This window comes from Streptomyces sp. SID5469 (assembly GCF_009862865.1).
In the GTDB taxonomy this organism is placed as follows: Bacteria; Actinomycetota; Actinomycetes; order Streptomycetales; family Streptomycetaceae; genus Streptomyces; species Streptomyces avermitilis.
On the sequence record NZ_WWIN01000001.1, the window covers coordinates 1,997,222 to 2,227,907 of the forward strand.

Sequence of the window (230,686 nt, forward strand, 5' to 3'; positions counted from 1 at the left end):
CGAGCATGGCGATGCGGCCGCCGTGCGTCATGTTGGCGATCATGTCGCGCATGGCCTCGGGGCGGCCGGACATCTCCAGACCGATGTCGAAGCCCTCGCGCAGGCCGAGCGCGCGCTGGCCGTCGGCGATGGTCGTGTCGGCGACGTTCAGGGCGAGGCTCACGCCGATCTTGCGGGCGAGTTCCAGGCGCTCCTCGCTGACGTCGGTGATCATGACGTTGCGGGCGCCGGCGTGACGGGCCACGGCGGCCGCCATCAGGCCGATCGGGCCCGCCCCGGTGATGAGCACGTCCTCGCCGACCAGCGGGAAGGACAGGGCCGTGTGCACGGCGTTGCCGAACGGGTCGAAGATCGCGGCCACGTCGAGGTCGACGGGAACGCGGTGCACCCAGACGTTGGCCGCGGGCAGGGCCACGTACTCGGCGAACGCCCCGTCCCGGCCGACGCCGAGCCCGACCGTCGCACGGCACAGATGACGGCGTCCGGCCTGGCAGTTGCGGCACTTGCCGCAGACCAGGTGGCCCTCGCCGCTGACCCGGTCACCGGCCTTGATGTCGACGACGTCGCGGCCGGTCTCGACGACCTCACCGACGAACTCGTGACCGAGCACGAGCGGGGTACGGACGGCTTGCTGCGCCCAGCCGTCCCAGGACCGGATGTGCAGGTCGGTGCCGCAGATCCCGGTCCTGAGGACCTTGATCAGTACGTCGCCGGGCCCGATCTCGGGCTCCGGGACGTCCATGAGCCAGAGCCCGGGCTCCGCCTTCTCCTTGACCAGCGCCTTCAAGCTGTGGCTCCTGTGGTGAGGTCCCGGAGCAGGGCATGCCGAAGAAGCCCGTGCCGGGGAGGGGTGAATCCAAGAGGTTGAATCCAAGGGGTGGAAATCCCTCAGAAATCTGCCGTACGGCACCGCCCCGGGTCCATCGAGGTTTTCTTAAGCGCCGCCACAGCTTTCCTTCACACCTCAGCCGTTTCCTTCCGGCCACGGCTGTCCGGCCCGCCTCGGCGTGCCCGGGCGGCTGACCCCCGGCCGCCCTCAGATCCCGCCGCTCTCCCGCCGTCCGATCTGCTCGACCAGCTCCGCCGCCAGCGCCTTGATGGTCTCCAGGCCGGCTCTCCCCCACGGGCGCGGCTCGATGTCGACGACGCAGATCGTGCCGAGGGCGATACCCGTGCGGTCGATGAGCGGGGCGCCGAGGTAAGAGCGGATGCCGATCTCGTCGACGACCGGGTTCCCGGCGAAGCGGGGGTAGTCGCAGACGTCCTCCAGGACGAGAGCCTTGCGCCGGACCACGACATGGGGGCAGAAGCCGTAGTCGCGGGCCATGTAGCGGCGCACGTCGGGTGGTTCCGCGCCGTCCGCGGCGGGCCGACCGCCCGACCCCGTGCCGTCGGGTGCGTGCAGGCCCGCGAAGAACTGCCGGTTCTCGTCGATGAAGTTGACCATCGCGTACGGCACCGCCGCGACCTCCGCGAGCCGGTCCGCGAAGGCGTCGAAGACGGGCTCCGGGCGTTCGCCGAGCCCGAGGCGGCGCAGCCGTCGTACGCGCTCGGGGGCGTCCTTGTCCTCGGGCGTCAGCAGCAGCCGGCCGATCGGACGCGGTGGGTCGTAGCTCATCCGCGGGCTCCGCGGCCGACGACGCGGCTCATGTGTGGGCTCCGTGGCTCGGGGCGGTCGCCGGGGCGTGGGCGAGGAGATGCCGTACGAGCGTGAGCAGGGTCTGTACGCCCGAGCTGGAGATCCGGGCGTCGCAGCGCACGACGGGAATGTGCGGGTCCAGGTCGATGGCCGCGCGTACCTCCGCGGGGTCGTACCGGTAGCCGCCGTCGAAGTCGTTGATCGCCACGATGAAGGCAAGACCACGCTGCTCGAAGAAGTCGACGGCGGCGAAACAGTCCTCCAGTCGACGGGTGTCGGCGAGGATCACCGCGCCGAGCGCACCCTCGGAGAGTTCGTCCCACATGAACCAGAACCGCTGCTGTCCGGGCGTGCCGAACAGGTAGAGCACGTGTTCGGGGTCGAGGGTGATGCGGCCGAAGTCCATCGCCACGGTCGTCTCGACCTTGTTCTCGATCCCGTCGAGATTGTCGGTCGCGGCGCCGACCGTGGTGAGCAGCTCCTCCGTGCTGAGCGGCGCGATCTCGCTCACCGCGCCGACGAAGGTCGTCTTGCCGACTCCGAACCCTCCGGCCACCAGGATTTTCAACGCGGTGGGGAAGGGATCAGAGCTGTCGTCGTAGTCCATCGAGCACTGCCTCCAGAAGAGACCGGTCAGTGGGGTTGTGGTAGAACTCCGGGGGTTTCGTGGTGAGCGCCCCGCAGTCGACGAGGTCGGACAGCAGCACCTTGGTGACCGCCGCCGGCAGCTTCAGATGGGCGGCCACCTCGGCGACCGAGACGGGCGCCCGGCACAGTTCGAGTGCCTGGGTGTGCTCGGGGCCGAGGTAGCCGAGGGGGGTGACCCCGGTGGCCATCACCTGCGACAGGAGATCGAGCGCCGTGGTCGGCCGTGTCCTGCCGTTGCTGACCGTGTACGGGCGCACGAGGCGTCCGGCCGCGTCATCGAGCCAGGGCCCATCACCGGCCGCGGCCGCGTTCAAGGCCGCATCGCCGGGGGCTGCGCGGCGGCCTGCCGGGGCGCCGTCATCAGATACGGCCGCACGCTCTTGACCAGCATCGCCATCTCGTAGCCGAGGACCGCCGCGTCGGCCTCGCGGCCCGCGAGCACGGCGAGACAGGTGCCGGAACCCGCGGTGGACACGAACAGCAGGGTCGAGTCGAGTTCGACGACGACCTGCCGTACGTCTCCGCCGTCCCCGAAGCGGATGCCCGCGCTGCGGCCGAGGGAGTAGAGGCCGGAGGCCAGGGCTGCCATGTGGTCGGCGCTGTCCGGGTCGAGGCCGTGGACCGACTTCACGAGGCCGTCGCAGGAGAGGAGAACCGCGCTCGTGGTGTGCGGTACGCGCTGCACGAGGCCGCTCATCAGCCAGTCGAGATCGGATACATGGCCGGTCGGGGCATCGCTCGCCATGATGGATCGACTCCTTGAGGTACGAGGGTCCGCGGGAGCGGAGGGGGTGGGGGGTGGGGTGTTCATCCGGCGGGTGCGCTCCCGTCGTGCCGGGGGGTGAGGTCATGTCCGGGCGCGGGCGCGTGACCCGCGTGCGCCTCGGCTATGTGTGCCGGATCCATGGGAGGGACGGGTTCCATGGGCGTGTTGATGTGGGGCACGCCGATGCCCGTCGGCTCCGGAGTCGCGTACGGCTCGGGGGCGGTGTACGACTCGGGGGCCGGGTACGGCTCATGGGCCCTGTACGGCTCGGGGGCCGCGTCCGGCGCCGACGGGACCGTCTCCAACTGCTGCTGCGCCTCGGCGAGTCCGATGCCGCGTTGGAACGCCGCCATCAGGCCGGGGTCGTGTCCGATGTACCGGCCGGCGTCCTGGCGGGGCAACGGCGGGGGGCCGTCGCGGAGTTGGGGCGCGATGTGCTCCTGGGCCCGGCGGCGGATTCTGCGGGGTCTGGAGGGTCCCCGGGGCCTGCGGAGTCCGTGACTGCGTCTGCTGTCCGCCTCCGGTCACCGCCTGCGCGGCCGCCCCGCCGTTCATGCCCTGGGGCAGCGTCCGCGGTGCTTCACCGGGTCCGCCGGGCACCGCGCCCAGCAGTTCCTGCGGTACGACGAGCACCGCCTGGACGCCGCCGTAGATGTTGCTCTGCAGCCGCACGTGGATGCCGTGCCGGCGCGCGAGCTGCGAGACCACGAACAGGCCGATGCGGCCGTCCTGGAGCAGGCTGGCGACGTTCACCTGGTCGGGGTCGGTGAGCAGGGTGTTCATCTTGTTCTGTTCGCTGAGCGGCATGCCGAGGCCGCGGTCCTCGACCTCGACGGCGAGCCCCGAGGTGACGAGGTTGACGCGCAGCAGCACCTGGGTGTGCGGGGCCGAGAACACCGTGGCGTTCTCGACGAGTTCGGCCAGCAGATGGATGACGTCGGCGACGGCGTGCCCGCGCAGAGTGCCGTCGATCGGCGGCACCAGCTTGACCCGCGAGTACTGCTCGACCTCGGCGATCGCGGAGCGCAGCACCTCCGTCATGGAGACGGGCTTGCTCCACTGCCGGCGCGAGACGGCGCCGCCGAGCACGGCGAGGTTCTCGGCGTGGCGCCGGATGCGGGTGGCGAGGTGGTCGACGTGGAAGAGGCCCTTGAGCAGGTCCGGGTCCTCGATCTCGTTCTCCAGCTCGTCGAGGATCGAGATCTCGCGGTGCACGAGCGACTGGAGGCGCCGGGCGAGATTGACGAAGACCTCGACCTTCTGTTCGCTGCCCGCCTGGCTGGAGAGCTGCGCGGCCTGCACGACGGCGGTGACGGCGCCGTCGTGGGCGCGCGCCAGCTCGGCCGCGACCAGCTCGAACTCGTCGGCGTCCGCCGCGGGCGCCGCACGGGGGGCGCGGACGGGCGGCGCCTCGCCACGGCGCAGCGTCTCGACGAGCGCGCGCAGCTCGGCCTCGCCGCGGGCGCCGTCGGCGCGCAGGGCGCCGAGGCGGTCGCGTACGGACCTGGCGGCGCGGTCGGCGGCCACGGCGGCGATCACGATGCCCGCGAGGGCCACGCCGAAGGCTCCGGCGAGCACGGCCCACAGGGTGAGATCGGGCCGGGCGCCGGTGGAGCGGACGGTGAAGAGCACGGCGGCGCAGCCACTGAGGGCCACCGCGATGGGCGGCAGTACCGCCAGGCGCAGCAACTGGGGCCGTATGTGGGTCTCGGGCAGCGAGGGGACGGTGCGGGCGACCGGCCGTCCGTGCCGCCCGCCCTCACGGCGGTCTGCGCGTGCGGCCGGTGCGCGGAGGTGAGACATCGGAGTCCTCGTACTGGGTGCGTCGGGAGCGTGGGCTCCCGCGGATCAGCGCGACTCGGGCATGCGCCATCGCGGCGTCGGTCGAGAGAGCCGAAAAAAACGGCCCTGCGTCGCCCGACGGCAACTGACAGTAGTCGGCAACGCATCATGTGCGGTGGGCAGTTGACAAAGTCCCATGGCAAGCGTCCCGCTCTGGTATGAGGCGTCGCACAGCAGACCGATAACCCCGCCCGACCCACGTTCCCCTGACGTACCAAAACGATCAGAGCTGATCAGAAGCGGTCTTGAGCAGACGGCGAGGGCCGAGGAGCACTGTGCTCCTCGGCCCTCGCCGTCGATCGGATTTCCAGCCCGCGGAGCCGGTGACTCAGCCCGCGGCGACGGTCTCCGGCTCTCCGGTGCCCTCCACGGCGCCCTCGGGGATGTCACGCGGCGTATCGCCCGGGATCGGCCCGACGGCGGGCCACCCGCCCTGCGGGGTAACGGCCACACCGCGCCACCAGGGCTCGGACGGCACGGTCTCGGCCGTGGGTTCGAAGGGCTCGCCGGGGCGGGGCAGGGCGATGCGCGCGCCGGCCGCGCGGGCGGCGGTGATCGTCCCCTCGCCGGGCTCGACCCACGGGTGCGGCGCCAGGTTGAACGTCGCCCAGTGGATCGGCAGCATCACTCCGCCGGGCCGGCCGCCCTGAAGGTCGAGGTGGGCGCGCATGCCCTCCTCGGGGGTCATATGAATGTCGGGCCAGAACTCACTGAACGCGCCGATCTGGATCATCGTGGCGTCGAACGGGCCGTGTTCGGCACCGATGTCCTTGAAGCCTCCGAAGTAACCCGTGTCACCGCTGTGGTAGATCCGGTGGGTGTCGCCCGCGACGGCCCAGGAGGCCCAGAGGGTGTGCTGGACGTTGCGCAGGCCGCGGCCGCAGAAGTGACGGGCGGGGGTGGCGGTCAGGGAGATGCCGCCCACCTTCGTCGACTCGTTCCAGTCCAGCTCGCGCAGCCGGTCCGGGGAGACGCCCCAGTGCTCCAGGTGGGCGCCGACGCCGAGCGGCACCGCGAAGACCGTGTCCGTACCGGCCAGGGCCTTGATCGTGGGCAGGTCCAGGTGGTCGTAGTGGTCGTGGGAGATGACGACGACGTCGACCGGGCCGAGGGCGGCCAGCGGCAGCGGCACGGGGTGCAGCCGCTTGGGCCCGACGAAGTCGAACGGGGAACAGCGCTCGCCCCAGACCGGGTCGAAGAGCACCCGGTGGCCGTCGATCTCGGCGAGCACGCTGGAGTGCCCCATCCAGGTCAGCCGCAGTCCGCTCGCCGGAGGCCTGGCGAGGTCGGCGAAGGTCGTGGGGTGCACCGGGACCGTGCCGGCCGGGGAGCGGCGGGTGCGCTCCTCCTTGCGGAGGAACACCTTCGCCAGCTCCAGCGTGGAGCCGCCGGCGGGGCGGGTGCGGGTGCCCTCCGGGTTCACGAAGGAGCCGTCCACGAAATTGGGTGATCTGCGGATGCGCTCCAGGCGCTCACCGCTCGGATCCGCGCCGAAGGCGGCGGGCCGCACTGCGCGGAGCCCGGAGCTCGGGAGACGGAAACCGGTCACGGCACCTCCATGTGGAGTCGGTCAGGCCTTCCATTATGGTCGGCCCCTCTGACAGCGCCGGGTCGAGCGTGTCACAGCGCGATGTCCCGGCACACAGCGCGTCGTTCGGGCCTGGATGTCACATCCGCCACGCCCCGTCCGTCGTACCAACGAGGGCACCCGCTCAGGAGTGCCCCGGACGACGTACTGGAGGTGGCCCCCGTGGCCCGTGTCTCCCTAACCCCGCGGCGCACGTTCTTCTTCCGCATCGTGGAGTGGTATTCGAAGCGGACGTACGGCAAGGTCCTCGATCCCGGCAAGGCACTCGCCCACCATCCGCGCGTGCTGTGGGCGGACCTGCGCTTCGAGCAGTCGGTGGCCAAGTGGAACCGGCTCGACCCGGATCTGAAGGCGCTCGCCGAGATGACGGCGGCCGCGACGATCGGCTGCGCCTGGTGCATGGACTTCGGCTACTGGGTGAGCAGGGAGCGCGGGATGGCCCGGGAGAAGCTGCTCGACGTACCGTCGTGGCGCGACAGTGCGGCGTACACCCCCCTGGAGCGGGACGTCATGGAGTACGCCGAGGCGATGACCCTCACCCCGCCCGCCGTGGAGGACGACCTCGCCGCCCGCCTCGTCGACCGGCTCGGCGAGCCGGCCTTCGTCGAACTGACGGCGATGGTGGCGGTGGAGAACCTGCGTTCGCGCATCAATTCGGCGCTGGGGCTGACAAGCCAGGGCTTCAAGGACTCCTGCGACGTGCCGAGCGCCGAGGAGCGGACGGCGTCCCCCCGGGCCGTGCGGCAAGATTGACAGACTCCGACACCTCTTCGGATACTGACTGACAGTTCAGTAGCGGCCCTGCCCGTCCCCGGCCTGCCGACCGCCCTGGACGGCGCGCGCGTGCGGGCCGGGTGAGGTCGTCGACGCCCCCGCCGAGGCGCTCGCCGCTCCCCGGCCCGACGCCGATCCCCTCCCCGAGGAGCCCCGATGACCGCCCCCTTGATGACGCTCGCGTGGACCGACCACGTCACCGGACGGCAGGGGTACCTCGTCGTGGACCGCCTCGTGCGGGGAGTCTCCAGCGGCGGACTGCGGATGCGCCCGGGCTGCACCCTGGACGAGGTCGCCGGGCTCGCCCGCGGCATGACCATGAAGGAGGCCCTGCATTACAACCCCGAGGGCCGCTACATCCCCCTGGGCGGCGCCAAGGGCGGTATCGACTGCGATCCGCGCTCGCCGGAGGCGTACGGCCTGCTCGTGCGCTATCTGCGCGCCATGCGGCCGTACATCGAGAGCTGCTGGACCACCGGCGAGGACCTCGGCCTCACCCAGGACCTCGTCGACCGGGCCGCGGCCGAGGCGGGGCTCGTCTCGTCCATTCAGGCCGTGTATCCCCTGCTCGACGACGAGGCCACGGCGCGCAAGCGGCTCGCGGACGCCTTCGCGGTCGAGGTGGACGGGATCGGGCTCGACGAGCTGGTCGGCGGGTGCGGGGTCGCCGAGTCCCTGCTGGCCGCCCTGGACCGGGCCGCCGTGCCGTACGCGGGTACGCGGGTCGCCGTGCAGGGACTGGGCACCATGGGCGGGGCGACCGCGCGGTTCCTCGCGCGCGCGGGGCTCACGATCGTCGCCGTCGCCGACGTCAAGGGCACGATCGCGAACCCCGAGGGCCTCGACGTCGAGGCGCTGCTCGCGGCCCGCGACGCGTACGGGACGGTCGACCGCTCCGCGCTGCGCCCCGGCGACCGGGAGCTGCCGGGCGAGGCCTGGCTGTCCGTCGAAGCCGAGGTGCTGGTGCCGGCGGCCGTGTCGTACGTCGTCGACACCACGAACCAGCGGCGGATCGGCGCCCGGTGGATCGTCGAGGCGGCCAACATGCCCGTACTGCCCGAAGCGGAGGCACTGCTCACCGAACGCGGGATCACCGTACTGCCCGACGTCGTCGTCAACTCCGGGACGAACGCATGGTGGTGGTGGACCCTGTTCGGCGACATCGACGCCGACGCGGACGAGGCGTTCGCCCGCACGCGCCGTTCCATGCGCGCGCTGACCGACCTGATGCTGGCCCGCGCGGAGGCCGACGGAACGACACCGCGCGCCGCCGCGCACGCGATCGTCGCCGACCGGCTGCCGGTGATCGCGGAACGGTTCGGGTGGTACCGCTGACGACCGTCGCCGACGCCCCGTCACGGGGCACGGCCCGACTGCCGGCCCGCAGGCGCCTGTCACGGTGGGCGGCCATGGCCGCTGTGTAGGGTTGCCGCGTGGCGAGAGTGCGGTTGAGCGTGGCGGAGCGGCGCGAGGAACTACTGCGGGCGGCGATCGAGCAGATCGAGGCGCGGGGCGTGGCGGCGGTACGGATCGCCGATGTCGCGGCGGCGCTCGGGGTGAGCAACGCGCTGGTGCTGTACCACTTCTCGACCAAGGAGAAGCTGGTCGCCGAGGCCTTCGCCCATGCCGCCGAGGACGATCTCGCCCATCTGCGCAAGCTGCTCGGCCGCCGGACGTCGGCGCTGCGCCGGCTGCGGACCGCGGTGCGCTGGTACGCGCCGACCGGGCAGGCCAAGGGCTGGCGGCTGTGGATCGAGGGCTGGGCCGTGGCGCTGCGTGAGCCCGCGCTGCGGGAGGTCACCCAGGATCTCGACCGGCAGTGGAAGGCCGCGATCACGGAGGTCATCGCGGAGGGCGTGGCCGGGGGCGAGTTCCGCTGTCCGGACCCCACCGGCGCCGCGCTGCGGCTGACCGCGCTGCTGGACGGGCTCGCCGTACAGATGACGGCGTACTCGGGCGCGGTGTCCCGGGCGCGCACGCAGGAGTGGGTGGACGACGCGCTCGCGCGTGAACTGGGCCTGGAGCGCGCGGCGTTGACGGCGGCGACACGCTGAGCGGCCCTCAACGCAGGCACGGGCACGGCCCGGGCCGTTCGGCCCGGGCCGTGCCCGGCGCACACCGCGTGCGAGCCGTCAGACGGCCGCCGCGATCCGCATCTTGATGTCGTCCGGCGACAGGCTCCCCTTCGCCGCGACATGGTCGCCGGAGGACTCCCCGCGCAGCCTGCGCCCGATCCACGGCACCAGGTACTCGCGTGCCCAGTGGATGTCGTCGCGCCGCACCTCGAACGTGCCGCGGGGCGGCAGCGGCGGCCAGGGCTGGTCCGGATCGGCCGGGATGTCGAGGCCGAGCACCTGACCTGCCCGCAGCGCGACCCGGGTGTGCCCCTCGGGCGACAGATGCAGCCGGTCGTTGTCCCAGGCCCGCCGGTCCTGGATGGTCTTGAGGGACCACAGGTCGAGGACCGGGCAGCCGTACCGGTCGGCGATGGCACGTACGTGCCCGTTGTACGTGGCGATCTTGCCGCGCAGATGCTTCAGCACGGGCATGGTTCGGGTGTCGAAGCCGGTGGTCACCAGGACGGTGCCCACGGCGGCGGTGAGGTCGGCGACGGCGCGCTCGAAGCGCTCGGCGACCTCGTCGGGGTCGGTGCCGGGCCGGATGATGTCGTTGCCGCCCGCGCAGAAGGAGACCATGTCCGGCGCGAGCTCCTTGGCCCGCTGGAGCTGGTCCTCGACGATCTGGTCGAGCAGTTTGCCGCGTACGGCGAGATTGGTGTAGTTGAATTCGCCCTCGGGCCGCCGGTCCGCGAGAAGTACCGCGAACCGGTCGGCCCAACCGACGAAGGCCCCGTCAGGACCGGGGTCGCCGACGCCCTCGGTGAAGCTGTCCCCCACCGCCACGTACGACCCGATCACTGATCTGTTGTCACTCTTCGAATCGTCTGCCACATCGGCCCATGATTCACCTACCGCTGTGAGCTACGCGACCGTAAGAAGGGGTTGACGTGTGGTGAGATAAGCCACTCATAAAGTATGGGTCAACGGCGGAATAACAGCCTCTCAGGCGTGGTTGTACAGCCGCCACACCCGGAAGCCCGTGATCCGGAAGTGGCTCCATGTGGTCCGGAACGCGAAGTGCCCGCTCGTGTACGGCTCCGGGTCGCTGTGGTCGAAGACCGGCCGCCCGTTGTTCCACCACTGGACGGTGGAGCCGTCCGAGACGATCCGGACGCGGTTCGGCTCGTTCGCCGTGAGCAGCGGTTGCGTGTAGTCGTACAGCAGCGGCCGGACGCCCGCCTCGCCGACGTAACGGCGCAGCCGCGTGGTGGTGTTCGCGTTGGCGCCGTACCCGACGTAGTACGTCTTGAGGTGGTCGTACTCCGCGAGCGCGCCGCCCCGCGGGGTGGCGAAGAGGTCGTCCGGGGAGCGTACGTCGACGGCGTTCCAGAAGTTGTTGAGGTCGGAGACCCGGTCGTTGGCGCCCCCCGCATCGACGGGTGTGGCCGTGTACTCGATGACGTACGGGCCTTCCAGCCGCTTCCTGAACCAGACCGTGGCACCGCTCGGCACGTCGATCTCCAGGACGCCGCGGGCCGCGGTGACCGTGCCGCCGTCCTGGAGTTCGGTGGCCCACCGGCCGAGTCCGTGCCGGAAGTCGTCGTGGGCGATCAGCCGGCCCCCGCGGTGGTGCGGCGAGGCGCTCGCGGCCGTGGCGGGGGCGAGCGCGGCCAGCGCGGCACCGGTGGCCAGGGCTCCGAAGGCTCTACGTGTGGTGGTCATGGGAAGCGGCTCCTTCAGTGGTGGTGAGGGCGGGCTTCGGCACTCGCCGTGCACTTCTCCGCCTTCGGCGCCGCCGGCACATCCCACGTGGTGTCGGCGAGGGCCCAGGAGAACTGGGCGGTGGCGGCCGCGGCTGCGACTGCGGCGCCCTTGATGACGGTGCGTCGGTCGACGCGGGCACGGGGACCTCCGTAAGCGGCAGAAAGCGCTTGCGCAGGTCACTCTGGTGCCACCGACACCCACCTGTCGATGCCTTGCCCGCGCGTGCCACACGACCGCAATGCGCCGATCATGAACCCGCCACGGCCATGGGGCCGGTCACGCATCCGCGGCGGGCCCGGACAGACCGAAGGCCCGGACACCGAAAGGACAGACCGAAGGCCGGACAAACCGAAGGCCGGACCCCGGGATGGGGTCCGGCCTCAGGAGCGAAGCAGCCGGGTCAGCCGGGTCAGCCGACGACGACGCCGTGCGCGCGCAGGTAAGCGACCGGGTCCACGTCCGAGCCGTAGGAGGGGGTCGTACGGATCTCGAAGTGCAGGTGCGGTCCCGTGACATTGCCGGTCGCACCAGAGAGGCCCAGCTGCCGGCCCTCGGCCACGCTCTGCCCCGTGGAGACGGAGAGCTGGGACATGTGGGCGTACTGCGAGTACTGGCCATCGGCGTGCCGGACGACGACCTCGTTGCCGTACGCGCCGCCCCAGCCGGCCGAGACGACGGTGCCCGCGGCGACGGCCTTGATGGTGGTGCCGGTCGGGACCACGAAGTCGACGCCGGTGTGGTACCCGCTGGACCACATGCTGCCCGCGGTCTTGTAGGCGGTACCGATGGTGGCGCCGTCGACCGGCAGGGTGTAGCCGGCGCCGGTGGTGGTGTCCGCGGCCCGGGTGGCCGTGGTCGTCTTCGACGCGGGGGTCTTCGCCGTGGCGGACTTCACCCCCGTGGCCGGCTTCGTCGCCGTGGACGACTGCGTGGCGGCGCTCGACGCGGACTTGGCGCCGATCGTCAGCTTCAGACCGGGGTGGATCAGCGTCGGGTCGCCGCCGATGGCGGAGCGGTTGTCCGAGTAGAGCTTCTTCCAGCCGCCGGTGACGCTCTGCTCGTCGGCGATCTTCGAGAGGGAGTCACCCGCCCGCACCGCATACGTCTTCGTGCCGCTCTTCTCGGCGGCCCCCTGCTTCGCGGCAACGGGGGCTGCGGAGACCTTTCCGGAGACGGCCGCCGTCGGGGTGGCGGCGTGGGCGCCGGTCGCCCCCATCAGCGGCAGCGCGAGCGCGGCGCCACCGGTTCCGGCGACGGCGATCGAGCGGGTGAAACGCGGGGACCTGGGGCGGCGGTGCTTACCCTTCGCGGGCATGGTGCATTCCTCTCCGATGCCTGCGAGGTGAGCTGTCGGGTGCGAGCTGGAGATGCCCGGCCGCGCTTGCGCGCGACTTGACCCCTAGCCTGTTCCGGAGACCGGAACAGGCGTTGTTGCCTGTGGGTCCCCCGCTCCTGCCGGGCACGGGTGAGTGTGCGGGTTCCGGGCGGCGGCAGGATTCGGCGTTCCGTCCGGATTGGTGGCGAACGTAGACGAAGTCCGCGCGGAGCGACAAGCGTTGGGTTTCCCGAGTGCCCCCATCTCTTGATCCATGGGCGAAATGCCCGTCACCCTGCGTCGACGCACGGCCTTCCCCTTTCCCAAACCGGCTGGAACAAAGGAGAATTACGTGAACATGACGATAACGCACCGTCACGGATATGACGCTGCTCACGCATCTTCAGCCCAGCAGGCCCCATTTCAGAGCGAGTTCGAATGAAGCCTACATTTGGGACAGAACGCTCAAATGCGACGTAGCCGAACAACCGTCGCATCGAGGTCCCCGTGCAACCCCGTCCGCAGCCCGTGATGCAGCAGTACGGCACCTCGGTGCACTTCGCCCGTTTCACGGCATTCATAGGTGGCTGCCGGGTCGAGGCCGCGCAGCCGGAGCGGGGCGACCGGCTCGCCGTAGTGCTGGGCCTGGAGCCAGGCGAGGACGACGGCCTCGTCGCCGTGGACGTACTGCACGGCGCTCAGCCCGCCCGTCGGGGGCCGCAGCCGGTAGAGGTCCCCGCGCTGCACGACGGGCCGGATCTCCTTGTAGAGACTCACCCAGTCCCGTGCCTCGACGAGTTCCCGCTCGCTCCACTCGGCCAGATCGCCGCCGACCCCGAGCACTCCCGCCATGGCGCTGACGAACCGGAGGCGCAGCGTGCTGACTCGCCCGTTGAGCTGTGTGTTCGGGCTGTCGGTGACCCAGGCGGCCATGACCCGGGCGGGGTGGATCTGGCTGAATCCGTGCTGGATGGCGAGCCGGTCGAGCGGGTCGGTGTTGTCGGAGGTCCACACCTGGTCCGTACGCGCCATGATGCCCAGGTCGATCCGGCCGCCACCGCCCGAGCAGGACTCGAAGGCGACCCCCGGATGCGCGGCCCGCAGCCGGTCCAGCAGGCGGTACAGGGCGCGCACATGATCGACCCAGAGCCGCTGCGGATATGCCTCCCCAGGCCAGCCGGCGTCCGTGAAGCAGCGGTTGAAGTCCCACTTCACGTAGTCGACGGGGGCGCTGGACAGCAGTCCGTCGAGCTGCTCCCAGAGGCACTGCTGGACGTCCTCGCGCGCGAGGTTGAGGACCAGCTGGTTGCGGAATTCCGTCCTGGTCCGCCCCGGCTGGAACTGCACCCAGTCCGGGTGCGCGCGGTACAGCTCGCTGTCCGGGTTGACCATCTCGGGCTCGACCCAGATGCCGAACTGCATGCCGAGCGCGTGCACGTAGTCGGCGAGCGGCTTGAGCCCGGCCGGGAAGCGGTCGGGGTTGGGCGTCCAGTCGCCGAGCCCGGCCCGGTCGCCGGTCCGCGCCCCGAACCAGCCGTCGTCGACCACGAACAGCTCGACCCCCATCGCCGCGGCCCGCCGCGCGAGAGCCCCCTGCTGTTCCTCGGAGATGTCGAAGGTGGTGGCCTCCCAGGAATTGAAGAGCACCGGACGGTCCTGGTCCGCGTCCGGGATGACGTACGCCCGCTGGTACGCGTGCCAGGCGCGGCTCGCGCCGCCGAAGCCGCCGTCGCTCCACAGCCCCGCGAAGACGGGCGTCGTGAACGACTCCCCCGGCCCCAGGCGCAGCAGGCCCGAGTCGTCGTACCCCGCGCCGCCGGTGATCTGCACGCGCGCGTCGGAGAGTTGGGCCACCGAGATGCGCCAGGAGCCGGACCAGCCGAGCGCGCAGCCGTAGACCTCGCCGCTCTCCTCGGTCGCCTCGCAATCGAGCGCGACCCACGGCAGATGCTGGTGCCCGGTGTGCCCGCGCCGGCTGCCGATGATCTTCTCGCCGTAGGTGAGGTCCGAGCGTACGAGGCGGGACTCGGCCGCCCAGCGCCCGTGCAGCTGGGACAGCCGCCAGCCGTCGCGCTCGGGCAGGGTCCAGGTGGCGGAGTCGGCGCGCAGCAGCTCCAGGGCGGGTCCGTCGTTGGCCAGCGTCACCCAGCGCTCGACGACGTCGTCCCGCATCCGGTAGTGCAGCGTGACGGCCAGCCCCGAGTCGCCGAACCGCAGCCGCAGCTCGTCGCCTTCGGTCTCGTACGCCTCGAAGCGCCACTCGGTGCCACGGCGCTCGTCGGTGCGCACGGACAGCGCCGGGCGTACGAAGCGGGGGCCGCCCTCGACCGGGTACTCCTCACGCCCGTCCAGCGGCGATTCGAAGGACGAGCCGCCCGGGGCGGGGAGGGCGGCGAGGGCCTCGGCGTCGGCGAGGGCGATCCGCGGGCCCCAGTGCAGATGCAGCAGTTCGTGACCCTCGGTGAGATGCACGGCGTAGCTGCTCGTGGGCCCCGAAAGAAGCCACGTACGTCGGTCTTCGGCGATCTCAACCATCAGGCCCCCACAGATGTCAACAGATGTACTCAAGCATCAACATCATCAAGGGATCCGGGCCTCGGGGGCAACGCCTGTGGACAACTCATTGCCTCAGGAACCCATGTCGTATCGTCGGGAAAGCGCCCGCCGACGAGCCGCTTCGACGGGGCCGAACAGGAGGAGCCCTCGTGACGCAGCAGGTCCCGTCCACCGAGCCCGAGCTGGCCGGAGTGCGCAACTTCCGCGATGTGGGCGGTCTGCCGACCGTGGACGGCCGGCGAGTGCGGCACGGGCTGCTGTACCGCAGCGGCCATCTCGCGCACGCCACGGACGAGGACGCGGCGTTCCTCGCCTCCCTCGACCTGCACACGATCTTCGACTTCCGCAACGCCGCGGACATCGGCCTCGAAGGGCCGGACGTCGAGCTGCCGGGCGTGCGCAATCTGAACTTCCCGCTGACGGACCCGGCGCACGGCGCGGAATTCTGGACGATGGTCCGTGACGGTGATCTGGACCAGCTACGCGGCCTCCTGGCGGACGGCAAGGCCGCGAACCGGATGATCACCTCCTACCGCACGATCATCAAGGAGCGCACGGCCGAGCACGGGCGCGTGCTGCGCGAGCTCGCCGAGGAGAGCGTGCCCGCGCTGATGCACTGTGCGGCGGGCAAGGACCGGGCGGGCCTGTCGATAGCTGTCGCGCTCCTGGCCGTGGGCGTGGAGCGCGATGCCATCGTCGCCGACTACCTGGAGTCGAACGCCCCGCACCGCCGCTACAAGGTGCGGCGCTCCAGCAGCGCGGCCCAGGCGTACAGCCCCGAGGTGATGGAGCTGCTCAGCCCGCTCTTCGAGGCGCGGGCCGAGTACCTGGCGGCGGCCTTCGAGACGATCGAGGAGACCTGGGGCGACACCGACACATATCTGGAGCGGGGGCTGAAGATCACGCCCGAGCTGCGGGAGCGGCTGCGCGAGCGGCTCCTCGACTGAGACCGCCCCCTGGGCGCGCGGCCGGCTACTTCGCGCCCAGCTCGAACAGCAGGTAGATGAAGCCCGCGAAGAGGTGACCGACCGCGATGTAGATGATGAGCCGGACCCACAGCGCGCGCGGGAACTTCTCCTCCATGGACCTGCGGTTCTGGCTGGACTCGGGCTGTTCTGTCATGGTGTGTCTCCCATCGTCGGGTGTCCCGTCGCCGGGCCGAGGCACAGCGTGGCGGCGGGGCTCTGCAGCAGGGTGTGAAGGAAGAGCAGCTCGGCCCCGTCGTGGTCGGCTGCCGCGAGGCGGTGCGGGGTCAGCGAGTCGAAGTGCGCGCTGTCGCCCGGCCCGAGCAGATGTGTGGTGTCGCCGAGGCGCAGCCGCAGCCGCCCCTTCAGGACGTACAGCCACTCCTCACCGGGGTGGACGCGCACGACATCGCCCTGGGTGCCGTACGGCACGTGCACGCGCAGCGCCTGCATGGCGCGACCGCCCGCGCCCGCCTGCCAGTACGTCCAGCCACCCGCTCCGGCCGGCTCCATGTCGGCGGCGCGCACGACGGCGTCCCGGTCGCCTACGGTCTCGCCCAGCAGCTCGGAGACGGTCGTACCGTAGATACGAGCGAGTGCGAGCAGCATCGGCAGCGAGGGCTGGCGCTGACCTGTCTCCAGCCGGGAGAGATGGGCCGGCGAGAGCCCGGCGGCGCGGGCCGCGACCTCCAGCGTCAGGGAGGCGCGGCGGCGCAGCGCGCGGAGCTGTGGTGCGACGGCGGGCAGGTCCTCGACCGGCCCGGACTCGGAGGAACTCATACCTCCATTGAGCCGGAGTTTTGCCTGTGGGACAAATCTTTTGCCCCACAGGCAAAATCCCTGACGGCTACCGCTTCACGTCGGCGTCTACCTCTGGGCAACAGCCTGCTTGACCAGCGTCTTCCCGAAGTCCCACAGCAGGCCGCCGCCGCTGTGCGCGTCGTCCATCACGGCGGTGAAGGCGGCCACGAACCGGTCCACGTCCCGCTCGTCGATGATCAGCGGCGGAATCAGCTTGATCACCTCCAGGTGGTCGCCGGAGACCTGGGTGAGGATCCGGTGGCGTTGCAGCAGCGGGACGACGACCATCTGCGCGAACAGACCCTTCCGGGCGGCCTGCAGCACGGTCCAGCGGCTGCGCAGCTTCAGCGACGTGGGCCGCCCGAACTCGATGCCGATCATCAGACCCCGGCCCCGTACGTCACTGAGCAGCTCGTACGTGTCGACGAGCGCCGCGAGCCGGGACTTGAGCTGTTCTCCGGTCGCGCGGGCGTTCGCGACGATCTGCTCGTTCTCCATGACGGAGAGCACGGCGAGGCCCGCCGCCATGGCCTGCGCGTTGGAGCCGAAGCTCGCCGAGTGGACAAGGACGCGGTCCATCGACGAATAGACCTTCTTGAAGATCCATTCCTTGCCCAGGGTGGCGCCGACCGGCACATAGCCGCCCGACAGCGCCTTGGCCACACAGACCAGGTCGGGCTCCACGCCCTCCTCGTGCTGGTAGGCGTAGAAGTCGCCGGTGCGCCCGAGGCCGGTCTGCACCTCGTCGGCGATGAGCAGCGCCTTGTGCCTCTGCAGCAGGTCCTGGGCGGCGCGCAGATGTCCGGGCGGGGCCTCGTGGACGCCCTTGCCCTGGATCGGTTCGACGATCAGGGCGGCGACGTCGCCCTTCTTCAGCTCCCTCGCCAGGGCGTCGAGATCGCCGAGTGGGACGGCGGTGTCGGGCAGCAGCGGGGCGAAGCCGTCGCGGAAGCCGTCCTCGCCGTTCACGGACAGCGAGCCGGTGGTCAGCCCGTGGAAGGCGTGCGAGCAGTACAGGATCCGCGGCTTCCCGGTGGCGTACCGGGCGAACTTCAGCGCGGTCTCGACCGCCTCCGTGCCGCTGTTGCCGAAGAACACGCGGTCGAGGTGCGGGCTGTGCGTGAGCAGCTTCTCCGCCAGCAGTCCGGGCAGTGGCTGGCAGTCGAAGCGGGTGAGGTCGGCGAGCGAGGCGTCCAGGACGTCGTGCAGCGCCTTGCGGACGACGGGGTGATGGCGGCCCAGGCCCATCACCCCGAACCCGGCGAGCATGTCCAGGTAGTCCTTGCCGTCCGCGTCCCAGAAGTGCGCCCCTTCGGCCCGCTCGTACACCTTGTCGAAGCCGATGGTGTGCAGCATGCGCGGGAGCTGGTGATTGAGGTACTTGGCGTGCAGTTCGTAGCGCTCGGCGCCGCGCTCGGCCAGCAGGGCGCCGAGGTCGAACTCCCGGTTTCCGGAAGGGGCCCCCTCCGACGGCGCCTTCCCTGAGGGGATGGTCATTCCTGTTTCTCCTTGGACAGCTCTTCCTTGGTGGCCAGCCCCGCGCTGATCCGCCCGGCGATCTCGACGGGCGTCAGGCCTATGTCGGCCAGCACCTCGGCGCGCTTGGCGTGCGCGAGGAACTGCTCCGGGATACCGAACCGCCGTACCGGCACGTCGACTTCGGCGTCCGAGAGGGCCAGCGCGACCGCGGCGCCGACGCCGGCCGCCCGGCTGTTGTCCTCGACGACCGCGACCAGCCGGTGCTCGGCGGCCAGCCCCGGCAGCGAAGGGTCGACGGGCTTGACCCAGCGCGGGTCGACGACCGTGCAGCCGATGCCCCGCGCCTCGAGCAGTTCGGCGGCCTGGAGGCAGACCGGGGCCATGACACCGACGGCGACCAGCAGGACCTGCGGAGACTCGGGAAAGCGGTGCAGTACGTCCATGCCGCCCACATGGTCGACCGCCGGGATCGCGGGCCCCACGGACTCCTTCGGGAAACGCAGCAGCGTCGGCGCGTCGTCGACCGCCACCGCCTCCCGCAGCTGGGCCCGCAGCTGGTCGGCGTCGCGCGGTGCGGCGATCCTGAGGCCGGGCACCACCTGGAGGATCGACATGTCCCACATGCCGTTGTGGGAGGCGCCGTCGACGCCGGTGACCCCGGCCCGGTCCAGCACGAAGGTCACCCCGCAGCGGTGCAGCGCGACATCCATCAACAGCTGGTCGAAGGCGCGGTTGAGGAAGGTCGCGTACACCGCTACGACCGGATGCAGCCCGCCCGTGGCGAGACCTGCCGCCGACACCGCCGCGTGCTGCTCGGCGATCCCGACGTCCCAGACCCGGCCGGGGAACTTCTCCGCGAACTTGTTCAGCCCCACCGGGTGCAGCATGGCCGCCGTGATCGCCACGACGTCCTCGCGCTCCTCGCCGATCCGGACGATCTCGTCACCGAACACCGAGGTCCAGGAAGGGCCGTTGGAGGGGGCGAGGGGCTCGCAGGTGAGGGGGTCCATCACGCCGACGGTGTGGAAACGGTCCTCGTCGTGGGCGAGCGCGGGCTCGTATCCCCGGCCCTTCTCCGTCAGGCAGTGGATGAGCACCGGCCCGTGGAAACGTTTCGCGCGTCTGAACGCCGATTCCATCGCCTTCATGTCGTGCCCGTCGATCGGCCCTACGTACTTCAGCCCCAGGTCCTCGAACATGCCCTGCGGCGCGAACGCGTCCTTGAACCCCTTCTTCGCGCCGTGCAGCGACTCGTAGAGGGTGTTGCCGACGACCGGCGTGCGCAGCAGTACGTCCTTGCCCCAGGCCAGCACCTTCTCGTAGCTGTCGGTGGTGCGGAGCGTGGCGAGGTGGTTGGCGAGGCCGCCGATGGTGGGCGAGTACGAACGTTCGTTGTCGTTGACGACGATGATCAGCGGGCGGTCCTTGGCGGCGGCGATGTTGTTCAGCGCCTCCCAGGCCATGCCGCCGGTCAGCGCGCCGTCGCCTATGACCGCGACGACATGCCCCTTCTCGCCCTGCACCTGGCGGGCCTTGGCGAGCCCGTCCGCCCAGCCGAGCACGGTCGACGCGTGGCTGTTCTCGATGACGTCGTGCTCGGACTCCTCGCGCGAGGGATAGCCGGACAGGCCGCCCTTGCTGCGCAGCTTGGAAAAGTCCTGCCGCCCAGTCAGAAGCTTGTGCACATAGCTCTGGTGGCCGGTGTCCCACAGGATGCGGTCGACCGGTGACTCGAAGGCCCGGTGCAGTGCGACGGAGAGTTCCACCACCCCCAGATTGGGCCCCAGATGGCCTCCTGTCCTGGCGACCGCATGCACCAGGAACTCCCGTATCTCTTCGGCCAGTTCACCGAGTTCCGCCTCGGACAGCGCCTTCAGGTCGCGTGGTCCCCGGATGTTCTCCAGCATCGTCACGTCGGGCCCCCTCTCGGTCCGTAGCTGCTCAACTCACGGTGACGGCCGGTTCCCCGGACGCGACGCCGTTCTGCTCCATCTGCTCGGCGATCTTCATCGCCTCCTCGATCAGGGTCTCCACGATCTTCGACTCGGGCACCGTCTTGATGACCTCGCCCTTCACGAAGATCTGTCCCTTGCCGTTGCCGGAGGCGACGCCGAGGTCGGCCTCGCGGGCCTCCCCCGGCCCGTTGACGACGCAGCCCATGACCGCGACGCGCAGGGGCACCTCCATGCCCTCCAGACCCGCCGTGACCTCCTCGGCCAGCTTGTAGACGTCGACCTGGGCGCGCCCGCAGGACGGGCAGGAGACGATCTCCAGGCGCCGCTGCCTGAGGCCCAGCGACTCCAGGATCTGGATGCCGACCTTGATCTCCTCGACGGGGGGCGCGCTCAGCGAGACGCGGATCGTGTCGCCGATGCCCTCGCTGAGCAGCGCGCCGAAGGCGACGGCCGACTTGATCGTGCCCTGGAAGGCGGGGCCGGCCTCGGTCACGCCGAGGTGCAGCGGGTAGTCGCACTGCGCCGCCAGCTGGCGGTACGCGTTGACCATGACCACCGGGTCGTTGTGCTTGACCGAGATCTTGATGTCCCGGAAGTCGTGCTCCTCGAAGAGCGACGCCTCCCACAGCGCCGACTCGACGAGCGCCTCGGGGGTGGCCTTGCCGTACTTCTCCAGCAGCCGCCGGTCGAGCGAGCCCGCGTTGACGCCGATGCGGATCGGCGTGCCGTGCTCCTTGGCGGCGCGCGCGATCTCCTTGACCTTGTCGTCGAACTGCTTGATGTTGCCCGGGTTCACCCGGACCGCCGCGCAGCCCGCCTCGATCGCCGCGAACACGTACTTCGGCTGGAAGTGGATGTCCGCGACGACGGGGATCTGCGACTTGCGGGCGATGACCGCGAGGGCGTCCGCGTCGTCCTGCGTGGGGCAGGCGACGCGGACGATCTGGCAGCCGGACGCGGTGAGTTCCGCGATCTGCTGGAGCGTGGCGCCGATGTCCGACGTACGCGTCGTCGTCATCGACTGCACCGACACCGGGGCCGTGCCGCCGACCGCCAGCGGTCCGACCTGGATCTGCCGGGAGACACGGCGTTCGGCGATCGGACGGACGGGCACTTCGGGGACGCCCAGGGAAATGGCCGTCATGACGTCACCCGCGGTTTCCGGAGACGGTCTCGCGGGCCGCGCGCAGGGACTCCTTGAGGGAACCCATCGTGGCCAGGACGGCGGTCGGCTCGTAGCCGCAGTGCGCCATGCAGTTGGCGCAGCGCGGGTCCTTGCCGCGACCGTACGCGTCCCAGTCGGTGTCCTCGATGAGCTCCCGGTACGTCGTGACGTACCCGTCGCTCATCAGATAGCAGGGCTTCTGCCAGCCGAACAGCGAGTAGTTGGGGATCGCCCACGCCGTGCACGGGAAGTCGACCTTGCCCTCGAGGAAGTCGAGGAACAGCGGCGAGTGGTTGAGCCGCCAGCGCCGCCGGTTGCCGCCCGCGAACGCCTTCCTGAACAGCTCGCGGGTCTGCTCCACGCCGAGAAAATGCTCCTGGTCGGGCGCCTTCTCGTAGGCGTAGGCGGGCGAGATCATCATCTCGTCCACCTCGAGGTCGTCATTGAGGAAGTTGAGCACCTCGATGATCGTCTGGGGGGTGTCGGTATTGAAGAAGGTCGAGTTGGTGGTCACCCGGAAGCCGCGCCTCTTGGCCTCCTTGATGGCCTCCACCGCCTCGTCGAACACGCCTTCCTTCGCGACCGACTCGTCGTGCCGCTCACGCAGGCCGTCGATGTGCACGGCGAACGCGAAGTAGGGCGACGGGGTGAAGTCGACCATCTTCTTGCGCAGCAGCATGGCGTTGGTGCACAGGAAGACGTACTTCTTCCTGGCCACCAGCTGCCGCACGATCTCGTCGATCTGGGGGTGCATCAGCGGCTCGCCGCCGGCGATGGACACCATCGGCGCACCGGATTCCAGCACCGCACCGACGGCCTGCGCCACCGGCATGCGCTGCTTGAGCACTCCGGCCGGGTGCTGGATCTTGCCGCAGCCCTCGCACTTCAGATTGCAGGCGAAGAGCGGTTCCAGCTCCACGATCAGCGGAAACTTCTCCCGCTTGCGGAGCTTCTGTTCAGCGAGATACGTCGCGACCTTGATGGTCTGGCGCAGTGGCATGGCCATCTGGCTCACCTCCGGGGGAGCAGCAAAGAACGGTGCCATTCGAAGAAAGCGGGAAGTACGGCACGGAGAACGCGGAAGGCTGATATTCCACCGCGGACCGTGCCGATACGGACGAGTTCATGTTCTGGAGCGTCCACGACCACTCGGACGGCCGCAACCGGGCGCGTGCCCGTGCACACGGCGCCGTGGAGCGTGGACGCGGATTCCATGTCGGCCGCGATTGCGCCGGTCAGGAGCAGATCCGACCGTTCGTGACCGCGGACGACGTGATCGGAGCCGATGAGCGGCCCCGTGTGGACGGTGCGCCCGGGCACGGCGCGGACGAGTTCCTTGACCAGCACCTCGGTGCCCACGCACGGGGTGACTCCACGCGGGTCCCGGGTCTCCTCGGCGACGACGAGATCACCCGGGTGCATACCGGGAGCGAGCCCCGCGCAGAAGCCCGTGGCCACGACGGCGGCCTCACGCAGCGCCGGGTCGGCGAGCACCCGGGTGACCGCCCGCTCGGCGGCCTTGGGCCCCATGCCCGTACGCAGCACCGTGACGGGCCCGTCGGCACCGCCGCGGTCGCCGCTGCGCAGCGCCAGGCGCTCGATGCCGAGCGCGCACGCGATGAGCAGCGGGGCCGGATCGGGCTTCGTGCTCATCAACCCCCCTTGACCTCGACGAGCGGCTCGCCGTTGACGTACCGGCCGAGCGCGGTGAGCGGGAAGACCTGGCGGTAGAGGTGGTAGTTGATCGAGAAGTCCCAGGGGAACCCGGTGCCGGTGAAGTACGGCTCGTCCCAGGAGCCGTCCGGCCGCTGGGTCTGGGCGAGCCATTCGATCCCGCGCTCCACCGCTTTGGACTCGCGCTCCCCCGCCGCGAGCAGTGCGAGCAGCGCCCACCCCGTCTGGGAGGCGGTGGAGGCGCCTTTGCCGCTCCACTCGGCGGCCTCGGGGTAGGAGCGCAGGTCCTCGCCCCAGCCGCCGTCGTCGTTCTGCACGGTCTCCAGCCAGGTGACGGCACGGCGGATCGCGGGGTGCGAGGCGGGGAGTCCGGCGGCGACCAGCGCGGGGACCACCGACCCGGTCCCGTACACGTAGTTGACGCCCCAGCGCCCGAACCAGGAGCCGTTGGCCTCCTGCGCGGAGAGCAGCCACTGGATGCCGCGGCGGGTGCGCGGGTCGTGCGACAGGCCCTCGAACGCCAGCATCTCCACGACGTGCGCGGTGACGTCGGCGGACGGCGGGTCGATGACCTCGCCGAAGTCGCAGAACGGCAGCCGGTTGGGAAACGGGCTGGTGTTGTCGACGTCGAAGGCGCCCCAGCCGCCGTCCTTGGACTGCATGCCGAGGTTCCAGCGCACCCCGCGCCGGATCGCGTTGTCCAGGCGCTCGGGGTCGTGGTGCTTGACGCGACGCAGCGCGAGGACGACTTCGGCGGTGTCGTCGATGTCGGGGTAGTTGTCGTTGTGGAACTCGAACGCCCAGCCACCCGGCGGCAGTTGGGGACGTTTCACCGCCCAGTCGCCGGGCCGGACGATCTCCTCGCCGAGCATCCAGTCCGCCGCCCGCACGAGCTGCGGATGGTCGGCGGGCACGCCCGCGTCGGCGAGCGCGATGGTCGCGAGGCAGGTGTCCCACACGGGCGACTGGCAGGCCTCGATCATCCGCGCCCCGTCGTCGCGCCACACGGCGAACCGGTCCAGTGACGCCAGCCCCTCGCGCATCACGGGGTGTTCGAGGTCGTAGCCGAGCAGATACAGGGCGATGACCGAGTACACGGCGGGCGGCTGGATACCACCCCAGCAGCCGTCGTTCTCCTGCCGCTCGATGATCCAGCGCGCGGCCGTGTTCATCGCGGCCTTGCGCAGCCTGCGCGGCGCGACCTTGCGGTACGTGTGCAGAGCGACGTCGAGCCGCTGGAATAATCCGTCCCAACTCACCATCGGGGCAAGGGGCTTGGCCGGGTTGGGGTCATTCGCGTCGGCGTGCAGTTCATCGAGCGGGAACGGGGCGGGCCGCACCGGACGCTTCGCCGAGACGACGGTGAGCGGCACGATGGTCTGCCGCGCCCAGCAGCCGAAGTCGTAGATGTTGAGCGGCATCCACTTCGGGAAGTAGATGAGTTCCGGCGGGAGTTCGGGCAGGTCGTCCCACTTCCACCAGCCGAACAGGGCGAGCCAGATCCGGGTGAAGACGCGGGCCGAGGCGATGCCGCCCCGCTCGCGGATCCAGGCGGACGCCTTCGCCATGTGCGGCTCGTCCGGGCCGTCACCGGCCAGGCGCAGGGCGACATACGCCTCGATGGTGGCGGAGAGGTCACCGGGGCCGCCGTAGAAAGTGGCCCAGGTGCCGTCCGCACGCTGCTCGCCCCTGATGAACAGTCCGGCGGCTCGTGTGGTCTTCTCGTCCTGGATTCCCAGGAACTGACGGAGCAGCAGGTCCTCGGCGTCCATCGTGACGTTCGTCTCGAGGTCGCCCTTCCACCAGCCCTCGGCGTCCTGCCGCGAGAGCAGGAAGTCGGTGGCGCGCTGTGTGGCGCGCGCGGCGGCGTCTTGGATTCCGACACTCCCGGCCGCCTGCGGGATCGTGTCGTGTGGTTCGCTGGCCGAGGCAGCGCGGGGCGGCAGGGCCCCGGTGCTTCCGTCGGTCGTCGCTGTCATGGCTTCCCCTTCGTGCAGTGGTACGACTCTGCTGTGGGTCCGCCGTCGGCCAGTGCTTCTCTCTGCTCGCGGCACCGGCCGGCGACTACGCGAGGTTTATTCGACCGATAGTGATCATCTCTTCCGTACGACGACGAAGTCGGCGAGCGCCACGAGCTGGGCCCGCACCTGCTGGGGCATCTCGATCGTGTCCAGGGCCTCGATGGCGATCGTGTGCTGGCGCCGCGCCTCCTGGGCGGTCCACTCGCGACCGCCCGCCTCCTCGATGAGCGCGGCACGCGCGGCGAACTCCTCTTCGGAGAAGTTCTCGAAGTCGCTGCTCTTGGCGTCCTCGGCGAGCAGTTCGCCGAGCCGCCGGGAGGCGGGTCCGCCCGCGGCGAGCGCCGCCACGACCGGGAGGGACTTCTTGCGCTGGCGCAGGTCGCTCCAGGTCTGCTTGCCGGTGGACTCCGGGTCGCCCCAGATGCCGAGGAGGTCGTCGACGGCCTGGAAGGCGAGGCCGAGGTGGTAGCCGTACTTCTCCAGGGTGTCGGCGGTGCGGTCGTCCGCGCCGCCGAGGACCGCGCCGATGGAGCAGGCGCAGGCGAGCAGCGCGCCGGTCTTGTTGCCCTCCATCTCCAGGCACTCCTCGACGGTGACCCGCTCGCGGTGCTCGTAGGAGATGTCCTGCGCCTGGCCGTCGATCAGGGCGCGGCTGGCGGTGGTGAGGCGGCGGGTGGCGCGGCCCGCCTCGACCGTGCCGAGCTCCAGGAGGATCTCGTTGGCCAGCGCGAAGAGGGCGTCGCCGACGAGGATGGCCTGGGCGGGGCCGTGCACCTTCCAGACGGTGTCGCGGTGGCGGCGCTGTTCGTCGCCGTCCATCAGGTCGTCGTGCAGCAGCGAGAAGTTGTGCACCAGTTCGACGGCGACCGCGCCCGGGACGCCCACCTCGGGGGCGGCACCGGCGGCCTGCGCGGAGAGCACGGCGAGGGCGGGGCGTACGGCCTTGCCGCCGTCACCGTCCGCGGGGTTGCCCGCGGCGTCGATCCAGCCGAAGTGGTAGGCGGCGACGGTGTCCATGGGCGGTGCCAGGCGGTCCACGGCCGCGCGCAGCACCGGGGTGGACAGGGTCCGGCCGCGCTCCAGGAGCGCGGTCACGTCCACCGCGTCGGCAGCCTTCTCGGCCGGGGGCACAGTGGGCACAGTCTCTCCTCTTGTTGCGGTACGGGGGGTGCGGGGACCAGTCCCGTGCAGATCGGGCGTCACGCCGCCTCCTCGAAGAGTTCGAGGAGGTGATCTCGGGGCCGGCCCAGGGCGTTCAGGGCGGCGCCCGCCGCACTGACACCGCTGCGGACCGCACTCTCCATGGTCGCGGGCCACCCTGTGGCGGTCCACGCGCCGGCCAGACAGAGGCCGGGTGCCTTGGTGCGGGCGCCGGGCCGCAGCCGCCCGACGCCGGGGGTGGGGGCGAACGTCGCCGTGCGCTCCCGGGTCACGAAGAAGTCCTTCACCTGCGCGCCGCGCGTCGCGGGCAACAGCCGCTCCAGCTCCGGCAGATAGCGCTCACGCAGCACGGAGACGGGCTCGTCGATCTCGTCCTGCGCGGCCGACTGGGAGAGCGCCAGGTACTGCCCCTCGGGCAGCCCGGAGGCCTCGGTGCGGTCGAAGACCCACTGCACCGGAGAGCCGAGCGCCGCGAAGAACGGGCGGCTGAGCACCTTCCGGTCGTAGACGACATGGACGTTGAGGATCGGCGCGGTGCCGATCTCCAGCAGCCGCTCGGGGGCGTCGAGCGCGCCTTCGGGCAGCAGTTCGTGGGCCTCGCGCTGGGGTACGGCGAGGACGACCGCGTCCGCGTGCAGCGTCTCGCCGGGAACCTGAACGCTCCAACGCCCGTTTCCGTTGAGGGAGATGGAGGTCACGCGTGTACGGACTTCGGTACGGACGCCCACGGAGTCGAGCGCCTTGCGGGCCAGCCGGTCGTGCAGTTCGCCCAGCGGGACGCGCGCCCAGCCGATGTCGGCGGCGCCCGGGTCGGACAGCAGACCGGTCTTGAACACCATCGCGGCGAGCCCGAGCGAGGAATCGCCGGCCACCGCGTTGAGGGTGGCGACCCCGACCAGGTCCCACAGTGCCTCGACGGCACGCGCCGACTGACCGTGCGCGGCCAGCCAGCTGCCGAAGTTCTGCGTGTCCAGCGCCGGATCCGCGAGGTCGAGTCCCTTGAGCGCCAGTGCGGCGCGCCCGACTCTGGCGCGCTCGGCGAGCGAGAGATGCGGATAGGTGGCGAGGCTCTTCGCGAGATGCAGCGGCACCGGCAGCGCGGTGCGGCCGATTCTGCCGAGCCGCCGTCCCGGCTTGCCCCCGGCATCGAGAACGGGCACGTCGAGACGATCCTGCAAGGGGGCCAGCGAGGCGGCGTCGATGCGGTCGAGGAACCAGCGGTACGCCGTGCAGCAGCGCAGATAGACGTGCTGGCCGTTGTCGACGGTCAGGGCGCCGCGCTGGAAGGAGAAGGCGAGCCCGCCGAGGCGTGGCCTTCCCTCCAGCAGCGTCACACGCACTCCGGCGTCGGCGAGGGCGAGCGCCGCGGTGATGCCGGCGAGTCCTCCGCCGACCACCACGGCCGCCCTCTCGGGGCGGCCGGAGGCCTCCGCGTCCGGCCCCTCGAGCCGAGTGGCGTCGCTCATCGCGCATCCTCCCCTGCCGGTCCGCCGCGGTGCTTGAACGGTGCACGGCAGGCCGTTGCAGTCAGGGACGCGGTGCACCACCGGAGGGTTGCGTGCCGCTTTTCGCCGCTGGAATCACCTTGGCCCACATTGTCCATCAGACGCGCCTCCTGACGGTGCGCCGGGACACATGCCGGGCGTCGAGGCCCGACAGGCCACGCACGGCGACGTACGCCTTCTCGCGTCCGGGCAGCGAGACCCGGCCGCGCAGTACGGCCTCCGGCTCGCGCTCGATGCGATCGAGGAGCCGGCGGTAGATGCCCGCCATCGCGGCGACACAGGCACCGCTGCGCCGGTCCAGCATGGGCAGCAGCCGGTAGCCCTCGGCGAAAAGGGCGCGGGCCCGACGCACTTCGAAGTGCACGAGGCCCGCGAAGTCGGATCCCTCCGGTGGGATCGGCCGGTCGAACCCGGCCGAGCAGCCGAATTTGGCGAGGTCGTCGGCGGGCAGATAGGTGCGGCCGCCCTCGGCGTCCTCGCGTACGTCGCGGAGGATGTTGGTGAGCTGGAGAGCGAGGCCGAGGGTGTCGGCGTACTCTGACGCGCGCTCGGCGCCGCGGGCGCCCGGTTCCGTGCCGAACACGCCGAGCGAGACGCGGCCGATGGCCCCTGCCACACAGCGGCAGTAGACCTTGAGGTCGTCCCAGGTCTCGTAGGTCTCGCCGCGCACGTCCATGAGGACGCCGTCGATCAGTTCGTCGAGGCCGCCGAGCGGGATCGGGAACTGCTCGGCGGCGTGCGCCAGGGCGACCGCGACGGGGTCCGTGTCGTCCTCGTCCACCCGCCCGTCACGCACCCGGGACAGCAGCGCCCGGGTGTCCTCGAGCCTCGCCGCCTTCACGTCGGGCGCGAGCGCGCCGTCGCCGATGTCGTCGACGCGCCGCGAGAAGGCGTAGACCGCCGACATCGCGCGGCGCTTGGGCGTCGGCAGCAGCCTGATGCCGTAGGCGAAGTTGCGGGCCTGCTGCCCGGTGACGGTCTCGCAGTAGCTGTATGCGGCGAGTACCGGTGCGGACACGTGTTGTTCCGACTCCACGGTCCGGATCACCCCTCTCCTCGCAGAGTCACGCCCACCTCGCGCAGCAGCTGAAGCTTGCCGGGCTTGGGCGGGCCGGGAAGTACGTCGTATTCGGCGGCGGCGATCGCGCGGATCGCCGCCCTTCCCCCCGCCACGAACCCCGCGAGCAGCAGCCTCAGCCTGCCGTGGACGCTACCCACGAGAGGGGTGCCTTCATTCAGGAGGTTCAGGGCGCGTTCCGTTTCGTATGCGACCAGGGCGCGCACCGATGCGCCTGCTGTGGCCGTGGCAAGATCCGCCTCTTGCACATGGAAGCGCTTCATGTCCTCGGCGGGCAGATAGACGCGGTCACGGCCCAGGTCCTCGGAGACGTCCTGGAGGTGCTCGACGATCTGGAGCGCCGTGCAGATCGCGTCGGAGCGGCGGACGCGCTCGGGGGTGGAGGTGCCGGTGACACCGAGGACGAGGTGGCCGACCGGGTTGGCGGACAGCTCGCAGTAGGCGACCAGGTCGTCGTAGGTCTCGTACCGCGTGACGAGCTGGTCCTGGCGGTTGGCGGCGATCAGGCCGAGGAAGGGCTCGGGGCTGAGACCGGTGCGCCGGACCGTGGGCTGGAGCCTGCGGAGCAGGGGGTGGCGCGGGGTGGAGTCGAACACCCGGTGGAGGTCGGCCTCGAAGGCGTCCAGGAGGGCCAGCCGGTCCTCGGCCTCCCGCGGGGACACACCGAGCAGGCGGGCGTCGGCACCGCCGGGGGCCAGGTCGCCGTCGCCGATGTCGTCGACGAGGCGGGCGAAGCCGTACACGGCCATCAGGTCGGTGCGCCAGGCCCTGGGCAGGAAGAACGGCGCCACGGGGAAGTTCTCGTCCGCGGCCTTGTCGAGGGTGTCGCGCTCCGGGTCCGCGGCGCGCGCCGTCCCGGCTTCGGTCACTGCTCGCCACCCGGCGCGGGGACGGCACATGCCTCGCGGCGCTGGAGACCTTCCGTAGCCATTGCCGTCACATCTCCCGTTCTACACTGCCGACCCAATACATCCTATTTCGGACACGCCGCCCGGTTCGTCGCACAGCGTGACCGGTGTGGGGGTGTCGCGCGTTATCGCCCCACTTGCCGCGAATCAGCACCGGTACAGCTTACGTTGTACAACGCGCCATGCTCCGTCGGGGTGTCCTGCGCATCACAACAACACACCGATTGGCGTCAAGATTCCTACGGACAGCCAGAGTTGGCGCTTCCTTTGCAGACGCAGGGCCCCGCCGAAGCGTTCCGGCGGGGCCCTGGACTCTTCGAGCTACTTGCCCGTGAACTTCTCGTACTCCTTGAGAACCTCTTCGGTCGGGCCGTCCATGCGGAGCTCGCCGCGTTCCAGCCAGAGCACGCGGTCACAGGTGTCGCGGATCGACTTGTTGTTGTGACTGACCAGAAACACCGTTCCGGCCTCCTTGCGCAGCTCGCGGATGCGGGCCTCGGAGCGCTTCTGGAACTTCCGGTCGCCGGTGGCGAGGGCCTCGTCGATCATCAGGACGTCGTGGTCCTTGGCGGCCGCGATGGAGAAGCGCAGGCGCGCCGCCATGCCGGACGAATACGTCCGCATCGGGAGCGTGATGAAGTCGCCCTTCTCGTTGATGCCCGAGAAGTCGACGATCTCCTGGTAGCGCTCCCTGATCTGCTCTCGGGACATGCCCATGGCGAGGCCGCCCAATATGACGTTCCGCTCGCCCGTCAGGTCGTTCATCAGCGCGGCGTTCACGCCGAGCAGCGAGGGCTGGCCGTCCGTGTAGACCTTGCCCTTCTCCGCGGGCAGCAGGCCGGCGATGGCCCGCAGCAGGGTGGACTTGCCGGAGCCGTTGGAGCCGATCAGGCCGATGGCCTCGCCCCGGTAGGCGGTGAAGGAGACGCCCTTGACGGCGTGCACCTTGCGCACCCCGCGCTCCTCGCCGCGCTTGACGATGCGGCTGAGGGCGGCGGTGGCGCTGCCCTTGCCGGTCTTGGCACCGTTGACGCGGTAGACGATGTGCAGCTCGTCCGCGATGACGGTGGGAATGTGGGAGTCGTTCCGCTGCTCAGCCACGGCCGTACCGCTCCTCCGCCTTCCAGAAGTACACGAAGCCGCCGAGCGCCACGAGGACGGCCCAGCCGGCGGCGACCGCCCAGACGTGCGGGGGCAGGTTCTCGGAGCCGTACCCGTCGATGAGCGCGAAGCGCATCAGGTCCATGTAGATGGCGGCGGGGTTCCACTGAAGGACGTCGGCGACCCAGGCCGGCTTGTCGGCCAGCATGACCGGGATCGAGAACATCACGCCGGACGCGTACATCCACGTACGCATCACGAACGGCATCAGCTGGGCGAGGTCCGGGGTCTTGGCCCCCATCCTGGCCATGATCAGCGCGAGGCCGGTGTTGAAGAGGAACTGAAGCGCGAGGACCGGCACGATCAGCACCCACGAAAGGCTCGGGTAGCTGCCGAACCCGATCGCGACGAGGAACAGCACGATCATCGAGAAGAGCAGCTGCTGGAGCTGCTGGAGCGAGAACGAGATCGGCAGCGCGGCGCGCGGGAAGTGCAGGGCGCGCACCAGGCCGAGGTTCCCGGAGATCGCGCGTACGCCCGCCATCACCGAGCTCTGCGTGAACGTGAAGACGAAGACGCCGGTGACCAGGAACGGGATGTACACATCGGACGGCATGCCCTTGCTGGCGTGCAGGATCAGACCGAAGATCAGGTAGTACACGGCCGCGTTCAGCAGCGGGGTCGCCACCTGCCACAGCTGGCCCAGCTTGGCCTGGCTGTACTGGGCGGTGAGCTTCGCCTGCGAGAAGGCCAGGATGAAGTGACGCCGCCCCAGGAGCTGGCGGACGTACTCGACGAGCCCGGGCCGGGCACCGCTGACCGCGAGCCCGTACTTGGCGGCCAGCTCGGCCCCGGAGAGCCCTTCGTCGGGCGACGGCCGGGCGCTCACCGCGACACCGCCGTCATGCGTTGTCTCACTCACAAGTGGATGCTTTCGTCCTCAAAGTGCGCAGCCTTGTCGGACCTAGGCGGGAGCCAGGGACCGGGGTACGGCCGAATGCTCTCAGATATCGAGCTTGTCAGATGACGGGAGGTCGGCCCAGTCGGGTCAGGCGCCACACCGTACGCCACTTCATCGGGCGCCGGGGTCCGCACGGGCTGGTCCAGCCCTCCTTGAAGCCGCCGAACCATGCCTTGAGGGCGGGGCCCGAGGGGCGGCGGGCCAGCGTCAGGAGCAGCCAGACGCCCAGGTAGACCGGGACGAGGGGGGCGGGCAGGTTGCGGCGGGCCAGCCAGACGCGGTTGCGGGCCACCATGCGGTGGTAGACCGCATGCCGCGACGGGGCGGTCGTGGGGTGGTACAGCACCATGTCGGACCGGTAGTCGATCATCCAGCCCGCGTCGAGGGCCCGCCAGGCCAGGTCGGTCTCCTCATGGGCGTAGAAGAACTCGTCCGGGAGCCCGCCGACCTCGGCGAGCACCTTCGTACGGACGGCGTTGGCGCCGCCGAGGAAGGTGGTGACGCGTGAGCTGCGCATCGGGTCGGAGGCGCGCAGCCGCGGCACGTGGCGACGCTGGGTCTCACCGGTGTCGGGGTCGGCGATGCGGAAGCTGATGATGCCGAGTTCCGGGTCGGCCGTGAAGGCCTGGCGGCACAGTTCGGCGGTGTCGTGGTGGGCGAGCAGGCCGTCGTCGTCCAGGAAGAGGAGGATGTCCACGTCGGTGCCGCCGGGGCCGAAGGCCTCGATCCCGACGTTGCGGCCGCCGGGGATGCCGAGGTTCTCGGGCAGCTCGACGGTCCGGACGCCCGCGGGGACGTCCGGGACGGGAGAGCCGTTGCCGACCACGACCACCTCGACGCGGTCGCCGTCCTGCTTGGCGACCGAGTCGAGGAGGGCACGGAGTTCGTCGGGGCGGTTGCCCATCGTGATGATGACCGCGCCGACCTTTGTGGCGGTGCTCACTTCAGCCTGCTCGACGCGAGGATGGACACGAGGTGCAGCAGGGTCTGGAGCAGGGCGATGCCCGCCAGGACCGCTACGCCGAGGCGCGAGAAGTACAGGTCGCCCCGGATCGAGTCCAGGATCGCCAGGACCAGGATCAGCAGGGACGCCTCGACCCCGAGGACGAGCCGGTGGAACTTCAACGCGGCGGCGGCCTTGCGGGCCAGCGCCATGCCGGACGAGCGCGGCTCGGAGGCCGCCTCCTTGACCGGCGGCAGGCCGCCCTGGTGACGGGCGACACCGACAAGATCGGTCTCGGCCTTGATCAGGATGGCGCCGAGAGCGGCGAGGGTGCCGAGGAAGGCCCACAGCCAGTCGATCCGGCCCGAGCCCCACAGGTCGGCGGCGCGCAGGCCGAAACCGACCAGGACCGCGGCGTCGCACAGGTAGGCGCCGACCCGGTCCAGGTACACCCCGCCCAGCGAGAACTGCTGCTTCCAGCGGGCGACCTCGCCGTCGACGCAGTCGAGCAGCAGGTAGAGCTGAACCATCACCACGCCGAGCACGGCGCCCGTGATCCCCGGCACCAGCAGGGCCGGGGCGGCGAGGACGCCGGCGACGGTCATCACGTAGGTCAGCTGGTTGGGCGTTATCCGCGTGTTCACCAGGTGCCGGTCGATGCGCAGCGAGAGCTCGCGCATGTAGAGCCGGCCGGCCCAGTGTTCGCCGCTCCGCCGGTCCTTCACACCCGGAGGGTGAACGACCGGGCGGAGCTCAGCTACCGATGGCTTTTGCATAGTCGGCGTATGCGTCCCTGATCTGTTCGGTGTTCAGGTCGAGGTGTTCGAGGATCGTGTAGCGGCCCGGCCTGGTCTGCGGAGCGAACTCCACGACCTGGACGAACTCGTCCACGGTGAAGCCGATCTCGTCCGGCAGCACGGGGAGGCCGTGGCGGTGCAGGACCTCGGCCATGTACCCCGACTCCTCGTGCGCGCCGCGCAGATGCATCGCGAAGGCCGCGCCCATGCCGCACTGCTCGCCGTGGCTCGCCGCGCGCTTGGGGAAGAGGAGGTCGAAGGCGTGGTTGATCTCGTGGCAGGCGCCGGAGGCGGGGCGGGAGTCGCCCGCGACCGACATGGAGATGCCGGTGAGGACCAGGCCCTCGGCGAGCACCTGGAGGAAGCTGTCGTCGCCGACGCCGCCCGGGTGCCGCAGCACGGCCTCGCCGGCCTGGCGGGCCATCGCGGCGGCCAGGCCGTCGATCTGCTCGCCCTTCTCCCGGTGGGCCAGCTCCCAGTCCCTGACCGCCGAGATGTTGGACAGCGCGTCGCCGATGCCGGAGCGCACGAAGCGGACCGGTGCCTCACGGATGACGTCGAGGTCGATGACGACCGCGATCGGGTTCGGCACACCGTAGGAGCCGCGGCCCGCGTCGTTGTCGAGGGTCGCGACCGGCGAGCACAGACCGTCGTGCGAGAGGTTCGTGGCGACGGCGACCAGCGGGAGGCCGATACGTGCCGCGGCGAACTTCGCGCAGTCGATGATCTTGCCGCCGCCCAGACCCACGACCGCGTCGTAGTGCCCGGACTTCATGTCGTCCGCGAGCTTGATCGCGTCGTCCAGGGTGCCGCCGCCGACCTCGTACCAGGTCGCGCCCGGCAGCGCCGGGGCGAGCCGCTCGCGCAGCTTGGCCCCGGAGCCGCCGCTGATCGCGACGGCGAGCTTGCCGGAGTGCGAGATGCGCTGGTCGGCGAGGACACTCGCCAGGTCGTCCAGGGCGCCCGGACGGATGTCGACGACGACCGGCGAGGGGATGAGCCTCGTCAGTACTGGCACGCGATTTCACGTCCCTTGGCGAGGTCCTCGTGGTTGTCGATCTCGACCCACTTGACGTCGCCGATGGGCGCGACGTCGATGCGGAAGCCGCGGTTGACGAGCTCCTGGTAGCCGTGCTCGTAGAACTGCTGCGGGTCCGTCTCGAAGACCGTCTTCAGGGCGTCGGCGAGCTCGTCGGCCGCCTCGCCCTCGATGAGGGTGACGCCGATGTACTCACCGGTCGCCTCGGCCGGGTCCATCAGCTTGGTGATCTTCGTCATGCCGCCCTCGGGGCCGACGACGACCTTCATCTCCTCGTCGGCGAGGGACTTCACCGTGTCGAGGGCGAGGATGATCTTCTTGCCGTCGCCGCGGGCGGCGAGGAGGGTCTTCTCGACGGAGACCGGGTGCACGGTGTCGCCGTTGGCGAGGATCACCGAGTGCTTGATGGCGTCACGGCCGCACCACAGGGAGTAGGCGTTGTTCCACTCCTCGGCCTTGTCGTTGTCGATGAGGGTGATCTTGAGCCCGTACTTGGCCTCCAGCGCCTCGCGGCGCTCGTAGACGGCCTCCTTGCGGTATCCGACGATGACCGCGACCTCGGTCAGGCCGATCTCCGCGAAGTTGCCGAGGGTGAGGTCCAGGACCGTGAGGCTGTCCTCGTTGCCCTCGGGGCCAACCGGCACCAGAGCCTTGGGCAGGGTGTCGGTGTAGGGGCGCAGACGCCGTCCGGCGCCGGCCGCCAGCACGAGGCCGATCATGCGGGTTCTCCTTCATCGTGTACGGCGGGTGCTTGGGAGGACACCCAGAAGCGGATGCTCTCGACGAGCACCACGAGTGCCACGGCCACGGCGAGTGCCGTGAGCGCGACCTTGAAATCTGTGGGGACGAGCAGCGCGGCCAGAACGGTGACCAGCAGCGTCCTGCCTTCGTGCCCCCCGATCGCACGCACCAGCCAGTGCGGCGGCGCGCCGGCGTTCCCGCGGATGCGGTACACCGTGTCGTAGTGATGGTAGGCGACCGCGGCCACCAGTCCGAAAGCAGCCGGCAGCGCTCCGTTCACGTCCGCTTTGGCGGCCAGTACCAGAACAGTGCCGTATTCAGCCGCACGGTAGAACGGCGGAACCAGCCAGTCCAGCGCGCCCTTGAGGGGCTTCAGCAGGGCCACGGGCGACAGGAGTACGTACGTCACGGCGGCCAGGACGGGCCACCAGCTGCCGTACGGGGCGAGAGCGGCGGCCAGCACCACGAGAGCGCCCGTGACAAGAGCCACGCAGGCGGGACCGCGAAGGCGCAGCCTGCGCGCGAAGCGCGTCAGGAACTCGGCGAGCGGCCCGGAGTCCGTCAGGTCGGCGAGAGCCTGGGCCGCGCGGTCCGTCCGCCGCGCCTTGCGCGTCAGTGACCGCAGCACCCGGCCCGCCGTGGTGTACGTCGCCGCGAAGGCGCACCCGATGAGCAGCGCGTAGAAGGTGATGCGGGGAGTCGTCAGTGCCGTGAGGACGGCGATCATCGCCCAGCGCTCACCGATCGGCAGGACGATCATGCGGCGCAGCCACACCGTCCAGCCGACGCTGTCGAGCTTGTCCGAGAGGGCGGCGGTGGGGCTGGTGTTGGCGGTGGCGTCGTGGTTCGCCTCGTTGAAGGAGAAGTCGACGATGTGGCGGCAGCTCTGCAGGACCATCGCGCCGAGGGCGAGCGCCCATACGTCGTCGCCGCCACGGGCCGCGCCGAGGGCGAGGCCCGCGTAGTAGGCGTACTCCTTGGCCCGGTCGAAGGTCGCGTCGAGCCAGGCGCCGAGCGTCGAGTACTGCAGGGAGTAACGGGCGAGCTGCCCGTCGGCGCAGTCGAGGACGAAGGAGAACAGGAGCAGCAGGCCGGCCGCGACGAACCCGGCGCGGGTGCCGGTGGCCGCGCAGCCCGCCGCGACCAGGGCGGTGAGCAGGGACGCGGTGGTGACCTGGTTGGGGGTCAGACCGCGGCGGGCGCACCAGCGGGCCAGGTAGCGCGAGTACGGGCTGATGAAGTGGGTGGTGAAGAAGCCGTCCCGGGACTTCACGGCGGTACGCAGCCGTACCGCCTCGTCGTCGACGGCCGTGACGGCCTGGCGGACCTCGTTGCGGGCCTGCGGGTCGGCGGGGACGGCGGCGACGAGTGTGCCGAGGTCGGGGCGGTGCACCTGGACGCCGTCGGCGTCGAGGGCCGCGGTGATGCGCTCGGCGAGGTTGTCCATGACGACGGTGGCACCGCCGGTCGCCGCGGAGCTCTCCCGGGCCAGGGCGCGGGTCAGCGCCTGCCGGGCGCCGGGCTGGGCCGATACGGCGCCGGCCAGCGCGGCGGCCTCGAAACGCGGGTCGGTGAGACCGAGGCGCAGCGCGTGGAGGTGGCCCACGAAGCGGGCGTCGACGATCGCGACCCGCTGGTTCGCCGGCACGGCGGCGAGGAGCGTCTCTGCGTCACCGGCGTCGGAGGCGACCCGCACGTCGAAGCCGAGCGACCGCAGATCGCCTTCGAGCGACGATCCGGGGACCGGCTGACCGGTGAGGATGGCGGTCGACAGACGAACTCACTCCCTGGGTGTTGACGCGTGCTCGCGCCGGGCGTGTGCGTGATGGGGGGCACCCCTGGCCGTCGAAGGCGGCCGGGCGGCGTGTCGGCAGAGGCTATCGGATGATGAGAAGCGGGCGTTCACCGGCCGTTCACGGCCCGATCAACCCGGTCTGGTCGACCGCCTCCGCCGCGATCATCATCGGGGATTTCTGGGCCGGGCCACAAACCGCGGCCCCAGATCCCCTCATTCAAGACGTCGAAGCACCGTACACACCATCCCGGAACCTGGCATTCCAGGCAGCGCGCGGGGTCGTGCCGGAGCCGACCGGCATAGGGTGGGCGTCCATGACATGGCTGATCACCGGCGGGGCCGGATACATCGGTGCACATGTGGCGTGGGCGATGACGGAGGCCGGGGAGCGTGTGCTCGTCCTCGACGACCTCTCGGCCGGGGTGCCGGACCGGCTCCCCACGAGCATTCCGCTGGTGCAGGGCTCCTCCCTGGACGGGGCGCTGCTGAAGCGGGTCTTCGCCGAGCACTCCGTGACAGGTGTGGTGCATCTCGCGGCGCGCAAGCAGGTCGGCGAGTCCGTGGCGCAGCCGACGCGCTACTACCAGGAGAACGTGGGCGGTCTCACGACCCTCCTCGACGCGGTGGCCGGAGCGGGCATCCAGCGATTCCTGTTCTCGTCGTCGGCGGCGGTCTACGGCAACCCCGATGTGGACCTCATCACGGAGGACACTCCCTGTGCGCCGGTGAACCCGTACGGCGAGACCAAGCTCGCCGGTGAGTGGCTGGTGCGGGCGGCGGGCCGGGCGCACGGTATCTCGACCGTATGTCTGCGCTACTTCAACGTGGCCGGCGCGGCCTCGCCCGAGCTGGCCGACACGGGCGTCTTCAACGTCGTCCCCATGGTCTTCGACCGTCTCACCCGCGGCGAGGCCCCGAGGATCTTCGGCGACGACTATCCGACGTCCGACGGCACCTGTGTACGTGACTACATCCACGTCGCCGACCTGGCCGACGCGCATCTCGCGGCGGCACGGCGGCTGACCGCCGGCGCCACGGGCGACCTGACCGTGAACATCGGCCGCGGCGAAGGTGTCTCGGTGCGCGAGCTCATCACGCTGATCGGCGAGGTGAGCGGCGACACCACCCCCGCCCTCGTGGAGCCGCGCCGTCCCGGTGACGCCCCGCGCGCGGTCGCGTCGGCCGCGCTGGCCGCCGAGGAGCTGGGCTGGCACGCCCGGCGGGGGGTGCGCGAGATGGTGGAGTCGGCGTGGCGGGGCTGGCGCCATCACCACCCCGAAGCGGCGCGCGGATAGCCAACCCGCGTGAGGAGCCAACCCGCGTGAGGTGCGGATAGCCACACCCGCGTGAGGTAGGGGGGACCCGCACGTGAGGTAGGGGGTACGCGCGCACGCGCACGCGACGTACGGGGGGCGTGCAGGCGAAGCGGGGCGCGGGCTCGTGCGCGGTCGCCCGGAGTGTCGACACGGGCGATTCCCGGTGCGCGGCACCGGGCACGATCAGGTATCCGGCCGCTCCCGGAGTCCGCTCGGGACCGGCCGCACGGGCCGTTCCGGGGCACCGGGGTGGGACATGCGGGAAGTCGCGAAGTGCCGGGAGTGCCGGATTCGTACGGCAGACTTGGGCTGGAAGACCGATGCGAAGGATGGGTATGCCGATCACACCTGCCACCTCGACGCACAGTTCGTCGAACGGCACCGCTGAAGCGATCTTGCTGGAGCTGGTCGACGAGAACGGCACTACGATCGGCACGGCGGAGAAGCTCGCCGCCCATCAGCCGCCCGGGCAGCTGCACCGGGCGTTCTCCGTGTTCCTCTTCGACGAGCAGGGCCGGCTGCTGCTGCAACAGCGCGCCCTGGGCAAGTACCACTCCCCCGGCGTCTGGTCGAACACCTGCTGCGGCCACCCCTACCCGGGCGAGGCGCCCTTCGCGGCGGCCGCCCGGCGGACCCACGAGGAGCTCGGGGTCTCCCCCTCGCTGCTCGCCGAGGCGGGCACGGTCCGCTACAACCACCCGGACCCGGACTCGGGGCTGGTCGAGCAGGAGTTCAACCACCTCTTCGTCGGGCTGGTGCAGTCCCCGTTGCGCCCCGACGCCGAGGAAATCGGCGACACGGCCTTCGTCACCGCCGCCGAACTGGCGGAGCGGCACGCGAAGGACCCGTTCTCCTCATGGTTCATGACCGTCCTGGACGCGGCCCGTCCGGCGGTCCGGGAGCTGACGGGCCCGTCCGCGGGCTGGTGAGCCGCCGTACCGCGGCGGACGGGAACACACCGGCGGACCAGCACATGCCGACGGGCCAGAACATGCCCACGGGCTAGAACATGCCGACGGGCTTGAGCGGCACGGCCGCCCAGATCACCTTGCCGCCGCTCGCCGTGTGCTCCACGTCGCACACCCCGCCCGCCTCCCTGGTGATCTCCCGCACCAGAAGCAGTCCGCGTCCGCCGGTCTGCCCGTGGTCGGCCTCCAGGGCGGTGGGGCGGTAGGGGTGGTTGTCCTCCACGGAGATCCGCAGCCAGTCGGCCCCGACGGCGACCTCCACCGCCAGCATCGGTGACAGCAGCGCCGCGTGCCTGACGGCGTTGGTGACCAGTTCGGAGACGATCAGCAGCAGTCCCTGGGCGAGGTCGCGGGAGACGGGCACGCCCTGACGGGCCAGCAGGTCCCGGACGGCGTGCCGCGCCTGCGGCACCGAGGCGTCGACGGCGGGGGCGGTGTACCGCCAGACCCCCTCGTACGGCAGCGGGGCGGGAGGTCTCCCGTCGTCGGGCATGTCCGCGCCGCCTTCAGGGCGTGGGCCGGTCCCTCGCCCTTGGTCGTCCATCGTCCGGTCGCCACCCTCGCGCTCGATTGTCACCACACGTCGAGTGTTGGTAATGCGCTGGTCCATACCGAATGACTGAACAGAAATCAGCGATTATCGGCAGATCCCGACCGCCTGTGCACGATGGGATCGACCGCGGGATCACCCCTGTCCGTGTCGTGCCGACTTCGGAACTTTTCGGGTTGTACGGGTTTGGAGGGGGGAGAGAGCCCGCCCCTCCTCGATCCGGCGTTCGGCGGGTGCGGATAGCATCCGGCACATGGAGCCGCAGCTGCTGCACAGCGTCGCCGACGGGGTGGCCACCGTTGTCATCCACCACCCGGCCAAGCGCAATGCCATGACCGCGGGCATGTGGCGGGCGTTGCCGTCCCTGCTGGACGAGTTGGCCTCCGACACCGCCGTGAACGCGCTGGTGCTCACCGGCCAGGGCGACACGTTCTGCGCCGGTGCCGACATCTCGACCCTGCTGGACTCACCGGACGAGGCGCAGGCGCTGGCCGCGCGGGCCGAGGAGTCGCTCGCGGCCTTCCCCAAGCCGACCCTGGCGGCGGTCCGCGGATACTGCGTGGGCGGCGGTTCCCAGCTCGCGGCGGCCTGCGATCTGCGGTTCGCCGAGGCGGGGTCCCTGTTCGGGGTGACGCCGGCGAAACTCGGGATCGTCTATCCGGCCTCCGCCACTCGCCGACTGGTGTCGCTGGTGGGGCCGGCCACCGCCAAGTACCTGCTGTTCTCCGGCGAGTTGATCGACGCGGAGCGGGCGCTGCGCACGGGCTTCGTCGACGAGGTGCTGCCCGAGGGACAGCTCGACAAGCGGGTGGCCGAGTTCACCCGCGTACTGACCGCGCGTTCGCAGCTGACGCAGGCGGCGGCCAAGGAGTTCGCGAACGGACGCGCGGACCGGGACACGTACTGGGCACAGCAGGCGCGCGGCAGCGGCGACACCGCGGAGGGGGTCGCCGCCTTCCTGGAGCACCGCCGGCCGCGCTTCACCTGGACTACGTCAGGATGAAGCGGCTGCTGGTGCGGAACTCCTCGACGAGGTGGGCGGGCGCCTTCTGCGGGGACCCCGCGTCGTAGGGCGGCTGCGGGTCGTACTCCGTCAACAGCTGTACGGCCTGGGCGTGTTCGTCGCCCGCGATGCGGCCGAGCAGGGCGAGCCCCATGTCGATGCCGGAGGACACACCGGCGGCGGTGACGTACTTGCCGTCGAACACGACCCGCTCCCCGGTCGGTGCGGCGCCGAACCGGTCGAGGAGGTCCAGGGCCAGCCAGTGCGAGGTGGCGCGGCGCCCCTTCAGCAGGCCGGCCGCGGCGAGCAGCAGTGAGCCGGTGCACACGGACGTGGTCCAGGTGCTGCTCGCGTCGGCGGCCCGCAACCAGTCGAGGAGGACCCCGTTCTCCATCTGCGCGGTCTGGCCGGGCCCGCCGGGAACCACCACGAGGTCGGGGCTCGGCACCTCGGCCAGGCTCTTGTCGGCGGTGAGCGCGAGGGCTCCGGTGTCGGCGCGGACGGGCCCGGTCCGCTCGGCGACGAAGACGGTCTCCGCGCCGGGGAGGCGGCCCAGGATCTCGTACGGGCCCACGGCGTCGAGGGCGGTGAAGCGGTCGTAGAGGACGATCGCGATCTGCATGGGGTTCCCTTCCATGGAGTTCCCTTCAGCGGGTGACGGTGGTGTGGAAACGGCGCCGGTACTCGGCCGGCGCCGTGCCGAGCGCCCTGACGAAAGCGCGGCGCATGGCCTCCGGCGTGCCGTAGCCGCAGGCACGGGAGATCTCCTCGACGCCGTCCGCGGTGTCCTCCAGCAGGCGCCGGGCGTGTTCGAGGCGGACCCCGTCGACGTACCGGCCGGGGGTCGTGCCCGTCTCGGCCTGGAAGGCGCGGGCGAAGTGGCGGGGCGAGAGCCGGGCGCGGGCGGCGAGCGACTCGACCGTGAGGTCGTCGCCGGGGTGTTCGGTGATCCACTGCTGGACCTCCCGCAGCGGTGCGCGCTGCGCGGTCTGTGCGGCGAGCTGGGCACTGAACTGGGCCTGGTTCCCGGGCCGTCGCAGGAAGACGACCAGGTGGCGGGCCACCAAGAGCGCGACATCACGGCCCAGGTCCTCCTCGACGAGGGCGAGGGCGAGGTCGATGCCGGCGGTGACGCCCGCCGAGGTGGCGATGTGTCCGTCGCGTACGTAGATGGGGTCGGCGTCGACCTCGACCGCCGGGTGGTCGCGGGCGAGCTGGTCGCAGTACGCCCAGTGGGTCGTGGCCCGGCGCCCGTCCAGGAGGCCCGCCTCGGCGAGCAGGACGGCGCCGGTGCAGACGGAGACCAGGCGCTCGGCACGGGGGCCGTGGGCGCGCAGCCAGTCCACCAGGCGGGGGTCGGGGCGGCGGGTGCCGTTGCCGCCGGGTACGAGCAGGGTGTGCGCGGCGGGGGCCTCGGTGAGGGAGTGGTCCGGGACGAGCGCGAGGCCGCTGGAGGTGCGCACGGGCGCGCCGTCCAGGGACGCCGTACGGATGCGGTAGGTACCGCCGGAGTGTGCCTCCGCGCCCGCGAAGACCTCCAGCGGGCCGGTGACGTCAAGGCTCTGCACGTCGTCGAACAGGACGACCACAACGGTGCGCATGCCTTCGATTCTTGGCGGGCCGCCGGATGGCCGCAAGGACGAGTACCCCACCTTTCCTGCCAAGGGACGCCCCGCCTTCCATGCATACTGACCAGTCGGTAACCTGCGGGGCCTGACCACTCCCCTCCCAGAGCGCGCCGCGCGGCGCTGCCACAACGTCATCAACCCGCTGCACTCGGCGCACTACTTCTCGCCCGATCTGGGGCGGGAGATGGCCGCCGTCGGTGTCGGGGACGTCCAGGCCGCCTACTTCGCGGCGCGGGCCGCGGCCATGGGGCCGGTGGGCGCCGGCGTGGTGACGGCGACGTTCCACAACTTCCGCCACGAGCTGGTCGCCGCGCATGTGCCCGGGGTGTGGGGGACGGCCTCTCCCGAGGTGGTGCTGGCGGCACGCGCGCGTGCCGTCGACGCCACACTGCGGCGGCTGCTCGGCGCGGAGCTGCTCGCCGCCGAGGAGGTGGCCGAGGCGGCGGAGCTGGCGCTGCGCGCGACCGAGGCGTGTTCCAGGAACGCGCGCCCCCTGTACGCCGCGCACGCCGACCTGCCGGTGCCCGACGCGCCGCACCTGGCGCTCTGGCACGCGGCCACCCTGCTGCGCGAGCACCGCGGGGACGGTCACCTCACCGTGCTGCTCGGTGCGGAACTGGACCCGGTGGAGGCGCTGGTCAGCCACACGGCGACCGGCAAGGGCATGGCGCCGAAGTGGGCCCTCGCCACCCGCGGCTGGAGCCAGGAGCACTGGGAGGCCGCCGTTCTGCGGCTGCGCGAGCGCGGACTGCTCGACGCGGAGGGCGAGTTGACCGAGGCCGGAACCGCCCTGCGCAAGGAGATCGAGGCGCAGACGGACCGGATCGACCGTGCGCCGTACGAGCACCTCGGCGCCGCGGGCGTGGCACGGCTCACGGAGCTGGCGGCGGGGCTGCTGAGCAGGGCGATGGCGGCGGGCGCGTTCCCCACAGGCATGATCGGCAAGAGTTGAGGTACACGTTCCTCTCCCGGGCCGACGGTCCGGGAGAGGAAAGGGGAAGTTCGTGTTCCGAGCAATCGCAGACGTGTTCCGGCAGATCGGCGGCGCCATCGCCACGGTGGTGACACTGCCCTTCAGGGCCCTGGCCCGGCTGTTCGGCGGCGCCTCCACCGCGACCCGCCGCGGGTGACACACCCGCCGCGCCCGGCCCACCGCGCCGCCCTGATCCCCCATTGTCGGTGTCACCTGCCACAATTGCCGCGCAACCTCAGTGGAGAAGGCGGTACGGGATCGTGACGACACCCCTCGTAGGGTCCATCGAAGGCAGGATCGCGGAGGAGCTCGGCGTACGGGAGCGGCAGGTGAAGGCGGCCGTCGACTTGCTCGACGGCGGTTCGACGGTGCCCTTCATCGCCCGCTACCGCAAGGAAGCGACCGAGATGCTCGACGACGCGCAGCTGCGCACGCTCGAGGAGCGGCTGCGCTACCTGCGGGAGCTGGAGGAGCGGCGCACGGCGATCCTGGAGTCGGTGCGCGAGCAGGGCAAGCTCACCGCGGAGGTGGAGGCCCAGATCCGCGGTGCCGAGACCAAGGCCCGCCTGGAGGACATCTACCTGCCGTTCAAGCCCAAGCGGCGCACGAAGGCGCAGATCGCCCGGGAGGCGGGCCTCGAGCCGCTGGCCGAGGGTCTGCTCGGCGACCCGTCGGTCGACCCGGCGGCGGCAGCAGCCGCCTTCGTCGACGCCGACAAGGGCGTCGCCGACCCGCAGGCCGCACTCGACGGCGCGCGCTCCATCCTCACCGAGCGGTTCTCGGAGGACGCCGACCTGATCGGCGAGCTGCGCGAGCGCATGTGGGTGCGCGGGCGCCTCGCCGCCAAGGTGCGGGACGGCAAGGAGGAGACGGGCGCCAAGTTCGCCGACTACTTCGACTTCGCCGAGCCCTTCACCGAGCTGCCCTCGCACCGCATCCTCGCGATGCTGCGCGGCGAGAAGGAGGACGTTCTCGACCTCGTCCTGGAGCCCGAGGAGCCCTCCGAGCAGCCCGGGCCGTCCTCGTACGAGGGAATCGTCGCCCACCGCTTCGGGATCGCCGACCGCGGGCGCCCGGGTGACAAGTGGCTGGGCGACACGGTCCGCTGGGCCTGGCGCACCCGCATCCTGGTGCACCTCGGGATCGACCTGCGGCTGCGGCTGCGGACGGCCGCCGAGGACGAGGCGGTCAATGTCTTCGCGGCGAACCTGCGCGACCTGCTGCTCGCCGCCCCCGCCGGTACCCGCGCGACGCTCGGGCTCGACCCCGGGTTCCGTACGGGTGTGAAGGTCGCCGTCGTGGACGCGACCGGCAAGGTCGTCGCCACGGACGTCATCCACCCGCACGTCCCGGCGAACAAGTGGGACGAGGCCCTGGCCAAGCTGGCCCGCCTCGCCAAGGAGCACGCGGTCGAACTGATCGCGATCGGCAACGGCACGGCGTCCCGCGAGACCGACAAGCTCGCCGGTGAACTCATCACCCGGCACCCGGAGTTGCAGCTCACCAAGGTGATGGTCTCCGAGGCGGGGGCTTCCGTGTACTCGGCGTCGGCGTTCGCCTCGCAGGAGCTGCCCGGCATGGATGTGTCGCTGCGCGGTGCCGTCTCCATCGCACGCCGGCTCCAGGACCCGCTCGCCGAGCTGGTGAAGATCGACCCGAAGTCGATCGGTGTCGGGCAGTACCAGCACGACCTGTCCGAGGTGAAGCTGTCGCGCTCGCTCGACGCGGTCGTCGAGGACTGTGTGAACGGCGTCGGTGTGGACGTGAACACGGCCTCCGCGCCCCTGCTCGCGCGGGTGTCCGGGATCTCCTCCGGCCTCGCGGAGAACATCGTGGCGCATCGGGACGCGAACGGCCCGTTCACGTCCCGGACGAAGCTGAAGGGCGTGGCCCGCCTCGGTCCGAAGGCGTACGAGCAGTGTGCGGGCTTCCTGCGTATCCGGGGCGGCGACGACCCCCTGGACGCGTCCAGCGTGCACCCCGAGGCGTATCCGGTGGTGCGGCGCATGGTGAAGTCGGCGGGCAGCGAGGTCGCCTCGCTGATCGGCAACTCCGGTGTGCTGCGCTCGCTGCGGCCGGACGACTTCGTGGACGAGACCTTCGGTCTGCCGACCGTGAGCGACATCCTGAGGGAGCTGGAGAAGCCCGGGCGCGACCCGCGGCCCGCGTTCAAGACGGCCACCTTCAAGGAGGGCGTCGAGAAGATCTCCGACCTGGCGTCCGGGATGGTGCTGGAAGGTGTCGTCACGAATGTCGCCGCGTTCGGGGCGTTCGTGGACATCGGTGTGCACCAGGACGGCCTGGTCCATGTCTCCGCCATGTCCAAGACGTTCGTCAAGGACCCGCGGGACGTGGTGAAGCCGGGCGACATCGTCAAGGTGAAGGTGCTGGACATCGACATCCCGCGCAAGCGGATCTCGCTGACGCTGCGCCTCGACGACGAGGCGGCGGCGTCCGAGGGCCGGCAGGACCAGCAGGGCCAGGGCGGCGGCGGTCGTCAGCAGCGCGGGGCCGGCCGGCCGCCTCAGCAGCGGCAACAGCAGCAACGGCAACAGCAGCCGCAGCGCCAGGGCCGGGCCGGCGGGGGTGGCGGCGGGGGCGGTTCACGTCAGGCTCCGCCGCCGGCCAACAGTGCGATGGCGGACGCCCTGCGCCGGGCCGGGCTCGTCGACCCCAAGCGGGGCAAGGGCTGAGCGGCAGGGGCCCGGGCCGCCCGGTACGCCACCGGGGGCCCGGGCCCACGGTGCCCGTTCGGTGACGGCACCGGCGGTTCGGGCCCGCTCCGCTCCAGCCCCGCTTCAGCGCTCGCCCCGCTTCAGCGCTCGCCCCGCTTCAGGGCCCGCCCCGCTTCAGCGCTCGGTCACCTTGCCGTCCGCGACCTCCAGCTGCCGTGTCGTGCGCACCGCGTCCAGCATCCGACGGTCGTGCGTGACCAGCAGCAGCGTGCCCTCGTACGAGTCGAGCGCCGTCTCCAGCTGTTCGATCGCGGGGAGGTCGAGGTGGTTGGTCGGCTCGTCGAGGACGAGGAGGTTGACGCCCCGGCCCTGGAGCAGGGCCAGTGCCGACCGGGTGCGTTCGCCCGGGGACAGGCTCGCCGCGGGGCGCAGGACGTGGTGCGACTTCAGGCCGAACTTCGCCAGCAGCGTGCGCACCTCGGCCGGTTCCGTGTCCGGGACGGCCGCGCAGAACGCATCGAGCAGGGCCTCGGAGCCGTGGAAGAGCTTGCGGGCCTGGTCGACCTCGCCCACGACCACGCTGGAACCGAGGGTCGCGTGCCCGGCGTCCAGCGGGATCCGGCCCAGCAGGGCACCCAGCAGCGTCGACTTGCCGGCCCCGTTCGCGCCGGTGACCGCGACGCGGTCCGCCCAGTCGATCTGGAGCGTCGCGGGGCCGAAGGTGAAGTCGCCGCGCCGGACCTCGGCGTCCCGCAGGGTGGCCACGACGGCGCCCGAGCGCGGGGCGGCCGCGATCTCCATACGCAGTTCCCACTCCTTGCGGGGCTCCTCGACCGTGTCGAGCCGCTCGATCATGCGCTGGGTCTGCCGGGCCTTCGAGGCCTGCTTCTCGCTGGCCTCGCTGCGGAACTTGCGGCCGATCTTGTCGTTGTCGTTTCCGGCCTTGCGCCGGGCGTTCTTGACGCCCTTGTCCATCCAGGAGCGCTGCATCTGGGCCCGCCCTTCGAGGGCCGCCCTCTTGTCCGCATACTCGTCGTAGTCCTCGCGGGCGTGTCGGCGCGCGGTCTCGCGCTCCTCCAGATAGGCCTCGTAGCCGCCGCCGTACAGCGTGATCTGCTGCTGTGCGAGGTCGAGTTCGAGGACCTTGGTGACCGTGCGGGTGAGGAACTCGCGGTCGTGACTGACGACGACGGTGCCCGCGCGCAGCCCGCCGACGAAGCGTTCGAGGCGCTCCAGACCGTCCAGGTCCAGATCGTTGGTGGGCTCGTCGAGGAGGAACACGTCGTAGCGGGAGAGGAGGAGGGAGGCGAGGCCCGCGCGGGCCGCCTGTCCGCCGGACAGGGAGGTCATCGGCTGGTCGAGGCCGACGGTCAGACCGAGCGAGTCGGCGACCTCCTCGGCCCGCTCGTCCAGGTCCGCGCCGCCCAGGTCGAGCCAGCGCTCCAGGCTCACCGCGTAGGCGTCGTCGGCGCCCGGGGCCCCGTCGACCAGCCCCTGCGTGGCCTCGTCCATGACCCGCTGGGCCTCGGCCACGCCGGTGCGGCGCGCGAGGAACTCCCGTACGGTCTCGCCGGGCCGGCGCTCCGGCTCCTGCGGCAGATGTCCGACCGTGGCGGTCGGCGGGGAGAGCCGCAGCTCTCCCTCTTCCGGGGGGAGCAGTCCGGCGAGCAGGCGCAGCAGCGTGGACTTGCCCGCGCCGTTGGCACCGACGAGCCCGATCACCTCGCCGGGCGCGACGACGAGGTCGAGTCCGGAGAAGAGCGAGCGGTCACCGTGGCCGGCGGCGAGGTTCTTGGCGACGAGAGTGGCAGTCATGAGAAGGCAAATCCTAACGACCCGGTGGGGCAGCGCCCAACGGGATACGGGCGCCACCGGCCCGGACCACCGATGTCAGCGTTCCATCGCCGCCACCAGCACGCTCCCCGACGTCCTCGCCACCACGAAGGACTCGCCTTTCGTCGCCTTCGGGTCAAGGGGGATCCGATGGCGTCCGGCCTCCAGGACATCGTCGAAGACCTCGTGGACGTGGGTGCGGTACAGACGGTCCAGCCGGTACGCCGTGAGGCGGACCCGGCAGGTGGAGGTGACCTCGATGCCCGCCTCGCCGTCGGCCGCGACCAGGCGGGTCAGCCGGCGCCGCTCCTCGGGACTGCGGTCCAGGGCGTGCTCCGTCTGCGCCACGAGGAGCGGGATGATCGGCGCCAGGCCGTCGATGTACGCGACCTCGACCCCGGCGCGCGCGAAGGACTGCCGCACGGCGGCACGTTCCTTTTCGCCGACGGCCCGGCCGAAGGCCACCGCGCCGTACTCCCGTAGTTCGTCGGCCGGGACCGCCGTGGCGTCGTGGGTGATGTCGGCGCCGATACCGATCGTGCGCAGGGCGGCGGCGAGCTTGGCGAGGACGGCGACGCGGGCGCCGATCAGCAGGACGCGGCGGCGCGGGCCCGAGCCGCCGTCGAGGAGGGAGCTGAGCGCGTCACGGTACTCGGTGCCATGGAAGCGGAACGGACCGATCCCGTGGTAGCCGTTCAGCTCCAGGTCCGCCCGCTCGTCCGTCTGCCAGGCGAAGTCGCGCCAGACGAAATCCTCGCCGTCCTTCTCGATGACGGCGGTGACGGCCCCGCACTCGATGTTCTCGCATTCGGGGCAGCCATAGATGACGTACCGGCCGTCCGCGGGCGGAGCCTCCGCCTCCAGCAGCAGGCCCCGGACCTGCGCGGTGAAGATCGCGGGTGGCACGTCGGAGGCCAGTGGGGAGACGGCGTCGAGGTCGGAGAGCTGGAACAGCAGCGGGCGCCCGTCGACGATGAAGTCCACGAAGTCCCGGTGCACTTGGTAATCGCCGTTGGTGAGGACTCCACCGGCACGCATCGCCGGTGCCAGGCCGAAGGTCGCGTACTCGGCAGACATGGGGTGAGTATTCCCAGAGGAGGAGCGATGTGAGCACGGCATGACATATTCCGCTAACGTCCGGGCGTGGAGACTGGTCGAAGCGGTGAGGTCATCGTGGTCGGCGGCGGCGTCATAGGGCTGACGACGGCGATCGTCCTGGCGGAGAGCGGCCGGCGCGTACGCGTGTGGACGCGGGAGCCGGTCGAGCGGACCACCTCGGCGGTGGCGGGCGCGCTGTGGTGGCCGTATCGGATCGAGCCGGCGGCGTCGGCCCGCGCGTGGGCCCTCACCTCGTTCGATGTGTACGAGGAACTGGCGACACGCCCCGGGCGAACCGGTGTACGCATGGTCGAAGGCGTGCAGGGCGGGGCGACGCTGGAGGAGACCGAGGCGTGGGCATTGGGCCGGGCCCTCGGGCTGCGGGCGGCGACGGCCGAGGAGTGTCCCGGGGGCGGGCTGTGGGCACGGCTGCCGCTGATCGACATGCCGGCGCATCTGCGGTGGCTGCGCGAGCGGTTCACCGCGGCGGGCGGGACGGTCGAGACCCGTACGGTGACCGACCTCGCGGAGGCCAAGGCGCCGGTCGTGGTCAACTGCACGGGCCTGGGCGCCCGTGACCTCGTACCGGACACGTCGGTGCGTCCCGTGCGGGGGCAGCTCGTCGTCGTGGAGAACCCCGGCATCCGCACCTGGCTCGTCTCCACCGGGGCCGACGGGGAGATGGCGTACTTCTTCCCGCAGCCGGGCCGGCTTCTGCTCGGCGGCACGGCGGTCGAGGACGAGTGGTCCCTCGTGCCCGATCCGGCGGTGGCCGAGGCGATCGTGCGGCGCTGTGCGGCGTGGCGACCCGAGATCGCCGGGGCGCGGGTCCTGGAGCACCGGACGGGGCTGCGGCCGGCGCGCGGCACGGTCCGGCTGGAACGCGAACCGCTCTCGGACGGACGGGTGTTGGTGCACAACTACGGCCACGGCGGCGCGGGCGTCACCGTGGCCTGGGGGTGCGCCCAGGAGGCGGCAGGGCTGGCCGCCTCCTGGTGAGCGGTCAGCAGTCGGCGGCCGCTTCTCCGGCCGTGAGGTGGTACGGCGCACGCTCGTCGAGGAGCAGCGGGACGAGGGCGCGCAGCGACTGGCGCAGCGGTACGAGGACTGTGCCGTCGGCGCCGTCGGCGCCCTCGTGGCGTACGCGCACGCCGTGCAGGGCGAGCCGGTCCTTGACGGCCGTGTACTGCTCGGCGGTGAGCCGGTAGCCGCAGGGCGGGTTCTGAATCACCTCGGCGGGTTCGGCGGGGTCGTTGTCGGCGCCGCCCACATAGACCGGCCCGCGGTCGCGGTACCCGGCGAGCCGGGCCGCGTCGGTGGCGGCGGCGACCCGTGCGCCGCGCTCGCCGGTAAAGCCGAACAGACCTCCCAGCGCGGCCAGTTGGGATTGGACCCGACGCCGCTTGTTGAGTGATCCGTCCGTCTGTTCGGCGTCCGTGAGGGGGTCGACGCGGCTCTCGATGAGCAGTCCGGCGGCGTGTTTGACGCCTGACATGTTCCGCAGGATCCGCTCCTGTCCGTCCCCGGCGGTCTGTTTGACCGGATCGCCGGTGACGGGATCGGTCCAGATGCCGTAGGTCCCTGTCGTGTACCCCGCCCGCTGGGCGGCCGGGCGCACATACGCCTGTGACAGGGTCTGTGCCTCGTCGTGCACCGTGGGGTCGGTGTTGAGGTTGCGCGGCCAGAGGTCGAACAGGTCCTTGTCGTAGTACGGGGGCGTGGCCCCGTACTCGTGCAGGTCGTAGATCACGTCGGGCCGGCGGTCGCGGAGGACCGCCGCCACGGCACGGGCCTCGGCGGTCCGCAGTTCCAGGTGGTCGCGGTTGATGTCGACGCCGTCGCTGTTGCCGCGGGTGTCGGCGGCCCGGCCGTCGGGGTTGGCGGTGGGCACGACGAGCAGGGTGGTCTGTTTCAGGAAGCGCCGGGTATGCGCGTCCTTCGCGTACGCGAGATCGCGGACGGTGGTCAGGCAGGCCTCGCGACCGGAGGGCTCGTCCCCGTGCTGGCTGCAGACGAGCAGCACGGTGGCACGGGCGCGGTGTCCGCCTCCGACCCGGACGAGGTCCAGCGGCCGCCCCTGCTCGGTCGTGCCGATACGGGCGAGGGACACCCGCTCGCTCGTCCTGTCGAGCGCGGTCAGGAAGTCCTGCTCCTCGGGCTGCGTGGTCCAGCGGGCGCCGTCGGTCTGCTCGAATCCCGTACGCGGCGGGGGTTCGGCCGCGTGCGCGGGTGCTGTGAGCAGGGGCGCGGCGAGGGCCGCCGCCGCGAGGGCGACGGCGCTCATGCGTCGGGTCGTCACAGGCCGCCTCCGGGGACGCGGTGCGCGGTGTGCGGCTCACGTACGCCGTCGAGGACGGTGGCGTCCGCGGCGGTGCCGGACTGGGCGGTCGCCCGGGTGAAGGCGGCGGCGCCTCCGACGAGCGGGACCCGGGCCGAGGTGCGGGCCAGGTCGAGCGTCAGGGTGGGCGTGCTCGACGGAGGGTCGATGAGGTCCTTGTCGGTGCCGGCGACGATCAGTGCGAGCCGGTGGCCCTTCGGGACGACGTGGTCGGTGGCGGCGAGGTCGAGGGTGATCGTGTACGCCTTGCCCGGGGTGAGCGGGACGCCCTTGCGGGCGGAGGCGTGGTTGCCGAGGTCGGCCCAGCCGCGGCTGAGGACGGTGTAGTCGACGGCGGCGGTCGTGGCCCGCGTGTTCTTGAAGCAGGCGCTGTCTCCGGCCGTGCTCGCACCCCAGCAGGTGCGGTCGGTGAGCGTGGTGATGCCCTCGCCGCCGTCGGCGTAGTCGCGGATCGTGTCCGGGCCGAGGTCGACGAGTACCGCGGACAGGTGGGCCGTGGAGGTGGTCGGTGTGGCGGTGACGGTCACCTTGGAGGAGCCGGACAGACGCACGTCCCCGGCCAGGGGCGCGGTGACGAATCCGGCCTTGCTCGCGGTGGACTCGTCGATGTGGGCGGCCCAGTCCGTCTCGCTCAGCCGCGGGTCGTCGGTGAAGGTCTCGGTGCCGGATCCGGTACGCAGCCCGAGGGTGCCGACACCGGCCTGGGTGCCCGTGCCGGGTCGCAGCGTCACGGCGTCCGTGCCGCGCGGCGGCCAGAGCGTGGACGTGACCCACTGGTCGGGGTGGCGCTCGATGTCGGCCGTCGGCTCGCGGTCGACGCCGTTGTCGTAGCCGAGGAGTTCATGGTCGAACCAGCGGTGCAGCGTGTCCACCCAGGCGGTGCGGCGGAAGTCGAACGGGTCGACGTGGCCGGTCTGGGACAGCCAGATCTTGCGCTCGACGCCGTTCTTCGCGAGGGCGCTCCACCACTGGCCGAAGTTCTTGGCGCGGACGTTGAGGTCCTGCATGCCGTGGACCAGGAAGACGCTCGCCCGGACCTTGCTCGCGTCCTTGACATAGTCGCGCTCGGTCCACAGCGAGGTCCAGTCACCGGTGCGCGGCGCCTCGTCGACGAGCTTGCGCTGCACGGCGGCGCACTTGGTGCGGGCGTCGGGGCTGTCCACGTAGTCGGACAGCCAGTCCGGGCCCGAGTCGTAGAGCGGGGCGCCCTTGGCGAAGTAGTAGTCGTACCAGGAGGAGATGGCGCTGATGGGCACGATGGTCTTCAGGCCCTTGACCCCGGTGGCCGCGACGCCGTTGGCGACGGTGCCGTCCCAGCTCTTGCCGATCATGCCGGTCCTGCCGTTGGTCCAGGTCGCCTTGGCCCGGGCGGTGCCGGTGCGGCTGGTGTAGCCGTGCGCCCGGCCGTTCAGCCAGTCGATCACCGCCTTCGCCGACTGGATGTCGGAGCGGCCGCCCACGTCCACGCAGCCGTCGGAGCGGTTGGTGCCGGCGAGGTCGACACCGACGAAGGCGTAGCCGCGGGGCACGAAGTAGTTGTCGTAGAAGAGCGGCATCCGGACGACGTCGCCGTTCGCGTCGTACGTCTTCTTCTGGCTCTCGTTGCCGCGTCCGCAGCAGGAGTAGTACGGGCTCGCGTCCATGATCACGGGAATCTTGCGGCCCTGCCGGGCGAGTTCGCGGGGACGGACGACGTCGACGGCCACGCGGTCGGTCTTCCCGTCGCCGTCGCCGTCGAGGCGGGTGTCCACCCATACGGACTCCCGGATGGCGTTCTCGTACGAGTAGACCGGGGCGCTCTCCCGTGGCGCGCCGTGTGCGGCGGCGGGAGTCAGGAAGGCGGCCAGCAGGGCGGCGATGACCGCGGTGACCGGCGATCTCCAGGTCGTGAGGCGCATACGGCGCGCACGTTTCGGCATGGGCGGAAGGTACCCCGGCCAACTCCCTTGCAAAAGAGGGTCTGTGAGACACCTGTGGGGCGGAATCACTCATGACGTCCGAATGGCGATCGTGTGACAGGAGCGGCTGTGGACATGCCCGCGGCCACAGGGACTGAATAGGGTCCGAACAGACTTCGTGCCCCTATGACTTGGAGCTCCTGTGCACCGCAGACTCATCGCCCCGGGCGCGCTCGCGGCCTCCCTCCTGCTGGCGATCCCGGCATCGGCCGCGAGCTACTCCCCCGGAGCGCCGGGCATCGGCGACCCCTACTACCCGGCCTACGGCAACGGCGGATACGACGTCTCGCACTACGATCTGCGGCTGAAGTACCAGCCGCGGACGGACGAGTTGGAGGGCACGGCCACCCTCCTGGCCACGACGAAACAGGACCTTTCACGGTTCGATCTGGACTTCCTGCTCGATGTGAGCGAGGTGCGGGTCAACGGCGCCAAGGCCTCGTTCACGACGTCGGGTCAGCACGAGCTGGAGATCACCCCGGCGACGCCGCTGCCCAAGGGCACGCCGGTCACGGTCGTCGTCCGCTACAGCGGGGTGCCGTCGACGAAGAGCGCGTACGGGTTCAGCACCTGGCACCGCACTCCGGACGGCGCGGTCGCGGCGGACGAGCCCGAGGCTGCCTGGTGGTGGTATCCGAGCAACGACCACCCGAGCGACAAGGCCACGTACGACGTGTCGGTGGCCGTGCCGGACGGCACCCAGGCGATCTCCAACGGCCTACTGCAGTCCACCAGTTCGAAACTCGGCTGGACGCGCTACAACTGGCGGTCCACCAAGCCGCAGGCCACGTACCTCACCACGCTCGCCGTCGGCAGGTTCGACATCACGACCGGGAAGACGTCCGACGGGATCCCGGTCATCAACGCCTACAGCAAGGACCTCGGCGACAACGACGGTGCCGCGCGGGCGAGCGTGGAGCGGACCGGGGAGCTCGTCGACTGGCTGAGCGGGTACTTCGGCCCCTACCCGTTCAACTCGGTCGGCGGATACGTGCCCAACACGACCACCGGGTACGCCCTGGAGACGCAGACCCGCGTGTACTACAGCCCGAAGCAGTTCGCGAACGGCTCGAACACCTCCGTCGTCGTCCACGAACTGGCCCACCAGTGGTACGGCGACGACGTCTCCCTCGCCGGGTGGAAGGACATCTGGATCAACGAGGGCTTCGCGCGGTACGCGCAGTGGCTGTGGTCGGAGCACGAGGGTGAGGGCACGACGCAGGAACTGGCGGACTACGTGTACGCCTCGCACCCGGCCGACGACGCGTTCTGGACGGTCAAGCCCGGGGATCCGGGTCCGGACGACCAGTTCGACACCGCCGTGTACGACCGGGGGGCGCTGGCCGTCCAGGCACTGCGCAACGAGATCGGTGACGACGCGTTCTTCGCCGTCCTGAAGGGCTGGCCGAAGGACCACGCGTACGGGAACGCGGCGGTCGGCGACTTCCAGAAGTACGCGGAGAAGGTGTCGGGCAAGTCGCTGGCCGCCCTCTTCGACACCTGGCTGTTCCAGCCGTCGAAGCCGGCCGCGTCCGCGGCGAAGGGCGCGTCGCTCGCGTCCCGTACCGCGGCGGCCACCGTCCAGCCGAGGTCCTGGAAGAAGATCGCCGCGACGAACTCGGCGCACCAGGGCTGATCAGCCGGGTTCCCCCGGGCGGCCGGCGGCTCGCCCACGATCCGGGTCGCCGGGGCCGAGGCCGGCTCCGGCGAGCCGGAGACGCCGAGCCGAGCCCGAGCCGGGCTTCGGCTTCGGCTTCGGCTTCGGCTTCGGCTTCGGCTTCGGCTTCGGCTTCGGCTTCGGCCCATGGTCAGGTCGGCCTCGGCTCGGCCTTGATGCGCGAGCGGTCCCCGCACGGAGGGCGCGTCCCTCGCTCAGTCGCCGTGGTCGTAGACCGTCACCGGTATGCCCCGCCGCACGAGCCGCTCCGTGATGAGCGGCTCCACGCGTGACCAGGTGCCGCCGGCCAGTCCACAGCCGATGCGCGGCAGGTGGACGGACGCGTCGAGTGCGACGGCCCTGTCGGCGAGCAGACCGAGCGCCGCGTCGATCGCCTCGTACCGTACGGGCACCTCGTTGTCGCTGGTGCGTATCCCCCGCTGGCCGATCATGTTGGCCACCCACAGAGACCGCTCGACCTGGACGAACTGGGCGGCGCCCAGCCCGAAGTCGTTCGCCGCGCGGTCCCGGTACCAGGCTCGGTACGCCTTCTCGGGCTCCGGCCAGCGGTGGGACACGGCCAGCACGAAGCCGCTTCCCCAGCCCCCGATGTCGTTGCACACATGGGCGATCATCTTCACGCCCTCGCCCGACGGAACGGTGGCGTCACCCCGGACATACCTGATCTCCGACATGACGCCACCGTAGGCACTGCCACTGACAGTGGCCGCCGACCTGCTACTTCAGCTGCGCGAGCTCCCGGTCCTCGGCCTGCGAGACCCGGCGGCGGACCGCGAACCAGCCGCCCACCAGCAGGACGGCGACGAGCGGGATGAGGAGGAGGGTCTTACGGCCGACCTCGGGGTCGTTCCACATCAGGCCGAGCACGGCCAGCAGGAAGGCGATCGTGACGATCTCCGTGACGGGGCTGCCGAACAGCCGGAAGGACGGCCGGGTCACCAGGCCCGCCCGGGCGCGGCGGACGAACACCAGGTGGCAGATCATGATGATCACCCAGGTGCTGATGATGCCGAGGGATGCCACGTTCAGGACGATCTCGAAGGCCTGGGTCGGCATCAGGTAGTTGAGGCCGACGCCGAGGACGCAGACCGCGCAGGTGAGCAGGATGCCGCCGTACGGGACCTGGCTGCGGTTCATCCGCGCCGTGAACTTGGGCGCCGAGCCCGCCATGGCCATGGAGCGCAGGATGCGGCCGGTCGAGTAGAGACCGGAGTTCAGCGACGACATGGCGGCCGTGAGGACCACCAGGTTCATCACGTCACCGGCCGCCGGGATGCCGATCTTCGACAGCACCGTGACGAAGGGGCTCTGGTCCGCCGAGTACACCGATCCGGGCAGCAGCAGTGCGAGCAGGACGACCGAGCCGACATAGAAGAGGCCGACGCGCCACATGATCGAGTTCACCGCGCGCGGGACGACCTTCTCCGGCTCGGCGGTCTCGCCCGCCGCGACACCGACCAGCTCCAGGGCCGCGTACGCGAAGATCACGCCCTGCATCACCAGGACGACCGGCATCATCCCGTGCGGGAAGATCCCGCCGTGGTCCGTGACGGCGCTCAGGCCCGGGGTGTGGCCGCCGACCTCGTGGTGCGTGGCCAGCAGGAAGATGCCGATCAGCATGAATCCGACCAGCGTGGCGACCTTGATGATCGCGAACCAGAACTCCATCTCGCCGAAGATCTTCACCGAGATCAGGTTCACGGCCAGGACGACCGCGAGCGCGATCAGCGCGAGCACCCACTGCGGGATGTCGGTGAAGAGGCTCCAGTAGTGGGTGTAGAGGGCGATCGCGGTGATGTCCGCGATTCCGGTCGTCGACCAGTTCAGGAAGTACATCCACCCGGCAACGTACGCGCCCTTCTCGCCGAGGAACTCGCGCGCGTACGACACGAAGGATCCGGACGAGGGCCGGTAGAGGACCAGTTCGCCGAGGGCCCGGACCACGAAGAAGGCGAAGACGCCGCAGACGAGGTAGGCGATGGCGAGGGCTGGTCCCGCGTTGTGGAGGCGGCCGCCGGCACCGAGGAAGAGACCGGTGCCGATCGCTCCGCCGATCGCGATCATGTTGACGTGGCGGGCCTTGAGGTCCTTGCTGTAACCGGCGTCGCCTGCGTCCGCGGGCGACTGGGTCACATCGGTGCGCGATGCAACCCTGGCCGTGTCTACGGCGTCCTTGCTCACGGGTGGATCCACTCTCTGGTGCGCCCGTGGAACGAGTCCTCGGGTCTCCGGATGTGCCACGGCCCGCTCCGCACGGGACGCGGCACAGACCAAGGCGCCACCTTCCCCCGGCGATCGCCGCGCATGCGATGGCGCATGTCACATAGCGGCACATCTCACATGTTGATCATGGGGTGGACAATCGCCCGAACGTCATGCCTCACACCCCCCGCCACGGGGCCGGACAGGCCTTTCACCCCGTGGTGAGACAGCAATACTGTTACACCGCGTCGCCGCCCGTACTGGAGGGCGATCGCCGCGCGATCCGGGAAGGCGAGGCTGTCATGACGACGGACACCGGCGAGCCGACACTCACGGTCGACGAACTGGCCGCGCGTGCGGGCGTCACGGTCCGCACGGTCCGTTTCTACAGCTCCAAGGGCCTGCTGCCGCCGCCCTCGATCGGCCCCCGGCGGGTGGGCCACTACAGCCAGGAGCACCTGGCCCGGCTCGCCCTCATCGAGGAGTTGCAGCACCAGGGGATGACGCTCGCCGCGATCGAGCGCCACCTCCAGCAGCTCCCGCCGGACCTGAGCGCCCACGACCTGGCCCTCCACCGTGCCGTGGTCGCTTCCTGGGCGCCGGACGCGGTGGAGACGGTGACCCGGGCGGAGCTGGAGCGGCGGGCGGGCCGGCCGCTGGGCGAGGCGGACCTGGAGCGGCTCGCCGCGATGAGCGTGCTCGCCCGGACCGAGGACGCGTTCCGCGTGGACCCCGGGCTGCTGCCGCTGGGCGTCCAGCTCCTCGACGTGCCGGTCGCCCACGAGGCGATCCTCGCGGCGCGCACCGCACTCATCGAGCACTCGCGCGCGGCGGCCCACGAGCTGTCGCGGCTGTTCCGGGACGCGGTGGCCGAGCGCGACTCGCAGGCGGTGAAGTCCTTGTCGGCGCACATGCAGCCGCTGGTCGTGCAGGCCCTGCTCACCACCTTCCAGCGCTCCCTGCGGGAGGAGCTGCGGGAGTGGCTGGCGGAGTCCTGAGCCCCTCCCGACGGGGTACTACGAGCGACGAGACCACGTGGTGCGGTCGCGGACGTGGCCGCACCCCTCACCAGCACGTCGAGCCGCTCACCGATACGTCGAGCCCCTCACCAGCACGTCGAGCCGCCCGCCACGGTCAGGGTCTGGCCGGTCAGGAGACCGCTGCCCTCGTCGACGACGTACAGCAGCGTGGAGACCAGATCCGCCGTGCGGACCGCGCTCGGGGCGATCGCGTTGACCGTGATGCCGTACGGGCCGAGGGCCGAGGCGAGTGAGCGGGTCAGGCCGATCAGGCCGGCCTTCGAGGTCACGTGGGCGACCCTCGTCGGCGGTGCGGCGAAGACCGCCGCCGACGCGATGTTCACGATGCGGCCCCAGCCCGCCGCCTTCAGATACGGCAGCACGGCGCGGGTCACCAGGAAAGGGGCCTCCAGGTTGACGCGCATGGCCCGCCGCCACTCCTCGGGCGTCGTGTCCTCGAAGTCCGACTCGGGGCCGGCGCCCGCGTTGTTGACCAGGACGTGCAGCGTGCCGAACCGGTCGATGACCTCGTCCAGCGCCTCCCGGACCTGCTCCTCGTCGCTGACGTCCGCGGTCAACTCCACGTAGTCCAGCACCCGTTTCGCCGTTTCCGGCTGCGGGACCAGGTCGAGCCCCGCCACCCGGAAGCCGCGCCCCGCGAGCGCGACGGCGAACTCCTGCCCGAGGCCCTGTGCCGCTCCGGTCACCAGGGCGGTACGTGTCTCCATGCAGCGAGTGTGGTGAGCCGTCAGGGCGGCGGCAAGAGCGCGTTTTCACTCGCCGGGACGGGCGGGCAGGGAGGGGACGGGACCGGTTCGCCGCTCGGCGTCCGGTCCCGTCCACCTGGGCAGGAGCGGCGTGCCGCTCAGCGACACGACACCTCGCGCCGCTCAGCGACGCGCCGTCGCAGGCCCCTCCCCGTCGCGCTACTTCGCGTCGCTGAAGTGCTCGCCCTTCTCCGCCTTCTCCACGAGCAGGGCCGGCGGCGTGAACCGCTCCCCGTAGCGCTCGGCGAGTTCACGCGCCCGTGCCACGAAGCCGGGCAGGCCGGCACCTGCCCCGGCGCCGGCACCCGGCCCGCCGGCGTACCCGTTGATGTACTGGAGGACACCGCCGGTCCAGCCCGGGAAACCGATCCCGAAGATCGACCCGATATTGGCGTCCGCGACGGACGTCAGCACGCCCTCCTCGAGGAGCCGGACGGTGTCCAGCGCCTCGGCGAAGAGCATGCGCTCCTGCATGTCCTCGAAGGGGATCTCATGGCCCGGCTTGGTGAAGTGCTCGCGCAGCCCGGGCCACAGCTTGGCGCGCTTGCCGTCCACGTAGTCGTAGAAGCCCGCACCGCCGCCGCGTCCCGTGCGGCCGAACTCGTCGACCATGCGGTCGATGACCGCCTCCGCCGGGTGGGTCACCCACGTGCCGCCCGCCTCCTCGACCGCCCGCTTCGACTCGGCCCGGATCTTGCGCGGCAGGGTGAGCGTCAACTCGTCCATGAGGGACAGGACCTTGGCCGGATAGCCCGCCTGCGCGGCCGCCTGCTCGATGGACGCGGGCTCGATGCCCTCACCGACCATCGCCACGCCCTCGTTGATGAAGTGGCCGATGACACGGGAGGTGAAGAAGCCGCGCGAGTCGTTGACGACGATCGGGGTCTTGTTGATCTGGCGGACCAGGTCGAAGGCGCGCGCCAGCGCCTCGTCGCCGGTCCGCTCGCCCTTGATGATCTCGACGAGCGGCATCTTGTCGACGGGCGAGAAGAAGTGCAGCCCGATGAAGTCGGCCTGGCGCTCCACGCCCTCGGCGAGTGCGGTGATGGGCAGGGTGGAGGTGTTGGAGCAGAGCAGGGCGTCCGGCTCGACGATGTGCTCGATCTCCTCGAACACCTTGTGCTTGAGCGCCGTGTCCTCGAAGACGGCCTCGATCACCGCGTCGCAGCCCGCCAGGTCGGCAGGGTCGGCGGTGGGCGTGATGCGGGCGAGGAGCGCGTCCGCCTTCTCCTGAGTCGTACGTCCCCGGGAGACCGCCTTGGCGCACAGCTTCTCGGAGTAGCCCCTGCCCTTGGCCGCGGCCTCCGCGGACACGTCCTTGAGGACGACCTCGATGCCCGCGCGGGCACATGAGTAGGCGATGCCCGCGCCCATCATCCCGGCGCCGAGTACGGCGACCTTGCGGACCTGGCGCGGTGCGACGCCCTGGGGGCGGTTGGCGCCGGAGTTGACGGCCTGGAGGTCGAAGAAGAACGCCTGGATCATGTTCTTGGCGGTCTGTCCGGTGACCAGCTCGGTGAAGTAGCGGGCCTCGATCACCAGGGCGGTCTCGAAGTCGACCTGGGAGCCCTCGACGGCGGCCGCGAGGATGTTGCGCGGGGCCGGGTAGGGGGCGCCGTTCAGCTGCTTCTTCAGGTTGGCCGGGAAGGCCGGCAGGTTCGCCGCGAACTTCGGGTTGGCGGGGGTACCGCCCGGGATGCGGTAGCCCGGCTTGTCCCAGGGCTGCTGGGACTCGGGGTTGGCGTCGATGAAGGCGCGGGCCCCCGCGAGCATCTCCTCGTGGGTCGCGGCGACTTCGTGGACGAGGCCGTTCTCGAGGGCGCGGGCGGGCGCGTACTGGGTGCCCTGGAGGAGCACCTTCAGGAGGGCGTCGGCGATGCCCATGAGGCGTACGGTACGGGTGACGCCGCCGCCCGCCGGGAGCAGACCGAGGGTGACCTCGGGCAGGCCGATCTTGGAGCCGGGCGCGTCGAGGGCGATGCGGTGGTGGGAGGCGAGAGCGATCTCGTAACCGCCGCCGAGGGCCGCGCCGTTGATGGCGGCGACCACCGGCTTGCCCAGGGTCTCGATGCGGCGCAGGGAGTTCTTGATCGCCGTACCGGTCTCGAACGCCCGCTGGGCGTCCGACGGGCCGGCCTTCATCATGTCCTTGAGGTCGCCGCCCGCGAAGAAGGTCTTCTTGGCGGAGGTGTAGATGATCCCGCGGATGGAGTCCTTCTCGGCCTCGGCGCGGTCGGCGATCGCCGCGATCGACGCCCTGAAGGCCTGGTTCATGGTGTTGGCGGACTGGTTGGGGTCGTCGAGAACGAGGGTGACGATCCCGGTCTCGTCCTGTTCCCAGCGGATGGTGGTGGGCTCAGTGCTCATCAGGGGTGCTCCGTAAGATCCCTTGGGGAGGGTCAGAAAGATCCGTTGGGGGTCAGACACGCTCGACGATCGTCGCGATGCCCATGCCGCCGCCGACGCACAGCGTGGCCAGGCCGTAGCGCTTGTCCTGGCGCTCCAGTTCGTCGACGAGGGTGCCGAGGATCATCGCGCCGGTGGCTCCGAGCGGGTGCCCGAGGGCGATGGCGCCGCCGTTGACGTTGACCTTGTCCAGGGACAGGCCCATGTCCCGCGCGAAGCGCAGGACTACGGCCGCGAAGGCCTCGTTGATCTCGACCAGGTCGATGTCGTCGATGCTCAGCCCCGCCTTGGCGAGCGCCTTGCGGGTGGCGGGCGCGGGGCCCGTGAGCATGATGGTGGGCTCGGAGCCGGAGACGGCGGCGGAGACGATGCGGGCGCGGGGCCGCAGACCGTAGCGCTCGCCGACCTCCTTCGAGCCGATGGCGACCAGCGAGGCGCCGTCCACGATGCCGGACGAGTTGCCCGCGTGGTGGACGTGGTCGATCTGCTCGACCCAGTGGTACTTCTGGAGGGCGACCGCGTCGAAGCCGCCCAGGTCGCCGATGTCGGCGAACGACGGCTTCAGCTTGGCGAGCGAGTCGGCGGTGGTGCCGGGCCGCAGGTGCTCGTCGTGGTCGAGAACGACGAGACCGCTGCGGTCCTTCACGGGCACGACGGACTTCTCGAAGCGCCCGTCCTTCCAGGCGGCCGCGGCCCGCTCCTGGGAGAGCGCCGCGTACTCGTCGACGTCCCGGCGGGTGAAGCCCTCGATCGTGGCGATGAGATCGGCGCCGATGCCCTGCGGTACGAAGTTGGTGGCCATGTTGGTCATCGGGTCGGCGAACCAGGCGCCGCCGTCCGAAGCCATCGGCACCCGGGACATCGACTCGACGCCGCCCGCGAGCACCAGGTCCTCCCAGCCCGAACGGACCTTGACGGCGGCCAGGTTGACCGCCTCCAGGCCGGACGCGCAGAAGCGGTTCTCCTGGACGCCGGCCACCGTGTCGGGCAGCCCGGCCGCGATCGCGGCGATCCGGGCGATGTCGGAGCCCTGGTCGCCGACAGGACCCACCACACCGAGCACGATGTCGTCGATCGCGGCCGGGTCCAGCCCGGGGAAACGGTCGCGGATCTCGTGGATGAGTCCCACCACGAGGTCGATGGGCTTCGTGCCGTGCAGGGCCCCGCTGGCCTTGCCACGCCCGCGCGGGGTGCGGATCGCGTCGTACACGTACGCTTCGGTGCTCACTGATGGGCCTTTCGGGGAGGGTTGGAGCCGGCTCTTGACGGTGTCGACCGACCGGGCGGGTTCGGGGCCGGTGGGCTGACGTTCAGCAGGGGGCGGCCGGGCTCTGCCGGGCGCGGTCCGTGCGCGTGGCCGAGCGGGAGGGAGAGTTCCATCAGGCGCCCTCCCCCGGTCCGGGGCGGAGGCCCTCGAGCAGCCGTGGTACGCCCCACTCACGGGCCACGTCCTCGACGTGGGCGCCCGGTTGTGCGGGCCCGCTCCGGACGGCCGTGCGGGTCGCCGAGAAGCGTGGTGCGGGGGCGGGCTGGGTGATGCCGCCGTGGTCGGTGAAGGTGCCGCGGGCGGCGAGGTGGGGGTGTGCCGGTGCCTCACGGAGCGACAGGACGGGTGCCACACAGGCGTCGGAGCCTTCGAAGACCGCCGTCCACTCGTCCCTCGTACGGGTCTTGAAGCGGGCCGCGACCGTCTCGCGCAGCTCGCTCCAGCGGGACACGTCCTTGCGGCTCGGCGCCTCGTCCCCGATGCCGAGCAGCTCCACGAACTCGGCGTAGAACTGCTGCTCCAGGGCGCCCACCGCCATGTACTGCCCGTCGGCCGTCTCGTACGTGCCGTAGAACGGGCAGCCGCCGTCGAGGAGGTTGGCGCCGCGCTGGTCCTGCCAGCCGCCCGCCGCCAGCATGCCGTGGATCATCGCCGCCAGATGCGCCGCGCCGTCGACGATGGCGGCGTCCACGACCTGGCCGGTACCGGTCGCGCGCGCGTGGTGGAGGGCGGCGAGCACTCCGACGACGAGGTAGAGCGAGCCGCCCGCGTAGTCGCCGACGAGGTTGGCCGGGATCGCGGGCGGCTCGTCGGGGTTGCCGATCATGCCGAGAGTGCCGGTCAGGGCGATGTACGCGATGTCGTGCCCGGCCCGCTGGGCGAGCGGGCCCTCCTGGCCCCAGCCGGTCATCCGTCCGTAGACGAGCTTCGGGTTGCGGGCGTGGCAGGCCTCCGGGCCGACGCCCAGACGTTCCGCGACGCCGGGGCGGTAGCCCTCGATCAGGATGTCGGCGCGTTCGGCCAGGTCGAGGACGCCGGCCGGTCCGTGCTCGGCCTTGAGGTCGACGATCACGGACCGCTTGTTGCGGTTGGTCACGTCGTACTCGGGGGCGATCGCGAGCCCCGCGCCGCCCGGACGGTCCACCCGGACGACATCGGCGCCGAGGTCGGCGAGGAGCATCGCGGCGAACGGGCCGGGCCCGATGCCCGCCAGCTCGACCACGCGCACGCCTGCGAGCGGGCCGTGCCCCGGCGTCCTTGCCACTGCCATCAAGCCCCCAGCACTGTGACACCACTGATGTGACATCAGTGATGTTAAGAACGTGTTCCACCACAGACAAGCCCTGGGCGAGCAAGCGCTTAGTCTAGATTCCGAACGCCAGACTGTCATGGAACACACCGGAGTGGGACATTCCACCGACGTCCACGAGGTACGGCCGGCGCCGGCCCGCCGAGGATGACGCACACCTCGGTGTTCGACCGCTCGCACCTCACGCTAGCCTCGGCCACCGACAACGGCGCGGGCTGAGGGGTGTCATGAGCAGGCTGAAAACGGATCGCGCGTACGACATCGTGCTTTTCGGAGCCACGGGCTTCGTCGGGACGCTCACCGCGGAGTACCTCGCCGCGCACGCGCCCGAGGGGCTTCGCTGGGCGATCGCGGGGCGCAGCGCGCGGCGGCTGGAGCAGGTGCGGGAGCGGCTCGGGGGCGCCTCGGAGATCGGAATACTCCAGGCGGACGTCGCCGACCCCGGGTCCCTGCGGGACATCGCCCGCAACGCGCGCGTGGTGGCCACGACGGTCGGTCCCTACCTGAACTACGGCGAGGAGCTGGTGGCCGCCTGCGCCGACGCCGGCACGGACTACGCGGACCTGACCGGTGAGCCCGAGTTCGTGGACCTCACGTACGTTCGGCACGACGCACGCGCGCGGGAGACGGGGGCACGGCTGGTGCACGCCTGCGGGTTCGACTCGATCCCGCACGACCTGGGGGCGTATTTCACCGTGCGGCAGCTGCCCGAAGGGGTGCCGCTGACGGTCGACGGCTATGTGCGCTCGCAGGCCATGTTCTCGGGCGGAACGTTCGCCTCCGCGCTCAACCAGTTCGCGCGGGGCCCGCAGATGCTCGCCGCGGCCCGGGACCGCAGGCGGCACGAACCCCGAGTGGTGGGCCGCCGGGTGCAGGCGCCGTTGGGTGCGCCGCGGTTCGCCAAGGAGGTCGGGGCGTGGGCGCTGCCGCTGCCCACGATCGACAGCCAGATCGTGCAGCGCTCGGCGCGGGTGCTGGAGCGGTACGGGCCCGACTTCCGTTACCGGCACTACGCGGCGGTCGAGCAGCTGCCGTTCGCCGCGGGCGGGGTCGCCGCCGTCAGCGCGCTCTTCGCGGCCGCCCAGCTGCCGCCCGCGCGGCGCTGGCTGTCCGGCCGGCTGAAGCCGGGGGACGGGCCGAGCGCCGAGAAGCGCGCGAAGAGCTGGTTCTCGGTCCGGTTCGTCGGCGAGGGCGGCGGACAGCGCGTCTACACGGAGGTCGCGGGCGGTGACCCCGGCTACGACGAGACGGCCAAAATGCTCGCGGAGTCGGCCCTGTCCCTCGCGCTCGACGACCTGCCGCACACGTCCGGCCAGGTCACGACGGCGGTGGCGATGGGAGACGCCCTCATCGACCGCCTCCGCGCGGCGGGCATCACGTTCCGGGTGGCGGCCAAACGGTAAGCCCCCGCAGCGGCCACCCCGGAACCGAGTCGACGGGCGCCCCTCAGGCAGTCGCCTCCTTGAGGGCCCGTCGGCACAGGGAGTCGGCCCGTCGGGTCGTCTCCGGGATGCGGTATTTCGGGGTCAGCGCGAGGGTGTGGGCGCAGGCGTGGTCGAGGTCCACCCGGTGTCCCACGGACACGAACACGGGTTTGACGCCGGACTGGGTGCGCAGAGCCCGGCCGACCTCGTCGGCGCCCGCCAGCAGGGGCGCGGCGCTGCCTCGTGGGGCGCCGGGATCCTCGTACGAGAAGGTGAACGGGTTCTTCGCGACGCCGATCGTGGGGAGGCCGGTGAGGACGCCGAGGTGGCTGGCGAGGCCGAAGCGACGGGGGTGGGCCACCCCGTAGCCGTCACAGACGATCAGGCCGGGGGGACAGGGCAGGGCGTCGAGGGCGGCCAGGACCGTGGGGATCTCCCGGAAGGCCAGGAGGCCGGGGACATACGGGAAGGAGACCTCGCCCACGGCCGTGGCCTCGGCGACCACGTCCAGCGTCGCCGCGTCCAGCACGACCGCCGCCGCCACGACCACGTCGCGTTCGTCGTCGTAGGCGACGTCGACGCCCGTCACACGACCGGTTCCGGGCGGTGGGCCCGGCTCGTCGAGGATCACTCGTCCGCGCAACTCGTCCTGCACGGCACGGGCTTCTTCTTCGGTGGCGGGCCAGCCCGCGGGGATGCGTACGGTCGTCATGATGGTGACGAGCGTACGACCCCGCGGGCCGGTGTCACTTGTTGCCCAGTGCCTGCTTCAGCTGCGACTTGTTCATGTCCGAACGGCCGTGGATGTTGCGCCGCTTGGCCTCCTCGTACAGCTGGTCGTACGTGGGCCCCGCCGAGCCCGTGTGCGAGCGCTGACCGCCGCGCTTGCCGGACGACATGTCGTTCGTGGACGTCTTGCTCGCCGTCTTCGACTCACCGGACCGGGCCCGCTCCTTGTTCACGGTGCGCGCGGCGATCTCCTCGGCGCGCCCCTGGCTCTCGCCCCGGTCCTGCGCGCTCTGCTTGATGTGCTCGTACTGACGTTCCCTCTTGGGGCTCGAACCGCGTGGCATGACTCCTCACTTCCTCCGGGATCACTGCGCTCCGGAAAACTGGTGGCGCACGGGTACCCCCTTTTCCCAGGCGAACATCGCCCGTCGGCCGCCGCGCGCCGAAGGAGCGGTCACTACTCCAGACGGGCCACCCGTCCCTTCTCGCCGGAGGCCCAGCACCCCCGGTCCGGGGTGCAGTCCACGGTGTCGTACGAGCCCGTGTCGAGGGTCTTCCACGTGCGGCCGCCGTCCGTGGTCAGGTCCGTTCCGGTGGGGCCGACGGCGAGGGCGGCGGAGCCGGTGTGCGGGAGCCAGGTGACGCCGGAGCGGTAGGCGGGCGGAGGCTGCGCGGCCGTCGTCCAGGTGCGGCCGGCGTCGCCGCTGACCGCCGCCGCCCGCGGGGACGCCTGGTCGGCCCGGTAGTCGCCGCCGACCGCGATGCCGTGCGTGCGGTCGCGGAAGGCGAGCGCGAAGACACCGCGCGCCGGATCGCCCGCCGGGATCGGCGTGTCGGCCGCCGTCCACGTCAGTCCGCGGTCGGCGGAGTGCAGCACGCGCGCGTGGGCGCCGCCGCCGGTGGCCAGCCACGCGTCGCGCGGTCCCGAGGTGACCAGACACTGTCCGCCGGCCGCGAAGCCGGCCTCGCCGTCCTGGGCCGCGGGCATCCCGGCGCCGGGCAGCACCTTCCAGGAGCGGCCCCCGTCGCTGGTCGACAGGATGCGGAACGCGCCGTCGACCGGGTCGCTCATCGCCAGGCCGTGGCGCCGGTCGAAGAAGGCGAGGCAGTCGTAGAAGGCCTTCGCGTCGGTGTTGCGGAAGGACTCGGTCCAGGTCGCGCCGCCGTCGTCCGTGCGCAGCACCCGGGACGCCTCGCCCTCGCCGATGGCCAGCACCACGGCGCGCCGCGCGTCGAACGCCTCGATGTCACGGAACTCCAGATCGGCGGCGCCCGGCGGCGAGACGTTGCGCCAGTGCGCCCCGCCGTCGGTCGTGCGCAGCACGGTGCCCTTGGATCCGGCCACCCAGGCGGCGTGCCGGCTGACGGCCGAAAGACCGCGGAAGCGGACGTCCGTGCCGCTGTCCTTGAGCTGCCAGTGCGGCGTCTGCCTGCCGGCGGCCGACAAGGGTGCCGCCCCGGCGGGAGCCGCCCCGGCGGGAGTCGTCAGCGCTGCGGCCAGGGCCGCCACGCACGCTCCCACGCTCATCAGTCGGCTCGTACGTCTTGTGCGCCTCGTCCGTCTCGTGCGTCGCGTGTTCCCCAAGCCCGTCATGGCGGGCGAAGCTAGCCCACTCCCCCGGTGGCGTCCAGATGCCCTCACCCGGGAACCGCGCGCCTCCACCGGGTGTCCTCTCCGATATCCCGGAGACGACGGATGAGAAATGGATCACCACACCGAATGTTCTCGGTGACAGAGGTCACTCGAAATTCAGGTGCACGGATTGGCTCATTCCAACGTCTCTTCAAGTGCCTGGCCACATCCGTCCGGAGTCCATCCAGCCGTCACAAGGGAGCAAGGCGTTGTCCACCGTCATCGAGCAGCCCGTAGAGGCCCGTCTCGTCGCCGCCGCGCCGCGGATGCCGAGCATTCCCGCCACGCTCCACTACGACCGGAGCGACCCGTTCGCGATCCGCATGACCTTCCCCGCCCCGGCGACGCTGGAGGGCGTGGAGGTCTGCTGGACCTTCGCGCGCGAGCTGCTCGCGTCCGGCATGGAGGAGCCTGTGGGCCACGGTGACGTCCGGGTGCGGCCGTACGGCTACGACCGCACCGTCCTGGAGTTCCACGCCCCGGAAGGCACCGCCGTGGTCCACGTCCGCTCGGGCGAGATCCGGCGCTTCCTGGAGCGCACGACGGAGCTGGTGCCGGTCGGCCTGGAGCATCTGCAGATCGATCTGGACCACGATCTGGCGGAACTGATGCGCGACGCGTGCTGAACGCGTCCGCGCGAGCGAGTGGTTCGCCGCAGCGTCCGGCTCCGCGCTGACGCGGACGACGCCGGGGCGGCCGGTTTTCGGTCACGGTCGGCGCGCCCGGCCGGACCACAACATTCAGCGGGGTTCGTACCCCCGGCGAGCGCCTGCCCAGTCACCGGGTCGACGGCCCCGGTGACCAGCATCTCCGCGCTCAGGCGGTGAGGAAGGCGGACGGCTCTTACCCCTCCCCCTCACCCGAGGTCTTCGCCGCGGGCCGGCGCTCAGCTGCTCGTCGCGGCGCCCGACGTCGACGCCGCCGTGATCGCGACGATCATTGCCGTCCGCACCTCCTGGATGACCTTCCGCAGTGCGGGTGCCGCCGCCCCGCCGCGTTCCGTCAGCTCCTCGACGCGGTCCTTGTACCGCTTGCGGTCCTTGGACGGCACCAGGGTGCGCAGTTCGGCCGCGGCGGCCAGGGCCACCAGGGCCGCGTCCCGGTCGGGGACCGCGGCTACGGGCAGCGGGCCCTCCAGCACCTGCCGGGCCTCGGCGCGCAGCGCCTGCACCGCGGGCACCCGCGCCAGCTCGTACTCCACGGAGGGGAAGAGCCCGAACACGCGTCTCTTCTCGGCGCGCAGATATCCGTCGGCGGCGAGCTGGGCGCGTACGGCGTCCAGCGTGACGCGGGCCCGCAGGGTCACCCAGGCCTTCCACTTGCGCGGCCGGGACTCCTCGACGAGTTCCATCAGCCCGTCGAGAACGGGATCACCGGTACGGCCATCCGGGTCGGCCGGCGTGGCGATGCCGTCCACATCGGTGAGCAGACCGCGCTGCGCCAGCTCCGTGAGGGCACCGGCGCGGACCAGGTGATGGAGGTGAGTCTCGCCGCTGACCTTGAGTTTCGTCGTGTCCCAGGACAGCAGATAGAGCCGGGCCGGCAGTGAGAGCGAGCCGTCGGGCACGGTGCCTCCTCGGTACTGGGCAGGGCCCACGTTAATTGCGTTGACAGCCCGCATACCCGCTCCTAGCGTGTACACCGGTTCTGTTGCCGTCGATTGGAGAAGGACGTTGCTCGTCTGAGGTCCTGAGACACCGCGTCACACCTCACTGACCGTGTGGTGTGCGCTGCGTGCGACCTCGGCATCCGAGCCGTCCTCCGGTACAGGGCTTTTCTCATGCCCTCCGCCGTGCTCCGGCTCATTCCCCGGGACCGTCGCCCCCCGCGGTGTCTCACACGCGTTGCCCATGACCACCTCGAGCAACCGCGAGGCACCGTATGACCGCATCCATCACCTGTACGTCCCTGTCCTTCGCCTGGCCCGACGGCACCGTCGTCTTCGACGACCTGCAAGCCACGTTCGGCCCCGGCAGGACCGGGCTCGTCGGCGTCAACGGATCAGGCAAGTCCACCCTGTTGAAACTGATCGCCGGACAGCTCTCCCCGGCCGACGGCACCGTCCGTGTCGCGGGCGAGGCCGGCTACCTCCCCCAGAACGTCGCCCTCGACACCGCCCTCCGGGTCGACGAGGCGCTCGGCATCGCCGCGACGCGCGCCGCGCTGCACGCCATCGAGGCGGGTGACGTGGCCGAGGAACACTTCACAGCGGTCGGTGACGACTGGGACGTGGAGGAGCGCGCCATCGCGACACTCGGCGAACTCGGGCTCGGCCACATCGAGTTGGACCGCACCATCGGCGAGGTGTCGGGCGGTGAGTCCGTCCTGCTGCGGCTGGCCGCGCTGCTGCTGCGCCGCCCGGACGTGCTCCTGCTCGACGAGCCGACCAACAACCTCGACCTGTACGCGCGCCGCCGGCTGTACGCGGCCGTGGAGGCCTGGTCCGGGGTCATGGTCGTGGTCAGCCACGACCGCGAACTCCTGGAACTGGTCGACCAGATCGCGGATCTGCGCTCCGGGGAGGTCACCTGGTTCGGCGGCAACTTCTCCGCGTACGAGGAGGCGCTCGCCACCGAGCAGGAGGCGGCGGAGCGCATGGTGCGCGTCGCCGAGTCCGACCTGAAGAAGCAGAAGCGTGAACTGATCGACGCGCAGGTCAAGTTGGCCCGCCGCAAGAGGTACGGCCAGAAGATGTACGAGCAGAAGCGCGAGCCGAAGATCGTCATGGGGGCGCGCAAGCGGGCGGCCCAGGAGTCCGCGGGCAAGCACCGGATCCTGCACGAGGAGCGACTCACCGAGGCCCGGGAGCGCCTGGACGAGGCGGCCGAGGCGGTGCGGGACGACGACGAGATCCGCGTCGACCTGCCGTACACGGCCGTACCGCCGGGCCGCTCCGTGCTCACTCTCCAGGACCTGGAGTTGACGTACGGCGCCCGGGTGGACGGCGGCCTCGAACTGCGCGGTCCCGAACGGATCGCGCTGATCGGGCGCAATGGCGCGGGCAAGACGACGTTGCTGCGCACGATCGCGGGCGAGTTGCAGGCGGTGTCGGGTGAGGCGCGGGCCCATGTGCCGCTGCGGTTCCTGCCGCAACGCCTCGACGTTCTGGAGGACGAGCTGACGGTCGCCGAGAACGTGGCCCGGTTCGCGCCGGACGCCACGAACAACCGCGTCCGGGCGCGGCTGGCCCGCTTCCTGTTCCGGGGCGCGCGAGCCGACCAACGGGCCGCGACCCTGTCGGGCGGCGAACGATTCCGGGCCACCCTCGCCGCGCTGATGCTCGCCGAGCCCGCCCCGCAGCTCCTGCTGCTGGACGAGCCGACGAACAACCTCGACATGGCGAGCGTCCGGCAGCTCACCACGGCTCTGGAGTCGTACGAGGGCGCGCTGATCGTGGCCAGCCATGACGTGCCGTTCCTCGAGTCGATCGGGATCACACGCTGGCTGCTGCTGGAGGGGAAGCTGAAGGACACGACGCCGGAGGAGGTGGGGATGGGCTGAGGGGGTGGGCCGAGGGATGGGCCGAGGGGGGCGCGCTTCCGCTCCCGCGCCCTCGGCGCGCCCGCGGCCGTCCCGCTCCCGCGCCGCAGGCCCCCCGTCGCAGGCCCCCGTCACAGGCGCCCCGTCGCCGCCATGCCTGCCACCGCTGATGCCCACCTGCGGTTCCCGTGCGGCGGGGGGTGCAGGAGGCCGTCAGGACCCGTCACGGCCACCGGGACTGTTGTGCGGCGGGGGTCGCCCTGCATGATGGCGGCGTACCCCCTGCCGAGACGGAGACCCGCACGTGCCCAGCAAGAAGGCCCTCATCCGCCGCCCCAGCCCCCGCCTCGCCGAAGGGCTGGTCACGCACATCGAGCGCGCGCAGGTCGATGTCGGCCTCGCGGTCGAGCAGTGGGAGGCGTATGCGGAGGCGCTGCGCACGCACGGCTGGGAGACCGTCGAGGTGGATCCGGCCGACGACTGCCCGGACTCGGTGTTCGTCGAGGACGCGGTGGTCATGTACCGCAATGTCGCCCTGATCACCCGCCCCGGCGCCGACTCCCGGCGCGGCGAGACCGCCGGCGTCGAGGAGGCCGTGGCCCGCCTGGGCTGCTCGGTGAACTGGATCTGGGAACCCGGCACCCTCGACGGCGGCGACGTCCTGAAGATCGGCGACACGATCTACGTAGGCCGGGGCGGGCGCACCAACGCGGCCGGGGTCCAGCAGCTGCGCGCGGTCTTCGAGCCGCTCGGAGCCCAGGTCGTCGCCGTGCCCGTCAGCAAGGTGCTGCACCTGAAGTCCTCGGTCACCGCGCTGCCGGACGGCACGGTCATCGGTCACATCCCGCTCGTGGACAGGCCCGCGCTGTTCACTCGCTTCCTCTCGGTGCCGGAGGAGTCCGGCTCCCATGTGGTCCTGCTCGGCGGATCGAAGCTGCTGATGGCGGACAGCGCCCCGAAGACGGCGGACCTGCTCGCGGACCTCGGCCACGAGCCCGTCCTGGTTAACATCAGCGAGTACGAGAAACTCGAAGGCTGTGTGACATGTCTCTCGGTCCGGCTGAGGGAGCTGTACGCCTGACCCGGTTGATGTAACGCCGTTCCGGCCCCCGGACCTGCGGGTGCACCGGCGTCCGGCATGCGGGCGGTGTCCGTGGGGGAACCCTGCTGATCAGCAGTCTTTACAGCGTGCTTAACCTACGGTCTCGTAACCTACGGATACGTAGCCTACGATGCCGTAGGTTGCCGGGCCCGCCGCTCGTGGCCCCGCTCGCTGTACTTCACGTCCCCCTGGAGCACCTGTGACGATCACCTCTCCCCACCTTGGCAGCACGTCCGACTGGACCGACGCTCGGCTGCTGTACGCGCTGGAGGAAGTGGTCGAGAACGAGTTGAACCGCCACCTGAAGGTCGCCAAGGACTGGATGCCGCACGACTACGTGCCCTGGAGTGACGCCCGCAACTTCCCCGGCCTCTTCGAGGACGGCGAGGCGTGGGACAAGGAGCAGTCCAAGGTCACCGAGATCGGCCGCATCGCACTGGTGGTCAACCTTCTCACCGAGGACAACCTCCCCAGCTACCACCACGAGATCGCCTCCCTCTTCGGCCGCGACGGCGCCTGGGGCACCTGGGTGCACCGCTGGACCGCGGAGGAGGGACGCCACGGCATCGTGATGCGCGACTACCTGCTCGCCTCGCGCGCCGTGGACCCGGACAAGCTGGAAGCCTTCCGCATGTCGCACATGAGCGAGGGCTTCGAGTCGGACAACCGGCACTCGATGCTGCACTCCGTCGCGTACGTCGCCTTCCAGGAGCTGGCGACCCGCGTGTCCCACCGCAACACCGGTCACCAGTCGGGCGACCCGGTCTGCGACCGCATGCTGGCGCGCATCGCGACCGACGAGAACCTGCACATGGTCTTCTACCGCAACCTGCTGAAGGCGGCGTTCGAGCTCGCGCCCGACCTGACCATGCAGGCCGTGCGGGACGTCGTCGTCAACTTCCGCATGCCCGGCCACGGCATCCCCGGCTTCGAGCGCGCGGCCGCGCAGATGGCGATCGGCGAGGTCTACAACATGCGCATCCACCACGACGACGTGCTCCAGCCGGTGCTGCGCCACCTGAAGGTCCTGGAGATCGACGGCCTCAGCCCCGAGGGCCTGCACGCCCAGGAAGAGCTCGGCCTCTTCATGGGCGGGCTGGACACGGAGGCCCGGAAGTTCGACGAGAAGCTGGCGGCCCGCAAGGCGCGGATGGCGGCGCGAGCCGGCGCGTAGCCGCCTTCGGCGCCGGTTCAGGCGTCTTCAGCAGCGGGCCCGTGCCTCTGAGGCACGGGCCCGCTGCTCATTCGTACGCCGTCAGCTGCTTGCGGGCCAGCGTGCGCAGGACACCGGGACCCAGCCCGCGGTGTCGGCGGACGGCGTGCCAGGCGGGAGTGAGCAGGAGACGCAGGAGCCGCCCGGGGGCGGCCACCGCGAAGTCGCCCAGGTGCTTGCGGAGTCGGGGTGGCATCGTTTCGGGGCCGAGGCGTTCGAGCAGGGCGCGTGCGCGCAACGGTTCGGCCGTGACGGTGGCGGCCACGGCGGGCGCGTACCGGCTCCACCAGGGGGCGCGCAGCGCCTCGGGGAGCGTGGCCAGCGCTTGTTCGGCCGCGTCGAGCACCGTGCGCGGGTGCCTGTTGGCGAGGGTCTTCCAGCCGGTGACGGCGTGGAAGAGGCCGGGCAGGAGCCGGGCAACGGTCTCCGGCGCGCAGCCCGGCAGCAGCCGCGCCGCCTCGGCGTCGCCCCAGTCGCGCCGCAGCCCGTCCGCCAGCCGGTCGGCAAGTGCCGTGCGGCGGCCCACGACTATCCCCCGCAGCAGATCACGGCATACGGCCTCGCAGGCGTCGCCGAGCGCCGACTCGTAGACGGTGTCGGGGACTTGGAGGCTGTCGGCGACGCGCAGGGCGTGGCCGCGCACGAAGGGCTCGGCGTCCGCGATGCGCTCCGCGATCCACTGGGTGCCCCGGGCGACGGACGCCGCGACCACCGCGATGCCCCGCTCATACGCACCGCGCGCCTCGAGCACGGGGCGCGGTGGGCTCATGACCCGCACATGGAGGGCGAGTTCACGCATGCGCCGCGGGTACGGCAGCGGAGCGAGAGCGCTGAGGAGACTGTCGGCCGTGTGGACCGGAGTGCCGGCCAGGCGGGGATTGTGCCTGCCGGGGGCCGTGCGGCGTACCGATTTCCCGGTGCGGGCGTTCAGCGCGGGTCGCGCCTGAGGCTCAGCCGTTCCTTCTCGGAGAGCCCGCCCCAGACCCCGAACCGCTCGTCGTTGGTGAGCGCGTATTCGAGGCAGGCGGAGCGGATCTCGCACAGGCCGCAGATGCGCTTCGCCTCCCGTACGGAGCTCCCGGGTTCGGGAAAGAAGAAATCAGCCCCCGTCTGCGCGCACAGCGCCTCCTCCTGCCAGGCGATGTCGGGCGACGTGATCGTTTCGGTGTGCATGGGCGAGATCGTGCCGGGCGGCGAAAAACGTTCGATCAACGCGGGATCAACGTCGTGTTCCGGAGGCGGTGTCCGACCCCGTACGTGGCTGTCGCAGGCGTTGATGATGGTCCCGCCCGTCCCGGAAAACACGGCGGCGCGCGGAGTCGGCAGAAACACGGGAATTCCCGCTGCTCACCGAGCGTCATCACCCTCGTCCCGCAACCCCGCGGCGCGCTGCGGCGGCGATTGTCAGTGGGCGGTGCAAGACTCGGCAGTGCAGGCAACGGGACCCCTCAAAGGAGGGCAATCATGCTCACCACCCGTTATGTCACCGGTGCTCCGAACTGGCTCGATGTCGGCACCCCCGACATCGACGGCGCCACGTCCTTCTACGGCGGCCTCTTCGGCTGGCAGTTCCAGTCGGCAGGGCCCGACGCCGGTGGATACGGCTTCTTCCAGCTCTCCGGCAAGACCGCCGCGGGCGGTATGCAGACGACTCCGGAACAGGGCCCGCCGTCCTGGACCGTGTACTTCCAGAGCCCCGACGCCGAGGCCACCGCGAAGGCGGCCGAGCAGGCCGGCGGACATGTGTTCCTGCCGCCCATGGACGTGATGGGCCAGGGCCACATGGCGATCCTCGCCGACCAGGCGGGCGTGCCCTTCGGCGTCTGGCAGCCGGGCCGGAACAAGGGGCTGGACGTGGCCGGCGCCCCCGGATCGCTGTGCTGGATCGAGCTCTACACACCGGACATCGCGCGGGCCGCCGCGTTCTACGACAAGGTGTTCGGCTGGGAGACCTCGGCGGTGCCGTTCCCCGGCGGCACATACACCTGCATCAACCCGGCGGGTACGGAGCCGGAGGCCATGTTCGGCGGTGCGGTCCCGCTCCAGGACGACCCGACGGAGGCCGAGTCGGGTGCGTACTGGCTGCCGTACTTCGAGGTCGAGGACACGGACGCGACGGTCGCCGAGGCGCAGGAGCTGGGCGGCAAGGTCCGGATGCCCGCGACGGACCTGGAAGGCGTGGGCCGGTTGGCCAAGCTCGCCGATCCGTACGGCGCGAGGTTCGCGGTGATCAAGAGCACGCCGCCGCAGGGCTGAACCGAAGGCAGACCGTCGCGTGCGGGCGTGGCCGTCCGGGCCACGCCCGGGAGCAGAGGTCCGCGTCCGCGCGCCGGCGATCCTTAGGCGGAGGCGCGCCTGACCAGTGTCGTCGGCAGGACCACGCCGGCCGGGGTGCCGGCCGGGCCCGCCGCCTCGCCACGGCGGTCCAGGCCGCTCAGCAGCAGGCGGGCCATCAGCCGGCCCATCTCCTCTATGTCCTGACGGACCGTGGTGAGCGGCGGATCGGTCTGTTCGGCGACCGGCAGCATGTCGTCGAAGCCGATGAGCGCGACGTCCTCGGGCACCCGCCGCCCCTGCTCGCGCAGCACCCGCAGGGCGCCGGAGGCGGACAGATCGTTGGCCGCGAACACGGCGTCCACGTCCGGGCAGCGCTCCAGCAGCTCGCGCATCGCCCGCTCGCCCCCAGCAGGTGTGAAGTCGCCCTGCACGACCAGCCGGGGGTCGGCGTCGACCATGACGTCCCGGAATCCGTCGAGCCGGTCCACCGCCGAGGTCTGGTCGAGCGGCCCGGTCAGATGGGCGACACGGGTACGGCCGAGCCCGACGAGATGGCGTACGGCCGCCCGGGCGCCGCCGCGGTTGTCGCAGTCGACGTACACCGCGGGCGCGGCGTCGCGCGTGCCGTCGCCCCAGCCGGGCCGCCCGCCGAACACGGTGGGCACCCCGGCACCGCGGATCAGGCCCGGCAGCGGGTCGTCGAGGTGCAGCGAGAAGACGAGCGCACCGTCGACATGGCCGCCGGCGAGATAGCGGCCCACGCGTGCGTGGTCGTCCCGCCCTTCCGTGAGCAGCAGCACGAGCTGACAGTCATGGGCGGTCAACTCCTTGCTGATGCCGCGTAGTTGGAGGGCGAAGAAGGGGTCCGCGAAGACCCTCGTCTCCGGTTCGGCGATCACGACGGCGACCGCGTCGTGCCGCTTGGTCACCAGGCTGCGGGCGGCCTGGTTCGGCACATAGCCGAGTTCTTCGACGGCCCGCCGCACCCGCGCGACGAGGGGCTCCCGCACACCGTCGCCGCCGTTGACGACACGGGAGACGGTGGCCCGCGAGACCCCGGCCCGGGCGGCCACGGCCTCCAGCGTGGGACGCGACGCGGTCTCGGTCACTTCGGGACTCCTCCTGAGCGGCTGCGGATCAGGATAGCCCCGGCCGGTAACGGCGTTGAGAGCGCTCCCGAGCCCGCGCCCAGGACTCCTCCCCGCCGCGCGCGGACGACCCGGGCACGGACGGGCGGCGGTTCTCAAGGACTGCCGCCGGATCGTCGCGACCCTCACGGGCCGTGACGGCCGGCGGCCGGCCGTCAGCCGTCCCCGTGCTTCGCCCGGCTCGGCTGGACGCGTTTCGGCTCGCCCGGCATCTTCGGATATTCGGGCGGGTACGGGAGGTCGCCCAGGCCGTGGTCGTGCTCGTCGCGGTCGGCGAGTTCCAGCAGGGCCTCCAGGGAGAAGGCGTGGTCGTCCATGTCCGCGTGGACGTCGCCCAGTTCGGCGTACCGCCGGGGCATGGTCGCGATGTCGAAGTCGCGGGGCCGCGCGTCCCCGACCTCGTCCCAGCGCAGGGGCGCGGAGACGGGAGCGTGCGGGCGGGGGCGTACGGAGTAGGCGGAGGCGATGGTGCGGTCGCGGGCGGTCTGGTTGTAGTCGACGAATATCTTCTCGCCGCGTTCCTCCTTCCACCAGGCGGTGGTGACCTGGTCGGGCATGCGCCGTTCCAGTTCGCGTCCGGCGGCGATCGCGGCACGGCGCACCTGGGTGAAGGTCCAGCGTCGCTCGATCGGGACGAAGACATGCAGCCCGCGGCCCCCGGATGTCTTGGGCCAGCCGCGCAGATCGCCGTACTCGTGCAGGACGGCGCGCAGTTCGTGGGCGGCGCGTACGGCGTCGGCGTAGTCCGTGCCGGGCTGCGGGTCGAGGTCGAGGCGGAGTTCGTCGGGGTGGTCGACGTCGTCGCGACGCACCGGCCACGGGTGGAAGGTGAGCGTGCCGAACTGCGCGGCCCACACCACGGCGGCCACCTCGGTGGGGCACATCTCGTCGGCGCTGCGGCCGCTGGGGAAGGTGATGTGGGCGGTGGGGATCCAGTCGGGCATGTTCTTGGGCGCCCGTTTCTGGAAGAAGGACTCGCCGCTCATACCGTCCGGGTAGCGCTCCAGGGTCGTGGGGCGGTTGCGCAGGGCGCGCAGGATCCCGTCGCCGACGGCGAGGTAGTACTGGGCTACGTCGAGCTTCGTGAAGCCGCGCTCCGGAAAGAAGATCTTGTCCGGGCTGGACAGCCGTACCGTCCTGCCCGCCGCCTCCAGCTCCACCGCATCGCCCATGCGAGCCACGGTAGGCGCAGCACGCAGACCGCGCATACCGGGCGAACATCGGCGTGTGCCCGCAGAATCGGAGCATGGATCTGCCGGTGATGCCGCCCGTGAAGCCGATGCTCGCCAAGTCCGTGGCGAAGATCCCGCCGGACATGCAGTACGAGGCGAAGTGGGACGGGTTCCGGGCGATCGTGTTCCGCGACGGCACCGAGGTGGAGCTCGGCAGTCGGACCGGAAAGCCACTGACCAGGTACTTTCCCGAGCTGGTCGAGGCGTTGCGGGACCGGTTGCCCGAGCGCTGTGTGATCGACGGTGAGATCGTGATCGCCCGGGACGGGCGGCTCGACTTCGACGCGCTCACCGAGCGCATTCATCCGGCCGAGTCGCGGGTGCGGATGCTGGCCGAGAAGACGCCGGCCTCGTTCGTGGCGTTCGATCTGCTGGCGCTGGCCGACGACTCACTGCTCGACACTCCGCTGACCGAACGGCGCGCCCTGCTGGAGTCGGCGCTGTCGGGGGTGACGGCCCCCGTCCATGTCGCCCCGGCGACCACGGACCGCGAGGTGGCCGAGCAGTGGTTCGAGCAGTACGAGGGCGCGGGCCTGGACGGCGTGATCGCCAAGCCGCTCACATTGCGCTATCGGCAGGACGAGCGCGCCATGTTCAAGGTCAAGCACGAGCGTACGGCGGACGTGGTGGTCGCGGGCTACCGCCTGCACAAGAGCGGCCCGGTCGTCGGCTCGCTGCTGCTCGGGCTGTACGACGACCGGGGCGCCCTGCAACACGTCGGGGTGTCCGCCGCGTTCCCCATGAAGCGTCGCGCCGAGCTGGTGGAGGAGCTGGAGCCGCTGCGCATGGAAGACGCCGCGGGGCACCCTTGGGCGGCCTGGTCGAACGAGGCGGCGCACGAGACGGCGCGGCTGCCCGGCGCACCCAGTCGCTGGTCGGGGAAGAAGGACCTCTCCTGGGTGCCGCTGCGGCCCGAGCGGGTGGCGGAGGTGGCGTACGACCACATGGAGAACGGCGCACGCTTCCGGCACACGGCCCGCTTCCGCCGCTGGCGCCCCGACCGCACCCCCGAGAGCTGCACCTACGCGCAACTGGAGGAGCCGGTGAGCTACGACCTGACGGAGATCCTCGGCTCGCGGGGCTGACCGCGAACCGAAGGGAGTGCGGCCGGGGGCGGCGTGTTCACGCTGTCGCAGCGCCCTCTTCACCGATCCGTACTCGTTGATTCATGCCCGCTGGGGAGGGACAGCGCGGGTATCCGCAGGGGGGTGCATCCCGGACAGCCGGATCGCTGGACCGCTGGATCGCTGGATCGTCGAAGTGCGGGCGCGTGCTCCGGTCGGCCCGTTCGTCGACTGGCCCAATCGGCCGAGCCGACGCGCGCAATCAGAACCGAACGGGTATGGCCACCAATGAACCTATAAGCGCACAATCAATGGCACAGGACTTGGTGGACGGTGGGCATGCGACAGATGGCGCGGATGCGGCGCGGCGTGATGACGGCGGCACTGCTGGCCGCCACGGTGACGGGCTCCCTGGTGACGGGCTGCACCACGCACGGCCGCGCGGTCGACGACGGACGGAACCGGCAACAGGGCCACCCGGAGAGCCAGGTCAGCGGCAGCCCGAGCGCGACGGCGGGTCCGGTACTGGCGGTGAAGATCGACAACGCTGGTGCGGCCCGCCCGCAGACGGGCCTGGACACGGCGGACGTCGTGTACGCGGAGCAGGTCGAGGGCGGTCTGAGCCGGCTGATGGCGGTGTTCGCGACGAACCTGCCGAAGACCGTCGGGCCGGTGCGCAGCGCACGCGAGTCGGACCTGGAGCTGCTGGGCCAGTTCCACGATCCGACACTCGCGTTCTCGGGGGCCCAGCACAAGCTGCTGCCACTGATCGACAAGGCGCCCCTGCGGGCCGTGTCGCCGGAGCAGGACTCGAACGCCTACTTCCGCGGCGGCGACAAGGCGGCGCCGCACAATCTGTTCCTGCGGCCGAAGCGGCTGCTGAACTCCGCACCGGGCGCCGACGCGCTCACGACGGGGTTCCACTTCGGCGCGGCTCCCCCGGGTGGCACCCCGGAGAAGGCCCGCACGGTCCGCTTCCCCGCGGCCCGCTTCACCTTCACCTGGTCCGAGCAGCGGCAGCGCTGGCTGGTGTCGATGGACGGGACACAGGCGGTGACGACGGACGGCGCGACGGTGGCGCCGGCGACCGTGGTCGTGCAGCACGTGAAGGTGCGGCAGTCCAGGTTCCACGACTTCCTCGGCAGCAACACCCCCTACACGGAGACCGTCGGCACGGGCAAGGCCGAAGTCCTGCGCGACGGGCGGGTCTTCGACGTGGACTGGCAGCGGAAGTCGGCGACGGACGGCACGGAGTTCACGACCGCGGACGGCTCGCCGATGAACTTCGCCAAGGGACAGGTGTGGGTGGTGTTCGCGAAGGCGTGACGGAAGGCGGCCGCACCGGCCCGCCGGGCGGGGAGCGTCCGGGCGTTCAGGTCTTCGAGGCCGTGAGGGGTTCCGCGGGATTGCGGAGCCCCTCGGCGGCGTCCGAGACCCGTTGGATGAGGTCGAAGAACTGGCTCTGCTCCTCGGCCGAGAGGGGGGCCAGGAAGACCTGGTTCATCCGGGCCGTGCGCACCGTCAGCTTGCGGTGGGTGCGGGTGCCCTCCTCCGTGAGGCGCAGCAGGAAGCGGCGGCCGTCGTGCGCGTCGCGGACCTTGTCGAGCAGCCCGCGGCGACTGAGCCGGCTGATGACCTCGGCGATCGTGGACCGGTCGAGGCCGACCCGCTCTCCGACCGTGCGCTGGTCGAGGCCGGGCTCGGCCACGAGCGCGTTCAGGACCGCGAACTGCGGTGAGGTGATCTCCTCGGAGACCATCGTGTTCCACAGCAGGTAGTGCGCCTGCTGGAGCCGCCGGGCCAGGTGCCCGGGGTGGGTGGAGAGGTCCACCGCGGCCATGTGTGCTCCTCGCTCCACGTACGCGTCGCCGTCGGCCGCGCAGCTGTCTGATTTCCTCTGTGGTTTTCGTTGGTGCACTGAACGATACCTGCCCTCGGCACCCCTGTCCTGTCTCGCCAGGATGTCTCTCGTCCGCATTTTCCTTGGGGTATTGACTGCCCCGGGATCGGATGGCAGCGTGTTTGAAGCCTCGAACAAATAATCAGTGTGCTGACTAATTACGCGCTGGGCGCTCGGGAGAGATGGGGCTTCACGGATGGACAAGGTGGTCGCCACAGCCCTGGAGGCGGTGGCCGATGTGCCGGACGGCGCGACGCTCGCGGTCGGCGGATTCGGCCTGAGTGGTGTGCCGAACGTGCTGATCCAGGCTCTTTACGAGCGCGGAGTGGCGGGACTTGGCGTGGTCTCCAACAACTGCGGCGCGATGGAGTCGGGGCTCGCGGTACTGCTGGCGGCCGGACGGATCGCCCGCGTCACCGGTTCGTACATCGGGGCGAACAAGGAGTTCGCCCGCCAGTATCTGGCCGGTGAGCTGGAGGTGGAGATGATCCCGCAGGGCACGCTGGCCGAGCGGCTGCGCGCGGGCGGGGCCGGGATCCCCGCCTTCTATACCCCGGCCGGGGTCGGCACACAGGTCGCGGACGGCGGGCTGCCGTGGCGCTACGACGGCTCCGGCGGGGTGGCGTTGGCGTCGCCGCCGAAGGAGGTACGGGAGTTCGACGGCACCGAGTACGTCCTGGAGCACGGCATCCGTACCGACTTCGCCCTGGTCCGGGCGGCGAAGGGCGACCGGCACGGAAACCTGGTCTTCAACAAGTCCGCGCGGAACTTCAACCCGCTGGCCGCGATGGCGGGCCGGGTGACGATCGCCGAGGTGGAGGAGCTGGTGGAACCGGGCGGGCTCGACCCGGACGCGGTGCACGTGCCGGGCATCTTCGTACAGCGCGTCATCGCGCTCTCTCCGGAACAGACGAACGCCAAGATGATCGAGAAGCGGACCGTTTCGGCGTCCGCGGCAACCGGGACGGTGAGCGGCTGATGGCCTGGACACGCGAGGAGATGGCCGCCCGCGCCGCACGCGAGCTCGCCGACGGCCAGTACGTGAACCTCGGCATCGGCCTGCCGACGCTGATCCCCAACCACCTCCCCGCCGGTGTGGAGGTGATCCTGGAGTCGGAGAACGGGATCCTGGGCACCGGCCCGTATCCGGCCGAGGAGCAGGTCGACCCGGATCTCATCAACGCCGGCAAGGAGACCGTCACGGTCCTGCCGGGAGCCTCCTTCTTCGACTCGGCGCTGTCCTTCGGGATGATCCGCGGCGGGCACATCGACGTCGCCGTCCTCGGCGCGATGCAGGTCTCCGCGGGCGGTGACCTGGCGAACTGGGCGATCCCCGGCAAGATGATCACCGGGATCGGCGGCGCGATGGACCTGGTGCACGGCGCCCGCACGGTCATCGTCGTGATGACCCACACCGCCAAGGACGGCCAGGCGAAGATCCTCGAGGAGTGCGCGCTGCCGCTGACCGGCAGGGCCTGCGTCAACCGGATCATCACCGACCTCGGCGTTCTCGACGTCACCGCCGACGGACTGCTCCTGGTGGAGACCGCGCCCGGTGTCACCGCCGCGGAGATCGTCGATAAGACCGCCGCGAAGGTTCGTGTCCCGGAGGAGATCCGCTCGTGAAGGACGTCTACGTCGTCGACGCGGTCCGCACCCCGATCGGCAGGTACAACGGCTCGCTCGCCTCCGTCCGCCCGGACGACCTGGCCGCCCATGCCGTGCGTGAACTCCTCACCCGTACACCGGGCCTGGACCCGTCCCGGATCGAGGACGTGTACTTCGGCAACGCCAACGGCGCCGGCGAGGAGAACCGCAACGTCGGCCGGATGGCCGCCCTCCTCGCGGGCCTGCCCGCCTCCGTGCCCGGGGTGACCGTCAACCGGCTGTGCGCCTCCGGGCTCGAAGCCGTGATCCAGGCCGCGCGGGCCATCGCGCTCACCGTCGCCCACCAACTCGCCCGCAAGGGCTCGGGAGTCGGTGTCGCCACCCTCTGCATCGGCGTGGGCCAGGGCCTCGCCCTCGTCCTCGAGCGATAGGAAGACGCACCCATGGCTCTCACTCAGTCGCACATCGACATAGAGGTCGACGACCTCCAGAACGCGTACGACAAGGCGGTCGCCGAGGGCGGCCCGGTCCGCCACCACCCGCCGCGCGACTACGCCCCGTACCGCAGTTCCGTGCTGCGTCACCCCAAGCAGCCGCTGGTCGCCGTGCACGGCGGGGACCCGGAGACGGTGGAGCTGGCGGGTCCGGTCTTCGGCGTCACCGACATCACCGAGATCGACAACGACCTGACCCGCCAGCACCGGGGCGAGCCGATCGGCGAACGCATGACCGTCTCGGGCCGGCTCCTCGACCGCGACGGCCGACCCGTGCGGGGCCAGCTGGTCGAGGTCTGGCAGGCCAACGCGGCCGGCCGCTACGCCCATCTGCGCGAGCAGCACCCGGCGCCGCTCGACCCCAACTTCACCGGCGTGGGGCGGACCCTGACGGATGATCAGGGCCGGTACACGTTCACCACCATCAAGCCGGGCCCGTACCCGTGGGGCAACCACACCAACGCGTGGCGGCCCGCGCACATCCACTTCTCGGTCTTCGGCACGGCGTTCACCCAGCGGCTCGTGACACAGATGTACTTCCCGAGCGACCCGCTGTTCGCATACGACCCGATCCTGCGGTCCGTGACGGACGCGGCGGCCCGAAACCGTCTGATCGCCACCTACCAGCACGACCTCTCGGCGCCCGGGTTCTCCCTCGGCTACGCATGGGACATCGTCCTCGACGGTCCCTCCGCCACCTGGATCGAGGAAGGCCGTTGAGCATGACCGAGCGGTTGCTCCCCACCCCGTCCCACACCATCGGCCCCTTCTACGGGCACGCGCTCCCCTTCCCCGGTGGCCCGGACGTCGCGCCCCAGGGCCACCCCGACACGATCACCCTGCACGGATACGTGTTCGACGGTGCGGGTGCGCCGATCCCCGACGCCCTCCTGGACTTCTGGCAGGCGGCGCCCGACGGCTCCCTGACGGGTGCCCCCGGCTCGATGCGCCGCGACCCGTCGACGGGCGGCTTCCTGGGCCGCAACGGCACCGACTTCACGGGCTTCGGGCGGGTCGCCACGGACGCCGACGGACACTACGCGCTGCACACCCTGCCGCCGGGCAATGCCGGACTGCCGTACATCAGCGTGTGCGTGTTCGCGCGCGGTCTGGTGCACCACCTGTTCACCCGCGCCTACCTCGCCGACGGCGCCGACCCGCTGCTCGACTCGCTGCCCGCCGAGCGGCGCGCCACGCTCATCGCGGCCGAGGGCGCGAACCGCACGTACCGTTTCGACATCCGCCTTCAGGGCGAAGGCGAAACGGTCTTCCTGGAGTTCCAGTGACAGAACCCGTCGATTCCGTCGATTCCGACGCCGGCCTGCTCGCCCCCGGGTGGACGGGATCCCCCGCGTCGGCCGCCACCGGGAACGGTGCGTTTCTCCAGGCGCTGCTCGACGCGGAGGCGGCGCTGACGCGGGCCCAGGCGGGGCTCGGCCTGGCCCCGGCCGAGGCCGCGTCGGCGGTGTCGGTGGCCGCCGACGCCGTGGGCTTCGACGTCCGGTCGATCGCGCTGCGCGCCCGCGCCGGCGGCAATCCGGTGATCCCGATGGTAGCGGATCTGACGGCGGCGGTCGGCGCGGAGCACGGGCCGTACGTCCACCGGGGCGCGACCAGCCAGGACATCATGGACACGGCGATGATGCTGGTCGCCCGCGCCGCACTGGACCTGATCCTGGCGGACCTGGAGCGTACGGCGCGGGCGCTGGGCCGACTGGCCGCCGCCCACCGGGACACCGTGATGCCGGGGCGGACCCTGACACAGCATGCTGTACCGACGACCTTCGGGCTGAAGGCGGCGGGATGGCGCTCGCTGGTGCTGGACGCCCGGGACCGGCTCACGACCGTGCGGCTGCCGGCCCAACTGGGCGGGGCCGCAGGAACGTTGGCGGCCTTCAACGCGTTCGGGACCGAGGACACCCAGGCCCTCGTGACCGCGTACGCCCGTGAACTCGGGCTCGCGGAACCGGCGTTGCCGTGGCACACCCTGCGTACGCCGATCGCCGATCTGGCCGGAGCCCTGGCCTTCACGGCCGGCGCCCTCGGCAAGCCGGCGGCGGACGTCCTCACCCTCGCCCGCACGGAGATCGCCGAGGTCACCGAGGGTGCCGGGGGCGGGTCGTCCGCCATGCCGCACAAGGCGAATCCCGTCGCGGCTACCCTGATCGCCGCCTCCGCCCGGCGCGCGCCAGGGCTCGCCGCCACGCTCTACGCGTCGATGGCCGCCGAGGACGAGCGGCCCGCCGGGGCCTGGCATGCCGAGTGGGAGCCGCTGCGGGAGCTGCTCCGACTGGTCGGTGGGGCCGCGGGCCATGCCGCCGAACTGGCGGAGGGCCTTTGGGTGAACGCGGACACCATGCGGGAGCACCTCGGTCTCACCCAGGGGCTGATCGTCTCCGAGCGGCTGGCCGCCGAGCTCGCTCCCGTGCTCGGGCGGGCCCGCGCCAAGGAGCTGGTGACCCGGGCCGCGAAGCTCGCCGTCGCCGAGAACCGGCCTCTCGTGGACGTGCTCGGTGAGGAGCAGGAGCTGACGGACCTCGATCTCGCGGACCTCACCGACCCCACCCGCTACACGGGCTCCGCGGGAGCCCTCACCGACCGTGCGCTGGAGCGACGTTGACCACCAAACCGAACGGCAGGCTGTCGCACCACCACGCCGAGGGACCCGTCACCGCTCCCCCGCTGCTCCTCGGCCCCTCGCTGGGCACGTCGTACGCGCTGTGGGACAAGGTCGCGCCCGAGCTGTCCGTCACGCACCGGGTGATCCGCTGGGACCTGCCCGGGCACGGCGGCTCGCCGGCCGGTCTGATCGGTCCGGGGGCGACCGTCGCCGACCTCGCCGAGCTGGTGCTGGCGCTCGCCGGCTCACTGGGCATCGACCGGTTCGCGTACGCCGGTGTCTCGCTGGGTGGAGCGGTCGGGCTGCACCTCGCCGCGCACCACCCGGAGCGGGTGTCGTCCCTCGCGGTCCTCTGCTCGTCGGCCCACTTCAACGGCGCGCAGCCGTGGCGGGAGCGGGCCGAGCTGGTCCGCCGGGAGGGTGTCGCGCCGGTCGCGGCGACGGCCGACTCCCGCTGGTTCACGCCCGGTTTCACCGTGCCGGAGCTCGTCCAGGACCACCGGGACGCGGACCCGGACGCGTACGCGGCCTGCTGTGACGCGCTGGCCGCGTTCGACCTCCGTGACCGGCTGTCGTCGATCACCGCCCCGACGCTGCTGGTCGCGGGCCGTCAGGACCCCGCGACGCCGCCCGCGCATCTGCGGGAGATCGCGGACGCGGTGCCCGGCGCCTCGCTCACCGAGATCGCGGGCGCCTCGCATCTCGCGCCCGCGGAGCGCCCGGAGGCCGTGCTCGCCGCGTTGCGCGGGCACTTCGACGGGTATGCGTCGCGCGGGATGGAGGTACGCCGCCAGGTCCTCGGCGACGAGCACGTGGACCGCGCGCAGGCACGGCAGACCCCCTTCACCGCCCGCTTCCAGGACTTCATCTCGCGCTATGCCTGGGGCGAGATCTGGACCGACTCCACCCTCACGCGCCGTGAGCGCAGCATGATCACGCTGACGGCGCTGGTGGCGCACGGCCACTACGACGAACTGGCCCTGCATGTGCGGGCGGCCCGGCGGAACGGGCTCACACCGGAGGAGATCGGCGCGGTGCTGCTCCAGACGGCGGTGTACTGCGGGGTTCCGGCGGCGAACTCGGCGTTCGCGGTGGCGCAGCGGGTGCTGGCCGAGGAGGACGACACGGCGGGGTGACCACGACGACGGACCGGCTGCACGGACCGGCTGCACGGACCGGCTGCACGGCGCCTGAGGGGAAGCGCCTGGGGAGGGAAGCGCCTGACACCCGGCGTTCCGGCTACCGGAGCCCCGGCCCGTTGTCCAGTGCCTCCTGGGCCTGCGCCACCAGGCCGTCCGCGCCGCAGGAGCGGGCCAGCGTCAGGCCGCGGGTGAGTTCGGTCGCCGAGCGCGTCGCGATGCCGTACTCCACCCGGGCCGCCGCGTGTTCGTACGAGCACGGTGACGCCTCCAGATACGTCACCGCCTGCTTGTACAGCGAAGCGGCGCGCTGGCCGGTCTCCAGGGCCGCGGCGCAGCGGAGTGCTTCGCCGATCGCCGTGTCGGTGCCGAAGCGTTCGGCCTGGCGGCGGGCGGTCGCCGCCAGTTCGGCGGCCCGGCGCGGGTCGTCGACGGCCAGTGCCCTGGCGAGGTCCAGCGCCCAGGGGGCCAGCACCGTGTTGTGGTGACCCCGTGCGGTGGCCGCCTTCTCCGCGGCCTCCAGTTCGTTGACGCCTTCCTCGGTGCGGCCGAGGGCGAGCAGCAGCCGACCGCGCACGGAGCGGGTGTCGGGCAGCACGATGGTGGTCGGGTACGGCGGGCCGAAGCCGTACCGCTCGGCGATCTCCGCGGCCTCCTCGACATGGCCGCGGGCGAGCAGTGTGTCGACGAGTCCGCAGGTCGCGGACCAGTACAGGGGCAGTCCGCGGCCGACGCGCTCGGCGATGCGCAGGGACTCGCGCAGATACTTCTCGGCCTCCGTGAGACGCCCCCGCCTGCGATGGCCGAGGCCGACGTAGGAATGGGCCAGGGCGAGATGGCCGCCGCTCCATCCGGCGCCCTCGTAGGCGCGCAGCGCCTCGTTGTAGAGGGCTTCCGCGCGGTCGAGCCGGTCCGCGTAGGCGTACGCGCTGGCCAGCATCATGAGGAGCTCGATGCCCCACTCGGTGTCGGTCCAGCCGAGTCCGGGCGCGAGGCGGCCGTTGACGAGGGCGCGGTCGCAGAGCTCGGCGACCTCCTCGGCGTTCTCGCCGCGCGTCATCGCGTCGAAGCCGCGCAGGATGAGCAGCGCGCGTTCGGAGTTGTCCTTGCCGGTGCACTTCTTGGCGAGCTCGGCGAGGGCGCGCACGCTGGTCGGCGAGATGTCCTCACCCGCGTGGACGCACTCCCACATGTAGTGCACCGCCTGGAGCCGCATCCGGGCCGGTCCCGGTTCGAGCCGGGCGGCCTCGGCGTCGACCGTGCGGACGGCCTCCTCGACCTGGTTGTTGTGCAGCAGCGCCTGGGACAGGCGGAAGACGGCGTCCACGCGTACGTCCCCGTCGAGGCCCGGCATGGCGAGCGCCGCCTGGAGGTAGTCGATGGTGGTGGCGGGCGAGGTGAGGAGCGTGGCGCAGCCCAGCTCGTAGAGCACGCGGGCGTGGACGTCCGACAGCGGAGGCTCCAGCAGGGCGCGCTCGAGACAGCGTCGGGCGGCGTCCGGGGCGCCGACCGCGAGGTGTTCGCGGGCCGCCTCGCGCATCTGGTCGACCAGCTCCGCGTCGTCGTCCGGGTGCACTTCGAGGAGGTGGCGGGAGGCGGCCGCGGCCCCGAGTCCGGAATCGGTGACGACCTGCGCGGCCACGCCGTGCATGGCGGTGCGCAGGGCGTCCGGGATCGAGTTGTAGACGGCGCTGGCGATCAGCGGGTGCACGAACTCCAGGTCGCCGTCCGGCTGTCGGCCGTTGACCGGGGCGGGTTCGGTGAGGATGCGGGCCGCGCCCAGCAGGTCCGCGCAGTGCAGGGCCTCCTCGCGCTGCATGCCGGCGAGCTGGGCCGCGAGGTCGAGGGAGATCCCGGTGCCGAGGATCGCGGCGGCCCAGGCGAACCGCGTGGCGTCGATGCCGAGTCCTTCGAGGCGGGCGACGAGTCCACGGCCGCGGGCCGAGCGGTTGAGGGCGCGCAGTTCGGCGGCCGAGGACTCGCTCGGCTCCAGCTCGCTGTCCTGCACCTTGGCGAGGAGTTCGACGGTCTCGTACGGGTTGCCGCCGGTGACGGCCCACACCTCGCGGCAGAACGGGGCGTCGGCGTGCACACCGACCGTGGCCCGGGTGAGCCCTGCGGTCGCCTCGGGGGTGAGTGCGCTGAGGGTGGCGACCGGGCCGGCCGCGGCGGCGATCACGTCGAGGTGACGGGTGCTCTCCTCGGTGGCCTCGCCGGGGCGGCGGGCGACCACCACGAGGACGGACAGGTCGTGGAGGCGCTCGGCGAACGCGGCCAGCCAGTGCAGGGTCTCCTGGTCGGCCCAGTGCGCGTCGTCGATCAGCAGGACCAGCGGCCACTCGCGCCGGGCCAGTCGGCGCACCGCCGCGACCAGGCCGTCGCACACGCCCTGCGGGTCGGCCTGGCGGTCGCCCGGCTCGGTGATCCCGAGCGCGGGCCCCGCGATGTCGTACCAGTCGCCCAGGTATTCGCGCGCCTCGTCGGGCATGAGCGCGACGAGCGCGGGTTGCAGCAACTGCCGTACGACATTGAAGGGAACGGACGTGACGGTCTCGCCGCCGCGTGCCGACCACACCGTGCAGCCGCGGCTCTCCGCGATCCGGCGCGTCTCGCCGAGCAGCGCGGTCTTGCCGATGCCCGCCTCACCACTGAACACCAGCAGGCTTCCCGAGCCCGAGGACGGGGAGTCCGCGCGCAGGGCGTCGACCGCCTCCACAAGCGCGGCGATCTCCGCGTCGCGTTCCCACAGGGAAGCCGAGGCGACCGCTCCGGGCCGTACCTCCGTCATCCCGCTACCTCCCCAGATCGCCCAAACGGCGTACAGGCATTGAGCCTAGTCCTCCGCAGGCCACGACGGAGGAGGTCCGGGCACGTGTTGCCGTGACGGGTGACACCGAGTGCCCCAGGGCGACGCGGCAGACCTCCGACCAGCCGTTGTGAAAGTTATTGACAGCAAACAAATGGGAAATTGAAACTAACTTTCCACCATCACCGTGGCCCGGGAGGAACCGGCATGAGCATCCCCGTGCAGGACTCGGACCGGCGCGCCGCCCGGCCCGAGCAGTCCCGAAGGGCCCTGCTCGCGGGCTCGGTGGGCAACCTGATCGAGTGGTACGAGTTCGGTGTCTACGGCTATTTCGCCACGATCGTCGCGGCCCGCTTCTTCACCCCCGAGGGCGGTGGCGAGGTGGAGGGCCTGGTGAAGGCGTATGCGTCGTTCGCACTCGCGTTCTTCTTCCGGCCGGTCGGGGCCGCGCTGTTCGGACGCCTCGGCGACCGGATCGGCCGCCGCCCGGTCCTCATCCTGGTGATCGCCCTGATGACGGCCGCCACGACCCTGATCGGCGCACTGCCCACCTACGCCACGGCAGGCGCCCTGGCCCCCTGGCTGCTCACCTTCCTCCGCGTGGTCCAAGGGCTTTCCGCGGGCGGGGAGTTCGGGGGCGCGGTGTCGGTGATGACGGAGTTCGCGCCGCCGGGCCGGCGCGGTCTGTACGGGTCGTGGCAGTCGTTCACCGTGGCGCTGGGCCTTCTGTGCGGGGCCGGGGTCGCCGCGCTGCTCGCGGTGTTCCTCTCCGAGGCGCAGCTCAGCTCCTGGGGCTGGCGGCTGCCGTTCCTGCTGACGCTGCCCCTCGGCCTTGGCGCGCTGTGGCTACGGCTGCGGCTGGACGAGACGCCGGCCTTCGCGAGCGGGCGCGCGCACCCAAACGCGTACGACCGGCCGCCCGCCCGCCGGCTGGCCGGGGCCATCGCCCTGGGCGCGAGCCGCGTCATGGGATGGGCGGCGGCCGGCTACACCTTCCTCGTCGTGCTCCCCTCGTATCTCCAGAGCACCCTGCACGCCACCTTCCAGCAGGCCCTGGTCGCCACGGTCCTCGCCAACCTCGGCTTCGCGGCCACGATCGTCCCGGCGGGCCTGCTCAGCGACCGGATCGGACGGCGTCCCGTGATGCTGACCGGGGCAGCGCTCGTCACCGTTCTCGCCCTGCCGCTCCTCAACCTCCTTCAAAACACCGGCACTTCGAACGCCGCGAAGGGCGTGGCGGTGTGCGCGGCGGGCGCCGTCGTCGGACTGATGGCGGGTCCCGGGCCCGCGATGCTCTCCGAGATGTTCCCGACGCGCGTGCGCTGCACCGGCCTGGGACTCGCCTACGCCCTGTCCAATGCCGTGTTCTCGGGATGCGCGGGCCTCATCATCACGGAGACGATCGAACGGACCGGGAACGTGGACATCCCCGCGTACTACGCGGCGGCGACCTGCGCCGTGAGCGCGCTGGCGCTGGCCACGGTCCGCACGAACCAGAAGAGTCAAGGGAGTTGAGAGCGTGCGGGTGATCGGCCTGATGTCCGGAACGTCGTACGACGCGATCGACGCGGCGGCCGCCGACCTCGGCCTGGCCGGGGACCGTCTCGTACTGAAGCCACTGGGGCTGATGAGCGAGGCGTACGACTCCGGCCTCAGGGAGGAGCTCGCGGCGGCGCTGCCCCCGGCGGCGACGAGCCTGGCCGGGGTCTGCCGCCTCGACACCCGGATCGGGCAGGCCTTCGCGGCGGCGGCCGTGCGGGCGGACCGTGAACTGTGCGGCGGGCGAGCCGAGTTGGTGGCCTCGCACGGGCAGACCGTCTATCACTGGGCCGAGGCGGGGCGGGTGTACGGCACGCTCCAGCTCGGGCAGCCCGCCTGGATCGCCGAGGCGACCGGACTGCCCGTGGTCGCGGACTTCCGCCCGCGCGACATCGCCGCCGGGGGTCAGGGCGCGCCACTGGTCAGCCTGGTCGACCTGCTGTGGCTGCGCGGCCGCGCGGGGACGTCCGTGGCTCTGAACCTGGGCGGCATCGCCAACCTCACGGCCCCCGACGGGACCGCGTTCGACACCGGGCCGGCGTGCGCGCTGATCGACGCGGCGGCGCACGGTCTGAGCGGGGGCCGCCTCGACCACGACGTCGACGGGGCGCTGGCGGCCCGCGGCACCGTGCACGAGCCGATGCTGCGACGGCTGTTGGCGGAGCCGTACTACGCGCTGCCCGCGCCGAAGACGACGGGCAAGGAGCTGTTCCACCTCGGATATCTGCGCGACGCGCTCGCCGGATTCGGGACACTGACCGCCGAGGACGTGATCGCGACGCTCACCCGGCTCACCGCGCTGACGGTCGCGGACGCCGTGCGCGCGGTGCGGGCCACGGAGGTCGTCGCCTCCGGCGGCGGGACCCGCAATCCCGTCCTGATGGAGATGCTCGCCCGGGAACTGGGCGCGGTGGCCCTGCGCACCTCCGACGAACTCGGGCTGCCCTCGGCCGCGAAGGAGGCGTACGCGTTCGCCGTCCTGGGGTTCCTGACCGTGCACGGCCTGGCGGGCACCGACCCGGTGAGCACCGGCGCACGGCATCCCAGTGTGCTCGGGTCGGTGACACCGGGGCGGGACGGACTGCGGCTGCCGCCGCGCGCGGACTGGTCACCCGTACGGCTGGTGCTGGAGTGACCTGACCCGTGGAACGGCCCGAAAATCCGCGGGCGGCCCGAAAAGCACCCCCACCCTCTCATCCCTCTTTCACGCGAGCCTCATACGGTGGTCCCATGACGCAGGTGACTCCTCCCGGGTGGTACCCCGACCCCGGGCAGACAAGTGACGGTCCCGCCCTCGAGCGCTGGTGGGACGGCAAGGCATGGACGGACCAGACCCGCCCCGTGGGTTCGGCCGCCGCGTGGGGTCCGCCGGCCCATCCCCCGACCGTCGGCGCGTATCCGGACGGGCCGCCCGCCCCCGCGCGGCGTGGGCTGCGGACGGGCATAGCCGTCGCCGCCGCGATCGCCGTCCTGGCCGGCATCGGAGGCGGTGTGTACGCGCTGACCAAGGACGACGGCGGCAGCGGCAACGCCTCGAACTCACAGGGACCGGGCGGTCCCGGCGGCCAGAACGGTCAGGGCGGCACCGGTGGCGGCGAGGGCGGCTCCGGCGGTCCGGGCGGCCTGCCCGGCGATTCGGGCGGCTCCGACGGCCAGAGCCCGGCGCCGGACCAGTCCGAGCCGCCGAAGGTCAAGGGCGGCGGTGCCGTCTCCGACGCGATCAACGGCATCAGCCTTCCCGTGCCGGACGACTGGTACGGCCAGGCGCTGACCGCGGGCGCGCAGGTGTCGTCGAACGACTCGTACAAGTGCCCCGGCGACACGTCCAAGAAGTGCACCACCGGCGGGGCCTACTCGGCGCCCGCCGTGGCGCTGGGCACCGACGGCAGCACGCCCGAGGAGGTCGCGAAGGCGGACATCGCGGCGAACGCCAAGGAGTCCTACGGCGGCACCACCTACGGCAAGATCACCTCGCACGAGGAGCTGGCCTCCAAGGCGGTGACCGTGGCCGGGCAGAAGGGCTACCTGGTCCGCTGGAAGGCGGTCACCAGCAAGGGCGCCGACGGCTATGTCGAGTCGCTCGTCTTCCCGTCGCCGGCGAACGCGAAGCAGTTGGTCGTGGTCCGCTTCGGCATCGACGTCGGGAAGAAGGAGTCGGTGATCGACGAGATCACCAAGGGCATCAAGGTGTCCTCCGGCGGCGGCAGCGGACAGAACGTCTGATCCGCCCCGCACACCGGACGGCCGGGTGGGGCGCCTCTCCGCTCAAGAGGAACCCCACCCGGCCGGGGGGTGCGCGCCGCCCCCGTCCCCACGGTGCGGCGCGGTCAGGCCGACGTCCGGTCATCCCGCGGACGGCGGCCTGGGTCTTCAGGTGAGGCCGAGTGCCGGGAGCACGGCGGCCTCCACAAAGCGTGCGAGGTACTCCTCGTCCGCGTACTGCCCCTCCAGGACGGGGCGGACGCGCAGGACACCGAGAAGCTGTGCGGGGATGTACTCCAGCGCCGGATGGTCGGCGGCGATCTCGCCGCGCTCGACTCCGCGCCGGATCATCTCCTGGAGCGCCTCGATCTCGGGCTCGACGAGCGCGTCGCGCAGCGCCTGCTGGAGTTCCTCGTCCTGCATCACGGCATGGCCGAGCGCCTGGAGCAGCTGGGTGTCACGGCCGGACCAGGTGCCCGCCGCCCGTGCCGCCTCGCGCAGGTCTCCGGCCAGCGAGCCGGTGTCGATCCCGGAGAACCGCACCTGCCGGTTGGCGCGCAGGGCGGCGGCCACGAACTGGGGCTTCGTCTTCCACTGCCGGTAGAGCGTCGACTTGCTGCACCGGGTGCTGGCGGCGACGCCCTCCATGGTGAGCGCGTCGTAGCCGCATTCACGGATCTGTTCGAGCACGGCGTCGAAGAACTCCTGCTCACGCTCAGGCGTGATCTTGGAGCGGCGCGAGGCGACGACCGTCTCCGGTCCGTCCGCTGCCTGCGACGTCATGGCTCTGCTCCTCGCTCGTAGTGCCGGTCGCGATCCCGTTTCCGTGGCCCGCCTCACAAGAGTATATCGATACGTCAGTGTACCGGTACGCGGCCGTATCGGTACACTGGCGTATCGGTACACTGTCGTATCGATGAGCCTTGGACAGGACCCACTCCCCTGCCGAGTGGACCTTGTCCTGGGCTCACCGCGCATCACCTCAAGCAAGAACGTCAGCAAAGGGGCCCGGGGATGGATTCCCTGACGGAGCCTGATCCAGAAGGGGCAGCCGCGGTCCAGCGGCCGCCCCTCGTCCGTGAGCTCCTGCTCGTCGCGGGGCTCTTCGTCGTCTACAAAGTGGGCCGGCAGCTGGCGAACGGCCACACCGGCGAGGCCTTCCACAACGCACAGCGGGTGTGGGACGGGGAGCGCGCCCTGCGTCTGCCGGACGAGGGCGCCGTGCAGTCCGCACTGCTGCACGGCGACGCCCTCGTCCACGTCGCCAACACCTACTACGCGGTCGTGCACTTCCCGGCCACCGCGGCCTTCCTGGTCTGGCTGTACCTGCGGCGCCCCGGCCACTACCTGTGGGCCCGCCGGGTCCTCGCCGTACTCACCGCCGCCGCGCTGGTGCTGCACCTGACGTTCCCGCTCGCCCCGCCGCGGCTGCTGGCGGCGGCCGGCCTGGTGGACACCGCGCAGGTGTACGGACCGTCGGTCTACGGGGGGAACCCGGAGACCGACTCGATGGCGAACCAGTTCGCCGCGATGCCGTCGCTGCACTTCGGCTGGGCGCTGATGGTGGCGATCGGACTGATCGCCGCGACCCGGTCCCGCTGGCGCCCGCTGTGGCTGCTGCATCCGCTGCTGACCCTGATGGTGATCGTCGGAACGGCGAACCACTACTGGCTGGACGCGGGCGTGGCGGCGGCGCTGCTCGGCATCGCGCTCGCGGTGATCCACGCGCCGGTCCGGACGGCCGCGGCGGCGGACCGCACGCCCGCGCCCGCGGACATCGCCGTCCCGGCGACGGGGCTCACGGCACCGGCGGGCGACGCCGCACCGCCGCTCGCCGGCCTGGCGGGCCACGTCGTGCCGGCGCCCGTGGGGGCCGCGCCGTCCACGGGTGGCAGCGGCCTCGTGGGAGCACGCCGAGCGGAAGCCGAACGAGTCGGAGCGAGCCCAGCGGAAGCGAACCCAGCGAAAGCGAGCCGAGCGGGAGCGGAACGCGTGGGAACGGAACGAGTGGGAGCGGGCCGGTGAACGCCACCCTCGTCGCCATCGTCCTGTCCCTGTTCTCCGCCGTCGCGTACGCGGCCGCCGCGGTGGCCCAGGAGCGGCTCGCCGCCCGGAACACCGACACGGGTGCGCTGCGTCTGCTCGGCGACACCGCCTGGTGGTGGTCGGTCGCGCTCAACGCCTCGGCCGCGCTGCTGCACGTCGCCGCGCTCAAGTACGGGCCGCTGACCCTGGTGCAGCCGCTCGGCGCGCTGACCCTGGTGGCCGCGGTGCCGCTCGGGGCCCGGGTCGCCGGGCGGCGGGTCAGCGCGGTCGAGTGGCGCGGCACGGCGCTCACCCTGATCGGCCTGGCCGCGCTGCTCGTCACCGCGTCCGGGCCGGCGCCCGACGATGTGCTGACGGTGCCGGAGGCGCTGGCCGTCGCCGGTGCCACCGCGGTGCTGATCGGCGGCCTGTCGCGGCCGGGAGCGCGGCCGGGGCTGCGGCACGCGACCGCCTCCGGGTTCGCGTCGGGTGTCGCCTCGGCCCTCACCCAGACGGTGACGGTGGCCGCGACGGACCGCTCGGACTCGCTGCTGAGCGCCCAAGTGATCGTGGTGACCCTGCTCGTGGCGGCCTTCGCGGCGGGTGGCCTGCTGCTGTCGCAGACCGCGTACCAGGGCGGTCTCGGCGCTCCGCTCGCCGTCGTGACGCTCGCCAATCCGGTGGCCGCCTCGGTGATCGGCCTGTCCCTGCTCGGCGAACGCCTCGAGGGCGGCCCGACGGGTGTGCTGCTGGCGTTCGTGGGAGCGGCGATCGCGGCATGGGGCGTGGTGACGCTGTCCCGGTCGGCGCCCGCGCCCGCGCCCGTGGCGGACGACGACCACCCGGTCGCGGCGGTGCTGGCGCTGGAGCCCGGATCAGCGGCGTACGAACCCTCGTTGCTGCCCCAGCAGCCGAACCCCGGCCATCTGACGGCTCACTAGTGCCGCAACGGGCAACGACGGCGGAAGGGCGGTTGCGGAGATCCGCAACCGCCCTTCCTCATGTCGAGCGCCGCATGCCGAACGGCTGTGTCAGCCGAGCCCCCGGGAGTCCTGCTTGAGCGCCGTGTCGACGGTCAGCGCCGTCGCCACGACGAGGCTCAGCAGGGGTTCGGGGAGCTGGAAGTGGATCTGCAGGACGTAGTTGTCCGCGGTCGTGAACATCGTCTTGGCGAGGCCTTCCCAGGTCTTGGTGATCCTGGCGACCTCGTTGCCCGCGTGGTCGACGATCGCGAAGTTCCAGGCCCGCCAGTTCTCCGCCTTGATCGCACCGACCTGCTGGCCGTCGACGTTCATCGCGAAGTTGATCTTTCCGATCATGTTCTGCTGAACGATCTCACCGACGGGCGAGCCGTCCGGACGCGACACGATCACCCGCGACTTGAAGATCTTCGCGGGGCGGGTCAGCAGCAGCTGCGGCTGACCGTACGCGTCACGGATCTCCAGCTTGTGGGTCATGAACTGGTCGACGCTGGAGACGAAGCGCAGGACCTTCTTGAAGGCGTTCTGCCCGACCTCGGTGACCGAGCCGAGCTGGTTGCCGTTCTGGTCCATGACCTTGTACTCGTTGGTCACCTCGATCAGCTTGGCCTTCTGGTTCACCACCAGGACCGGCTCGGTGAACAGCGTGCCGCCGCCGACCGCGCCGGCCGCGACCCCGGCCTCCTGCTGCACCTGACGCTGCACGCGCCGGTCGGGAGCCGGGGCGGCCTGCTGGGCGTACGCCTGCTGGGGCTGCTGCGCCTGCTGCGGTACCTGCGGCGCACCTTGGGCCTGCTGGTCCGCATTCGTGTGGTCGGTCCACTGAGCACCGTCCCAGTAACGCAGCGTCTGGGGCGCCCCGTGCGGATCCGGGTACCAACCTGCAGGAGTGTTCGAATGCGTGGTCACCGGGGCACACTACCGCGAGACGGCCGGAAGGCAACCAGCAGTTGGGGAACCATCAGTCGGTGACGATCGCCGGGTCGCTCACACCGGGCAGACCGTTCTCGACATGTCCGGCGAACCGGCGCAGAAAGCCCGCGTCCGCGTCGGACACGACGGTCAGGTCGTACCAGCGCCTGGCGGCCCGCAGATCCACCGTGTGCTTGACGGTCGCGCCCGGACGCACCTTGAAGGACCGCGGCTTTCCGCCATAGCCGTCGGTGAGCTCGAGGCGGACCGTACCGGGCCCCTTGTTGGTGAAGACCAGCCGCACATCGCTTCCGACGTGCCGCGCGGTGACCTCGGGCCCGGCGGCCCCGCCGGGGCCCTTGAACACGCGCAGGAAGCCGTTCGGGCCGTGCACGGTCAGGTCGTACGAGCCGTTCGAGTACGCCGAGTTCCAGGTGTCCGACACGGTCTTGCCGGCCTCGGTGGTGTACGTCCACGGGCCGTCCGTACGGTTGCCGGACGTGACCAGGAAGGCGGCACCGGCCCGGGCCCCGGAGGCGAAGGTGAGCGTGAACTTCCCGGCCGCCGCGTCCGCCGAACCGTCCACCAGGGGCGCGTACCGGAGCGGGCGGGCCGGGCGCGAGCCGCGCTCCTGCCGGGGCAGGGCGGGGTGGGCGGGCGGGGTCGGCACATAGTCGGGGTGGCGGTCGTGGTCCGGCGGCCGGTATCCGTCGGTGGCGGGCAGCGCGACCGGCTTGGTGTCCTTGCGGGAGAAGTCGAAGGCCGACGTCAGATCGCCGCAGACCGCGCGCCGCCAGGGCGAGATGTTGGGCTCGTGCACGCCGAAGCGGCGCTCCATGAACCGGATGACCGAGGTGTGGTCGAGGGTCTCGGAGCAGACGTAACCGCCCTTGCTCCAGGGCGAGACGACGAGCATCGGCACCCGCTGGCCGAGCCCGTACGGTCCGGCGGCGTGGCTCGCGTCACCCTTGAAGAGGTCCGGGCCGACGTCGACCGTGGACTTGCCCTGCGCGGCGGACTGCGGCGGGAACGGCGGCACCAGGTGGTCGAAGAAGCCGTCGTTCTCGTCGTAGGTGACGAACAACGCGGTCTTCGCCCACACCTTGGGGTCGGAGGTGAGCGCGTCCAGGACCTGGGCGACGTACCAGGCACCGTAGTTCGCGGGCCAGTTGGGGTGCTCGGTGAAGGCCTCGGGGGCGACGATCCACGAGATCTCGGGCAGCTTGCCGCCCTTGACGTCCGCCGTCAGCTGGTCGAAGAAGCCCTCGCCCTTGCGGGCGTCGGTGCCGGTGCGGGCCTTGTCGTACAGCGGGTCACCGGGCTTGGCGTTGCGGTACTGGTCGAAGTACAGCAGGGAGTTGTCGCCGTAGTTGCCACGGTAGGCGTCGGGTATCCAGCCCCAGGAGCCGTTCGCGTCGAGACCGTCGCCGACGTCCTGGTAGATCTTCCAGGAGACGCCGGCCGCTTCGAGACGCTCGGGGTAGGTCGTCCAGCTGTAGCCGGCCTCCTCGTTGCCGAGGACCGGGCCGCCGCCCTTGCCGTCGTTGCCCGTGTAGCCCGTCCACAGGTAGTAGCGGTTCGGGTCGGTGGAGCCGATGAACGAACAGTGGTACGCGTCGCAGATGGTGAAGCTGTCGGCGAGCGCGTAGTGGAACGGGATGTCGTCGCGCGTCAGGTACGCCATCGTGGTCGCCGACTTGGCAGGCACCCACTTGTCGTACTTGCCCTGGTTGAAGGCGGAGTGTCCGTCGCTCCAGCCGTGCGGAAGGTCCTGGATGAACTGCAGGCCCAGGTCGTCCGCGTCGGGATGGAAGGGGAGCACGTCCTTCGCGCCGTCCGACTGGTTCCAGACCGGCTTGCCGTTCGCCTGGGCGGCCGGGCGCGGGTCGCCGAAGCCGCGGACGCCTCTCAGTGAGCCGAAGTAGTGGTCGAAGGAGCGGTTCTCCTGCATGAGGACGACGATGTGCTCGACGTCCTCGATCGTCCCGGAGCTGTGGTGCGCGGGCAGCGCCGCGGCGCGCTCGATGCTGTTGGACAGCGCGGTGAAGGCGGCGGTGCCACCCGCGAGTTGAAGGAAGCGGCGCCGGTTGACTTCGGGCATGAGTGAGGGACCTCTCGTCCTGAGGACTTCCACGGGCGGGATCGTGACGGAATGCGCGCGGTTGGAGTGTTCCAAGAGCACCAAACGTCAGGGAAGGGTCTGGTGGCACCCATGTGAAAGTCGCCGGTACGTGAGGTGTGCGTCGGGCCAAAACCTCTCAAAGGAGCCGCGCCGGGATAGTGGTCGAGCGCGGGGAGGCCGTCGCGGGCGTATGTCGTCGGGCATCCGTCCCCGTGCGATTCACGATCCTCGCCGTCGAACGCCGTGGTCGAAGCGTTCCTCGTGATGCCGGGACAGGCCCCGTCCGTCAGCCATGCCCGCCGCCCAGGTAGGTGTGCAGGAGGCTGTCGAGCGCGTCCCGTACGTCTGCCTCCCGGGCCACCGTCAGCAGCGCCTCGGCCAGCGCCGACCGGGGTTCGCTGCGGGCGACGACCAGCCCGACCCGCGGCCCGCGTGCGGGGCCCTCCAGGGGTACGACCCCCATGCCCTCCGGTACGCCGAACATGTGCAGCCAGGCGTGCGAGATCACGCTGGACCAGCGGCCGCCCGGCAGCTGCGCGTACAGCCCGGCGACGCTGTCCGACTCGATCGCGGGCGTGGCCGTCGCCCCGTCGGCGGCGAAGCACTCGTCGATGATGCGCCGGTTACGCATCCGCGGGCCGAGCAGGCACAGCGGCAGGGCGGCGGCCTGAGCCCACCGGGCCGTCGGCTGCGCGGCGAGCGGTCCGTCGACCGGCGTGAGCAGCACGTACCGCTCCTCGTACAGCGGGAAGCGGCGTACGTGGCGGAGCGTGTCGTCGTCCAGGTACGTCATCGCCGCGTCCAGCTCGAACTCGGTCAGTCCGTCAGTGATGTCGGCCGACGACAGCGACTCCAGGGCGACCCGGGCCCGGGGACTGCGGTCGCAGAACGGGGTGGTGGAAGGGCGGTGAGGCGTCAGCGGCCCACGATCAGCCGTACCGCCCCGTGGAAGCGTCGGCGTCAGGTCCACGGGGTGTAGCCGCCGTCCACGCGGATGGCGTCGATGCCGCTGATGTGCCGGGCGCCGCAGCGGTCCTGGGGCAGCACGAGCTGCGGCCCGGCCCGGTCGAGCGGGGTGCCGTCGATGCTGACCGCGAGCAGGACGGGGGCGCGTCCGAAGTCCGGGTCGATCTCCGCCCAGGACAGCAGCGCGTGGTGTCCGTCCGCTCCCGTCACGGCGATCAGGAAGCGCAGGCGGTCCTTGCGGCGGGCGGCGTCGAAGACCGGTCCGGCGTCCGACAGGACGTCGTGCAGCAGCGGCCCTTCGAAGGCGTGGTGCTGTACGCCGCTGGTGGCGCACTCGAAGCTGACCCGCACCCGATGCCGGGGCCAGGCGAGCAGATCGGACACCGTCAGGCGGGCCGGCCGGGCCAGATCACCGGTGAGGGCGAGTTCCGCCATCGCGCCGGCGGCCGTACCGGCAGCTGCGAGGGACTGACTCACGGGCTACCACCTCCCGCAGGACCGTACCCGGACACCCCTCCCGTACAAACGCACATTCCAACCCTTTGGATCGGAGATCCCGCTTGTGCAATGAGACAGGAGACTTTCCCCTTGCATCTGCGGCAGTATCATCAGCGCATGCACACCTACCGGATCGGGGATGCGGCCGCCTTGCTCGGTGTCAGCGCCGACACCGTGAGGCGCCTGGTCGACGGCGGGAGACTCACCGCCGAACGCGACGCGACGGGCCGCCGGATCATCCCCGGACCGGTCCTCGCGGCCTATGCCCGGCAGTTGCACCGCACGGAGCGGGAGAACGCCGGCTCCTCCGCCCGCAACCGCCTCTCCGGCATCGTCACGGACGTGACCCTCGGAGACGTGTCCGCGCAGGTGGAGATCCAGGCCGGGCCGTTCCGGGTGGTGTCCCTGGTCAGCCGCGAGTCGGCTGAGGAACTGAAGCTGGAACCAGGTGTTCCGGCGGTTGCCGTGATCAAGTCGACCAACGTGGTCGTCGAAAGACCGTAGAAGAGTCCCGTGGTGGATTCTTCGTCATGTGACAGAGGGAGTAGATCCGTGATGACCCGTTCCGCGCGCCGGACCCACCGGACCCTGAAGGTGGCCGGTGCGGGAGCCGCCGCGTTGCTGGCCCTGAGCGCCTGCTCCTCCTCCGACGACTCGTCGACGAAGGCGGACTCCTCCGCATCCGCGTCCTCCTCCGCGAAGCTGTCCGGCACGGTGACCGTGTTCGCCGCGGCCTCGCTGAAGGAGAGCTTCACGACCCTGGGCAAGGAGTTCGAGAAGGAGCACCCGGGCACGAAGGTGACCTTCAGCTTCGGCGGCAGCGACTCCCTCGCCGCGAGCATCACCGGCGGCGCCCCGGCCGACGTGTTCGCCTCCGCCAGCCCCAAGACGATGGCGATCGTCACGGATGCGGGCGATGCGTCGGGGACGCCCGCCACCTTCGTCCGCAACCAGCTGGAGATCGCCACCCTGCCCGGCAATCCCGACAAGGTGTCCTCCCTCGAGGACCTCACCAAGTCCGGCTTGAAGGTCGTGCTGTGCGACAAGGAGGTGCCGTGCGGCGCCGCCGCGCAGAAGGCCCTGGACGCCGGCAAGCTCAAGCTCACCCCGGTCTCCTACGAGCAGGACGTCAAGAGCGCCCTGACGAAGGTGGAGCTGAAGGAGGCCGACGCCGCGGTCGTCTACAAGACGGATGTGAAGGCCGCGGGTGACAAGGTGGAGGGCGTGGAGTTCCCCGAGTCCGCCAACGCCGTCAACGACTACCCGATCGTCCGGCTCAAGGACACGAAGAACGCCGAGGCGGCCAAGGCGTTCATCGCCCTGGTGCGGTCCGCCGAAGGCCAGAAGGTCCTGACCGAGGCCGGGTTCCTCAAGCCGTGACCTCCCCGCACGACACGTCCGACGCCGTGGCCGACACCCTGACGGGCGGGCCACGGCGCGGGCCCGGGCACGTGCGGACCGGCTTCGGCCGGGGCGTGCCACTCCCGCTGCTCGTGCCCGCGCTGGTGGGGCTGGCCTTCCTGGTGCTGCCGCTGATCGCCCTGCTGGTCCGCACCCCCTGGCACAGCCTGCCGGGCCAGCTGACCAGCCCCGAGGTCTGGCAGGCGCTGAAGCTGTCCCTGGTGTGCGCCACCGCGGCCACCGCCGTGAGCCTGGTGATCGGGGTGCCCCTGGCCTGGCTGCTGGCCCGGGTCGAGTTTCCCGGACGCGGCCTCGTCCGCGCTCTGGTCACCCTGCCGCTCGTCCTGCCACCGGTCGTGGGCGGTGTGGCCCTGCTGATGGCGCTCGGCCGCAACGGAGTCGTCGGGAAGTGGCTGGACTCGTGGTTCGGTATCACTCTGCCGTTCACCACCACCGGTGTCGTCATCGCCGAGGCGTTCGTCGCGATGCCGTTCCTCGTCATCAGCGTCGAGGGCACCCTGCGGGCCGCCGACCCGCGCTACGAGGAGGCCGCCACGACCCTGGGCGCCTCCCGGTTCACCGCGTTCCGCCGGGTCACCCTGCCGCTGATCGCGCCCGGCATCGCGGCGGGCGCGGTCCTGGCCTGGGCCCGTGCGCTCGGCGAGTTCGGTGCGACGATCACGTTCGCGGGCAACTTCCCCGGCCGTACGCAGACCATGCCGCTGGCCGTCTACCTGGCCCTGCAGAGCGACCCGGAGGCGGCCATCGCCCTCAGCCTGGTGCTGCTCGTCGTGTCCGTCGCGGTCCTGGCCGGGCTGCGTGATCGCTGGATGACCGCCTCATGACCGACACCGAGAAGTCCGCGCACGAGGTCATGGGTGTCCCCGGCCCGGCCGCAGCGGGGCTGGACGCCCGTCTGATCGTCGACCGCGGCACCTTCCGGCTCGACGTGGCGCTGACGGCCGCACCCGGCGACGTCGTCGCGCTGCTCGGCCCGAACGGCGCCGGCAAGACCACCGCCCTGCGCGCCCTCGCCGGTCTCGTCCCCCTCACGGGCGGTCATCTACGCCTGGACGGCGCGCCGCTGGAGCGTACGCCGCCCGAGTCACGTCCGGTCGGCGTCGTCTTTCAGGACTACCTGCTCTTCCCCCACCTCACGGCCCTGGACAACGTGGCCTTCGGCCCGCGCTGCCACGGCGCGACCAAGGCGGCGGCCCGCGCCCGGGCCGCCGAGTGGCTGGAGCGGATGGGTCTGACCGCCCACGCCGGCGCCAAGCCCCGCCGACTCTCCGGCGGCCAGGCCCAGCGCGTCGCCCTCGCCCGCGCCCTCGCCACCAGCCCCCGGCTGCTGCTCCTCGACGAACCCCTCGCCGCGCTCGACGCCCGCACGCGGCTGGAGGTACGGACGCAACTCCGGCGCCATCTGGCCGAGTTCGAGGCCGTCGCCGTACTCGTCACCCACGACCCGCTGGACGCCATGGTGCTGGCCGACCGCCTCGTCGTCGTCGAGGACGGCCGCGTCGTCCAGGAGGGCACTCCCGCCGACATCGCACGCCACCCGCGTACGGACTACATCGCCCACCTTGTCGGCCTGAACCTCTACCCGGGACGGGCCGAAGGACACGCGGTGCGCGTCGACGGCGGGCCGGTGATCACGACCACCGAGGACCTCACCGGACCGGTCTTCGTCGCGTTCCCGCCGAGCGCGGTCACCCTGCACCGCGACCGCCCCACCGGCTCCAGCGCGCGCAACCTCTGGCAGTGCGAGGTCGCCGGTCTTGAGACCCACGGCGACCAGATCCGTGCCGACCTGACCGGCGAACTCCCCCTCGCCGCCGACCTGACGACCGTCGCCGCCGCCGAGCTCGACCTCCATCCGGGGGCCACGGTGTGGGCATCGGTCAAGGCCGCCCAGACCCACGCCTACTCGGCCTGACGCGACGCGGCGACCGGCCGCGTTCCCCGGTTGCGGCCCGAACGGAGTGGGCCGCCGGGAAGCCGGTGGCCGGGCGGGCCCTTGCCGTCCCCTGTGCGGATCTCGATACTTTGCCCATGACATCGGCGGAATCGGACGGGCCGGGAAGAGTGGACCGGCTCCTGCGCTACCCGGTGAAGTCGATGCTCGGCGAGGAGCTGCCCGCCGTCGAGGTCACCGAGCGGGGCCTCGCCCACGACCGCCGCGTGGCCCTGATCGACCGGGACACCGGCAAGGTCGCCAGCGCCAAGCACCCCCGCCTGTGGAGCCGTCTGCTCACGGTGACCGCGCAGGCCGACAACTCCGCGGTACGCATGACCACGTCGGACGGCAAGGAGCTGTGGTCGACCGATCCGGGCGTGGACGAGGCGCTGTCGGAGATCGTCGGCCGCCCCGTGTTCCTCACCGACGCCCCGCCGCACGAGGCGGCCCTTGACCGCGCCGACCCGGAGGACGTCCTGCGCGACCACACGAGGCCGCCGGTGAGCGCTCGTACCGGCCGAATCGGCGGCGGCTCCCCCGAAGGAACGTTCTTCGATTTCGCGCCTGTCCACGTGATGACGACCTCGACCCTCGCCCGCATCGCGGCACTCGCACCGAACGGCAGCGCCCAAGCGGAGCGTTACCGCCCCAACATCGTGCTCCGTACGCCGCTGACCCGGGGCTTCACGGAGAACGACTGGATCGACCGGACCCTGCACCTGGGCACCGGCCTCGTCCTGCGCGTCATCGCCCGCACACCGCGCTGCGCCATACCCACGCTGGCACACGGCACTGTGCCGGCGGACACCGCGGCTCTCCGCGTCCTGGCCGAGCACAACCGCGTCACCCCGACGGAGTCGATGGGACCGCAGCCCTGCGCCGGCGTCTACGCCCAGGTGCTGCGGCCCGGCCGGATCCGGCTCGGCGATCCTGTCCACTGGGCCTGAGGCGAGGGCTCCCTGCTGCCCGAGCGGGTCACGGTGCTCGACGCGGTACGGGCTGCGGGCGTCGAGGTCCTCCACTCCTGCGCTCCCCTTGAAACAGAAGAAGTCGAGCAAAGCGCGCCGACAGGAACTGGTCGTCGACGCACTGCGCCCGGTCGGGCTCGCGGATGCCGCCGGGGCGTACCCGTGGCAGCTGTCCTCGACCTGCCTGGGGAGCGGGACCAGTTGCGCACCCGGGTCGCCCCGCGCTTCGCCGAGCTCAGGACCCATGTGTACGAGCAGATCCAGGCGGCGAAGCGCGGGGCGGCCTTCGGCCTCAGGACAGATACGCCTCCACCTCACTGAACTGGGCGGCCGGCCAGCCGGTGTTGGCGGTGACGTTGAGCTTCAGGTACCGCAGGTTCGTGCCGCTGGGCAGGGTCACGGTCGCCGTGTTCCCGGTCGCCGGGTCGAAGCGGTAGCCCTGCGAGGCGACCACCGTCGAGTACGCCGAGCCGTCGGTGCTGCCCTGCACCGACAGGGTCTGCGTGCGCGCCTGCCAGGCGGTGGCGGGCGGCAGCTTGAGGACGAGGCGCCGGACGGCCTGGGACGAGCCGAGGTCGACGGTCCAGGCCTGCGGGAAGGCGTTGTTGGTGGACTCCCAGTAGGTGCTCGCGTCGCCGTCGACCGCCTTGCCGGGCGTGTAGACGTCCTGCGAGCCGGTGGCGGTGGCGGGGCGGCCCTTGGCGAGGTTGCGGGTGGGATCGGGGTCGGGGTTGCCCTGGCCCGGCTGCGGCCAGGCCGAGCAGTCCCCCCAGGTGCTGCTCCAGCCCGCGTTGCCGCCGCCGTCCGTGAGGGTGAAGGTGCCCGAGCCGGCCGGGTAGGGGCAGTTGTAGATGCCCGCCGCGCCCACGCCGGTGGCCTGGACGTTGCTGAACTTGGCGGCGCCCTGCGACTCGGCCTGGACCACGACCGTGCCGGTGTTCCTGACCGTCGCCCCGTCCACGGTGACGTTCTTGGTCGCATAGCCGTGTCCGCCGCCCGACACGAACTCGAAGGCGCTGTACGGGCTGTCGGTGATCGTCGTGCCGGTGATGCTGACGTTCGCCTCGATGGCGCTGTCGTACGAGTCGACGCGCAACGCGCCCATCGGGTGCTGCCAGTTGGGGTTCATCGCGCCGGCGCGGACGAGGGTGTTGCCGGAGACCGTGATGGTGCCCGCGAGCGGGGAGAAGGGGTCGAGGAACTTCTGGTTGGAGATCGCGATGCCGCTGCCGAGGGCGTTGGTGTCGGAGATCAGGTTGTTCTTGACCGCGAGGTCGGTGCCGCCGTAGATGGCGATGCCGTTGGCGAGGTTCGGCTGCGAGATGGTGTTGCTCTCGAAGCTGCTGTTGGTGTCCGGCGAGTACAGCGACCACATGGCGAGGGCGTCGTCGCCGTTGTTGCGCAGGAAGTTGTTCCGGACGCGGACGCCGCGGGCGTTGCCGTTGAGGTTGAGACCGTCGGCGGTGGTGTCGAGGATGCGGTTGTTCTCGACGACGAGATTGTCGTTGTTGCCGGTGAGCCAGAGGCCGACCTTGAGGTGCTGGAGCCACATGCCGGAGACCGAGCTCCCCGGACCGAGGGACCCGTTGACGAAGTTGTCCGGGTTGGAGTCGACGCGCTCGGTGACCTCGCCGATCACCGCGAAGTCCTTGAGGTGGACGCCGCCCGAGGAGCTGGACTGGTCGATGAAGCGCGAGGTGTGCACGACGGAGTGCCAGCTGCCCGCGCCTTGCAGCGTCACGTTCTGGACGCCGTTCAGCGAGGAGGTCAGCCGGTAGTCGCCCGGCGGGATCCACACCACTCCCCCCTGGGCTGCGGCGATGGCGTTCCGGAAGGCCTGGGTGGAGTCGCCCTGGCCGCTCGGGTCGGCGCCCTTGTCGGTGACGGAGACCGCCCCGGCGGGCTTGGTGGCCGCCGCGGCGACCTGCTCGAAGTCGGCGACGTCCACCGTGACCTGGGTGGACACCGCTTCGACGGCGATCTTGTCGCCCGGCTGGACGTTCTGGCCGAGGAGCAGCCGGGCGTTGTCGAAGAAGTGATGGGTCTTGGCGCCCGCGATCCAGGAGGTGTCGACGTAGGAGTACTTGGAGGTGACGGCCAGCGTCTTGGCGAGCTTCGTGCCGTTGACGTACACGTTGAGCGCGCCCGACTGGCCGTCGGGGACGTTGTAGGAGACGTTCACCGCGTTCGCGGCCCGGGGGACGGTGAACTCGACGCGCTGGCCCGCGCCCAGTCGTACGGCCTGGCGCCCGGAGGCCTCCGAGGCGATCGTGCCCTGGGTGTGGTCGGGGCCGATCTTCGTGCCGGTCGTGGTGGCGGACTCCGCCTCGACGGAGGTGAAGGGGAGGTCGGCGCCGGCGGCCGCGTGCGCGGCGGGGGCCAGGGCGACGAGCAGGCCCGCCGCCAGGGCGACGGCCGCACCGATGGCTGACATGCGCCTGACATATCTGAGGCTGTTGCTGTGCATGTGCTGATCCCTTCGTGGTGGGGGGGGACGGGGATAGCGGGTGGTGCTACGGCGGTCTCAGATGCGCAGCCAGGCCGCCGTGTCCTGCGGGAGGCGTCCCTGGTCGTCCAGGGGGCCGCTGCTGAGCAGGAGTCGGGAGTGTGCGGGGAGGCCGGCCGGGGTGTCCGCGAGGTTCACGACGCACATCAGGCCCTCCGTGCGCGCGAAGGCGAGGACACCGTCGGGTGCGGGCAGCCAGGTGAGGGGGCCGTCGGCGTAGGCCGGCCTGAGCCGGAGGGCCTCCCGGTAGAGGGAGAGCATCGAGCCCGGGTCCTCGGCCTGGAGGTCGGCCGCGTACGCGGACCAGCGTGCGGGCTGCGGCAGCCAGGGCTCGCCCCCGAAGCCCGCGTGCGGCGCGTCGGCCACCCAGGGCAGCGGCACCCGGCAGCCGTCCCGCCCGGGGTCGACGCCGTGGGAGCGGAAGTGCATCGGGTCCTGGATGCTCTCGCGCGGTATCTCGGCCTCGGGCAGGCCCAGTTCCTCGCCCTGGTAGAGGTAGACGGACCCGGGCAGGGCGAGCGAGAGCAGCGCGGCGGCGCGGGCGCGGCGGGTGCCGAGAGCCAGGTCGGTCGGGGTGCCGAAGGCCTTGGCGGCGAAGTCGAAGCCGGTGTCCGTGCGCCCGTACCGGGTGACCGTGCGGGTCACGTCGTGGTTGCACAGCACCCAGGTGGCGGGCGCGCCGACGGGCGCGTGCTCGGCGAGGGTCTCGTCGATGGCCGTGCGCAGGCGCCGGGCGTCCCAGGGGCAGGAGAGGAAGGAGAAGTTGAAGGCGGTGTGCAGTTCGTCGGGGCGCAGATAGCGGGCGAAGCGTTCGGTGTCGGGGAGCCAGACCTCGCCGACGAAGACGGCGCCGTACTCGTCGGCGATGGCGCGCCAGGAGCGGTAGATGTCGTGGAGTTCGTCGCGGTCGACGAACGGGTGCGGGGCGCGGCCCTCGACGAGGTCCGGCAGGTCCGGGTCCTTGGCGAGGAGGGCCGCCGAGTCGATGCGTACGCCCGCCACGCCCCGTTCGAACCAGAAGCGCAGTACGTCCTCGTGTTCCTGCCGGACGGCCGGGTGGGCCCAGTTGAGGTCGGGCTGTTCGGGGGTGAACAGGTGCAGGTACCAGTCGCCGTCGGGCAGCTGTGTCCAGACGGGTTCGGTGGAGCCGGCGAACTGGGACGGCCAGTCGTTGGGCGGGAGTTCGCCGTGCGCGCCGCGGCCCCCGCGGAAGTGGAACAGTGCGCGCTCGGGGCTGCCCGGGCCGGCGGCGAGCGCCGCGCGGAACCAGGGGTGCTGGTCCGAGACATGGTTCGGGACGATGTCGACAAGGGTGCGGATGCCCAGTTCCCGTGCCTCGGCGATGAGTTTCTCCGCTTCGGCGAGGGTGCCGAAGGCCGGGTCGACGGCCCGGTAGTCGGCGACGTCGTAGCCGCCGTCCTTCATCGGTGACAGGTACCAGGGGTTGAACCAGATGGCGTCCACGCCGAGTCCGGCGAGGTAGGGAAGTCTGGCGCGGACACCCGCGAGGTCGCCGGTGCCGTCGCCGTCGCCGTCCGCGAAGCTGCGGACGTACACCTGGTAGATGACGGCGGTGCGCCACCAGTCCTTCTGGATGCGGGCAGGGGTGGGCTGTCCCACGGTGCGGGCCTTTCTGTCGGAGGGTCGGCGTTCAGCCCTTCGTGCTGCCCGCGCTGATCCCGGCGATGATGTGCCGCTGGAACACGAGGAACATCGCGACCATGGGGATGCTGGCGATCACCATCGCGGCGATGAGCACGGTCAGCTGGATGTTCTGCGACAGCTGGACGAGGGCCACGCTGATGGGCTGCTTGTCGGTGTCGGAGAAGACCATCAGCGGCCAGAGGAAGTCCTGCCAGACGGCGACCAGGGCGAAGATCGAGACAACTCCCAGGACCGGCCGGGACATCGGCAGCACGATCGACCAGAGGGTGCGCAGCCGGCCGGCACCGTCGATCTCGGCGGCCTCCAGGACGTCGCGCGGGATCTGGTCGAAGAACCGCTTGAGGAGATAGAGGTTGAAGGCGTTGGCCACGGCGGGCAGCCAGATGCCGAGCGGGTCGTTGAGCAGGCTGGTGTGGATCAGCGGGAGGTCGGCGACGGTCAGGTACTTCGGTACGACCAGTGCCTGGGCCGGCACCATCAGGGTGGCCAGGATGCCGCCGAGGACCAGCTTGCCGAAGACGGGCTTCAGCCGGGACAGGGCGTACGCGGCGGCCGTGCAGAACACGAGCTGGAGCAGCCAGGCGCCGGTGGCCTGGACGACCGTGTTCCACAGGTGGGCCGGCAGCTGCATCAGGTCCCAGGCGTCGGTGTAGCCGCTGAGGTGCCACTTCTGTGGGACGAGGGACGGCGGGGTGCGTGCGGCCTCGTCCGGCGACTTCATGGCGCCGGTGACCATCCAGTAGACGGGGAAGAGGAAGGCGAGCGCGAAGAGCAGCACGACGCCCGTGAACACGGTCCAGTAGGCGGCCTTGCCGCGGGGGCGGGACAGCGTGAGCGGCGAGACGAGCGTGCGGGTGCTCATGAGTCCTCCTCCGCGGAACGGGTCAGGCGCAGATAGACCGCGGAGAAGGCGCCGAGCAGCACGAGCAGCATGACGCTCAGGGCGCAGGCCCCGCCGAAGTCGTTGTAGAGGAAGGCGTACTTGTAGATCAGGTAGAGGACGGTGACCGTCGCGTTCTCGGGGCCGCCGCCGGTGATGACGAACGGCTCGGTGAAGACCTGCATCGTGGCGATGATCTGAAGGAGCATCAGCATCAGGACGATGAACCGGGTCTGGGGGATCGTCACATGGCGGATGCGCTGGAGGATGTTGGCGCCGTCCAGCTCGGCGGCTTCGTAGAGCTCCCCCGGGATGCCCTGCAGCGCGGCCAGGTAGATCAGGACCGTGCCGCCCATGTTGGCCCAGGTCGCCACGATGACCAGGGAGACGAGGGCGGTGTCGGCGCCGTTGGACCAGTTGGAGGTGGGCAGGTGCAGGAAGCGGAGTGCTTCGTTGGCGAGGCCGGCTCCGGGGTCGTAGAACCACTTCCACAGCAGGGCGCTGACCACCGGCGGGATCATCACCGGCAGATAGACCACGACCCTGAAGAAGGCTTTGGCGTGCCGGAGTTCGTTGAGGACGAGCGCCATCACGAAGGGCACGGCGAAGCCGATGAGCAGGGCGAGCAGGGTGAAGGTGAGCGTGTTGCGCCAGGCCGCGGTGAACTCGGGGTCGTGCAGGACGCGGGTGAAGTTGGCGGTGCCGACCCACTCGGGCGGTGAGCCCGGCGTGTACTTCTGGAAGGCGATCACGACCGCGCGGATCGCCGGGTACCAGGAGAACAGGGCGAAGCAGAGCAGGCCGCCGAGCAGGAAGGCGTACGCGTGGGCCTGGTCGGCGAGGCGGCGCCGCCCGAGGCCCCCTCCCGGGGGCGGCGCCGGTACCGGGCGTACGGCGATCGCCTCGACGGGCCGCCGCGCTGCGGTCTTGGTCATCGGTCTCAGCCTCGGGCGAGGATGCTGTCGATCTTGCCGGACGCGTCCTTCAGGAGCTTGTCGATGTCGGCGTCCTTCTTGGTGAGGACCGCGGAGACGGCGCTGTCGAGGACGGAGTAGATCTGCTGGGCCTGCGGCGGCTCGATCTTCATCCTCAGGCTCTGGTTGCCGTCGAGGAAGGACTGGTAGTTCTCGACGGGGACGTTGGCGTTGGCCTTCTTGACCTGCTGGTCCCTGGCGTCGGCGGCGCCGCTGAACAGCCGGGGTTCGGGCAGGCCCACGGGGGCGTCGTTCTTCTTGGCGCGGGCGTAGTCGCCGAGGAAGCCCTTGCCGGGGGTGAGGAACATGAAGTCGAGCCACTTCAGTCCGGCCTTGATCTGCGCGGGCGTGGCCTTCTTGTTGAACATGTAGCCGTCGCCGCCGATGAGGGTGCCCTTGCCGCCGGGCATGGGGGCCAGGGCGAGGTCCGTGTAGGTGCCGCCCTTCTCCTTCACCAGGATCGGGATGTTGTCGGGTGCGGAGAGGTACATGCCGAGCTTGCCGGAGCCCATCAGCTGCTGGACGTCGTTGATGACGAGGAGCTGCTTGCTGCCCATGGAGTTGTCGGTCCAGCGCATGTCGTGCAGGTTCTGGAGCACCGCCTTGCCCTCGGGGGTGTCGACGGTGGCCTTCTTGCCGTCGGCGCTCACCACGTCGCCGCCCTGCGAGTACAGCTCGGCGGTGAAGTGCCAGCCGCCCTGGTTCTGCGCGCTGTAGTCCGCGTAGCCGACGGTGCCGCCGCCGAGTGCGGCGATCCTCTTGGCGGCGGCGCGCACCTCGTCCCAGGTCGCCGGGGGCTTGTCGGGGTCGAGTCCGGCCTTCTCGAAGAGCCCCCGGTTGTAGATCAGCCCCATCGAGTAGCCGGTGCGCGGGACGCCGTAGACCTTGCCGTCGACGGTGTAGATGTCGCGCAGCTGCTGCTGGACGGTGTCGTAGCTCTTGAGGTCCTTGACGTACGAGGTGATGTCGGCGGCCTGGTTGACGTCGACGACGTGGGTGGCGTCGGTGAAGTACGTGTAGAAGACGTCCTCCATCTGACCGCCGGCGAGTTTGGCGTCGAACGTCTTGGGGTCCTGGCAGGGGAAGGCGTCATGGGCGACGACGTCGATGTCCGGGTTCTTCTTCTCGAAGGCGGCGATGTCGTCCTCGAAGAACTTCCGGTCGACCTTGGCGCTCTTGGGCGGCATGCAGTTCACGGTGATGCGGGTCTTGCCGTCGGCCGCATCACCGCTCGAACCGCACGCGGTCAGGACGAACGAACAGGCCACGAGCGCGACACAGGCACGGCGGAACCCGGAGCTTCTCATCGGTGGACCCCTTTTGGGCAGGAGCGGTGGGCGCCCTGGGCAGGAGCGGTGGGCGTCGCACACTCAAGCACCGACGACATCGGCTCGCAAGATGTCGCGCAGAATCTGTAATTATTCGACAGACGTGTGGATCTCCGCGCGTTCCGTCACCGCGGGGCTTGCGCGGTGGATCCCCGCACCACCAGCTCCGGTTCGAACAAGAGCTCCTCGTCCGGTACGGAGCTGCCGCCGATCCGCGCGTTCAGCAGCTCCACCACCGCCCGCCCCATGGACTCGATGGGCTGGCGAACGGTGGTCAGCGGGGGTTCCGTGCAGTTCATGAGGGCCGAGTCGTCGTAGCCGACGACGGAGATCTGGGACGGAACGTCAAGTCCCTTGCGGCGGGCGGCCCGTACCGCGCCGAGCGCCAGGGGGTCGCTGGCGCAGATGAAGCCGGTGACGCCCCGGTCGATGAGCCGGGAGGCCGCCGCGTGGCCGCCCTCGATGGAGAACATGGCCCGGGCGACGTACTCGTCCGGGAGGTCCCCGAGAGCCCGCGCGGCCGCCAGCTTCCGCGCCGAGGGCATATGGTCACCCGGCCCGAGCACGAGTCCGATCCGTTCGTGTCCGAGCGAGGCGAGATGCCGCCAGGCCTGCTCCACCGCCACGGCGTCGTCGCAGGAGACGGCCGGGAAACCGAGGTGCTCGATGGCCGCGTTGACCAGCACCACCGGGATGTTGCGGTCCGCGAGCCGGCGGTAGTGGTCGTGCGGCGCGTCGGCCTGCGCGTACAGTCCGCCCGCGAACACCACACCGGAGACCTGCTGCTGGAGCAGCAGGTTCACGTAATCCGCCTCGGAGACACCGCCCTTGGTCTGCGTGCACAGCACGGGCGTGAGGCCGAGCTGGGCGAGCGCTCCGCCGATGACCTCGGCGAAGGCCGGGAAGATCGGGTTCTGGAGCTCGGGGAGCACCAGTCCGACGAGCCGGGCCCGCTCGCCGCGCAGCTGCGTGGGCCGCTCGTAGCCGAGGACGTCGAGCGCCGAGAGCACCGCCTGCCGGGTGGCCGGGGAGACTCCCGGCTTGTCGTTGAGCACCCGGCTGACCGTGGCCTCACTGACCCCGACCTTCTTCGCCACCTCAGCAAGTCGTCGCGTCATGCGCGCAAGAATAGCGCAAGTAACGCAAGCCGTTTGCGTAGCGGTGTCAGGGGGCCACCCAGAGTCCGCGCACATGGCCGAGGTGCCGGGTCGTCACCTCGCGCGCGGCCTCGGTGTCGCGGGCCAGCAGCGCGTCGAGGAGTTCGAGGTGCTCCTCGGCGGAGGCCCGCAGCCGGCCCGCCCGGGCGAGGGCGGTGAGTCCGTACAGGCGGGAGCGGCGCCGTAGGTCCCGTACGACGTCCACGAGGTGGTCGTTGCCGGCGAGCGCGAGCAGCCCCAGGTGGAAGCGCAGGTCCGCCTCGACGTACGCGATGAGGTCCCCGGCCGTGGCGGCGGCGACGATCTCCCGCGCGACCGGGCGCAGCGCCTCCAGCTCGGCCGGGTCGGCGGTGAGCGCGAGGCCCGCCGTCGTCGGGATCTCGATCAGCGACCTGATGTGCGTGTACTCGTCGAGCTGTTTCTCGGAGACCGCGGTGACCCGGAAGCCCTTGTTCGGGACGGTGTCGACCAGGCCCTCCTTCGCGAGGTCGAGCATGGCCTCACGCACCGGGGTCGCGGAGACCCCGAAGCGGGCGGCGAGGCCGGGCGCCGAATAGACCTCCCCGGCGCGCAGCTCACCGGCGATCAGCGCGGCCCGCAGGGCGTCGGCGACCCGCTCCCGGTAGCTGGGCTTCCTGCCGCCCAGCGTGGGCAGGGCGGGGCTGTGCTGCGCGGCCATCGCGGTCTTCCTCCTCGGGGCGGGGTCCCCGGGCACGGGGGCCGGGTCACCGGACATTATCGACGCCGCCTACAGCACGAACCCCGCCGGGAAGGGGTCCTCGGGGTCCAGCAGGTACTGGGCCGTCCCGGTGACCCAGGCGCGCCCGGTGAAGCTGGGCAGGACGGCGGGGATGCCGGCCACCTCGGTCGTGCCGAGCAGCCGGCCGGTGAACCGGGTCCCGATGAGGGACTCGTTGACGAACTCGGTGCCGAGCGGAAGTTCACCGCGCGCGTGCAACTGCGCCATACGGGCGCTGGTTCCGGTGCCGCACGGCGAGCGGTCGAACCAGCCGGGATGGATGGCCATCGCGTGCCGGGAGTGGCGGGCGTCGGAGCCGGGCGCGACGAGGTGGACGTGGTGGCAGCCGCGGATGGACGGGTCCTCGGGGTGGACGGGCCCGCCGTCCGCGTTGACGGCGTCCATCAGGGACAGGCCCGCCTTGAGGATGTCGTCCTTGCGGGACCGGTCGAAGGGCAGTCCGAACTCCCCCAGCGGCAGGATCGCGTAGAAGTTCCCGCCGTACGCGAGGTCGTACGTCACCGTGCGGCCGTCGGCGAGCGTGGCCTTGCGGTCGAGGCCGACGCAGAAGGACGGCACGTTCTTGAGCGTGACGGCCCGGGCGGCGCCGTCCTCGACCGCCACCTCGGCGACGACGAGGCCCGCCGGGGTGTCGAGGCGGATCGTGGTGACCGGCTCGACGACCTCGACCATGCCGGTCTCCACGAGCACGGTCGCGACGCCGATCGTGCCGTGGCCGCACATCGGCAGATAGCCGGAGACCTCGATGTAGACGACGCCGACATCGCAGTCGGGGCGCGCGGGAGGCTGGAGGACCGCGCCGCTCATGGCCGAGTGACCGCGCGGCTCGTTCATCAGCAACTGCCTGATGTCGTCGCGGTGTTCACGGAAGTACAGGCGCCGTTCGTTCATGGTCGCGCCGGGGATCGTGCCGATGCCGCCGGTGATCACCCGGGTCGGCATGCCCTCGGTGTGCGAGTCGACGGCGTGCAGGACGAGTTTGCTGCGCATCTGCCGGCCTCCCCTTACGCGAGCCCCGCCGCCACGGCCTTCTCCGTGGCGGCGCGGACGGCGGTCTCCTGCTCGGGCAGCAGCGGGACGCGCGGCGGGCGTACCGGGCCGCCGTACCGCCCGACGACGTCCATGGACATTTTGATGGCCTGCACGAACTCGACCCTGGAGTCCCAGCGCAGCAGCGGGTGCAGCTGCCGGTACAGCTGTGTGGCGGTGGCGAGGTCGCCGTCGACGGCCGCGTGGTACAGCTCGACGCTCGCCGCGGGCAGTGCGTTCGGGTAGCCGGCCACCCAGCCCTTGGCGCCCGCGACCGCGAGTTCCAGCAGGACGTCGTCCGCGCCGATCAGCAGATCGAGTTCCGGGGCGAGTTCGGCCAGCCGGTAGGCGCGGCGGACATCCCCCGAGAACTCCTTGACCGCGTGGATGTACCCCTCGCCGTGCAGCGCGGCGAGCAGTTCGGGCACGAGGTCGACCTTGGTGTCGATGGGGTTGTTGTACGCGACGACCGGCACGCCCGCCTTGGCGACCTCCGCGTAGTGGGCGCGTACGGAACGCTCGTCGGCCCGGTAGGCGTTCGGCGGCAGCAGCATGACCGCCCGGCAGCCGGCGTCCCGGGCCTGTTCGGCCCAGCGCCGGGCCTCCGCCGATCCGTAGGCGGCGACCCCGGGCATCACCCGCGCGCCGCCGACGGCGGACACGGCCGTCTCGACGACCCTGGCGCGCTCCTCGGGGGTGAGCACCTGGTACTCACCGAGCGAGCCGTTCGGCACGACTCCGTCGCAACCCTGCTCGACGAGCCAGGCGCAGTGCTCGGCGAACTTGTCGTGGTCGACGGCGAGGTCGGCGGTGAGCGGGAGCGCGGTGGCGACGAGCACGCCGCGCCAGGGGCGGTGGACGGTCATGAGGGTCCTCTCTGGGTGAGGTGATCGTCGGCGGGGGCCTCGGCTCGACGGCCGTCCGCGGGGGCCTCGTCCCCGTGGTCGGCGGTGGGAGCCTCGCTCCGGTGGCCGTCGGCGGCCCGGGCGAGTACGCCGAGCGGTACGGGTCGTGCGAACGGCCCACTGGACGGGGCGAGTTGGCATCCGGCGAGTCCGGCGACCGCGGGCCCGCACATCCGGCCCTGGCACCAGCCCATCCCGGCGCGGGTGAGCAGCTTGACGGTACGCAGGTCACCGGCGCCGAGCTCCTCGACGGCCTCCCGGATCGCACCGCCGGTGACCTCCTCGCAGCGGCAGACGACGGTGTCGTCGGTGACCCGGTCGCTCCAGTGGGCGGGCGGCGCGTACACGGTGTCGAGCACGGCGGCGAACTGCCGCAGTCGGGTACGGGACTTGGCGGCCGCCGCCCAGGCGCGCGGGTCGGGTTCGCGGCCCGCGAGCCGGGCGGCGATCGACCGTCCGGCGATGTGCCCCTCGGCGAGCGACAGCGCGGCGCCCCCGATGCCGGTGGTCTCGCCCGCGGCCCATACACCGGGGACGGAGGTGCGCTGTTCCTCGTCGACGGAGACGTTCAGCCCGTCGACGCGACAGCCGAGCGTCTCGGCGAGGTCGGTGTGCGGGAGCATGCCGTGTCCGACGGCGAGGGTGTCGCAGAGGATGCGCCGCTCGGTGCCGGTCCGTACGCGTCCGCCGGCATCGAGGGCGGCGACGGTCACGGCTGCCAGCCGCTCACCGCCGTGCGCCTCGACGACGGTGTGCCGGCCGAGGAACTCGACACGGTGCCGCAGGAGCCGAGCCGCGTACCGGGCGCCTTCGGGCAGCTTGACCGCGAGAGCGCGCGCATGCCGTACGAGCGTCTTCGGGTCCGCCGCCTCCACCAGCGCCGCGACCTCGACGCCCGCCGCGGCCAGCCCGGTCGCCACGGGCAGCAGCAGCGGCCCGGTGCCGGCCACGACCGCGGTACCGCCCGCCACCGCGAGGCCGCCCTTGAGCATCGCCTGCGCCCCGCCCGCGGTCAGTACGCCGGGGAGGGTCCAGCCGGGAAACGGCAGCACCTTCTCGTAGCCGCCGGTGGCGAGGAGGACGGCGTCGGCGTGGACGACGACCGGGCTCTCCGCACGAAGGGCGTGGACCGTGAAACCCGTCGACTGCCTTTCCACGAGCCACACCTGATGTTCGGTCAGGTGCTTGACTCCTCCTGTTCCGACCTGTGCGGCGAGCCCGTCGCGCAGCCGTTCCCAGGTCCGCCACCGATGGTGCAGAACCTGCGGTCGCCGCGCCTCGAGCGCGGGGTCGGGCCGGCGGTAGAACTGACCGCCCGCCTGGGCAGCCGAGTCGATCAGCGTGACGCGCACTCCGCGCGCGCCCGCGGCCAGGGCGGCGGCGAGGCCCGCCGGGCCCGCGCCGATCACGGCCAGCTCAGCCCTGGCCGATTCAGCCCTGGCCGGCTCAGCCCTCATGGCCGGTTCCCTCCTGTGTGCGGATCACATCGCCTGGCCGCACCCGTACCAGGCAAGCCCGTTGGTTCGGGGCGCCGTTGACGCTCAGCAGGCAGTCGAAGCAGACGCCGATCCCGCAGAACACCCCACGCGGTCGGCCCCCGCCCCGAGTGGTGCGCCACGCGGTCACGCCCGCCGACCACAGCGCGGCGGCGACCGTCTGCCCGGGAAGCGCCTCGATCTCGCGCCCGTCGAAGGTGACGGCGAACGCCGCCCCCGGCCGCGCGTGGACGAGTCTCAGTGGATTCACGGCGTCTCCTGGTCCTCGCGGCGATCCGCACCGCGGTGCGCAGGACGGTCCGGAAGAGCGCCCGGAAGGCCGTCCTGGGAACGGTCGGGGAAGTGGCCGGAAAAGCGCTCGGGCCGGAACGGCGTCAGGTCCAGGTCGGGGTCCCGGCCGGCCAGCACCTGGGCGATCAAGTACCCGGTGCCGGTGGCCAGTCCGATGCCCGCGCCCTCGTGCCCGCAGGCATGGAAGAGCCCCGGCACGCGTGCGTCCGGGCCGATGGCCGGCAGATGGTCGGGAAGGTACGGGCGGAAGCCCACGTACGCCCGTACGGCGTGCACCCCCACGAGGAACGGGAACAGCCGGGTCGCGCCCGCGGCCAGCTCCCGCACGACCGGCAGTGAGAACGTGCGGTCGAAGCCGACCCGTTCACGGCTGGCACCGATCAGTACCGGCCCCGCCGCCGTGCCCTCGACGACCGGCGAGGTCGCGAGGGCCGCCGAGTCGCTCGCCACATCGGCGACATAGTCCGCCGCGTACACCTTGTGCCAAATCATCCGCGGCAGCGGCTCGGTGACGAGGACGAAGCCGCGCCGGGGCAGTACGGGCAGCCGGACGCCCGCGAGCCGCGCCACTTCGCCGCCCCAGGTGCCGGCGGCGTTGACGACGGCGGGGGCGTGGATGTCGCCCCGGTCGGTGCGCACTCCGCGTACGGAACCGTCGGGCGTCCGCAGCACGGCGGTGACACTCGCGCCGGTCGCCGGCCGGGCCCCCGACGCCCGGACCAGGTGGGCGGCGGCCAGTGCCGGCATCACCTGCGCGTCCTGCGGATACCGCACCGCACCCGCGAGGCCCGGCGCCAAGTGCGGTTCCAGTTCGCGCAGTTGGTCGGCGGCGGCGGGACTCACCTCGACCCCGGCGGCCGACTGCCGGGCCGCCAGATCCGTGAGAGCGGTCAGCGCCTCGGGCGTCTCGGCGACGACCAGACCGCCCTTGGCCTCGTACTCGACGGCATGGCCGAACCCCGGCCGCCGTTCGACGAGTTCGGCCCACAACCGGCCTGAGAGCAAGGCGAGTTCGAGTTCCGGCCCCGGTTCCTTGTCGGAGACGAGCAGATTGCCCTCGCCCGCACCCGTGGTGCCGCCCGCCACCGGACCCCGGTCCACCAGGGTCACGTCCAGACCCGCCCGGGCCGCGTAGTAGGCGCAGGCCGCGCCCACCATGCCTGCCCCGACGACCACAACATCGCAGGTCAGTGGCGAAGTCACGCCAGTACTATGTCACACACCACACCTGTCGCCAAGGGTGTCGACGCCCCTCCGGGCAGCCGACGGGGACGGGGACCCGCCCCAGGGCCTGTCGCCCTAGATCCGGCTCTCGGTCGCCGTGTCCGCGGACAGCCGCTGGGCCACGTAGATCGGGAGTACGGAGAGGAGGACCAGGACCGCCGCCACGACGTTCACCACCGGTGCCTGCTGCGGTCGCGTCATGTTGTTGAAGATCCAGATCGGCAGGGTCTCGATGCCGGGACCGGCCGTGAACGTCGTCACCACGATCTCGTCGAAGGAGAGCGCGAAGGCGAGCAGCCCGCCCGCGAGCAACGCCGAGCGCACCAGCGGGAAGGTGACGTCGGCGAAGGCGCGGAAGGTGTTCGCACCCAGGTCCATCGCCGCCTCCTCGTACGAGCCGGAGGTGCGGCGCAGCCGGGCGACGACGTTGTTGAAGACGACGACGATGCAGAAGGTGGCGTGGCCGACGACCACGGTGAACATGCCGAGTCCGACGCCCAGGGGCTCCAGGACCGTACTGAACGCCGAGTTGAGCGCGATGCCCGTGACGATGCCGGGCAGCGCGATCGGCAGGACGACCACGAAGGAGATGGCGTCGCGGCCGAAGAAGCGGTGCCGGGCCACCGCGAAGGCGATGAGTGTGCCCAGCAGCAGGGCGATGGCCGTGGCGCCGAGGCCCGCCTTGACCGACACCCACAACGCGGCGCGGGCGCCCTCGCTCCCCCAGGCGACCGACCACCAGTGGAGGGTCAGGCCCGACGGCGGCCAGCTCGCGCTGCGGTCGGAGTTGAAGGAGTTGACGAGGACGAGCGCGAGCGGGACGTAGATGGCCGCGAAGCCGCATCCGGCGGCGACGCGCAACGCGATGCGCGCGGAACGGGACAGTTGCACGGCAGGGCTCCTAACGGGCTGATCAGAGGCTGCTGAGCGCACCCGTGCGGCGCATCGCGAGCAGATAGACCACGATGACGACGACGGGGACCGTGCCGAGTGCGGCGGCCATGGGCAGGTTCAGTTCGATGTTGGAGTAGACGAGGTTGCCGATCAGCTGGGTCTTGCCGCCGACGATCTGCACGGTGATGTAGTCACCGAGACTGAGCGAGAAGGTGAAGACCGAGCCGGCCGCGACCGACGGCAGGACCATCGGCAGCACGACCGAGCGGAAGGTGCGGCCGGCCCGCGCGCCCAGATCGGCGGATGCGTCGAGGAGGTTGGCGGGCAGCTGCTCCAGCGCCGTGTGGATCGGCAGGATCATGTACGGCAGCCAGAGGTACGTCAGGGTGATGACCGTCGCCGGCAGGCCGAACCCCGGACCGCTGAGCCCGAACGGCTTCAGCATCCAGTCGGCGAGCCCGTCCTGGGAGAGGATGAGCCGCCAGGCGTACACCTTGACCAGGTAGCTGGCCCACAGCGGGGTGAGGATCGCGACCACGAGGAGCGGACGCCACTTCGGCTTGGCCAGGCGGGCCGTGTAGAAGGCGACCGGGAAGGCGATCACCGCGCACAGGACGGTGACCGCGAGCGCGACGCCGACGCTGCGCAGGATCACCTGGCGGAAGACGGGGGTGGTGAACAGCGTGTGGAAGTTGTCGGTCGACCAGACCTTCACGACCTCGGAGGTGAAGGAGTTCGTCGTCCAGAACGCGGAGATGAACAGCACGCTCAGCGAGCCGAGATAGAGCACGGCGAGCCAGAGCAGCGGTGCGGTCAGGAGCAGGGACAGCCTGAGCCGGGGGCGGCGGTGCAGGGTCCCGGCGAGCCGCCGGACGGGGGTCCGTCCGGCGGCTCGCGCAGTGGTGGTCTTCACCGTTGTCTCAGCCCTTGATCTCGGTCCAGGCCTGGACCCACTTGGCGTAGGGCACGCACTTCACGTCGGTACGGCCGTCGAGGCACTGCTCGATGGGCGTGTTCCAGAAGGCGGTGTCCTTCCAGTAGCTCTCTTCGGTGGCGTGGAAGGTGTCGCAGAAGTTCTTGTCGCTGGTCTCGTCGCAGGCCTTGGCGTTGGCCGGAGCCTCACCGAAGTACTCGGCGACCTGGGCGTTGACCTTCGGTGAGATGATCCAGTCCAGCCACTTGTAGGCGCAGTTGGGGTGCTTGGCCTTGGCGGAGACCATCCAGGTGTCGGACCAGCCGGTGGAGCCCTCCTTCGGCACGACCGCCTTGACCTTGGCGCCCTCGTCGGCGGCGAGGTTGGCGATGACCTGCCAGGTGGTGCCGACCACGGAGTCGCCGCTCTTGAAGGCGGAGATCTCCTTGAGGTAGTCGCCCCAGTACTCGCCGACGTTCGCGTTCTGCTTCTTCAGCAGGGCGACGGCCGCGTCGAACTGCTTCTGGTCGAGCGCGTAGGGGTCCTTGATCTTCAGTTCGGGCTTGGTGGCCTTGAGATAGAGCGCCGCGTCGGCGATGTAGATCGGGGAGTCGTACGCCGTGACATGACCCTTGTACCGCGAGGCGTCGTCGAAGACGGCGGACCAGGAGGTCGGGGCGGGCTTCACCTTCTGCGTGTTGTACATCAGCAGGTTGGCGCCACGGCCGTGCGGGATGCCGTAGGGCGTGCCGTCGACGGAGTTCCACGCCTGCTTCTTCAGGCCGCTGAAGACGTCCTGGTAGTTGGGAACGAGGTCCGTGTTGACGGGAGCCGCGTCACCGGAGGCGATGAGGCGCAGGGAGGCGTCGCCGGACGCGGACACGGCGTCGTACTGGCCGGTCTTCATCAGCTTGACCATCTCGTCGGAGCTGGCCGCGACCTTGGAGTTGACCTGGCAGCCGGACTGCTTCTCGAAGTCGCTGACCCAGTCGGTCTTGGGGTCGTTGGAGCCGTCCTCGACGTAGCCGGCCCAGGCGACGAGGTTGACCTGGCCCTCCGTCTTGCCGAGCTTCGACTGCGCCTTGAGGTCGGGCGGGTTGAGGCCCGTCGACGAGGACGAGCCGCCCGAGTCGGACGATCCACAGGCGGTGGCCGCGAGGAGCACCGCGACGGCGGCGGTGGCCTGGAGGGTTCGGGTGAGACGCACGACGTTCTCCATACGTGACGGGGGACTGAGCGGTGGGGTCAACACGTGACGGCAGGGGTGAGCGGTCGGGTCAACCGGCTTCGGGGACCCTGAAGGTGTGGCCGCGGTGCCACTGGAGGGTGACCCGGGTGCCGCGATACGCGGCGACGTCCGCGGAGGAGGTCTCCAGGTTCTGCTGGAGGGCGGTGAGCCGGCCGCCCGCGTCCAGGTCCACCAGGAAACGGGTGACGTCTCCGAGATAGACCACCTCGACGACGGTGCCAGTGGCGGTGGAGTACTGCGGGTCGCCCGCGTGGGCGGACTCCCCAAGGACCCGGATCTTCTCGGGCCTGATGCTGTACGTGCCGGGGGCGCCGACGATCCGCTGTGCCGACTCGCCCGACAGGAGGTTCGAGGTGCCGACGAACGAGGCCACGAACGGGGTCGAGGGGCGCTCGTAGATCTCGGCCGGGGTGCCGACCTGTTCGATGCGGCCCCGGTTGAAGACGGCGATGCGGTCGCTCATCGTCAGGGCCTCCTCCTGGTCGTGGGTGACGAACACGAAGGTGATGCCGACCTCGCGCTGGATCGCCTTGAGTTCGACCTGCATCTGCTCGCGCAGTTTGAGGTCGAGGGCGCCGAGCGGTTCGTCGAGCAGCAGCACACGGGGGCGGCCGACCAGGGCGCGGGCGAGCGCGACCCGCTGGCGCTGACCGCCGGAGAGCTGGGATGGGCGCCGGGTGCCGAACGCTTCGAGGCGTACGTCGGCGAGTGCCTTGCGGGCCCGGGCGAGCCGCTCGACCCTGGGCACCTTGCGGACCTTGAGGCCGTAGGCGACGTTCTGTTCCACGGTCATGTGCGGGAACAGGGCGTAGTCCTGGAAGACGGTGTGCACGTCCCGTTCGAAGGGGGCGAGCCCGGTGACCTCCTGGCCCGCCAGCTCTATCCGGCCGGCGGTGGGGCTCTCGAAGCCCGCGATCATACGCAGGACGGTCGTCTTGCCGGAGCCGGACGGGCCGAGCATCGAGAAGAACTCTCCGTCGGCTATCTCCAGGTCGACGCCGGTCACGGCGGCGGTATCACCGAACACCTTCCGCAGTCCCTGCAGCCGGATCGCGCGTGCCTCCATGGGCGGGAACCTTTCTGGTGCACTCTTACGTTAAACGAAAAGATATGAAGTCATAGTTCAAAGCTCAAGACCCCCTTAGGGTAAAGGTTGAGTCAACGCACAAGGTGGTGGCCGTGAAGCAGCCCGTCAACAGGAACGCCGGCGGCGCCCGGAGCGCCGTCTTCACCCCGGTGGACAGCCGGGCACGAGTGGAGACGGTCGTCCGCCGGCTCGGCGACGCCATCGAGCTCGGGCTGCTCGCCGACGGGGAGCAGCTGCCCGGCGAGAGCGAGCTGGCCGGGCAGCTCGGCGTGTCCACCGTGACCCTGCGGGAAGCGCTCATGGCGCTGCGGCAGCAGGGGCTCGTCACCACCCGCAGGGGACGCGGCGGCGGCAGCTTCGTCTCGCTGCCCGCGATCCCCGGCGAGGAGCGGCTCAGGGTGCGGCTGGCCGGCTGGAGCACGGAGGAGCTCCGGGACCTGGGCGACCACTGGGCGGCCGTGTCGGGCGCGGCGGCCCGGCTCGCGGCGCAGCGCACGGAGCCGGACGACCTCCAGCAACTGCGCCGCACGCTCGAGGAGTTCGATCAGGCCGAGGACGCGGCGGCGCGCAGCCGCGTCTACGGCCGGTTCCATGTGGAGTTGGCCGCGGCCGCGCAGTCCGCCCGGCTCACCCGCGAGCAGGTCGCGCTGCAGACGGAGGTCGGGGCGCTGCTGTGTCTCGTACTCGGGGACGACGCCTACCGTCAGGAAGTCGCCGGCCGTCACCGCGCCGTGATCTCGGCGGTGCAGGATGGGGCCGACGACACGGCCAGAGCACTGGCCGAGCGGTGTGTACAGGACTCCACGGCGCGGCTCATCACGCTGCGCCTCGCCCTGTAGCAGCGTCGAACCCGGTCCCCGTGCGCTGGAGGGCGCCCATGAGCAGGAGTCCCGGTCCGGCCGGTGCGGCGGCGACGCTGGATGTGTCGCCGCAGGCGCGGGTGGCGGCGCAGGCGCGGGTGGCGGCGCAGGTGCGTTCCGCGCTGGAGGCGGTGTTCGAGGCCGTCGAGGAGACGCGGGCGGACACGGCGGCGTTGCTGGCGCAAGTGGCCGGGCTGGGTCGTCGGCCGGCGACCGTGGATCTGGCCGGGCTGCGGCCGGGGCTTCATCTGCGGCTGGCGCGGCAGGAGCTGGTCTCGGGGGTGGGGTTCGTGGCCGCGCCGGGGCTGCTGGGCGATGTGCCGACGTGGCTGGAGTGGTGGCAGACCGGTGCGGACGGGGCGCTGCGGCCGTTGCTGCTCGACCTGGACCCGCGGCAGTCGGCGTACTCGGATTACACGCACTGGGACTGGTTCGCGCTGCCCCGTGACACCGGGCGCCGGGCGGTGGCCGGGCCGTATGTGGACTATCTGTGTTCCGAGGAGTACAGCCTCACCCTGTCCGCGCCGGTGCAGGTGGAGGGGCGGTTCGCGGGGGTGGCCGCGGCGGATGTGTATCTGCGGCACTTCGAGACGGCCGTGATGCCCCTGCTGCAACGGCTGCCGGGCCCGGCGCACCTGGTCAACGCGCGCGGCCGGGTCGCCGCGTCCGCCGACCCCGCACACCTGGCCGGCTCCCTCACCAAGGGCCCCGACTTCGCCGCCGTCCTCACCCAGGCCCGGCCGGAACACTTCGACGGCCTGCACCTGATGCCCTGCGACGGCGTCCCCCTCGTCCTCGTCATGGCCGAGCGGTGAGCTCCGGCGCCGTCGGCGACCTGAACGCCGACGGAGCCGGAGTCTCGAACCGCCTCACCTCTCCGGTGAGGGCACCACGCTGAGATGGTTCGACGTGCGGCCCGCGCGACGCGGCCTGCGAGGGCCGTCCGCCGGGCGGCGCGCCTCGCGCAGCACCAGCGTCATCCTCGTATAGCCCATGTCCTGAAGGGTCCTCGGGGTCTCCCCCACCACCCGGCAGTCGGTGCCCCAGCGCGGATCGGGGTGCAGCAGCGGGCGTACGGCACCGTCGTGCTCGACGGCGTTCGCCCCCACCGCGCGGATCCAGTGCGGCAGGCCGTGACGGTAGGCGGCTTCCATGATCGGGTCCTGGGCGATGTCCCGGCGGATGGACAGCAGACCTCGGTCCTGGCCGTGGCGCTCCACCGCGGCGGCGAAGTGCGCCAGCATCGGCAGGCACCAGCTCGACTCGTGCTCGCCGAGGATCGTGGCCGCGTCCGGGTGGAACAGCACGAACCGGAGGAAGTTGTCGCCCGGCATGGCCGTCGGGTGCGGCCCCACGCCGCCGAAAAGTGTCTCGAACGCGGCGTTGGACAGGACGACGTCCCAGCGGTGGTCGAAGACCACGGACGGGAAGGAGACGGATTCGAGGAGCGCGGCGTAGTCCTGCAGATACGCCTGAGCCTCCACACTCGCGGGGACGGGTCGCGGCGCCGGCCGCTGCCCACCTGCCTGATACGCCATCGGGAGGTCACCCCTCTTGCCCTTGCGGCCTTCACGCGGCGCCCTGATCCTGCTTCCCGGAGCAGAGTCATGTCAACTATCGTGGCATTTGGCGCGCGTTGACGGCTGAATCTCGCCACAGTTGTGGCGAGACCTGGATGTGAGTTCGAACCAACCGCTAATCTCCCGATGGTTCCTGACCATCACCGGATGGTGCCGGATCAGCATGAGAGCCGTGTGAGAGACCTGAGAAGAGACGTAGGAGATCTGTCGGTGACGGATGGCCTGGAAGTTCCGGACGCCACGGCGACGGTTCTGCTGCCGGCCGTCGTGGCCCGTGTCGCAGCCCTGGCCGACCGGCTGGGCGTGGCGCACGCGGAGGTCTTCGACGTCGGCCGCCTCTCGGTCGCCTCGGGCGTCCCGGAGCCCGTGGTGAAGGCCCTGCTGAGCGGGCGCCCCGCCGGTGAGCCGGATCTTCAGGCCCGTTTCCTCCAGCGGCTCGACCTGCTGCGCCGCACCCGGCTCAAGCCCAACAGGCGCCGGTACACCCAGCAGGAGATCGCCGACGGCGCGGGCATGTCGCGCCAGCAGGCGGGGGCCCTCATCAACGGGGACCGCCGCCCCACCATGGAGCACTGCGACGCCATTCAGCGCTTCTTTAGGGTGCACGCCGGATTCCTCACGGCTGAGGACCCCGAGGCGCTCGCGGGCACCCTCCAGCGCTCCGAGCAGGAGCTCCTCCAGCAGCTCGCCGACCGGGAGCGCGCGGCGGCCATGGCCGTCGACGACCCGCTGGAGCGGCTGTTGCAGGACCACGGCGTCCGCGGAATCGCCTGGCGGGCCGCGCAGCTGCCCACCGACCAGCACCGCGACAAGGTGGCGGAGTGGCTCGACATGCTCCTGGAGAGCGTCAAGCGGCCCGAGTCCTGATCCGGGGGAGAACTGTGGGCATCGGAAGGGAAATGCGCCGCCTGTGCGGCGAGTTGGTCGCGGAGCTCTCGCTCCCGGCGCCGGCGGAGCCCGCCGACCTCTACGCCGCGCTGTGCGACGGCATGAGCAGACGCCGCGGCCGCCCCGTCCAGTACCGTACGGCCGCGTTCCCGCCCGGGACCGCGAGCGGGCTGTGGCTCGACATGGCCGACCAGGACCTCGTCGTCATCGAGGAACGCACCGCTCCCGACCACCAGTTGGTGATCCTCGGCCATGAACTGTGGCACATGAAGGCCGGGCACTGCAGCCACCACGTGGAGGGCGCCGCCGTGGCGGCCCGTCTGCTCAGCGACACCGCGGATCTTCAGGCGACCGTCCTGAAGGTCGCCGCGCGAACCCGCTTCGAACTCTCGGACGAGAAGGAGGCCGAGAGCTTCGGTCTGCTGCTCGCCAGCAAGTGCCGCAGATGGCTGGCCGGTTCGTCGCTGCGGGGGCCCGTGCGCCGCGACGACGTGGCGGGCCGGATCGAGGCGTCGCTGGGCTATCGCGGGCCGCAGGGCTGAAGACGCTTCGACATGGACGGATCCAGCTACTACATACCGGCTGCTGCCATGGGGGTCGCCCTCGCGGCCAAGGCACCCGCCTTGATCCGCGGCTGGCGCGACCCGCTGTTGCGTTCCGTGGGCGTGCTCCTGGCTCTGGCCGGTCTGGTGTTCCTGTTCGCGGCCCCGCCGACGATCGCTGAGGTCAACGCCCTCACCGGGATCCCGAACATCTCGGCACCGCTTGTCTACTGTGTACTGAGTGCCTTCAGCGCGTCCTGCCTGGTGCTGATCATCAACTGGCGCGGCGGGCCGCCCGAGGTGACCCGCCGCCTCTCTCGCCGCTGGATCGCCGGATACAGCGTGGTGAGCGTCGCCCTGGTCGTGCTGTTCCTCCTCGGGGAGGCCCCTCAGGAGCGGCTGCGGGACCTCGACACCTATTACGCCAACACACCTTTCATCCGCGAGATGATCGTGCTCTATCTCGCCGCGCTCACGGTCGCGGGTGTCGCCATGAACGTGATGTGCTGGCGCTGGGCGATCCAGGTACGCGGCTGGCTGCGGGCCGGGCTGCTGGTCATCGCGTTCGGCTTCATGTTCAACATCCCTTACGCGGCGGCCAAGTTCACCGCCGTGGTCGCCCAGTGGAACGGCGGCAACCTGGACTACCTGAGTACCGATGTGGCCCCCGTACTGGCCTCGGCAGGCGCACAGATAAGTGCGGTCGGCTTCTGTCTCCCACTGGCCTGCCAGCGTATCGGGGACAACTGGATCACGTGGTCGACCTACCGCCGGCTCGGGCCCCTGTGGCGCGAGTTGAAGCCGGTCTCGACCTTCGCCGACCGTGCGGTACGCATCTCCTGGTGGTCGTCGGCAGATCTCCAGGTCACCCAGCGGGAGTCAGACATCCACGACGGCATGCTCGGCCTGTACCCCTACTTCGATTCCGAGGTCCGCTGCCTCGCCTACGACGCGGCCGTGGCCGCGGGCTCCGAGCCCGCCCAGGCGCAGGCCGAGGCCGACGCGGCGATGGTGACGGCGGCGGTGCGGGCGAGGTCCGCCGACCCTGAGGGCAGGGTCATCAGCTCAGCGGAGGCAACCGCCCCGTTCTCGTCCTTGGACGGTCCACGCGACCTCGTGCGGATGTCCAATGCCCTGCGTCAGTCACCCGTCGTCGCGGCCGCCCGAAGGCAGGCCTCGACCAGGTCAGAGAGCGACTTCCATGAGCGAACCCGCTAGCGTCCCCCGGGGCGCGGCACCTGGCAGCCGCGGCACGGCCTCCCCCAGAGCCGTCGTCATCGGCGCGGGACTGGCCGGCATGCTGGCCGCCGCCGCCCTGCACCGACACGCCGAGGTCACCGTCGTGGACCGCGACGTCCTGCCTGCGGAGCCCGCGCCGCGCAAGGGGCTCCCGCAGGCCCGCCACGCTCATCTGCTGTGGTCCGGCGGCGCCCGCGCGATGGAGGACCTGCTGCCCGGTGTGACCGCCGCCTGGCTGGCCGCCGGCGCCCGCCGGATACCCCTCCCGACCGGCCTCGTCTCACTGTCGGCGCAGGGCTGGCTCCGGCGCTGGCCCGAGATGGAGTTCATGATCTCGTGCACCCGCGACCTGCTCGACTCGGTCATCCGTGAACAGGTTGCCAAAAAGGAGGGGGTCACCCTCTTGGCGGGCACCGAACTGCTCGGTCTGGAGGGCGGGGCCTTGCGGGTGACGGGAGTACGGGTGCGGACGCCCGAGGGCGAGGAGCGCGTCCTGGAGGCCGATCTGGTGGTGGACGCCTCGGGGCGCGGTTCGCGCTCCGTCGCCTGGCTGGACGCACTGGGCGTGCCACAGGCTCCGATGGACGAGGTCGACTCCGGACTCGCGTACGCCAGCCGGATCTTCCGGGCACCCGCAGGCACCGAGGACTTTCCCGTGGTCAACGTGCAGCCGGATCCGGCACAGCCCGTACCCGCGCAGTCTGCGACGATCGTTCCCGTCGAGGGCGGGCGCTGGCTGGTGACGCTGTCGGGCACCCACGGCGGCCAGCCGACGGCCTCCGCCGAGGAGTTCGAGGCGTTCGCCCGCGGCGTCAGAGACCCCGTCGTGGGCGAACTGATCGCGCACGCGGAGCCGCTGACGAACGTCGTACTCACTCGCAGCACCATCAACCGGCGGCGCTTCTTCGAGAAGGTGAAGGACTGGCCCGAGGGATTCGTCGCGATCGGCGACGCCGTCGCCACGTACAACCCGGTCTACGGGCACGGCATGTCAGTTGCCGCCCAGGGCGCGGTGGCGCTGCGCGAGCACGTGGCCGAGCACGGACTCGCGGCCCCCGGACTCGCGCGCCGGGCGCAACGTGCCGTGGCCCTTCCGGTGAAGATCGCCTGGGAGCTGGCCACGGGCACGGACATCCGCTACCCCGAGGCGATCGGCAAGCAGCCCGGGGGCACGCAGAAGCTCCTGGGCCGCTACGTGGAGCGGCTCATGCGGACCGCGACGGGCCGGCCGCTGGTCGCCCAGGCGTTCCTCGGCGTGATCACGCTTTCGAGGCCGCTCTCCACGCTCGTCAAGCCCGAGGTCCTCTTCGCAGTACTGCGCGGCCCGCGGCGCTCTCCCCTGGCCGGGCCGCCGCTCACACCTGAGGAGCGCAAGGCGGTGCTGACCGCGAAGGAGCCGTCGGGCACGCAGGCTGCCGGCTGACGTCTCCCTGGACCTGGAGGGATGACGGGCGCGTCAGCCTCCGGGTCCTGGAACCCACCGGCATCACGTCGCGCTGCGTTCGCTCGCCTGCCTCAAGTCCCGTTCCACCGCCCGGTTCCGCACGGTGTCGGGCCGGCCGGCCGCGCTGCCCGGGCGGCCGGCCCGCAGCAGTTCGCGCCAGTGTTCGCGGCTCCAGTGGGCGGGACGGGTGGTGCCCGTGAACTCCTCGACCAGGGCGAGGAAGCGCGCGGGGTCAGTGTGGAAGGGGAAGTGGCCCGCGCCCTCGAAGATCTCCAGCCGGCTGCCGGGCATCGCCTCGTGCGCGCCGTACGCGTGCCGCACCGGCACCACGCTGTCCCGGTCGCCCCACAGCAGCAGCGTGGGCATGCCCTCGGTCAGATAGCAGCGGTCGAGCATGGTCACCGCCTGCCCGCGCCAGTCCACGACGGCCCGCAGCGTACGGATGAAGGCACTGCGCGAGGTCACGTCGGGCAGTGCGTCCACCAGGGTCAGCAACTCCGGCGCGTCCTGGCCCAGATCGGTGTCGAGGAGCCTCATCAGCCGTGCGAACATCCCCACTTGGAACCGCATGCCGGGCAACCGCAGAGTGGAGAGCATCAGATGCGCGCCGGGCAGTGAGACGGCCCGCAGCACCGGGTTGACCTCCCGTCCCACTCCCCCGGCGCTGACCAGGATCAGCCGCTCGGTCCGCTCCGGGAACTGGTACGCGAACTGCATCGCGACCCCGCCGCCGAGCGAATGCCCGACCAGCGTGGCCGACTCGATGTCGAGCGAGGCGAGCAGATCGCGCACCCCGTTCGCGTACGCGGCCACCGAGTAGTCGGCCCGCGGCTTGTCCGAGGCGCCGTGGCCGAGGAGGTCCGGCGCGATGACCGTATGGGTGCGGGCGAGGTCGGGGATCAGCTCGGCCCAGGTCGCCGAGGAGTCCCCGATGCCGTGGATGAGCACGAGTACGGGACCCTCGCCGGCCATGCGGTAGGCGCGGCGGTAGCCGTGCACGACGCGGTGGTGCAGCCGGAGTTCGCCGTCGCCCACCGGGCGCAGCCGCAGTGCGCGCCGCGGGCGCGGTGGTGGGACGTCGACCATGGCTCGCCTCCCGTTCCCCAGGCCGCCGCGGAAGCGGCCGTAGGCCCTTCCTTTCAGCGTAGGGCCCCTGCCCCACAAGGGATTTCGGGGATGTTTCGCCTCCGCTAAGCGGGCGAACCTCGGCGTACGGAAACGGGATTGTCAGTGGTGGACGGCAAGCTGGACGTGTGCCACCGGTGTGCCCGGGGGCGCACGCAGTTCACGTACCGCACGACGAAGCCGACCAAGGGGAGAGCCGACCGATGCCGACAGCCGTACTGACCGACCGCGAACGCGCCGCCGTGCAGGCCTATCTCCGCCTCCTCCAGACCGTACGAGCGACGTTCGACGGTCCGCCGGACGGCCGCCGACCACCCGCGGTCCCCACCGCCGCACTGGCGGAGGCGGAGCAGGCCCTGTCCGCCGCGGGCCTCGCGGGCAACGAGGAGGAGTTCTTCCACCTGCTGCGCAGTTGGTGCCCGGAGGGGTAGGGCCTCTCCCAGTGGTGCCACACAGGCCGGTGTGCGCAAGGGTCAGTGGTGCGGCACCGTGACAGCCGTCGCCACCAGGCCCCGCCGGACCGTCCAGCGGCCGTCGAAGGCGTCGAGCCGCCGGCCGTTCACCAGGGGGCCGGGGACGAGGAGTTCGGCGCGGAATCCGCCGGACAGGGCCTTGCCCTGTGCGGCGGGCTCCGTGAAGATCTCGATGTCCGCCTCGAGGAAGTCCAGCCACTTGCCGGTGAGGGGGAACCACGCCTTGTAGACGGACTCCTTCGCGCTGAACAGCAGCCGGTCCCAGTGGACGTCCGGACGGGACCGGCCGAGGTCGTACAGGCGGCGCTCCTCCGTCGGCAGGGCGACGGAGGAGAGGACTCCCTCCGGCAGTCGGTCGTGGGGTTCCGCGTCGATGCCCAGACTGGCCAGCTCACCGGCGCGGACCAGCACGGCGGCGCAGTACCCCTCGCAGTGCGTCATGCTGCCGACCAGCCCGGCCGGCCACCGCGGGGCGCCGCGCTCCCCGGGCAGCACCGGCTGCGGGGGCACGCCGAGCTTCTCCATGGCGCGCCGGGCACAAACGCGTACGGCGGTGAACTCGCGGCGGCGCTTCTCGACGGCCCGCGCTATGACCGCCTGCTCCTCGGGGTACAGCGCCCCGTCCACCGCCGCCTCGTCACCGTGGGCCTCCACGGCCACGACCGCCGCCGGGAGCAGCTCCTCGATCACCGGGCTTCGACCTCCATCGGCAGAATGCGGCGCAGCGTGCCCGGCGGTGTCTGCCGCCTGCGCCATTCGCGGGGGTAGCCCACGGACACCTCTTCGAAGCGGACGCCCTCGTGGTGGGTGGTCCGCGGAATGTGGAGATGGCCGTAGACCATCACCTCGGCCCGGAATCTGCGGTGCCAGTCGGCGGTCAGCCGGGTGCCGCACCACATGGCGAACTCCGGGTAGTGCAGGACCTCCGTGGGGTGCCGGTCCAGCGGGTAGTGGTTGACCAGCACGGTGGACAGCTCGGGGGGCAGCTGCGCCAGCCTGCGCTCGGTCTCGGCGATCCGGGCCCGGCACCAGGCGTCGCGGGTCGGGTAGGGGTCGGGGTGCAGCATGAACTCGTCGGTGCAGACGACCCCGGTCCCGTGGGCGTACTCCAGCCCCTGCTCCTTGGTGTCGCAGCCCGCCGGCAGGAAGGAGTAGTCGTAGAGCAGGAACAGTGGTGCGACGGCCACCGGGCCGCCCGGCCCCTCCCAGACGGGGTACGGGTCCTCGGGCGTCGTCACACCCAGCTCACGGCACAGGTCGACGAGGTGCTCGTAGCGGGCGAGGCCGCGCAGGGTGACGGTGTCCTTGGGGTGGGTCCACAGCTCGTGGTTGCCGGGTGCCCAGATCACCTTGCGGAAGCGTCCGGCCAGCGTTTCGAGGGCCCAGCGGATGTCGGCCACGGTCTCCGCGACATCACCGGCGACCAGCAGCCAGTCGTCGTCCGACTCGGGGCGCATCTTCTCGACGAGGGCGCGGTTCTCCGCGTATCCGATGTGCAGATCGCTGATGGCGAGCAGCTGTCCACGACCGGCCGTCGACTCCACGCTCGCCCCCTTCATGAACCGGTTCCCCGAGAAACGATCTACCAGAACCGATCTTCATCAACCCGGACGTGAAACACAAGAACACATCCGCGCGCGCCCGGACAAGGGCACGCCGGGGCACGTCACCACGAGCGCTCGGATCACTCGAGCACGGCTGCCGTGAATCCGTAACACGCGTGTAGCAGTGAGGGGGTCCCGGAGGGCCTATGATCGCCCCAACATACATCCGTCTCCGACGCTCTCTTGCGTACGGCGGTTTGGTGTACCTCCCTACTCCCCTGGCCGGGCCCGGCCTGCTTCGCCGTGCCCGCAAACCGTGAAAGGTGGCTTGCATGGGCTCTCGCGTACGCGTCTGGCTCAACCGCACGTACGCGGAGAACGTGTTCTTCATGGATCAGCTGCGGCGAAATCCGCACGACCGGGCGGTCGAGATCCATGCCACGCACGCTGACGCCGACTCACCCGTCCTGGCCGCGGCGGACACCTCCGCCATGGAACCCGAGGGCCTGTCCCCGGCGGGCTACGTCGAGTACGCCCTCGACCAGTGCGCGCGCCGCGGCATCGACGTGTTCGTGCCGCGTCTGCACCAGGACGCGGTCGTCGCGCATCGCGCGGACTTCGCCGCGGCCGGTACGGCCCTGCTGGCGCCGCCCGCCGAGGCCGTGGCCGTCTTCCAGGACAAGGCGACGGCGTACGAGGCGGTGCAGGCGATCGGCATTCCGGTGCCGCCGTGGCGGCGGGTGCGGACCGAGGACGAACTCCTGTCCGCTGTCGAGGAGTTGGAGGCGGGCGGATACAAGGCGTGCTTCAAGCCGGCGGCCGGCGCGGGCGGCGTGGGTTTCCGCATCATCACGCGCACCCCCTTCTCGCTCGCACACCTCAACGGCTTCCCCGGCCCCTATGTGCAGCTGGACCTGGTCATCCAGGCCGTGCGCGACGCCGATGAGCCGGTGGACTGGCTGGTCATGCCGCACCTCGGGCAGCCGGAGGTGTCCGTGGACTGCCTCACCGGGCCCGACAACCGGATCCGGATGGCGGTGGGCCGCACGAAGAACGGCCGCCGCCGGGGCTTCACGCTCCACGAGCAGTGGATCGATCCCGCCACCCGGCTCGCGGAGGGCTTCGGGCTGCACTACCTCTCCAACATCCAGTTCCGGATGTTCGGCGACAAGCCGGTCCTGATGGACGTCAACACGCGCCCGGCCGGCGGCCTGCACCAGCTCTCGCTGTGCGGTCTCAACGCCCCTTGGGCGGCAGTGCAGTTGGCGCTGGGCGAGGACCCGGGCGAGGTGGCTCCGCCGTTCCTGGGCACGGACTACACGGTCGTGTCGGGACCGCGCCCGCTGCGGGCGGTCTCGCTCCCCCAGCAGCGCACGGAGGAGCCGGAGACCGTGCTGCCGGCCGTGCCCGCACCGGCCGCGAAGCCTGTCTCCGCACCGCCGGCGGAAGCGGGGGCACCCGCCACCGCGCCGGCCTAGAACATCGCCTTACCGGTCTGGACCAATCATGGCGCAGCATCTTGACACCGTGATTGGTCCATACCAACTTGGTTGCGCACTCTTCGGCACTCCCGCACCCCCATCACCTTCAGGGAGATCGCGTGCGCATCACGATGTTCAGACGCTCCAGACGTTCCCTCCTCGCCCTGCTGGGCTCCGCCGCCCTGGCTCTGGCCGGGGCGGTCGCCCTCCCCGGCACGGCCCAGGCGGCCAACATCCTGTCCAATCCCGGCTTCGAGTCGGGCAGCCTGTCCCCCTGGTCCTGCACGGGAAATCTGGGGTCGGTCGTCTCCAGTCCCGTGCACGGCGGCTCCAAGTCCCTTGCGGGAGCCGTGAGTTCGAGTGACACCGCACAGTGCAGCCAGACCGTCCCGGTGCAGCCGAACACGACGTACAGCCTGTCGGGCTGGGTGCGCGGCAGCTATGTGTACCTCGGCGTGGACGGCGGCGCCTCGACCTGGACGACGTCCACGTCGGCGTACAGCCGGCTGTCGGTCTCCTTCACCACCGGCGCCTCGCAGACCAGCGCCAAGATCTATGTCCACGGCTGGTACGCGCAGGGCACCTACTACGCCGACGACATCAGCCTGGACGGTCCGGGCGGAGGCGGCTCGGACACCCAGGCGCCGACGGCTCCGGGCAGCCTCCGCTCCACCGGCAAGACCTCGTCGAGCGCGACCCTGGCGTGGAACGCCTCGACGGACAACGTGGGCGTCACGACGTACGACGTCTACAGCGGCTCCAACCAGGTGCTGAGCGTCTCCGGTACGACCGCCACGGTCAGCGGGCTGTCGCCGAGCACGGCGTACACGTTCACTGTGAAGGCGCGGGACGCGGCCGGGAACACCTCGGCGGCCTCCAACTCCGTGTCCGTCACGACGGACGCGGGCAGCGGCGGCGGCACCGGCTTCAAGCAGGCCGCGCCCTATCTCTACCTCGGCTGGGGCGATCCGCCGAGCGCGACCTCGGTGATGAGCTCGACCGGCATCAAGTGGTACACGATGGCGTTCATGCTGGACTCCGGCGGCTGCAACCCCGCCTGGGACGGCAGCCGGCCGCTGACCGGCGGCAACGACCAGAGTGTCATCAACTCGGTCCGCTCCGCGGGCGGTGACGTCGTCCCGTCGTTCGGCGGCTGGTCGGGCAGCAAGCTCGGCGCCAACTGCTCCTCGGCGAGCGCGCTGGCCGGGGCGCTGCAGAAGGTGATCGACGCCTATGGCCTCAAGGCGATCGACATGGACATCGAGAACACGGACGAGTTCGAGAACGCCACCGTCCAGGACCGCATCCTGACCGCGCTGAAGACGGTCAAGGCCAACAATCCGGGCCTGCGCACGATCGTCACCTTCGGCACCACGACGACCGGCCCCACCTACTGGGGCAACCGCCTCATCGAGCAGGCCCAGGCCCTGAACGCCGGCATCGACGTCTTCACGATAATGCCGTTCGACTTCGGCGGCGGCTCCGACATGTACGGCAACACGGTGAACGCGACCGACGGTCTGAAGGCCAAGCTCAAGTCGACGTTCGGCTGGGACGACGCCACCGCGTACTCCCACATCGGCATCTCCGGCATGAACGGCCTGTCCGACCAGCAGGAGAACACGTCGCCGGCGACCTGGACCCAGATCCGCGACTGGGCCAACTCGCACCACATCGCCCGCCTCGCCTTCTGGTCGGTCAACCGCGACCGGCCGTGCCCCGGCGGGGGCGTGGTGAGCAACTGCTCCGGCATCAGCCAGAACACCTGGCAGTTCACCTCGATCACGGCCGGTTTCACCGGCTGAGTCTCAGCGTGGGGGTGCCCCGACGGGGGCACCCCCACGCGTTCGTCAGAAGCGGCCCGGCCCGCGGTACAGCTCCAGCTCGCCGTCCAGTTCGACGGCCAGCACCGTGGCGTGCGGGTCGAGGTCGGCCGCGGCCGGCGGTTCGATCCAGAGCACGCCCGGTGCCTCGTGCAGCCCGCCGATGACCCGGTGGGCCAGCTCGGTCCCGCTGCCGAGCACCGTGACCCGGCGCACCGTGCCCGCCATGCCGCGTACGCCGATCTCGGCGCGCGGTGCGTCGAAGAGGGTCAGATACAGCGTGCGGCGGTCCGCCGAGAGGGTGCTCGGCCCGTAGTGGTGGCCCGCGGGCAGTCCGCGCACGGTCCCGTAGACGGCCTCCGCGTGCTTGGCGATCCAGTCGCCGAGGCCCTCGAGGCGCTCGACCTGTTCGGCCGGGATGGTGCCGTCCTCCTTCGGACCGACGTCGAGGAGCAGATTGCCGCCGCCGCCGATCGTCTCGGTGAAGTAGCGGATCAGCTGGGTGACCGATTTGTGGTTGTGGTCGTGGTGCTGGAAGCCCCAGGAGTCGTTGATCGTCAGGCACAGCTCCCAGGGGCCCTGGGGCGGCACGACGGGAGCGCCCTGCTCGGGGGTCGCGTAGTCGCCCTCGCTGAGCATGCGGGCGTTGAAGACGACGTCCGGCACCTCGGAGCGGATGAGCGCGGCGAGTTCGGGGATGCGCCACTGCTCCTCACTGCGGTCCCACTCGCCGTCGAACCACATGAGGTCGGGCTTGTAGCGGCTGGTGAGTTCGCGGATCTGGCCGTCTCGGTAGGCGATGAACCGCTCCCAGGCGGCCAGGTCCTCGTACTCGGCGGCGACCTCGGAGTAGCGGTTGTCCGCCAGCTCCGGCGGGCGTCCCGGCTTGCGCGTGGAGGCGTAGTCGGGGTGGTTCCAGTCCGAGTGCGAGTAGTAGAGGCCGACCTTGAGGCCCCGCTCGCGCAGTGCGTCGGCGTAGCCGGATATCAGGTCCCGGCCGACGTTCAGGTTGCCGTGGGCGGTGTCCCACAGGGCGACGCCGTCGTGGTGGCGGCTGGTCAGGACCGCGTACCTGGCGCCGGCACGGGCGAACAGCGCCGCCCAGTCGCGCGGGTCGTAGCGGGCGGCGGTGAAGCGGTCGAACTGGGACATGTACTGGTCGTGCGGCACGATGTCGTCGTAGAACGACCACGATTCCTGGACGCCGTCGACGGCGTAGACGCCCCAGTGGACGAAGATCCCCAACTTGGCGTCGGTGAACCACGGCTGCATGGACACGGCTGAACTCCTCGGCAGTACGGGGTCACTTCGGGGGCGACAGAGGGCGGTGGCGGGCGGCGGGCGGGCACGGGGATGCCCGTGCCCGCCCGCCGCGAGAGGCGCCCTACTGGGCGGTCGCGGCGCGCTTCAGACGGAGCGTCAGTACCTGGAAGGGCCGCAGTTCCACGGCGACCGCGCCGTCACCGTCGACGACCGCGTCGCCGGCCCCCTCGGCGAGCGGTCGCTCCAGCAGGTCGGTGACGTGGACGCCCGCGAGCGGGAAGCCGGTGCGCAGGGTGCCCCGGGACCGGCCGCCGCCCGACTCGTAGAGGCGCACGACGACATCGCCCGAGGCGTCGTCGGCGAGCTTGACCGCTTCGACGGTGAGGCCGGCGCCGTCGACGGACACGACCGGCTCCGGCGCTCCCTGGGCGTCCGCGACCCGCAGCGGCAGGTTGAGGGCGTAGCCCTCCGCGACCGCGTCCTCGATGCTCGCGCCGGGCAGCAGCGCGTAGGTGAAGCGGTGCCGGCCCTGGTCGGCCTCGGGGTCCGGCACGCGCGGGGCGCGGACCAGGCTGAGGCGGACCGTGGTGGTCGTGCCGCCGTCCTCGCGGACCGTGCGGGAGACGTCGTGGCCGTAGGTGGAGTCGTTGATCACGGCGACGCCGTAGCCGGGTTCGCCGATGTGCACCCAGCGATGGCCGTAGACCTCGAAGCGGGCCGCCTCCCAGCTGGTATTGGTGTGGGTGGGGCGCTGGACGTGGCCGAACTGGATCTCGGCGGACGAGTGCGGGGCGCGCAGGTCCACCGGGAACGCGGCCTTGAGGATCTTCTCGGCCTCGTGCCAGTCGATCTCCGTCTCGACGTCGATGCGGCGGCTGCCGGCCCGTACGGTGATCGTCTGGGTGATCTTCGAACCCTTGCCGAAGGAGCGCTCCACCCGGATCGCGCCGATCAGCGGGTCCTGTTCGACGACCGTGACGGAGTCGGCGTCCAGCAGGTCCGTGTAGCGGTTCTTGTAGTGCTTGTCGATGTCCCAGGCGTCCCAGTAGTTCGGGAGGTCGGTGTGCAGCCGGAGCAGGTTGCCCTGGTCGGCGAGGACTTCGCGGTCCGCCGTCAGATCCCTTACGGAGGCGAGGGTTCCGTCCTCGGCGACCTCGACGCGGACCAGGCCGTTGTCGAGGACGCGGCCGGTGACCGTCACCGGCCGCGGGGGTGCGGCGCCGTCGAGGGGAGCGCTGCCGCCCGCCGGTACCTCCACGTACGCCGGGGCCCCGGTGGACGTACGGACCACCTCGGCGCGGTCGCGGGGGCTCGTGTTGAAGACGCGCGGACCGCCGCCGCCGAGCGCGGCCACCGCCTCGGCCGTCAGCTCCTCCAGTTCCGTGGCCACCCGGGCGTATTCGGCCTCGGCCTCCCGGTGCACCCAGGCGATCGACGAGCCCGGCAGGATGTCGTGGAACTGGTGGAGCAGGACCGTCTTCCACAGGCGGTCCAGCTTCTCGTACGGGTAGGCGTAGCCCGGCGCGTGCAGGGCGGCCGTCGTCGCCCACAACTCGGCCTCGCGCAGCTTGTGTTCGCTGCGGCGGTTGCCCTGCTTGGTGCGGGCCTGGGAGGTGTAGGTGGCGCGGTGCAGCTCCAGGTAGAGCTCGCCGACCCAGACCGGGGCGTCCGGGTACTCCTCGCGGGCGGCCTTGAAGAACGCGTCGGGATGTTCGACGACGACCTTCGGCGAGCCCTCCAGGTCCGCCAGCCTGCGCGCCCGTTCCATGATCTCGCGGGTGGGGCCGCCACCGCCGTCGCCCCAGCCGAACGGTGCCAGGGAGCGCGTACCGCGGCCCTTGTCCGCGTAGTTGCGGACCGTGCGGGACATCTCCTCGCCGCTGAAGCGGGCGTTGTAGGTGTCGATCGGCGGGAAGTGCGTGAAGATGCGGGTGCCGTCGATGCCCTCCCACCAGAAGGTGTGGTGGGGCAGCTTGTTGGTCTGGTTCCAGGAGAGCTTCTGGGTCAGGAACCACTCGTTGCCGGCGAGCTTGGCGAGCTGCGGGTAGGAGGCGTTGTAGCCGAAGGAGTCCGGCAGCCACACGCCCTTGGTCTCGACGCCGAAGTGCTCGATGAAGAACCGTTTGCCGTGGATCAGCTGGCGGGCCAGCGCCTCGCCGCCGGGCAGGTTGCCGTCGGCCTCGACCCACATGCCGCCGACCGGCGCCCACTGGCCCTTCTTCACCGACTCCTGGATGCGGGCCCACACGTGCGGGTAGTTGTCGCGCACCCACTCGTACTGCTGGGCCTGCGAGCAGGCGAAGATGAAGTCGTCGTACTCGTCGGCGAGCGAGGTGACGTTGGAGAAGGTGCGGGACGTCTTCCGCTTGGTCTCGCGGATCGGCCACAGCCAGGCGGAGTCGATGTGCGCGTGGCCGACGCCGGAGAGGGTGTGGGCGCTGGCGTGCGCGGGCCTCGCGAGGGCCGGGGCCAGGACCTCGCGGACGGCCGTCGCGCTGCCGGAGATGTCGTCCAGGTCCAGCGCGTCCAGGGCCCGGTCCAGGGTGTGCATGATCTCGTGCCGGCGCGGGTCGTGCTCGCCCAGCTCCAGCATCAGCTCGCGCAGCACCTGGACGTCCAGATCGAGGTGCCAGACCTCCTCGTCGAGGATGGCGAGGTCGGCGCGGCGGAAGGTGTAGAGCGGCTTGTCGCCCGCGGTGAGGACGTCGCCGAGCGGGGTCGGGCGCGCGAAGTCGCCTGCGAGGATGTCGGGGTTGGAGGCCGCCTCGACCAGGTAGTCGATCTCCTCGCCGCCCGTGGCCGGGTTGCCGATCGGCACGTACTGGTTGAGCGGGTTGACCGCCTTGAGCGGGGTGCCGTCGGTGCGGTGGACCAGCGCCTCGGCCTGGTTGCCGGGCCAGTCGCCGGTGAAGCCGAGGTCGATGACCGCCTCGACGCGCCGCCCGGCCCATTCGGCGGGCACCCGGCCGCGCATCCGGAACCAGGTGGTGCCCCAGGGCGGCCCCCACGGGGTGTCCATGGCGAACGGCGCGTACGAGGCGGCCGCGGCCTCCTCGAAGGGAACGGGCTCGCCCGGCGCCTGCCAGGCCTCGACGGCGAAGGGGACGGCGGCCGCGTAGACCGCGGGCTTGATGCGCTGGTTGTGGATGCGCTCTACGCGCTCCTCGATCCGGCGGCGTTCGTCGTGCATGAAAGTCTCCAGGAAGATCCAGGAATATCCGGGAAGCAGGAAGATCCAGAAAGATGGAAAGCGCTTACTTAAGGTACGTCAGACCTGGGTGGACCGAGGTGTATCCGTCGACCAGCCTGCGGGCCACGTTCACGGAGTCCACGAGGGGGTGCAGCGCGAAGGCCTTCACGGCCGTCGCACGGGAGCCGGACTCGGCCGCGGACAGCACCTCGCGCTCGACCGCCTTCACCGCGCACACCAGGCCCGTGGCGTGGCCGGGGAGCGGGTCGACGGCGACCGGGTGCGCGCCATTGGCGTCGACGAGGCACGGGACTTCGATGACGGCCTCGGCGTCGAGGACCGTGAGCGCGCCGCGATTGCGGACGTTGAGGATCAGCGTCGTGCGCTCGTCCCGGGCGATGGCCCGCATCAGGGCGAGGGCCACCTTCTCGTAGCCGCCGGAGAGGTCGTCGGCGTCGCGCTCGCCGGCGCCCGCCGCGTCGCGGTTCTCGGCCATGTACGTGGCCTCGCGCTCGGCACGGGTGCGGTCCCAGGCCGACAGGGCGGAGGAGTCCGCCCGCTTCATCTCCTCGTAGAACCGCGCCTGCTGGTCGCGCAGGAAGGCGCCCCGGGTCTTCTCGGCCTCGCTGTAGGCGCGTACGGCTTCCCGGTTGAAGTAGTAGTAGTGCAGGTACTCGTTAGGGATCGCGCCCAGCGACCGGAGCCAGTCGGGGCCGAAGAGCTTGCCCTCCTCGAAGGAGCCGAGCAGTCCGGGGTCGGCGAGCAGGCGCGGGAGTTCGTCGCGGCCCGCGACGCGCAGACCGCGTACCCAGCCGAGGTGGTTGAGGCCGACGTAGTCGATGAAGGCCTCGCGCGGGTCGGCGCCGAGCACGCGGGCGATGCGCCGGCCGAGGCCGACCGGCGAGTCGCAGATGCCGATGACACGGTCGCCGAGGTGGCGTGACATGGCCTCGGTGACCAGGCCCGCCGGGTTGGTGAAGTTGATGACCCAGGCGTCGGGGGCGAGCCGGGCCACGCGCCGCGCGATGTCGACGGCGACCGGGACCGTGCGCAGTCCGTACGCGATGCCGCCCGCGCCGACCGTCTCCTGGCCCAGCACACCCTCCGCCAGCGCCACCCGCTCGTCGTCGGCGCGCCCCTCCAGTCCCCCGACGCGGATCGCGGAGAAGACGAAGTCGGCGCCGCGCAGGGCCTCGTCCAGGTCGGTGGTGAAGCTCACCTCGGGCGCGTCCGGATCCCCGGCGGCCTGTTCGGCGAGCACGCGGGCCACGGCCGTGAGCCGCCCCGCGTCCAGGTCGTGCAGCACGACCCGGGTGACGCGGCCCTCGGCGCGGTCCCCGAGGAGCGCCCCGTACACGAGCGGCACCCGGAACCCGCCACCGCCCAGAATCGTCAGCTTCACGCTTGCACCTTTCCTGCCACGATCACCTCGACGCCCGCTTCCTCCAGGGAGGACCGCGTCGCCGCGTCCACCGGCCCGTCCGTCACCACCGCGTCCAGGTCCTCGGGCCCGCAGACCCTGGCCATCCCCGTGCCGGGGAACTTCGCCGAGTCGGCGAGCAGGACGACCCGCTCACCCGCCCGGATCATGGCCCGCTTGACCGGCACCTCGACGACCGTCGTGTCCATCACCTGCCCGCCGGGCCGCACTCCACTGGTGCCGAGGAAGAGCCAGTCGGCGTGCAGCTGACGCAGATTGTCCTCGGTGAGGAAGCCCACCAGGGAGCGGTACTCGCGGCGGACCATGCCGCCGAGCAGCACCAGCTCGATGCCCTCGTCGTCCGCGAGCTCCTCGTAGACCACCAGGTTGCTGGTGATCACGGTGAGCCGGCGGCCGTGCAGCTGCCGGGCCAGCCGGTAGGCGGTGGTGCCGATGTCGAGCAGCACCGACTGACCGTCGGCGACCATGGCCGCGGCGTGCACGGCTATGGCGTCCTTCTCGGCCACCCGCATCTCGGCGACCTCGGCGAAGGGCTGGTCGCCCTCCTCCACCACGGCGCCGCCGTGCACCCGGGTGAGCAGGCCCTCCTCCTCGAGTCTGAGCAGGTCACGCCGGACGGTGGCGGGGCTCACGCCCAGCTGCTCCGAAAGGTCGGTCACGGCCGCGGGGCCGCCGGAGCGCAGGGCCCGCAGGATGAGTTGATGTCGTCGCTCTGCCAGCACGCGATGAACAGTACTCGTCATCTTCGATCATTTCTATGCTCAGTTCTGCTCGACTCTTGCCAAATTCTCGAGAGACGCGCACGATCCTGTGCACCGCTTGCAGACTTTTGACGAGAGGATGCGCCCGTGGGCGACGAACGGCCCGATGTCCTGCTGACCGGGCTGCTCTTCTACGACCTCGTCCTCACCGGGCTGGGCAAGCCGCCGACACCCGGTGAGGAGATCTGGACCGAGGGCATGGGCGTGAGCCCCGGCGGTATCGCCAACCTGGCCGTGGCCGCCTCCCGTTTCGGCCTGCGCACCTCGCTGGCCACGGTCTTCGGCGACGACCACTACGGCGCGTACTGCCGGGGTGTGCTCGCCGGCCAGGAGGGCATCGACCTCTCGCTCTCCCGTACCGCGGACGGCTGGCACACCCCGGTCACCGTCTCCCTCGCGTACGGCCACGACCGCGCGCTGGTCACCCACGGCCAGGACCCTCCGTACTCGCAGGACGCGCTGATGGGCGACCCGCCCGAGGCGCGCACCGCCCTCGTGCACATCGAGGCCGAGCCGCACGCCTGGCTCGCAAAGGCCGCCGCGAACGGCACCCGGATCTACGCGGACGTCGGCTGGGATCCCACCCAGCAGTGGTCCCGCGACCTCCTCGACCAGCTCTCCCTGTGCCACGCCTTCCTCCCCAACGAGGCCGAGGCGATGGCGTACACCCGCACCGACAGCGCGATGGCCGCGCTCGGCACGCTCACCGACCTGGTGCCGGTCGCCGTGGTCACGCGCGGCGGGGACGGCGCGGTCGCGGTGGACCAGACGACGGGCGAGTACGCCGAGGTACCCGCCCTCGACATCGATGTCCTGGACCCGACGGGCGCCGGGGACGTCTTCGGCGCGAGCTTCGTCGCGGCCTCGCTCGGCGGCTGGCCCCTGGCGGAGCGGCTGCGCTTCGCGGTCCTCGCCGCCGGACTCTCGGTACAGCGGCACGGCGGTGCGCTGGCCGCGCCCGGCTGGTACGGCGTCCACCGCTGGTGGCACTCGCTCGAAGACCCCGGACTGCGGCGCGCGTACGGCTTCCTGGCCGACCGGATCCCAGCGGACCCGGGGCCGCCCGTCCGGCACGCGCCCGTGACTCCCCCCGATGCCACGCGTCGCCCGAGCACCTCCCGATGACCCCACGTGTGACACCCCGTATGACCCCACGCATGACTCCTCGTACGCGAAGACCGAAAAGATCCGAAAGGCGGTGGGAGCAGTGCGGCTCTCACGAAGAGGCCTGCTGCGCGCGGGCCTGGCCGGTACGGCCGCCACCGCGCTCGGCGGCCTGGCGACCGGCTGTGCCGTCCCGACCGGTTCCACCGGCCGGAACATGGTGCTGTGGTACTGGAGCGGCGGGCTGAGCCCCAAAGTCGTCCAGGACGCCAAGGCCCGCTACGACAGCGCGGTGAACCTACAGGCCATCCAGATCGGCGGCTACTACCGCTCGAAGCTGATGACCACGATGACCGGGCGCGCCCACATCCCGGACATCGTCGGGCTCAAGGGCGAGGACATGGCCTCGTACCTGCCGAACTCCGACCAGTTCGTGGACCTGCGCGCGCTCGGCGCCGACAGGCTCAAGGACCGGTATCTGCCCTGGAAGTGGGACGAGGGCATCGCCGAGGACGGCTCGATGGTGGGCTTCCCCATCGACTGCGGTCCGGTCGCGCACTACTACCAGCCGGCCGTCTTCGAGAAGGCGGGACTGCCGTACGAGCCGGCGGACGTCTCCAAGGAGCTGGACACCTGGGAGAAGTTCCTCGCGGCCGGTGAGCGGCTCAAGAAGCGCGTCCCGGGTGCGTTCATCCTCACGGACGCCCTCAGCATCTACGGCATGTCGGTCAACCAGACGACCAAGCGGTTCGTCGACAGGGACCGGCACTTCATCGGCGACCAGGAGCATGTGCGCACCGCCTGGGACCGGGCTGTCGAGGCCACCCGCCGAGGCCTGGTCTCGAAGATCATCAACGGGACGCCGGACAACATCTCGGCCACCGAGCGGGGCCTGCTGCCCAGCCAACTGAACGCCTCCTGGGCGGCCGGCGACATCAAGCTCAACACGCCGAAGACCAAGGGCAAGTGGCGGGTGGCGAGCTGTCCGGGCGGCCCTTCGAACATCGGCGGCTCGTTCCTGGCGATCACCAAGGCGTGCCGGGAGCCGGAGAAGGCCTTCGAGATGATCACCTGGATGCTCGACGCGGGCAACCAGGCCCAGGGATTCGTCGACTCGGTGCTCTTCCCGTCCACTCCGGCGTCGTACGGCATGAAGAAGCTGCGCGAACCCGACGCGTTCTTCGGCGGCCAGATCACCATGGACGTCTTCGGCCCGGCGGCGGAGAAGATCCCGGTCGCCTTCAACAGCCCGTACGACATCGCGCTCAAGACCCCGATCGACGACGAGCTGCGGAACTTCTCCGTCCTCGGCAAGGACCCGGAGAAGGCCTGGAAGGACGCCATGAGCAAGTGCCGGCGCATCGCCGACCATCTGGGGGTGAGCTACTGACATGGCTACCGCACCCGTGGTCGAGACCTCCCCGGCGGTCGTGTCCGCCACCCCAACCGCCCGCTCCGGGAAGGGCGTCCTGAGCCACTGGCGGCTGTACGCCGCGATCTCCCCCTTCTATCTGCTCTTCCTCGCCTTCGGTCTGATACCGGTCGGCTTCTCGCTCTACCTGTCGTTCCACCGCTGGGACGGGCTCGGCTCGATGGAGTTCGCGGGGCTCTCGCAGTACCGCTATCTGCTGTCGGACAGCCAGTTCTGGACCTCGATCGGGAACACGATCGTCATCTGGGCGCTGGCCACCATCCCGATGATCCTCCTGGCGATGGTCACGGCGGTGCTGCTCAACTCCGCGGTCCGCTTCAAGAACGTCTACCGCTTCGCCTTCTTCCTGCCGAACGTCACCTCGATCGTGGCCGTCGCGATCATCTTCGGCTCGGTCTTCTCCACCAACTTCGGCCTGATGAACGCCGTGTTGCAGGCGGTCGGACTTGACCAGGTGGCATGGCTGAACACTCCCTGGGGCATCAAGGTCGCCATCGCGACCCTCATGACCTGGCAGTGGACCGGCTACAACGCGATCATCTTCCTCGCCGGTCTCCAGACGATCCCGGGCGAGCTGTACGAGGCGGCGCGGATGGACGGCGCCGGGCCCCTGCAGACGTTCTTCCGCATCACGCTGCCGCTGCTGCGTCCGGTGCTGCTCTTCGTGCTGGTCATCTCGACCGTCACCGGACTCCAGAGCTTCTCCGAACCGCAGGTGCTGTTGCAGACCACGGACAACAACTCGTCGTTCGCGGGCGGCCCGGGCCACGCGGGCCAGACCATGGTCCTCTACTTCTTCCAGCAGACCTTCGACAACAACGACTTCGGCTACGGCGCCGCGGTGGCCTGGGGCATCTTCCTCGTCGTCGTCCTCTTCTCGATCATCAACTGGCGCCTGGTGCAGCGCCGGGGCGAAGAATAGGAGGCCGCCACCATGGCATCCATCAAGGGTTCACGGCAGCGGGGCATCGCGCTCCATCTGGTCCTCGTCATCGGCCTGCTGCTCTCGGTCTTCCCGTTCTACTGGGCCGTGATCATGTCGACGCACTCGTCGACCGAGATCTTCTCCTACCCGCCGAAGCTGCTGCCCGGCTCGCACTTCCTCGAGAACGTCCGGCATCTCTTCGACAACGTCGACTTCTTCGGGTCGATGGCCAACTCGCTGCTCGTGGCCGGCTCGGTGACCGTCCTGGTCCTGTTCCTCGACTCACTGGCGGCCTTCGTCTTCGCCAAGTTCCACTTCCCGGGCCGCCGGGTGCTGTTCGCGCTGATGATGGCGATCTTCATGGTGCCGGCGCAGCTCCAGGCCATCCCCCAGTTCGTGATCATGGCGAAGCTGGGCTGGATCGGCTCGATGACCGCGCTGGTCGTCCCGGCGGCGGCCAACGCGTTCGGCATCTTCTGGATGCGCCAGTACATGCAGAGCGCCATCCACGACGAACTGCTCGACGCCTCGAAGCTCGACGGCGCCGGCTTCCTGCGCCAGTACTGGCACGTGGCGCTCCCCGTGGTCCGCCCGGGTCTGGCGTTCCTCGGCATCTTCACCTTCATGGGCCAGTGGAACGACTACGCCTGGCCGCTGATCGCCCTCACCAACCCGGACAACGTGACCCTCCAGGTCGCCCTGTCCCAGCTCAACGGGGTGCACGGCACGACCGACTACGGGATGGTCATGACCGGCGCGCTGCTCGCCCTCGTTCCGCTGCTGATCGTGTTCGCGATCGGCGCCAGGCAGATCATCGCCGACCTCGGCAAGGGAGCCATTCGCTGATGTCCCGCGATCCGCTGATCGCGCTCCGCCCCTGGGAGTCACCCGAGGTGACCTCCTGGGGGCGGCTGCCGATGAACGCCGTCGACCGCCGCACCGGGGCGCTCCCGCTGGACGGCGAGTGGCGCTTCCAGCTGCTGCCCACGCCCGGCTCACCCGTGACCGAAGCGTGGTCGTCACAGCATGTCCCCGGCGCCTGGACCGTGCAGGGCACCGACGACCTGCCGCAGTACACCAACGTCACGATGCCCTGGGGAGAGTTCCCGCCCGCCTCGCCCGCCGCGAACCCGACGGGCGTGTACGAGCGCGAGGTGGACGTCCCGGCCGAGTGGGCCGGACGCCGGGTCGTGCTCCGGGTGGGCGCCGCGGAGAGCGTGCTGCTCGTCCACGTGAACGGGCGGCCGACGGGCATCTCCAAGGACTCGCACCTCGCGGCCGAGTTCGATCTCTCGGACGTCGTACGTCCCGGGGAGCGGGCCACCGTACGGCTCACCGTGGTGAAGTGGTCGGACGCCTCGCACCTCGAGGACCAGGACCACTGGTGGCACGGCGGGATCACCCGGTCGGTGCTGCTGTACGCGACCGATCCACTGCATCTCGCGGACGTGACCGTGCGGGCGCGCCCGGACGGCGGGCTGCGGGTCGACTGCCGGGTGCGGCACGCCATGGGCCGGCTCCCCGGGGGCTGGTACGTCACCGGGGAGCTGGCGGGCCACCTCCTCGCCCAGGACGCCGAGTTCGACCGGCTGAACGCGCAGGACGAGCGGGTCTCCGACTTCCTCGGCGAGGCCCGCCTCACCGCGCTCGTGCGCGAGGTGCGCCCCTGGACCGCCGAGACGCCCGAGCTGTACGAGCTGACGGTGCGCCTGCACCGCGCCGACGGCTCGGTCGCCGACACCGCGCACCCGCGCGTCGGCTTCCGCCAGGTCGAGATCCGCGGCCGGGACCTCCTGGTGAACGGCGAGCGGGTCTACATCCGGGGCGTCAACCGGCACGACTTCCATCCGCTGACGGGCCGGACGGTGTCGTACGACGACATGCGCGCCGACCTCGTCACGCTCAAGCGGTTCGGCTTCAACGCGATCCGCACCGCGCACTACCCCAACGACCCGGCTCTGCTCGACCTCGCCGACGAGCTGGGCTTCTACGTCGTCGACGAGGCGGACATCGAGTCGCACGACCACGCCCACGAGATCGCCGACGACCCGCGCTACACGGCGGCCTTCGTGGACCGCGTCTCCCGCATGGTGCTGCGCGACAAGAACCACCCCTCGGTCATCGTCTGGTCGCTGGGCAACGAGTCCGACTACGGCGCGAACCACGACGCGGCGGCGGGCTGGGTCCGCCGCCACGACCCGACCCGCCCGCTCCAGTACGAGGGCGCGGCCAAGCTCGGCTGGGCCGATCCGACGGTCGCCTCCGACATCGCCTGCCCGATGTACGCGCCGGTCGAGGACTGTGTCGCCCACGCGCTGTCCGGCGAGCAGACCAAGCCGCTCATCCAGTGCGAGTACTCCCACGCCATGGGCAACAGCAACGGCACGCTGGCCGACCACTGGGCCGCCATCGAGTCCACCCCGGGTCTTCAGGGCGGTTTCATCTGGGAGTTCTGGGACCACGGCATTCTGCAACGCGTGAACGACGGAAGACCGGCCGGGCGCGCCGGCGCCGGGCTGTATGACAACGGTGTCGCGGCGCAGGGCCACCGCTGGGCCTACGGCGGCGACTTCGGCGAGACGGTCCACGACGGCGCGTTCATCGCCGACGGGGTCGTCTTTCCCGACCGCACGCCCAAGCCGGTGATGTACGAGCACCGGGAGATCGCGGCGCCGGTGCGGCTCGCGTACGACGGCGGTGACCTGCGGATCTCCAACCACCAGCACTTCCGGGGCCTGGAGTGGCTGGCCGCCTCGTGGGAGCTGTCGCTCGCGGAGGGCGGCACGCTGACCGCGCCCGCCGGGCTGCCCGACGTACGGGCGGGTGAGTCGGCCGTGGTGCCGATGCCGTTCGCCCTGCCGGAGGACGGCGGCGAGGCCTGGCTGACGCTGCGGGTGACGACGGCCGACGACGAGGCGTGGGCGCCGCGGGGCACGGAGGTATGTGTGCCGCGGGTGCGGCTGCGGGCGGCTGCCCCGGTGGCTTCCGCGCCGCTGACGACGGGCGCTCCCGTCCAGGTCGACGAGGACGGGCTGCTCGTCCATCCGCTGCTCACGGCCGCCCCGGTGCTGTCGCTGTGGCGGGCACCGACCGACAACGACGAGATCGGCGGCATGGCGGCGCGCTGGCGGGCCTGGGGACTCGACGCGCTCGAACGCAAGGTCGTCGATGTACGCCGTGCGGCCGGCAGCGTCACGGTGGTCGCCGAGTACGGGACCATGGCGGGTGCCGTGCGGCACGAGCAGGTGTTCACGCGCGTCGAGGGCGGGGTGCGGGTCGAGGAGACGGCCGAGCTGCCGGCCGGGCTCGACGACGTGGCACGCGTGGGCTCGGTGTTCGAGACCGTCGCGGGGCTCGATGTCCTCGAGTGGTACGGGCAGGGCCCCTGGGAGTCCTATCCGGACCGGAGCGGGGGCGCCCCCGTCGGCCACCACTCCCGCCCCGTGGACGAGCTGTTCACTCCGTATCTGCGTCCGCAGGAGAGCGGCGGGCGGCACGGTGTACGCCGGTTCACGCTCTCGGCGCCGGACGCCACGGGCTTCGCGGTCGAGCTGGACGAACCGCGCCAGGTGAACGTGACCCGGTACCGGGCCGCGGACCTGGCCGCCGCCACCCACCACGACGAGCTGGTGCCGCGGCCCGGCTGTGTGGTGCACCTCGACGTCGCGCACCGCGGCCTGGGTACGGCCTCCTGCGGTCCCGACACCTCACCCGGCCACCTCGTCCCGACCGGCACACATCGCTGGTCCTGGACGCTGCGCGTGCTCTGACCTCGCTGGGGCGGCTTCCCGCGGGCCGCGGCGACCGCGGTCGCGCTGCCCGCGCGGCCGCTCGTGACGCGCGGTGGCTTCCAGTACGCGGGGAAGACCGACCAGATTCTGCACGGCCGGCTCGGCGACGTACGGATCGCCGAACGCGCCCTTCCCGTCAAGTCGTTGATGAACCACTGACCCGAGGGAGCCACACGACCATGACCGAGCAGCAACTGCCCGCCTGGGCCGACCCGTCCGTCTCCCCCGCCGCGCTGGACCCCCAGGGCATGTCGCGGCGCGGGCTGCTGCGCCGCGCGGGCCTGTTCGGCGCGGCCTTCGCGGTGGGCTCGCTCGCGACACCCGCGGCGGCCTCTTCCGGACGCTACGGCGGCAACGATCCGCGGCTCGCCTACCTCGTCGGCGACCACCACATCCACTCCGTCTACAGCCACGACGCGAAGTACACCTTCTCCCAACTCGCCCGGGCCGGCGACCGGTACGGGCTCGACTGGATGGTCTTCAACGAGCACTCCAACTTCGGACACGCCGACTACGGCGCGAAGCTGGAGCACCAGGAGATCCTGAAGGCCCGCGCCGAGAACCCGCGCCAGCTGATCTTCCAGGGCCTTGAGTGGTACATCCCGGCCGCCGAGCACGCCACGGTCTTCGCGGCGCCCGGACCGCACGAGGTGGATCTGCTCACGCGCTTCGAGCTCGCCTACGACGGGAAGCTGCTCGGCTACACGGACGGCGCCACCTCGAACCCGAACACGGCCCGCAACGAGGCCCACGCCATCAAGGCCATCCAGTGGCTCGCCGAACAGCGCCGCACCGGCTACGTCGACGACGTGCTCGTCCTCGCCAACCACCCGATGCGCCTCGGCATCGACTCCCCGCACGAGATGCGGGGCTGGCGCGACGCGGCCCCCGAGATCATGATCGGCATGGAAGGCGCGCCCGGCGCGCAGGGCGGTGGCATACCCGGCTGGGTCGGCTCGGGGCAGCAGCGCGGCGAGTACGTCAACAAGCCGTCCGCGAACTCCTGGCCCGGCTACCCGGAGGACGCCTACGTCCTGTACGGCGGCTTCGACTGGACGACGGCGACCGTCGGCGGCCTGTGGGACGCGATGCTCGCCGAGGGCAAGCTGTTCACGATCACGACCAACTCCGATGTGCACCGGGTCGTCTTCGACACCTGGAAGAACGGCGACTGGGCACCCGGGCGGAACTTCGACAACACCGGGCACCTCCCCGACCCGGTCAACACCGACAGCCAGCAGCCGGGCGGCGACTTCTGGCCCGGCCAGTTCAGCCGCACCCACGTGGGCGTGACCCGCTACGGCTACCGCGCGGTGATGGCGGGCCTGCGCGCGGGCCGGGTCTGGCTCGACCACGGCCATCTGCTGGACGGGCTCGACGTCCGCCTGAAGCGGGACTGCGACCACGGTCCGGGCGTGACCATGGGCGGCCGGCTGCGCGTCCGCAAGGGCGAGAAGCTCACGCTGAGCGTCACCGTGACGACCGCGTCGCGCCCCAACCCCCACGGCATCCTGCCCGAGTTGGCCCACGTCGACGTGGTCCGGGGCGCGGTGCGCGGCCCGGCGGCCGACCGCGACGACTGGCGGGCGCCCGACACCAGGGTCGTCCACACGCGGGACGTGAGCGGCCGCAAGGGCACGTACACCCTGCGCATCCCGCTGGTCGCGGGCGACGAGTCCTTCTACGTCCGGCTGCGCGGCAGCGACGGCAACCGCAACGGTACGGGCTACCTGGGCGCCTCGGTCGACCCGCATGGCCCGATTCCGCACGTGCCCGGCAACGGTGACCCGTGGGTCGACACATGGTTCTACGCGAACCCCGTCTTCGTCGATGTGGTGGGCGGCCGACAGGAGAACCGCCCGGCGTAGGAACCGTCGGACCTAGAAGCGCGACAGGCTCTGCAGGACGGCGGCGGGGCCGTACGGTCGCCGGAATACGGAAACGGCCCGTCCCCGCGCTGCGACGGGGACGGACGGCCGGGGGGCGGCACGCACGGACCGCGGAGCGCGGGGGTGCGGGGTGCGGGGTGCGGGGTGCGGCTCAGACGGACCGCGGGTCGCGGTTCAGACGGGCAGCCCCGCCAGCATGCGTCGGTCCCTGGGCGCGTGCTGGCGGTCGAGGCGGGCGTCCAGCAGCCGCCGGGCGGCGTCGCACCGGCCTCCTGCCACGAGGGCGTACAGCAGTGTCTCCTCGACGACCTCCCGCTGCGCCGCGCTGCCGCCCACCTTGCGGAGGCCGGGCAGGAGCGCGTCGAGGCCGCGGGCCGCGTCGTGGAAGCGCTCCTCGACGAGAGCGGCGAAGGACTCGCAGAGCGGGACGATGATCTCGCGCTGCACCTCGTCCGCCCCGGCGGCGTGGTCGCGCAGCCGGCGCAGGGCCGCCAGGTCACCGGCGGCGGCCAGGGCGACCGCCGCGTGCAGGGCGGTGAAGGCGGTCGCGGGCCGCTCGACGACCTCCTGGGCGACGGTGCCGAGGACGTCCGCGGCGGGTATCCGGCCCCGCCAACTGCCGCTCAGCCGGGCCCGCCACAGCAGCGAACCCGAGTCGACGAGCGCCCGCACCCCGGTCACGCGCCCCGGCGCCAGCTGCGCGAACCACCGTTTGCGTACGGCCGCCGTGTCGTCGAGGGCCAGTTCGTGCAGCGCGACGTGCCACGAGAAGTGGGCCCGGTGGACCGCGCCCCGGCCCTGGCCCGAGATCCAGCCGTCGAGCCAGTCCCGGCCAGTCGCGTGCGCGCCGGACTCGTAGTGGACGTGGGCGAGCGCGTGCACGGCGTGTCCGGCGGCGGGCTCGGCGGCCAGCGCGCGGTGCGCCAGCTCCCCGGCCTCGCCGTACCGGCCCTCCTCCTGGCGGAGGAAGGCGAGCAGCGAGGTGGGGAACCAGTGCCCGTCGTACACCGGTGAGGTGCGCTCGACCAGCCGCAGGGCGTAGGCGTCGTCGAGGTCGTTGATGCCGGAGAAGGCGATGGTGGGCACGGCGGTGGCGAGCGCGAGCGCGTCGGCGGGGTACGCCTCCAGGTGCCGCAGCAGGGCGCCGTCGCCGTCGTCACCGTGGATGCGGCGGGTGACGACGTCGACGAAGGACCGCTCCCGCTCGTCGGCCCGCTCGCGCGCGGAGCGCTGTGCGTCGGCGAGGGCGCGGGGTACGTCGACCTCGGCGCCGCACTCGTGGCCGACCAGGGCGAGGGCGGCGTGCCCGAGCGCGAAGCCCGGGTCGAGGGTCACCGCGCGCCCGAAGGCGTCCTCGGCTGCGGCCCTGACCTTGAGGACCCGGTCGAGCCCGGTGCGGTAGGCGGCGGCCGCCTCGGCGTGGGTGGACAGGGCGAGCCCGTGCGCGTCGACGGGCCGGCGGCGCGGTCGGCGGGCGGCCCGGGCCGGCCGGGTGAGGGGCGCGAGCAACTCCTGGGCCAGCGCGGCCGCCTGGACCCGGATCTCGGGGATGGCGGTGGTCTCCCACAGCTCACCGCGCCGCGGAGCCCCGAGCGTGAACAGCGGGCGCTCGGCACGGCCCCGCGCGTCGAGGAGACGGCCGTCACCGGTGGCGACCCCCATGCCGAGCGGCCCGGGCACGGCGGCGCCGGAGCCGAAGAGCGAGCGCCACAGGGGGTCGTCGAGGCGGGGCCCCGGGCCGGTGCAGTCGACGACCCAACCGGCGCGTATCCGGCGACCGCCGGAGAGCGAGACGGTCAGGATGCCGCCCGGACGGAAGTGGGCCGGTACGCCGCCCGGCCCGGAACGGGCCGCCGCACCTTCATCCCCGGCCCCGACCACACCTGCACCCTCACCCACACCCACACCCACACCCACGATCCGCCCGGCATACACGCGCAATCGCCGTGCCGTACGTCGCCGGGTCAGCGACTCCGCGGTCGCGGGTGCCATCCGGTGCCGGTGTGTGTTCCACCGGGCGCCCTCCTCCTTCAGGAACTGGGCGCGCTCGTCGGGCGTCAGGCTGCGCCAGAGCCTCGCGGTGTGCGGGCGCAGACTGTCGAGGGCGGGACGCCAGTCGCCGTGGGTGCGCACGGCCCGGCTGATGTGTCGGTAGACGGCCCGCCGCAGCTCCGCCAAGGAGGATCCCAGGTCCTCGGGTGCGGGCATCGTGCCCGCCGGAGTGAGCGCGTGCGGCTGCGGCAGCAGACCGCTGCGCGAGACGGCGTGCACCGTGCGCCCGGGCCGGTCCAGCGTGAGCGCCAGATCGACGGCGGTGAGCCCGGTGCCGACGAGCAGCACGTCGGCACCGTCCGCGCGCGGGCCGTCCAGGGCGCCCGGGGCCCAGGGAGCCGCGACGAACCTCGCCGAGGCGCGCAGCGCGGGCGGTGCCCAGTCGCCCGGCGAGCCCGCGGGCCCGGTGGCCAGGACGGCGCTGTCGGCCGTGACGCGGCCCCCGTCGGCGAGGTGAAGCTCCACCCGGCCGTCGGGGGCGTCGGTACAGCTCTCCGCCCGCACCCTCAGCCGCCGCACGCCCACCACCCCCTGCGCACGGACGATCGCCTGACCGAGCGTGTCGGCCAGATAGGCGCCGAACCGGTAGCGCGTGGCGAAGTCGGCGCCGGTGACGGTCGGTTCGCCGTGCCGGCACAGCCAGCGGGTGAAGTGCCCGGGGTCGTCGGGATAGCAACTCATGCCGCCCGCGGGCACGTTGAGCCGATGCCGCGGGTCGGACGTGGCGTAGGCGGTACCGCGGCCGGCCTCGGGCGCCGGGTCGACGAGCACGAGGTCGAGGGGCGTACGGCGGCGCGTCGCCGTCTCGCACAGCTGGATCGCGGTCAGTGTGCCGGCCGCACCCGCTCCGACAATGGCGACGGTGTGCCGTGTGCGGGCTGGAATCACGTGTACCTCCGGCGGTGATCGGCTGCGGAGCCGTTGAACGGAACGTCTGCTTCGCTTTTCCGAACTATTCCGACCGGGTTGCTGGGGATGTCGTACCCGGCCGGGGATCTCACCGGAAACTCAGGGCACCGGTCGGCTGTTTCATACTCTGTTCACAATCGGCGGGGCCCCGACAACCGTGGTTCAAGACGTCTCCCGGAGTGTCTTCACAGGAATCTCATGTGAGCGCCCTCGGATTCAAAGATTCAACCCAGGGAGGTGGCGCACGATGCACGCGCACCTGGTGGTTGAACGAGGAAAGGCGTGCCGTGGGCGTCCCGCACATATCGAACGGATCCGGGCGACAGTCCTGGTCGCGACGCGGGGCCCTGGCCGCACTCGCCGCCGCCCTGCCGGCCACCGTCCTCACCGGCTGCGGCGGTTTTGCGGACGCCTCTGAGGACACGAAGAGCACGGGCGGAGGCACGGCAGGGAACACGGCCGGCACGGCCGACGCGAAGACCACCGAGGCGAAGGCGCCCACCCTCACCGTCACCCCGGCCGACGGCACGAAGAAGGCGGACTTCAGCAGCCCCGTCGAGGTCACCGTGACCCACGGCACCCTGGCCTCCGTCAAGGTCAGCGGCAACGACGGCGCCACGCTCGCCGGCCGCTACAACGACGCCCGTACGAAGTGGACGTCCACCGGGAACCCGTACTCCGGCACCACATACACGGTCACGGCCAAGGCGAAGGGAGCCGACGCCGAGACCGTGACCTTCTCCACCAAGTCCCCCGGCGAGACCTTCGTGGGCTACTTCACCCCCGAGGCGAACTCGACCTCCGGCGTCGGCATGCCCGTATCGGTCAACTTCACCCACGCCGTCGCGGACCGCGCCGCCGTCGAGAAGGCGATCACGGTGACCGCCGAGCCGGCGGTCGAGGTGGTCGGCCACTGGTTCAGCGACACCCGGCTCGATTTCCGGCCCGAGACGTACTGGGCCGCGGGCACGCGGATCACGCTCGGTCTGCGGCTCAAGGACGTCGAGGGCGCGGACGGCGTCTACGGCACCCAGTCCAAGGACGTCACCTTCCACATCGGCCGCGAGCAGATCAGCACGGTCGACCTCGCCACCAGGACGATGACGGTGCGGCGGGACGGCTCGACGTACGCGACCTACCCCGTCACCGGCGGCGACGCCGACCACACCACCTGGTCCGGGATCATGGTGATCAGCGAGCGTTTCACGGAGACGCGGATGGAGTCCTCCACCGTCGGGCTCGGCGACGAGTACGACATCAAGGATGTGCCGCACGCCCAGCGGCTGACCACCTCCGGCACGTTCATCCACGGCAACTACTGGGCCGGGTCCTCCGTCTTCGGTCACACCAACGCGAGCCACGGCTGTATCGGGCTCCAGGACACCAAGGGCGCGAACGACAGCTCCGTGGCGGGCTACGCGTTCTACAAGAGCTCGATGCTCGGCGACGTGGTCGTGGTGAAGAACTCGGGCGAGGACACGGTCGATCCGTCCAACGGCCTCAACGGCTGGAACCTGTCGTGGGACCAGTGGCGGGCGGGAAGCGCCCTTTCCCGTTGAGCCATCAGCGACGGCCACTGGGTACGGACCTCACCCCGTTCTCAAAGTGGATCACCGGGGGCGGCGGGCAGAACACCGCGCAGCTGAGCACCAGTTGTGAGCGGTGGGTGGCGCAGAGTTTCGCCACCCACGGCGCGGACTGCTGGGTGTACGCGATCCAGGCCCCCCGCGGGATCGACGTGAACGCCACCGCGCGGCAGAACGGCATCGAGTCGACGTACCTGTGGAACAAGGAGATCGACTTCCCCGGCGGCATCCAGGGCAGGTTCTCCAGGGAGCGTGTCGTTACCACTGGGTCGGCGCCCACCCGCAGACGAACGCCAGCATCTACCAGAACCTCGGCTGCCGGACGAACAGCAACTGACGAACAGCAACTTCCGCCCCGCCCCCGGCGCACAGGCGGACCTGGCCGGTTCGACGCGCTGAGTTCCCCCGGGAGGAGACGCCGGGGCACGCCGTCCTCGGACCCGGCGGCCCCAGGCGGCCCAGCGGCGGCCCAGGCGGCCCGGCATGAGGGGGCGCCGCCCGGGGGGGGCGGGCGGGACTTCCCGCCTTCACCGTGTGAACTTCCTTGCGGCACAGGGAGTTTCTCGGTTTTACCTCTTGACGGTCCCAGTGGCGGAGAGCACATTGGCCGCGCGTCTTGAGAGCGCTCTCAAGGACACATCGCGCACCCCACTCCGTACCGAAGAGGCACCCACATGAGTGAAACTTCCGGCATATCCGCGAGACGGCGGTCACTGCGGCGCGCGCTCGTCGCCGTGCTCGGCACCCTGAGCCTGGCGGCGGCCGCCGCCACAGCCGCGACCCTCCCCGCGAACGCCTCCGCCCCCACGCCCCCGGCAGGCTGGACCCAGGTCTTCCTCGACGACTTCAACGGCGCGGCCGGTTCCGGCGTCAGCACCGCCAACTGGCAGTACGACACCGGCACCAGCTACCCGGGCGGCGCCGCCAACTGGGGCACGGGCGAGGTCGAGACGATGACCTCCAGCAGCAACAACGTGTCGCTCGACGGCAACGGAAACCTCCGGATCACCCCGCTGCGCGACTCCGCGGGCAACTGGACCTCGGGCCGCATCGAGACCAACCGCACCGACTTCCAGCCACCGGCCGGCGGCACACTGCGGGTCGAGTCACGCATCCAGCTGCCCAACGTGACCGGCGCCGCCGCCAAGGGCTACTGGCCCGCCTTCTGGATGCTGGGCGCGCCCTACCGGGGCAACTACCAGAACTGGCCGAGCGTCGGCGAGCTGGACATCATGGAGAACGTCCAGGGCCTCAACACCGACTGGGCCACCGTGCACTGCGGCACCAACCCGGGCGGCCCGTGCAACGAGACCAGCGGCATCGGCGGCAACACCCCGTGCGCCGGAACCACGTGTCAGGCCAGCTTCCACACGTACGCCATGGAGTGGGACAGGTCGACGAGCACCGAGGAGATCCGCTTCTACCTGGACGGCGTCAACTTCCATACGGTGAAGGCCAGTCAGGTCGACGCGACGACGTGGGCGAACGCCACCGGCCACGGCTTCTTCGTCATCCTGAACGTCGCGATGGGCGGCGGCTTCCCCGCCGCGTTCGGCGGCGGTCCGGACAGCGGCACCGACCCCGGCCACCCGATGGTCGTCGACTATGTGCAGGTGCTCCAGTCGAGCGGCGGGAGCGGTACCACACCCCCTCCGTCCGGCAGCCGTGACGCATACAGCGCCATCCAGGCCGAGTCCTACGACAGCCAGTCCGGGACGAGCACCGAGACGACCACCGACACGGGCGGCGGCCAGAACATCGGCTCGCTGGGCAACGGCGACTGGGCGCTCTACAAGGGGGTCGACTTCGGCTCCACCGCGGCGAAGCAGTTCTACGCGCGGGTCGCGAGCGGCGCGGCGGCCGGCGTCAGCGGGCTGGTGGAGGTACGCCTCGACAGCCGCACCGGCTCACCGGTCGGCAGCTTCTCGGTGGCCGGCACCGGTGGCTGGCAGAGCTGGAGAACGGTCCCGGCGAACATCAGCTCGGTCACCGGGACCCACGACGTCTATCTGACCTTCACCAGCGGCCAGTCGGCCGACTTCGTGAACGTCAACTGGTTCGACTTCGGTCACTGACCGGTTCCTGGGGGCTCCACGCGCACGCGTGGAGCCCCCATTCGCGTCCGGGCGACCTCGCTCCGCCACGCGTCCGGGCGGCCCGGCTCCGCTCAGCGCAGCTCCGCCCGGAACGCCGCCGGAGTGGTGTCCGTGTGCTGGTGGAAGAACTTGGAGAAGTTGGCCGAGTCGGGGAAACCCACCGCGGCTCCGACCCGGCCGATCGGCAGGTCCGTGTGCGCGAGCAGGCGCTTGGCCTCCAGGGTCACCCGCTTGTCGATGAACCCCTTGGGGGTCTGGCCGGTGGCGGCGCGGACCGCGCGGACCAGGGTGCGGCGGGAGTAGCCGAGGGTGTCGGCGTACGCGCTGACGCTGTGGTTGGTCGCGAAGCCCTTCTCCACCGCGTCCCTGAAGCGGGTGAAGGTGGTGTCCGTCTGCTCGCGGCCGGCCTGCGCCGAGCTGACCGCGAGATGGGCCAGGCGGAACAGGAACGCGGTGAGCGTGTGCCGCAGCACCGAGGTGTGCAGGCTCAGCGGCAGCGTCGTCGTGTCGACGTACTCGCGCTCCAGTTGGGCGAGGGAGTGTTCGAGAGCGGCGAGCCGGTCCGGGTCGGGGTGCAGCAGCGGCGGCAGGTCGTAGCGGTAGAGGCCGGTCGCCTCGACCGTGGCCCGGGGCAGGAAACCGGGCTGCATGGTCAGGACGGTCCCGCGGTACTCGTCGGTCCGGGAGAAGCGGTGCACCTGTCCGGGGCGGATCCACAGCACGTCACCGGCGGAGGCCTCGTACTCGGCGAAGTCGATCATGTGCCGGACCGGGCCGTCGTGGAACACCATCACGACGTGGAAGTCGATCCGGTGCACGCGGTCCAGGGGGGCGTCCGCATGCCAGATCCGGTCGGCGCCCATCGGGCCGACCTGCATGCCGACGCCGAAGACGCTCAGGTCGACGGGGAAGGGGAAGGTTCTGATCCCGTCACCTTCATGGGCGGCTCGGGTGGTTCTGTCTGCCATGTCCCTCTCGCGGCGGCTCGGCCCTGCTGTCGGTGTCCCACTTTCACCGAAGGCTGACACAGGGGCACCTTCCCCGGCAAAAGTCAGACTTTTAGGTTTGAAGGCGTTCCACCAGTGACTCCCCGTTTCGTGAGGACTTCTTGAAGATGAGCACGCACACCCACGACAGCTTCGAGTGGACCGACCTCGACCGGCGTGCCGTCGACACGGCCCGCCTGCTGGCCGCCGATGCCGTGCAGAAGGTGGGCAACGGCCACCCCGGCACCGCGATGAGCCTGGCACCGGCCGCGTACACGATCTTTCAAAAGGTGATGCGACACGACCCCGCCGATCCCGAGTGGACCGGCCGTGACCGTTTCGTCCTCTCCCCCGGCCACACCTCACTGACTCTCTACACCCAGCTCTTCCTCGCCGGATACGAGCTGGAGCTCGACGACCTGAAGGCGTTCCGTACGCACGGCTCGAAGACACCCGGCCACCCCGAGTACGGGCACACGGCCGGCGTCGAGACCACCACGGGCCCGCTGGGCCAGGGCGCCGCCAACGCGGTGGGCATGGCGATGGCCGCCCGCTACGAGCGCGGTCTGTTCGACCCCCACGCGCCCGAGGGCGAGTCCCCCTTCGACCACACCATCTGGGCGATCGTCTCGGACGGCGACCTGGAGGAGGGCATCTCCGCCGAGGCGTCCTCCCTCGCCGGTCACCAGAAGCTGGGCAACCTGGTCTTCCTCTACGACGACAACCACATCTCCATCGAGGGCGACACCGCCACCGCCTTCTCCGAGGACGTACCGAAGCGGTACGAGGCGTACGGCTGGCACGTCCAGCGCATCGAGCCCTCCGCCGACGGCGACATCGACGTCCACGCGCTGCACGCGGCGCTCAAGGCGGCGCAGGCCGAGACCGAGCGCCCCTCGTTCATCGCGATGCGCACGATCATCGCCTGGCCCGCCCCGAACGCGCAGAACACCGAGGCCTCGCACGGCTCGGCGCTCGGCGCCGAGGAGATCGCGGCCACCAAGCGCGTCCTCGGCTCCGACCCCGAGCAGACCTTCGAGGTCGCGGACGAGGTGCTCGCCCACGCCCGCCGCGCCCTGGACCGCGGCGCCGAGGAGCACGCCGCCTGGGACAAGCGGATCGCCGAGTGGCGCACCGCCCAGCCCGAGCGCGCGAAGCTCTTCGACCGGATCGTCGCCGGTCAGCTCCCCGAGGGCTGGGAGCAGTCCCTCCCCGTCTTCGAAGCGGGCACGTCCGTCGCGACGCGTGCCGCGTCCGGCAAGGTCCTCCAGGCACTCGGCGCGGTCATCCCCGAGCTGTGGGGCGGCTCCGCCGACCTCGCGGGCTCGAACAACACCACGATCGACAAGACCAGCTCGTTCCTGCCGAAGGGCAACCCGCTGCCCGAGGCCGACCCGTACGGCCGCACCGTCCACTTCGGCATCCGCGAGCACTCCATGGCCGCGGAGATGAACGGCATCGCGCTGCACGGCAACACCCGTATCTACGGCGGCACCTTCCTGGTGTTCTCCGACTACATGCGCAACGCCGTCCGCCTCTCCGCGCTGATGCAGCTGCCGGTGACGTACGTGTGGACCCACGACTCCATCGGCCTCGGCGAGGACGGCCCCACCCACCAGCCCGTCGAGCACCTCGCCTCGCTGCGCGCCATCCCCGGCCTGAACATCGTCCGCCCGGCCGACGCCAACGAGACGGCGATCGCCTGGCGCGAGATCCTCGAGCGGCACGCCACCCACCCGGCCCCGCACGGCCTTGCGCTGACCCGCCAGGGCGTACCGACGTACGAGGCCAACGAGGACGCGGCGAAGGGCGGTTACGTCCTCCAGGAGGCGTCCACCGGAACCCCGGACGTGGTCCTCATCGCCACCGGCTCCGAGGTGCAGCTCGCCGTCGCGGCGCGCGAGCGGCTGGAGGCCGAGGGCGTCGGCACACGCGTGGTCTCGATGCCGTCCGTGGAGTGGTTCGAGGAGCAGTCGCCGGAGTACCGCGCGAGCGTCCTTCCGCCGTCCGTGAAGGCCCGCGTCGCGGTCGAGGCCGGTATCGGTCTGACCTGGCACCGGTACGTCGGAGACGCCGGACGCATCGTTTCGCTGGAGCACTTCGGCGCCTCCGCCGACGCCGAGACCCTGTTCGCCGAGTTCGGCTTCACCGCCGAGAACGTCGCCGCCGCGGCCCGGGAATCCATCACCGCCGCGCGTGGTTGAGCAGACCGCAAGAAAGAAGATGATCACTGTGAGCAACACCGTCGAAAACCTCGAGCGCCTCTCCGACGAAGGCGTCTCCATCTGGCTGGACGATCTGTCGCGCAAGCGGATCACGTCCGGCAACCTCGCCGAACTCATCGCGCACAAGCACGTGGTGGGCGTCACCACCAACCCGTCCATCTTCCAGGCCGCCATCGGCTCCGGAGAGGGATACGAGGAGCAGCTGGCCGATCTGGCCGTGCGTGGCGTCACGGTCGACGAGGCCGTGCGCATGATGACGACCGCCGACGTGCGCGCCGCCGCCGACATCCTGCGGCCCGTGTACGACGCGACCGGCGGCCGTGACGGCCGGGTCTCCATCGAGGTCGACCCGCGCCTCGCCCACGACACCGAGGCGACGATCGCCGAAGCCAAGCAGCTCGCCTGGCTGGTGGACCGCCCCAACGTGATGATCAAGATTCCGGCGACCAAGGCCGGTCTCCCCGCGATCACCGAGGTCATCGGCCTCGGCATCAGCGTCAACGTCACGCTGATCTTCTCGCTCGAGCGCTACCGCGAGGTGATGGACGCCTACCTCGCCGGTCTGGAGCGGGCGCAGGCCGCGGGCATCGACCTGGCCGGCATCCACTCCGTCGCCTCCTTCTTCGTCTCCCGCGTCGACAGCGAGATCGACAAGCGCCTGGCGAAGGCCGGCACGGACGACGCGCAGGCCCTCAAGGGCAAGGCGGCGCTCGCCAACGCCCGGCTCGCGTACGAGGCGTACGAAGAGGTCTTCGCCGGGGAGCGCTGGACCGCGCTCGCCCCGGCCGGCGCGCACAAGCAGCGTCCGCTGTGGGCCTCGACGGGCGTGAAGGACCCGGCGTACAAGGACACCCTGTACGTCGACGAGCTGGTCGCTCCCGGCACGGTCAACACCATGCCGGAGGGGACCTTGAACGCCACCGCCGACCACGGCGACATCCACGGCGACACGGTGACCGGCGGCTATGCCCAGGCCCGCGCCGACCTGGCCGCCGTGGAGCGGCTGGGGATCTCGTACGACGAGGTCGTGAAGCAGCTGGAGGACGAGGCCGTCGCCAAGTTCGAGGTGGCGTGGGGCGACCTGCTGGAGGCCGTCGCGACCTCGCTGCGCGGCAAGGGAGCTGACGGCGAATGAGCAAGACTCCTTCGACCGGGACGCCGGGCACCGAGAAGCCTGTCACCGGGACGCCGGCCACCGAGACGCCTGTCACGGAGGCTCCGGTCACCGAGGCTCCGGTCACCGAGGCGTCGGCCGTCGACTGGGCCAACCCCCTGCGCGACCCCCGGGACCGCCGTCTCCCCCGTATCGCGGGCCCCTCGGGCCTCGTCATCTTCGGGGTCACCGGCGACCTGTCCCGCAAGAAGCTGATGCCGGCCATCTACGACCTGGCCAACCGCGGTCTGCTCCCGCCGGGCTTCTCGCTCCTCGGGTTCGCCCGCCGGGACTGGGAGGACCAGGACTTCGCGCAGGTGGTGCACGACTCGGTGCGCGAGCACGCCCGCACGGAGTTCCGCGAGGAGGTCTGGCAGCAGCTCGCCGAGGGCATGCGGTTCATCCCGGGCGACTTCGACGACGACATGGCGTTCAAGCAACTGCGCGCGTCCGTCGACGAGCTGGACGCCTCCCGCGGCACCAGCGGCAACTACGCCTTCTATCTCTCGGTACCGCCGAAGTTCTTCCCGAAGGTCGTCCAGCAGCTCAAGAAGCACGGGCTCGCGGACGCGCCGGAGGGCTCCTGGCGGCGTGCGGTCATCGAGAAGCCGTTCGGCCACGACCTGGCCAGCGCGCGTGAGCTGAACGCGATCGTGCACGAGGTGTTCGACCCGGACCAGGTGTTCCGCATCGACCACTACCTGGGTAAGGAGACCGTCCAGAACATCCTGGCGCTCCGCTTCGCCAACCAGATGTACGAGCCGGTCTGGAACCGGTCGTACGTCGACCACGTACAGATCACCATGGCCGAGGACATCGGCATCGGCGGCCGTGCGGGGTACTACGACGGCATCGGTTCGGCCCGTGACGTCATCCAGAACCACCTCCTCCAGCTGATGGCGCTGACCGCCATGGAGGAGCCGGCCGCCTTCGACGCCGAGTCGCTGCTCGCCGAGAAGCTGAAGGTCCTCAAGTCCGTGAAGCTGCCGGGGAACCTGGGCGAGCACACCGTGCGCGGTCAGTACACGGCGAGCTGGCAGGGCGGCGAGCGGGTGCGCGGCTACCTCCAGGAGGACGGCATCGACCCCAGGTCGACGACGGACACCTACGCGGCCGTGAAGCTGGAGGTCGACAACCGCCGCTGGGCGGGCGTCCCCTTCTATCTGCGCACCGGCAAGCGTCTGGGCCGCCGGGTGACCGAGATCGCGGTGGTCTTCCAGCGCGCGCCCCACTCCCCCTTCGACTCGACCGCCACCGAGGAGTTGGGCGCCAACGCGATCGTCGTCCGTGTCCAGCCCGACGAGGGCATGACCGTGCGCTTCGGTTCGAAGGTGCCGGGTACGTCGATGGAGATCCGGGACGTCTCGATGGACTTCGCGTACGGCGAGTCGTTCACCGAGTCCAGCCCGGAGGCGTACGAACGGCTGATCCTGGATGTCCTGCTCGGCGACGCCAATCTCTTCCCCCGCCATCAGGAGGTGGAAGAGTCCTGGAAGATCCTCGACCCGATCGAGGGGTACTGGGACACGCACGGCAAGCCCGCGCAGTACCCCTCGGGATCCTGGGGTCCCGAGGAAGCCGACGAGATGCTCGCACGAGACGGACGGAGCTGGCGCAGGCCATGAAGATCGACCTGACCGACACCACGGCAAGCAAGATCAACAAGGCGCTCGTGCAGGGACGCCATGCCATCGGCACTCCCGCCGTGGGCATGGTCCTGACGATGGTCATCGTGACCGACGAGGAGAACGCCTACGACGCGCTCAAGGCGGCCGAGGAGGCCTCGCGCGAGCACCCGTCGCGCACCCTGGTCGTCATCAAGCGCGTCGCCCGCACCCCGCGCGACCGCACGCAGTCCCGCCTGGACGCGGAGGTGCGGGTCGGCTCGGACGCGGGTACCGGGGAGACGGTGATCCTGCGGACGTACGGCGAGGTCTCCGACCACGCCGACTCGGTGGTCCTGCCGCTGCTGCTGCCGGACGCCCCGGTCGTCGTCTGGTGGCCGGTGGACGCGCCCGACATCCCGTCGAAGGACCCGCTGGGCGCCCTCGCGCAGCGCCGGATCACCGACATGTACGCGGTGGAGGCACCGCTCGCCGCGTTGGAGGCCCGGGTCTCCTCGTACGCGCCGGGCGACACCGACCTGGCCTGGACCCGGCTCACCCCGTGGCGTTCGATGCTGGCCGCGGCCCTCGACCAGGCCCGTACGCCGGTGATCTCGGCCGCCGTCGAGAGCGAGGCGGAGAACCCGAGCGCCGAACTGCTGGCCCGCTGGCTGGGCGCCCGTCTGCATGTGCCGGTGGAGCGGGTCGTCACCGCGGGCCCCGTGGTGACGGCCGTACGGCTCGGCACCGAGAAGGGCGAGATCCTCATCGACCGCCCCGAGGGCCCGCTGGCCACGCTGTCCCTGCCGGGCCAGCCCGCGCGCACCCTCGCGCTGAAGGTCCGCAGCACCTCCGAACTGATCGCCGAGGAGCTGCGACGCCTCGACGCGGACGAGATGTACGCCATCGCCCTGCGCGGCGAGGCGGCCGAGGAGAACACCAGTCATGTCTGACAGCCCCAGGCTCACCCGTCGCCCCGAGTGGACGGAACTGGAGGACCATCGCGCGGGTCCGCTGCTCCACCCGGCGCTGCGTGAGCTGTTCGCGGCGGACCCCGAGCGGGCCGAGCGCTATGTCGTGCGGGCCGGCGATCTGCGCCTCGACTACTCCAAGCACCTCATCACGGACGAGACCCTCGCCCTGCTCCAGGAACTCGCCACCGCCACCGACGTGTTCGGGCTGCGGGACGCCATGTTCCGGGGCGAGAAGATCAACGTCACCGAGAACCGCGCCGTCCTGCACACCGCGCTGCGCGCCCCGCGCGACGCCGTGATCGAGGTCGACGGCGAGAACGTCGTCCCGGCCGTGCACGCCGTGCTCGACAGGATGGCCGACTTCGCCGACCGGGTCCGCTCGGGCGAGTGGACCGGGCACACCGGCAGCCGCATCCGCACGGTCGTCAACATCGGTATCGGCGGCTCGGACCTGGGCCCCGCGATGGCGTACGAGGCGCTGCGGGCCTTCACCGACCGCTCGCTGACCGTGCGGTTCGTGTCGAACGTGGACGGCGCCGATCTGCACGAAGCCGTACGGGACCTGGACCCGGCGGAAACCCTGTTCGTCATCGCGTCCAAGACCTTCACGACCATCGAGACGATCACGAACGCCACCTCGGCGCGGTCCTGGCTCCTCGCCGGGCTCGACGGGGACGAGAAGGCGGTCGCCAAGCACTTCGTGGCGCTGTCGACGAACGCCGGGAAGGTGTCGGACTTCGGCATCGACACGGCGAACATGTTCGAGTTCTGGGACTGGGTCGGCGGCCGCTACTCGTTCGACTCCGCGATCGGTCTGTCGCTGATGATCGCGATCGGGCCGGAGCGGTTCCGCGAGCTGCTCGACGGGTTCAGGATCGTCGACGAACACTTCCGCACCGCGCCCGCGGAGGCCAACGCGCCTTTGCTGCTCGGCCTGCTGGGTGTCTGGTACGGCTCGTTCTTCGGTGCCCAGTCGCACGCCGTGCTGCCGTACTCGCACTATCTGTCCAAGTTCACCGCCTACTTGCAGCAGCTGGACATGGAGTCCAACGGCAAGTCCGTGGACCGGGACGGCCATCCCGTGGAGTGGCAGACCGGCCCGGTGGTGTGGGGTACGCCCGGCACCAACGGACAGCACGCGTACTACCAGTTGCTCCACCAGGGCACCAAGGTCATCCCGGCCGACCTGATCGGGTTCATCAACCCGGTCGACGGGCTGAGCGACGAACTGGCGGCCCAGCACGACCTGTTGATGGCCAACCTCTTCGCCCAGGGCCAGGCCCTCGCCTTCGGCAAGACCGGCGACGAGGTACGCGCCGAGGGAGTGCCGGAGGAGCAGGTGCCGCACCGCACCTTCCGCGGCAACCACCCCACCACCACGATCCTGGCCGCCGAGCTGACCCCGTCGGTCCTCGGCCAGCTCATCGCCCTCTACGAGCACAAGGTGTTCGTCCAGGGCGCGATCTGGAACATCGACTCCTTCGACCAGTGGGGCGTCGAACTCGGCAAGGTCCTCGCCAAACGCGTCGAGCCCGCCCTCACCGAAGGCGCGGACGTACCCGGCCTCGACCCCTCCACCGCCGCCCTCGTGGCCGCGTACCGCACTCACCGGAAGAAGTGAAAGGGCATGACAGCGATGCAGCTCGGACTGATCGGTCTCGGCAAAATGGGCGGCAACATGCGCGAGCGGATCCGCCGCGCGGGCCACACGGTCGTCGGCTACGACCGCAACCCCGAGGTCTCGGACGTCAGTAGCCTCACCGAACTCGTGAGCGCCCTCGAAGGCCCGCGCGTGGTCTGGGTGATGGTCCCCGCGGGCGCCCCGACCCAGTCCGTCGTCGACGAGCTCGGCGACCTGCTCTCCCCCGGCGACACCGTCGTCGACGGCGGCAACTCCCGCTGGACGGACGACGAGAAGCACGCCGAGGAGCTGGCCGCCAAGGGCATCGGCTTCGTCGACGCGGGCGTCTCGGGTGGTGTGTGGGGTCTCCAGAACGGCTATGCGCTGATGGTGGGCGGCGACGCGGAGCACATCGCTCGCGTCCAGCCGATCTTCGACGCGCTCAAGCCGGAGGGCGACTTCGGGTTCGTCCACGCGGGCAAGGTCGGCGCGGGCCACTTCTCGAAGATGGTCCACAACGGCATCGAGTACGCCATGATGCAGGCGTACGCCGAGGGCTGGGAGCTCCTCGAGAAGGTCGACTCCGTGACCGATGTGCGCGCGGTCTTCCGCTCCTGGCAGGAGGGCACCGTCATCCGCTCCTGGCTGCTCGACCTCGCGGTCAACGCCCTGGACGAGGACGAGCACCTGGAGAAGCTGCGCGGCTACGCCGAGGACTCCGGCGAGGGCCGGTGGACCGTCGAGGCGGCCATCCACAACGCCGTGCCGCTGCCCGCGATCACCGCCTCCCTCTTCGCGCGGTTCGCCTCCCGCCAGGACGACTCGCCGCAGATGAAGATGGTCGCGGCGCTGCGCAACCAGTTCGGCGGCCACGCCGTCGAGTCAGCGGAGTAGGGCTCCATGGGCGACCTCATACTGGTCCGCCACGGCGAGACCGAGTGGAGCCTGTCGGGCCGGCACACCAGCCGGACCGACCTGCCCCTCACCCACCACGGTGAGGAGCAGGCCAAGTCCCTGGCGCCCTTCTTCGCCGGGCGCTCGTTCGCCCGCGTCCTCACCAGCCCCCTCGACCGCGCGGTGCGCACGGCGGAGCTGGCCGGGCTGACCGGGGCCGTGACCGACCCCGACCTGCACGAGTGGGACTACGGCGGGTACGAGGGCATCACGACCGTCGAGATCCACCGCACCCGGCCCGACTGGGACCTGTGGACCGACGGCGTGCCGTCGGCCTCGGACGGGTCCCGCGGTGAGTCGCCGCAGGAGGTGGGAGAGCGCGCCGACCGTGTGCTGTCCCGGGTGGACGCGGCGCTCCGGGGTGACGGAGAAGACGTGGTCCTGGTGGCCCACGCCCACTTCCTGCGGGTCGTGACCGCGCGCCGCCTGGGCCTGCCTCCCGAGCAAGGGCGGCTCTTCCGGCTCGCCACCGGCACGGTCAGCCGGCTGTCCACCGAACACGGACGTCCGGTGATCGCGACGTGGAACGAGTCGGGAACTTCCCACGGGCACCACTAGTTTCTACGTTGCTGTAGAGAAAAGGTTACGGCCCGCCCACTGGGGCGGGCCGGCCCGCGACAACGAACGTATGGAGTCCTCATGGCCCTGTGGGACCGCATCAAAGAGTCCGCGTCGACGATGCAGACCCAGCTCGAGGCGAAGAAGAACGACCTGAAGAGCGGCGCCTTCCGCGATGCGAGCATGGCGATGTGCGCACTCGTGGCGGCGGCGGACGGGTCGGTGGACCCGTCCGAGCGGCAGCGTGTGGCCCAGCTGATCGCCACCAACGAGGTGTTGCAGAACTTCGACGCCGACGACCTGCGGCGCCGCTTCGACGCGAACCTGGACAAGCTGACCGCCGACTTCGCCTTCGGCAAGGTCAGCGTGCTCCAGGAGATCGCCAAGGCCAAGAAGAAGCCCGCCGAGGCGCGTGCCGTCATCCAGATCGGCATCGTCATCGGCGGCGCCGACGGCGACTTCGACAAGACCGAGCAGGCCGTCGTACGGGAGGCGTGCTTCGCCCTCGACCTGCCGCCGCACGAGTTCGACCTGTAGCGGCCGCCCAGCTCCACCCCCGGCCCCGGTCACGCACGTCTTCGCACTCGCTCCGCACCCCTGGTGCGGGCGGGCCCGTCGGCGTGGTGGCCGGGGCCGCGGTCGTCGAAGGGGAGCGCCGGTCGTCGAAGGTGAGCGCCGCGTCCACCGGTCCGCGCGGCCTCGGCAGGGGAACCCGCGGGCGAACGGCGCGTACCCGAGACGACACCCGACCGCCACACTGACGTGGACAAAACACCGCTTCCCGGCCAAGTGTTCGTAGAGGGCGACGAGAGGCGCGCATGGCGGGAAAGCCCCGCCGTGGGCACTCCGGGGCGCCGGCAGCGTGCCGGCCCCTGTCCCGTACGCATCCGTGCGAAGGAAGCGACCGATGACCGAGACCGGGCGGCACGAACAGCAGTACGAGCGGTATGAGGGTGGCAGTCCCGAGGCGGAGCGCCAGGTGTTCGAGCGGCTGGCCCGGGAGATCATGGAAGTCCAGGTCAAAAACCAGCGGGCCCAGGGCGGCGGGATCTCGCGCACCTTCCACGCCAAGGCGCCGCTGGCCGTGGAGAACGCGCGACTGCGCTTCCACGACGACCTGCCCGAGGCCCTGCGGGTCGGCTTCGCCCAGCCGGGCGCCGACTATCCGGCGACCGTGCGCCTGTCCAACGCGAGCGGCGTCCAGCAGGGTGACGGATCGCCCGACCTGCGCGGTGCGGCCGTCCGCGTACGGGTGTCGGAGGACGAGAGCCACGATCTGCTGGCGACCAGCCATCCGGTTTCGCACGCCCGCGACGCCCGGGAGTTCGTGGCCTTCGCCAAGGCGATGGCGGGTGCCCGCAGCCCCCTCCAGAAGGCCTTCGGGCTGTTCGTGAAACTCCCGCTGGCCGTGGGCCTCGGCACCGCGAACCGGATGCGGCGCAATGTGCAGGCGGCGGCCCGGCACACCGTCGACTCCCTCGCGAGCGAGACGTACTGGAGCCGCGGGGCGATCCTGTGGGGCGAGGCGGGTCCGGTGCGCTATCTGCTGCGTCCGGCCCCGGGCAGCCCGCCGCCGCTCCCCTGCGACCCGAACGACCCGGACTTCCTGCACCGCGAGCTGGCGCAGCGGCTGGCCAGGACGGACATCGCGTTCGACCTGTGCGTGCAAAGGTTCGTCGATGAACGCCGCACCCCGGTCGAGGACGCCTCGGTGGAGTGGCAGGAGGCGATCGCGCCCGCACAGCCGATCGCCCGGCTCACCATTCCGGGGCAGGACCTCGACGACGCGAAGGCGCGCACCGTCGCCCGCCGGATCGAGGACCTCGCCTTCAACCCCTGGCACACGACGGACGACTTCCGTCCGCTCGGCAACATCAACCGGGCCCGCAAGGCCGCGTACGGGGCGAGCAGCGCGCACCGGCTCGGGCTGCGGTTCAGCACCGCGGAGCCGTGGCAGAACCGGCTGCTCACGCCACCCGCGGGTGCGGCCTTCGGCCTGCTGAACCGAGTGCTGCCCTGGCACCGGCTGCCGTTGCGGCTGAGCCTGCTGAACCTGGTGTTCCTGCGGAAGGCGCTGCGCCGCTTCAACCTGATCGACACCGAGCCCCGCGAGGCTCCCCCGAAGGCCCAGCCGGTACCGGAGCCGATTCCGGAGCGGCTGCGCACCGAGCGGTCCTACGACGGCTCGTACGACGATCTGTCCGAGCCGGGGATGGGCGCCGTGGGCGCCGCCTTCGGCCGCAACGTCACGCCGGACTACCGGCCCGACCTCTTCGACACCCCGAACCCGGTGACGGTCAGCCGCCGGCTCCTGTACCGCGAGAGCTTCCAGCCCGCGACCTCGCTCAACATCCTCGCGGCCGCGTGGATCCAGTTCCAGGTGCACGACTGGGTCAACCACCGCCGCCACCGGCCCGGGGGACGCACGGTCGAGGTGCCGCTCCCGCCCGGCAGCGGCGACTGGCACAACACGCCGGGCGGGCCGCCCGAGAACGTGATGCGGTTCGCGGAGAACGAGGGCCTCGAACTGCCCGGCGACCGGCCGCCGATCCTCTTCGGCAACGTCGCCTCGCACTGGTGGGACGGCTCCGAGGTGTACGGCGAGGACGAGCAGACCGCTCGTTTCCTGCGCGAACCGGACGGCGGTGCCAGACTCCGCCTGGAGGACGGCCACTTGCCGGGCGGCACGAACGGGATCCCGCTCACCGGCTTCAGCGAGAGCTGGTGGATGGGTCTCAGCGCGATGCACACGCTCTTCGCGCGCGAGCACAACGCGGTCTGTGACGCGCTGCGCGCCGAGTACCCGTCGATGAGCGAGGAGCGGATCTACCGGACGGCACGGCTGGTGGTCTCGGCGCTCATCGCGAAGATCCACACGGTGGAGTGGACCCCGGCGATCCTCGCCACCGAGGCGATCGACATCGGGCTCCACACCAACTGGCAGGGCCCGCCGCGGAACTGGCTCAACAAGCTGGGTCTGTGGCTGTTCGAGGCGCACTCGCTGACCGGCATCCCCGGGACCCGGCCGGACCACCACGGGGTGCCGTACTCACTGACCGAGGACTTCGTCACCGTCTACCGCATGCACCCGCTGATCCCGGACGACTACGAGCTGCGCGAGCACCACTTCGGGCAGCGCCTGGAGACGGTCGGGTTCCTGGACATCCAGGGCGGCGCGGCCGAGGCGAAGATCCGCAAGACGGGCCTGGCGAACACGCTGTACTCGTTCGGCATCGCCCATCCCGGCGCGATCACCCTGCACAACTTCCCGCGTTCGCTCCAGCAGTTCGAGCGGGACGGCGAGATCATCGATCTGTCGGTGGTGGATCTCGTCCGCACCCGGCGGCGCGGCGTCCCGCGGTACAACGACTTCCGGGCGGGCCTGCACAAGAAGCGCATCCGTTCCTTCGAGGAGCTGACGCGGAACGCCGAGACGCTGGCGCGGCTCAAGGAGGTCTACCGCTCGGTCGACGAGGTCGACACCATGGTCGGCCTGCTCGCGGAGAACCCGCCGGCCGGCTTCGGCTTCAGCGACACCGCGTTCCGCATCTTCATCCTGATGGCCACGCGCCGGCTCCAGAGCGACCGCTTCCTGACGGTCGACTACCGGCCCGAGGTCTACACCCCGCTCGGCATCGACTGGGTCGAGAAGGGCGGCATGAACTCCGTGATCCTGCGGCACTGCCCGGAACTGGCGTCGCTCATGCCGCGCCGGGCGAGCGCGTTCGCGCCTTGGCGGACGGTGCAGCCGGCGGCCAACGGCGGCCCCCCTGACAACGGCGGCCCCGGTGACAACGGCTGACTCCGGCGCTAGGAGCGCACCAATGGCACGCCGCGCTCCGGGGACCAGGGATTTCGGCCGACCGGGCGGCAGTTGACAGCTTCGGTGCGGCACGCCAGAGTCCCGCGAGATGGAGATCAACGACCTGACGCCTGCCGAGCGACGTGTGTGGGAGGCCTTTCCGCGGGGCGCGTCCGTGGACTTCCGCACACCTGACGCGGACACCGAGGCCGCTGAGTGGGGACCGGAGCGGACCGTGCGAGCGAGCGTCCTGCGGGCACTGCTGCTCACGGCACCGCAGGAGGAGGGCGAGACGGCCGCGCTCAAGGTCGCGGGTGCCCGGATCACCGGCGTACTGAGTCTGATGTACGCGACGATCGGCCATGTCGTCCGGCTGAGCCACTGCCGGTTCGAGGAGGCGCCCAAGCTGCACGGCGCCCAGCTTCGTCAGCTCAATCTGCGGCAGTCGGTGCTGCCCGGCCTGGCCTCGGGGAACGTACGGATCGACGGCATCCTGCGGTTGACGGACTGCCGTGTCCACGGGCCGGTGCGGCTCGATGGCGCGCAGATATCCCGCGCGCTCTTCCTCGACGGTGCGCGGCTCTCCGCCCAGGACGACGCGCAGCCCGTGCTCCAGCTCAACCAGGCCGCCATCGGCGACGACCTGTGGGCGCCGAAGCTCCGGGTTCGGGGTGAGGTGCGGATGAACGGCATCCATGTGGCCGGGTCGGTCAACCTGGAGGACGCCGATCTGAGCGCGCACGCGGGCACCGCCCTCAGCGCCGAGACCCTCAGCGTGGGAACCGATGTGCGGGCGCGCTGCCTGCGCGCGGACGGCCGGCTCGAGCTGCGCGGCGCCCGGATCCCCGGCCGGCTCGATCTGCTGCACGCTCGTCTCTCGAACCCCGGCGGCACGGCGCTGCGGGCGAGCAGCTGCGCCATCAGGGAACTCTGGCTGCGCGACGGCGACCGGATCGAGGGCGTCCTCAATCTGCGCCGTGCGCAGATCGACCTGCTGACCCTGGCCCCGGAGATGCTGCCCGACGAGGTGTTTCTGAGCGGTCTCACCTACACCATGCTCACCCCGAACGAGCCCGCCGAGCGCCGTCTGCCGATGCTCGACCGGGACGGCGGCGGCTATCTCCCCTCCGGATACGAGCAGTTGAGCGCCGCGTACCGCAGAATCGGCGACGACAACGCGGCCCGCCTCGTCCAACTCGCCAAGCAGCGGCGCCATCGCGCCACCCTGGCCTGGTACGCGCGGATCTGGGGCCACGTCCAGGACGCCACCGTCGGCTACGGCTTCCGTCCGCTGCGTGCCGCCGGCTGGCTGCTGTCCCTGCTGGCCGTGGGCTCGATCGCGTACGGCGTGCATCCGCCCCACCCGCTCAAGGCCTCCGAGGCGCCGCCCTTCAACGCCGTCTTCTACACCCTCGACCTGCTCCTGCCGGTCATCGACTTCGGTCAGGAGCGGGCCTTCTCCCCCACCGACTGGTACCAGGGCCTGTCCTACGTCCTCATCATCACCGGCTGGATCCTGGCGACGACGATCGTCACCGGTGTGACGCGCACGGTCAGCCGTCAGTAGTACGGCTCACCGGACCGGCCGCCCCGCGTGCTGGGCGGCCAGCCGCACCGGTGCGTTCTGGGCTCCGTAACCGCGGTGGCCGGCGTCACGCTGGACGAGTTCGAAGAAGACGCGGCCGACCGTCTCCGTGTAGCAGTGCCGGAACGCGCCGCCCGCGTCACGGTCGTAGAGGATGCCGAGTTCGCGGTACGTCTCCAGCTCGCCGTCCGCGAACTCGTACCGGGCGGCCAGGTCGTCGTAGTAGTTCGCCGGAATCCGCAGCAGCCGGCCGCCCGCCGCGCGAAAGCGGCGGGCCGTGGCGACCACGTCCTCGGTGGCGAACGCGATGTGCTGGGCCCGGGCGCCGTCGTCGGTCGGTGCGGGTCCGACGCTCAGCGCGATCCGCACACTGCCGTCGGCGTTGGTGACGGCACGGCTGCGGTGCAGACCGTAGGGGTCGGCGACGTCGACGCTGTCCTGCGCGTTCAGACCGAGCACGCTGCGGTGGAACAGGGCCGCCTCGTCGAACTGGTGCCAGGGCTGGGTGAGGGCGAGATGGTCGACCCGGGTGACGCCGTGCGCGGGGGCACGGCCCGGCGCGTCCGCGTCCACTTCCAGGTCCGCGAAGTCGCCTCGCCAGTCGGGGAGTTCGGGGCGGGCGGCGCAGAAGAAGAGTTCGGTGCCGTCGGGCGCGGCGACCGCCTCCAGGGGCGCGTCCTCCAGGGCGCGGCGGCGCGGCAGCACCGGGGCGAGCAGGGCCTCGGCGCGGCGGGCCGCGGCGGCCGGGTCCGGTGACTCCAGGCCGACGGCGGCGAGCGAGGTGCCGGCGCGGCGGGCGGCGGGGCCCGTGTTGACCAGGACGCGCGCCGCACCCTGCTGCCAGAGGTCCACCGGCTTGGAGCGGTGCCGGGCGGTGCGACCGAAACCGAGCGCGCTCAGGAGCGCGGAGACCGGCTCGACGTCGGGTGTGACGAGTTCGGCGAAGGCGATCCCGGTGGGCACCACGGGCGCGGGGGGTGTGGCGAGTCCGGTCGCCTCCTGGAGGGCGAGCAGCGAGCGCTGGGCGTCCACGGCGGTGGGTCCGGCCTCGGCCTGCCGGAAGACGTCGTTGAAGACCTCGAGGGACAGCGGTCCCCGGTATCCGGCGCGCATCACATGTCCGAGGAACCCGGCGATGTCGAAGCCGCCCTGGCCGGGGAAACAGCGGTAGTGACGGCTCCACTGGAGGACGTCCATCGCCATCTGCGGGGCGTCGGCCAGTTGCAGGAAGAAGATCTTCTCGCCGGGGATGTCCTCGATGCCCTTGGGGTCCGAGCCGCGGGCGAGGATGTGGAAGCTGTCGAGGCAGGTCCCGAGCGCGGGGTGGCCGGCGGCCTCGACGATGCGCCAGGCGTGGTCGTACGTACGCACATGGCGCCCCCACGCCAGCGCCTCGTAGGCGACCCTGATCCCGAAGTCCGCGGCCAGTTCGGCCAGTCGGCGCAGCTGCCGGGCGGCGAGCGCGTCGTCGTCCTCGGCGAGCGGGGAGACGCTGGAGCAGACGAGGACGGTGTCCGCGCCCAGGCGTCGCATCAGCTCGAACTTGTGGCGCGCGCGGCGCAGATTGCGGCTGAACTCGTCCGCCGGTACGGCCTCGATGTCGCGCATCGGCTGGTAGAGGTCGATGCTCAGACCGAGGTCGGCGCAGCGGGCCCGGATCTCCTCGGGGCTGAGCGGGCTGGCGAGCAGGTCGTTCTCGAAGATCTCGACGCCGTCGAAGCCGGCCCGGGCCGCGGCCGTGAGCTTCTCGGTGAGGGACCCGCTGAGCGAGACGGTGGCGATGGACGTACGCACGGGGTGTCTCCCTTCTGTCCGGGCTTCAGTGCCGGACGGCCGCGGTGCCGGCCAGTTCGGCGATGTCGGCGAGCATGCGCATGCTGTCGGGTTCCCGCCCGGTGAAGAGCCGGAACGCGTCCACCGCCTGGAAGACGGCCATGCCGCCGCCGTCGAGCGTGGCGCAGCCGAGCGCGCGGGCGGTGCGCAGCAGTTCGGTCTCCAGGGGGCGGTAGACCACCTCGGCGACCCACAGACCGGGGTGCAGCAGCTCGGCCGGGAGCGGGATTCCGGGGTGGGCGGCCATACCGGTGGGGGTGGCGTGCACGATGCCGTCGGCGTCCGTCAGCAGCTTGGGCAGCGTGTCCGGGCTCGCCGCGGCGGCGCGGCCGTCGCCGAAGTGCCGGTTCAGTGCCACGGCGAGGGCGGCGGCCCGCTCCGGCAGCGCGTCGACGACGGTGACGTGCCCGGCGCCGAGTGTCAGCAGGGCGTGCGCCACGGCCGCGCCCGCGCCGCCCGCGCCCAGCTGTACGACCCGTTCGAGCCGGGCGTCGGGCAGTCCGCGCGCGAAGGAGGCGGCGAACCCGGTGACGTCCGTGTTGTGACCGACGGCGCGGCCGTCCTCGAAGACGACGGTGTTGACCGCGCCGAGCGCCTCGGCCTGCGGGGCGAGCGTGTCCAGGTGGCTGATGACGAGCTGCTTGCAGGGGTGCGTGATGTTGAGCCCGTCGAAACCGAGGTCCCGGGCCGCGCGTACCAGGCCGCCCACGGCTTCGGGTCCGACCCCGAGCCTGTCGATGTCGATCAGCCGGTAGTGATAGCGCAGTCCCTGCCGGCCGGCCTCGCGTTCGTGCAGGGCGGGGCTGAGCGAGGGGCCGATGCCGGAACCGATCAGGCCGACGAGATACGAGTCCTGGGTCACGGCGGTCCTCCTGGGCTGCCGCCGGACGGGTCGCCCGGACAGCTGACTAATGTACGAACTAGTACGTTAGTCATATCAGGATGTCACGCCGCCGTGAAGACATCGACCGGACCGACCCGCGCCGAGGCCCTGCTTCTACAATCTCGGCACCGGCATCTCCGTCCGAAGGAACCCGATGACCAGCGTCGACGAACCGGCACCACCGAACGGCCGCATCCGCGACGCCGCCCGCACCAGGGCCGAGATCCTCGACGTGGCGACGCAGGAGTTCGCGCGGGCCGGATACGACGGCGCCCGGGTCGACGAGATCGCCGCCCGCACCCGCACCACGAAGCGGATGATCTACTACTACTTCGGCGGCAAGGAGCAGCTCTTCACGGCCGTCCTGGAACGGGCCTACTCCGTCATCCGCCAGGCCGAGCAGGAACTCGACGTCGAACACCTGGACCCGGTCGCGGCCATCCGCAAGCTCGCCGAGGTCACCTTCGACCACCACGAAGCGCACCCCGACTTCATCCGCCTGGTCAGCATCGAGAACATCCACGGCGCCGAGCACATCGCCGCGTCCGAGGAGCTCGGCCGGATCGGCTCGCCCGCGCTGGACGTGACCGGCCGCATCCTGGAAGCCGGCCGCAGCTCGGGACTGTTCACGGCCGACGTCGACGCCGTGGACCTGCACGCGCTGATCAGTTCCTTCTGCTTCTTCCGGGTCTCGAACCGCCATACCTTCGGCGCCCTCTTCGGCCGCGACCTGGTGGCACCCGGCCGGCGCGAGCACTACCGGACCATGCTCGGCGACCTGGTCATCGCCTATCTGACGGCGGACCGCTCCGCGGACTGAGCCCCGCACCGCGGCGCCGCGCCCGGCTCCGGACCAGGACCGTGCGCCGGCCCGGAGGCGGAGAGCCCCTTCTGCGCGACCTCTTGACACCCGGGAAACGTGAGCGCACCATCCGTAGCCAACCGCTACTAACTATCCAGTGGGTTAATTAGCCGGGCACGCACCCGGCGCGGCCGACCCGTCACCCCAGGGCCCCGGCACCTCTCCCCTCCGCTCACCCGCTCCGCCCGGAGCTCCTCGAAGGAGTACGCCGTGTCCGTCCCCGCCGCCCCGCACGACGCGCCACCCGGCCAGCCGAGGAAGGCCGCGCTCGCCGCCTGGATCGGCAGCGCCCTGGAGTACTACGACTTCTTCATCTACGGCAGCGCCGCCGCGCTGATCTTCCCGAAGGTCTTCTTCGACGAGTCGGACCCCGCCGACGCGACGCTGCTCTCCCTGGCCACCTTCGGTGTCGCCTACGCCGCCCGCCCGGTCGGCGCGCTGTTCCTCGGCCACTTCGGCGACCACCTGGGCCGTAAGAAGATCATGGTCTTCACGCTGATCCTGATGGGCCTGTCGACGTTCCTCATCGGCTGTCTGCCCACCCGCGCCCAGGTCGGCGGCCTGGCCCCGGTGCTGCTCGTGCTCTGCCGTGTCCTCCAGGGCGTCTCCGCCGCCGGCGAGCAGGCCAGCGCCAACTCGATGACGCTGGAACACGCGCCACCGCACCGCCGCGGCTACTTCACCAGCTTCACCCTGAACGGCACCCAGGCGGGACAGCTTCTCGCCACCCTCGTCTTCCTCCCCGTCGCCGCGCTCCCCGAGGACCAACTGCTCTCCTGGGGCTGGCGCGTTCCGTTCTGGCTGAGCGTCGCGGTGGCCGTCGCCGGCTACGTCATCCGCCGCACCCTCCAGGAGACTCCGGCCTTCGCCCAGCAGGCCGCGGCCGACGGTGTCGCGAAGCTGCCGCTCGCCGTGCTGCTGCGCGAGCACTGGGCCGATGTGCTGCGTGTGGTCGCCGCCGCCCTCATCGCCTCCGTGAGCACGATCTTCACGGTGTGGGCGCTGGCGTACGCGACCAGCGACTCGGTCGGCCTGAGCCGCTCGTCCATGCTGTGGGTGGGCGCGCTCGCCAACCTGGTCGCCCTCGGCGCGATCCCGCTCTGGGCCGTCCTGTCCGACCGCGTCGGCCGCCGCCCGGTCTTCCTGATCGGCGCCGTCGGCAGCGCGGTGCTGATGTTCCTCTACCTGTGGGCCATCTCCACCGGCTCCTACCCTCTGGTCCTGCTGCTCGGCGTCCTCACCTTCGGTGTCGTCTACAGCGCCGCCAACGGCATCTGGCCCTCCTTCTACGGGGAGATGTTCTCCACCCGCGTCCGCCTCTCGGGCATGGCCATCGGCACGCAGATCGGTTTCGCGGTCGCCGGCTTCGCCGTCACCTTCGCCGCGCAGATCGCCGGTCCGGACGGCGACGACTGGTCCTCGGTCGCCCTCTTCGCCTCGGCCCTGTGCATTCCGCCGATCGTCGCGGCGCTCACCGCCCGCGAGACGCACAAGGTACCGACGGAACTGCTCGGCGAGCGCCCGGCGCAGGGGGCCGCGAACCGCGAGACCGTGACGGCCTGACCGACCCGCCCGGTCCGCCGGGCCTGACGATCCGTTGGGCCCGCCGGTCCACTGGGCCCGCCCGGTCCGCCCGAGTCTCCGGCGTCCGTCAGACGTCCGGAGGCTCGGACTTCGCACGGCTGGGACGCGTACGTCCGCGCGGCGAGGAACCGCACGGAAGGCGGCGCGATGGCGGCTCAACCCCGCGGAATCCCGTACGCCCGCTCCACCCGCAGGCGCAGCACGAGCCGGCGGTCGCGGACCATCGCGGCCCGGAAGTCGTCCCAGTCGGGGTGCTCGCCCAGCACGTCACGGTAGAGCCGGATCAGTTCCTCGACGGTCTCGTCGTGCGGGTCCCGCGCGACCGGCGACAGTTCGGCCACGCCCTCGACGACCGTGTACGCCCTCCGGTCGGGCCCCGTCACGTGGTACGACGCCCTCGGGTCCCGGCGCAGATTGCGGGTCTTGGCGCGGTCGTCCGTGACCGACACCCGCAGCGTCCGCTCGTCGGGGTAGTACGCGTGGGCGACGTTCGACAACTGGGGCCGTCCGTCGCGCTTGAGGGTGACCAGCACTCCGGCGAGATGGTCGGAGAGCAGCTTCAGCAGTGCGTCCTGCGTCGCGTCCTGAGTCATGTCTGGGTCAACCCGCCGGTCCCGGCACGCATTCCGCGTAGACACTGTCTACGAGTCTCTGGTAGACAGTGTCTATGAGCGATGAGGGGACCGGGCTGCGGGCTCGGCTGATCGAGGCGGGCGTCGACCTGGTGGCCAAGGAGGGCGCGAACGCGCTGTCCCTGCGGGAGATCGCCCGTCGGGCGGGGGTCTCGCACGGGGCCCCGCGCCGCTACTTCCCCACCCACCTGGCGCTGCTCTCCGCCATCGCGCGGCGCGGCTTCGCGGAGCTGGCGGAGCGGGCGACGGCGGCGGTCGGCGACGGCGGGGCGAGCCCGCGCGCACAACTGGCGTCCCTGGGACGGGTCTACCTGGACTTCGCGCTGGACAACCGGGGCATGTACGAGCTGATGTTCCGTCACGACCTGCTGGAGAGCAACCGTCTGGGGCTGCGCGACACCAGCCTGCCGCTCTTCGGTGTGCTGGTGGACCTGGTCGCAAGGGCCCGTCCCGGGGCGGACGCCCGCGCCGTCGCCGGCTCCCTGTGGGCGAACCTGCACGGGATCGCCCAGCTGTGGGGCTGGGGCAGCCTTCAACTCGCCACCGGCGCGGTCGACTTCGCACCCCTGCTGGGTACGGCCCTGGACGCGCACCTCGGGCCGGAGGACCAGTGAGCGCGCACCGGGGTCTCACTCTGACAAGCAGTGTCGTCGGCGCGGTGATCGTCGCCCTGGACGGGACCGTGCTGACCGTCGCGCAGCCCACGCTGGGGCGGGATCTGCACGCCTCGGTCGCCGAGGTGCAGTGGACGAGCACCGGGTATCTCATCGCGGTGGCGAGCCTGTTGGTGTTCGCGGGCCGCGTCGGCGACCGGTACGGGCATCAACGCGTCTTCGCCGTGGGCATGCTGGGTTTCGGCGCGGCCTCGGCCGGGATCGGGATGGCGGCGGGCATCGGCTGGGTGATCGGACTGCGCGTGGTTCAGGGGGTGTTCGGCGCGCTGCTCCAGCCGGCGACCCTCGGGATGCTGCGGGCCGCGTATCCGCCCGACCGGCTGGGGATGCCGATCGCGCTGCGGACGAGCGCCATCGGGGTGGCGGCCGCCGCCGGTCCGCTGGTGGGCGGGGCGCTGGTCACCCCGTTCGGCTGGCGGTCCGTCTTCTTCGTCAATGTCGTGCCCGCGCTGGCCATGGGCGGTCTCGCCCTGGCCGTCCGGGGGCCGGAGCGGACGCCCCCCTCCGGGCGGCGGCTCGACCTGCCCGGCGCCTGTCTCCTCGCGGTGGCCCTGGCGTGCCTCGTGCACACCCTGGTCGGGATTCCGGACGGCGGCTGGACGACGGTGTCCACGCTCGGGCTGATCGCGGCGGCCGTCGCCGGTACCGTCTTCGTCCACCACGAACGGCGCACGCCGAGCCCGCTGCTGCCGCCCGACGTGCTCGGTTCGGCGGCCGTCGGTGCGGCGCTGGGCATCCTGGTGGCCGCCTCGGCGTCGATGCTCGGCACCCTGTTCGTGAGCAGCTACTTCCTTCAGGACGTTCTCGGCCTGACTCCGCTGGAGACCGCCCTTCGGGCCCTGCCGGGACCGGTGATGATGGTGCTGGCGGCACCCGCCTCCGCCGTCCTCATGCGCCGCTACGGCCCCCGTCGGACGACCGCCTGCGCGATGACGCTCCTCGCCCTCGGCGTCCTCGTGCTGTCCCGGCTCGGCGAAGGGTCGGGGGCGCTGTCGATCGGAACCGGATTCCTGCTGCTCGGCGCGGGTTTCGGCACGGTGATGGTGGCCGCCACGGCGGTCGTCGTACGGCAGGTGGCGGCGGGCGCGGCCGGCGTGGCGGGCGGCCTCCAGCAGACCGCGATGAACGTGGGGCCGACGCTGGGGGTAGCGGCGGCGACCACGCTGATGACGTACACGCGCGTGGGCCTGGCTCCGACGCTGACGGTGCTGGCCGCGCTGGCCGCGGCGGGCGCACTGCCGGCTCTCGCGCTGCCGGGCCGCTCCGGCAGCCGGAGCGGAGCCCCCGAGGAATCACTCACGGCCTCGTGAGAGAGCATGACGTCTGGGACCGCGGCCCGGGACGGCCGCGGGAGAGACCGGAGGAGAACATGGGACACCTGCGGCAGGAGGCCGAGCCGGGCGAGGTCGGGCTCGACCCGAAGGCGCTGGCCCGCCTCGACCAGCACTTCGCACACGAGGTCGACGACGGCCGGCTGCCCGGCTTTCTCGTGTCCGTCTCCCGGCACGGGCGCGTCGCCCACCTCACGACGTACGGCCACCGGGACCGCGCGGCCGAACTCCCGGTGGAGACCGACACGTTGTGGCGGATGTACTCGATGACGAAGCCGGTCACCTCGGTCGCCGCGCTGATCCTCATGGAGGAGGGACGGTTCGGACTCGACACGCCCGTCGCCGAGTTCCTCCCGTCGTTCGCCGAGCCGCGGGTGTACGTCGACGGCGCGGGACCCGACATCCGCACCCGCCCCGCCGGGCAGCCGATCCTGATCCGCCATCTGCTGACCCACACGGCGGGCCTGACCTTCGGCTTCTACCACTGCCATCCCGTCGACGCCCGCTACCGGGAGGCGGGCATCGAGTCGTCGGTGCCACCGGGCGCGGACCTGGCCGAGGCGTGCGAGGTGTACGCGGGCCTGCCGCTCCAGTTCGAGCCGGGGACCCGGTGGAACTACTCCGTGGCCACCAATGTCCTAGGCCGGCTCATCGAAGTGGTGTCGGGCCGGCCCCTGGACGACTTCTTCGCCGACCGCGTCCTGACTCCCCTCGGCATGACGGACGCCGGCTTCTGCGTGACGCCGGAGCAGGCGTCCCGTCTCGCCGAGCTGTACGGCGAGACGGAGGACGGCGGTATCGCTCCGGTCCCCGGCCTGCCGCTGCACGGCCGGCCGCGCTTCCTCTCGGGCAGCGGCGGCCTGGTGGCCACGGCGTACGACTACCACCGGTTCATGGAGTTCCTGCGCCGTCGCGGCGAACTCGACGGCGTCCGGCTGCTCGCCCCCAGGACCGTCGCCATGATGACCGCCAACCAGCTCCCCGGTGGCGCCGACCGCCGTGCGTTCGGCACCACGGTCCACCAGGAGCCCGGCAGCGCCGGTCTCGGCTTCGGCCTCGGCGTCTCCGTCGTCGTCGACCCCGGTGTGACCCGCTCCCCGTCCGCCCTCGGCTCGTACGGCTGGAACGGGGTGGCCACCACCACGTTCTGGGTCGACCCGCACAACGACATGACGGTCCAGTTCCTCACCCAGGTACGCCCGACGGGCTCGCACCGGGTCTACCCGGAGCTGAAACGCCTCATCCACGAGTCCCTGGCGGGCTGACAGCGAGGTCAGGGACCGGACGGCGGCGAGATCTGCTGCATGAGGCTCATCAGGTCCGGGGCCACCCATTCCTCCGCGATCCTGTCGCCCTCGATGCGGTAGAGCTCGATGCTGCGGAAGCCGACCGGCCGGTGCGTCGCGGCCACGCCCTGGAAGGTGCCCTGGTGGGTGCCGCGGAAGTGGACGCGTACCGCCACCTTGTCGTGGACGCTGAACATGTCCTCGACGTCGACCTGGAGGTCAGGGAAGCCTTCGAGCATGGCCTGAGCGCCCAGCCGCCAGATCTCCCGCCCGTGCAGCGGGTCGGGTGTCCCGGGGACGTTGGCGATGAAGTTCTCCGTCAGCAGCTCGACGCACGCGTCGAGGTCGCCGCTCTGCAGCCTCTGATAAGCGGTGCGCAGCAAGGCTGCGTTCTTCTCGGTGGCGGTGGCCATCAGGTGTCCTTTTCTCGGTTCTCAGTGCAATGGGGGGAATTCAGGTGAGCGCGGGCCGGCGCAGGGCGCCGACCAGCGCGCGCGGGTCGTCGGCGTGGAAGCGGATGGTCCGTGCTTCCCCTCTGCCGCCGAGCGGGCGGGTGAAGACCAGAGGGCGGGTCAGTTCCAGGGTCACCGTGGTCTGACCGGCCACGATCAGATCGAGCACCCCCTTCTCGGACAGCGTCACGAGCCTGCCTTGCGGGTAGCAGCGGTCGACCCGGACCGAGGCGACCGCGTCCGCCGGGACGGCGAGGTCGAAGAGGGCCCCATAGCGGATCCGCAGGGAGCCGTCGGGGCGCGCCACGTGCGGCCGGGTGACGCAGGCGGCGTGCAGGCCCAGCATCATGAGGACCCCGTACACGTCGAGGACGAGCAGCACCCGGTGGACGACGGGCCACGGGATCAGGACCGCCAGCGCGACCGTCTCGATCACCGAGACGAAGATCAGTCCGTACATCATCGCCGTCTGCGGTCCGGTGTACCCGGCGACATGGTCCCCGGGGCGAACACCGTGCTTCCGGCGCGCGGCCCACCGGCCGAGGGAGGCGGCGGCACGCAGCTCGTGCACCAGTAGCCGGCGTACCCGTGCGGGGACGACGGCACGGACAGCGGCCCGCAGGGCGGCCGGTGGCTCGAGGCCCTGGGCGCGCCGGCTCGCGTACAGCGAGCGCAGCACCCATGCCTCCAGCATGAGCACCGCGAGCGCCACGGCCTCGGCGGCCGCAGTCGCCCACACCGGCGGCCGTACCCCGGCCGCCAGGCACACCGCCAACGCGAGCTCCCCCGGTATGACGGCGCCGGCCGCGATCCGCGCCGCCCGCATCCCGCGTACCTCCCCGGTCCCGCTCATCCCCGGCTCCTGCGCATGAAAGCCTCCATGACCCTGCGTACGACTTCCGCCTGCGCGGGGGCGTACTCCGCGAGCAGCGCCTCCTGGAACCCGGCCACGACCTGTCCCTCGGCGGAGATCGCGGCGAACACCTCGTCGGGGACGGCCGCCACCAGCTCGGCTGCCAGCGCCGGGATCCGCGGATCGTCCGTCGGGGCTTCGGCGAGTGCGTCGAGGCGTTCGTAGAGCGCGAGCAGCGCCGGGTCGGCCGCCAACGGTCCGAGCGCGGCGTACAGTTCCTGGCCGCCGGAGCCCGCGGCGTCGAGCAGCGTCAGGTGCTCGCGGTCCTTCGCGGCGGCGGGCGAGGCCGGGTGCGGCGTCTTTGCGAGGAGCGCGGCGAGCGCGGGGGACAGGGGTTCGGTGTCCCGCGGCTCGGCGGCCAGCAGCACCGCGAGCCGCCGCCGGCGCTCCCCGATCTCGGCCTCCTGCCGGGCGAGGTCGGCGTCCAGTTCCTCCAGTACGTCGGCCAGGTCGCGCCCCGCGTCGTCCGCGAGGACGTCCCGCACCTCGTCGAGGCTGAGCCCGAGCTCGGTCAGCCGGCGTACGCGGGCCAGCAGGACGGCGTCGCGGACGCTGTAGGCCCGGTATCCGTTGGGGCGCCGCTCCGGTTCCGGGAGCAGCCCGACATGGTGGTAGTGCCGGATCGCCCGGGTCGTGACCCCGACGAGCGCGGCGATCTCTCCGATCCGCATGACTTCAGTAGAAACCTTGCCGCCGCGTCAAGGTCAAGCGTGTGCGCGGCGCCGCGGCGCCGGCTCGGCGACGGCGCCGCGCGGTTCCTGCGGTGGGGGCGGCGACGCGCCGCCCCCACCGCCTTCACCCATCGGTCCGAAGCGCGAAGTCGATCCCCTCCCGCCGCAGCTCCCCCAGCCACTCCTCCGACCGCTGCGCCGTCTCCGCCGCGCGGTTCAAGCCGGCCGGCAGGTCGCCGTCGAGTACGTGGCGCACCCCCAGCCCCAGTGTGCGGGAGACGCAGCGGGCCATCGCGCTCTCCTCCGGGGTGCCTTCGAGGTCCAGCAGGTAGCGGCCCGACCAGGTCGCCCCCGTGCCGCTCCGCACCTCCAGGGACACGGCGAGAACCACGCGGTCGCGGTCCTCCTCCGTCGTCGGGTACGTCGTGGCCAGCTCCGCCGCGAGCGCCGCGATGCGCTCGTCGTCACCCGCTTTCAGTTCCTCGAAGACCGCGCCCCAGGCCCGCAGCCAGCCGTCGAGCCGGAGGGTGCCGCGGACGAACGTCTGCGGTTTCCAGGCGGCCGGCAGGCCGTACTGGCCGATGAAGGGAACACTGTCCCGGTTGGGGTAGACCTCGAAGGTCTCGCCGTCGACGACATGGGGCCGCGTCGCCTCCCACGGCCGGTCCGTCGTCGTCTCGGCCCCGTGGTCGAGGTAACGCGCGGGTGAGCGCAGGGCGTTGAGCACTCCCGCGGGTGCCCAGCTGAAGCGGTACTTGAAGTCGTTGGGGACCGCCGGGACGCCGCCGCAGTACGACGTCAGACTCACCTCCGCCGCCGTTTCGGATCCGATCGCCTCCTGGGCCCGTGCGATCAGACTGTGGGCGAACAGGTGGTCGATGCCGGGGTCGAGCCCGGCCTCGGTGAGCACGACGACGCCTGCCGCGGCGGCCGCCGGGACCTGGTCGAGCACCGCGTCCGACACATAGCTGGAGCAGGCGAAGTGAGCCCGGCCCTGGACGCAGAGGGCGAGCAGCGGGGCGTGTTCCGGGGCGGGCAGCATGGAGACCACCACGTCTCCGGGTGCGAGCTCGGCCGCCAGCGCGGGGAGCGTGTACGCGCGGGGCTCGGCGCGCCCGGCGAGCCCCAGGTGGTCGAGAGCCTGTGCCGCGCGCTCCTCGGTGCGATGCCACAGCCGTACGCGGTCGGCGGCGACGCACACGGCCGCGAGGCCGCTGCCCGTGGACAGGCCCGCGCCGATCCAGTGGACGGTACCGCTCGCGGGAACCGGGTCAGACATCGCGGACCTCCGTGTCGTCGGTGCCGAGTTCGATGCCGAGTTCACGGCAGGCCTCGTGGAAGCGGTCCAGGCACCGTCCCCACGGTCCGCCGGACCGTACCCCGGGTCCGCCGGACCGTCCCCGGGATTCAGCGGTGCCGAAGTCGAGCAGCGACGGCAGCAGTGCCGCCGAGAAGTCCGTGCTCGCCTCCCGGGGCAGCAGGGACGGCAGGTTGTCGATCGCGATGAGGTCGAGCGGCGGCGCCTCGCGGAGGCGGCGGACGGGGTGCGCCCAGTCGGTGGTCGTGTCGTAGACCGGCAGGACGTTCAGGGGCGATCCGACGTCGACGGTGACGTCCGCGAGCGTCCGCAGCCGACGGCCCGGCTCGTCCAGGTCCTTGTCCGTGAGGAACGGCGGGATCGGCCGGGTGGTGAGCACGGTGTTGACCAGCAACTCGTGCTCCAGGAGAACCGGTCGGTCGAGATCGCGCGTCTCGGCCAGGTCCCAGCAGGTGGGTTCGACGCCGGCCTCGCCGAGGGCCACGCGGGCGCCCCGGCCGCTGCGGCCCAGGGCCCCGATGACCAGCGCCGTCAACTCACCCTCGGAGGAGCGGAGTTCCGCCTCCAGCTCCTCCTTCGACGTCGGCCGCAGCGGGGTGCCGAGGCCGCCCCGGTGGTGGAGCACGGCGAGCGCCGCCCCCAGGTATCCGGCCCAGTAGCCGAACGCGGCCAGCCGGCGTCCGTCGTCGTCCACCAGGTACTCGAGGTCGAACAGGGCCCCGCCGCCGGCCGCGAACCTGCGCAGCAGCGCCTCGGCTCCGGGCTGCCGCTTGTACGCGTGCCCGAAGAAGACATGCCGGTGAACCAGTTCGGCGGGCTCGTCCGGGAGTTCCTTGAGGCCGACGATCACGGCGTCCGGTGGCGCCGACACCCATGAGCCCGCCTCGGCGATCTCGCAGCCCACCGCCTCGTACGCCTCGGTCGGAAAGATCCGCTGCGGTGAGTCCTCCACGGTCAGCCGCACCCCGCTCTCGACGAGCCGTCGGGCGTCGGACGGTACGACGGGCGTGCGCCGCTCGGTCGTACGGGACTCGTGGCGCAGCCACAAGTGGAGCTGGGTCATACGCGGTTGACCTCCGGACGCGGCGCGTCGGCGGCGAACCGCTCGACGCTCAGGGGGCTGATGTCGACGAACGGTACGCGGTCGAGGTACAGATCACGGATCACCTCGCCGACCGCGGGTCCCTGGAGGAAGCCATGCCCGGAGAAGCCGGTCGCGTACAGGAAACGGGAGCAGGAACCCGCCTCGCCGATCAGCGCGTTGTGGTCCGGTGTGATCTCGTACAGGCCCGCCCAGCCGCCGGTGCGGCGCAGGTCGAGCAGGGGGGGCGCGCGGCGTTCCATCGCCTCGCACAGCCGGGGGATCCAGCGGTCGTGGGTCTCGGTCGAGAAGCCGGTGGTCTCGTCGGGGTCGGACATGCCGACGAGGAGACCCGGGCCTTCGGTGTGGAAGTAGAGGCTGCTGGTGAAGTCGATGGTCATGGGCAGCCCGGGCGGCAGACCGGTGACCGGCTCCGTGACGGCGATCTGGCGGCGCAGCGGCCGCACCGGCAGGTCCACCCCGACCATGGCGCCGACGGCCTTCGACCAGGCGCCGGCCGCGCAGATCACCGTGCCGGTCCCGATGCGTCCGCGCCGGGTGAGTACGGCCGTGATGTCGTCGCCGCGGGTCTCGATGCCGGTGACCTCGCAATGCCGCAGCACCTTCGCGCCGTGGCGGCGGGCGGCGGCCGCGTAGCCGTGGACCACCGACTCGGGCGTGCAGTGCCCGTCGTCCGGTGAGAAGGCGGCGGCCAGCAGCCCGTCGGTGGTGATGAGCGGCGAGAGGCGGCGCGCCTCGGCCGGTTCGAGCATGCGGCTCGGCACACCCAGGGAGTTCTGGAGCCGGACCCCCGTCTCGAACGCGGCGACCTCCTCCGGAGTGGACAGCAGGAACAGATAGCCGACCCGGTGCAGCCCGATGTCCTGCCCCGGTTCCTCCCCAAACCGGCCGAACGCCTCCAGGCTCCGGGCGCCGAGCCGGATGTTGAGCTCGTCGGAGAACTGCGCCCGTACGCCGCCCGCGGCCCGCGAGGTCGAACCGGAGGCGAGTTCGTCGCGCTCCACCAGGACGACGTCGCGTACGCCCGCGCGGGCCAGGTGGTAGGCGATGCTCGTGCCCATCACCCCGCCGCCGATGACGACCACGTCGGCGTGTGTGTTCATGGGTGCTCCCGTGGTCCGCGGGCCGCGGCGATCACGGCCCAGGCCGCCGCCGCGTCCTGGATGCCGAGTCCGACGCTGTTGTAGAAGACGATGTCGCCGGGGCTCGTCCGCGCGGTGTGCCGGCCGGTGACCACGGCGCCGAGCGGGATCAGGTCGTCCGGGGCGAGCCGCCGCTCCCGCAGCGCGTCCACCACCGGTCCCGCGTGGTCGGCCGCGGTCCCCGGATCGTCGACGACCACCGCCGCGGCCCGCCGCAGCACCTCGGCGTCGACCTCGCTGCGGGTCGGCTCGAAGGAACCCACGCTCACCACCGTGCACCCCGGCGCGAGCCACTCGCCGCGTACGACCGGCGTCCTGCTCAGTGTGCAGGCGGCGACCATGGGCACTTGGGCCACGGCTTCCTCGGCGGTGTCGACACCCTTGGCGGCGACACCGAGTTCGGCGGCGAGCCGCTGGGCCGCCTGCTCGCGGCGGCCGGGGTTCGGGCTCCAGACGCGTACGGACCTGAGGTCCCGCACCCGGGCGACGGCCCGCGCATGGGCGAGTGCCTGGGTGCCGGAGCCGAGAAGGCCCAGCTCGGAGGCGTCGGCGGTGGCCAGCGCGTCGAAGGCGACGGCGCTCGCGGCGGCGGTCCGCAGTGTGGTGACCGCCGTACCGTCCATGACGGCCACGAGCCGGCCGGTCACCGGGTCGAGCGCGTTGATCACCGCGTGGACGCTGGCCAGACCTGCGGCCGGGTTCCCGGGATTGACGCTGCCGAACTTGGCGACGGTCCCGGTGTCCGCGGACAGCCGCGAGACGTACGCGAAGACGACACTGTCGTCGAACCGGCTGGGGTACATGATCTTGCCGGGGAGCTCGGCGGTGCCGTCGCCGAGCGCGGTGAACGCGGCGCGCTGCGAGGCGATCGCCGCGTCGGTGTCCAGCAGTTCCGTCACGCGGCGCGAGGAGAGGTAGAGGACGTCGTCGTCGGTCATACCTTGCTCCTATCCGCTGTCCCGGCCGGCGTACCACGCCCGGCGCGTCCGGGTGCCGCACACCACGGCCACCGTGCGAGACCTTCTCGCCACGGACGACGGCGAAACCCGAAAGCCGCCCCGGGACACGGGACGGCCGGCCTCGTCGCCGCGGAAGTGGCCGCGGAAGGCATCGCCGCCGGCGGCCGGCGCCGGGGTGGGACCGGCCGGCCGGCCGCGCGGCCGTCGCGTGGAGCGGGCCGGCTCAGGAGGAGCGGGCCACGGCGTCCAGGTGCGGCAGGATGTGGTCGAGCCGCTCCCGCTTGGTGCGCAGATAGGTGATGTTCTCCTCGCACGGCGGTATCAGCAGCGGAACCTGTTCGACGACGTTGATGCCGTGCTGGAGCAGCGACTCCAGTTTGCGCGGGTTGTTGGAGAGCAGGCGTACGGACCTCACCCCGAGGTCGTGCAGGATCTTCGCCGCCACCCCGTAGTCACGGGCGTCCACCGGGAGGCCGAGGGCGAGGTTCGCCTCCACGGTGTCCAGCCCCTCCGCCTGGAGCTTCATCGCGCGCAGCTTGGCGAGCAGGCCGATCCCCCGGCCCTCGTGGCCGCGGAGGTAGACGAGGATGCCGCGCCCCGCGGCGACGATCTCCCGCAGGGCGGTGGTGAGTTGGGGGCCGCACTCGCAGTGCCTGGACCCGAAGGCGTCCCCTGTCAGGCATTCCGAATGGAGCCGGGTGAGCACCCCCTCCTCCCCGGCGCCACGCACACCGCCGAGGCCCCCGATGTCACCGATCTCGCCGTACACCAGGGCCACTTGCTCCTCTCCGCGATCGTGGTCGAGGTAACCGACGGCATGGAAATCGCCGTACACGGTGGGCAGGGGGGCATTCACGACTCGTTCGACACCTGAGAGATGCGCAGTCCCGCCGAGTACGCCAAAGTTTTCTGTCATGATCTGGTTCCTAAGCAGAGTCGAAAGGCCGTGAAACATGAGTAGTTCAGGATCGCAGTCGACGGTATCCGGTCTGTTGCCGCAGGACACCACGGAGGATGTCCGGGAACGCGGGTCCGGGGCCGTCCGGCAGGTCGCCGTGCTTCCTGTCGGCAGCTTCGAACAGCACGGTGCGTTCCTTCCGCTGGCCACCGACACGCTGGTCGCCTGTGCCATCGCGCGGGAAGTCGCCGCCGCGTATCCGGTCCATCTCCTTCCTCCGGTGACGATCTCCTGCTCGCACGAGCACGCGGCCTGGCCGGGAACCGTCAGCATCTCCTCCGTCACGCTCCACGCGGTGGTCCGGGACATCGCGGACTCGCTCCGCCGTTCGGGGGTCGAGACCCTGGTTCTGGTCAACGCGCACGGCGGAAATTACGTACTGGGCAATGTAGTTCAGGAATCCGCCGGCAGCGGTACCCGTATGGCGCTTTTCCCGGCCCCGGAGGACTGGGATGCGGCCAGGGAACGGGCGGGTGTACAGACCTCGCTGCTCAGTGATATGCACGCCGGGGAAATTGAGACCTCCATTCTCTTGCACACCCATCCGGAATTGGTCCGGCCCGGATACGAGACCACCGATTTCCTCGTCGACGATCGGCGGCATCTGCTCACCCTCGGTATGTCGGCCTATACGGAGTCGGGCGTCATCGGGCGCCCCTCGCTCGCTTCCGCGGAGAAGGGGAAGCAACTGCTGGCGGGGCTCGTCGATTCCTTCGAACCGTATTTCTCCTTGGTCACCTCGGAATCGGCCACCGTGACCCCCGGAACGGCGGCGGCGGACCGGCACCGTTCGTGACGCCGTGTCAGGAGCACCTCCGGCCGTGACGGGGGTGAGCGGGGGTAGGAGGCGTGCGGTGCGGGGGCACGGAGCGCGTGGGGGGTGCGCTCCGGGGTCGAGCCGGCGTCGGGCACAAGGTGCCGCGGCCGTCCGGTGGGCGCCGCCGTTTCGCCTTCGGCGTGCGCCGCGTCCACCGCTTCGTCCGCCACGTCCACCGCTTCGTCCGGCCGTTCGGCGGTGGCCGGGCTCTCGTGCCGCCGGTGCTTCAGGGCGGCGTACCAGCGGACGACGAGTACGCAGATGCCGGGCAGGCTCGCGACGAAGCTGAGGACGCCGTACACGACGGCGACGGTCAGCCCCGTGCTCGCGCCGAGCCCGGCCGCGCCGAAGGCCCAGGCGGTGACGCCCTCCCTGGGACCCCAGCCGCCGATGTTCAGCGGCAGTCCCATGGCGATCAGGGCCAGCAGCGCGATGGGCAGCAACCGGGCGACGGACGCGGCGGATCCGGCGACCCGCGCGGCGACCAGGAACATCGCGAGGTGTCCGGCGAGCACGACGCACGACGACAGCAGGACGCCGGGCCAGTTGCGCCGGTCGAGCAGTGCGCTCCGCGCCTCGGTGAGCGCGGCGCGCAGGGCCCGGCCCCGACGGGACGGGCGGGGCGCGCGGCCCATCCGGATGGCCGCCACGATGGCGAGCGAACCGAGTGCGGCGAGCCCCAGCAGCTCGGCCAGATGGCGGCTCTGGGCCAGCACCGGTGACGGCTGCGTGAGCAGGACCGGTACGCCGATCGCCACCAGGGCGATCTGGCCGGCGGTCCGTTCGAAGATCACCGCGCGGACGCCGCGGCCGAGGTCACCGGTGCTCTGCCCGTGCCGTACCGCGCGATGGACGTCGCCGACGACACCGCCGGGCAGCGCCGCGTTGAGGAACAGGGCACGGTAGTAATCGGCGACGGCGGGGCCGAGCGGCAGCCGGATGCCCAGTCCCCGGGCGACGAGGCACCAGCGCCAGGCGCTGAACACGGTGGTCAGCAGGCCGATGCCGAGCCCGATCAGCAGGGTCGGGGCGTCGATCCGGCGCAGCCCGTCGAGGAAGACACCGGTGCCGAGGCGCCACAGGAGCACGCCGAGGATGACGGTGCCGGCGACGGTCCCGAAGTGCTTACGGACCGCCCGCGATGCGAACCGGGCACGCAGCCGGGTGGCTCGCGAGGTGCGGGGCGACGCGACGGGCGACACGGTCACGGAGGTCGCGCCGTCCTTCGGTCGTGCGGGTTCCGGCGGCCGCACCGTGGTGAGCTGCGCGGCGTCGGTCATCAGCGGCCCCGCATCCGCCGGCGCCGTCATGACGCCCCGCCCGCCGGCCTCGGCAGTGCCAGCAGGTCCATGTGGTGCACGACCACCCGCAGTTCGCCCGCGGCGCAGGCGGCCAGACGGCGCTGCAGATACGTATCCGCACGCTCCGCCAGCTCCGGTCGCTGCTCGACGGCCGCCCCGACCCAGCCGCGCAGCCACTCCGCCGCCAGTTCACTTTCCTGGGCGCCGAGTCGCCAGGCGCTCGGGTTCACCCGTACGGTCGCGCCCAGCCGCCCGAAGGCCTCGCAGGCCGCGTTGATCGCGTCGGGTCCGAGGAGGTCGCCCCGCCGCTGGTGGGTGTTGAAGGCCTCGCCGATCTCCGCGTCCATCGGGTCGGCCGGGGTCAGTTCCACCCGTCCGACGACGGAGAGCGTCAGCAGCGCCGGGCAGCCCGCGCCGACGCAGGCCTCGGCGAGCGTGTCGATCTCGTCGGGGGTGAGGACGTCGAGGAGCGCGGAGGCGGTCACCAGCGAGGCACCGGCGAGGGCGTCCGGGGTGAGCCGCCCGATGTCGCCGCGCTGGGTGGTCACCGTGACGCGGCTGCCGTCGGCGGCCGCCCGGGGCGCGCCCACGGTGGCGAAGTGCAGCAGATACGGGTCGCGGTCGTGCAGGACCCAGTGCTGGGCGCCGTCGAGCCGGGGTGCCAGCCAGCGCCCCATGGAGCCGGTGCCGCAGCCGAGGTCGTGCACGACCAGGTCCCTCGGCCGCCCCGGCCGGTTCGCCAGCCGGATCCGCAGCGGGTCGAGCAGGTCGTGGGCCCGCGCGGCGGCGTCGGCGGGCTCGCGCAGTTGGAGCCACTGGGGGGCGTAGCGCGGCACCTCGGGGTCGGCGCCCGCGGGCGCCGGAATCGCCGGCAGCGGGGCGGGCCCGGAGGCCGGGTCGGTGTCAGCCGCTCCCGTGGCCGTACTTCCGGGGGACCCTGTCGGGGTGGTGCTCATGCTCATGCCGCCCTCCGGGACGTGTCGGGCAGCCGGGACAGTACGCCCGCCAGGCTGCGGGCGGTCGTCGCCCAGCCGTCCAGCGCGGCCCGCCGCCCGCGCGCGGCCGCCTTCAGCCGGCGCCGTACATCGGCCTCGCCGAACCAGCCGCGCAGTTCCGCGGCGAGCGCCGCCGGATCCTCCGGCGGTACGAGGATGCCGGGCACCCCGCCGTCGGGCGCGCGCCCGACCGCTTCGGGAACCCCGCCGACGTCGGTGGCGAGGACGGGGATGCCGCGGGCCAGGGCTTCGGTGACGGCCATGCCGTATGTCTCGGCGTACGAGGCGAGGACCATGAGGTCGGCGGCGGCGTAGCTCGCGTCGAGTTCGGCGCCCGCCTGGGGTCCCGCGAGGTGCAGCCGGTCACCGAGGCCGTGCTGGTCGATCAGGGCGCGGAGCCGTGCGACGTACTCGGGGTCCTGTCCGAGCCCGCCGACGAACGAGCAGGTCCAGGGCAGGTCGGTGACGGTCGCGAGGGCCTCGATCAGCCGGTGCTGTCCCTTGCGCAGCGTCACCGCGGCGACGCACAGCAGCCGGGAGACGCCGTCGGTGCCGGAGGCGAGGGGGGCGATGTCGGCGCCGGGGGCGGCGGCATGGACGCGGTCGGGGGCGAGCCCGTGGTGGGAGACGAGCCGGCGGACCGCCCAGTCGCTGGTGGCGACGACCGCGGACACGGCACGCAGGGTCGTGCGCTCCAGCCGGTCGAGTTCGGCGGCGACGGCGGGGTCGAGCCCGGTCTCGTCACCCAGGGGAAGGTGCACCAGTACGGCCAGACGCAGCCGTTCGGCCTCGGGCACGACGATCTCGGGCACTGGGCAGGCGACGAGTCCGTCGAGCAGGACGACCGTGCCGTCGGGCAGTTCCCGCAGCGTACGGGCGAGTTCGGCGCGGGCGTCCGCGCCGGGCCGGGGCCAGCTGCCGTCGACCAAGTGCTTGTGGACCTGCCAGCCGAAGCCGGGCAGGTCGAGGCAGATCCGGCGGTCGTAGGCGTTGCCGCCGCTCGGCATGGCCGGGTCGTCGACGCCGCCGGGCATCACGAAGTGGGCGGTGCGCAGGGACATGGGGATGATCTCGGCGTTCTTGAGAGCCGCGTGCTGCACGGGCACGTAGTTCAGGGCTGCCTGGTCGACGACCTTCGCGGCCGTCTCGCGGGCGGTGTTCATGGTGTTCGTCGATGTCCGCTCGACGGTCGTGTCAGTCACAGAGCACGCTCGTAACTCGCCCAGGCGATGTGCGACTCGTGCAGCGTGACCGAGATGCCCGCCAGGCCGCGGGCGCCCTCGCCCAGCGCTCCCTTGTGCACGCGCTCGGCGAGCCGGTCGGCGATGACCTTGGCGAGGAACTCCGTCGAGGTGTTGGTGTGGGCGAAGTCGGGCTCGTTGTCGAGGTTCCGGTAGTTCAGCTCGCTCACCACACCTCCCAGCTCCTGTGTGGCCAGTCCGATGTCGACGACGATGTTGTCGTCGTCCAGCTCGGCGCGGCGGAAGGTGGCGTCCACGAGGAACGTCGCTCCGTGCAGACGCTGCGCGGGTCCGAAGACCTCGCCGCGGAAGCTGTGGGCGATCATGATGTGATCGCGGACGGTGATGCTGAACAACGGACGACCCTCCAGGTGCGGTGCGTCTGACTCCCCTGCCGGGGCATGCCGTGTAGTACGGCTGACCCGTACGCCTTGTTCATCTGCTCGTTCTCCTTGTTTCGAAGGTTCCTCATGAATCCTTGTGCGGATCCGATGCGGCTTCGCTCCGGGGACGGGCAGCTCGCGTGGGGGTCAGCCGGCGTCGTACAGAACTCGGTGGCACAACCCCGCAAGCTCACCACTGGCAAGCCGTGGCAGCACGTCGGGGAGTTCTTCGAAGGCGCACTCGCCGGTGACGAGCGCGTCGAACGCGGGTTCGGCGAGCAGTTCGAGGGCGAGCGCGAGCCGGTCGGCGTACGTGCGTCCGGGGCGCCCGGACGGCGACACGGTGCCGACCTGGCTGCTGCGCACGACGAGCCGCCGGGAGTGGAAGGCCTCGCCGAGCGGCAGGCTGACGCGCCGGTCGCCGTACCAGCTCATTTCGAGGACGGTCCCCTCCGGGGCGAGGAGTTCGAGGGACCGGGTGAGCCCCGCCTCGGTGGCGCTGGCGTGCACCACCAGGTCGCACTCGCCGAGGGCGTCCTCGGGCAGGGCGAAGCCGACGCCGAGCGCGCGGGCGATGTCGGCGCGCGCCGGGTCGGCGTCGACGAGCTGGACGCGGACGCCGGGAAAGCGGGCGAGGAGCGCGGCGACGGAACAGCCGACCATGCCGCCGCCGACCACGGCGATGCGGTCGCCGACGAGGGGCGCGGCGTCCCACAGCGCGTTGACGGCGGTCTCGACGGTGCCGGCGAGGACGGCCCGGGCGGCGGGTACGGCATCCGGGATGACAGTGACCGCGGAGGCGGGGACGACGTACCGGCTCTGATGCGGATAGAGGCAGAAGACGGTCCGCCCGACGAGCTCCCGCGGCCCGTACTCGACCGTTCCGACACTCAGGTAGCCGTACTTCACCGGCGCCGGGAAATCGCCTTCCTGGAAGGGCGCTCGCATGGCGGCCTGTTGGCTCTCGGGTACGCCACCGCGAAAGACGAGGGTCTCCGTGCCGCGGCTGACGCCCGAGTAGAGCGCGCGCACGAGCACCTCGCCGTCGGCGGGCTTGTGCAGCTCCACGTCCCGCAGCTCGCCGTGTCCGGGCGAGCGCAGCCAGAAGGCGCGTCCTGTGAGTTCCATATGCGTCCTCCTGAACGATCGGGCGGCCCGCCACGTACGCAGCTATGCGAAGCCGCGCACAAGGTACGCGGCCTTGATCCAATCTGTCACTTGGCCGGAGGGTGAGCGGTGGCCCTGAACCACACATACGACGCGAGGCTTTTGCAGCAGGAGACGACCGTGGGAGCGGGCGTGCAGATCCTGTTGCTGGCCTTGTTGGGCTCGGCGATCGGGATGGGCCCGGCGGGCTGGCTGACGGGCCTGGCGTTCGCGCTCGCCACCTGGGCGGTCCTGACCCGCGCCGTGCTCCGCTCGCGTCTGCGGTCGTTCGGCCTGGCCAACCGGGTGACGCTGGGACGCGCGACGCTGGTCGGCGGCGTCACGGCCCTGGTCGCGGACTCCTTCGAGAGCTCGCCCCCGATCACGCTCTTCGTCGGGCTGACGGCGGTGGCCCTGATCCTCGACGGCGTGGACGGCAAGGTGGCCCGGCACACGGGCACGTCGTCGGCGCTGGGGGCACGGTTCGACATGGAGGTCGACGCGTTCCTGATCCTGGTGCTGAGCGTGTACGTGTCGATGTCGCTGGGTCCCTGGGTCCTGCTGATCGGGGCGATGCGGTACGTGTTCGTGGCGGCGGCGCGGGCGATGCCGTGGCTGAACGGGGAGTTGCCGCCGAGCACGGCGCGCAAGACGGTGGCGGCGCTGCAAGGGGTCGTGCTGCTGGTGGCGGGGGCCGGGATTCTCCCGCAGGCGGTGACACTCGGGGCGGTGGCGCTGGCTCTGGGGTCGCTGGTGTGGTCGTTCGGGCGGGACATCGGGTGGCTTTGGCGGACGAACGCCCGTACGGCGTGACCCGGGGACGGCGGCCCGGCCCGAGGATCGGCGCCCGCGGCCCTCTCGGGTTTTCCGCCGGGCGCATACCGCGGACCACGGCGTTCACGACGGTCGGGACGGCCCCGCCCGGTTGCGGGCGGAGCCGTCGTCATGGCTAGCGGACCGGTGTCCGCCGGGACGCCGTGCTCAGTGCCGGGGCGTAGCCGGCGGGCCGGGTGGTGAAGGTTCCCCGGCCCCGGGTGCGGCCGCGCAGCCGGGTCGCGTAGCCGAACAGCTCGGCCAGCGGCACGGTGGCCGTGATCACCGACGCGCCCGCTCGCGTCGTCGAGTCCGAGACCCGGCCGCGCCGCGCCGCCAGGTCACCGAGTACCGCGCCCACGGCGTCGTCGGGCGCGGTGACCGTCACTTCCGCCACCGGTTCCAGAAGGAGCATCGCGCTGGCGCGCAGTGCCTCCCGGAGCGCGAACCGGCCCGCCGTCCGGAACGCCATCTCGGAGGAGTCCTTCGGATGGGTCGCTCCATCGGTCAGGACGACTCTCAGCCCGGTCACCGGGTGACCGCCGAGCGGGCCCTCGGCCAGGGCGTCCCGGCAGCCGGCCGCCACCGCCCGGACGTACTCCTGCGGCACCCGCCCGCCGACGACGGCCGAGCGGAACTCGAAGCCCCCGTGGCCGCCGTCGGCGGCGGACTCCAGCGGCTCCACGTCGAGGACGACATGGGCGAACTGGCCGGCGCCGCCGTCCTGTTTGACATGGCGGTACACGAGCCCGGACACGCCGCGGGCGACCGTCTCCCGGTAGGCGACCCTCGGCCGGCCGACATTGACGGCCGTTCCCCGGTCGCGCCGGATCTTCTCCACCGCCACCTCCAGATGCAGCTCGCCCATGCCCGACAGCACGGTCTGGCCGGTCTCGGGGTCGGTCCGCACCACCAGCGAGGGATCCTCCTCGGCCAGGCGCGCCAGCGCCGAGGCCAAGCGGTCGGTGTCGGTGCTGCTGCGCGCCTCGACCGCGACGGAGACGACGGGATCGGCGACGGTCGGCGGTTCGAGGACCAAGGGAGCCGCGGGTGCGCACAGGGTCGACCCGGCGCGGGCGGTCTTCGGCCCGACGACGGCCACGATGTCCCCGGCGACCGCCCGGTCCAGCTCCGTGTGACGGTCGGCCTGGACACGCAGAATCCGGCCGATCCGCTCGCTGCGCCGCGCGCCGGTGTCCAGCACGGTCTCTCCTTTCCCGATCGTTCCCGAGTACACACGCAGATACGTCAGCCGCCCTGTCGCGGTCGCGGTCACCTTGAACACCAGGGCCGCGAACGGCGCCGCCGGGTCGGCGGCCCGTTCCCGCACCGCGCCGTCCTCGGTGCCGCGTACGGCCGGTACGTCCAGCGGCGAGGGCAGGTAGGCCACGGCGGCAGCCAGCAGCGGTTCGATGCCGCGATTGCGGTAGGCGGAGCCGCAGAGCACGACCACGCCGTCCCCGGTACGGGTCAGGTCGCGCAGCGCGCGGGTGAGGGTCTGTGCGGAGACCGTCGCCTGCGCGCAGAACTCCTCCAGCGCGACGGGATGGAGTTCCGCCACCGCTTCCTCCAGCTGCCGTCGGCGCCGGTCCGCTTCGTCCCGCAGGGCGTCCGGCACCGGCCCCTCCTCGACGGTGTCCCGCCCGTCGGCCCAGAGCAGCGACCTCATGCGCACCAGATCCACCACTCCCCTGAACCCGTCCTGGGTGCCGATCGGCAACTGGACGACGAGCGGGGCCGGATGCAGCCGCTGCCGGATCGACTCGACCGCCGTGTCGAGGTCCGCACCGGCGCGGTCCAGCTTGTTGACGAAGGCGATCCGGGGCACCCCGTGGCGATCGGCCTGCCGCCATACGGACTCGCTCTGCGGCTCGACGCCCGCGACGGCGTCGAACACCGCGATCGCGCCGTCGAGTACGCGCAGGGAGCGCTCCACCTCGTCGGAGAAGTCGACATGCCCGGGGGTGTCGATCAGATTGATCCGGTGGCCGTCCCAGTCGCAGCTCACCGCCGCCGCGAAGATGGTGATCCCGCGGTCGCGTTCCTGGGGATCGAAGTCGGTGACGGTCGTGCCGTCATGGACCTCGCCGCGTTTGTGGGTGGCGCCGGTGAGATAGAGGATCCGCTCGGTGACGGTGGTCTTCCCCGCGTCGACGTGGGCGAGGATGCCCAGGTTACGGACGGCGGTCAGGGGGCTGTTGGGGTGACGGTGCGAGTCGGTACGCACGGCGCATGGCCTTTCGGGACGGTCGGGAACGACCAGGTGATCCAGAACGGGGCAGCGCGATTTCCGGGCGACACGGGCCTGCTCGGCTCGCCGACGGGCGGCCGGCACACAGGAGTTGTCGCGTGCGAGGGGCCCGGCGAGGTCAGGTGTTCGTCACGGACATCCGGTGGCGGCCGCGCAGCCGGCACCGGGCGGACGAAGACACGAGGATCACCTCGTACTGCGACCGGGGAACGACGACAGCGATGCGGTACCGCACGGCCGGGCTCCCCTCACTCGTCATGGCGCACGCCGCGACGTGTTGTCGGCGGCGCGCGGTTCGTGGCGAGTGTAGGGAACCCGGCGTGCGCGGGGCACCGGGTTTTTCTCCACGTCAGTGGCGCGCGCTCGGCGTGACGACTCCCGGTCCCACGCCTGACGTCGCGTCAGGAGCACATGTGACCCTCGTCGTTCACTTCTTCTGCTCGACGCGCACCCAGTCCACCTCCGCCTGCACTCCCCCGGCCGCGACCTTGTCGACGCTGGTCTGCGGCAGGCCCCAGTAGGGGCTGGTGACCTGGTTCCAGCCCGCCGGGTACGCGCCGCCGAGGGCGAGGTTGAGGATGACGTACTGGTTGTGGTCGTAGACCCACTGTCCGCGGGTCGATTCGAGCTTGTTGCGGGTCGTCTCCTGCACGAGACGGTCGTCGACCGTGAAGCGCATCGTGGTCGGCGTCCACTCCACCGCGTAGGTGTGCCAGTGGTCGGCCGTGCCGCCCCCCGGGTATGTCTGGCGGGCGCCTATGTTGCCGTCCGCCGAGTAGCCGGGGCCGTGCAGGGCGGAGCTCGTCCAGTCCGAGTAGCCGATGTTCTCCATGATGTCGGTCTCACCGGAGGCGGGCCAGGACACGGACGGATCGTCCACGTTGCTGCCCAGCAGCCAGAACGCGGGCCAGAAGCCGTCGCCGACCGGCAGTTTCATACGGGCGCTGACCCTTCCGTACGTGAAGTCGAACCTGGTGTTGGTGTCGACGCGTCCGGAGGTGAAGTCGTAGGTGCCGCCTCCCGCCCGGGTGCAGCCCTTGCAGTACTTGGCCCGCAGGACCAGGTTCCCGTTCTCGGTGCGGACGTTGTCGGTGGAGTCCACGTACGCCTGCGACTCGCCGTTGACCGAGCCCATCTCGGTGCCGGTGCGCACGACACGCCACTTGGAGCGGTCGAGGGCGGCCGTGGTGAAGTCGTCGAAGAACGCGGTCTGGTACGTGCCCGACTGCTCGCCCGGGAGTGCGGGATAGGCCGCGGAGGCGCTGCCGCCGGTGCCCCAGACCTGGAACTCGTAGAGGGAGTAGCCGAATTGGGCCGTGGCGGGTGCGGGGTTGTAGAAGGAGCGGCGCTCCTTGCCGAGCATCCGTACATAGCGGCCGGTGGCGGGCTGCGACAGCGTCACCGTGTCGTGCCGGCCCGTCGCGTCGCCGGGTGACTTGACGTCCGCGCGGCGGGCGGCGATCTCGGCGGCGGTCGGCTGGTGGACCGTACGCCAGGTGCGGTTGTCGTCCGAGACCTGGATCTGGTAGTCGACGGCGTAGGCCGCCTCCCAGTACAGGTCGACGGTGTCGATCCGCGAGGTCGCGCCCAGGTCCACCGAGACCCAGCGGTCGGCGTTCCAGTCGCTGGACCATCTGCTCGCGTCGTCCTTGAAGTTGGCGGGCCATCCGCCGTCGGTGACGAAGGCGGGTGAATTGCCGGCGTGCTGGTAGAAGTTGGAGTAGGCCGGGTGGTTGAGGGCGAGGTTGGTGCGGGTCGTCGACGCGGGGGCGGGTTCACCGCCGTAGACCTTGAAGGAGTAGAGGGAGTAGCCGTAGGGCGTGGCGCGTTCGACGCCGCGCATCCGGACGTAGCGGCCCGTCACCTCCTGTGGGTAGGTGTGCGCGGTGACGGAACCTCCGGTGCCGGCGGTCTCGGTGTAGAAGGGGGCCCAGTCGGTGCCGTTCTTCGACACCTCCAGGACGTATCTCTTGCCGTACGCGGTCTCCCAGTCGAGGACGACTCTGTCGATGCGGAGGGTGGTGCCGAGGTCGAGGCGGATCCACGCGTCGTCGGCGAAATTGCTGGACCAGCGCGTCGAGGCGTTGCCGTCGAAGGCGAGGCCGGGCGCGGTGCCGCCGTTCTCGCTGCCGGAGGCGGTGACCGCGGCCGGGTTCGCGGCGTAGGCGGCGGCCGCCCGGTCGGCGTCCCAGGCCGCGGCGGCGGTGGCGGTGGCTTGCGGTACGGGCGCGGCGAGCGCCGGGCCCGTGGACAGCAGCGCCACCGACGCGACGGTGGCGAGGGCGGTCAGCAGCGTGCGGGGGGTACGGGATGGCATACGGCTCTCCTCGGCGAGGTGTGGGGTGCCCGTGCCGTGCTGTGCTGTGCCGGTGTGCTGACGTGCTTGTAGTGATGTCCCTGTGTGATGTGTCTGCGAGCTGATGTGCCTGCGTGCTGATGTGCCCGTGCGTGATGTGCCCGTGTGCCCTCGTACGCCGGTGGGCGCGGGCTCCCGCGCCCGCGCCCACCGCGGGGCCGCGCGTCAGGCGGCCCGGCGCGCCCGGCCCCGGTGGGTGCGGACGATGTCCGCGTAGCGATGGCCGGTTCCCTTGATCGTCCGGACCTGGGTGCGGTAGTCGACGTGGACCAGGCCGAAGCGCTTGTCGTAGCCGTACGCCCACTCGAAGTTGTCGAGCAGCGACCACGCGAAGTAGCCGGCCAGCGGCGCGCCCTTGCGGGCCGCGGAGGCGCACGCGGCCAGGTGGCGTACGAGGTAGTCCTGGCGTTCGGGGTCGTCGACGGTGCCGTCGGGGCGTACCACGTCGGGGAAGGCGGAGCCGTTCTCGGTGACGTACAGCTTGCGGGGCCCGTACTCGTGGGTGAGGCGCAGCAGCAGGGTCTCGATGCCGGTGGCGTCGATCTCCCAGTCCATGCCGGTGCGCGGGACGCCGAGCCGGCGGACCGAGCGGACACGCGGAGCCGGTCCGGTGGGGTCGTCGGCGACGGTGGCCGGGAAGTAGTAGTTCAGGCCCAGCCAGTCGAGCGGCGCGGCGATCGTCGCCAGGTCTCCCGGCTGCTCGGGCAGTTCGACGCCGTACACCTCGCGCATGTCGGCCGGGAAGCCGCGGCCGTGGACCGGGTCCAGCCACCAGCGGTTGACGTGGCCGTCCATGCGGCGCGCCGCCGCGACGTCCTCGGGGCGGTCGCTGGCGGCATGGATGGTGGAGAGGTTGTTGACGATGCCGACCTCGGCGGCCGGGGCCGCGGCGCGGATCGCCTGGGCGGCCAGGCCGTGCCCGAGGAGCAGGTGGTACGAGGCCCGGATCGCGGCGGTCAGGTCGGTGAGGCCGGGGGCCATCTTGCCTTCGAGGTGGCCGATCCAGGCGGAGCAGAGAGGTTCGTTGAGGGTGGCCCAGTGGGTGACGCGGTCGCCCAGGCGTTCGGCGACGACCGCTGCGTACGCGGCGAAGTGCTCGGCGGTCGCCCGTTCGGGCCAGCCGCCGCGGTCCTGGAGGACCTGGGGCAGGTCCCAGTGGTAGAGGGTGACGGACGGGGTGATGCCCGCTTCCAGCAGACCGTCGACCAACTCGTCGTAGAAGGCGAGGCCCTTGGCGTTCACCGGCCCGTCGCCGCCCGGGATCACCCGCGGCCAGGCGACGGAGAGCCGGTAGGCGTTGGTGCCGAGTTGCTTCATCAGCCCGATGTCCTCGCGCCAGCGGTGGTAGTGGTCGCAGGCGACGTCGCCGTGGTCGTTGTTGTCGATCTTGCCGGGGGTGTGCGAGAAGGTGTCCCAGATCGACGGCGAGCGGCCGTCCTCGGCGACGGCTCCCTCGATCTGGTACGCCGCTGTGGCCGTACCCCACAGGAAGTCGTGCGGGAGTGCGGCGAGGTCGATGGTCACAGGATTCCCTTCGGAATGGGGGGAGTCGGTCACTTGACGGCTCCGGCCGTCAGCCCGGCGACGAGATAGCGCTGGAGGAGCAGGAAGCCCGCGACCACGGGAACGCTGACGACGAGCGAGGCGGCCATGATCTGGTTCCAGTACACGTTGTTGAGCGTGGAGTAGCCCTGGAGTCCGACGGCGAGCGTGCGGGTGGTGTCGTTGGTCATCACCGACGCGAACAGCACCTCGCCCCAGGCGGTCATGAAGGCGTAGACGGCGACCGCGACGATGCCGGGGATCGCGGCCGGCACGACGACCCGCAACAGCGCGCCGAGCGGTCCGCAGCCGTCCACCAGCGCCGCCTCGTCCAGATCGCGCGGCACCGAGTCGAAGTACCCGATCAGCATCCAGATCGAGAACGGCAGCGAGAAGGTGAGATACGTCAGGATCAGCCCGCCGCGCGAGCCGAACAGGGCGATGCCGGTGGAGTTGCCGATGTTGACGTAGATCAGGAACAGCGGCAGCAGGAAGAGGATGCCGGGGAACATCTGGGTGGACAGCACGGTGACCGTGAAAACGCGCTTGCCCCGGAAGTCGTAACGGCTGACGGCGTACGCGGCGAAGACCGCGATCACCACCGAGCAGACCGTCGCGGCGCCCGCCACGATCAGCGAGTTCACGAAGTACCGCGCGAGCGGGACCGTGGACCAGATGTCGATGTACGGGCGGATCGTCAGGCTGCTCGGCAGCCACCGGAACTTCCCCGAGACGTCCGCGAGCGGCTTCAGGGAGCTGGAGACCATGACGTACACCGGCAGCAGGACGAAGCCGGTGAGCAGGGTGAGGAAGATCCGGCGGGACCAGAGGAAGGACCGGGGCGGAGCCATCGGCGAGCGGGCCGTCGAAGAGGTGCTAGACATCGGCCGTCTTCCTTCCTCGGGAGGTCAGCAGGAGGTAGACGCCCGTCACGACGAGCAGGAAGAGCAGCAGCAGGACGGACATGGCGGAGCCGGTGCCGAAGTTCCAGGTGACGAACGACGCCTGGTAGATGTGGACCGAGATGAGGTCCGCGGCCTCCGGCGCCGTCCTGCCGAACAGGACGTACGGCGTGTTGAAGTCGTTGAACGTCCACAGGAACAGGACCAGGACCAGGACCTGGTTGACCGGGCGCAGTGACGGCAGGGTGATGCGGCGGATCTGCTGCCACAGGCCGGCCCCGTCGAGGGCGGCCGCCTCGTACAGCTCGCCCGGGATGTTCTGCAGGCCGGCCATGACGATGAGGAAGGCGAACGGCCAGCCCTTCCACACGGACACGGTGAGCAGCGCGACGAAGCTGTTGTCGCCGATGAGCCAGAAGGACGGCTTGTCGGTGAGGTGCAACTGGTCGTGCAGGACGTGGTTCACCAGGCCGTTGTCGTGCTGGAACATGAAGACCCAGGTGATGACGGCCGCGTACACGGGCAGCGCGTACGGGACGAGGAACAGGGCGCGCAGCAGGCCGCGGCCGCGGAAGGTGTCCTGCATGTAGATCGCGGCCGCCGTGCCGATCAGCCAGCACAGGCCGACGGACAGCAGGGTGAAGGCGATGGTGACGAGGAACGAGTGGAGCAGCGCCTCACCGACGGGCGCGTCGAAGTCCACCGACACCTGGTAGTTGTCGAGGCCGGACCAGGGCGCGGTGCCCCAGTCGCGGATGTAGAACTGCGTGAGCTCCTTGAAGCTCATCACGATGCCGATGACCATCGGCACCAGGTGGACCAGGAGTTCGAGGAGCAGGGCGGGCAGAAGCAGCAGGTAGGGCAGTCCGATGCGCTTGATCCGCCCGGTGCGGCGCGGGCCGCGCGCCGCACCGGGGGAGTTCTTGCGCACCGTCCGCTCGCCGGACTCGGCGGAGGCGGTCGTGGTGGTCATGACGGTCTCTGCACTCACTTCTTCGGCATCTGCTGCTGGGCCTTCTCGAGCTTGGCCTTCACCGACGCCGTGGTCACCGCGCGTCCGGCGGCCGCGTCGGCGAACAGTTCCTTGACGGCCGTACCGATGGCCGTCTCGAACTGGGACTCGTCGGCGACCTGCGGAAGCGCGACGGCGCTCTTGGCGAGGGTGTCCTTCAGGACCGCGTTCGCCGGGGTGTTGAAGGCGGCGTCCGCTTGGGCGGTCTTGACCGGCGGGATCGTGCTGTACGCCGTGTTGAGGATCTTCTGCTCCGCGTCGCCGGTCATGAACTTCACGAACTTCGTGGCGCCGTCGAGGTTGTGGGTGTTCTTGAAGACGGCCATGTTGATGCCCGCGACCATCGAGTTGACGTTGGTGCCGCTTCCCGGGGTGCCGGACTGCACGGGCATCGGAGCGATGCCGTACGCGTCGTCGCTCATGCCCTGCGACTTGAGGTTGGAGGACGCGGACTGCCACAGCAGCATCGCGTTCTTGCCCTTGGCGAAGTCGCTCACGGACTGGTTCTGCGCGTACTCGGCGTTGCCGGGCGCGATGATCTTGTCCTTCGCCATCAGGTCGACGTACTGCTTGACCGCCGTGACCGCGCCGTCGGAGGTGAAGTCGGGCTTGCCGTCGGCGGTGAAGAAGTCGGCGCCGTGCTGCTTGGCGAAGACGAAGGTGTGGTGGATGTTCTCGGACGGGTTCGAGCCCTCGGCTCCGAGGCCCCATGTGCCGCCCTTGGAGAGCTTCTTGCCGTCGGCGATCAGCTCGTCCCAGGTGGCCGGCGGCTTGGCGATGCCCGCGTCGGCGAACAACTTCTTGTTGTAGTAGAGCGCGTACGCCATCGAGTACAGCGGCACCGCGGCCGGGTCCTTGCCCTGGGCGCCGGTCGAGCCGAGGGCCGAGTCGACGAACCGGTCCTTGCCGCCGATCTTGTCGAAGTTCTTGGCGTCCCACGGCAGCAGCGCCCCGGTGGCCTGGAGGGAGGCGCTCCAGGTGTTGCCGATGTTCAGCACGTCGGGGCCCTGGCCCGACGTGGTCGCGGTCAGGATCCGGTTGAGCAGATCCGACCAGGGCACGACCTCCAACTTCACCTTGATGCCCGTCTGCTCCTCGAACTTGTCGAGTTCGGGCTGGAGGACCTTTTTGTCCACCGCGATGCTGGCGCCCTGGTTGGAGGCCCAGTACGTGAGCGTCTTGGGCGAGTCGTTGGATCCCCCGCCGGTCGACGAACCGCCTCCGCAGGCCGAGGCGGCAAGGGCGAGAGACATGGTGACGGCGCCTACGGCCGCGGCTCGGATGCTGCGCATGGCTCCAGGTGTCCCTTTCCGGGAGTCGAGAACCCGAGGCAGCTCCGGAACGACACCCCGTTCGACTTCCGAAGCCCCTCATGGCTTAATTTAGAACGTGAGTTAAACCTCGAGAGAAAGAAGCGTCAAGAGATCCGGCACGGGTATCTTGCCGAGCGACGTAGGAAAATCAGGAGGTCAGGTGGCAGCGCGCAACGGCCGGACGGTCCATGACCTGCGACGGGAGAACCGCACCGCCGTTCTACAACGGTTGTATTTCGACGGACCGATGAGCCGCCACTCGCTCGCGCCCGCGACCGGGCTGAGTTCGGGTTCCATCAGCAACGTCGTCGCCGAACTGCTGGCCGACGGTCTGGTGGAGGAGGCGGGCAGCGTCGGCTCCGACGGCGGCCGCCCGCGCACCCTGCTGCGCGTCGTCCCCGGCAGCGGGCACATGATCGGCGTGGACGTCGGCGAGACCCGGGTGCGCGTGGAGCTGTTCGACCTCTCCCTGGCGGAACTCGCCCGCACCGAACGCCCGTTGGCGCACAAGGGCCGGCAGGCGTACGACGTGGGCGTCATCGTCGGTCACATCCGCGACGGCGTCGCCGAGGTCCTCGCGGCAGCCGGGATCACCGCCGGCGAACTCCTCGGCGTCGGCATCGGCGTGCCCGGCATCGTCGAGCGTTCCGGCGAGGGCGGCGCGGTCGTCCACGGTCAGACGATCGGCTGGGACGCCGTCCCGCTGGAGCACATGCTGCGCCTGTCGGGTCAACTCCCCGAGCATGTGCCGTACTTCATCGACAACGGCGCCAAGACGCTGGGCCAGGCGGAGATGTGGTTCGGCGCCGGACGCGGCGCGCACAACGCCGTGGTGGTGCTCTTCGGATCCGGTGTCGGCGCCTGCGTGGTCACGGACGAGGTGGAGCACGGCCGGGCGGTCGAATGGGGCCACCTCACCGTACGGGTGCAGGGGCGGCGGTGCCGCTGCGGGGCGCTGGGCTGCCTGGAGGCGTACGCGGGCGCCGAGGCGCTCCTCGCGCGCTGGCAGGAGGCGGGCGGGCAGCCGCCGTACGACACCGACGAGGAGACCGCGCTGACGGCGATGCTGGCGGCGGCCTATCCCGAGGACGGCCGTGCGCCGGACCCGGTGGCGGCGGCCGTCCTCGCCGAGACCGCGGAGTATCTGGGCGCGGGCCTGTCCGACCTGATCAACCTCTTCCAGCCCGAACGCATCCTCGTCGGCGGCTGGGCCGGCCTCCAACTCGGCTCGCGGTTCCTGGAGTCGGTACGCACCCACGCCCTCGCCTACGCACTGCGGTACCCCGCCGGACGCGTCGGCATCGAGCTGGGCAGGCTCGGGCCGGACGCGGTGACCGTGGGCGCCGCGATCCTGCCGCTCGCCGACTTCTTCGCCCACGGCGGCCGCCGCGCACCCGCACCCGACGCACCCGTGCCGTCTCCTGCGTGGCGTACGTCGCTGGACGGGCGCCTGGCGTAACGCGCTGGGCGGGCGTATGTCGCTGGGCGGGCGCCTGACGCAACGCGCAGACCGAACGAACGCCGCTGGGCGCGCAGCCTGACGCAACGCACCGGATCAGCGGCTTCTTTCGCGCACCTCTTGAACACAAGGATCGCGGTACCGGATGCGCCGCACACCTCTCATTACCTGCCCAACTAGCCCCAAATGACCGCCGGTTGACGGTTATTCTTCAACAACACGCGGGACTCCGGTCCCAACTCTTGACGCGTCGTTCACGCGGATGAAGCATTCAACGGCGAGAGAGCGCTCCCTCCTCCCCCTCGTCGTTCATTTCCTGAACCAGGAGAGTGCCCGCATGTCCCCTGCCCCCACAGGTTCTTCGGCGGAGCGGCCTTCCATAGCCCGCCGGACGGTGCTCGGCGCCGCTGCCGCCGCCGCTTCCGCGCCCGCGCTGCTCGGCCTGTCCACGCCGGCCTCCGCCGCCCCCTCCTCCGCCGCCCCGCGCGCCCTGCCGGGCGGTGGCGACCTCGGCCCGAACGTCATCGTCTTCGACCCGTCCACGTCCGGCATCCAGGCCAAGCTGGACGAGGTGTTCCGGCAGCAGGAATCGGCGCAGTTCGGGACCGGCCGCTACGCCCTGCTGTTCAAGCCGGGCACCTACAACGGGCTCAACGCCCAGCTCGGCTTCTACACGTCCATCGCGGGCCTCGGACTGTCCCCCGACGACACGACGATCAACGGCGATGTCACCGTCGACGCGGGCTGGTTCAACGGCAACGCCACCCAGAACTTCTGGCGTTCGGCGGAGAACCTCGCACTGGTCCCCGTCAACGGCACCAACCGGTGGGCCGTCGCGCAGGCGGCGCCGTTCCGGCGCATGCACGTCCGCGGCGGCCTCAACCTCTCCCCCAACGGCTACGGCTGGGCGAGCGGCGGCTACATCGCGGACAGCCGCATCGACGGCCAGGTCGGACCGTACTCGCAGCAGCAGTGGTACACCCGCGACAGCGCGATCGGCAGCTGGCTCAACGGCGTCTGGAACATGGTGTTCTCCGGCGTCGAGGGCGCGCCGGCACAGAGCTTCCCGAACCCGGTGTACACCACGCTGAACACCACCCCCGTCTCCCGGGAGAAGCCGTTCCTGTATCTGAGCGGCAGTGAGTACCGGGTCTTCCTGCCGGAGAAGCGGACCAACGCCCGGGGCGTGACCTGGGGCAACGGCACACCAAGAGGCACCTCGCTGCCCCTGTCCCAGTTCTACGTCGCCAAGCCGGGTGTCTCCGCGGCCACCCTCAACCAGGCGCTCACACAGGGACTCCACCTGCTGCTGACCCCGGGGATCTACCACGTGGACCAGCCGATCCAGGTGAACCGCGCGGGCACCGTCGTCCTCGGCCTCGGTTACGCCACGCTGATCCCCGACAACGGCGTCACGGCGCTGAAGGTCGCGGACGTCGACGGCGTACGGCTGGCCGGCTTCCTCATCGACGCCGGCCCGGTCAACTCCGCCACCCTGCTGGAGGTCGGGCCGCGGGGCGCGAGCACGGACCACTCCGCCAACCCGACCACCGTGCAGGACGTGTTCGTCCGCATCGGCGGGGCGGGCGCGGGCAAGGCCACCACCAGCATGGTGATCAACAGCCGCCACACGATCGTCGACCACACCTGGATCTGGCGCGCCGACCACGGGACCGGCGTCGGCTGGGACACGAACCGGGCCGACTACGGCATCGTCGTCAACGGCGACGACGTGCTGGCCACGGGCCTGTTCGTGGAGCACTTCAACAAGTACGACGTCCAGTGGTACGGGCAGCGGGGCCGCACCATCTTCTTCCAGAACGAGAAGGCGTACGACGCCCCGAACCAGGCCGCGATCCAGAACGGCTCCGTCAAGGGCTACGCCGCCTACAAGGTCGGCGACGCGGTGACCACGCACGAAGGCTGGGGACTCGGCAGCTACTGCTACTACAACGTCAACCCGTCCATCGTGCAGCACCACGGCTTCTCCGCCCCGAACACACCGGGCGTCAAGTTCCACGACCTGCTGGTCGTCTCGCTCGGCGGCCAGGGCCAGTACGAGCGCGTCATCAACGAGACGGGTGCGCCGACGTCGGGCACGTCGACCATACCGTCGACGGTGGTGTCGTATCCCTGATGCCGCCGCGCCGTGTGCGGGCCGGGTCCGTCCCCGGCCCGCACACGAGGCGATCAGCAGGTGGGCACGCCGGGCAGCCAGGCCGGGCCCTTGATGTAGATGTTCGTCAGCCAGGAGCCGTCGGTGAGCTTGGACCAGGCGTCGTTGGTGTAGCCGTCGGCCGTCACCTCCTGGGCATGGGCCTGGCACACCACGTTGACCGTGGTCGGCTGCGCGAAGTAGTCGACCACACCGGCGTTGACGTGGGGTTCGCTGTGCGTGCGCACTCCGGTTCCCCAGGTCTGGAACGCCTTGCTGCCGCTGGTGGGCGGCGGCGTGGTGCTGCCGCCGCAGTCCGGCACGCCGGGCAGCTCGGCCGGGCCCTTGATGTAGACGTTCGTCAGCCACGAGCCGTCGGCCAGTCTGGACCAGATGTCGTTGGTGTAGCCCTCCGCGGTGACGGTCTCGGCGTGCTGCTGGCACTGGACCGAGACCTGGGTCGGACCGGCGAAGGTGTCGACGACGGAGGCGCTCACGCTCGGCGTGGAGTGGGTGCGCACACTGGTGCCCCAGGTCTCGAAGGTCGTACCGCCGTTCGCGGGCGGCGGCGGAACGGTGCCCGAGGGGTTGATCCGGATCGCTCCCGCGTAGTCGCCGCCGGTGCGGGCGGGGGCGACCCTGATGTGGGTGCCCGACTCGTACGCCTCGACCATCTGCCCGCCGCCCAGATACATGGCGACGTGATGGATGTGACCGCTCCCCCAGAACATCAGGTCACCGGGCAGCAGCGGACCGGTTCCCTGCCCCGCCGAGAAGCGGGCGGAGGCCTGCGAGCTGTGGAACTGGTCGTTGGACGTGCCGTTGAGCAGGTCCTTGCCGGTCGCCCGGTAGTACGCGTAACGGACCAGGCCCGAGCAGTCGAAGCCCTTGCGCTCGCCGTCGTGGAGGCTGTCCGGGTCCACGCCGTCGTAGTAGCCGTACGTGGCGCCGGGCGTGGCGCCGTGGCCACCGCCCCAGCTGTACCAGACGCCGATCTGGGCGCAGGCGGCATCGACGGCCGCCTGCGCCGTGGCCGAGGCACCCGGCGCCAGCACACCGCAGGTGGCGTCCCGGGCCGCGGCGGGTGGGACGGAGACGGCCGCCTGGGCCGTGGAGGGAAGGAACGCGGTGAGGGCCACCGCCACGGCGGTCACGACCGCCCGGCCGATGACCCGGCGCATGGTGCTGATCTTCAAGGAGTACATCCTTTGTCGACGGTGCGTCACCGAGGAAACCGGTGACGGAAGGTGGCGATATGCGCGAGAGAGGAGTGACCCACGTCACTTTCTGGAATTCGGATGGTCCATGCCCGTGCCGCGCCCCCTCCCCTGCAAGGGGCGCGGCACGGGCGGCTCTTCACGGGAGACGGCGTCGTCGCCCTCTGTTCCGCAGGCGCCGAGCGCGGCGCGCATCTTGGCCAGCGCCCGCATCCGGTTGCGCTGGACGGTGCCGCGGTGGGCGCCGAGCCGCTCACCGGCCGTGTCGTGGCTGAGGCCCTCCAGGTCGATGAGGATCACCGCGGCCGCCTCCTTCGGCGACAGCACGCGCAGCAGCGCGAGAGCCGTGGCGGACGCCTCGTACGAACCGAGGCCGCCGTCCCAGCCCGCCTCGGGCAGCCGGTCCGTGGTGCGCTCGCGGCGGGAGGGGTGCACCCATGAGTCGCGGAGCAGGTTGAAGGCGACGGCGCAGGTGTACGCGTACGGGTGCTGCTGACGTGCCAGGGTCTGTGCGCGGGCCCGGCGCGAGAGCCGCAGGTAGGTCTCCTGCAACAGATCGTCGGCATCGTGCGCGTTGCCGGTCATCGCCAGCAGCCGCCGGCGCAGCCGCGGCATGGCTTCGGTGAAGGACGCGTCGAACTCCCGCGGGCTCATACGGTCGCCCTGGTACGGGACCGCCGCACACGTGACGTCGCTGGTCTCCATGCTTCTTCTCCCCGTTCTTTCCGCTGTGCGGTTGATCTGGTTCGCCTGTGCTCGCGCTCCCGGCGTCGCCTTGTGCTCGCGCACCCCCCGGCTGGTCGCGCCTGCCGGTGCGCGGCACGTCATGCCGTCGGTGTCGAGCCGCCCGCCCGGAGCCCGGGCGGCGCGGTGGGGCCGTAGCGGGCGGCGGGCGCCCGGCGCAGCAGGGCCCAGTACCGGTCGCCGTACGACCAGTGCCACCACTCGGTGGGGTAGTTGACGAACCCGACCGCCGTGAGGGCCCTGTCCATCACGGCCCGGTTGGCGCGTGCCTCGACGCTGATGTTCGGAGCCGCGGTGCGGCAGGCGCCTTCGCTTTCCTCCGGGGTGGCGTTGACCTCCGTGCCGAGCGGCAGCTCCGTGCCGTCCGCACCGCACAGCGTCAGATCCACGGCTCCGCCGCTGACATGCGGTGCGACCTCCGGCGGCGATATGTACGCGCTCGTCAGCTCACGGATCCGGTCGGGCGCCTCGTCCGGGTGGGCCGCGCGCATCGTCGCCGCGTACTCCTCGAAGTAGCGTCGCTGGAGCTGCGGCGGCCGGTACCCCTCCAGCACCAGGAACCGGACCCCGGTGGGCAGCAACCGCTGTGCCTGGAGGAGCCGCCGCAGTGCGCCGGCCCGCAGATGGGCGTAACTGCCGTCGTGGTCCGCCTGTCGCGCGTCGAGTCGCAGCTCGGCGACCTCACGCAGATCGACCAGTGGTTCACCGCATTCGTCCTCGGCGACGCCGGCGACTCGGGCGTCCGAGAGCGGGATGATTTCTGTCACGCGACGAGCGTGGCCCAGGGCCCTGCAATTGCTCTGCAGGTTCTCTGCAAGGAGCGGGACAGGGCATCTCCAGAGGGCCGAGGCGGCACGTCAACGGCGGGACGGCCCGCGGACGGTCCTGGGGCTCACCTCGTCCTACACGCCTTTGTCCGCGCGCTCCCGCGCCTCCCGGCTGTCCAGCGCGCGGAAGGTCTCCAGCGCCTGCGCGCGGGCTGCCCGCGCCGCCTGTTCGTCGCGCGCGACGCCGACACCTCGGCCAGGTCCCAGGCCGTACGGGCCCCCCACAGCGGAAGGTCCAACGCCTCCCAGGCCGCCAGCGCCCGCTCCAGTGGCTCCCGCGCGCGCTCGGTCTCGCCGGCCGCCAGACACCACTCACCCAGGGTGCGCAGCACGAGTGCCTCACCGAACCGGTCCTGGCGCTCGCGGGCCACCTCCAGACACCGGCCGAGCCGCTCGCGTGCCTTCTCCAGGTGGCCCCGGCGCAGCTCCACCTTGGCCAACGACTGCTCGGTGTACATCACGCCGAAGGTGTCCTGGAGACCGACGAAGATCCGCAGCGCCTCGTGCAGCAGCCGCTCGGCGTCCGCCCACGCGCCGTCCGCCCGACGGCACAGGGCCAGCGAACGCAGGGTGAGGGCCTCGCCGTGCCGGTCGGACGCGGTGCGGTACAGACCGAGAGCCCCCGACAGGGCCTCCCAGGCCTGCGCCCCACGCCCCTGCTCACGGTGCACGTAGCCGATTCCGTACAGCACGCGCGCCCTGGCGCCGACGTCGTCGGTCTGCTCGTACCGCTCCAGTGCGGAACTCAGCAGCTGCAACGCCTCCGCGAAGCGGGCCTGTTCGCGTCGCGCGGAGCCCATTCCGGCGAGGGAGAGGGCCGCCCCTCGCGGCACGTCGCCGCGCTCGTCGAACAGGCGCAGCGCGTCGGCGAAGTAGGCGTACGACTCCTCGAACTTGTCCTGTTCGTAGCGCAGTTGACCGAGGCCCGTGAGCAGCCACGCCTCGCCCTCGGTGTCCCCGCCGCGGCGTACCGCCTCGAGGGCCGCGGCGTGCGAGCGCGACCAGGCGTCGAACTGGTTGTACAGCACGGCCGAACTCGCTATCAGCGCACCGGCGAGATCCCGGGCCGCACGGGCCATCCCTTGGTCGGCGCAGTGGACCACGGCCGCCAGCAGACAGGCCTGCTCGGCGGCGAACCAGGCCGCGGGCCGGTCCAGCAGTCCCTCTTCCGTCTCCTGGTCGAGCAGTCGTAAGGTCCCCGGCTCGGGAAAGTACCGGGCCGCTCCCCCGGGCCCCCGGGCCGCCGCTCCCTTGGCCAGCCCCAGCCAGCAGGCCACCAGCCGCAGCACCGCCGCGGCACCGCCGCGGCACGCTCTTCGGCGCTCTCCTCGGACAGACATCGTTCCCGGGCGTGCTCGCGGGCGAGGTCGTGGATGCGGTAGCGGTTGCGGCCGGTCCCGTCCACGCCGAGCACATCGATGAAGTGGCAGTCCACCAACCGCTCGACGGCTTCCTCGGCCTCCTCCGTTCCTATGTCCAGCAGGGGTGCGGCGATCCACGCGGCGAAGTCGGGCAGCTCCATCAGCGCCAGCCGGCGCAGTGCCCGACGCTCCTGCGGATCGAGGTCCGCGTAACCCAGTTCGAGACTGGTACGTAACTCCAAATCCCCCGCGCGCAGTTCGTTGAGCCGTCGCCGCTCGTCACGCAGCCGCCCCGCGAGGCGGCCGGGAGCCCAGTGCGGGCGCGCCGCGAGCCGGGCACCGGCGATGCGTACCGCCAGCGGCAGCCGTCCGCACAGGGTGACGATCTCCGCCACCTGGTCCGGCTCGGACCGCGTCCGCTCCTCCCCTGCCACCCGCTTCAGCAGTTGCAGCGCCTCCGGCTCGTCCGGCACGGTCAGATCCAGATGTGCCGCGCCCTCCAGCGCCACCAGCCGTCGTCGGCTGGTGACCAGGACCGCGGAACCGGGGCCGGGCGGCAACAGCGGCCGCAGATGCGTCTCTCCCGCCGCGTTGTCGAGGATCAGCAGGATGCGCCGGTGTGCGACGTGTGTGCGGTACAGCCCGGTCAGGTCGTCGATTCCGTTCGGCGACGTCTCCGGATCGATGCCCATGGCCCGCAGCAGTCTGGCGAGCGCGTCGGCGGGCTGCAACGGCGCGGTGTCCGAGGCGCGCAGGTCCACGAACAGCCTGCCGTCGGGGAAGAGTTCGGCGGTCCGGTGGCCGACGTGCACGGCGAGGGCGGTCTTGCCCATCCCCGAGCGTCCGGAGATCACCCCGATCGGCGGAGCGGTCCTGGTGGTGTTGTTGACTCCGTGGAGCAGCGAGGTGGCCCAGGCGATCTGCTCCGTCCGTCCCACGAAGTCAGCCACGTCGGGGGGCAGATGGGATGGGGCGGGGGCGGGCCGGCCGGTCGGCTCGGGGCCGAACCTGGTGGGGGCGGCGATCCGGTGCGTGCTGTCCTGGGCGTACGGGATTCGGGGAGGGGCCGAGGAGGTTGCGGCCGGTCCTGCCGCGACGGCCTTGGCCTTCCGGCCGGCGCCGACGCCGGTCCCGAGGCCGGTGCGGACGCCGGTCCCGAGGCCGGTGCCGGTGCCGGTGCCGGTTCCCAGCCGCTCGCTGTCGTTGGTCAGCACAGCCTGGTGCAGGGCGCGCAGCTCGGGCCCGGCGTCGATGCCCAGTTCGCGACGGAGGACCTCACGTCCCTCCTGGTACGTGCGCAGTGCGTCAGAGATCCGGCCGGTACGGAACAGCGCGGTCATCAACTGTCCGCGCGGTCGCTCCCGGAGCGGATGGGCGGCGACATGCGCGAGGAGGGGTGCGATCGTCTCGTCCTCGCGTCCGAGCGCCAAACGCAGACCGAAGGACTCCTCCTGGGCCACCAGCCGCAGCTCCGCCAGCCGGGCGGCCTCGATCCGCGCGAAGGACTGGCCGAGCCCTTCGAGTGCCTCCTGCCCGCGCCACAGACTCAAGGCGTCGGACAGGATGTCGGCGGCCTCGCCCGGACGGTCGCGCGCGGCCGAACTCCGGCCCAGCGCGAGGAGTTCCTCGAAACGGCGGGCGTCGACCTGTGAGGGACTGAAGTCGGCGACATACCCAGGCGGCCGGGTCCGGATCACCGGAGCCTCGCTGACCCGTGCGAGCGCTCGGCGCACGGCGGAGACATGAGTGGCGACCAGCGCGGTGGCGGTGGCGGGCACCTGCTCGTCCCAGACGAAATCCACCAGTCGCTCGGTGGAGAGCACTTCGCCGAGATGGACGGTCAACGCGGCAAGCACGGCAAGGGGTCTGGCCCCGCCGAGCGGCGCCCGCCGGTTCCCCTGCCACACCTCCACCGGACCGAGCAGACGCACTTCGAACATCGTTCCCCGATCGCCGCATCGTCCGTCCCGCGGATGCAGGACAACGATATCGGCGAACGCCGACAGGACATGCCGAACTCCGGACCGCCCTGTCCGGTTCTAGACGGTCCGGCCCACCGGGCCGACCCCTGCTCAAAGCCTGGCGTCCGGGACATGTTCCGCAGTCGACCGCACTCCTTCTCCGGCGTCACTTGGCTGATTTCGGCGACACGGGCGGCGCCGCTCATGGGGAAGACGACAGGCGCGAGCCCGTTTGTATGACCGCGGGGACAGACCCGTCGTATGACCGCGGGTGCGAAGAAGATTCCCGCGTACGGCGAGTCATACGGAGGCACGGCTCGAGGCGTCAACGGCCCGACAGCATCACGCCGGACCGGTTGAAGCCCAGGGGGTATCTCGATGAAGCGCACCGACGCCCGGCACGGGAGGGCCGCAAGCCCGGCTGCCGCCCGTGACACAGCCGCCCCGCGGAGGCGATCGAGGCCGGGTCGGAGCGGTGTCTCTGTGCTCGCCGCGATGTGCGCGGTCGCCTCCCTCGCCCTGACCGGCTGCACACGGGACACCGACCGGCCCCACCCCACCTCCCCGGTCGCGAAAGCCGAACGCACCCGGCAGAGCCCGGAACTCACCTACGCCGAGGACCTGCGGATCTCGGACGCCGAACAGCACTTGGTCAAGCAGTGCATGGCGAGGCACGGTTACCGCTTCTGGGAGGAGCGGACGCTGACCCTGGAGGAGAGCCGGCCGGTCGGCTACGTCCAGGACGACGTCCGCTGGGCCCGCACACACGGGTACGGCAGCCGGATCATGGCGAAGGAGGACCGCGCCCGGCTCCGCAACCCCAATCTCGCCTACCGCGCGTCCCTTCCCACCGCCCGGCAGTCGACGTACGACACCGCGCTGGACGGCGGCCGGACAGCCACGCTGCTGAAGATCGAGGCACCCGGCGGCGGCACGATCACCAAGCGGTCCGGCGGCTGCACGGGCGAGGCCGAGAAGAAGCTGTACGGCGACCCGAAGACGTGGTTCCGGGCCGACTCGACCGTCAGCAACCTGCGCCCTCTGTACGTGGGCAAGCTGCTGCGCGACCAGGAGTTCAGCGGCGCGGTGAGGGACTGGTCACGCTGCATGCGGCGCGCCGGCCACCCCTACCGCGACCCGAACGAGGCACGTCAGGCGATGCGCGAGCACGGCACGCGACAGACCCGGGCCGCGGAGGCCAGGACGTTCGCGGCCGAGACCCGGACCGCGACCGCCGACGCCGGCTGCGCCCGCGCCGCCTCACTCAAGTCCATCGGCAAGGAACGCGAGGCCCACTACGTCGGCGAGTTGTCGGCCGAGTACGGGGACGCCCTCGACACCTACCGCCGTCTGAAGCGGGCCGCTCTCGCCCACGCCGAACAGATCGTCCCGGCACGAGCCTGACCTGCCCTGACCTGCCCTGACCTGCCGGGCCGCGAACCACCGTCAGCACCACCGGCACCGTCAGCACCACCGACACCGGCACCGGCCCTGCCCCGGCCGCCGTGCCCGGCCGGCCTGCCCACCCGTGATCTCCGTGGCTCACTCGCCACGGCTCCCTGTCCGCGACGACGCTCGCGGCTCACTCCCCGTGACGACCGTCACGGATCCACAGCGCCTCCGACGCGAGGCAGAACGGGAATCCATCATGCGCAAGCTGAGCATCGCCCTCGCCACGCTGGGCCTCGCGGCCCTCGGCCTCGCCGTCCCGGCCACCGCCCACGCGAGCGCCGGCTGCGACGCGAAGTGGCCGGGCCGTGACGGCAACGTACGTGCCTGGAAGGACGCGGACTGCCAGGGCGAACTCCTCGGCGTCACGCCCGGCAGCGACCCCAACTGGGGTGACGGCGCCGGCCCCTTCCAAGGCAGTGACGTCAATGTCGCGTCGTCGGTCATGAACAGCGGTTACGTCGGCGGCAAGGACGTCGTCGCCTTCTACTACCTGACGAACTACAACGACACGAGCTACGGCTGCCTCAAGCCGGGCGAACTGTACGTCGACAACCTGGGCCGCAACCACTTCACCAACGGCGCCAACATGAACGACAACATCATGTCCCACACCTGGGTGGCCGCGAGCGCCTGCGCCCCGGGCTCATTCATCGGCTGAGCGTCCCCGGTTCCGGTCACGTGCCCGTCGGTGTCGCGCCGACGGGCCATGGCGTACCTCTTCCTTGCCTCGTCGGACCGGCAGAATGATCAAGGCATGACATATTTGATGAAATCAGATCAAGTCGACGAGGTGGTCGCGAACCGAGGCCTGTCCTTCGCCTTGGAGTCGCGGCCGTGGATGGCGACAGGCTGCCGGGTGACCTCCACGCAACTGTCACCCTGGGAACCGGGGAGCTCTGCGGGACGCCCACAGTGCAGGACGATGAGCACCAGGGCGCTTTGAAGGTGTTCGTGGAGGACAGCCACCCCCTGACCTCTTCGTTACGTGGACGCCCAGTCCCTTGTCCTTGGTTAGGCTGCGCAGCCGCGGTCGACGGGCAATGCCCTGGGGCGGGAGGACCCGTAACGCTGCAGACGGCGCGCAACTTTTTCAACTGGGCTGTGCGATAGGGTTACTTCACGCTGCGCGCCTTCCCGGAGGGTATGAGAGCGGAGTTCAGTGGCCAGTCCCTCGGCCGTGACTGACGAGTGGTTTCCACTGCGTGGCTTCATGTGGTGTGAGAGCGGATGCCCGGTAGGGCTGTCCCTGCCATTCCAAGCTCACTGCCAAGGAGTGGTCACGTATGAACCCTGTCGAGTACAAGCCCGCGCGTCGCATCTGGTTTCGTAAGATCCTGATCGACGTCGCTGCTGGCATTGTCACCAACCTTGTGTTGGCGGCGCTGGTGGCGGTAGTGCGCCTGCTCTTCTGAGACGGGCAAGTGGCGGGCCCGGTGAGCCCGCCACTCTCCTCTGCTTCGAAGGTTCCCGCCCTCTCAGAACAGTGTTTTCTGACCCGGCTGCCCCTTGTCTCGCCGATTGCGTGAACGGTTCCGCCCTCCGCGCCGCGGGCGGGGAAGATGCGGTACGCGTGCCTCAGGGGGTAGGTTTTCCCAGGTGGGGCGCAGGCCGTGAATCTGGACGTTGCCCACCAGATCCTTGAGGTAGACGCGCGTCTCCTCGTCCGTGGAGTAGAGCACGGTCGCGCGGCTGGCACGGGTCATCAGCACGTGGTAGGCATGGCGGACGAGCCGCGCGAAGCCCCCATCGTCGACGCTGCTCGCCCGCACCTTCGGATCAAACGACCCCGGCACCGCTACGCGCTTGACGCCCGCCTCCAGGTCCTTGCGCTCCTTGCCGCGCCGAAATACCCACTTGCCGTCACGGCGCACCATGTCGTCACCCATGATCACGCCGCACCAGTCCCATTCAAGTCCCTGCGCGGTGTACACGCAGCCGATCTGTTCGAGGCCGTCCTGGTGCACCGACCAGATCTTCGAAGGCGGAGCACCGTTCTCGCAGAAGCTCTCACTGTCAGCGTTCCACGGACGGTGCCAGTCGCCGATACGGACGTCAGCCTCGAGCCGCTTCTCCTTGCCCAGGGGCTTGGTCCAAGGCCAGCAGTAACCCGCAACCATACGCGCTGAGGCGCCGGCGAGGGCTTCCGAGCGGATGACCTGCTCGAGTTCCTCGGGGCTGTCTGCCACCTCGATATGCATCAGCCCGTCCGGCGTCCACTGTTCCGCTACGTCGTCCGTCACACCGAGTACGGCTCGCACCCATCGGATGTAGGCATCGCTGCCTCCGCACCGGAACTGCTCGCGGAGCCTGTAGCGGACCAGTTCGGCGTCGTGCCGCTTGGCTGCATTCTCGATCAGCTCGACGTTGCCGACTTCGTTCGGCCGCACGGACTGGCTCTCGTCCAGGAAGAACACGGTCAGACGGGACGCTTCGAGCAGTTCATCCACCTGGGGCTTTGTGCCTTGCTGCTCGGGCCGCCAGAAGCGGCTGGTCGAGCGGTCCCGCAGACGATGCGCCTCATCACAGAGCAATACATCCAAAGGGGGCTCGGGTGGAGTCACGAAACTACTGAAGTAGGTGAAGCTCTCCCTGAACTCCCGGTCTCCGTAGCCGACATGCTCCTGGATCGCGCCGTTGAAGGCCCGGCTGCCGCTGGCGTACTTGACTGTTCGCCCATTGGCTTCGAGTTCCGCCTTGACCTGCAAACCGATGGCGCTCTTGCCCGTACCGGCACCACCCGTCACCAGGAAGACGACCCGTCTCTCGTCCGGCATGAGAGCCGGCTGATTCGGGTCTCCGAGGACAAGGGAAGTCGTGCCAAGGATCTGGTCGGCGACCTCCTGCTGGCGCCCACGCAGGGTGAACACTGTGTCCTCTCCACGCGACCTGATCATGGCGTCGAGCAGTGGCGTGTTCCGCAACTGCATGCTGCGGAGCAGCGTCTCGGCCGCGGAGGCGCCGCCGTCCTCGGCGAAGTGCTTGCGCAGGTCCGACATCAGCCGTCCGCGGCCGTCGTTCGTGTACATCCGGGCGTAAGCGCCGGTAGGCGCATCGAGGTCCATCAACGGCTTCACGGACGCGTCCGTCGCGTTGTGCAGGTACGCGAAGCCTCCACACTCGAAGTCGAGTCCGCTCAGCGGCCCTCTGGCACCGGTGAAGGCGTCGAAGTACTCCCGCAACTGCACCGCCGGATGCTTCTTCTCGCCCATCCCCGGTACATGCACCAACTCTGCTGTGGCCGCTTCCACCCTGGTCACCATCGACCAGCGCTTCAGCTCGACAAGCTGCACCGAGAGGCCGCGCGTGTACGGATGATGGCCGATCAAGACGACGTCGATGAGACGGGGAGCACCCGGGCGGTCGGACTCGTCGACCGTCGCCGCACACTCCACGATCATTTCCACATTTCCCCGGTTGGCCGCCACCAGATCCTTGGCGAGATCGACCAGGCTCTCCGCCCAGGCGGAACGCTCGGAGAGCGAGGCATCCGATCCGCGGAAGTGTTTCCACCTGGCGGCCAGGTGGGGCACCATGCGGCGCCGTGAGTTCAGGGCGAGCAGATCCTGCGCCGATAACTTCAGCAGGAGCATGGACACGAGGTGTTCCCCCAGGGCACGAGTGACTCGTGCGGGTGGGGGCATGTCCATGTGGGGAAGCCCGTCGGGCCGCAACCGGTACGGGTGATCCTAGGGAACCGCTGCAGACTCCGAGGACGGGAACCGGCTGTCGGCTTGATCGACGAGCATCGTGGCCGGATCGAGTTGTCAGTCAGGTGCGCTTGTATGGGCGCATGACTGTTCACGATCTTGCCGCGGCCCTCCCCCGTATCCCCGACCTGCGGAGCCTGTGCCGGTCGATCGCCGTGGCGGAGGCGGTTCTGAAGCCCGGCGCGTACCGGTACCACTCCTTCGACGCAAACTGGTCGGAGACGGAAGAGGTCTTCTCCACGCGGAATGGCAGCGGGGACGAGTTCGACATCGTCTTCTCCCCGGCTGGTGCGTACATCCGTGGCTTCGACCACGAGTCGCCCATGAGCCCCTACGCCGACGACGCTGTCTGGCCGGGCGTACTCGATTCGGTGCCGGAGACCTTTCGGGCCTACGTCGAAGATCCACGTTCGTCGACGACGGCATGCCCATGGTGACCTTCTGCCTGTGGCGCGAAACGGACGACGACACCTGGCACACGGGTCGAATGGACTTTCCGACCGATGATTCGGACCCCGACGGTTCCGGGTGGATGCTCGGACCCCTTGTCGATCCGCGCCCGGAGACCTTCCAGACATTCGCCGAGGACTACTACGAGAGGCCTGTCGATCTGGACGCCGTGCGTCACATATTCGAGGAGAGGCCGCTGACGCAGGACGTAGTGGCGCGTCTGAATCCGGTTGTCTCCTTCTCGGGAATCAAGAAGGACGCCGCGGACATGGGCTATCCGGTATGACCGTATTGGGGGGGCAGCTCCGGTCATGGCGCTCGTCCGCCCACGATCAGACTGCGACCACCTCGCGTTGCACCCCCACCAGTTCGCGCAACTTCGCCCGCGTCTCGGGATCCGTGGAGTACACCACCGTGCCGACCATGCCCCGCGTCAGCAGCACCTTGTAGGTGTTGCGGATCAGGCGATCGACGTCCGAATCCAGAGTGGACTTCTTGAAGACCGGATCCTTGGAGGCGGTACGGTCGGTGACCCAGGTGTCGCCACGCCAGATCAGGTCCGGGCCGATGATGACGCCGGACCAGTCGTACTCGAAGCCCTGTGCCGTGTAGACGCAGCCCACCTGGCCGAAGCCGGCCGGGTCGGTCGCCCACAGGGCGGACGGCGGTGCGCCGGAGATGGCGCGCTCGCCCCGGAGGTTCCAGGGGCGCGCCCAGTCGCCGATGACGACGTCCGCCGGGAGCGGGTCGCCCGGCTTGGGCTCCTTCGACCAGGTCCAGCAGTATCCCGCGGACATTCGGGCGCCGTATCCCTGCCCTCGGCGGTTCTGGAGAAACGATTCCATCTCCTCCGGGCTTTCGGCGACCAGGAGTTGCATCCGATCATCGGGGTCCCAGGCGACAGGGCCACCCGGCTCGAGGCCGAGGAGGCGAACGACCCAGCGCAGGTAGGCATCGCTGCCACCGCAGCGGAACTGGCTTTCGAGCGGTACGACATGACACTCAAAGCCCTTCTTCGCGGCGGCCGCCTTGATCTCGGCCACTGTGCCCATCTCGCCGGGGCGCACCACTTGGTGTTCGTCGAGGAGGAACACAGGCACCCGGGCGACGTCGATCAACTCCTCAATCTGCGGCCGACCGCTGCGATGGGCTGCAGGGGTGTAGCGATTGGCGGAGGTCTCGCGGATGCGGTGCGCCTCGTCACAGATCAGGACGTCGAGGGTGTTCTTCTCTGTCGTCATGAAGCTGTTGAAGTACTTGAAGAGGTCCTGCACTTCGCGCTTGCGGGCGCCCGCGACCTTACGCATGGTTTTAGTGAACGACTGAGAGCCGGTGGCATGTAGAGCCGGAACGCCCTGTCGGTACAGCTCACCGAGCAACGAAAGCGCGATGACACTCTTGCCCGTTCCGGGACCTCCGGTGACGATCAAGACTTCCTTGCGATCGGACTGCTTCGCCTTGCGTACGGCGTTGAGCACTGTGCGGTACGCCACCTGCTGCTCATCCAGGAGGATGAACTGTTCTCGGTCTTGCACCTCCTGAGCCGCGACGGACATCAGTTGCTTGGAGGGGACCGTCTTACCGGCGAGGAGTTCGTCTGCTGCTCGGGCGCCAGGGTGCTTGTCGCTCAGCTTGGAACGGAGGTGGTCCAGGAATTCCCCTCGGCGCTCGGCAGTGAACAATTGCCCCTGGTCGTCAAGTTCGATCTCTCGTAGCCCGCTGGCCCCGAACTCTGTGGCATTGTGCATGTAGGCCACCCCGCTGACGCGTTGAGGGTGCTCGGCGACCGCCCCGTTGAAGTTGACGAGGTACTCGCAGTAGCGGCGTACCTGCTCGATGGGATTGAGGACCGGGTGTGCGTAGGCGTCCACATGACAAAGGACCGGGTCGTCCTCATCAGGCGCGGCCTGGCTCCACTGTTTCAGCTCTACCACGACGTACGCCGGTTCTCCCGTGGCTGGGTGCAGCCCGGCAAGCACGGCGTCGGCGCGCTTGCTGTTCAACGGCAGCGCGTACTCGATCATGACCTCTACGTCGCCCAGGCTCGCTTCGTTCAGTGCCGCCGTCAGAGCGGGAATGCTGCGTTCCCAGGAACGGACCTCGGAAGGGCCGGGGCGGTAGCCATGCATGCGGACGAACTGTTCGGTGAGATGCAGGAAGAGCGAGCCGTCGAGCGCCATGACAGCGACCGTTGCGGCGGACGCGCGGAACAGCAAGGAATTCCCCCAGGCAGCACGAAATGACTCGTGCGGGTGGGGGCATGTCCTTCGAAACTCCACCGGCGTGGAGCGGAAGCCCGTCGGGCCGCGATGACGATGTGATCAAGGGTACCTGGGCGGCGAGAGGACTTAGGAGCCTCTGGGCAGACCGTCAGCCTGCTTTGGCGCCAGCCTTTCAGGCCGTGGGCCATCAACAGGGAATCTCACACATGGGCTGCCACAAGCGCGGGCAGTGATCACGATTCCATCGGAGGCCACTCCCCCCACTGCCTAGGCGGCCGCCCCGTCCCTGTCAGCGAGCACTTGCGTCAAACAGGTACGCCTGCCCCTATCTCTATGGTCCCGCCAACGTCCGCCCGCCGCTGCCGACGGCTGTGCATACCCACCCAGAAAACAGAAAAACCCCTGGTCAACAGGGGTTTTTAACTGGTGTCCGAGGGGGGACTTGAACCCCCACGCCCGATAAAGGGCACTAGCACCTCAAGCTAGCGCGTCTGCCATTCCGCCACCCGGACTAGGTGTCTGCCGCCTGGCCGGAGGTGTTCCCCGCGGCGACATGGACAACAATACCAAGGTTTCGGAGTGCCTTTCACCTGCATATCCGCGCCCCGACGGCGGGTGCACGAAGGTCGTGGAGGGCGCCTACAGACTCACTATGGGAGGCCGAACGGCTACGGCGGGTCCGCCCGTGTATGGCGGCCAAGGGCGCTGTCCACGCTGCGGAAGCACTGGCGACACGTTTTGGGTTCGCTCCGACCGCCGCCCTGGTGCTGGTCCTACTCGTGTGGGCGGCGGCAACTCGAGCCTGTGGCTGATGCGGGTCGTCGGGCCTGTCGCCGATCTGATCAGGGCGGAGTCCATCCGGTCATCACAGGCATGCCTCTCGGCACCTCCCCTACGTCAACGTCGCACGTTTGGTCCACATGGCCCGGCAGCACGGCGTCGTCCTGCGGATCATCCACGGATCGGTGACTTCGTGGTTCCCAAGACCCCGGTGTTTGCTGTGCACAGCGGCCCCGTCACCAATGGGCTGCGGCCCCCTGCCCGGCCGGCAACCGCTCGGCGCCTCGCTCCACCGTGACCGACGGGGGACGGTACGGCTGGTGCCGTGCCGAGCTTGAGCGAGCTGGTGGATCTAGGGTTCGCCGAGATCTACGGGTGTGCGGGCAGCAGCCCCCAGCAGCAAGTAGCGCCCAGGTGAGGCAGCGGCTGCTGGCCGGGCTCGACGATCCGCCGCTCCTGGCACCCGAGGAGCGGCGGCTGCTGCTGGCTCAGTCCGTGGAACGGAGTTTCCCGGAGGCGGCGGACCGCGCCTTCGCTCTGCGACCGGACCGGCAAGGCATCGGTTGGGCGGCCCGATCCACCGCCGATGGGCAGACAAGATCATCGCTCCGGTGACCGGTCGGGCGGCACCGCGGACGCCGGCGCCGCCCGACCCGGCCTCACGGCATGAGGTGGTACTCCGGGAAGTTGCCGGGCAGCCGCTCCCCCGCCGGCCCCTGTGTCACCGCACGTACCAGCAGCTCGCCGCCCACGAACGCGCCGCGCCACGACGCGCCGAAGCCGCCGAACAGCTCGTCGCGGTCGCCGCGTGAGCGAGGCTTGCCGTGGCCGACCTTGAACGCGCGGATCTGTGGGGACAGACGGTCGTACGTCGCCCTGTCGTCGGTCGACAACGTGGCGACCAGCGCGCCGTTGGACGCGTTCATGGCGGCCAGCAGCTCTGCCTCCGTATCGACCAGGACGATGGTGTCGACCGGGCCGAACGGTTCCGCGTGGTGCAGCGGCGAGGACGGGGGCGGGTTCAGGAGCGTCACCGGCTGGACGTACGCCGACGTGTCCTGGCCGGGCAGGAAGCGGGCGTCGGTCAGCCTGGCGCGGTGCAGCGGGACGGCGCCGCGGTCGATGGCCTCGGTGACCTGGTCGTTCAGCTCCTTCGCCTTGGCCGCGTTGATCACCGGGCCGAAGTCCAGCTCCGGGTACGGGTCCTCGCGCCGCTCCACCGCCAGCGGGTGGCCGACCCGCAGGGTGCGGACGGCCGGGAGGTACGCGGCCAGGAACTCGTCGAACAGGGTGCGCTGGACGACGAAGCGCGGGTAGGCGGTGCAGCGCTGTTTGCCGTAGTCGAAGAGCTTGGGGATGACGGCCGTCAGTGCGTCCCAGTCGGTGTAGTTCCAGACGCCCCAGGTGTTCAGTCCCTCCTGTTCGAGTATGTGTCGCTTGCCCAGGTCGGCGACGTCCGTGGCCACCGCGGCGCCCGTGTCGCGGCCGCCGACGAAGGAGACACAGCCGATCTCGGGGGCGCGGACCAGGGCCTCCGAGAGCTCGCCTCCGCTGCCGCTGACGAGGGTGACGGGAATCCCTTCGCGGGCGGCGAGCGCGCCGGCCAGGGTCAGACAGGCGACGCCGCCGTCGGTCGGGGTCTTGGCGATGACCGCGTTGCCTGCCAGTGCCTGTACCAGCATCGCGTGAACGAGCACGCTCATCGGGTAGTTCCAGCTCGCGATGTTGGAGACCGGTCCGTCCAGCGGCGCCCGGTCCGCGACCATGGGTTCGATTCCGTCGACGTACCAGCGGACGCCGTCGATCGCCCGGTCCACGTCCGCCTGCGCGAGCCGCCACGGCTTGCCGATCTCCCAGACGAGGAGGAGGGCGAGCAGCTCGCGGTGTTCGGTCAGCGCGTCGAGGGTCGCGGCGACGCGCGCCCGGCGTTCGTCCAGGGGGACGTGGCGCCAGGCGCGGTGCTGGTCGAGCGAGGCGCGTACGGCCTGCCCGGCGATGTCACCGTCCAGGCGCGGCGGTCCCGCGATCGGGCTGCCGTCCACGGGACTGGTCGCGGGCAGCGCCCGGCCGTCCGTCTGCCAGGCGGCGCCCCAGAGGTTGAGGACCCGGTCGTCCCGGAACGCCTCGGGTGCGACCGCCAGACAGCGCCGCCAGGCGTCGGACCAGGACGTGCCGGATTTGAGGGTGAGGGTGGGTGCCATTCGTTTGCTCCGCTCTCGGTGCACAGTCGGGGGCGGTAGGTGCATGGCTCGTCCGCGCACACGGTGGTGCGCCGACGTCGTACGGAGGAAGGTAGTGACACGGCATGACGCGCGACAGTTACCTCGCTTCAACTATGAGTGACGTCACGCTCCGCTTCCAGTCGGGCCAGCACCAGCCGTGCCGTCGCGGTCGGCGTGCCGCCCACCTGCACGCCCGCGCCCTCCAGGGCCTCCTTCTTCGCCCGCGCGGTGCCGGACGAACCGGACACGATCGCCCCCGCGTGCCCCATGGTCCTGCCCTCGGGGGCGGTGAATCCGGCGATGTAGCCGACGACGGGCTTGGTGACGTGGTCGCGGACGTACGCGGCCGCCCGTTCCTCCGCGTCGCCGCCGATCTCGCCGATCAGGACGATGAGTTCGGTGTCGGGGTCCGCCTCGAAGGCGGCCAGGCAGTCGATGTGGCTCGTGCCGACGACCGGGTCCCCGCCGATGCCGACGCACGTCGAGAAGCCGATGTCGCGCAGCTCGTACATGAGCTGGTAGGTGAGGGTGCCGGACTTGGAGACGAGGCCGATGCGGCCGGGCTTGGTGATGTCGGCGGGGATGATGCCCGCGTTGGACTGGCCGGGGGAGATCAGGCCGGGGCAGTTGGGGCCGATGATCCGGGTGCCCTTGGCGGCGGCGTACGCGTGGAAGGCGACCGCGTCGTGGACCGGGATGCCCTCGGTGATGACGACGGTGAGCGCGATTCCGGCGTCGGCGGCCTCGACGACGGCCGCCTTGGCGAAGGCAGGCGGTACGAAGACGACGGTGACGTCGGCGCCGGTCGCCTCCCTTCCCTCGCGCACCGAGCCGAACACGGGGACGGTCCGCTCGTCGAAGTCGACGGCACGGCCCGCCTTGCGCGGGTTGACCCCGCCGACGACGTCCGTGCCCGCCGCGAGCATGCGGCGGGTGTGCTTCATGCCCTCGCCGCCGGTCATGCCCTGGACGAGGACCTTGCTCTCCTTGGTGAGGTAGATGGCCATGTCGGGCTCCTTCAGCCGGCGTCGGCGAGTTGGGCGGCGCGGCGCGCGGCGCCGTCCATGGTGGTGACCTGCTGGACCAGGGGGTGCCGGCGGCCGTCGAGGATCGCCCGCCCCCGTGCCGCGTTGTTCCCGTCCAGGCGGACCACGAGCGGCTTGGTCAACCGGACGGTGTCCAGGGCCTGCACGATCCCGTCGGCGACCGCGTCGCAGGCGGTGATCCCGCCGAAGACGTTGACGAAGACGGACTTCACGGCCGGGTCGGAGAGGATGACGGACAGGCCGTCGGCCATGATCTGGGCGGAGGCGCCGCCGCCGATGTCGAGGAAGTTGGCGGGGCGGGCCCCGCAGCCCGCGACCACGTCGAGCGTCGACATGACGAGGCCCGCTCCGTTGCCGATGATGCCGACCTCGCCGTCCAGCTTCACGTAGTTGAGCCCCTTGGCCGCTGCCGCCGCCTCCAGCTGATCGCCGTGCTCCGCGGCTTCGGCGCCCCAACGCGTCTGCCGGAAGCGGGCGTTGTCGTCGAGCGTGACCTTGCCGTCGAGGGCGAGGATCTGCCCCTGCGCCGTACGCACGAGCGGGTTCACCTCGACCAGTACGGCGTCCTCGCGGAGCAGTACCTCCCAGAGCCGGACGAGTACGTCGACGGTCGCCGGGGGAAGCCCGGCCGCTTCCGCGATCTCGGCCGCCTTCGCGGAGGTGACACCCTCGGCCGGGTCGACGGGGACACGCGCCACGGCTTCCGGGCGGGTGGCGGCCACCTCCTCGATCTCCATGCCGCCTTCCGCGGAGGCGATGGCGAGGAAGCGGCCGGCCGCGCGGTCGAGTACGTAGGAGACGTAGAACTCTGCCTCGATGTCGACGGGTTCGGCCAGCATCACCTTGCCGACCGTGTGTCCCTTGATGTCCATGCCGAGGATCTGGCGCGCCGTGAGTTCGGCGGCGGCGGGGTCCGCGGCGAGCTTCACACCACCCGCCTTGCCGCGGCCACCGGTCTTGACCTGCGCCTTCACTACGACGCGGCCGCCGAGCCTGCGGGCGATGACGCGCGCCTCCTGGGACGAGTCGGTGACCTCGGCCCTCGGCACCAAGATGCCGTGGTCCGCGAAGAGTTCCCTTGCCTGGTGTTCGTACAGGTCCATCTCGGCTCCTGTCTGCCGTGTCTGTCCGGGAGCGATCCCCGGGCCCCCGAAAAGTGCCGCACGCCCCCTGGACACCACCCACCGGATGCGGGATAACAAGCTTCATACAGTATTCGTCGACTGTATGCAATGTACCGCGAGAGCGTTCCAACCCCCTACGAAGGGACAGGACTTCGCCATGCCCGACGGCAGCAGCGACAACAACTCGGACCTCATCTCCGGTGGGCACCTGGTCGCCAAGGCACTCAAAGCGGAGGGGGTGGAGGTCATCTACACCCTGTGCGGCGGCCACATCATCGACATCTACGACGGCTGCGTGGACGAGGGCATCAAGGTCGTCGACGTGCGTCACGAGCAGGTCGCCGCGCACGCCGCCGACGGCTACGCGCGCATCACCGGCAAGCCCGGCTGCGCGGTCGTCACGGCGGGTCCCGGCACCACCGACGCCGTGACCGGTGTCGCCAACGCCTTCCGCGCGGAGTCCCCGATGCTGCTGATCGGCGGCCAAGGGGCGCACACACAGCACAAGATGGGGTCGCTCCAGGACCTCCCGCACGTCGACATGATGACGCCGATCACCAA

The 230,686-nt window shown here is 71.1% G+C and carries 197 protein-coding genes, 1 tRNA gene, 5 pseudogenes and 1 riboswitch (2 of these 204 cut by a window edge); of the genes and pseudogenes, 83 read left to right on the plus strand and 120 right to left on the minus strand.

Features of this window, described 5'->3' with window-relative positions:
• The 7 genes and pseudogenes from tdh to GTY58_RS08655 form a co-directional block, all read right to left on the minus strand.
• A protein-coding gene (gene tdh, locus GTY58_RS08625; protein ID WP_010983067.1) for an L-threonine 3-dehydrogenase crosses the window boundary here: on the minus strand, positions 1-787 show its 5' portion. 242 nt of this gene lie to the left of the window's left edge; 787 of the gene's 1,029 nt are visible here — the first part of the coding sequence; the start codon lies at positions 785-787; the stop codon falls past the left edge of the window.
• A 249-nt stretch (positions 788-1,036) separates the two neighbouring features.
• Complete coding sequence (locus tag GTY58_RS08630) at positions 1,037-1,618, minus strand: GAF domain-containing protein (RefSeq protein ID WP_010983068.1); 582 nt, start codon at positions 1,616-1,618, stop codon at positions 1,037-1,039.
• 28 nt (positions 1,619-1,646) lie between these two features.
• The gene (locus tag GTY58_RS08635) at positions 1,647-2,246 is read right to left on the minus strand and encodes an ATP/GTP-binding protein (protein ID WP_037645895.1); all 600 of its coding nucleotides are present in this window, start codon (positions 2,244-2,246) and stop codon (positions 1,647-1,649) included.
• Entirely contained in the window at positions 2,224-2,601 is a 378-nt protein-coding gene (locus tag GTY58_RS08640; protein ID WP_037645894.1) for a DUF742 domain-containing protein, read from the minus strand. The genes GTY58_RS08635 and GTY58_RS08640 overlap by 23 nt, the downstream gene beginning before the upstream one ends.
• Positions 2,598-3,032, minus strand: a complete 435-nt coding sequence (locus GTY58_RS08645; RefSeq protein WP_010983071.1) for a roadblock/LC7 domain-containing protein — start codon at positions 3,030-3,032, stop codon at positions 2,598-2,600. The genes GTY58_RS08640 and GTY58_RS08645 overlap by 4 nt, the downstream gene beginning before the upstream one ends.
• 62 nt (positions 3,033-3,094) lie before the next feature.
• Positions 3,095-4,856 (minus strand): annotated as a pseudogene (locus tag GTY58_RS08650) (ATP-binding protein).
• Positions 4,857-5,223: 367 nt separating this feature from the next.
• Positions 5,224-6,444: an MBL fold metallo-hydrolase gene (locus GTY58_RS08655; RefSeq protein ID WP_010983073.1), complete on the minus strand. Its 1,221-nt coding sequence runs from the start codon at positions 6,442-6,444 to the stop codon at positions 5,224-5,226.
• A gap of 201 nt (positions 6,445-6,645) precedes the next feature.
• Here GTY58_RS08655 and GTY58_RS08660 point away from each other — a divergent pair, with 201 nt between their 5' ends.
• From GTY58_RS08660 to GTY58_RS08670, 3 genes are all read left to right on the plus strand, one after another.
• Positions 6,646-7,236 carry a carboxymuconolactone decarboxylase family protein gene (locus GTY58_RS08660; protein ID WP_037645892.1) on the plus strand — a complete coding sequence of 197 codons (591 nt, stop codon included), beginning with the start codon at positions 6,646-6,648 and terminating at the stop codon, positions 7,234-7,236.
• Between the two features lie 177 nt (positions 7,237-7,413).
• Positions 7,414-8,592, plus strand: coding sequence for a glutamate dehydrogenase (locus tag GTY58_RS08665; protein ID WP_010983075.1), 1,179 nt, complete (start codon positions 7,414-7,416; stop codon positions 8,590-8,592).
• A gap of 98 nt (positions 8,593-8,690) precedes the next feature.
• The gene (locus GTY58_RS08670; RefSeq protein ID WP_010983076.1) at positions 8,691-9,311 is read left to right on the plus strand and encodes a TetR/AcrR family transcriptional regulator; all 621 of its coding nucleotides are present in this window, start codon (positions 8,691-8,693) and stop codon (positions 9,309-9,311) included.
• Between the two features lie 78 nt (positions 9,312-9,389).
• Here the strand turns inward: GTY58_RS08670 and GTY58_RS08675 are convergent, their stop codons facing one another.
• From GTY58_RS08675 to GTY58_RS08690, 4 genes are all read right to left on the minus strand, one after another.
• Positions 9,390-10,175: an SGNH/GDSL hydrolase family protein gene (locus GTY58_RS08675; RefSeq protein WP_010983077.1), complete on the minus strand. Its 786-nt coding sequence runs from the start codon at positions 10,173-10,175 to the stop codon at positions 9,390-9,392.
• A 144-nt stretch (positions 10,176-10,319) separates the two neighbouring features.
• Positions 10,320-11,039 carry a DUF6250 domain-containing protein gene (locus GTY58_RS08680; protein WP_010983078.1) on the minus strand — a complete coding sequence of 240 codons (720 nt, stop codon included), beginning with the start codon at positions 11,037-11,039 and terminating at the stop codon, positions 10,320-10,322.
• A 451-nt stretch (positions 11,040-11,490) separates the two neighbouring features.
• Complete coding sequence (locus GTY58_RS08685) at positions 11,491-12,396, minus strand: LysM peptidoglycan-binding domain-containing M23 family metallopeptidase (RefSeq protein WP_010983079.1); 906 nt, start codon at positions 12,394-12,396, stop codon at positions 11,491-11,493.
• Positions 12,397-12,400: 4 nt separating this feature from the next.
• Positions 12,401-12,559: riboswitch (cyclic di-AMP (ydaO/yuaA leader) on the minus strand.
• Between the two features lie 302 nt (positions 12,560-12,861).
• The gene (locus GTY58_RS08690) at positions 12,862-14,931 is read right to left on the minus strand and encodes an alpha-galactosidase (RefSeq protein WP_037645890.1); all 2,070 of its coding nucleotides are present in this window, start codon (positions 14,929-14,931) and stop codon (positions 12,862-12,864) included.
• A 170-nt stretch (positions 14,932-15,101) separates the two neighbouring features.
• Here GTY58_RS08690 and GTY58_RS08695 point away from each other — a divergent pair, with 170 nt between their 5' ends.
• Positions 15,102-15,899 (plus strand): tyrosine-protein phosphatase, encoded by a 798-nt coding sequence (locus tag GTY58_RS08695; protein ID WP_010983081.1) that lies wholly within the window; start codon positions 15,102-15,104, stop codon positions 15,897-15,899.
• A 25-nt stretch (positions 15,900-15,924) separates the two neighbouring features.
• Here GTY58_RS08695 and GTY58_RS08700 read toward each other — a convergent pair whose 3' ends face one another.
• From GTY58_RS08700 to GTY58_RS08790, 20 genes are all read right to left on the minus strand, one after another.
• The gene (locus tag GTY58_RS08700) at positions 15,925-16,035 is read right to left on the minus strand and encodes a DUF6126 family protein (protein WP_037646182.1); all 111 of its coding nucleotides are present in this window, start codon (positions 16,033-16,035) and stop codon (positions 15,925-15,927) included.
• A 35-nt stretch (positions 16,036-16,070) separates the two neighbouring features.
• Positions 16,071-16,697, minus strand: coding sequence for an XRE family transcriptional regulator (locus GTY58_RS08705; RefSeq protein WP_010983083.1), 627 nt, complete (start codon positions 16,695-16,697; stop codon positions 16,071-16,073).
• Between the two features lie 87 nt (positions 16,698-16,784).
• Positions 16,785-18,215, minus strand: a complete 1,431-nt coding sequence (locus GTY58_RS08710; RefSeq protein ID WP_010983084.1) for an aspartate aminotransferase family protein — start codon at positions 18,213-18,215, stop codon at positions 16,785-16,787.
• On the minus strand, positions 18,212-20,110 hold the full coding sequence (gene dxs, locus GTY58_RS08715) for a 1-deoxy-D-xylulose-5-phosphate synthase (RefSeq protein ID WP_010983085.1): 1,899 nt from the start codon (positions 20,108-20,110) through the stop codon (positions 18,212-18,214). Before dxs ends, GTY58_RS08710 begins: the two co-directional genes overlap by 4 nt.
• 28 nt (positions 20,111-20,138) lie before the next feature.
• Complete coding sequence (gene ispG, locus GTY58_RS08720; protein ID WP_010983086.1) at positions 20,139-21,296, minus strand: flavodoxin-dependent (E)-4-hydroxy-3-methylbut-2-enyl-diphosphate synthase; 1,158 nt, start codon at positions 21,294-21,296, stop codon at positions 20,139-20,141.
• A 4-nt stretch (positions 21,297-21,300) separates the two neighbouring features.
• Entirely contained in the window at positions 21,301-22,323 is a 1,023-nt protein-coding gene (gene hpnH / locus GTY58_RS08725; RefSeq protein ID WP_010983087.1) for an adenosyl-hopene transferase HpnH, read from the minus strand.
• A 5-nt stretch (positions 22,324-22,328) separates the two neighbouring features.
• Positions 22,329-22,970, minus strand: coding sequence for a 1-hydroxy-2-methyl-2-butenyl 4-diphosphate reductase (locus tag GTY58_RS08730; RefSeq protein WP_037645889.1), 642 nt, complete (start codon positions 22,968-22,970; stop codon positions 22,329-22,331).
• Positions 22,970-24,970, minus strand: a complete 2,001-nt coding sequence (gene shc / locus GTY58_RS08735; RefSeq protein WP_010983089.1) for a squalene--hopene cyclase — start codon at positions 24,968-24,970, stop codon at positions 22,970-22,972. Before shc ends, GTY58_RS08730 begins: the two co-directional genes overlap by 1 nt.
• Positions 24,971-25,084: 114 nt before the next feature.
• A complete protein-coding gene (locus GTY58_RS08740; RefSeq protein WP_010983090.1) occupies positions 25,085-26,215 on the minus strand; it encodes a polyprenyl synthetase family protein in 1,131 nt (376 codons plus the stop codon).
• The gene (gene hpnE, locus GTY58_RS08745; protein WP_010983091.1) at positions 26,212-27,639 is read right to left on the minus strand and encodes a hydroxysqualene dehydroxylase HpnE; all 1,428 of its coding nucleotides are present in this window, start codon (positions 27,637-27,639) and stop codon (positions 26,212-26,214) included. Before hpnE ends, GTY58_RS08740 begins: the two co-directional genes overlap by 4 nt.
• Positions 27,636-27,776 carry a DUF6380 family protein gene (locus GTY58_RS40550; RefSeq protein WP_237528744.1) on the minus strand — a complete coding sequence of 47 codons (141 nt, stop codon included), beginning with the start codon at positions 27,774-27,776 and terminating at the stop codon, positions 27,636-27,638. Before GTY58_RS40550 ends, hpnE begins: the two co-directional genes overlap by 4 nt.
• Positions 27,776-28,726, minus strand: coding sequence for a presqualene diphosphate synthase HpnD (gene hpnD / locus GTY58_RS08750; RefSeq protein ID WP_010983092.1), 951 nt, complete (start codon positions 28,724-28,726; stop codon positions 27,776-27,778). Before hpnD ends, GTY58_RS40550 begins: the two co-directional genes overlap by 1 nt.
• Positions 28,723-29,625: a squalene synthase HpnC gene (hpnC, locus tag GTY58_RS08755; protein WP_010983093.1), complete on the minus strand. Its 903-nt coding sequence runs from the start codon at positions 29,623-29,625 to the stop codon at positions 28,723-28,725. The genes hpnD and hpnC overlap by 4 nt, the downstream gene beginning before the upstream one ends.
• Before the next feature lie 360 nt (positions 29,626-29,985).
• Positions 29,986-30,765 (minus strand): ABC transporter ATP-binding protein, encoded by a 780-nt coding sequence (locus tag GTY58_RS08760; protein ID WP_010983094.1) that lies wholly within the window; start codon positions 30,763-30,765, stop codon positions 29,986-29,988.
• Entirely contained in the window at positions 30,758-31,687 is a 930-nt protein-coding gene (locus GTY58_RS08765; protein ID WP_010983095.1) for an ABC transporter permease, read from the minus strand. The genes GTY58_RS08760 and GTY58_RS08765 overlap by 8 nt, the downstream gene beginning before the upstream one ends.
• 97 nt (positions 31,688-31,784) lie before the next feature.
• On the minus strand, positions 31,785-32,669 hold the full coding sequence (locus GTY58_RS08770) for a glycosyltransferase (protein ID WP_010983096.1): 885 nt from the start codon (positions 32,667-32,669) through the stop codon (positions 31,785-31,787).
• On the minus strand, positions 32,666-33,445 hold the full coding sequence (locus tag GTY58_RS08775; protein ID WP_042492878.1) for a CDP-alcohol phosphatidyltransferase family protein: 780 nt from the start codon (positions 33,443-33,445) through the stop codon (positions 32,666-32,668). Before GTY58_RS08775 ends, GTY58_RS08770 begins: the two co-directional genes overlap by 4 nt.
• Positions 33,423-34,484: an iron-containing alcohol dehydrogenase family protein gene (locus GTY58_RS08780; RefSeq protein ID WP_010983098.1), complete on the minus strand. Its 1,062-nt coding sequence runs from the start codon at positions 34,482-34,484 to the stop codon at positions 33,423-33,425. The genes GTY58_RS08775 and GTY58_RS08780 overlap by 23 nt, the downstream gene beginning before the upstream one ends.
• On the minus strand, positions 34,472-35,224 hold the full coding sequence (locus tag GTY58_RS08785; protein WP_010983099.1) for a phosphocholine cytidylyltransferase family protein: 753 nt from the start codon (positions 35,222-35,224) through the stop codon (positions 34,472-34,474). Before GTY58_RS08785 ends, GTY58_RS08780 begins: the two co-directional genes overlap by 13 nt.
• Positions 35,221-37,020, minus strand: coding sequence for a DUF5941 domain-containing protein (locus GTY58_RS08790; protein WP_037645886.1), 1,800 nt, complete (start codon positions 37,018-37,020; stop codon positions 35,221-35,223). The genes GTY58_RS08785 and GTY58_RS08790 overlap by 4 nt, the downstream gene beginning before the upstream one ends.
• A gap of 335 nt (positions 37,021-37,355) precedes the next feature.
• Between GTY58_RS08790 and galE the strand changes: the two genes are divergently transcribed.
• Together galE and idi are read left to right on the plus strand one after the other, a co-directional pair.
• Entirely contained in the window at positions 37,356-38,336 is a 981-nt protein-coding gene (gene galE / locus GTY58_RS08795) for a UDP-glucose 4-epimerase GalE (protein WP_010983101.1), read from the plus strand.
• Between the two features lie 356 nt (positions 38,337-38,692).
• Positions 38,693-39,286, plus strand: coding sequence for an isopentenyl-diphosphate Delta-isomerase (idi, locus tag GTY58_RS08800; RefSeq protein ID WP_010983102.1), 594 nt, complete (start codon positions 38,693-38,695; stop codon positions 39,284-39,286).
• Between the two features lie 73 nt (positions 39,287-39,359).
• Here idi and GTY58_RS08805 read toward each other — a convergent pair whose 3' ends face one another.
• Complete coding sequence (locus GTY58_RS08805) at positions 39,360-39,869, minus strand: ATP-binding protein (RefSeq protein ID WP_037646177.1); 510 nt, start codon at positions 39,867-39,869, stop codon at positions 39,360-39,362.
• Positions 39,870-40,128: 259 nt separating this feature from the next.
• Between GTY58_RS08805 and GTY58_RS08810 the strand changes: the two genes are divergently transcribed.
• Positions 40,129-40,878 (plus strand): enoyl-CoA hydratase/isomerase family protein, encoded by a 750-nt coding sequence (locus GTY58_RS08810; protein ID WP_010983104.1) that lies wholly within the window; start codon positions 40,129-40,131, stop codon positions 40,876-40,878.
• Here GTY58_RS08810 and GTY58_RS08815 read toward each other — a convergent pair.
• A complete protein-coding gene (locus GTY58_RS08815) occupies positions 40,865-41,500 on the minus strand; it encodes a DJ-1/PfpI family protein (RefSeq protein ID WP_010983105.1) in 636 nt (211 codons plus the stop codon). The two genes, GTY58_RS08810 and GTY58_RS08815, sit on opposite strands and share 14 nt — an antisense overlap.
• Positions 41,501-41,525: 25 nt before the next feature.
• A complete protein-coding gene (locus GTY58_RS08820; protein ID WP_037645884.1) occupies positions 41,526-42,479 on the minus strand; it encodes a GlxA family transcriptional regulator in 954 nt (317 codons plus the stop codon).
• A 112-nt stretch (positions 42,480-42,591) separates the two neighbouring features.
• Here GTY58_RS08820 and GTY58_RS08825 point away from each other — a divergent pair, with 112 nt between their 5' ends.
• From GTY58_RS08825 to GTY58_RS08830, 3 genes are all read left to right on the plus strand, one after another.
• Positions 42,592-43,458, plus strand: coding sequence for a hypothetical protein (locus GTY58_RS08825; protein ID WP_037645882.1), 867 nt, complete (start codon positions 42,592-42,594; stop codon positions 43,456-43,458).
• Between the two features lie 52 nt (positions 43,459-43,510).
• On the plus strand, positions 43,511-43,636 hold the full coding sequence (locus GTY58_RS41280; RefSeq protein ID WP_255222036.1) for an LPFR motif small protein: 126 nt from the start codon (positions 43,511-43,513) through the stop codon (positions 43,634-43,636).
• A gap of 103 nt (positions 43,637-43,739) precedes the next feature.
• Entirely contained in the window at positions 43,740-46,172 is a 2,433-nt protein-coding gene (locus tag GTY58_RS08830; RefSeq protein WP_010983108.1) for a Tex family protein, read from the plus strand.
• 156 nt (positions 46,173-46,328) lie between these two features.
• On the opposite strand, the gene GTY58_RS08835 is transcribed toward GTY58_RS08830, so the two are convergent.
• Together GTY58_RS08835 and GTY58_RS08840 are read right to left on the minus strand one after the other, a co-directional pair.
• The gene (locus tag GTY58_RS08835; protein ID WP_010983109.1) at positions 46,329-47,969 is read right to left on the minus strand and encodes an ABC-F family ATP-binding cassette domain-containing protein; all 1,641 of its coding nucleotides are present in this window, start codon (positions 47,967-47,969) and stop codon (positions 46,329-46,331) included.
• 75 nt (positions 47,970-48,044) lie between these two features.
• Positions 48,045-49,064: a hypothetical protein gene (locus GTY58_RS08840; protein ID WP_010983110.1), complete on the minus strand. Its 1,020-nt coding sequence runs from the start codon at positions 49,062-49,064 to the stop codon at positions 48,045-48,047.
• A gap of 66 nt (positions 49,065-49,130) precedes the next feature.
• Between GTY58_RS08840 and GTY58_RS08845 the strand changes: the two genes are divergently transcribed.
• The gene (locus GTY58_RS08845; RefSeq protein ID WP_010983111.1) at positions 49,131-50,084 is read left to right on the plus strand and encodes an FAD-dependent oxidoreductase; all 954 of its coding nucleotides are present in this window, start codon (positions 49,131-49,133) and stop codon (positions 50,082-50,084) included.
• 4 nt (positions 50,085-50,088) lie between these two features.
• Here GTY58_RS08845 and GTY58_RS08850 read toward each other — a convergent pair whose 3' ends face one another.
• On the minus strand, positions 50,089-51,369 hold the full coding sequence (locus tag GTY58_RS08850; protein ID WP_037645878.1) for a M14 family metallocarboxypeptidase: 1,281 nt from the start codon (positions 51,367-51,369) through the stop codon (positions 50,089-50,091).
• Positions 51,370-51,380: 11 nt separating this feature from the next.
• Entirely contained in the window at positions 51,381-53,342 is a 1,962-nt protein-coding gene (locus GTY58_RS08855; RefSeq protein WP_037645876.1) for a Xaa-Pro dipeptidyl-peptidase, read from the minus strand.
• Between the two features lie 181 nt (positions 53,343-53,523).
• Between GTY58_RS08855 and GTY58_RS08860 the strand changes: the two genes are divergently transcribed.
• A complete protein-coding gene (locus tag GTY58_RS08860; protein WP_010983114.1) occupies positions 53,524-55,017 on the plus strand; it encodes a M1 family metallopeptidase in 1,494 nt (497 codons plus the stop codon).
• 236 nt (positions 55,018-55,253) lie between these two features.
• Here the strand turns inward: GTY58_RS08860 and GTY58_RS08865 are convergent, their stop codons facing one another.
• On the minus strand, positions 55,254-55,733 hold the full coding sequence (locus GTY58_RS08865; protein WP_010983115.1) for a macro domain-containing protein: 480 nt from the start codon (positions 55,731-55,733) through the stop codon (positions 55,254-55,256).
• A gap of 43 nt (positions 55,734-55,776) precedes the next feature.
• Positions 55,777-57,240, minus strand: coding sequence for an amino acid permease (locus GTY58_RS08870; RefSeq protein ID WP_010983116.1), 1,464 nt, complete (start codon positions 57,238-57,240; stop codon positions 55,777-55,779).
• Positions 57,241-57,563: 323 nt separating this feature from the next.
• Here GTY58_RS08870 and GTY58_RS08875 point away from each other — a divergent pair, with 323 nt between their 5' ends.
• Positions 57,564-58,259 (plus strand): MerR family transcriptional regulator, encoded by a 696-nt coding sequence (locus tag GTY58_RS08875; RefSeq protein ID WP_010983117.1) that lies wholly within the window; start codon positions 57,564-57,566, stop codon positions 58,257-58,259.
• 107 nt (positions 58,260-58,366) lie between these two features.
• Here GTY58_RS08875 and GTY58_RS08880 read toward each other — a convergent pair whose 3' ends face one another.
• The 4 genes from GTY58_RS08880 to GTY58_RS08895 form a co-directional block, all read right to left on the minus strand.
• Entirely contained in the window at positions 58,367-59,008 is a 642-nt protein-coding gene (locus GTY58_RS08880; RefSeq protein ID WP_010983118.1) for an SDR family NAD(P)-dependent oxidoreductase, read from the minus strand.
• A 198-nt stretch (positions 59,009-59,206) separates the two neighbouring features.
• Positions 59,207-61,414: a 3-hydroxyacyl-CoA dehydrogenase NAD-binding domain-containing protein gene (locus tag GTY58_RS08885; RefSeq protein ID WP_010983119.1), complete on the minus strand. Its 2,208-nt coding sequence runs from the start codon at positions 61,412-61,414 to the stop codon at positions 59,207-59,209.
• Positions 61,415-61,466: 52 nt separating this feature from the next.
• Complete coding sequence (locus GTY58_RS08890) at positions 61,467-62,681, minus strand: acetyl-CoA C-acetyltransferase (RefSeq protein ID WP_010983120.1); 1,215 nt, start codon at positions 62,679-62,681, stop codon at positions 61,467-61,469.
• Between the two features lie 151 nt (positions 62,682-62,832).
• Entirely contained in the window at positions 62,833-63,990 is a 1,158-nt protein-coding gene (locus tag GTY58_RS08895) for a CaiB/BaiF CoA-transferase family protein (RefSeq protein ID WP_078234627.1), read from the minus strand.
• A 266-nt stretch (positions 63,991-64,256) separates the two neighbouring features.
• Between GTY58_RS08895 and GTY58_RS08900 the strand changes: the two genes are divergently transcribed.
• Entirely contained in the window at positions 64,257-65,432 is a 1,176-nt protein-coding gene (locus tag GTY58_RS08900) for a saccharopine dehydrogenase NADP-binding domain-containing protein (protein ID WP_010983122.1), read from the plus strand.
• A 43-nt stretch (positions 65,433-65,475) separates the two neighbouring features.
• Here GTY58_RS08900 and GTY58_RS08905 read toward each other — a convergent pair whose 3' ends face one another.
• The 3 genes from GTY58_RS08905 to GTY58_RS08915 all read right to left on the minus strand — a co-directional run bounded on the left by GTY58_RS08905 (position 65,476) and on the right by GTY58_RS08915 (position 67,710).
• Complete coding sequence (locus GTY58_RS08905; RefSeq protein ID WP_010983123.1) at positions 65,476-66,165, minus strand: endonuclease V; 690 nt, start codon at positions 66,163-66,165, stop codon at positions 65,476-65,478.
• A 34-nt stretch (positions 66,166-66,199) separates the two neighbouring features.
• Complete coding sequence (locus GTY58_RS08910) at positions 66,200-66,526, minus strand: hypothetical protein (protein WP_010983124.1); 327 nt, start codon at positions 66,524-66,526, stop codon at positions 66,200-66,202.
• A 113-nt stretch (positions 66,527-66,639) separates the two neighbouring features.
• A complete protein-coding gene (locus GTY58_RS08915; RefSeq protein ID WP_037645873.1) occupies positions 66,640-67,710 on the minus strand; it encodes an oxidoreductase in 1,071 nt (356 codons plus the stop codon).
• A gap of 314 nt (positions 67,711-68,024) precedes the next feature.
• Between GTY58_RS08915 and GTY58_RS08920 the strand changes: the two genes are divergently transcribed.
• Positions 68,025-68,441 carry an SsgA family sporulation/cell division regulator gene (locus GTY58_RS08920; protein WP_010983126.1) on the plus strand — a complete coding sequence of 139 codons (417 nt, stop codon included), beginning with the start codon at positions 68,025-68,027 and terminating at the stop codon, positions 68,439-68,441.
• A 260-nt stretch (positions 68,442-68,701) separates the two neighbouring features.
• On the opposite strand, the gene GTY58_RS08925 is transcribed toward GTY58_RS08920, so the two are convergent.
• Positions 68,702-69,382, minus strand: a complete 681-nt coding sequence (locus GTY58_RS08925) for a GPP34 family phosphoprotein (RefSeq protein ID WP_037645871.1) — start codon at positions 69,380-69,382, stop codon at positions 68,702-68,704.
• A 314-nt stretch (positions 69,383-69,696) separates the two neighbouring features.
• On the opposite strand from GTY58_RS08925, the gene GTY58_RS08930 reads away from it, so the two are divergent.
• The 3 genes from GTY58_RS08930 to GTY58_RS08940 all read left to right on the plus strand — a co-directional run bounded on the left by GTY58_RS08930 (position 69,697) and on the right by GTY58_RS08940 (position 73,571).
• Positions 69,697-71,316, plus strand: a complete 1,620-nt coding sequence (locus GTY58_RS08930) for an ABC-F family ATP-binding cassette domain-containing protein (RefSeq protein WP_010983128.1) — start codon at positions 69,697-69,699, stop codon at positions 71,314-71,316.
• Positions 71,317-71,599: 283 nt separating this feature from the next.
• Complete coding sequence (ddaH, locus tag GTY58_RS08935) at positions 71,600-72,376, plus strand: dimethylargininase (RefSeq protein WP_010983129.1); 777 nt, start codon at positions 71,600-71,602, stop codon at positions 72,374-72,376.
• Between the two features lie 220 nt (positions 72,377-72,596).
• Complete coding sequence (locus GTY58_RS08940) at positions 72,597-73,571, plus strand: acyl-ACP desaturase (protein ID WP_010983130.1); 975 nt, start codon at positions 72,597-72,599, stop codon at positions 73,569-73,571.
• 67 nt (positions 73,572-73,638) lie between these two features.
• On the opposite strand, the gene GTY58_RS08945 is transcribed toward GTY58_RS08940, so the two are convergent.
• Positions 73,639-74,409, minus strand: a complete 771-nt coding sequence (locus GTY58_RS08945; protein ID WP_010983131.1) for a hypothetical protein — start codon at positions 74,407-74,409, stop codon at positions 73,639-73,641.
• A 128-nt stretch (positions 74,410-74,537) separates the two neighbouring features.
• On the minus strand, positions 74,538-74,822 hold the full coding sequence (locus tag GTY58_RS08950) for a WhiB family transcriptional regulator (RefSeq protein ID WP_037646166.1): 285 nt from the start codon (positions 74,820-74,822) through the stop codon (positions 74,538-74,540).
• 252 nt (positions 74,823-75,074) lie between these two features.
• Between GTY58_RS08950 and GTY58_RS08955 the strand changes: the two genes are divergently transcribed.
• Positions 75,075-75,866 (plus strand): VOC family protein, encoded by a 792-nt coding sequence (locus GTY58_RS08955; RefSeq protein WP_010983133.1) that lies wholly within the window; start codon positions 75,075-75,077, stop codon positions 75,864-75,866.
• An 83-nt stretch (positions 75,867-75,949) separates the two neighbouring features.
• Here the strand turns inward: GTY58_RS08955 and GTY58_RS08960 are convergent, their stop codons facing one another.
• Complete coding sequence (locus tag GTY58_RS08960; protein ID WP_010983134.1) at positions 75,950-76,996, minus strand: LacI family DNA-binding transcriptional regulator; 1,047 nt, start codon at positions 76,994-76,996, stop codon at positions 75,950-75,952.
• A gap of 194 nt (positions 76,997-77,190) precedes the next feature.
• Positions 77,191-78,207 carry a non-homologous end-joining DNA ligase gene (gene ligD / locus GTY58_RS08965; protein ID WP_010983135.1) on the minus strand — a complete coding sequence of 339 codons (1,017 nt, stop codon included), beginning with the start codon at positions 78,205-78,207 and terminating at the stop codon, positions 77,191-77,193.
• A gap of 74 nt (positions 78,208-78,281) precedes the next feature.
• Here ligD and GTY58_RS08970 point away from each other — a divergent pair, with 74 nt between their 5' ends.
• Positions 78,282-79,352 carry an ATP-dependent DNA ligase gene (locus tag GTY58_RS08970; protein WP_010983136.1) on the plus strand — a complete coding sequence of 357 codons (1,071 nt, stop codon included), beginning with the start codon at positions 78,282-78,284 and terminating at the stop codon, positions 79,350-79,352.
• Positions 79,353-79,670: 318 nt separating this feature from the next.
• A complete protein-coding gene (locus GTY58_RS08975) occupies positions 79,671-80,657 on the plus strand; it encodes a DUF3048 domain-containing protein (RefSeq protein ID WP_037646165.1) in 987 nt (328 codons plus the stop codon).
• Between the two features lie 46 nt (positions 80,658-80,703).
• Here the strand turns inward: GTY58_RS08975 and GTY58_RS08980 are convergent, their stop codons facing one another.
• A complete protein-coding gene (locus GTY58_RS08980) occupies positions 80,704-81,171 on the minus strand; it encodes a MarR family transcriptional regulator (protein ID WP_010983138.1) in 468 nt (155 codons plus the stop codon).
• Positions 81,172-81,427: 256 nt separating this feature from the next.
• Here GTY58_RS08980 and GTY58_RS08985 point away from each other — a divergent pair, with 256 nt between their 5' ends.
• From GTY58_RS08985 to pcaD, 8 genes and pseudogenes are all read left to right on the plus strand, one after another.
• Positions 81,428-82,210, plus strand: a complete 783-nt coding sequence (locus GTY58_RS08985; RefSeq protein ID WP_010983139.1) for a CoA transferase subunit A — start codon at positions 81,428-81,430, stop codon at positions 82,208-82,210.
• On the plus strand, positions 82,210-82,857 hold the full coding sequence (locus tag GTY58_RS08990) for a CoA transferase subunit B (RefSeq protein ID WP_010983140.1): 648 nt from the start codon (positions 82,210-82,212) through the stop codon (positions 82,855-82,857). Before GTY58_RS08985 ends, GTY58_RS08990 begins: the two co-directional genes overlap by 1 nt.
• Positions 82,854-83,168: pseudogene (locus GTY58_RS08995) on the plus strand (acetyl-CoA acetyltransferase); the annotation flags it as partial. The gene GTY58_RS08990 and the pseudogene GTY58_RS08995, both read left to right, overlap by 4 nt.
• Positions 83,142-83,270 carry a hypothetical protein gene (locus GTY58_RS41285; RefSeq protein WP_242432237.1) on the plus strand — a complete coding sequence of 43 codons (129 nt, stop codon included), beginning with the start codon at positions 83,142-83,144 and terminating at the stop codon, positions 83,268-83,270. The pseudogene GTY58_RS08995 and the gene GTY58_RS41285, both read left to right, overlap by 27 nt.
• Before the next feature lie 12 nt (positions 83,271-83,282).
• Positions 83,283-84,053: a protocatechuate 3,4-dioxygenase subunit beta gene (gene pcaH / locus GTY58_RS09000; protein WP_010983142.1), complete on the plus strand. Its 771-nt coding sequence runs from the start codon at positions 83,283-83,285 to the stop codon at positions 84,051-84,053.
• Between the two features lie 2 nt (positions 84,054-84,055).
• Positions 84,056-84,619 carry a protocatechuate 3,4-dioxygenase subunit alpha gene (pcaG, locus tag GTY58_RS09005; protein WP_037645869.1) on the plus strand — a complete coding sequence of 188 codons (564 nt, stop codon included), beginning with the start codon at positions 84,056-84,058 and terminating at the stop codon, positions 84,617-84,619.
• A complete protein-coding gene (gene pcaB, locus GTY58_RS09010; protein WP_010983144.1) occupies positions 84,616-85,953 on the plus strand; it encodes a 3-carboxy-cis,cis-muconate cycloisomerase in 1,338 nt (445 codons plus the stop codon). Before pcaG ends, pcaB begins: the two co-directional genes overlap by 4 nt.
• Positions 85,950-87,089, plus strand: a complete 1,140-nt coding sequence (pcaD, locus tag GTY58_RS09015; RefSeq protein ID WP_010983145.1) for a 3-oxoadipate enol-lactonase — start codon at positions 85,950-85,952, stop codon at positions 87,087-87,089. Before pcaB ends, pcaD begins: the two co-directional genes overlap by 4 nt.
• A 103-nt stretch (positions 87,090-87,192) precedes the next feature.
• Here pcaD and GTY58_RS09020 read toward each other — a convergent pair whose 3' ends face one another.
• Positions 87,193-89,880 (minus strand): AAA family ATPase, encoded by a 2,688-nt coding sequence (locus GTY58_RS09020; protein ID WP_010983146.1) that lies wholly within the window; start codon positions 89,878-89,880, stop codon positions 87,193-87,195.
• Between the two features lie 225 nt (positions 89,881-90,105).
• Between GTY58_RS09020 and GTY58_RS09025 the strand changes: the two genes are divergently transcribed.
• The 3 genes from GTY58_RS09025 to GTY58_RS09035 all read left to right on the plus strand — a co-directional run bounded on the left by GTY58_RS09025 (position 90,106) and on the right by GTY58_RS09035 (position 93,660).
• A complete protein-coding gene (locus GTY58_RS09025; protein ID WP_037645868.1) occupies positions 90,106-91,413 on the plus strand; it encodes an MFS transporter in 1,308 nt (435 codons plus the stop codon).
• Between the two features lie 4 nt (positions 91,414-91,417).
• Complete coding sequence (locus GTY58_RS09030; protein WP_010983148.1) at positions 91,418-92,572, plus strand: anhydro-N-acetylmuramic acid kinase; 1,155 nt, start codon at positions 91,418-91,420, stop codon at positions 92,570-92,572.
• Between the two features lie 95 nt (positions 92,573-92,667).
• Complete coding sequence (locus GTY58_RS09035; RefSeq protein WP_010983149.1) at positions 92,668-93,660, plus strand: DUF2510 domain-containing protein; 993 nt, start codon at positions 92,668-92,670, stop codon at positions 93,658-93,660.
• 147 nt (positions 93,661-93,807) lie between these two features.
• Here the strand turns inward: GTY58_RS09035 and GTY58_RS09040 are convergent, their stop codons facing one another.
• Complete coding sequence (locus GTY58_RS09040; protein ID WP_010983150.1) at positions 93,808-94,422, minus strand: TetR/AcrR family transcriptional regulator; 615 nt, start codon at positions 94,420-94,422, stop codon at positions 93,808-93,810.
• A 231-nt stretch (positions 94,423-94,653) separates the two neighbouring features.
• On the opposite strand from GTY58_RS09040, the gene GTY58_RS09045 reads away from it, so the two are divergent.
• Positions 94,654-95,664: a phosphatase PAP2 family protein gene (locus GTY58_RS09045; RefSeq protein WP_010983151.1), complete on the plus strand. Its 1,011-nt coding sequence runs from the start codon at positions 94,654-94,656 to the stop codon at positions 95,662-95,664.
• Positions 95,661-96,605, plus strand: a complete 945-nt coding sequence (locus tag GTY58_RS09050; RefSeq protein ID WP_010983152.1) for a DMT family transporter — start codon at positions 95,661-95,663, stop codon at positions 96,603-96,605. Before GTY58_RS09045 ends, GTY58_RS09050 begins: the two co-directional genes overlap by 4 nt.
• Before the next feature lie 90 nt (positions 96,606-96,695).
• On the opposite strand, the gene GTY58_RS09055 is transcribed toward GTY58_RS09050, so the two are convergent.
• The 4 genes from GTY58_RS09055 to GTY58_RS09070 all read right to left on the minus strand — a co-directional run bounded on the left by GTY58_RS09055 (position 96,696) and on the right by GTY58_RS09070 (position 101,121).
• A complete protein-coding gene (locus GTY58_RS09055; protein WP_010983153.1) occupies positions 96,696-97,553 on the minus strand; it encodes a phospholipid scramblase-related protein in 858 nt (285 codons plus the stop codon).
• Between the two features lie 52 nt (positions 97,554-97,605).
• Entirely contained in the window at positions 97,606-99,657 is a 2,052-nt protein-coding gene (locus tag GTY58_RS09060) for a phospholipase C, phosphocholine-specific (protein WP_010983154.1), read from the minus strand.
• A 307-nt stretch (positions 99,658-99,964) separates the two neighbouring features.
• Positions 99,965-100,648 (minus strand): LysR family transcriptional regulator substrate-binding protein, encoded by a 684-nt coding sequence (locus GTY58_RS09065; RefSeq protein WP_010983155.1) that lies wholly within the window; start codon positions 100,646-100,648, stop codon positions 99,965-99,967.
• Positions 100,639-101,121 (minus strand): molybdopterin-dependent oxidoreductase, encoded by a 483-nt coding sequence (locus GTY58_RS09070; protein WP_010983156.1) that lies wholly within the window; start codon positions 101,119-101,121, stop codon positions 100,639-100,641. Before GTY58_RS09070 ends, GTY58_RS09065 begins: the two co-directional genes overlap by 10 nt.
• Before the next feature lie 138 nt (positions 101,122-101,259).
• On the opposite strand from GTY58_RS09070, the gene GTY58_RS09075 reads away from it, so the two are divergent.
• From GTY58_RS09075 to GTY58_RS09100, 6 genes and pseudogenes are all read left to right on the plus strand, one after another.
• Positions 101,260-101,646 carry a TOBE domain-containing protein gene (locus GTY58_RS09075; RefSeq protein ID WP_010983157.1) on the plus strand — a complete coding sequence of 129 codons (387 nt, stop codon included), beginning with the start codon at positions 101,260-101,262 and terminating at the stop codon, positions 101,644-101,646.
• Positions 101,647-101,697: 51 nt separating this feature from the next.
• Positions 101,698-102,522 carry a molybdate ABC transporter substrate-binding protein gene (gene modA / locus GTY58_RS09080; RefSeq protein ID WP_010983158.1) on the plus strand — a complete coding sequence of 275 codons (825 nt, stop codon included), beginning with the start codon at positions 101,698-101,700 and terminating at the stop codon, positions 102,520-102,522.
• Positions 102,519-103,388, plus strand: coding sequence for an ABC transporter permease (locus tag GTY58_RS09085; protein ID WP_010983159.1), 870 nt, complete (start codon positions 102,519-102,521; stop codon positions 103,386-103,388). The genes modA and GTY58_RS09085 overlap by 4 nt, the downstream gene beginning before the upstream one ends.
• Positions 103,385-104,479 (plus strand): ABC transporter ATP-binding protein, encoded by a 1,095-nt coding sequence (locus tag GTY58_RS09090; protein WP_010983160.1) that lies wholly within the window; start codon positions 103,385-103,387, stop codon positions 104,477-104,479. Before GTY58_RS09085 ends, GTY58_RS09090 begins: the two co-directional genes overlap by 4 nt.
• A gap of 116 nt (positions 104,480-104,595) precedes the next feature.
• Complete coding sequence (locus GTY58_RS09095; RefSeq protein WP_042492881.1) at positions 104,596-105,447, plus strand: MOSC N-terminal beta barrel domain-containing protein; 852 nt, start codon at positions 104,596-104,598, stop codon at positions 105,445-105,447.
• An 82-nt stretch (positions 105,448-105,529) separates the two neighbouring features.
• Positions 105,530-105,789: pseudogene (locus GTY58_RS09100) on the plus strand (hypothetical protein); the annotation flags it as partial.
• On the opposite strand, the gene GTY58_RS09105 reads toward GTY58_RS09100, so the two are convergent.
• From GTY58_RS09105 to GTY58_RS09180, 16 genes are all read right to left on the minus strand, one after another.
• On the minus strand, positions 105,761-107,935 hold the full coding sequence (locus GTY58_RS09105; protein ID WP_010983162.1) for a discoidin domain-containing protein: 2,175 nt from the start codon (positions 107,933-107,935) through the stop codon (positions 105,761-105,763). The pseudogene GTY58_RS09100 and the gene GTY58_RS09105 overlap by 29 nt on opposite strands.
• A 57-nt stretch (positions 107,936-107,992) precedes the next feature.
• Positions 107,993-109,594 (minus strand): glycoside hydrolase family 13 protein, encoded by a 1,602-nt coding sequence (locus GTY58_RS09110; RefSeq protein ID WP_010983163.1) that lies wholly within the window; start codon positions 109,592-109,594, stop codon positions 107,993-107,995.
• A 31-nt stretch (positions 109,595-109,625) separates the two neighbouring features.
• Complete coding sequence (locus GTY58_RS09115; RefSeq protein ID WP_010983164.1) at positions 109,626-110,501, minus strand: carbohydrate ABC transporter permease; 876 nt, start codon at positions 110,499-110,501, stop codon at positions 109,626-109,628.
• Positions 110,498-111,454: a sugar ABC transporter permease gene (locus GTY58_RS09120; protein ID WP_010983165.1), complete on the minus strand. Its 957-nt coding sequence runs from the start codon at positions 111,452-111,454 to the stop codon at positions 110,498-110,500. The genes GTY58_RS09115 and GTY58_RS09120 overlap by 4 nt, the downstream gene beginning before the upstream one ends.
• A gap of 5 nt (positions 111,455-111,459) precedes the next feature.
• A complete protein-coding gene (locus GTY58_RS09125) occupies positions 111,460-112,800 on the minus strand; it encodes a sugar ABC transporter substrate-binding protein (protein WP_010983166.1) in 1,341 nt (446 codons plus the stop codon).
• A 146-nt stretch (positions 112,801-112,946) separates the two neighbouring features.
• On the minus strand, positions 112,947-113,939 hold the full coding sequence (locus GTY58_RS09130) for a LacI family DNA-binding transcriptional regulator (RefSeq protein ID WP_010983167.1): 993 nt from the start codon (positions 113,937-113,939) through the stop codon (positions 112,947-112,949).
• Between the two features lie 46 nt (positions 113,940-113,985).
• Complete coding sequence (locus GTY58_RS09135; RefSeq protein WP_037645866.1) at positions 113,986-114,657, minus strand: GntR family transcriptional regulator; 672 nt, start codon at positions 114,655-114,657, stop codon at positions 113,986-113,988.
• A gap of 69 nt (positions 114,658-114,726) precedes the next feature.
• Entirely contained in the window at positions 114,727-115,728 is a 1,002-nt protein-coding gene (locus tag GTY58_RS09140; RefSeq protein ID WP_010983169.1) for a proline racemase family protein, read from the minus strand.
• Between the two features lie 14 nt (positions 115,729-115,742).
• Positions 115,743-116,633, minus strand: a complete 891-nt coding sequence (locus GTY58_RS09145; RefSeq protein ID WP_010983170.1) for a dihydrodipicolinate synthase family protein — start codon at positions 116,631-116,633, stop codon at positions 115,743-115,745.
• Positions 116,630-118,129 (minus strand): NAD(P)/FAD-dependent oxidoreductase, encoded by a 1,500-nt coding sequence (locus GTY58_RS09150; protein ID WP_010983171.1) that lies wholly within the window; start codon positions 118,127-118,129, stop codon positions 116,630-116,632. Before GTY58_RS09150 ends, GTY58_RS09145 begins: the two co-directional genes overlap by 4 nt.
• Entirely contained in the window at positions 118,119-118,418 is a 300-nt protein-coding gene (locus GTY58_RS09155; protein WP_010983172.1) for a (2Fe-2S)-binding protein, read from the minus strand. Before GTY58_RS09155 ends, GTY58_RS09150 begins: the two co-directional genes overlap by 11 nt.
• The gene (locus GTY58_RS09160; protein ID WP_010983173.1) at positions 118,415-119,662 is read right to left on the minus strand and encodes an FAD-binding oxidoreductase; all 1,248 of its coding nucleotides are present in this window, start codon (positions 119,660-119,662) and stop codon (positions 118,415-118,417) included. Before GTY58_RS09160 ends, GTY58_RS09155 begins: the two co-directional genes overlap by 4 nt.
• Before the next feature lie 96 nt (positions 119,663-119,758).
• A complete protein-coding gene (locus GTY58_RS09165) occupies positions 119,759-120,574 on the minus strand; it encodes an ABC transporter permease (RefSeq protein WP_037645865.1) in 816 nt (271 codons plus the stop codon).
• Between the two features lie 22 nt (positions 120,575-120,596).
• Positions 120,597-121,490 (minus strand): ABC transporter permease, encoded by an 894-nt coding sequence (locus GTY58_RS09170; protein WP_010983175.1) that lies wholly within the window; start codon positions 121,488-121,490, stop codon positions 120,597-120,599.
• A gap of 7 nt (positions 121,491-121,497) precedes the next feature.
• Positions 121,498-122,697: an ABC transporter substrate-binding protein gene (locus GTY58_RS09175; protein ID WP_037646147.1), complete on the minus strand. Its 1,200-nt coding sequence runs from the start codon at positions 122,695-122,697 to the stop codon at positions 121,498-121,500.
• 70 nt (positions 122,698-122,767) lie between these two features.
• Positions 122,768-123,805: an ABC transporter ATP-binding protein gene (locus GTY58_RS09180; RefSeq protein WP_010983177.1), complete on the minus strand. Its 1,038-nt coding sequence runs from the start codon at positions 123,803-123,805 to the stop codon at positions 122,768-122,770.
• Positions 123,806-123,918: 113 nt separating this feature from the next.
• Here GTY58_RS09180 and GTY58_RS09185 point away from each other — a divergent pair, with 113 nt between their 5' ends.
• Both GTY58_RS09185 and GTY58_RS09190 read left to right on the plus strand, forming a co-directional pair.
• On the plus strand, positions 123,919-124,665 hold the full coding sequence (locus GTY58_RS09185) for a GntR family transcriptional regulator (RefSeq protein ID WP_037646143.1): 747 nt from the start codon (positions 123,919-123,921) through the stop codon (positions 124,663-124,665).
• A 38-nt stretch (positions 124,666-124,703) separates the two neighbouring features.
• Positions 124,704-125,501, plus strand: a complete 798-nt coding sequence (locus tag GTY58_RS09190; protein WP_010983179.1) for a hypothetical protein — start codon at positions 124,704-124,706, stop codon at positions 125,499-125,501.
• Positions 125,502-125,555: 54 nt separating this feature from the next.
• On the opposite strand, the gene GTY58_RS09195 is transcribed toward GTY58_RS09190, so the two are convergent.
• Positions 125,556-126,224, minus strand: a complete 669-nt coding sequence (locus GTY58_RS09195; RefSeq protein ID WP_010983180.1) for a hypothetical protein — start codon at positions 126,222-126,224, stop codon at positions 125,556-125,558.
• 252 nt (positions 126,225-126,476) lie between these two features.
• On the opposite strand from GTY58_RS09195, the gene GTY58_RS09200 reads away from it, so the two are divergent.
• From GTY58_RS09200 to GTY58_RS09215, 4 genes are read left to right on the plus strand one after another with little or no spacing between them, the layout of a single operon-like run.
• On the plus strand, positions 126,477-127,133 hold the full coding sequence (locus GTY58_RS09200; RefSeq protein ID WP_010983181.1) for a helix-turn-helix transcriptional regulator: 657 nt from the start codon (positions 126,477-126,479) through the stop codon (positions 127,131-127,133).
• A 32-nt stretch (positions 127,134-127,165) separates the two neighbouring features.
• Positions 127,166-127,696 carry a hypothetical protein gene (locus tag GTY58_RS09205; RefSeq protein WP_010983182.1) on the plus strand — a complete coding sequence of 177 codons (531 nt, stop codon included), beginning with the start codon at positions 127,166-127,168 and terminating at the stop codon, positions 127,694-127,696.
• Positions 127,697-127,708: 12 nt separating this feature from the next.
• Complete coding sequence (locus GTY58_RS09210; protein ID WP_010983183.1) at positions 127,709-128,914, plus strand: MAB_1171c family putative transporter; 1,206 nt, start codon at positions 127,709-127,711, stop codon at positions 128,912-128,914.
• On the plus strand, positions 128,898-130,358 hold the full coding sequence (locus tag GTY58_RS09215; RefSeq protein WP_010983184.1) for an FAD-dependent monooxygenase: 1,461 nt from the start codon (positions 128,898-128,900) through the stop codon (positions 130,356-130,358). Before GTY58_RS09210 ends, GTY58_RS09215 begins: the two co-directional genes overlap by 17 nt.
• Before the next feature lie 63 nt (positions 130,359-130,421).
• Here the strand turns inward: GTY58_RS09215 and GTY58_RS09220 are convergent, their stop codons facing one another.
• Positions 130,422-131,465, minus strand: coding sequence for an alpha/beta hydrolase (locus GTY58_RS09220; RefSeq protein WP_010983185.1), 1,044 nt, complete (start codon positions 131,463-131,465; stop codon positions 130,422-130,424).
• A gap of 242 nt (positions 131,466-131,707) precedes the next feature.
• On the opposite strand from GTY58_RS09220, the gene GTY58_RS09225 reads away from it, so the two are divergent.
• Positions 131,708-131,935, plus strand: a complete 228-nt coding sequence (locus GTY58_RS09225; RefSeq protein ID WP_037647422.1) for a hypothetical protein — start codon at positions 131,708-131,710, stop codon at positions 131,933-131,935.
• A 42-nt stretch (positions 131,936-131,977) separates the two neighbouring features.
• On the opposite strand, the gene GTY58_RS09230 is transcribed toward GTY58_RS09225, so the two are convergent.
• Positions 131,978-132,667 carry a 4'-phosphopantetheinyl transferase superfamily protein gene (locus GTY58_RS09230; RefSeq protein WP_010983187.1) on the minus strand — a complete coding sequence of 230 codons (690 nt, stop codon included), beginning with the start codon at positions 132,665-132,667 and terminating at the stop codon, positions 131,978-131,980.
• Positions 132,664-133,521, minus strand: a complete 858-nt coding sequence (locus GTY58_RS09235) for a metallophosphoesterase (protein WP_037647573.1) — start codon at positions 133,519-133,521, stop codon at positions 132,664-132,666. Before GTY58_RS09235 ends, GTY58_RS09230 begins: the two co-directional genes overlap by 4 nt.
• 332 nt (positions 133,522-133,853) lie before the next feature.
• Here GTY58_RS09235 and GTY58_RS09240 point away from each other — a divergent pair, with 332 nt between their 5' ends.
• The gene (locus GTY58_RS09240; protein ID WP_010983189.1) at positions 133,854-134,999 is read left to right on the plus strand and encodes an ATP-grasp domain-containing protein; all 1,146 of its coding nucleotides are present in this window, start codon (positions 133,854-133,856) and stop codon (positions 134,997-134,999) included.
• 134 nt (positions 135,000-135,133) lie between these two features.
• Positions 135,134-136,807: a carbohydrate binding domain-containing protein gene (locus GTY58_RS09245; protein ID WP_171033242.1), complete on the plus strand. Its 1,674-nt coding sequence runs from the start codon at positions 135,134-135,136 to the stop codon at positions 136,805-136,807.
• 45 nt (positions 136,808-136,852) lie between these two features.
• On the opposite strand, the gene GTY58_RS09250 is transcribed toward GTY58_RS09245, so the two are convergent.
• The 4 genes from GTY58_RS09250 to GTY58_RS09265 form a co-directional block, all read right to left on the minus strand.
• Positions 136,853-138,103, minus strand: a complete 1,251-nt coding sequence (locus tag GTY58_RS09250; protein WP_010983191.1) for an alpha-L-fucosidase — start codon at positions 138,101-138,103, stop codon at positions 136,853-136,855.
• Between the two features lie 106 nt (positions 138,104-138,209).
• On the minus strand, positions 138,210-141,278 hold the full coding sequence (locus tag GTY58_RS09255; RefSeq protein ID WP_010983192.1) for a glycoside hydrolase family 38 C-terminal domain-containing protein: 3,069 nt from the start codon (positions 141,276-141,278) through the stop codon (positions 138,210-138,212).
• Positions 141,279-141,342: 64 nt separating this feature from the next.
• Positions 141,343-142,680 (minus strand): 6-phospho-beta-glucosidase, encoded by a 1,338-nt coding sequence (locus tag GTY58_RS09260; protein WP_010983193.1) that lies wholly within the window; start codon positions 142,678-142,680, stop codon positions 141,343-141,345.
• Positions 142,677-143,441: a DeoR/GlpR family DNA-binding transcription regulator gene (locus tag GTY58_RS09265; protein WP_037647418.1), complete on the minus strand. Its 765-nt coding sequence runs from the start codon at positions 143,439-143,441 to the stop codon at positions 142,677-142,679. Before GTY58_RS09265 ends, GTY58_RS09260 begins: the two co-directional genes overlap by 4 nt.
• 126 nt (positions 143,442-143,567) lie before the next feature.
• Between GTY58_RS09265 and GTY58_RS09270 the strand changes: the two genes are divergently transcribed.
• From GTY58_RS09270 to GTY58_RS09295, 6 genes are all read left to right on the plus strand, one after another.
• Positions 143,568-144,605, plus strand: a complete 1,038-nt coding sequence (locus GTY58_RS09270) for a carbohydrate kinase family protein (protein ID WP_010983195.1) — start codon at positions 143,568-143,570, stop codon at positions 144,603-144,605.
• 82 nt (positions 144,606-144,687) lie between these two features.
• A complete protein-coding gene (locus tag GTY58_RS09275; RefSeq protein ID WP_037647415.1) occupies positions 144,688-145,974 on the plus strand; it encodes an extracellular solute-binding protein in 1,287 nt (428 codons plus the stop codon).
• A 1-nt stretch (position 145,975) separates the two neighbouring features.
• A complete protein-coding gene (locus GTY58_RS09280) occupies positions 145,976-146,938 on the plus strand; it encodes a sugar ABC transporter permease (RefSeq protein WP_010983197.1) in 963 nt (320 codons plus the stop codon).
• A 12-nt stretch (positions 146,939-146,950) separates the two neighbouring features.
• Positions 146,951-147,787, plus strand: a complete 837-nt coding sequence (locus GTY58_RS09285) for a carbohydrate ABC transporter permease (RefSeq protein ID WP_010983198.1) — start codon at positions 146,951-146,953, stop codon at positions 147,785-147,787.
• On the plus strand, positions 147,787-150,711 hold the full coding sequence (locus GTY58_RS09290; RefSeq protein WP_010983199.1) for a glycoside hydrolase family 2 TIM barrel-domain containing protein: 2,925 nt from the start codon (positions 147,787-147,789) through the stop codon (positions 150,709-150,711). Before GTY58_RS09285 ends, GTY58_RS09290 begins: the two co-directional genes overlap by 1 nt.
• A 200-nt stretch (positions 150,712-150,911) precedes the next feature.
• A complete protein-coding gene (locus GTY58_RS09295) occupies positions 150,912-152,600 on the plus strand; it encodes a PHP domain-containing protein (protein ID WP_010983200.1) in 1,689 nt (562 codons plus the stop codon).
• 195 nt (positions 152,601-152,795) lie between these two features.
• On the opposite strand, the gene GTY58_RS09300 is transcribed toward GTY58_RS09295, so the two are convergent.
• Complete coding sequence (locus GTY58_RS09300) at positions 152,796-155,561, minus strand: FAD/NAD(P)-binding protein (RefSeq protein ID WP_010983201.1); 2,766 nt, start codon at positions 155,559-155,561, stop codon at positions 152,796-152,798.
• Positions 155,562-155,869: 308 nt separating this feature from the next.
• Between GTY58_RS09300 and GTY58_RS09305 the strand changes: the two genes are divergently transcribed.
• Positions 155,870-157,141, plus strand: coding sequence for an Ig-like domain-containing protein (locus GTY58_RS09305; RefSeq protein ID WP_010983202.1), 1,272 nt, complete (start codon positions 155,870-155,872; stop codon positions 157,139-157,141).
• A 4-nt stretch (positions 157,142-157,145) separates the two neighbouring features.
• On the opposite strand, the gene GTY58_RS09310 is transcribed toward GTY58_RS09305, so the two are convergent.
• Positions 157,146-157,433, minus strand: coding sequence for a hypothetical protein (locus tag GTY58_RS09310; RefSeq protein ID WP_137951640.1), 288 nt, complete (start codon positions 157,431-157,433; stop codon positions 157,146-157,148).
• 409 nt (positions 157,434-157,842) lie between these two features.
• Here GTY58_RS09310 and GTY58_RS09315 point away from each other — a divergent pair, with 409 nt between their 5' ends.
• On the plus strand, positions 157,843-159,243 hold the full coding sequence (locus GTY58_RS09315; protein WP_010983203.1) for a glycoside hydrolase family 16 protein: 1,401 nt from the start codon (positions 157,843-157,845) through the stop codon (positions 159,241-159,243).
• Positions 159,244-159,335: 92 nt separating this feature from the next.
• Here the strand turns inward: GTY58_RS09315 and GTY58_RS09320 are convergent, their stop codons facing one another.
• Positions 159,336-160,232 carry an AraC family transcriptional regulator gene (locus tag GTY58_RS09320; RefSeq protein ID WP_010983204.1) on the minus strand — a complete coding sequence of 299 codons (897 nt, stop codon included), beginning with the start codon at positions 160,230-160,232 and terminating at the stop codon, positions 159,336-159,338.
• Between the two features lie 146 nt (positions 160,233-160,378).
• On the opposite strand from GTY58_RS09320, the gene tkt reads away from it, so the two are divergent.
• The 10 genes from tkt to GTY58_RS09370 all read left to right on the plus strand — a co-directional run bounded on the left by tkt (position 160,379) and on the right by GTY58_RS09370 (position 174,708).
• A complete protein-coding gene (gene tkt, locus GTY58_RS09325) occupies positions 160,379-162,454 on the plus strand; it encodes a transketolase (RefSeq protein WP_037647408.1) in 2,076 nt (691 codons plus the stop codon).
• 19 nt (positions 162,455-162,473) lie between these two features.
• Positions 162,474-163,610 (plus strand): transaldolase, encoded by a 1,137-nt coding sequence (tal, locus tag GTY58_RS09330; protein ID WP_010983206.1) that lies wholly within the window; start codon positions 162,474-162,476, stop codon positions 163,608-163,610.
• Positions 163,607-165,253 carry a glucose-6-phosphate dehydrogenase gene (gene zwf, locus GTY58_RS09335; protein ID WP_010983207.1) on the plus strand — a complete coding sequence of 549 codons (1,647 nt, stop codon included), beginning with the start codon at positions 163,607-163,609 and terminating at the stop codon, positions 165,251-165,253. The genes tal and zwf overlap by 4 nt, the downstream gene beginning before the upstream one ends.
• Positions 165,250-166,185 carry a glucose-6-phosphate dehydrogenase assembly protein OpcA gene (gene opcA, locus GTY58_RS09340; protein WP_010983208.1) on the plus strand — a complete coding sequence of 312 codons (936 nt, stop codon included), beginning with the start codon at positions 165,250-165,252 and terminating at the stop codon, positions 166,183-166,185. The genes zwf and opcA overlap by 4 nt, the downstream gene beginning before the upstream one ends.
• Positions 166,178-167,827 (plus strand): glucose-6-phosphate isomerase, encoded by a 1,650-nt coding sequence (pgi, locus tag GTY58_RS09345; protein ID WP_010983209.1) that lies wholly within the window; start codon positions 166,178-166,180, stop codon positions 167,825-167,827. The genes opcA and pgi overlap by 8 nt, the downstream gene beginning before the upstream one ends.
• 15 nt (positions 167,828-167,842) lie before the next feature.
• The gene (gnd, locus tag GTY58_RS09350) at positions 167,843-168,721 is read left to right on the plus strand and encodes a phosphogluconate dehydrogenase (NAD(+)-dependent, decarboxylating) (protein WP_010983210.1); all 879 of its coding nucleotides are present in this window, start codon (positions 167,843-167,845) and stop codon (positions 168,719-168,721) included.
• Positions 168,722-168,727: 6 nt separating this feature from the next.
• The gene (locus tag GTY58_RS09355) at positions 168,728-169,339 is read left to right on the plus strand and encodes a histidine phosphatase family protein (protein ID WP_010983211.1); all 612 of its coding nucleotides are present in this window, start codon (positions 168,728-168,730) and stop codon (positions 169,337-169,339) included.
• A gap of 81 nt (positions 169,340-169,420) precedes the next feature.
• A complete protein-coding gene (locus GTY58_RS09360; RefSeq protein WP_010983212.1) occupies positions 169,421-169,876 on the plus strand; it encodes a TerB family tellurite resistance protein in 456 nt (151 codons plus the stop codon).
• A gap of 370 nt (positions 169,877-170,246) precedes the next feature.
• Entirely contained in the window at positions 170,247-173,141 is a 2,895-nt protein-coding gene (locus GTY58_RS09365) for a peroxidase family protein (RefSeq protein WP_010983213.1), read from the plus strand.
• 109 nt (positions 173,142-173,250) lie between these two features.
• Positions 173,251-174,708 (plus strand): hypothetical protein, encoded by a 1,458-nt coding sequence (locus tag GTY58_RS09370; RefSeq protein WP_010983214.1) that lies wholly within the window; start codon positions 173,251-173,253, stop codon positions 174,706-174,708.
• 6 nt (positions 174,709-174,714) lie between these two features.
• Here the strand turns inward: GTY58_RS09370 and GTY58_RS09375 are convergent, their stop codons facing one another.
• Both GTY58_RS09375 and GTY58_RS09380 read right to left on the minus strand, forming a co-directional pair.
• On the minus strand, positions 174,715-176,520 hold the full coding sequence (locus tag GTY58_RS09375) for a sugar phosphate isomerase/epimerase and 4-hydroxyphenylpyruvate domain-containing protein (protein ID WP_010983215.1): 1,806 nt from the start codon (positions 176,518-176,520) through the stop codon (positions 174,715-174,717).
• Positions 176,521-176,545: 25 nt separating this feature from the next.
• Positions 176,546-177,421 carry a shikimate dehydrogenase gene (locus GTY58_RS09380; RefSeq protein WP_010983216.1) on the minus strand — a complete coding sequence of 292 codons (876 nt, stop codon included), beginning with the start codon at positions 177,419-177,421 and terminating at the stop codon, positions 176,546-176,548.
• Between the two features lie 175 nt (positions 177,422-177,596).
• On the opposite strand from GTY58_RS09380, the gene GTY58_RS09385 reads away from it, so the two are divergent.
• The gene (locus GTY58_RS09385) at positions 177,597-178,262 is read left to right on the plus strand and encodes a TetR/AcrR family transcriptional regulator (protein ID WP_010983217.1); all 666 of its coding nucleotides are present in this window, start codon (positions 177,597-177,599) and stop codon (positions 178,260-178,262) included.
• Between the two features lie 252 nt (positions 178,263-178,514).
• A complete protein-coding gene (locus GTY58_RS09390) occupies positions 178,515-179,867 on the plus strand; it encodes an MFS transporter (RefSeq protein WP_010983218.1) in 1,353 nt (450 codons plus the stop codon).
• A gap of 176 nt (positions 179,868-180,043) precedes the next feature.
• Here GTY58_RS09390 and GTY58_RS09395 read toward each other — a convergent pair whose 3' ends face one another.
• On the minus strand, positions 180,044-180,481 hold the full coding sequence (locus GTY58_RS09395; protein ID WP_010983219.1) for a TIGR03618 family F420-dependent PPOX class oxidoreductase: 438 nt from the start codon (positions 180,479-180,481) through the stop codon (positions 180,044-180,046).
• Between the two features lie 74 nt (positions 180,482-180,555).
• Between GTY58_RS09395 and GTY58_RS09400 the strand changes: the two genes are divergently transcribed.
• From GTY58_RS09400 to GTY58_RS09410, 3 genes are read left to right on the plus strand one after another with little or no spacing between them, the layout of a single operon-like run.
• Entirely contained in the window at positions 180,556-181,134 is a 579-nt protein-coding gene (locus GTY58_RS09400) for a TetR/AcrR family transcriptional regulator (RefSeq protein WP_037647403.1), read from the plus strand.
• Positions 181,131-182,504, plus strand: a complete 1,374-nt coding sequence (locus tag GTY58_RS09405; RefSeq protein WP_010983221.1) for an MFS transporter — start codon at positions 181,131-181,133, stop codon at positions 182,502-182,504. The genes GTY58_RS09400 and GTY58_RS09405 overlap by 4 nt, the downstream gene beginning before the upstream one ends.
• A gap of 59 nt (positions 182,505-182,563) precedes the next feature.
• Positions 182,564-183,790 (plus strand): serine hydrolase domain-containing protein, encoded by a 1,227-nt coding sequence (locus GTY58_RS09410; protein WP_010983222.1) that lies wholly within the window; start codon positions 182,564-182,566, stop codon positions 183,788-183,790.
• 8 nt (positions 183,791-183,798) lie between these two features.
• On the opposite strand, the gene GTY58_RS09415 is transcribed toward GTY58_RS09410, so the two are convergent.
• The 8 genes from GTY58_RS09415 to ribA form a co-directional block, all read right to left on the minus strand.
• Positions 183,799-184,224 carry an ester cyclase gene (locus tag GTY58_RS09415; RefSeq protein WP_010983223.1) on the minus strand — a complete coding sequence of 142 codons (426 nt, stop codon included), beginning with the start codon at positions 184,222-184,224 and terminating at the stop codon, positions 183,799-183,801.
• A gap of 40 nt (positions 184,225-184,264) precedes the next feature.
• Positions 184,265-185,116, minus strand: coding sequence for a hypothetical protein (locus GTY58_RS09420; RefSeq protein WP_010983224.1), 852 nt, complete (start codon positions 185,114-185,116; stop codon positions 184,265-184,267).
• Positions 185,113-185,847, minus strand: coding sequence for a MerR family transcriptional regulator (locus GTY58_RS09425; RefSeq protein WP_010983225.1), 735 nt, complete (start codon positions 185,845-185,847; stop codon positions 185,113-185,115). Before GTY58_RS09425 ends, GTY58_RS09420 begins: the two co-directional genes overlap by 4 nt.
• Before the next feature lie 124 nt (positions 185,848-185,971).
• Positions 185,972-187,126 carry a saccharopine dehydrogenase family protein gene (locus tag GTY58_RS09430; RefSeq protein WP_010983226.1) on the minus strand — a complete coding sequence of 385 codons (1,155 nt, stop codon included), beginning with the start codon at positions 187,124-187,126 and terminating at the stop codon, positions 185,972-185,974.
• Positions 187,119-188,228 carry a saccharopine dehydrogenase gene (locus GTY58_RS09435; protein ID WP_010983227.1) on the minus strand — a complete coding sequence of 370 codons (1,110 nt, stop codon included), beginning with the start codon at positions 188,226-188,228 and terminating at the stop codon, positions 187,119-187,121. Before GTY58_RS09435 ends, GTY58_RS09430 begins: the two co-directional genes overlap by 8 nt.
• Complete coding sequence (locus GTY58_RS09440) at positions 188,225-189,370, minus strand: FAD-binding oxidoreductase (protein ID WP_010983228.1); 1,146 nt, start codon at positions 189,368-189,370, stop codon at positions 188,225-188,227. Before GTY58_RS09440 ends, GTY58_RS09435 begins: the two co-directional genes overlap by 4 nt.
• Positions 189,367-190,347 (minus strand): ornithine cyclodeaminase family protein, encoded by a 981-nt coding sequence (locus GTY58_RS09445; RefSeq protein ID WP_010983229.1) that lies wholly within the window; start codon positions 190,345-190,347, stop codon positions 189,367-189,369. The genes GTY58_RS09440 and GTY58_RS09445 overlap by 4 nt, the downstream gene beginning before the upstream one ends.
• A 244-nt stretch (positions 190,348-190,591) precedes the next feature.
• Positions 190,592-191,284, minus strand: coding sequence for a GTP cyclohydrolase II (gene ribA, locus GTY58_RS09450; protein WP_010983230.1), 693 nt, complete (start codon positions 191,282-191,284; stop codon positions 190,592-190,594).
• A 37-nt stretch (positions 191,285-191,321) separates the two neighbouring features.
• Between ribA and GTY58_RS09455 the strand changes: the two are divergent.
• Positions 191,322-191,981, plus strand: a pseudogene (locus GTY58_RS09455) (creatininase family protein); the annotation flags it as partial.
• Here the strand turns inward: GTY58_RS09455 and GTY58_RS09460 are convergent.
• The 5 genes from GTY58_RS09460 to GTY58_RS09480 all read right to left on the minus strand — a co-directional run bounded on the left by GTY58_RS09460 (position 191,954) and on the right by GTY58_RS09480 (position 197,191).
• Entirely contained in the window at positions 191,954-193,423 is a 1,470-nt protein-coding gene (locus tag GTY58_RS09460; protein WP_237528748.1) for a lysylphosphatidylglycerol synthase transmembrane domain-containing protein, read from the minus strand. The pseudogene GTY58_RS09455 and the gene GTY58_RS09460 overlap by 28 nt on opposite strands.
• 26 nt (positions 193,424-193,449) lie before the next feature.
• The gene (locus tag GTY58_RS09465; RefSeq protein ID WP_010983233.1) at positions 193,450-194,406 is read right to left on the minus strand and encodes a class I SAM-dependent methyltransferase; all 957 of its coding nucleotides are present in this window, start codon (positions 194,404-194,406) and stop codon (positions 193,450-193,452) included.
• A complete protein-coding gene (locus GTY58_RS09470; protein ID WP_037647561.1) occupies positions 194,403-195,602 on the minus strand; it encodes a glycosyltransferase family 4 protein in 1,200 nt (399 codons plus the stop codon). Before GTY58_RS09470 ends, GTY58_RS09465 begins: the two co-directional genes overlap by 4 nt.
• 35 nt (positions 195,603-195,637) lie before the next feature.
• Complete coding sequence (locus GTY58_RS09475) at positions 195,638-196,036, minus strand: 6-carboxytetrahydropterin synthase (RefSeq protein WP_010983235.1); 399 nt, start codon at positions 196,034-196,036, stop codon at positions 195,638-195,640.
• A gap of 174 nt (positions 196,037-196,210) precedes the next feature.
• A complete protein-coding gene (locus GTY58_RS09480) occupies positions 196,211-197,191 on the minus strand; it encodes a zinc-binding alcohol dehydrogenase (RefSeq protein ID WP_010983236.1) in 981 nt (326 codons plus the stop codon).
• Positions 197,192-197,299: 108 nt separating this feature from the next.
• On the opposite strand from GTY58_RS09480, the gene GTY58_RS09485 reads away from it, so the two are divergent.
• The gene (locus GTY58_RS09485; RefSeq protein ID WP_010983237.1) at positions 197,300-198,022 is read left to right on the plus strand and encodes a CDP-alcohol phosphatidyltransferase family protein; all 723 of its coding nucleotides are present in this window, start codon (positions 197,300-197,302) and stop codon (positions 198,020-198,022) included.
• A 136-nt stretch (positions 198,023-198,158) separates the two neighbouring features.
• Here the strand turns inward: GTY58_RS09485 and fusA are convergent, their stop codons facing one another.
• The 6 genes from fusA to GTY58_RS09515 form a co-directional block, all read right to left on the minus strand.
• Complete coding sequence (gene fusA, locus GTY58_RS09490) at positions 198,159-200,249, minus strand: elongation factor G (protein ID WP_010983238.1); 2,091 nt, start codon at positions 200,247-200,249, stop codon at positions 198,159-198,161.
• A 451-nt stretch (positions 200,250-200,700) separates the two neighbouring features.
• The gene (locus tag GTY58_RS09495) at positions 200,701-202,590 is read right to left on the minus strand and encodes a discoidin domain-containing protein (RefSeq protein ID WP_010983239.1); all 1,890 of its coding nucleotides are present in this window, start codon (positions 202,588-202,590) and stop codon (positions 200,701-200,703) included.
• 204 nt (positions 202,591-202,794) lie between these two features.
• Positions 202,795-204,153: a GH1 family beta-glucosidase gene (locus GTY58_RS09500; protein ID WP_010983240.1), complete on the minus strand. Its 1,359-nt coding sequence runs from the start codon at positions 204,151-204,153 to the stop codon at positions 202,795-202,797.
• A gap of 29 nt (positions 204,154-204,182) precedes the next feature.
• Positions 204,183-205,022: a carbohydrate ABC transporter permease gene (locus GTY58_RS09505; RefSeq protein WP_037647397.1), complete on the minus strand. Its 840-nt coding sequence runs from the start codon at positions 205,020-205,022 to the stop codon at positions 204,183-204,185.
• Between the two features lie 25 nt (positions 205,023-205,047).
• On the minus strand, positions 205,048-206,046 hold the full coding sequence (locus tag GTY58_RS09510; protein ID WP_010983242.1) for a sugar ABC transporter permease: 999 nt from the start codon (positions 206,044-206,046) through the stop codon (positions 205,048-205,050).
• Between the two features lie 14 nt (positions 206,047-206,060).
• Positions 206,061-207,377: a sugar ABC transporter substrate-binding protein gene (locus GTY58_RS09515; RefSeq protein WP_010983243.1), complete on the minus strand. Its 1,317-nt coding sequence runs from the start codon at positions 207,375-207,377 to the stop codon at positions 206,061-206,063.
• 181 nt (positions 207,378-207,558) lie between these two features.
• Here GTY58_RS09515 and GTY58_RS09520 point away from each other — a divergent pair, with 181 nt between their 5' ends.
• Positions 207,559-208,857, plus strand: coding sequence for an ROK family transcriptional regulator (locus GTY58_RS09520; protein WP_010983244.1), 1,299 nt, complete (start codon positions 207,559-207,561; stop codon positions 208,855-208,857).
• A 337-nt stretch (positions 208,858-209,194) separates the two neighbouring features.
• Entirely contained in the window at positions 209,195-210,994 is a 1,800-nt protein-coding gene (locus GTY58_RS09525; protein WP_010983245.1) for a hypothetical protein, read from the plus strand.
• 53 nt (positions 210,995-211,047) lie between these two features.
• On the opposite strand, the gene GTY58_RS09530 is transcribed toward GTY58_RS09525, so the two are convergent.
• The 5 genes from GTY58_RS09530 to GTY58_RS09545 all read right to left on the minus strand — a co-directional run bounded on the left by GTY58_RS09530 (position 211,048) and on the right by GTY58_RS09545 (position 217,101).
• On the minus strand, positions 211,048-212,217 hold the full coding sequence (locus GTY58_RS09530; protein WP_037647394.1) for an NlpC/P60 family protein: 1,170 nt from the start codon (positions 212,215-212,217) through the stop codon (positions 211,048-211,050).
• 75 nt (positions 212,218-212,292) lie between these two features.
• The gene (locus tag GTY58_RS09535) at positions 212,293-212,934 is read right to left on the minus strand and encodes an RNA polymerase sigma factor (RefSeq protein ID WP_010983247.1); all 642 of its coding nucleotides are present in this window, start codon (positions 212,932-212,934) and stop codon (positions 212,293-212,295) included.
• A gap of 119 nt (positions 212,935-213,053) precedes the next feature.
• The gene (locus tag GTY58_RS09540) at positions 213,054-213,740 is read right to left on the minus strand and encodes a M15 family metallopeptidase (RefSeq protein ID WP_010983248.1); all 687 of its coding nucleotides are present in this window, start codon (positions 213,738-213,740) and stop codon (positions 213,054-213,056) included.
• 125 nt (positions 213,741-213,865) lie between these two features.
• Positions 213,866-214,879 carry a tetratricopeptide repeat protein gene (locus tag GTY58_RS40560; protein ID WP_237528750.1) on the minus strand — a complete coding sequence of 338 codons (1,014 nt, stop codon included), beginning with the start codon at positions 214,877-214,879 and terminating at the stop codon, positions 213,866-213,868.
• Positions 214,843-217,101, minus strand: a complete 2,259-nt coding sequence (locus tag GTY58_RS09545; RefSeq protein ID WP_010983250.1) for a BTAD domain-containing putative transcriptional regulator — start codon at positions 217,099-217,101, stop codon at positions 214,843-214,845. The genes GTY58_RS40560 and GTY58_RS09545 overlap by 37 nt, the downstream gene beginning before the upstream one ends.
• Before the next feature lie 504 nt (positions 217,102-217,605).
• Between GTY58_RS09545 and GTY58_RS09550 the strand changes: the two genes are divergently transcribed.
• Together GTY58_RS09550 and GTY58_RS09555 are read left to right on the plus strand one after the other, a co-directional pair.
• Entirely contained in the window at positions 217,606-218,526 is a 921-nt protein-coding gene (locus tag GTY58_RS09550) for a hypothetical protein (RefSeq protein WP_242432228.1), read from the plus strand.
• Between the two features lie 244 nt (positions 218,527-218,770).
• Positions 218,771-219,232: a hypothetical protein gene (locus GTY58_RS09555; RefSeq protein WP_010983252.1), complete on the plus strand. Its 462-nt coding sequence runs from the start codon at positions 218,771-218,773 to the stop codon at positions 219,230-219,232.
• A 119-nt stretch (positions 219,233-219,351) separates the two neighbouring features.
• On the opposite strand, the gene GTY58_RS09560 is transcribed toward GTY58_RS09555, so the two are convergent.
• Positions 219,352-219,540 carry a DUF397 domain-containing protein gene (locus tag GTY58_RS09560; RefSeq protein ID WP_037647387.1) on the minus strand — a complete coding sequence of 63 codons (189 nt, stop codon included), beginning with the start codon at positions 219,538-219,540 and terminating at the stop codon, positions 219,352-219,354.
• Positions 219,541-219,857: 317 nt separating this feature from the next.
• Here GTY58_RS09560 and GTY58_RS40565 point away from each other — a divergent pair, with 317 nt between their 5' ends.
• Positions 219,858-219,986, plus strand: coding sequence for a DUF6408 family protein (locus GTY58_RS40565; RefSeq protein ID WP_237528754.1), 129 nt, complete (start codon positions 219,858-219,860; stop codon positions 219,984-219,986).
• Positions 219,987-220,049: 63 nt separating this feature from the next.
• Here the strand turns inward: GTY58_RS40565 and GTY58_RS09565 are convergent, their stop codons facing one another.
• Positions 220,050-222,164: a DUF2075 domain-containing protein gene (locus GTY58_RS09565; RefSeq protein WP_042494306.1), complete on the minus strand. Its 2,115-nt coding sequence runs from the start codon at positions 222,162-222,164 to the stop codon at positions 220,050-220,052.
• 200 nt (positions 222,165-222,364) lie between these two features.
• Here GTY58_RS09565 and GTY58_RS41570 point away from each other — a divergent pair, with 200 nt between their 5' ends.
• Both GTY58_RS41570 and GTY58_RS41575 read left to right on the plus strand, forming a co-directional pair.
• Positions 222,365-222,718 carry a hypothetical protein gene (locus tag GTY58_RS41570; protein WP_306292885.1) on the plus strand — a complete coding sequence of 118 codons (354 nt, stop codon included), beginning with the start codon at positions 222,365-222,367 and terminating at the stop codon, positions 222,716-222,718.
• Positions 222,706-223,017 carry a hypothetical protein gene (locus GTY58_RS41575; RefSeq protein ID WP_308689883.1) on the plus strand — a complete coding sequence of 104 codons (312 nt, stop codon included), beginning with the start codon at positions 222,706-222,708 and terminating at the stop codon, positions 223,015-223,017. The genes GTY58_RS41570 and GTY58_RS41575 overlap by 13 nt, the downstream gene beginning before the upstream one ends.
• Positions 223,018-223,063: 46 nt before the next feature.
• Here GTY58_RS41575 and GTY58_RS09575 read toward each other — a convergent pair whose 3' ends face one another.
• Together GTY58_RS09575 and GTY58_RS09580 are read right to left on the minus strand one after the other, a co-directional pair.
• On the minus strand, positions 223,064-224,947 hold the full coding sequence (locus tag GTY58_RS09575) for a DUF2075 domain-containing protein (RefSeq protein ID WP_010983254.1): 1,884 nt from the start codon (positions 224,945-224,947) through the stop codon (positions 223,064-223,066).
• A gap of 430 nt (positions 224,948-225,377) precedes the next feature.
• A tRNA-Leu gene (locus GTY58_RS09580) sits at positions 225,378-225,465 on the minus strand.
• 384 nt (positions 225,466-225,849) lie between these two features.
• On the opposite strand from GTY58_RS09580, the pseudogene GTY58_RS40570 reads away from it, so the two are divergent.
• A pseudogene (locus GTY58_RS40570) lies at positions 225,850-226,348 on the plus strand (DUF2254 family protein); the annotation flags it as partial.
• A 44-nt stretch (positions 226,349-226,392) separates the two neighbouring features.
• On the opposite strand, the gene GTY58_RS09590 reads toward GTY58_RS40570, so the two are convergent.
• From GTY58_RS09590 to sucC, 3 genes are all read right to left on the minus strand, one after another.
• A complete protein-coding gene (locus tag GTY58_RS09590) occupies positions 226,393-227,934 on the minus strand; it encodes an aldehyde dehydrogenase family protein (RefSeq protein WP_010983255.1) in 1,542 nt (513 codons plus the stop codon).
• A 128-nt stretch (positions 227,935-228,062) separates the two neighbouring features.
• Positions 228,063-228,962, minus strand: coding sequence for a succinate--CoA ligase subunit alpha (gene sucD, locus GTY58_RS09595; RefSeq protein WP_010983256.1), 900 nt, complete (start codon positions 228,960-228,962; stop codon positions 228,063-228,065).
• A gap of 11 nt (positions 228,963-228,973) precedes the next feature.
• Positions 228,974-230,104, minus strand: coding sequence for an ADP-forming succinate--CoA ligase subunit beta (gene sucC, locus GTY58_RS09600; protein ID WP_010983257.1), 1,131 nt, complete (start codon positions 230,102-230,104; stop codon positions 228,974-228,976).
• Between the two features lie 178 nt (positions 230,105-230,282).
• Here sucC and GTY58_RS09605 point away from each other — a divergent pair, with 178 nt between their 5' ends.
• On the plus strand, positions 230,283-230,686 hold the beginning of the coding sequence (locus GTY58_RS09605) for a thiamine pyrophosphate-binding protein (RefSeq protein WP_010983258.1). 1,291 nt of this gene lie beyond the right edge of the window; the window shows 404 of its 1,695 coding nt (coding positions 1-404); the start codon lies at positions 230,283-230,285; the stop codon falls past the right edge of the window.

Excerpts from the sequence above, each read along its gene's own strand:
- GTY58_RS08635 (WP_037645895.1), bottom strand. The coding sequence starts at position 2,246 with ATGGACTACGACGACAGCTCTGATCCCTTCCCCACCGCGTTGAAAATC.
- GTY58_RS08645 (WP_010983071.1), bottom strand. The coding sequence starts at position 3,032 with ATGGCGAGCGATGCCCCGACCGGCCATGTATCCGATCTCGACTGGCTG.
- GTY58_RS09215 (WP_010983184.1), top strand. The coding sequence starts at position 128,898 with ATGAGCGAACCCGCTAGCGTCCCCCGGGGCGCGGCACCTGGCAGCCGC.
- GTY58_RS09280 (WP_010983197.1), top strand. The coding sequence starts at position 145,976 with ATGGCTACCGCACCCGTGGTCGAGACCTCCCCGGCGGTCGTGTCCGCC.
- sucC (WP_010983257.1), bottom strand. The coding sequence starts at position 230,104 with ATGGACCTGTACGAACACCAGGCAAGGGAACTCTTCGCGGACCACGGC.
- GTY58_RS09255 (WP_010983192.1), bottom strand. The coding sequence starts at position 141,278 with ATGCACGACGAACGCCGCCGGATCGAGGAGCGCGTAGAGCGCATCCAC.
- GTY58_RS09320 (WP_010983204.1), bottom strand. The coding sequence starts at position 160,232 with ATGGCAGACAGAACCACCCGAGCCGCCCATGAAGGTGACGGGATCAGA.
- tkt (WP_037647408.1), top strand. The coding sequence starts at position 160,379 with ATGAGCACGCACACCCACGACAGCTTCGAGTGGACCGACCTCGACCGG.
- GTY58_RS09190 (WP_010983179.1), top strand. The coding sequence starts at position 124,704 with ATGAGCAGGAGTCCCGGTCCGGCCGGTGCGGCGGCGACGCTGGATGTG.
- pgi (WP_010983209.1), top strand. The coding sequence starts at position 166,178 with ATGTCTGACAGCCCCAGGCTCACCCGTCGCCCCGAGTGGACGGAACTG.
- ribA (WP_010983230.1), bottom strand. The coding sequence starts at position 191,284 with ATGACAGAAAACTTTGGCGTACTCGGCGGGACTGCGCATCTCTCAGGT.
- GTY58_RS08820 (WP_037645884.1), bottom strand. The coding sequence starts at position 42,479 with ATGCGCACCGTTGTGGTCGTCCTGTTCGACGACGTGCAGAGCCTTGAC.
- sucD (WP_010983256.1), bottom strand. The coding sequence starts at position 228,962 with ATGGCCATCTACCTCACCAAGGAGAGCAAGGTCCTCGTCCAGGGCATG.
- GTY58_RS08630 (WP_010983068.1), bottom strand. The coding sequence starts at position 1,618 with ATGAGCTACGACCCACCGCGTCCGATCGGCCGGCTGCTGCTGACGCCC.
- GTY58_RS41570 (WP_306292885.1), top strand. The coding sequence starts at position 222,365 with ATGACTGTTCACGATCTTGCCGCGGCCCTCCCCCGTATCCCCGACCTG.
- zwf (WP_010983207.1), top strand. The coding sequence starts at position 163,607 with ATGAGCAAGACTCCTTCGACCGGGACGCCGGGCACCGAGAAGCCTGTC.
- GTY58_RS09445 (WP_010983229.1), bottom strand. The coding sequence starts at position 190,347 with ATGACCGACGACGACGTCCTCTACCTCTCCTCGCGCCGCGTGACGGAA.
- gnd (WP_010983210.1), top strand. The coding sequence starts at position 167,843 with ATGCAGCTCGGACTGATCGGTCTCGGCAAAATGGGCGGCAACATGCGC.
- GTY58_RS09510 (WP_010983242.1), bottom strand. The coding sequence starts at position 206,046 with ATGACCACCACGACCGCCTCCGCCGAGTCCGGCGAGCGGACGGTGCGC.
- GTY58_RS08835 (WP_010983109.1), bottom strand. The coding sequence starts at position 47,969 with ATGACTGCCACTCTCGTCGCCAAGAACCTCGCCGCCGGCCACGGTGAC.
- GTY58_RS08810 (WP_010983104.1), top strand. The coding sequence starts at position 40,129 with ATGGAGCCGCAGCTGCTGCACAGCGTCGCCGACGGGGTGGCCACCGTT.
- GTY58_RS09385 (WP_010983217.1), top strand. The coding sequence starts at position 177,597 with ATGACCAGCGTCGACGAACCGGCACCACCGAACGGCCGCATCCGCGAC.
- GTY58_RS09415 (WP_010983223.1), bottom strand. The coding sequence starts at position 184,224 with ATGGCCACCGCCACCGAGAAGAACGCAGCCTTGCTGCGCACCGCTTAT.
- GTY58_RS08930 (WP_010983128.1), top strand. The coding sequence starts at position 69,697 with ATGACCGCATCCATCACCTGTACGTCCCTGTCCTTCGCCTGGCCCGAC.
- GTY58_RS09195 (WP_010983180.1), bottom strand. The coding sequence starts at position 126,224 with ATGGCGTATCAGGCAGGTGGGCAGCGGCCGGCGCCGCGACCCGTCCCC.
- GTY58_RS09210 (WP_010983183.1), top strand. The coding sequence starts at position 127,709 with ATGGACGGATCCAGCTACTACATACCGGCTGCTGCCATGGGGGTCGCC.
- tal (WP_010983206.1), top strand. The coding sequence starts at position 162,474 with ATGATCACTGTGAGCAACACCGTCGAAAACCTCGAGCGCCTCTCCGAC.
- GTY58_RS09125 (WP_010983166.1), bottom strand. The coding sequence starts at position 112,800 with ATGAGAAGCTCCGGGTTCCGCCGTGCCTGTGTCGCGCTCGTGGCCTGT.
- GTY58_RS09135 (WP_037645866.1), bottom strand. The coding sequence starts at position 114,657 with ATGGCCGCGCAGCACAGCCCCGCCCTGCCCACGCTGGGCGGCAGGAAG.
- modA (WP_010983158.1), top strand. The coding sequence starts at position 101,698 with ATGACCCGTTCCGCGCGCCGGACCCACCGGACCCTGAAGGTGGCCGGT.
- GTY58_RS09545 (WP_010983250.1), bottom strand. The coding sequence starts at position 217,101 with ATGTTCGAAGTGCGTCTGCTCGGTCCGGTGGAGGTGTGGCAGGGGAAC.
- GTY58_RS08815 (WP_010983105.1), bottom strand. The coding sequence starts at position 41,500 with ATGCAGATCGCGATCGTCCTCTACGACCGCTTCACCGCCCTCGACGCC.
- GTY58_RS09370 (WP_010983214.1), top strand. The coding sequence starts at position 173,251 with ATGGAGATCAACGACCTGACGCCTGCCGAGCGACGTGTGTGGGAGGCC.
- GTY58_RS09410 (WP_010983222.1), top strand. The coding sequence starts at position 182,564 with ATGGGACACCTGCGGCAGGAGGCCGAGCCGGGCGAGGTCGGGCTCGAC.
- GTY58_RS08730 (WP_037645889.1), bottom strand. The coding sequence starts at position 22,970 with ATGAGCACGAAGCCCGATCCGGCCCCGCTGCTCATCGCGTGCGCGCTC.
- GTY58_RS09470 (WP_037647561.1), bottom strand. The coding sequence starts at position 195,602 with ATGAACACCGCCCGCGAGACGGCCGCGAAGGTCGTCGACCAGGCAGCC.
- GTY58_RS09465 (WP_010983233.1), bottom strand. The coding sequence starts at position 194,406 with ATGAGCATGAGCACCACCCCGACAGGGTCCCCCGGAAGTACGGCCACG.
- GTY58_RS09505 (WP_037647397.1), bottom strand. The coding sequence starts at position 205,022 with ATGGCTCCGCCCCGGTCCTTCCTCTGGTCCCGCCGGATCTTCCTCACC.
- GTY58_RS08895 (WP_078234627.1), bottom strand. The coding sequence starts at position 63,990 with ATGGCAGTGGCAAGGACGCCGGGGCACGGCCCGCTCGCAGGCGTGCGC.
- GTY58_RS09130 (WP_010983167.1), bottom strand. The coding sequence starts at position 113,939 with ATGACGCGACGACTTGCTGAGGTGGCGAAGAAGGTCGGGGTCAGTGAG.
- GTY58_RS09535 (WP_010983247.1), bottom strand. The coding sequence starts at position 212,934 with ATGGAGACCAGCGACGTCACGTGTGCGGCGGTCCCGTACCAGGGCGAC.
- GTY58_RS41575 (WP_308689883.1), top strand. The coding sequence starts at position 222,706 with ATGCCCATGGTGACCTTCTGCCTGTGGCGCGAAACGGACGACGACACC.
- galE (WP_010983101.1), top strand. The coding sequence starts at position 37,356 with ATGACATGGCTGATCACCGGCGGGGCCGGATACATCGGTGCACATGTG.
- hpnE (WP_010983091.1), bottom strand. The coding sequence starts at position 27,639 with ATGAGCGACGCCACTCGGCTCGAGGGGCCGGACGCGGAGGCCTCCGGC.
- GTY58_RS09035 (WP_010983149.1), top strand. The coding sequence starts at position 92,668 with ATGACGCAGGTGACTCCTCCCGGGTGGTACCCCGACCCCGGGCAGACA.
- shc (WP_010983089.1), bottom strand. The coding sequence starts at position 24,970 with ATGACAGCGACGACCGACGGAAGCACCGGGGCCCTGCCGCCCCGCGCT.
- GTY58_RS09530 (WP_037647394.1), bottom strand. The coding sequence starts at position 212,217 with ATGTACTCCTTGAAGATCAGCACCATGCGCCGGGTCATCGGCCGGGCG.
- opcA (WP_010983208.1), top strand. The coding sequence starts at position 165,250 with ATGAAGATCGACCTGACCGACACCACGGCAAGCAAGATCAACAAGGCG.
- GTY58_RS08710 (WP_010983084.1), bottom strand. The coding sequence starts at position 18,215 with ATGACCATCCCCTCAGGGAAGGCGCCGTCGGAGGGGGCCCCTTCCGGA.
- GTY58_RS09495 (WP_010983239.1), bottom strand. The coding sequence starts at position 202,590 with ATGCCATCCCGTACCCCCCGCACGCTGCTGACCGCCCTCGCCACCGTC.
- GTY58_RS09460 (WP_237528748.1), bottom strand. The coding sequence starts at position 193,423 with ATGACCGACGCCGCGCAGCTCACCACGGTGCGGCCGCCGGAACCCGCA.
- GTY58_RS09095 (WP_042492881.1), top strand. The coding sequence starts at position 104,596 with ATGACATCGGCGGAATCGGACGGGCCGGGAAGAGTGGACCGGCTCCTG.
- hpnH (WP_010983087.1), bottom strand. The coding sequence starts at position 22,323 with ATGGCCATGCCACTGCGCCAGACCATCAAGGTCGCGACGTATCTCGCT.
- GTY58_RS09355 (WP_010983211.1), top strand. The coding sequence starts at position 168,728 with ATGGGCGACCTCATACTGGTCCGCCACGGCGAGACCGAGTGGAGCCTG.
- GTY58_RS09515 (WP_010983243.1), bottom strand. The coding sequence starts at position 207,377 with ATGCGCAGCATCCGAGCCGCGGCCGTAGGCGCCGTCACCATGTCTCTC.
- GTY58_RS08855 (WP_037645876.1), bottom strand. The coding sequence starts at position 53,342 with ATGCCGAAACGTGCGCGCCGTATGCGCCTCACGACCTGGAGATCGCCG.
- GTY58_RS08840 (WP_010983110.1), bottom strand. The coding sequence starts at position 49,064 with ATGTCTGCCGAGTACGCGACCTTCGGCCTGGCACCGGCGATGCGTGCC.
- pcaH (WP_010983142.1), top strand. The coding sequence starts at position 83,283 with ATGGCTCTCACTCAGTCGCACATCGACATAGAGGTCGACGACCTCCAG.
- GTY58_RS40550 (WP_237528744.1), bottom strand. The coding sequence starts at position 27,776 with ATGGACAATGTGGGCCAAGGTGATTCCAGCGGCGAAAAGCGGCACGCA.
- GTY58_RS09045 (WP_010983151.1), top strand. The coding sequence starts at position 94,654 with ATGGATTCCCTGACGGAGCCTGATCCAGAAGGGGCAGCCGCGGTCCAG.
- GTY58_RS09315 (WP_010983203.1), top strand. The coding sequence starts at position 157,843 with ATGAGTGAAACTTCCGGCATATCCGCGAGACGGCGGTCACTGCGGCGC.
- GTY58_RS40565 (WP_237528754.1), top strand. The coding sequence starts at position 219,858 with ATGAACCCTGTCGAGTACAAGCCCGCGCGTCGCATCTGGTTTCGTAAG.
- GTY58_RS40560 (WP_237528750.1), bottom strand. The coding sequence starts at position 214,879 with ATGGCCCGTGCGGCCCGGGATCTCGCCGGTGCGCTGATAGCGAGTTCG.
- GTY58_RS09420 (WP_010983224.1), bottom strand. The coding sequence starts at position 185,116 with ATGAGCGGGACCGGGGAGGTACGCGGGATGCGGGCGGCGCGGATCGCG.
- GTY58_RS09020 (WP_010983146.1), bottom strand. The coding sequence starts at position 89,880 with ATGACGGAGGTACGGCCCGGAGCGGTCGCCTCGGCTTCCCTGTGGGAA.
- GTY58_RS08990 (WP_010983140.1), top strand. The coding sequence starts at position 82,210 with ATGGCCTGGACACGCGAGGAGATGGCCGCCCGCGCCGCACGCGAGCTC.
- GTY58_RS09365 (WP_010983213.1), top strand. The coding sequence starts at position 170,247 with ATGACCGAGACCGGGCGGCACGAACAGCAGTACGAGCGGTATGAGGGT.
- GTY58_RS08905 (WP_010983123.1), bottom strand. The coding sequence starts at position 66,165 with ATGACGACCGTACGCATCCCCGCGGGCTGGCCCGCCACCGAAGAAGAA.
- GTY58_RS08980 (WP_010983138.1), bottom strand. The coding sequence starts at position 81,171 with ATGGCCGCGGTGGACCTCTCCACCCACCCCGGGCACCTGGCCCGGCGG.
- GTY58_RS09225 (WP_037647422.1), top strand. The coding sequence starts at position 131,708 with ATGCCGACAGCCGTACTGACCGACCGCGAACGCGCCGCCGTGCAGGCC.
- GTY58_RS08970 (WP_010983136.1), top strand. The coding sequence starts at position 78,282 with ATGGATCTGCCGGTGATGCCGCCCGTGAAGCCGATGCTCGCCAAGTCC.
- GTY58_RS09290 (WP_010983199.1), top strand. The coding sequence starts at position 147,787 with ATGTCCCGCGATCCGCTGATCGCGCTCCGCCCCTGGGAGTCACCCGAG.
- GTY58_RS09145 (WP_010983170.1), bottom strand. The coding sequence starts at position 116,633 with ATGACCGTCCACCGCCCCTGGCGCGGCGTGCTCGTCGCCACCGCGCTC.
- GTY58_RS08875 (WP_010983117.1), top strand. The coding sequence starts at position 57,564 with ATGACGACGGACACCGGCGAGCCGACACTCACGGTCGACGAACTGGCC.
- pcaG (WP_037645869.1), top strand. The coding sequence starts at position 84,056 with ATGACCGAGCGGTTGCTCCCCACCCCGTCCCACACCATCGGCCCCTTC.
- GTY58_RS08785 (WP_010983099.1), bottom strand. The coding sequence starts at position 35,224 with ATGATCGGCCTCGTGCTGGCGGCCGGCGCCGGACGGCGTCTGCGCCCC.
- GTY58_RS08685 (WP_010983079.1), bottom strand. The coding sequence starts at position 12,396 with ATGCCCGCGAAGGGTAAGCACCGCCGCCCCAGGTCCCCGCGTTTCACC.
- GTY58_RS09140 (WP_010983169.1), bottom strand. The coding sequence starts at position 115,728 with ATGCGCAGCAAACTCGTCCTGCACGCCGTCGACTCGCACACCGAGGGC.
- GTY58_RS08975 (WP_037646165.1), top strand. The coding sequence starts at position 79,671 with ATGCGACAGATGGCGCGGATGCGGCGCGGCGTGATGACGGCGGCACTG.
- GTY58_RS08775 (WP_042492878.1), bottom strand. The coding sequence starts at position 33,445 with ATGCAAAAGCCATCGGTAGCTGAGCTCCGCCCGGTCGTTCACCCTCCG.
- GTY58_RS09295 (WP_010983200.1), top strand. The coding sequence starts at position 150,912 with ATGACCGAGCAGCAACTGCCCGCCTGGGCCGACCCGTCCGTCTCCCCC.
- GTY58_RS08850 (WP_037645878.1), bottom strand. The coding sequence starts at position 51,369 with ATGAGCGCCGTCGCCCTCGCGGCGGCGGCCCTCGCCGCGCCCCTGCTC.
- GTY58_RS09395 (WP_010983219.1), bottom strand. The coding sequence starts at position 180,481 with ATGACTCAGGACGCGACGCAGGACGCACTGCTGAAGCTGCTCTCCGAC.
- GTY58_RS08900 (WP_010983122.1), top strand. The coding sequence starts at position 64,257 with ATGAGCAGGCTGAAAACGGATCGCGCGTACGACATCGTGCTTTTCGGA.
- GTY58_RS09025 (WP_037645868.1), top strand. The coding sequence starts at position 90,106 with ATGAGCATCCCCGTGCAGGACTCGGACCGGCGCGCCGCCCGGCCCGAG.
- GTY58_RS09435 (WP_010983227.1), bottom strand. The coding sequence starts at position 188,228 with ATGACCCAGCTCCACTTGTGGCTGCGCCACGAGTCCCGTACGACCGAG.
- GTY58_RS09240 (WP_010983189.1), top strand. The coding sequence starts at position 133,854 with ATGGGCTCTCGCGTACGCGTCTGGCTCAACCGCACGTACGCGGAGAAC.
- GTY58_RS08865 (WP_010983115.1), bottom strand. The coding sequence starts at position 55,733 with ATGTCGGAGATCAGGTATGTCCGGGGTGACGCCACCGTTCCGTCGGGC.
- ispG (WP_010983086.1), bottom strand. The coding sequence starts at position 21,296 with ATGACGGCCATTTCCCTGGGCGTCCCCGAAGTGCCCGTCCGTCCGATC.
- GTY58_RS08690 (WP_037645890.1), bottom strand. The coding sequence starts at position 14,931 with ATGGTTGAGATCGCCGAAGACCGACGTACGTGGCTTCTTTCGGGGCCC.
- GTY58_RS08665 (WP_010983075.1), top strand. The coding sequence starts at position 7,414 with ATGACCGCCCCCTTGATGACGCTCGCGTGGACCGACCACGTCACCGGA.
- GTY58_RS09150 (WP_010983171.1), bottom strand. The coding sequence starts at position 118,129 with ATGAGGGCTGAGCCGGCCAGGGCTGAATCGGCCAGGGCTGAGCTGGCC.
- GTY58_RS09060 (WP_010983154.1), bottom strand. The coding sequence starts at position 99,657 with ATGCCCGAAGTCAACCGGCGCCGCTTCCTTCAACTCGCGGGTGGCACC.
- GTY58_RS09565 (WP_042494306.1), bottom strand. The coding sequence starts at position 222,164 with ATGCTCCTGCTGAAGTTATCGGCGCAGGATCTGCTCGCCCTGAACTCA.
- GTY58_RS09360 (WP_010983212.1), top strand. The coding sequence starts at position 169,421 with ATGGCCCTGTGGGACCGCATCAAAGAGTCCGCGTCGACGATGCAGACC.
- GTY58_RS09115 (WP_010983164.1), bottom strand. The coding sequence starts at position 110,501 with ATGAGCACCCGCACGCTCGTCTCGCCGCTCACGCTGTCCCGCCCCCGC.
- GTY58_RS09245 (WP_171033242.1), top strand. The coding sequence starts at position 135,134 with ATGTTCAGACGCTCCAGACGTTCCCTCCTCGCCCTGCTGGGCTCCGCC.
- GTY58_RS08915 (WP_037645873.1), bottom strand. The coding sequence starts at position 67,710 with ATGAGCGTGGGAGCGTGCGTGGCGGCCCTGGCCGCAGCGCTGACGACT.
- GTY58_RS09440 (WP_010983228.1), bottom strand. The coding sequence starts at position 189,370 with ATGAACACACACGCCGACGTGGTCGTCATCGGCGGCGGGGTGATGGGC.
- ligD (WP_010983135.1), bottom strand. The coding sequence starts at position 78,207 with ATGGGCGATGCGGTGGAGCTGGAGGCGGCGGGCAGGACGGTACGGCTG.
- GTY58_RS08880 (WP_010983118.1), bottom strand. The coding sequence starts at position 59,008 with ATGGAGACACGTACCGCCCTGGTGACCGGAGCGGCACAGGGCCTCGGG.
- GTY58_RS09555 (WP_010983252.1), top strand. The coding sequence starts at position 218,771 with ATGCGCAAGCTGAGCATCGCCCTCGCCACGCTGGGCCTCGCGGCCCTC.
- GTY58_RS08700 (WP_037646182.1), bottom strand. The coding sequence starts at position 16,035 with ATGGAGGAGAAGTTCCCGCGCGCGCTGTGGGTCCGGCTCATCATCTAC.
- GTY58_RS08805 (WP_037646177.1), bottom strand. The coding sequence starts at position 39,869 with ATGGACGACCAAGGGCGAGGGACCGGCCCACGCCCTGAAGGCGGCGCG.
- GTY58_RS09525 (WP_010983245.1), top strand. The coding sequence starts at position 209,195 with ATGTCCCCTGCCCCCACAGGTTCTTCGGCGGAGCGGCCTTCCATAGCC.
- GTY58_RS08945 (WP_010983131.1), bottom strand. The coding sequence starts at position 74,409 with ATGCGTGAACTCGCCCTCCATGTGCGGGTCATGAGCCCACCGCGCCCC.
- GTY58_RS08680 (WP_010983078.1), bottom strand. The coding sequence starts at position 11,039 with ATGACCACCACACGTAGAGCCTTCGGAGCCCTGGCCACCGGTGCCGCG.
- GTY58_RS09480 (WP_010983236.1), bottom strand. The coding sequence starts at position 197,191 with ATGGAACTCACAGGACGCGCCTTCTGGCTGCGCTCGCCCGGACACGGC.
- GTY58_RS09400 (WP_037647403.1), top strand. The coding sequence starts at position 180,556 with ATGAGCGATGAGGGGACCGGGCTGCGGGCTCGGCTGATCGAGGCGGGC.
- GTY58_RS09075 (WP_010983157.1), top strand. The coding sequence starts at position 101,260 with ATGCACACCTACCGGATCGGGGATGCGGCCGCCTTGCTCGGTGTCAGC.
- GTY58_RS09040 (WP_010983150.1), bottom strand. The coding sequence starts at position 94,422 with ATGACGTCGCAGGCAGCGGACGGACCGGAGACGGTCGTCGCCTCGCGC.
- idi (WP_010983102.1), top strand. The coding sequence starts at position 38,693 with ATGCCGATCACACCTGCCACCTCGACGCACAGTTCGTCGAACGGCACC.
- GTY58_RS08955 (WP_010983133.1), top strand. The coding sequence starts at position 75,075 with ATGCTCACCACCCGTTATGTCACCGGTGCTCCGAACTGGCTCGATGTC.
- GTY58_RS08885 (WP_010983119.1), bottom strand. The coding sequence starts at position 61,414 with ATGAGCACTGAGCCCACCACCATCCGCTGGGAACAGGACGAGACCGGG.
- GTY58_RS09180 (WP_010983177.1), bottom strand. The coding sequence starts at position 123,805 with ATGGAGGCACGCGCGATCCGGCTGCAGGGACTGCGGAAGGTGTTCGGT.
- GTY58_RS09430 (WP_010983226.1), bottom strand. The coding sequence starts at position 187,126 with ATGTCTGACCCGGTTCCCGCGAGCGGTACCGTCCACTGGATCGGCGCG.
- GTY58_RS09220 (WP_010983185.1), bottom strand. The coding sequence starts at position 131,465 with ATGGTCGACGTCCCACCACCGCGCCCGCGGCGCGCACTGCGGCTGCGC.
- GTY58_RS09090 (WP_010983160.1), top strand. The coding sequence starts at position 103,385 with ATGACCGACACCGAGAAGTCCGCGCACGAGGTCATGGGTGTCCCCGGC.
- GTY58_RS09425 (WP_010983225.1), bottom strand. The coding sequence starts at position 185,847 with ATGCGGATCGGAGAGATCGCCGCGCTCGTCGGGGTCACGACCCGGGCG.
- GTY58_RS09285 (WP_010983198.1), top strand. The coding sequence starts at position 146,951 with ATGGCATCCATCAAGGGTTCACGGCAGCGGGGCATCGCGCTCCATCTG.
- GTY58_RS08910 (WP_010983124.1), bottom strand. The coding sequence starts at position 66,526 with ATGCCACGCGGTTCGAGCCCCAAGAGGGAACGTCAGTACGAGCACATC.
- GTY58_RS09105 (WP_010983162.1), bottom strand. The coding sequence starts at position 107,935 with ATGCACAGCAACAGCCTCAGATATGTCAGGCGCATGTCAGCCATCGGT.
- GTY58_RS09120 (WP_010983165.1), bottom strand. The coding sequence starts at position 111,454 with ATGACCAAGACCGCAGCGCGGCGGCCCGTCGAGGCGATCGCCGTACGC.
- GTY58_RS09205 (WP_010983182.1), top strand. The coding sequence starts at position 127,166 with ATGCGCCGCCTGTGCGGCGAGTTGGTCGCGGAGCTCTCGCTCCCGGCG.
- GTY58_RS08985 (WP_010983139.1), top strand. The coding sequence starts at position 81,428 with ATGGACAAGGTGGTCGCCACAGCCCTGGAGGCGGTGGCCGATGTGCCG.
- GTY58_RS08705 (WP_010983083.1), bottom strand. The coding sequence starts at position 16,697 with ATGAGTTCCTCCGAGTCCGGGCCGGTCGAGGACCTGCCCGCCGTCGCA.
- GTY58_RS09590 (WP_010983255.1), bottom strand. The coding sequence starts at position 227,934 with ATGGCACCCACCCTCACCCTCAAATCCGGCACGTCCTGGTCCGACGCC.